We start from the raw sequence: 228,950 nt of genomic DNA on the forward strand, positions 1-228,950 counted from the left end.
TGCAGCGGTTGAAGGGCCGGCCGCTCAGGAAGGGCGCGGGTTGGTCCGGCACGCCGATGGTCATCAGCACCTTACCGTCGGTCGAGACCTTGCGGACTGTATGGTCGCCGTCGTCGGTGCAGAAGAGATTGTCGTCGCTGTCGATGTGGAGCCCGTGGGCTCGGCTGAACAGGCCTTCACCCCAGGAGCGCAGGAAGTTTCCGTCCCGGTCGAACACCAGCATCGGATGATCGCCGCGGTTGAACACGTAGACGCGGTCCTTGCTGTCGCAGGCGACGGCGGCGACGTCGCGGAACTCCCAGCCGTCGGGCAGCTTCGCCCAGTTCTCGACGACGCGATAGCGGTGCTCGCCGCTGCCCAGCACGACCGACATGGAACGGCTCCTCAGTGTCCGGCGAGGACGGTGTCCGAGATCTTCTCGGCCGTCATCAGGGTGGGGAAGTTGGTGTTGGCGCAGGGCACCACCGGGAAGATCGAGGCGTCGACCACGCGCAGCCCCTGCACGCCGCGCACCCGTCCCTGGGTGTCGACCACGGCCATTGGATCGTCGTCGCGGCCCATGCGGCAGGTACAAGAGGCATGCCACACACCGATTGCGGCCTTGCGCACGAACGCCTCGAGCGCATCGTCGTCATTCAGCACCTGGTCGAAGGTGAAACCCTCGACCACGTAGTTGTCGATCATGTAGCGGCGCAGCGCCGCCGGCCCGTCGAGCATCGTGGCAACCAGCCGGGTCAGCCACTTGTTCTTGTTATTGACCACGCCGATCTGGCGCACCCGGTCGCTATAGGAGGCCGGGAAGGGAACGTCGGTCACCGCGCGCAGCGCGTCGGTCATCTGCACCGCGGCCATCAGCTTGAAGCCGCTCATCAACCGGTCGAGGTCGCGCGTGTCGGACAGCAGGTTGAACTCGACGAGAGGCTCGCTGCGCCAGTCACGCGAGGTGAGCTTGACTTGCCCCGTTTCGGAATAGGTCTTGTTGATGAAGGTGAGCAGCGAGGCGATCTGTACACCCACCGCGTGCCAGGCCGACTTGCTGACCACGGCCACGAACATGTCGCCCTTGGGAATGCCGGGCAGACCCGACGAGTAGCGCAGGCCGACATGGATATGCCGCCGCGTGTGCTCGCGCAGGCGGGCGCCGCGCTTGATGAACGACGACAGCGCGATCGAGGGATGGTCCATCAGCCGCTGGCCGACGCCGGGCAGGGCGGACACGACCGGAATGCCGAGGTCGGCGAGTTGCCCGACGGGGCCGATGCCGGCGCGCATCAGGTGTGCCGGCGAATGAATGGCGCCGCTCGACAGGATCACCTCGCGGGCGCGGAATTCCTGCTCCTTACCGCCGACCCGGGCGGTGACGCCGACGCAGCGCGTACCCTCGAACAGCAGCGACATGACCTGCGTGTCGGTCGAGAGGGTGAGGTTGGCGCGCTTGCGGGTCTCGGCGTCGAGATAGCCCATCGCCGCCGACACGCGCCGTTCTTCGGCATTGGAATGGGTCACCGGGAAATAGCCGTCGACGAATTCGCCGTTCTGGTCAGGCAGGTACTTGAAGCCCTTCTCCTCGAAGGCCCGGCCGACGGCCTGGGCGTGGCCGGCCCATTTCTCGCGCGGAATGCGGCGTACGGGGATGCGGCCGTCCTTGCCGTGCAGCGGCCCGTCGAAATCGAGGTCGCGCTCGACCTTCTTGAAATAGGGCAGCACGTCGTTCCAGGCCCAGCCGGCAGCGCCGCGGCTTTCCCATTCAGCGTAGTCGGTCGGCGCGCCGCGATTGGCCATCTGGCCGTTGATCGAGGAGCCGCCGCCCAGAACGCGCGCCTGCTCGTACTTGCGCAACGGCGGGCGATTTTCCTGCGGATTGTTGTGGCTGACGACCTGCGTGTGGACCTTGAGGTCGGTCCAGTGGAAACGCGGATCGAAGTAGGCGGTGCCGGAATAGCTGTCGGCGATTTCCTTCGGCTCACGGCCGGGCGGCGTGTCCGGACCGGCTTCGCACAGCAGCACCTTGTTGGCGCTGCGGGCGGACAGCCGATGAGCCATGACCGAGCCTGCCGACCCGCCGCCGACGATGATGTAGTCGTACACTTGGCGTTTCCCCGTTTATTGCGGCCACGCTAGCACGGCCAGGACGGTGTGTCCGTCCGCTTGCCGGAAGCGAGCGGGCCTGCAATCGTTGGCGAAAGCATCGAAGGCGGTTTCGTATGCCGAACGTTTCAGCCGCGAATTCCGCCTTCGCCAAACTCAATCGATCCGGGGAGGGTTGGTGATGGCTTACGATCTCGTCATTCGCGGCGGCACGGTCGTCGACGGTTCCGGGGCCAGGCGTTTCACGGCGGATGTCGGCATCCGGGACGGGATGATCGCCGAGGTCGGGCACATCAAGGCCACCGCTGCGCGCACGATCGACGCCGACGGCTTGATCGTCTCGCCGGGTTTCATCGACGGCCACACGCACATGGATGCGCAGGTCGCCTGGGATCCTCTCGGCAGCTGCTCGTGCTGGCACGGCGTCACGTCGGTGGTGATGAGCAATTGCGGGTTCGCCCTGGCGCCGTGCAAGCCCGAGGATCGCGACCTCTATGCGCGCTGCCTCTCGGCGGTCGAGGACATCCCGACCGAGGCGATGGCCGCCGGCATCGACTGGACCTGGGAAACCTTCCCGGAATATCTCGCAACCGTCGAGCGCCTGCCCAAGGCGATCAACTACGGCATGTATATCGGCCACTCGGCGCTGCGCATGTATGCGATGGGCAAGCGGGCCTTCACCGAGACGGCGACCGAGGACGAGATGGTCCGGATGGCCGATCTCGTGAAGGAAGCACTGCGGGCGGGCGCCATGGGCTTCTCGAGCTCACGTGCCTCCACACACGTGACGCCGGACAATACGCCGGTCGCCAGCCGGATCGCCGAGTGGGAGGAGATCGATCGCATCGTGGCGGCGATGGCCGAACTCGATGCTGGCATCTTCCAGGTCGGCCCCGACATTGCAAGCGGCGCGGCGCACCGCGCTTTTCTCGCGCGGCTGCAGGAGGTGGCTCTGGCCTACAAGCGTCCGGTCATGTTCGGCGTGCTGGCGACCAAGCAGGGCGACGATCCCACGGGTTGGGCCTATCAGACACGCTACATCGACGAGACCGTCGCGGCCGGCGGGCGCATGTTCGGTCAGGGCACGACGCGTTCGATCAACGCGATCTTCTCGCTGAAATCCTATCTGCCGTTCGACGTGCTGCCGGCCTGGCGCAAGGTTCGCGAGCTGCCGCTCGACGAGCAGAAGCGACGGCTGGCCGATCCCGAGGTGCGCCGCGAACTGGTGGCAGCCGAAGAACGGATGAAGCCGCGCGACAATGTCTTCCAGGGAGGAGGGGCGGCGACCACCGATCCGCGCAAGCCGGACTATTCCAATCTGTACGCGCTGAGCGGCGTCGACTGGGACGACCCCACGGTCGAGCAACTCGCCAAAGCGCGCGGACAGCACCCCGTCGAAGTCATGATCGACCTGTCACTGGCCAATGAGAACCAGGTCTACGTCCAGCCGCTGGTCAACGAATCGCCGGACGACGTGCTCGGCATCCTGAAACACGACCGTACGCTCGCGACCTTCTCCGATTCCGGTGCCCATGTCGCGCAGGAGATGGGCTCGTCGCTGCAGACCCACCTCCTCAGCTATTGGGTGCGCAAGCGCGGTGCCTTCACGCTCGAAGAGGCGGTGAAGAAGATCACCCGCGACAACGCCGTGGCCTGGGACCTGACCGATCGCGGGCTCGTCCGCGAGGGATACCGGGCCGATCTCGTACTGTTCGAAGAGGATCGTATCCGGCCGGCACTGCCCACGGTCGAACGCGACCTGCCAGGCGGCGCCCGGCGCCTCGTACAGAAAGCAGAGGGAATTCGGGCGACCCTGGTGAACGGCGCCTTGGCCTTCGAGAACGGGCAGGCGACAGGCGCCTATGCCGGCACCGTCCTGAAGGGACGGCTTGCGCGTTGACGGGCTCTTGCCACGTCATCTGTCACGGTCCAAGACGTTCCCGACGGTGGGGCGGGATCGACGGTCCTGCGACCCGTCTGTATGCAAGGCCGGGAGAGCCTGACGAGCCGCGATGGAAGACGCCGTCTACGACTATGAGAAGGAAATCCCGGCGGGATTCTACGACGCGGTGTATCGGCAGAAAGTCGGCGTACGCTTTAGCTGGCATGACCTGAAGTTCCGGACGGTCGCGGCAGAACTCGGTACGCCGCGGCGGCTTCTCGATATCGGATGCGGACCCGGCACCTTTATCGGCAACTATCTGCCGGACGTCGAAGCACTCGGTCTCGACATCAGCGCCGCACAGATCGACTACGCGACCCGGACCTATGGGACTGCGACGCATCGCTTCTCCACCCGGTCGCCCGCCAGCCTTTCGGAAGCGGGCGAGCGTTTCGATGCGGTGACCGTGATCGAGCTGATCGAACACCTGTCGCCGGACACGGCGGTCCGGTTGCTCTCCGAAGCCCGCGGGCTGCTGGCGCCCGGCGGCATCCTCGTCGTAACGACACCCAACTACCGGTCGCTCTGGCCACTGATCGAACTGGGCGTCAACGCGGTGTCGCCCGTGACCTATGTCGAACAGCACATCAACAAGTACCGCCGAAGCCTGCTGGGCGGGCATCTCGCCGCCGCAGGTTATCGCGACGTCTCGATCGGGACCGCGGTCGGCTTGGCCCCGTTCGCGGCCGTATTCGGCCTCGGCGCGGCCAAGGCCCTGCATGGTCTCGAAGCGCGTCTGAAGCATCTCGGCGCCGGCAATCTTCTGTTGGCCACGGCCCGGTCGTGACACGCCTGCAGGGGCTGATCTGCCTCGCTGCGGCGGCACTGATGCTGTGCGAGGTCGCCGTCCTCGGGTCGAGGACTGGCTTCCTGCTTGCCGGCCTGTCCACGGCGGCGATGGCCCTGGCGCTCGTGCATCTGACGGCGAATCGACGCGGGGATGGGCACGGTGCGCTGCTCTACGCCGTGGGAGTGCTCGGCGCCGTTGCGGGATACTGTTATCTGGCGCTGGCGCCCTCGAGCGCGATCGGACCGCAGGATGAAGTCATCGACTGGGGCCGGATGGACAAGCGTCCGCTGGTCTTCGGCTATCTCGGCATCGCGGCCTTCATCGCTTTTCACTGGCTATGGGTAGCCGTCGTCCACGGTACGCCGGCAGGCGCGCGCCCGATGATGGTAAGATCGCCGCAATGGCCGGGACGGCTTCTGGGTGCGCTCGGCATCGCGATGCTGGCCTATTGTTGGCTCGGCCTGCCGGCACTGCGGGGCGTGGGCATCGTCAGCGAAGACGGCCTGGCGAAGTTCTATGACATCCACTCGCACGTCCACCTGAGCGCGCTACAGCAGATCAGGCTCGGCGCGATTCCTTACCTCGAGGCACAGACACAGTACGGACCGGGCAACCAGCTCCTGATGGGCGCCCTCACGGACTTCGTGCACTTCAGCAATCACGGCTTCTTCGCCGCGAACCTTCTGCTCAATGTCGTCTGCGTCATCGTCTTCTTTGTCGTCCTGCAGCAGTTCCTCGGCTTCGGCTGGGCGCTTGCCGGGCTCGCCGGCTGGGTCCTCTGGCCGAGCCCCGCCGAGCGGATCGATCTGGCGGGGTGGGCCGTCTTCACGCGGTGGATCGTGGTCCCCATCCTCGCGCTCTGGCTGGCCTGGCTGCTTCTGGGGGTGGGGGCCGCGCGACGCGGCTGGCCGGCGGCGGTGCTGGCCGGAATGCTCTGGGGGGCGGGCGGCTTCCTCAGCCAGGAGAACCTGAGCGGCGGTTTTCTCGTCTTCGTCTTCTCGCTCGCCTTGTTCGGCCCGGCATCCGGGATGACAGCGAAGAGACTCACCGCCTTCGTGGGGCTGTTCGTCCTCGCGGGCAGCGTGACCTTCGTGGCGCTGGTCTCGGCCTTCGTGGGACCATCGCACCTCTTCGAGGTCGTCGCGCTCGCCAATGCGAAGTCGAGCCTCGTGATGGCCGGTGTCTCCAATTCGATATGGTCGGACAATCTCGGCCTGCAGTTCACCGGGAACATCGTCGACGGACGGCTGGAAACGCAACTGCTGGCATCTGGCGAATTCAGGGACCTCATCCTCACTTACGTTCTGGTTGTGCCGCTCCTCCTGGCGATCGGACTGCTGGCCGCGTTCCTCGGACGGCGGTGGCGAACCGCCGACGAGCCGACACGGGTGGTCTGCCGGAAGTTCGCGGGCGTGGCGGTGGGGGCCTTCGCCCTGCATCTCTTTTCGCTGATGCGCTCCGACACCTCGCATCTCGCGGGACCGTCGTTTCTGCTGGCGTCGTTCCTGCTGATGCTGCCGGTCTTCTTCTGGCGCTGCGGCGCGCCGGGCAAGGCACGCACGGCGCTGATGGTCGTGTCGGTTGTCGTCATCGCCGAGGCCGTGGTTTCCGGGCGGACCGGGGTCGAGCGGCGTGTGGCCGGTCTCGGCGGCATCTGGCCCGATACAGTGGCGGCGCTCGATCTCTATCGGGAACTGCGCCGCCACCGGGATGAGACCGCCGATCTCGCTAGCCTCTATTCACCGCTTCCCCGGTTCCAGTCAGCCTTTCGCGATCACCCCGATTTTGCCGAGGCGGACGAGTTTTTTCGCTTGCTGCGCAACCGCCTCGAAGGGCGGCGTGTCGAGTTGGGATCGTACAAGTTCGACGACCTCGTCGCCCAGCCCGACACGGCCTATTTCCTGGGCGGGCTGCGATCGCTCTCGGGGATCACCTCGCCGAAGAACAGCCTCTGGCTGCGGTCGGAGCAGGAGGCCTGGATCGCCCGGGTCGCGCGCGTGCGGGACGGCTGCCTTTTCTTCGATGCCAGTTCGAACCGGCAGCTGGTCGATGCCTGGATGACGTCGGTCAAGCCGCCACAGACCATGGACATCGAGCCGATCACAGGCCGGCGCGAGTACGGCATACTGGCCTGCAAATCGAATTCCTAGGCCCGAAGAGGACGCGGATGGCACGTCAGCGCACACAAGTGGGGATCATCGGCGCGGGGCCGGCAGGGTTGCTGCTGGCACGGCTGCTGCACTTGAACGGGATCGAGAGTGTCATCCTTGAAGACAGGTCGCGTGCCTACGTCGAGGCGCGCGTCCGTGCCGGTGTTCTCGAACACGGCACCGTCAAGCTGCTGGAGGAGGCTGGCGCCGCCGGGCGACTGCACCGCGAGGGGCTGGTTCACGAGGGGGTGGAGCTCGGACTCGACGGCGGGCGCTTCCGCATCGACCTGGCCGGGCTCGCGGGCAAGACCATCACAGTCTATGGCCAGAGCGAGGTGGTGCAGGACCTGATCGCGGCCCGCCTGGCCGGAGATGGATCGATCGTCTGGGAGGCGGCGGACGTTGCCCTGCATGACATCGAGACCGACCGGCCGCGGCTGACCTATCGGGCCGACGGCGTCGAGCAGGAACTGGCCTGCGATTTCATTGCGGGCTGCGACGGCTTCCGGGGCGTGAGCCGTGCCTCCCTGCCGGCGTCGAGCCTGCGCGTCTATGAGCAAGACTACCCCTTCGGCTGGCTGGGTATCCTGGCCGACGTGCCGCCGTGCTCCGAGGAGCTGATCTACGCCAGCCATCCGCGTGGCTTTGCGCTGGCCTCGATGCGCTCTCATACGCGAAGCCGTTACTATATCCAGTGTGGCCGCGACGAGAAGCTGGAGGACTGGCCCGACGACCGGCTGTGGGATGAGCTGAAGCGTCGCCTCGGGCCCGACGTCGCGCCGCATGTCACGACGGGACCCGCGCTGGAAAAGAGTATCACCGGTCTGCACAGCTTCGTGTGCCTGCCGATGAGACACGGCCGGTTGTTCCTCGCCGGCGACGCAGCCCACATCGTGCCGCCGACTGGCGCGAAGGGCCTCAACCTGGCGGCCTCCGACATCCACTATCTGTCGCGTGCGCTCGTCTCGCACTACGCCCGGAACGACGGCACACTGCTCGGCGCCTACAGCGACCAGGCTTCGGCGCGCGTGTGGAAGGCCGAGCGCTTCTCGTGGTGGCTGACCTTGCTGATGCACAAGGTGCATCAGCAAGATAGCTTCGCCGAGCAGATGCAGCGGGCCGAGATCGACTACCTGCTGTCATCGCCGGCCGCCCAGAGGGTGTTCGCCGAGAACTACATCGGCCTGCCATTCTGATTGGCGAAATAGGCTAGGCGAGCTCCCGTCGCACGATCGCGGCGCCTTCGCTCAGAGCCTTCAGCTTTCCAAAGGCCGTCGCGCGCGGCAGGTACTTCATGCCGCAATCGGGCGCGGGCAGAAGCTTGTCGGGGCCGACATGCTTCAGGCCCGCGCGGATGCGCTCGGCGACCTTTTCCGGTGTCTCGATCCCGGGATCGCTGAGGTCGATCACGCCCAGCATCACCTTCTTGGGTGCCAGGTCCTTCAACACACCGAGGTCGAGCTTGGGCTGCGCCGATTCGATCGAGATCTGCTGCGCGATCGTGTCGGAGAGTTGCGGCAGGAAGGAATAGCCGGTGGGCTTCAGGCCGGTCACCACGGCGGCGTAACCGAAGCAGAGATGGATGACGGTCGGCACGGTGATGCCTTCGAGGGCCCGGTTGATCGCCTTCACCGCATAGCGCTTGGCCTCCTCGGGATTGTTGCGCAGCCACGGTTCGTCGAGCTGGATCACGTCGGCGCCGGCCTTGACGAGCGCGTGGGCCTCCTCGTTCACGGCGGCGGCATAGTCCATGCACATCGCCTCGGCGTCTTTGTAGTACTCATCCTGGACCTGCTGGCCCATGGTGAAGGGGCCGGGCAGGGTGATCTTGGCCAGCCTCTCCGTGTTGGCGCGCAGGAACTGCATGTCGCGCAACTCGACCGGCCCGGTGCGCCGGATCTTGCCAACAACCCGGGGTACGGGCGTACGGTTGCCGGTGCGGTTCACGATCTCCGCCGGGTTCTCGTCGTCGATGCCCTCCAGCGCTGTCGCGAAGCGGTTGGAGTAGCTCTCGCGGCGCATCTCGCCATCGGTGATGACGTCGATCCCGGCGCGCTCCATGTCGCGGATGGCGAGCAACGTGGCGTCGTCCTGCGCCTGCTCGAGCCAGGGTTCGGAGACGCGCCACATGTCCTTGACGCGCGTACGCGGCACGCCCTTGCTCAGCAGCTGGCGGTCGACCAGCCAGTCCGGCTGCGGGTAGGAGCCGACGACGGTGGTCTGCAGAAGCGTTTCGCCCATTGTGAATTCCATTTCTCGCGAAGCTGTGATTGCGCGGCAGTCTGCGACCCGATTAAGTCCCTGTCCATGTTCGCACGCATCCTGTTGCTGCTGGTTCTGGTCGTCGTCGGATCTTGCAGCGGGGACCTGCCCAGCAGTTCGGTAGATGACGGACAGGTCGAGCGCACCTTCGGCCTGCTGCGGTCGTCGACCTCGCTCGTGGCGCTGATGCGCGACCGTGACATCCGCCCGCCGGACCTGTCGATGCCAGACCCGCTGCAGCAGCTCCAGCACGAGCTGGCGAAGAGCGATCCGGCCGGCACCTTCGCCGGGGTCACTTACGACCTGACGCGCGGCAACACGCTCACCGTCGACTGGCTGGTGCAGACGCCCAACCGCTGGGGGCGGCGGGCCGACGATCTGACCTGGTTCGCCATGGGCTGTAAGGATTGTGAGCCCGACGTCTCGCTGCCGGCCTGCGCCACCGATGCCGACTGCAACGGCGGCACCTGCACCGCAATCTGGCCGCGCACGCCGGGACGCCGAAGCGCCGTCGCGCGCCGAGTGTGCCTCGGTCATTCGGACGCCTTGCCGGTCAGGATCCACGACCTCGTCGCGAGCGCGCGCAAGAGCGTCGACATCGTCGAATTGCAGCCCGCGCCGACCGGGCGTTTCACTGCGGCGCTCCGGGCCGCGATCGCCGAGCTGGCGCTGAGCCGCCGCAAGGTCGAAGTGCGCGTCCTGATCGGACAGTTCCCGCCCAAGGGCGTCGAAGCAATGGCGTTCCTCAACGAGCTGGTCGAATCCGCGCGCAACGTCTCGGGGTCACGGGTGACGGTCAGCGTCTCGGCGATGCGGAGCTGCACGGTGCTCGAGTCCTGCAACAGCTTCTCCTGGAACCATGGCAAGTTCATCGTCGTCGACGGGCAGGAGGCGATCGTCGGGGGGCACAATCTCTGGACCGAGGATTATCTCACCGACAATCCGGTCCACGATCTCTCGATGCAGGTGCGGGGGCCGGCGGCGGCCAGCGCCTCTCGCTTCGCCGACCGGCTGTGGCGCTACGTCTGCGCCAATCGCGACCACAAGGAGTCCATCTCGCTGGTGAGTTACGCGCCCGGCACCAGCGAGTTCGCGCAGAGTTGCCCTGCAGCGCTCGCCACGAGCCCCGCGCCCGCCGGCGCGGGAAATGTGGAGATCATGGGTATCGGGCGGCTGGGCGCGGGCATCACGGAAGACTTCGCCAATCAGAGCGAACTGGCGCGCGACCTGATGTTCGGGGCCGCCCGCAAGACCATCCGTGTCTCGCAGCAGGATCTCGGCTTCCGGCTCGGCCGCTCGGACACGCTCTTTCCCGAAAGCGCGCTCGACCGCATGATCGACCTGATGGAGCGGGGCGGCGACGTGTATGTCGTGCTCTCCAATCCCGGTTCGATCGGCAATGGCGGCAGCCCGTACTACAATGACGTGCCGCTGCAGGCTCTCGCCAAGCGCCTGAAAGACAATGTCCAGAAACGCATAGACACCGCCGACCCGCGCGCGCGCTACGCCATCCGCAAAGGGCCCGACCCGGTGAACGAGCTGCTGTGCAGCCGCTTCCACCTCGCGCCCTTCCGCTTCGGGCCGGATGATTCCTGGCCTGGCAACAAGACCATCGCCAACCATTCCAAGCTCTGGATGGTCGATGACCGGGTTTTCTACATCGGCTCCGACAACATGTACCCGGTGAACCTGCAGGAGTTCGGCTACATCGTCGGCGATCCGAAGGCCGTGGACACGCTGACCAAGTCCTACTGGAATCCGCTGTGGCAGTGGTCGAGCCGCGTTGCCGTCTCGGGTGAAGGTGTCGAGAAGTGCATCTTCCGCGACATCATCAAGTGATCGGAGGTCAGGCGGCTGTCAGGCAGGCCGTCCACCTTCCGGGTATGAAGAACCAGATGAAGATTCTGATCTCGAGCCTGCTCCTGATCCTGCCGATCGCCGCGTCGGCGGCACCGGACGACGCCGCTTACTGCAAGGCGCTGGCCGCGACGTACGAGAACCTCGTCATGAAACGGGGCGCCGCTCGCGGTGGCATCCAGGCGGGGGTAGAGACCAGTGTTGCGCTCGACCAGTGCAAGAACGGCAATCCGGCGGGCATTCCGGTCCTCGAGCAGAAGCTGCGCGACCTCAGGATCGACCTGCCGTCGCGCAACTGAATGCCAATCTAAAGTCTAGCGGTTTTGAGCGACGGCCTGACCGTCGTCGGGAGACTCGGCTGAACCGAGTTGTGGCGTCGGCCAGCGTGACTCTCGAGGGGCCGGCGTCAGGCGCTCGTCATGTGGGGCAGCCATGATCCTTGGATGAAAAATCATGTGAAGCTGCTGATCTCCAGCCTCCTTCTTTCCCTGCCGATGGCAGCGTCGGCCGCCACGGACGACGCCAGTTACTGCAAGGCTCTGGCTGCAAAGTACGACGACCTCGTCGCCAACCGGGGCGGCGCGCGCGGCGCCACCCAGAGCGGGGTCGAGACAAGCGTGGCGCTCGACCAGTGCAAGAACGGCAATCCCGCCGGCATTCCCGTCCTCGAACAGAAGTTGCGCGACCTCAAGATCGAGTTGCCGCCGCGCAGCTGAGGGCCGGTCTAGGCGCCGACCGGATCGATCGGCGTCACGATGCCTTCGGCCGCCTCGATCACCTCGCCGGCGTCGAGGCAGAGATCCTCGCGATTGCGCATTGCCATGATCTGGACGCCGGTCCGCAACCTGCCGTGGCTGCCCACCGGCACCGCGAGACCGGGCAGGCCGAGCAGCGGGGCGATCAGTGCCGAACGCATTGAGTCCAGCACGTCGCGCTGACCGTCCGGCGTGATGTCGGCCACCTGCTTGGGCGGCAGGTCGCACAGGGTTGGGAAGATAACCAGTGGCCATTGCTGGAAGAACGTCATCCAGCGGAAGGCGAGCGCCTCGCGTTCCGTCAGCGCCGAGACGTAGGTCGCGAGGTCGACCGGCTTGTGGATCGAGAGCCAGGCCTGCATGGCGGCAATGCCGTCCGGATCGCCCATCTTCTGCATCGCGGGCCATAGGCCGCCGAACACGTCGGTGACGCAGATCTGGTGCCACAGTTCGACGCCACGCTCGATGTCCGGCGGCAGAACCTCCTCCACGACGTAGCCGGCGCCGCGGAGATGCCTGCCGGCCAGTCGTACCGCCTCGACCTGGGCCGGATGGCTCTTGCCGCCTGGCACTTCGGGTACGATCGCGACCTTGATGGGGCGAGCGGGCGCGGGGCCGCGCATCGGCACGTCGTTCCAGCGCCAGTCGCGCCGATCGCCGCGCGCCATCACCTCAAGAGCGAGGCGGGCGTCGCGCACCGTGCGGGTGTGGGGCCCCTGCGTGGCCATCAGGACGGCGCCGATCGGACGACCCGCCGCGGCTCCTGTCGGATTGAAGGCGGGGATGCGCGCGAAACCCGTTCGCAGGCCGACCACGCCGTTGCAGTAGGCCGGAATGCGCACCGAACCGCCGATGTCGTTGCCATGCGCAATGGCGCCGATACCGGTCGCCGTCGCTGCCCCGGCGCCGCCGCTCGAACCGCCCGGCGTCACACTGGGATCGCGCGGGTTGAGCGTGCGGCCGTGCAGGGCGTTATCGGAGAAGATGCGCATCGAGAAGGCCGGAGCGTTGGTGCGGCCGATGATGATCGCCCCTGCATGCTTCAGGTTGGCGACGACCGGGCTGTCTTCCTGGGCAATCAGGTCCTTCAGCGGAATGACCCCGTTGTCCGTGGGAAGACCCGCCTGATCGACGTTGATCTTGGTGGTGACGGGGACGCCATGCAGCGGCGGCAGGGCATGACCGCGCGCACGGGCGGCGTCGGCTGTCTCGGCCTCGGCGCGGGCTTCGCTCTCCAGCACGCGGACGACGGCGTTGATGGCCGGGTTCACCTTGTGCAGGCGCCCGAGGACGGAATCGACCGCCTCCCGCGCCGAAGCCTGTCCCGTGCGGATCAAGCGCGCCAGGTCGGTCGCGTCATACTGCCAAAGCTCCATGATACCCTCGCTCAACTCTTACCCAGTTCGATGCCGAAGAAGATCATGTTGCCGTCGATATCCGCAATGCCGAAGTCGCGAAGCCCGTAATCCTGGTTTCTCGGCGCATTGAGTATCTTCGCGCCACGTTTCACGAGATCGGCGTGCAGCGCATCGACATCGTCGACGTAGACGCTGACGGCGCCATGGCCGGGCGGCCGCGGGGCCTGCGCCGCGGCGATCAGGTGCAGGGACACCTCACCGGAGCAAAGGCCGACATAGGAGGTCGGTGTGCCGTATTCGAAGGCGACATCGAAACCCACGCAATCGCGGTAATAAGCGAGGCTCGCGGCCACGTCCTGGACGGTGAAAATCGTGGTGCTACCGCGCATCATTTCGCTTGCCCCTTGTGATGTGTTTCTGAAAGGCGAGGAGGGCGCTGGAGGGGAGCATGTCGCGCCGGCGCACAAAGACGGTCTGGACGCGCGCCTCGTCGGCGGGCAGCCGGTGCGCGCGAACCTGTCCGCCACGCCACGTCGGGCCGATCAGGGCGCGGGGCATCAGCGTGATGCCAAGGCCGGCGGCGACGGCGCCCAGGATCGCCTCCAGCGTGCCAAACTCCAGCCGCCGCAGGCCCACGACTCCGCGCCGCGCCAGAAGCTCCTCCAGCCGCTGGCGATAGGAACAGCCGGCCCGCAGGATGACGAGGCGCAGGTCGGGCCGCCGCAGCGCCACCGCCAGCGTCGTCTCCGTCGGCGCACTGAGCAGGGCCAGTTCCTCGGTGAAGGCTGGGGTCGAGACGAGTTGCGGATGAACGACCGGTCCGCAGACGAAAGCGCCTTCGAGTCCACGATCCAGTACACGCTCGACCATTTCCGCGGTCGTGCCGGTCCGCAGCACGAAGTCGACCCCGGGATGGGCCTGCACGTAAGAGGCGAGGAGCCGTGAGAGGCGCAGCGCCGCCGTGGTCTCCAGCGAGCCGACCGTGAGTGTGCCGCGCGGTGCGCCGTCGTCACGGGCGGCGCGGCTGGCTTCCTCAAGCAGTGCGTCGACCCTCGTGGCGTAGGGCATCAGCCGTTCGCCGGCGGCGGTCAGGCGGGCCCCGGCGCGGCTGCGCTCGAACAGCGAGACGCCCAACGACTCTTCGAGCCGGCGCACGCGCTGCGTTACGTTGGACTGGACGGTGTTCAGCTCGCGCGCGGCGCGGCCCATGCCGCCCAGGCGTGCGACGGCTTCGAAGGTGGCGAGATCCCTAGCATCCATTCCATCAGAATATCAGATGACGTCGATTAGGATAAATCGCTGATTGGAATGCCAAGGCATGGCCTAGACTGGCGGCACAACAAGGAGAGAACAGCCATGCAATGGCAGGACCGACGCCTTCTCGACCTCTTCGGAATCGATCACCCCATCCTCCAGGCACCGATGGCGGGTGTGACGTCGCCGCAAATGGCGATTGCGACGTCCGAAGCCGGCGCGCTCGGGTCCATTGCCGGCGCGATGCTGAGCCTGGACGGCCTGCGCCAGGAATTCCAGTTGGTGAAGCAGGGAACGTCCCGGCCGTTCAACGTGAACTTCTTCGTGCACAAGCCGCCGACGGTGGACGATGCCCGCGATGCGGCCTGGCGGCGGAAGCTGGCGGGTTACTACAGCGAACTCAGCGTGGCGGCCGATGCGAAGGGGCCGTCGCGAGCCGCCTTCGACGGTGCAGCCTGCGAGCTGGTGCTGGAGTTCAAACCCAAGGTCGCCAGCTTCCATTTCGGCCTTCCCGACAAATCGCTGATGCAGCGCCTGAAGGCGGCCGGCATCCTGGTCATCGCCTCGGCGACGACGGCCGAGGAAGCGCGCTGGCTGGAAGGTGAGGGCGTCGATGCCGTCATCGCACAAGGCGCCGAAGCCGGTGGCCATCGCGGCATGTTTCTCACGCACGACGTCTCGCGCCAGCCTGGGACCATGGCGCTGGTGCCGCAGGTCGTGGACGCAGTGAAGGTCCCGGTGATTGCCGCCGGTGGCATCGGAGACGGTCGCGGCATCGCGGCGGCGCTGGCGCTGGGCGCGGCCGGCGCCCAGATCGGCACGGCCTTCATGCTGGCGCCGGAAGCACGCACCGGCGCGCTGCATCGCGAGGCGCTGAAGAAGGCCAACGACAACAGCACGACACTGACCAATGTCTTCACCGGCCGCCCCGCACGCGGCATCGTGAACCGGATCGTGAGCGAGATGGGACCGATGAGTGCAGAGGCGCCGGCCTTTCCACTGGCCGCGGAGGCGACCCAGCCGCTTCGCGGGCCGGCCGAGACCAGGGGCTCCACCGACTTCACGCCGCTGTGGAGCGGCCAGGCGCCAACGCTGGCACGCGAGATGCCGGCCGGCGAACTGGTGAAGACGATGGTGCGCGAGACCGGGGCCGTTCTGGACCGCATGCGCAGATGACACCGTCGAAATCAGGCGATTCCGGGCGGTCGTCTGCGTCTTCTTGATGTGGCAAGCGATTCCGCAGCCTGCGCGGCGCGTATATGCTTGCGAATCAGGTTGATGAAGGCGCGGGCTGCCGGCAGCAGCGTCCTCTCCCGCTTCCAGGCGACGCCCATTTCGACAGAGGGCAGCTTCTTCATCCACGGCAGGTGCAGCAAGGCAAAGTGGCCGGCGGCCAGGCCGTCGGCAATCTGCGTCGGATGGCCGAGGCTGATCGCGTCCGTTGCCGCCACGATGTCGCTGGCGCTGCGGAAAGACGACACGGCGATCGAGGGCAGCACGCCGCCGCCTCGCTCGTCGATCCTCATGCCGCTGTCGATCTCGGCAATGAAGGACATGCGCGACAGGGAGATGCCCGGCATCACGAACGGATATTCGCGCAGGTCGTCCGGCTTCGGTTCGGACTTGGCCAACAGCGGATGGTCGCCGCGGCAGAAGTAGACGCCCTGAAGGACACCGAGGTTCTCGACGCGGAGCGACGACATGTCCCGCAGAGCGAGAATGTCGGCCACGGCGAAGTCCGCCTGGTCGGACATCAGGGACGACAGTGCCGCCGTCCATTCGCGCTCCAGGATCTCGAGTCGGAGCGAGGGATTGGCCTTGATGAGCTCGATCGCGGCGGGCTGGACGGCGATGTCGTCGATGTAGGCACCGGCAACGACGCGCAACCGGCCGCCGCGGCCGTCCCTCAGGAGTTCGAGGCGGTTCGATAGCGCCTCGGCACGACCAACCAGTTCGTCGGCGATCTTCAGAACGTCTTCTCCCGCCGGCGTCACCACCACGTCACGGTGCGACCGCTCGAACACTTTCATGCCGAGTTGCTTCTCGAGGGCGGCGATGTTCCGGCTGAGCGTCGGCTGGCTGATATTCAGGACCGCTGCGGCCTGGCCGAAGTGGCGGTGCCTCGCGAGCGCGAGGGCGTGGTGCAGCAACTTCAGGTCGATGGTCATTCGGAAACTGTATCGTTCCCCGTCTTGTTTTGCATCGTCCGTGAGAACAGTTTCGTTCCATGTGCAAATGGGGGGAGACCATGACCAGGACCAGGAACAAACTCGGGCGGCTGCTCTCGGCCGCAGCACTGATGGTGGGGCTCTCTGGCGGGGTGGTCCCGGCATGGGCCCAGGCGCCCGCGAAGCCCAACATACTGGTCATCATGGGGGACGATATCGGCTACTGGAACATCAGCGCCTACAACCGCGGCATGATGGGCTACCGCACGCCAAGCATCGACCGCATCGCCCGCGAAGGCGCCATCTTCACCGACTATTACGGCCAGCAATCCTGCACCGCCGGGCGCGCGGCCTTCATTACCGGTCAGTCGCCGATCCGCACCGGCCTGCTGAAGGTCGGCCTGCCCGGCGCTCCCGAGGGCCTTTCCGAAAAAGACCCGACCATCGCTGACCTGCTGAAGCCTCAGGGCTACACGACCGGGCAGTTCGGCAAGAACCATCTGGGCGACCGCAACGACTTCCTGCCGACCGTGCACGGTTTCGACGAGTTCTTCGGCAATCTCTACCACCTCAACGCGGAGGAGGAGCCCGAGAACATCGACTATCCGAAGGATCCCACCTTCAAGGCAAAGTACGGCCCGCGCGGCGTGTTGAAATGCGTCGCAACGGCGACCGAAACGCCGGGCGAGGATCCGCGCTTCGGCAAGTGGGGTAAGCAGAAGTGCGAGGATACCGGCCCGCTGACGAAGAAGCGCATGGAGACGGTGGACGAGGAATTCCTTGCAGCATCACTCGACTTCATCGACCGCGCCAATCGCGACAAGAAGCCGTTCTTCGCCTGGGTCAATTCCAGCCGCATGCACATCTGGACTCATCTCAAGCCGTCGTCCGAGGGCAAGACGGGTCTCGGCGTGGTCGCCGACGGCATGGTCGAGCATGATGGTCAGGTTGGCCAGTTGCTGAAGAAGCTCGACGATCTCAAGATCGCCGACAACACCATCGTGATCTACACGACCGACAACGGCGCCGAGGTCATGAGCTGGCCCGACGGTGGCACCACGCCGTTCCGCGGCGAGAAGAACACCAACTGGGAGGGCGGCTATCGCGTGCCCGCCATGGTGCGCTGGCCCGGCCTGGTGAAGCCCGGCACCGAGATCAACGAGGTGTTCTCGGCCGAGGACTGGCTGCAGACCCTGTTGGCTTCGGTCGGAGAGGCCGATCTCGCGGCCAAGCTGAGACAGGGCGCCACCTTCGGGCCCAAGAGCTTCAAGGTCCATCTCGACGGCTACGACCAGCGCGAGCTGCTGAAGAACGGCACGGGCAGCGCCCGCAAGGAGTTCTTCTACTGGACCGACGATGGCGGGCTGGCCGGCTTGCGCTACGACAAGTGGAAGCTGGCCTTCATGGAACAGCGCAAGCATGGCTTCGACGTGTGGCAGGACCCGATGGTGACCCTGCGCGTGCCGAAGCTGTTCGACCTCAGGGCCGATCCGTTCGAGCGCGCCGACCACGAGGGCATGGGCTATGGGCGCTGGCGCATCGACCGCATCTACCTGCTCGTGCCGGCGCAGGCCTACGTCACCAACTTCATCAAGACGCTGGTCGAGTTCCCGCCGCGCCAGAAGCCGGGTTCGTTCAACCTCGAAGGCGTGCTGAACAAGCTCACGTCTCCGCCGCAGGGCGCGAACTGAGAGAGTAAATGCCGGGGAGAGGGCATCCGGCCGTCCGCGCATAGCGGGCGGCCGGCGGGGCGTGTAGGACTGGGGACCATGAATAGCGTCGCTGGAACCGTTTCGCCGCACCCTGGGATGGTCAGGATTCCCGGCGGCACGTTTCGCATGGGCTCGGATCATCATTATGCCGAGGAAAAGCCCGCTCACACCGTGACGGTCGACGGGTTCTGGATCGATGCGACGCCGGTCACCAACGCGCAGTTCAAGGCCTTCGTCCAGGCGACCCGTCACGTCACCTGGGCGGAGATCGATCCCGACCCGAAGGACTATCCTGGCGCGCGCCCCGGGATGCTCAAAGCCGGCGGACTGGTCTTCACGCCGCCCTCCAAGGCGGTCGATCTCCACGACTGGAGCCAGTGGTGGCGGTTCACCTTCGGCGCCACCTGGCGCCGGCCCTACGGCAAGGGCAGCCATATCGGCGGCCTCGACGATCATCCGGTAGTGCAGGTCGCCTTCCGCGATGCCGAGGCCTATGCGAAGTGGGCCGGCAAGGAGCTGCCGACCGAAGCGGAATGGGAGTTCGCGGCGCGCGGCGGGCTCGACGGCGCGGAGTTCGCCTGGGGCGAGGAACTCACCCCAGACGGCAAGCACATGGCCAACACCTGGCAGGGCGCCTTTCCGCACGAGAACACCCGGGCCGACGGCTTCGCGCGCACTTCGCCCGTGAGGGCCTATCCGGCCAACGGTTACGGCGTGCACGACATGATCGGGAATGTCTGGGAATGGACGGCCGACTGGTATGCCGCCCAACACGCGCCCGATGCCGCCAAGGCCTGCTGCGTGCCCGAGAACCCGCGCGGTGCGACCCTGGAGCAGAGCTACGATGCGCACGACCGGGTGCAGATCCCGCGCAAGGTGCTCAAGGGCGGCTCGCATCTCTGTGCCCCCAGCTACTGCAAGCGCTATCGCCCGGCCGCGCGCCACGCCGAGCAGATCGACACGACGACCAGCCATGTCGGCTTCAGGTGCATCGTACGGGTACCGCCGGCGGACAGCCTCGCATCCAATCCGGGCATCAGCGGCGGACGGGGATGACCGTATCAAGCAGCTGGTCGACGAAGCCGCGCGTGATCGGCGCGTGGCCCATCAGCAGGCGATAGAAGAGGGGACCGAAGACGAGATCGAGTGTGAGCTCCATGTCGTCAGGCGCATCGATTGCCCCGTCGTCAATGCAGCGCTCGAGCAGAGCGCGCGTGGCGTCGCGATTGCGCGCGATGAACTCGTTGCGGAAGGCCTTGGCGAGTTCGGTCTCGGACTGGGCCGCTGCGACCATGGCCGCGACGCTGCGTCCGGTCGGCGCGGCGAAGGCATCGGCAAGCGCATGCAGCTGCGCGCGCAGGCCGGCGAGTGCGCTTCGCGGTGACTTCGCGGCCTCGTCGGCGCCCGTTGCTTCCAGGAACGCGGCCATCGCAACCGCGGGCGCATTCGGCCAATAGCGATAGATCGTCGGACGGCTCACTCCCGCCTTCTGTGCAATCGCTTCGATGGTGACGGCCGTCAGCCCGCCGCGTCCCAACAGATCGCGCGCCGCGACCAGGATCGCGGCGCGGGTGCGCGGATCGCGGGGACGGCCGCGCACCGGTGAGGCTGAAGAGGGTTGACGGGGCATCTATTAACGTTACGATACGTAACGTAATATAACACAGGTGATGCCATGGCCGCAAAGTCCGCGACATCGGGTCAGACCGTTAAGGCCCACATGACCGTCCACGATGCGAAGGCGGCGATCGACTTCTACGTGAAGGCCTTCGGCGCCGTGGAACTGTTTCGCCTGGTCGAGCCGGCGGGCCGGGTCGGACATGCCGAGATCCGCATCGGCGACTCGGTGCTGATGGTGAACGACGAGTATCCAGACTTCGGCGCGCGGAGCCCGGGCGCCATTGGTGGATCTCCCGTAGCCTTCCACATCGCCGTGCCCGACGCCGACAAGGCTGTTGAGAGGGCCGTAGGAGCCGGGGCGACCCTGGTCAGGCCGGTGCAGGATCAGTTCTACGGAGACCGCTCCGGCATGGTCGCCTGTCCCTTCGGCTATCGCTGGTTCCTGGCCGCGTCGAAGGAAGTCGTCAGTCCGGAGGAAATGCAGAACCGCTGGACGAAGATGCTGGAGGGCGGCCAGGCCTAGGTCGCGACGCTTTCCTCGATCCAGGCGGCATAGGCCGGGGCGACATGCATCATCGGGAAGGCATGGATCGCCGGCACTTCGTAGGGATGCAGGTCGAGGATCGCGCGCTCGACAGCGGAATAGTGCTCGTCGAGCGTCTTGAACAGGACGCGATATTCCTTGCCGGTCTCGAGGGCGCCCTTCCAGGTGTAGACGCTCTCGATCCGGGATATCTGGGCGCAGGCGGCGAGCTTTGCTTCGACGAGCGCCCGGGCGAGCGAGCGGGCATCCTTGCGGCTGGCGACGGTCGTGACGACGGCAATGGCGGTCATGGCGATCTCTTCCGATCCCGGCGTTACGCTTATGGGCCGGCTGACGTAAACTGAGAGAGGCACTGGGTAGACCATTTTCCGCTCAGGCGGAAAGGGTGCAGCGGGACGCAGGCGGAGAAATCCATGGCAAGTTCGGCGGAGCTGGAACTGTTCGAGACGGCACTGGCCGAGGCGCAGCGGGGCTTCGACGAGAAGGGGATCCCCATCGGCTCGATCCTCGTCGAGGACGGCCGGATCGTCGGCCGCGGTCACAACAGGCGCGTCCAGGAGGGCGATGCCATTGCCCATGGCGAGATGGATTGCCTGCGCCAAGCCGGCCGCCGTCGCAGTTACCGCAACACGACGCTGTTTACGACGCTCAGCCCCTGCATGATGTGCTCGGGCACCATCGTGCAGTTCAAGATTCCGCGGGTGGTGATCGGTGAGAACCAGACCTTCGGCGGCAACGAGGATTTCCTGCGCTCCCATGGCGTCGAAGTCGTGGTCCTGAACGACCTGCGCTGCGTCAGCCTGATGAAGCGCTTCCAGGACGAGTATCCCGACGTCTGGGCCGAGGATATCGGCGAGGACGGCTGAGACTCAGAACAGCGAGAAATACTCGCGCTGCTCCCAGTCGCTGACCTCGAGTTCGAAGCGGGCGATCTCGGCCTGCTTGAGATGGAGATAGTAGTCCACGAAGAAGTCGCCTAGTCCGGAGCGCAGCACCGCGCTTTCGTTAAGCGCCGCCAGCGCCTCGCCGAGCGACCGCGGCAGCAGCGGCGCCTTGGCCTCGTAGGGCGTATCGGCCGAGGGACCTGGATCGAGCTTCCGCTCCAGCCCGTCGAGACCGCAGACGATCTGGCTCGCCATGTAGAGATAGGGATTGGCGGCGGGCTCGCCGACGCGGTTTTCCAGATGAGTTGCGGGATCGCCCGGTCCACCCAGCACCCGCACCATGACGCCGCGATTGTCATGGCCCCAGATGGCGCGGTCGGGCGCCAGCGAGAAGGGACGATAGCGCTTGTAGCCGTTCAGCGTCGGCGTGCTGAAGGCCGCGGCGGCGCGGGCATGCTCCAGCAGGCCGGCCATGTAATGGCGGCCGGTCGCGGAGAGGGGCTCGGCGCCATCGGTAAAAGCGTTGGCGTGCGTCTTACGGTCGGTCAGCGACTGGTGCAGGTGCCAGCCGCTCGACATCACGTTGGCGAGCTTCGGGCGGCACATGAACGTGGCGTGGAAGCCGTTGCGCTGGGCGATCTGCTTGGTGGCGCTGCGGAACAACACCATCGTGTCGGCCGGGTCGAGGCCGGTGCCGGTGCGGAAGGTGAACTCGACCTGGCTGGGGCCGAACTCGACTTCCAGCGTGCGCAGCGGCAGGCCGAGATCGACGAGGTTGGTGCGCAGGATCTCCAGGATCGGGTCCATCCCGTCGTAACGCTGCTCGGTCAGGTACTGATACCCCTGGTTCAGCAGCGACACCTCGGGCGGCTCACCGGGCTGGCCGGCATCGCCGACGCCGAGCCTGGCTTTCTCCAGCTTGAAGAGATGGAACTCGACTTCGAGGCCGGCGACGAAATCGTAGCCGCGTTCGGCCAGCGCCCCGAGCGTCCGGCGCAGGACGTGGCGCGTGCAGAGCGGTATCGGCCGGCCGTCGGCGAAGTAGATGTCGCACAGCATCCAGCCGGAATGCGGCGCCCAGGGGAGCGCCCGGAAGGTCGTGGGATCGGGCAGCATCACCACGTCGGCCGCGCCTTCCAGCTCCTTCATGCCGAAGCCGCCGCCCGGCTGCCAGACCGGGAAGACCGTGCGGTGCGACGTGTCCTTCAGCAGCATGGTCGTCGTGAAGCCGACGCCGTTCTTGAGCGCTGCATCGACTTCCGAGGCCATCAGCGTCTTGCCGCGCAGGACGCCGTGCTGGTCGGCGAAGGCCAGCCGCACGACCGACATCTCGCCGGCCTTCATGCGCCGCTCGGCTTCGCGCGTCGCGGCTTTGCGGTCCTCGGTCCAGAGGCCCGCGCGTTCGACCAGGCTCATCGGCTCACGCGACAAGCGGCGGGACGGTATCGGCCGCCCAGCTCGAGCCACGGCGGCGGCGCACGTCGACATCCTTCCAGTAGGCTTCCCAGCCCTCGGTCGGCCCCATGCCGTCGATAGCGACAGGACCGCGGATCGTGGCGGCGCGCTGCCGATCGAGCCACATAATGGGCCGTTCGCCATTGCCGACCTGCCCGATCGCCGACAGCAGCATACGCCGGTAGGCGACGATCGCCTTGTCGGTGGTGCCGAGATGCTCGCGCGTGCGGTCCTGGATGCGGCCCTGGCTCTCGACCGCCCATTGGTCGTGGACGTTGATGTCGAAGCCCATGCCGGTGAAGGTCTGGTTCTTCTGTTCGGCGACGCTGTAGCCGTAATCGTTGTGGCGGCCGATCAGCGGGCGATAGTCGGGAAGCTGGTAGAGTTTCAGCCGCTGCTCGCGCATCGCGGCATGGTCGACCGGTTTACCGAAGCTGGTGAAGATCGCGTACCAGTAGCAGCTCGTATCGTCGATCGGCACGTGCCATTGCGTGATCGTCATCTCCGAACTCATCGGGATCACGAAGGCGTAGGGGAAGACGAGGTTGGTCACCCGCACATGGGTGTGCTGCTCGTTCAGCTTGCGCAGCGCGAACAGACGCAGCCCGTAGTCGGTCGCCTCGACGTCGAGCTTCGGCCGCGGGAACTCGCGCAGCAGGCGGGTCATCGGGATGTCGGAGTCGGAGGAGGCGGAGCGGAACTGCTTGCCGTAGGCCGCGCCGGTATCCTCATCCTCGTAGAAGCGGTGCAGGTAGGAGGCGTGGGCGGGATCGATGCCGACCTCCAGCGCCTGCAGCCAGTTGCACTCGATCAGGCCCTTGAAGGCGAAGGCGTGCGTGCCGGGCGCGAGGAAGCAGTCGAAGTCGGGGAAGGCGGGGGCCTCTCCACCCTCTTCAATGGGCCCGAGATAAGCGAAGACGATGCCGTTCTTCACCACCACCGGATAGCTGCGCTGGCGCACCCTCCGGCAGAGCACGCTGCCTTCCGGCTCGGCCGGCGTCTCCAGGCACTTGCCGTCGACATCGAACAGCCAGCCATGGAACAGACAGCGCAGGCCGCCATCCTCGATGCGCCCGAAGGCGAGGTCCGCGCCGCGATGTGGGCAGTCGCGGTCCAGTAGCCCATGCCGGCCGCGCTCGTCGCGGAACAGCACGAAATCCTGGCCCAGCACCCGCACCGGCTTGGCCGGCCGCTCCGCGGGCAGCTCGTCGGCGAGGGCGACAGGATGCCAGTAATGGCGCATCAGGGCGCCGCATTTCGTGCCCGGACCGACCCGGGTCATCAGCTCGTTCTGCTCGGGGCTCATCATGGCCCGAGAGTGACGCAAAGCGCCGGGATTCGCTATAGGGAGCGCATGACCTCCTCTCTGAACGGCATGCCGGGGCCCACTTCCCGCGTCTTTTTTTCCCAGCGCCTGCGTTTGCACTATGTCGACTGGGGCAACCCCGAAGCGCCGCCGCTTCTGCTGGTCCACGGTGGCCGTGACCACTGCCGGAACTGGGACTGGGTTGCACAGGCTCTGCGCAAGGACTGGCACGTGATCTGTCCGGACCTGCGCGGGCATGGTGACAGCCAGTGGTCGCCGGACGGCAACTATTCGATGGCGGCCTACATCTACGATCTGGCCCAGCTCATCCATCAGCAGAACCTGGCGCCGGTGACGATCGTGGCGCATTCGCTCGGGGGCAACATCTGCCTGCGCTACACCGGCATCCACCCCGACAAGGTGCGCAAGCTGGTGGCGATCGAAGGGCTGGGGCCGTCACCCAAGGTCATCGCCGAGCGCGGCAACAAGCCGATGAGCGAGCGCATGACCGACTGGATCGACGAGCAGCGCAAGCTGTCGGCCCGCGCGCCGCGCAAATATCCGACGATCGAGGATGCCTTCAAGCGCATGCAGGAGGAGAACAAGCATCTCTCCGCCGCGCAGGCGCGTCACCTGACCGAGCAGGGCGTCAACCAGAACGAGGACGGCACCTACAGCTGGAAGTTCGACAACTATGTGCGCGTCAACCAGCCGTATGACATGAGCTATCCCGACATTGAGACGCTGTGGTCGCGCATCACCTGTCCGACGCTGCTGGTCTACGGCAAGGAAAGCTGGGCCTCCAATCCGGAGAAGGACGGCCGCATCAAGCACTTCAAGACCGCGAAGGTCGTCGAGTTCGAGCGCGCCGGCCACTGGGTGCAGCATGACCGGCTCGACGATTTCGTGGCGACGACGCGGGAGTTCATCAAATGAGGGCAGCGGTTCTGCGTGGCGGCGAGATGCTGGTCGGCGAAGTGCCGGAGCCCGTGCCGGCGGCCGGACAGGTGCTGGTCAGGACGCTGTGCTGCGGCATCTGTGGCTCGGACCTGCACTATGCCAAGCACGCGCCGCACATGGTCGAGATGTCGAAGCGTATTCCCGGCCGCCAGCCGCTCGATCTCTCGCGCGACGTCGTGTTCGGCCATGAATTCTGCGGCGAGGTGCTGGACTACGGCCCCGGCACGGAGCGCAAGCTGAAGCCGGGCACGCTCGTCTGCTCGATGCCGGTGATCCCGCAGGCGGACGGCCATCGCACGGTCGGCTACTCGAACGATTTCCCCGGCGGCTATGCCGAGCGGATGGTGCTGGCGGCACCGCTGCTGCTGGAAGTGCCAAACGGCTTGTCGGCCGATCACGCGGCACTCACCGAACCGCTCGCCGTCGGTATCCACGCCGTCGAGAAGGCGGCTCTGCAGGACAACGACGCGCCGCTGGTCGTGGGCTGTGGGCCGGTCGGTCTCGCCGCGATCGTCGGGCTGCGGCTGAAGGGCATCCATCCGATCATCGCCGCGGATTTCTCGCCCAAGCGGCGCGAGTTGGCGGCGAAGATGGGCGCCGACATCGTGATCGATCCCCGGCACGAATCGGCCTACGCGAAACTGCCGCCCGGCAGACGCGCCGTGATCTTCGAATGCGTCGGCGTGCCGGGCCTGTTGCAGCAGGTGTTCGAAGCCGCGCCGCGCGACGCGCGCATCGTCGTGGCCGGTGTCTGCATGGAGCCCGACCGGATCGAGCCGCTGTTCGGAATCCTGAAGGAACTCTCGCTCCAGTTCGTGCTGGGCTACACACCCGAGGAGTTCGCCCGCTGCCTTCGCCTGCTGGCCGAAGGCAAGGTGGACGCCGAGGCGCTGATCACCGGCAAGGTCGGGCTCGATGGCGTGAAAGCTGCGTTCGAGGAACTCGGCAATCCGGAGAACCACACCAAGATTCTCGTGGAGCCGTGGCGCTGACTTTGATAGCGCTGCACAACATCAAGGGAGGAAAAGCAAAGTGAAATTCTACAATTCGGTCGGTCCCAACCCGCATATGGTTCGCATGTTCATGGCCGAGAAAGGCTTCGACGTGCCGAAGGTCGAGGTCGACCTGCGCGGCGGCGAGAACCGGCGCGAACCCTTCCTCAAGCTCAATCCGGCGGGACAATGCCCTGCGCTCGAACTCGACGACGGCACCGTGCTGGCCGAGATCACCGCGATCTGCGAGTACATCGACGAGGTCAAGAAGGACACGCCGTCGCTGATCGGCGACACGCCGGAAGAGCGTGCCAACACCCGCATGTGGGTGCGCCGCATCGACCTCAACATCCTCGAGCCGGCGGCCAACGGCTTTCGCTTCTCGCAGGGGCTGAAGTTCTTCCAGGACCGCGTGCACTGCATTCCCGAGGCGGCCGACGGGCTCAAGGAAACGGCGAAGAAGAAGCTGGTCTGGCTCGATGAGCAGATGGGCTCGAAGCCCTTCGTCACGGGCGACAAGCTCACAATGGCCGACATCCTGCTGTTCACCTTCCTCGAATTCCTGGGCAAGGTTGGCCAGCCGCTCGATCCGGCGAACAAGAACCTCACTGCCTGGATGGAACGCATGAAGGCCCGGCCGAGCGCCGCGGCCTGATCGAACGGCGGGAAGTGCGCGCGTGAAGGACTGGACCCTCGCGGCGGCCCTCAACAACGCCCGCTGGTGCGATGCGGTCTGTCGCGTCCACGGTCAGGCCGGCCGCTTCCTGCCGCACATGTGGGTGAACGCCGACGTCGTGCCGCGCTTCTATCCCAATGCCGTGACGCTTGCGGTCGGTGACACCGCGCTCGATGAGCAGCTCACCACCGTCGAGATCCTGCAGAAATCGAACCTGCCCGGCCGCTGGTCTGTGAAGGACAGTTTCAACACGCTCGACCTGTCGCGCCGCGGATTTGACCTGCTGTTCGACGCAACGTGGATCCGCAGCGTCATGCCGGCCGAAGGGCCCTCGACCGACATCGTCTGGACGCGCGAGGAAAAGGGCGAGGGGTGGCCGGTCGACGATCCGGACTTCGCGATGTTCAAGGGGCGGCGCGGCTTCAAGGTCGTGGCCGGCTTCATGCTCTATCGCGCTGAGGAGATGGTCGGCGTGTCCAATGTCGTCGCCGAGGCGGCCGATGCGCCGGCGGTCTGGCGGTCGCTGACCCTGCTTGCGGCACAGACGTTTCCGCGCCTGGCCCTGGTCGGCTACGAATCGGGCGATGAGCTCGTGGCCGCCGTAAAGTCGGGTTTCGAAGCCGGCGACAAGCTCAGGGTGTGGGTGACGGCCCGGGACTGAAGCCACAGGCCACCAGCGCCTTCAGCATATGGGCGGGCGGCGGCGCCGTGACGACGACCGGCGGCTTGCTCTTCGACAGAGGCAGGACGATGCCGTGCGACTGCAGATGGAGCTGGCTGTCCGGCCTTGCATGTCCATAGAGTCGGTCGGCGATGACCGGGCAACCGGCGGCGGCGCAATGCACGCGAATCTGATGGGTACGGCCGGTCTCCGGCTTCAGCTCCAGCCAGGTCATGCCGGGCGCACGGCCCAGCACCTCGTAGCGTGTCACCGAGGGTTGGCCCTTGTCGGAAACCTTCACCGACCAGCCGCTGCGCGTGTTCACCTTGAGCAGCGGCATGTCGAACACGCCTTCGTCGGCTGGGGGTGATCCCTCGACCACCGCCCAATAGGTCTTCTCGGTGTCGCGGCCGGAGAACAGGCGCCCCAGCTTGGCGAGTGCCTTCGGGTGGCGCCCCAGAACCAGAACGCCTGCCGTGTCGGCATCGAGCCGGTGGGCCAGCGCCGGCGGCCGCGGCAGGCCGTAGCGGAGATCGTCGAAACACTCTTCCAGGTTGGGCGCGCCGCTCGGCCCGGCATGCACGGCGAGGCCGGCCGGTTTGTCGATCACCAGGATCAGCCCATCGCGATGCAGCACGCGGATCTGGATCTGCTCGGCCGTCAGCGGCGGCGGCCTTTTAGGCGGCGCCTTGGATGATCCCTGGCGCGACGCCGTATGCGGCCTCAAAGGTCGGGCCATCGATCGAGCCAGCCCTCGCTCGCCTCGTAGAGCGCGGCGGCGCGCAGCACCGAAGCCTCGTCGCGGAAGCGGCCGACAATCTGCAGGCTGGTCGGCAGGCCTTCGGAATCGTAGCCGTTGCAGATCGAGAGGGCGGGGTGGCCGGTGATGTTGAACGGCATGGTGTAGGGGAACCAGTTGCGCCGCAGCTCGCCGGCCTCGACCCCGTCGATGGTGATCGGATCGAACAGATCCTGGTCGATCGGCAGGGCGGTGCGCGACACGGTCGGTGTGACCAGGAAGTCGGCGGCCTCGAACCAGCCCTGAACCATGCGGAACAAGTCGCTGCGTTGGAACATCGCGCGCTGATAATCAGCGCCCGACCAGTCGGCCGCCTCGGCGACCTGGCGCACCAGCGACGGCGTCATCCGGTTGCCGTCGCGGCGGATCATCTCGTCGAAGCGCGCCTTCCAGGTCGTGTGGTTGATGACCTTCCATGCCGAGCTGAGGTCGGGCAGCTCCTCGGTGAGTTCGACCAGCTCGGCGCCCAGTTCGCGCAGCCGCACCAGCGATTGCTCGAAGGCGGCACGGACGTCCTTTGCCACGAGCGTGTTCCCGAGCGTCGCGCTGTAGAGGATGCGCTTGCCCTTGAGATCGCCTTCGGTGCGGGCAGCGGCCAGATAGTCCGGCGGTTCGATGCCGATCGACCACGGGTCCGACGGATGCGGGCCGGCCATCGCCTGCAGCATCAGGGCGGTGTCCATCACCGTGCGCGTCATCGGCGTTACGTAGGTGTAGTTGCCGAACGCATCGGCCACCTGGCTGTGCGGGATGACGCCGTTGCTCTGCTTCAGCCCGACCATGCCGTTGATGGCGGCGGGAATGCGGGTCGAGCCGCCGCCGTCGGTGGCGATGCCGATCGGGCCGATGCCGGCGGCGACTGCGACCGCCGCGCCGCCGCTGGAGCCGCCCGACGTATGCGCAGCGCTCCAGGCGTTGCGGGTGCGGCCGAACAGCGGTGCATCGGTCAGCGACTTGTGGCCGAACTCCGGGGTCGTGGTCTTGCCGAACAGGATGGCGCCCGCGCCCTTCACCCGCGCGGCGCAGACCGCATCTTCCTTCGGCACGTTGTTTTCGTACAGAAGCGACCCGAAGGTGGTGCGCACGCCCGCCGTGTTCACCAGATCCTTGGCGGCGAAGGGAATGCCGTGCAGCAGGCCGAGCGGTTCGCCGCGCATCACGGCGTCTTCCGCCGCCTTCGCCGCCGCCCGGGCCTGGTCGGGTATCAGGGTGACGAAGCAGTTCAGCACCGGCTGCAGCTTCTCGGCGCGCGCCAGCACGGCATCGGTCAGCTCGACGGGCGAGATTTGCTTGGCGGCGATGTGCTCGCGCAGGTCGGAAGCGGGCAGGCGGGTGAGGTCGGTCATGGTCTTCCTTGGCTCGCTACCCAAGGACCTCATCCTGAGGAGGTCGCGAAGCGACCGTCTCGAAGGATGGGATACGCAGGCGCTGTCTGTTGCCCATCCTTCGACACGGCCCTGCGGGCCTCCTCAGGATGAGGTTCTGGTTGTGGTGACGGTTATTACCGCAGCAACCCCCGTGCCGCGAGGTTTCGCATCAGGGCTCCCGCACCGAAGGTCCACGGCGCGATCTTGTCGCAATGGGCCACCTTGTTGGTGAGCGTGCCGAGCTTGGGCGAGCGGATGGACACCAGGTCGCCCACCATGTGGGTGAAGCCGGTGCCGCCGGGCTTGCGTGGTTCGGTCGGCGCGAAGAGCGTACCGGTCATCAGCGCCATGCCGTCGGGATACTGATGCGCGCTCATCGCCTGGGCGACGAGATCGGTGGGATCGCGGCTGATCTTCGAGAGGTCGCTCGACCCGCGCAGGCGGAACTGGTCCGGGCCGGTCACTTCGAGATCGACCTTGGCCTGGCGCACGTCGTCCAGCGAGAAGGTGTCGTCGAATAGGCGGATGAAAGGACCGAGCGCGCAGGAGGCATTGTTGTCCTTGGCGATGCCCAGCAGGAGTGCGCTGCGCCCCTCGATGTCGCGCAGGTTCACGTCGTTGCCCAGGGTCGCGCCGACGATCTTTCCCTTGGCGCTGACGATCAGCGTCACCTCGGGCTCGGGATTGTTCCAGTCGGAATCCGGCCGGATGCCGATCTCGGCACCGTAGCCGACCGCAGCCATGGGCGGCGCCTTGGTGAAGATCTCGGCATAGGGGCCGATGCCGACTTCGAGGTAGGGCGACCACGCACCGCGCGCCATCAGCGTCTTCTTCAGCGCCTCGGCCTCGGGCGAACCCGGCTTGATGGCGCTGACATCGGCGCCGATGATCGAGTTCAGCTCGCCGCGCACCTGCTCGGCGCGTGCGGGATCACCCTTGGCATGTTCCTCGATCAGCCGCTCCAGCAGGCTGACGGCGAAGGTGACGCCGGCGGCCTTCAGGGCCTGCAGGTCGACCGGCGCCAGGAGGTCGCCGACGAGGTCCTGCAGCGCGCCGATGCGCTCGCCCGGCGTATTGCGCGCGAGGCCCGTCGGATCGGGCGCATTGCAGAGATCGGCCATCGTGGGGACCGTCGCGGAGAGGTCAAAAACCCCGTCTTCCCGGATCGCGACGACCGAAGGCCCCGCCGGATGGCCGGCCCGCCAGAGGCGGCCGACCAGGGTGCCGGACGTGCCGTCCTCGGGCAGGATTTCGCTGAGAGATGCTGACACTGGACGTCTCCGGCGCTTCGTTGCAGAAAGGCGCGCCATTCCCGGGAGAAATAAGATCATGGCCGAAGCACGGATCAAAGGCGTTCTTTCGCCCGTCGTCACGCCCTTCAAGCGCGACCTGTCGCCAGATGTCGGCCGCTTCATTGCGCACTGCAAGTGGCTGATCAGCCAAGATTGCGGCCTCGCGGTCTTCGGCACCAATTCGGAAGCCAATTCGCTGTCGGCCAAGGAGCGGATGACCCTGCTCGAAGCCGTCGTCGCCTCCGGCGTGCCGACCGCACGCATGATGCCCGGCACCGGCGCCTGCTCGATCACCGAAGCTGCCGAAGTCAGCGCCCATGCGGTGAAGCTCGGCGTCGGCGGCGTGCTGATGCTGCCGCCATTCTATTACAAGGGTGTTCCGGAGGAGGGGCTGTTCCGCTTCTACTCGGAAGTCGTGCAGCGGGTCGGTGACGACCGCCTGCGCGTCTACCTCTATCACATCCCGCCGGTCTCGGCCGTGCCGATCACGCACAAGCTGGTCGAGCGGCTGATGAAAGCCTATCCGAAGCAGATCGCCGGTATGAAGGATTCGTCCGACGACTGGCCCCACACCAAGAGCATGATCGACGCCTTTGCCAAGGACGGCTTCGACGTCTTCTCCGGCAACGAGAAGCCGATCCTGGAGAATCTCAAGGCGGGCGGCGTCGGCTGCATCAGCGCCACCGCCAACATCAACCCGGGCAAGATCGCCGAGACGATCAAGGCCTACGGCACGCCGGAAGGCGACAAGCTGCAGGCCTGGATCAACGAGGTCCGCGGCGTCATGCAGGGCTACGTAATGATCCCGGCGCTGAAGTACGTGATCGCGCACTACGGCGCTGATCCGCACTGGACCCCGGTCCGTCCGCCGCTCGTCGAGATCGACGAGAAGACCGGCCGCGACATGATCGAGAAGCTCGACAAGCTCGGCTTCACCATGCCCGGCCTCAAGCAGGCGATGGCCGTCGCGGCGGAGTGACCGCGGCCTCGGCGCTTGCCGCGTGATTCTGCCCGGCTGGAGGAGCGTGCGAGCCGCGGCGTTCGGGGTCGCATTTGCCGTGCCGATGGCTGCTGCAGTTGGGCAGTCGCCTCCGTGGACTGACGTGGAGCGATGCGGCTCGATGATCGTGCAATCCAGGTCGGGATTCAGCGCCGACTGGCGCATGACCATCCATGACTTTCAGGTGCTTCTCGGGTGGGACGGGAAGCGCTTGTTTGGACCGCGGGTCTCCGCCGGAGGCCCACGCCCCGTATGCTTGGACGGCGTTGCCGTTGCCACGCGCACGATTGCTCCCGGCTCTGGGGACGTGTTCCTCGACATCGTCGGAGAAGATGGCGCCGTGACGAGCATCGCGGACGGCTACATCAAGGGGCGCCATTGGGAGAACGTCCCGGTCGTCATCGACTCGGCTGCCCGCTCACATGTGCAACCTCAGCATCTGAAATACTTCGTATTCGAGGACATCAGGTGAGGGCGGTCAGCGCGATCCTCGACGGAGTCGCTTCACTGGTGGAGCGACTGCTGCCGGGGCGCGCGACGAGAATCATCGTGTCGATATTGCTCGCGGTCGCAGTCGCTTCGATCATCTATGCCGTCAATTCCGTCAAACTCGCGAGATGGCTCTAACAGGCCGGTGAAAAGGGGGGAGTCATGCGAATAAACGAAACAAACGAAATAATCGAAATAAATGAAGCGAATGTCGCAGCCCCCGAAACCTGTGCCGCGGTGACCGTTGACAAAGTTGCAGTCGCGAGCCTATAAAATTGCTATGCTCAAGACCCAGTCCCACAATGCTTGGTATTTTACGCCCCTTACATAGGCGGCGCGAAGGGTCATGACTCAACGAAGCCGCCGCATCCCGGCGGCTTTTGTGTTCTAGGACTTGGCCTCCGGGCCGCGGCGGAACCCGCAACCGGAGGACGACATGTCGATCATCGAAGCAGAAATTGAACCGCACCAGTTGCCGCTCGCCATCCGTGTGAGGCTGGCGGGCCCGCGCGACATCGAGGAACTGTGCGCGCTCCTCGACGATGGCGAGACCGCGCGCGAGCAGGTGCTCACCTGGCTCGAGACGCCCGGCACGACCCTGCTGGTCGCGCAGAGCGAGATCGGTGTCCTCGCCGTCGCAGTGCTGATGACCCGGCTTGTGCCGCTGGAGGGGATGGGCGCCCACAAGGTCATCGAGGTCGACAATCTCGTGGTGCAAGCCGAACATCGCGGCCGTCGGGTCGGCCGGCGTTTGCTGGCCGCCGCCGTCGAATGGTCGCGCCAGCGTCGCGCCGTGCAGGTCGAGGCCGTGGTGGGTGAGGGGCCGGCCAAGCGCTTCTACGAGAATTTCGGTTTCGCGGCGGCAGCGGATCGCTTGGTGCTGGCGGCCTGACACCTGATTTGCAGTGCAACTGAAGCAGCCAAGGCTGCGGGTTTCGCGATGTGAACAATGAGAGGTTCACGTCGGACAATGTGATATGGTCCGAACTCTTGCACATCCAGTGCCGGACAATTGTGCAGGAGTAATCGTGGCCAAACATACGAAGCAAGCGCCGGTTGCCAAGGCGAAGGCGCCGGTCGGGGTCAAGCAGACGATGGCCAAGCCCATCTCGAGCTACACCGATCCCGAGCATCTGCGCACCTTGATGCAGAATGCCAAGCGCATGGGGCGCGACGACATCTGGCGGCAGGCCTTCGACCAGCTTTGCTCACTCGAAGGCGCCGACAAGGAAGATCCGCTGGAACGGGCCTTTTACAGCACGCTGGCGGCTTATGAGCAGCTGCTGACGCAGAAGAACGGTCGCGCCACCCGCGCGAGCCGGACGCGTCTCAAGCTCAAGGGCAAGGGCGTGGTCGCCTGCCTGGAGGACTGGGCGAAGAGCAAGGAACCGCCCGAATCCTTCGAACTGCTGGTCGCGAACGGCATGGTGGAGATGACGGGCGAGCAGCTGGTGCTGACCTATCCCGACCGGTTCTCGGCCGAAGCGGTCGCGGGCGCCACGGCGCGTCTTGCGACGTTGACCGCGGCGGCGCCCGCAAGCTGACCTCTAGGCCGGCTCGGCGTCGCGGGCGGCCCACATCTTCTTGAAGGCGGGGCGGGCCTGGCAGGCGGCAAGCCAGGCCTTGACGCGTGGCGCGGCCTCGAACAGTTCCGGGGCCGGCTGGGCATAGCGCACGATCTCGGCGGCGTTGAGGTCGGCCACGGTGAAGCGGTCGCCCACCAGCCAGCCGCTCTTGGTCAGCGCCTTGTCGAGCACGGCGAAGGGTCCCTTGAGCGCTTCGACCGCGGCGTCGGCGATCTTCGGGTCCTTCACGCCGTTCGGATTGCCCATGCGGTGATAGAGGACGTTGATCGCGTGCGGCTCGACGCCGGTCGCGGCCCACAGGCTCCACATCGCGATCTGGCCTTCCTCCGCGACGGTCGCGCCGGCGACCGGGCCTCCGTGCTTGCGCGCGAGATAGAGGTTGATCGCGAGCGATTCATGCAGCACCAGCCCGTCATCGTCGATCGAGGGAATGAGGCCGTTCGGATTGATCTTCAGGAATTCCGGCGACTGGGTGTGCAGCATTCCGGTCGGTACGGTGCGATAGTGCTGGATCACCGGCACCTGCCTGAACGGGATGCCGAGTTCCTCGGCCAGCCAGATGTTGCGTGACGCGCGGGACCGGTAGACGCCATAGATCGTGAGCATGAAAGACCCTATTTGATCGAACTGTTTTCTTGACGGGATCGCGCCCGTTCTTAAGGCTTGCGACGTTCAAGACACAGTGAAAACCGGACCGGGCACTCCAGCAAGGAGGATCGACGATGACGGCACCGAGGACACTCGAAGCGGTGAAGGATGCCAGCCACCTCTACGAGGTCGAGCGGCGTGCCTACCACCTCCAGCGGCCGGGCTTCCGGGTCGCCGAGCTGCAGCTCTCGCCCACGCAGAAGGTACCCTGGCACTTCCACAACAACATCAGCGACACGTTCTATGTGGTCGAGGGAACGATGCGGCTCTTCCTGCAGCAGCCCAAGCAGGAGGTGATCCTGACCCCCGGCGAGAGTTTCGTCGCCGCGCCCGGGAGGCCGCACCTCGTGACTAACGGCGGAACCGCGTCGCTCACGTTCCTGATCATGCAAGGTGTCGGCGAGTACGACTACGTGCCGCTGGTTTGACCTTCATGTCGTCCTGAGTGACGCGAAGGATCTCGCGCCGGCAACGGAGTCCTCTGGTCGCTCCGCAAAGTCCTTCGCGCTGCTCAGGACGACAACGAGCGAGCCGCCCTAGCTGATCGCCGGGGCGTTCTGCCCGACGAACTGGACGCGCAATTCCCGCTTCAGGACCTTGCCGGTGGCGTTGCGCGGGAGGGCATCGACGAAGGTTACGGACTGCGGGACCTTGAACTTGGCTAGCCGTCCGAGGCAGTGGCGGATCACGTCGCCCTCGGCGAGGTCCTGATCGGGCTTGCGCACGACGATCGCCATGCCGACCTCGCCCCAGCGCTGGTTGGGCACGCCGATGATGGCAGCGTCGGCGATGGCGGGGATCTGGAACAGCACATTCTCGACCTCGGCGGGATACACGTTCTCGCCGCCGGAGATGTACATGTCCTTCCAGCGGTCGACGATGTAGACGAAGCCTTCCTCGTCGAGCCGCGCGGCATCGCCGGTATGCAGCCAGCCGTCGGTGAAGCTGCGCTCGGTCGCGGCGCGATTGTTCCAGTAGCCCGGCGTGATGTTGGGACCTTTGATCAGCAGCTCGCCAATGCCGCCCGCCGCCACGTCGCGACCCTCGTCGTCGACCACGCGGATCGCGGTGTGCATCATCGCCTTGCCGGCCGATCCCAGCTTGCGGATCGCGTCGGCGGCATCGAGCATGGTGCCGGCGGGGCTGGTCTCGGTCATGCCCCAGCCCTGCACGAGCGGCACGCCGCGGGCGGTCCAGGTTTCGAGGATAGCGAGCGCGCAAGGGGCGCCGCCAACGCCGGCGATGCGCAGCCGCGAGAGATCGGCCTCCGCGAACTTCGGATGCTGCATCATGAACTGGTAGGGCGCCGGCACCGCGAAGAAGTGGGTGATGCCGAGCGCTGGATCGGAAAGGCAATCGAGCGCCTGGCCGGGATCGAAGGTGCGCATGATCACGATGGTGCCGCCGGCATGGAGCACCGGATTGGCGTAGCAGTTGAGACCGCCGGTATGGAACAGCGGCAGCACCACGAGCTGCACCGTCTCGGGCGTGATCAGCGCCGGAATGCCAAGATTCACGCAGTTCCAGAACACCATCCCGTGCGTGATGATCGCGCCCTTCGGGTGCCCGGTCGTGCCTGACGTGTACATGACCATGCCGATATCGTCGTGCGTCAGCGCCGCGGAAGGGGGCGCCGGTCCGTCCTCGGCAAGCGCCCGCTCGTAAGCGCCGTCGGGCCGCTCGTGGTCTATCTCGAGCAGGTGCTCCGACAGCGCTGCGGCTGCTTCCGCAAAGCCCTTGTCGTGGATCAGCAGCTTTGGGCTCGAGTCGCTCAGTATGTACTCCAGCTCCGGCACGGTGAGCCGCCAGTTCAGCGGCAGCATGATCGCGCCCAGTCGGCCGCAGGCGAATTGCAGCTCGAAGTATTCGGCGCAGTTGGGCGCGAGCAGGGCGATGCGGTCGCCCTTCGCGATGCCCCGTGCCGCCAGCGCTGCGGTCAGCCGGCCGATTCGGGCATCGAGAGCGGCGTAGGAGAGTTTCCGTCCCATATGGAGGTCGTGAATGGCGAGGTGGTGAGGACGCCGGCCCGCATGGTGGGCGATCCAGTCGAAGTAGGGAATCGTCGGCATCAGTTCACGGCCTCGGTGAGGTTCTTCCAGTACGGCTCGCGCAACTCGCGCTTCAGGACCTTGCCGGCGCCCGACAGCGGCAGAGGCGTGTCACGGAAGTCGACGCTGCGTGGGCATTTGAACCCAGCGATCTGGTTGCGGCAATGGTCGATCACGTCTTCGGGCGTAAGCGACGCGCCCTGCCGGAGCACGATGATGGCATGGACCCGCTCGCCCCATTGGTCGTCGGGCACCCCGATCACCGCCACCTCGGCGACACCTGGCATCGTCGAGATCGCGTTCTCGACCTCGGCCGAATAGACGTTCTCGCCGCCGGAGATGATCATGTCCTTCAGCCGGTCGACGATGAAGACGAAGCCTTCCTCATCCATGGTGGCGCCGTCGCCGGAATAGTACCAGCCGTCCTCCAGCACCGCCTCGGTTTCGGCCGGCTTGTTCCAGTAGCCCTTCATCACGTTGGCGCCGCGGACGGCCAGCTCGCCGGCTGTGCCGCGCGGCACTTCGAGACGGTCGGCATCGACGATCTTGACCTCACAGGCGAGCACCGCCTGGCCGCACGATCTCAGGCGACCGGCAAAGGGACCGTCCAGCACCGTGTAGCGCGGATCGAGCAGGGTGACGATGGGCGAGGCCTCGGTCATGCCGTAGCCGTGCATCAGGCGAACCTGCGGCATCCGCTCGATCGCCTTGCGCACGATACCTTCCGGCATCGGCGAGGCGCCGTAGAGGATGAAGGACAGGGTGCCGATGTCGAATTCGTCGAACCGCTCGTGGTTGACCAGCATGTTGATCATGGTCGGCACGAACTGCGCGTGCGTCACCTTTTCGGTCTGGATGGTGAGCAGCACCTCGACCGGCTCGAAGCGCGGCACGAAGGCATGGCGTCCGCCCGACAAAGTGACGCCGAAGGTCGAGGCGCCGTCGGCAAGATGGAACATTGCCCCGGAATGGAGATAGGCGGTGTCGGCATCGAAGCCCATGCCGGCGACGCCGTTCAGCGCGTTGACCACCAGGTTGGTGTGGGTGAGCATCACGCCCTTGGAACGCCCCGTGGTGCCGCCGGTATAGAACAGTCCGGCGAGATCGTCGTCATGGGCACCGACATCCTCCATCGCCTCATAGCTGGTGAGGTCCTCGTAATGGAGGATGCCGTCGGGCCCCGCGAGATCGTCCAGCCACACGACCTCGCGCACCGACGGCGTGCGGCCGTCGAGCGCCTTCAGATGGTGCGACATGCCGGTGTCGACGAACAGTGCGGCCGCGCCGGAATCGTTCAGGATGTATTCGATCTCGGGCGCCGCCAGCCGGGTGTTCACCGGCACCATCACCGCACCCATCCAGGGCAGGGCGTACATCAGTTCGAGATAGCGATCGGAGTTCAGGGCGAGGATGGCCACCCTGTCGCCGCGGCGCACGCCCAGTGCGGAAAGTGCGCCGGCCACCCGGCTGATCCGGTCGGCGCTCTGCTGCCAGGTGCGTCGGCGGCCGGCGAAGGATGTGGCGATGCCGTTGGGGCGGGTCTGGACGGCGCGGCGGAGTCCCTGGGTGAGTGCAAACATGGAGGGATGCTAGGGGCTCGCTCGTTCGCGCGGCAAGGGGCTTCGTGGTAGAGGGGAGGGATGGACATCATCGCCCAGCCGACCGCCCCTGCGAAGGACCTCGAGTTCAATCCGCTCGACCCGGCCTTCATCGCCGACCCCTATCCCTTCTACCGGCGGCTGCGCGAGGCGGCGCCGGTGCTGAAGACGCCGCAGGGCTTCTGGCTGATCACGCGCTACGACGACGTGGCGCTTTCGCTCCGCGACAAGCGCTTCGGCAAGGACTTCGAAGGCAACATGCGCCGCCGCTACGGCACCGACCGGATGAACGAGCCTGCGGTGGCGAGCCTCGCGAAGACGATGCTGGTGCAGGATCCGCCCGATCACACGCGCCTGCGCGGCCTGGTCACCAAGGCCTTTACCGCCCGCCGCGTCGCCGACATGCGGCCGCGCATCAAGGAACTGGTGGACGAGCAGCTCGACCGGGTCGCGGACAAGGGCGAGATGGACGTGATGCGCGACCTGGCGCACCGGCTGCCGGTCATCGTGATCTGCGACATGCTGGGCATTCCCGAAGAGCATCGCGCACCCTTCCTGGCGGGGAGCAACGTTAACGGCCGCATCCTCGAACCGGTTCCGATGACCCGCGAGGAGCTCGACCAGGCCAACCGCAACACCCAGATGGCCGGGGTCTATTTCAACCAGCTGTGCGAGCTGCGCCGCCGCGAGCCGCGCGACGATCTCACCACCGAGCTGGTGAAGGCGGAGGAGGCGGGCGACAAGCTGTCGGCCGAGGAACTGCAGGCGAATATCGGCCTGCTGTTCGGCGCCGGTCACGAGACCACCACCAACCTGATCGGCAACGGCCTGCTGGCGCTGCATCGCAACCGCGATCAGTGGGAGCGACTCAAGGCCGACCCGTCGCTGATCCCCAACGCGGTCGAGGAGCTGCTGCGCTACGACTCGTCGGTGCAGATCACTGGCCGCGTCACCCACGCCGAGGTCGAACTGGGCGGCGTGACGATCGGCGCGGAGCAGAGCATCGTCGCCCTGCTGGGCGCGGCCAACCGCGATCCGGCGCAGTATCCCGATCCCGACCGGCTCGATGTCGGCCGCGAGCATATCCGGCCAATGTCGTTCGGCGGCGGCATCCATCACTGCCTCGGCGCGCAGCTGGCGCGACTGGAAGCCGAGCTGGTGTTCGCGGCGCTTATCGAGCGCATGCCCAACCTCACCCTGCCCGAAAAGGACGCGCCCGCCTGGCGCCGCAGCTTCACCCTGCGCGGCCTCAGCAAGCTCCCGGCGGTCTGGCACTGAAGGACTTTCGAAAGACATGACGACGCGGTGGCGGGGCGAGGGCGGCCAGCATCAGGGCGCCCGTCCTTACCAGGAAGACAGTTGGCGTCTGGTGACGCTGGGCGACGGCTCGCTGCTGGCGGTGGTGGCCGACGGCATGGGCGGCCATGCTGGCGGCGCGGTCGCGAGCCAGCTCGCGGTCGATGCCTTCATCCATGCGATGGAGCAGGGCGGCGGGCTGGACGACGGGCTGAACGACGCCAACCAGGCGGTCGGCCGCGGCGCACTCGCCCGGCATGAACTCACCGGCATGGGCGCCACCCTGGTCGCGGCTCAGCTGCGCGGCGACGAGGTGCGCTGGATCAGCGTCGGGGATTCACCCTTCTATCTGGTCGAGGCGGGCAAGATCGTCCGGCTCAATGCCGATCATTCGATGGCGCCGCAGATCGACGCGCTGGTCGCCCGCGGCATGCTCTCGGCCGAGGACGCCGAACATCATCCCGGCCGGCATACCTTGCGCGAGGCGGTGATGGGCGAGCCGCTCACCCTGATCGACCGGGGCAACCGCCGGCTGGGCCCCGACGCCCGCCTGCTGGTGTGCAGCGACGGCGTGCACAGTCTCAGCAGCGAACAGTTGCTCGCGCAGGCCGCCCTTCCCGCAGAGCGCATCGTCGCCGCGGTGCTGGCGGCGGCCAAGGAACATCAGGACAATATCACCGTGGTAAAGCTGGAGCGCGCGCGATGAGCCGAGGTCCTGTCGTCATCGAAGTCACGCGCGGGCCGGTCGTCGAGAGCCGGCACGAGGGCATCGCCGCGGTGGTGAAGGCCGACGGCACCGTGGTCGAGTCGTGGGGCGACATCGAGGCCGCGATTCTGCCGCGCTCGGCCAACAAGCCCATCCAGGCAATGGCTTTCGTCGAGAGCGGCGCGGTCGAGCGCTTCGGCCTCGGCGACGAGCATGTCGCGCTGTCCTGCGCCTCGCACAACGGCGAGACCCGCCATGTCGAGACGGTGCGCGCCTGGCTGGCAAAGGTCGGGTTGAGCGAAGCCGATCTCGAATGCGGCACGCATGCGCCGCGCCTGCAGTCGAGCATCGAGGCGCTGGCCCGCACCAATACGCTGCCGACGGCGGCGTTCAACAACTGCTCGGGCAAGCATAGCGGCTTCCTGACGACGGCCGTGCACTATGGCGAGCCGACCAAGGGCTACATCCAGTACGACCATCCGGTGCAGCGCCGGCTGCGCGAGACGATGAGCGCGCTGTGCGGCCTCGATGCCGACGCCTTTCCACACGGCACCGATGGCTGCGGAATTCCTACGCTCGCCACACCGCTCAAAAGCCTGGCGCAGGCGATGGCGTCGATGGCCGATCCGTCGCGCCTGTCGAGCAAGCGCGCCGACGCCGCGAATCGCATCCGCAAGGCGATGAACGCCGAGCCCTTCATGGTCGCGGGCAGCGGCCGCTTCTGCACCCGCATCAACGAGGCCGCGCCCGGCGTCATCCAGGTGAAGACCGGCGCCGAGGGCGTGTTCTGCGGCATGCTGCCGACCCTGGGCCTCGGCGTGGCCCTGAAGGTCTGGGACGGCGCGGGTCGGGCGGGCGAGGTCGCGATGGCGGCGCTGCTGGATCATCTCGGCGCGCTGCCGGCGGCGCAACGCGAAGACGTGCTGCATCCGCAGATCAAGAACGTCGTCGGCCTGCTGGTCGGCGAGATGAGGCCGGCCAGGAGCTGGCTGGGCTGAGACCCGGCGGAAGGTTCATCGTGAGCATCACGCTCGACATCCTGGAAGTCGGCGCCCGCGGCGACGGCGTCGCCGATCTCGAAGGCAAGCGCTACTTCGTGCCGTATTGTCTGCCGGCTGAGACGGTCGAGGCCGAGCCGCTCGACAAGCGCGGCGACGGCATCGCCTGCGAACTGGTCGAGGTGCTGGCGCCGTCGCGCCACCGCGAGACGCCGCCGTGCCCGTATTTCGGCACCTGTGGCGGCTGCGCGCTGCAGCATTGGCGGCGCGACATCTATACCGGCTGGAAGAGCGAACTGATCGCCAAGGCGCTGGCGCAGCGCGGTGTGAAGGCCCCGCGCTTCGAGGCGCCAGTCGGCTGCGAGCCGGGCGAGCGCCGCCGCGCCGACATCGTGCTGCGGCGCGAGGGCAAGCGGATCCTCGCCGGCTTCCACGAACGCGCCAGCCAGACCGTCGTCGACATCGACACCTGCGTCGTGGCGAGTGCGAAGATCAACGCCGCCCTCGCGCCCCTGCGATCGGCGATGGCCGCCATCCTGCGCGACGGCACCTCGGCCGATGCCGTGGTCAACGAGACCGACACCGGCCTCGACGTGCTGATCCGTCCGCACCGCCGCTTCGACCTGACGCTGCCGATCCGCGAGACGCTGATCGCGCTGGCCGAAAGCGCCGATATGGCGCGCGTGAGTTGGGGCGACCGAGCGACGGCCGAGCCGGTGCTGGTGCGCCGCACGCCGCGGCTCATCCTGGGCGACGTCACGATCGAGCCGCCGCCGGGCGCGTTCCTGCAGGCGACCAAGCGCGCCGAGCTGGTGATGCGTGCGGGCGTCAACGCCTGGGCCGGGGAGGCCGCGCATCTCGCCGACCTTTTCGCCGGCATCGGTGCGCTATCGCTCGGCAAGCCGGGCAAGCTCAGCCTTTTCGAGTATGACCGTCCGTCGGTTGCCGCCGTCGATGCAGCGGCGCGCAAGCTGGGCGGCAACCGCGTGACCGTGCAGCTGCGCGATCTGTTCCGGCGGCCGCTGAGCACAAAGGAACTCGATGCCTTCGACGCCGTCGTGCTCGACCCGCCGCGCGCCGGTGCGGCCGCGCAATGCGCCGAACTCGTGGCCTCCAAGGTGAAGCGCATCGTCTACGCCTCCTGCGACCCTGCCAGCTTCGCCCGCGACGTCCGCACCCTGCAGGATGGCGGCTACCGGCTGGAGAAACTCATGCCCATCGACCAGTTCCTGTGGTCGGCACACGTCGAACTGATCGCGCTGCTGACGCGGTAGGGGCGTGTCGGCGCACGGCTGCCGTTCGTGTCATCCTGAACGAAGCGAAGGATCTCTCGCCTGCCAGGGAGTCCGTTGACCGTTCCATCAGATCCGTCGCGCTGCTCGCGTCACACCGACTCTTGCGACAAGACGAAGACTCTCGCTGAGATTCCGCGATGCCCATCGACCAGTTCCTTGACCGGCATCGATCAGACGGTGTGAATTTGCCGACCGAACGAAGCGGGGACGACCGGTGATGGTCGATTTCCTGCGGTTGCACCTCTTGAAACTCTTCACTCCAGCGGTGCGATGAATTTCCCTTTTACCTTGCGGCATGACCGCAATGATTTTGTAACGCTTTCGCTTTTCGAGTGCGCCCATGACGACACAGATCGACAACTCGACGTTTCTGCAGGCCACCAGCTATGGCCTGCTACCCGAAAGCACCGTGGAGTCGAGCAGCCTCGAGCAGATCAAGGCAGCGTTCCAAGCTGACCACTCCTCCGGCGACCCGAACGCGTCCCTGATCGTCGCCGTGGTGCTCAACCGCGCCGAGGATGCCTCTTCGATCCTCAATGGCAGCTGGGGCGAGCGCCAGACCGCCATCCAGCAGGCCGATTTCTGGTCGCAGTACGGGGCAGACACGGCGACCTACGATGCGGTCAAGACCGAACTGGTCAATCGTGGCGCGGTGGTTCTGGACACCGGGGGCTACATCTCCACGGCGGAATCGCGGACGATCTGGGTGAAGGTCGACAACGCCGCCTTCCAGAGTATCTTCGGTCAGGAACTGCACGTCCTGAAGGACGCCCAGGACAACAAGATCGCGACCGTGTGGGCCGGTTCGCTCACACTTCCCGATAGCATCGCCACGGATGTCGGCGGCTTCTGGGTCGACCAGAACGTGGCTGCCGTTCCAGTGCAGGTCGGCGGGAGCGGGGTGGTCCTGGAGGAGGGGCAGCAGGGCACGGCCAACTACGACTACGGCCAGGACAAGTACGGCGTCACCGGAACGCCGATGGCCATCGCCGACTACTACAACTATCCGTTGAACGCGAAGGATCTGCAGACGGTCATCGAGACTCCGAACATCGGTCTCGTCGAGCCGCAGCTCGATGACGCGACCTACGAGTCGCTGCTGACGCAGCTGAACGCCTACCGGACGGACATCCTCAAGATCGCCCCGCTGACCCGGGACGAACTGCTCCGAACCATCGCCACCGACGGCAAGGGCTACACCGAGTCGGAAATGACGCTGGACGTCTCGATCGTCTCGGGCGCGGCCCCTACCAGCGACATGATTTTCTACAGCAAGCTGAAGGGTGATGCGACCACCTTCGCGGCGACCCAGCAGGCGATCTGGGACGAGGTCAATAAGCCCGTGGCGCTGACCTCGTCGTTCTCGGACATGGTCCGCTATGCGGCCGACAGCCCCTTCGCGTGGGCCTACGAACAGCTGATGCAGGACGCGGCGCTGCGCAACGTCACCATTGCCATGTCGGCCGGCGATGGCGGCTCGGGCCAGGAATATGCCAACGGCGTCACCAACGGCCGCGACACCCATCTCAACAGCTGGTCGCTCGTGGTCAGTGCGACCTCGCTGTCGCCCATCAACACCGCCATGCTGGATTCCAGCATCGCGACGCTGGTGAGCAATGCGCTGAACCTCGATCCCACCACGTTGTTCGGGTTGGCGCAGTCCGGCCTGAAGGTCTTGCCGACCCAACTGCCGTCGCTCCCGCTGATGCAGCCGCTGGCCGGCGTAGCGGCCCTGACCGAGGCGATCTGGAACCAGTACGTCATCACCAACGGCCAGATGGGGGCGCAGGACTATTCGAGCAACTATTCCGGCTCCGGCGGCGTCGATACCACCCAGGCGATTCCGCAGTATCAGCTCGATTTCGGGCTGATGCCGGTCGACGTCTCCAACGGCAGGACCGGTCGCGGCGTTCCCGATGTGGCAGCGCTCGGCGGCGGCAGCATGTTCTACTACGTGCTGTATTATCTCCAGGGCGACCCGACCTACAGCGCCAATGCCGGCACCAGCTCGGCCACGCCCATGTGGGCTTCGCTTACGGCCCAGATGGACGCGGTCTTCCACGACATCGGCCTGCCCAATCTCGGCTTCTACAACGACATTCTCTATCAGGCCGCCGCGATCTCCCCCGGCGCCTTCAACGATGTGACGCTGGGCAACAACATTTCCAGCTACTTCATCGCCGACAAGGACACGCCCTACGCTATCTTCGACCAGGGGCTGAACGCGTACATCGTGCCCACCGGCCTCGGCTATCAGTCGGGCGAGGGATACGACCTCACGACCGGTCTCGGCACGCCCGATGGTCTGTTGCTCACCCGCGCCCTGGCGACCATCGCCAATCACGAGCTCTACGGCGTGGACGATCGGGTCTTGTCGTCCCACAACACCGTCTCGGGCACCGTGAACACCGACCAGACGCTGCTGGTCCAGTCCACGCTGGCCAACGGAGCCAACGTGGCGGTGAACGGCGTGGGCGCCCTGTTCGAGTTCGGCGGTTCGTCCAGCATCGCCTGGGACGCCCGTCTCGCCGAGAAGGTGATGCAGTTCGATTTCTCGCCGGACCTGGTCCGGCTGCTCGATGGCGCATCGCAGGCCACGCCGGGGTCGATGCAGGTCGCCGCGGGCGAGTTGATGGGCATGTCCTTCAACAATTCGCAAGCCGGGCTGTATCAGGCGAACGATACGAACGACTACGGATTCGTCACCTGGGGTTCCTCGAGCGGCGGCGTGACCGTGGCGCGGCCGGTCGTGGTTGCCGAGACGCCGCTCGGTCAGGACGACGTCAACGCCGTCGTGCGGATCCGCCAGAACGGCGTCTACGACCAGCATCTCACGCTCTATCGTGTGGACGACCTGAGCGGGCACATCGGCGGTCTGGCGCCAGGCGATGCAGGCTATGCCGCCGCCGCCGCCGGGCGCGCCTATTCGGTCGCAGGCGGCGGCACCGTCATAAACGGTCCGGGCTACGGGCAGTTCTCGCAAACCCAGATCACCAACGTCGACCGGGGCGATATCATCGCCTTCTCGCTGACATCGCACGGCCAGACCTACTGGGGCTTCTCGGGCGGCAACGAGGTGATCAGCGGCCAGCCGGTGACGCATCTGTGGAGTTACGGCGCTAACACGTTCGGCTTCGAGGACACGTATGGCGGCGGCGACCGTGATTTCAACGACCTGCTGGTCCAACTCGACCTCATGAGCCACGCCGGCAGCGGCTTGCTCGTCTGACGCCGATCGGCGTATCTCAACGGGTGCATCGTTAAGCAACCCGAGGGAAGAGAGACGCCGACATGACCAACGCAAGTATGTTCGACCTCAGCGGCAAGGTGGCCGTGGTAACCGGCGGTAGCCGTGGCATCGGCCGCTCGATCTGCGAACAGATGGCAGCCCACGGCGCGAAGGTCGTGGTGTCGAGCCGCAAACTCCCGGCCTGCGAGGAGGTGGTGAAGGCGATCAAGGACAAGGGCGGTGAGGCCACGGCGGTCGCCGCCAGCATCTCCGACAAGGCCCAGCTCGAGAACCTCGTCGCCGAGGCGCGCAAGGCCTATGGCCGCATCGACATCATGGTCTGCAACGCCGCTTCCAACCCGTATTTCGGCCCGCTCAGCGGCCTGAAGGACGAGGTGTTCCAGAAGATCATGCAGAACAACGTGATGTCGAACCTGTGGCTGATGAACATGATCGGCCCGGAGATGGCCGAGCGCCGCGACGGCGCCTTCATCATCGTCTCGTCGATCGGCGCCCTGGTCGGCTCGGCCCATATCGCGGCCTACAACATGAGCAAGGCCGCCGATCTCTCGCTGGTGAAGTCGCTGGCCATGGAGTGGGGCAAGCACAACATCAGGGTCAACGCCATCGCGCCCGGCCTGATCCAGACAGACTTCGCCAAGGCGCTGTGGGACAATCCGCAGATCCGCGCGGCACAGGAAGGCAAGGCGGCGCTGAAGCGCATCGGCCAGCCCGACGACATCGGCGGCGTCGCGGTATTCCTCGCCTCCAAGGCCGGCAACTTCATCTGCGGCCAGTGCATCATCGCCGACGGCGGCGTCATCGGCGCCGGCGCGGAGTAATGCTCATGGGAGCGCGCCAGTGGCGCGCTCCCTTGACGACTAAGCCGCCACGTCCAGTTCGCACCAAACCGGGACGTGGTCCGACGGTTCGGTCTTGCCGCGTTCGGCCTTGTCGATACCCACCGCGGTGAGGCGGTCGGCGGCTTGCGGGGACAGGAGCAGGTGGTCGATGCGCAGGCCGTTGCCCTTGGGCCAGGCGCCGGCCTGGTAGTCCCAAAACGTGTACTGCTCGCTATCGGGATGGAACGCCCGCACCGCGTCGGTCAGGCCGAGATTGAGCAGCTTGCGGAACGCCGCCCGCGACTCAGGCTGGCACAGTGCGTCGCCGGCGAAGGCCTTCGGATCGAACACGTCCATCTCGGTCGGGCAGACATTGTAGTCGCCGCACAGCACGAACATCTCCTCGCGCGCCAGCAGCTCACGCGCGTGGCCGAGCAGGCGCTCCATCCACGCGAGCTTGTAGGCGAACTTCTCAGTGCCGACCGGATTACCGTTGGGTAGATAGAGCCCGCCGACCGTCAGCGGCCCGCGCGGCGTATAGACCTTTCCCTCGACATAGCGCGCCGGCTCGTCCTCGGCGGCACCGGGCAGGGCGCGCGCCGTCACGTCGAACGCGTGATGGGACAGGAAGGCGACGCCGTTGAAGCCCTTCTGGCCCACGATCGCCGCCTTGTAGCCCGCGGCCTCGACCTCGAGCGTGGGGAACTGCGGCTCCTGCGCCTTGATCTCCTGCAGCACGACGATGTCGGGCTTGGCCTCCTGCAGCCACGCCACCAGATTGCCGGTGCGCTTGCGGACGGAGTTCACGTTCCAGGTCGCGATTTTCATGAGTTCAGGCTGCCTCTCTTCCCGCCCTCATAGCACGCCTCACTCCTGCGGCTCGATCTTCGCCTCCAGCACAACCTGCCGCCATTTCTCGCTGTCGGCGCGCACGAAGGCTGCGAAGTGGGCGGGGCTGTTGTCGGTGAAGGTCTCCAGACCCTGTTCGAGCAGTTTGGCCTGCGCCGTGGGAATAACCGCCCGCACGACGCCGTTGAGGCGATCCACGATCGGACCCGGTGTTTGTGCCGGTCCGAACAGGCCGACCCAGCCGCCGGCATCCATGCCGCGCAGCTCGGGCAGGCCCGATTCGGCCAAGGTCGGCATGTCGGGCAGGGTGGGCGAGCGTTTCAGGGTCGAGACGGCGATGCCCTTGGCCTGTCCACCCTTGATGCGGGCGAGCGCACCGGGGGCGCCGTCGAACAGGAACTGGATGCGACCGGCAGCGAGGTCGAGTTGCGCCGGGCCGCTGCCTCGATAGGGGACATGGACCATGTCGAGGCCGAGGCGCAGCCGTAGCATCTCCATGATCAGGTGGTTGAGGTTGCCCTGGCCGAACGAGCCGTAACTCGTCTTGCCGGGATTGGCCTTCACATAGGCCACGAACTCGGCGGTCGTGCTGACCGGCACGTCGGAGGCGGCGAGCAACACGAGGGCGCCGCGCGCGATACCGGCGATCGGCGTGAAGTCGCGCTCGACGACATAGGGCACGTTCTTCGTCACCCAGGGGCCGCTGGCGATCGGCGAATTGGACGTGAGCAGCAGGGTGTAGCCATTGGGCGCCGAGCGGGCGACAGCGGCGCTGCCCATGATGCCCGAGGCGCCGGCGCGATTGTCGATGACCAGACGCTGTCCGATCTCGGTCGACAGCGGTTCGAGGAGGAGGCGGCCGCTGATGTCGGCGGCATTGCCTGGCGGATAGGGAACCACGAGGGTGACCGGCCGGGAGGGCCATGCCTCCTGCGCTGTCACGGGGAAGGCAAGAAGGCTCGCGGCCGAGAAGGCGAAGGTACGGCGTCCGATGTTCATTGAAGCTCCCTGTCGGCCGGGACGCTACCAGCCTGCCCGACGGGGAAGAAGAAGCCGCAGCCGCAACGCGGACGGGATCAACCGCTTCCCATTCGAATGGGAGGGCCCCGTCTTGCGGGGCGATAGGGTCAGAGTGGTCGTTCGTTCTTCGGCGCTCCCAGACATCGCTGAGCGATGTCTGGCCGATCAGCAGCCGAGCTTCGCTCGGCTCACACGCTGAAAGAGTTGCCGCAGCCGCAGGAGGAGGTGGCGTTCGGGTTCTTCACCTGGAACGCCGAGCCGACCATTTCCTCGACATAGTCAAGCTGACTGCCCTTGAGGAACTCGAGCGAGGTGGCGTCGACCAGGACGGCGGCGCCGTCATGCTCGATGACGAGGTCGTCCTCGTTGCGCGCTTCCTCGAACGAGAAATTGTACTGGAAGCCCGAGCAGCCGCCGCCGAGGACCGCCACCCGCATCATGACGGGCTTGGGCTCCTTGGAGGCCAGGAAGGCGATCCGCTTGGCCGCGTTGGACGTCACGGAAAAGGTGGTGTCGGTCATGCCTACAAGATGTGGTGGGCGAGGCGATTCGTCAATCCCGACAAAAACCCTAGGAGATTGGGGTTTTCCGGAGGGCCCGCGCCCGAACCCGCTCGCGGTGGAGGATGTAGAGGCCGGAGCCGGTGACCAGCGGCAGGCCGTACCACACCGTCCAGGACGGCTCCTCCCTGAACCACAGGTAGCCGTAGGCCATGGCGAGCACGATGGCGGTATAGTCGAACGGCGCCAGGATGGCGGCCGGGGCGAGTCGCCAGGCCCGGGTGATCAGGACCTGCGCGCAGCCGCCCAGCAGGCCAAGGGTGAGCAACCAGACCCAGTCGAGCAGAGGCGGCCACTTCCATTCCGGGATGGCGCAGCCGATCGAGACGACGGTGCCGACGATGGCGAACCAGAACAGCGTCACGACGTCGGGATCGTGGCGGCTGAGTTTGCGGACCAGCACGGTCGAGAGCGCGTAGCAGAAGGTCGCGGCCAGGATGACCAGCGAGACCAGGTGGAACTCGATGGCGAAGGGATCGAGCATGACCAGCACGCCGGCAAAGCCCACGCCGACCGCGGTCCAGCGCCGCCAGCCGACCGGCTCGCCGAGAATCGGCACCGACAGCGCCACCATGAACAGCGGTGCCGAAAAGGAGATGGCATAGGCATCCACGAGCGGCATGCGCGGGAAGGCGTAGAAGAAGCCGAACATGCTGCAGAAACCGATGCCGACCCGTAGCGCCTGCAGGCCGGGCCGGGTGCTGCGCACCACACGCACGCCGCCAGCATGCCAGATCAGCACCGCGACCGGCACGAGGGCCACGGCGCTGCGGAAGACCATGAGCTGGAACGAGCCGTAGGTGCCGCCCAGCCCCTTGACCATCGCGTCCATCGTGCAGAACAGCACGAGCGCGCTCATCTTGAAGTAGATGCCGTGCAGGGCGGTCTGGCTGGGGGCGTGCGGCAAGGTCGCGCTATTTGGCTCGCGCTGCATACTCTGTAAAGTGAAGTTCTCGGGGGATCAGGGGAACGTGGGCGCGTGAGCTGGCTGTTGCGCTGCATCAATTCGCGACGGGCGCCGGTCGTCGTTGCCATGTTCGTGCTGCTGGGCGCGCTCGTGCTGCGCATCGCCGACCCGGGTGCGGTGACGCGCATCCGCGATTTCGCCTTCGACGGCTACCAGCGGATCGAGCCGCGCCGCTACAATCCGGAAACGCCGGTGCGCATCGTCGACATCGACGAGGCGGCGCTGCGGGAATACGGCCAGTGGCCGTGGCCGCGCTCGATCATCGCGAGGCTGGTCGACAAGCTCACCGAGAAGGGCGCGGCGGTCGTGGCCTTCGACGCCGTGTTCGCCGAGCCCGATCGCTCGTCGCCCAGCCGCATGGTGCAGGACCTGGCGGCCTTAACCGATGCCGCGACGCTGGAGAAGCTCGCGGCCGCGGCGCTGGACAACGACAAGCTGCTGGCCGAGGCGATGGCCCGGTCGCGAGTCGTCACCGGCTTCGGCTTCGACCTCAAGGGTACGGGCAATCCGCCGCGCACCTTCCACGGCGTGGCCTTCGCCGGCGACCAGCCCAGCCAGTTCCTGCCGCAACAGGGCGGCACGGTGAAATCCATCGAGATTCTCGAAGCCGCGGCCAAGGGCAATGGCAGCGTCAACACCGACCTCGACACGATCGTGATCCGCCGCGTGCCGATGCTGTTCCGCGTCGCCGGCTACGAGGGGCTGTTCCCGGCGCTGTCGATCGAGGCGCTGCGGGTGGCGCAGGAGGCCTCGTCCTATCTGATCAAGTCGTCGGGGGCGAGCGGCGAGCTGTCGTTCGGCGAGAAGACCGGGATCGTGGCCATCAAGACCGGCAATCTCGAAGTGCCGACCGACGGCCGCGGCCGGGTCATCCTCTACGATACCGGCCCCCGGGCGGAGCGCTTCATCTCGGCCCGCGCCGTGCTGAAGGACGAAGTGCCGGCGGAGAAGCTCGAAGGCCAGGTGATCTTCGTCGGCACCAGCGCCATCGGGCTGAAGGACCTGCGCAACACGCCGGTGCAGGACGGCGTGCCGGGCGTCGAGGTCCATGCCCAGCTCGCCGAGCAGATGATCGAGCAGCGGTTCCTCGCCCGGCCCGACTATGCCGACGGCGCGGAATTCCTCTATCTCGCGGCGGTCGGCCTGCTGATGGTGCTGCTGCTGCCGCGCCTGTCGGCTGGCAAGATGGCCTTCGTCGCCGCGATCCTGATCGGCGCCGGGCTGGTCGTGCCATGGCTCGCCTATTCGCAGTACCACCTGCTGTTCGATCCGATCTATCCGCCGGTGACCCTGGCGGCGATCTATGTCGGCGGCACCTCGCTCGCCTTCATGCGTACCGAGCGGGAGCGGGCAGAGATCCGTGGCGCCTTCGGCATGTACCTGTCGCCCGACCTCGTGGAGCAGCTCGCGCGCAACCCGAGCCTGCTGCAGCTCGGCGGCGAGCAGCGCCAGATCACGGTGATGTTCACCGATGTGCGCGGCTTCACCACCATCTCCGAGCAATTCGATCCGCAGGGGCTGACGCGGTTCATGAACCGCTTCCTGACTCCGATGACCGACCTGATCCTCGGGCTCAAAGGCACGATCGACAAATACATGGGCGACGCCATCATGGCGTTCTGGAACGCGCCGCTGCCGGTCGAGCGCCATGCCGCGCGCGCCTGCGACGCGGCGCTGGCCATGCAGGCAAGGCTGGTGGTGCTGAACGAGGAATGGAAGGCGGAAGCGGAGGCCGAGGGTCGCAAGCACATCCCGGTGAACATCGGTGTCGGGCTCAATACCGGCCCGGCCTCGGTCGGCAATTTCGGCTCGACCCAGCGCTTCACCTATTCCTGCCTTGGCGACGACGTGAATATGGCGTCGCGCCTGGAAGGCCAGTGCAAGACCTACGGGGTCGGCATCATCATCGGCCGCAAGACGCGGGAGGAGGTCGATGACTATGCGACGCTGGAGATCGACCTCGTCACCGTGAAGGGCAAGACCGAGCCCGAGCGCATCCATGCGCTGCTGGGCAATGCCGACCTCGCAAAGGCGTCGGCCCATGCCGCGCTGGTCGAACGGCAGGCGGCGTTCCTGAAGCTCTACCGCTCCGGCGCCTTCGCCGAGGCGCTGGGGATGATCGATACATGCCAGGCGGCCGCCGATGCGGCTGGCTGGCGGCAGACCTATTACGCGATGATGCGCGGCCGACTCGCCGAGCTGATCGACGATTCGCCGGTGGATTGGAAGGGAGTTTATGTCGCCAAGGACAAGTGAGCAGGATCGCCGCCTCGAAGCCATCGAGGCCCTCGTATGCCGCGACGTCGGTCGCAAGACCCAGGCCCTGATCGACGCCAATCGCGGCGGCCTCGCCGGGGCGGCGGCGTCGCTGGCGACGGCCACGCGGGTCGGGCTGATCACGGGCTTCTTCGTGCCGCGTGGCGACGTGGCGGCGCCCGAGACCGACGGGCCCGTGGGCACCGCGCTGCTCGCGGCAGCGCTGGCAGCCTGCGGCGTGCCGGCCCGCATCGCCGTCGACACGCCGAGCGTCGAGGCCGTGCGCTCGGCCGTGCGCGCGACAGAGGAGATGGTGACGGTCGACGAAATCGTGCTGGGGCAGGAGGGCGCCATCGAGGAGACGATCGCGCTCTGGCGGCGGGACCGTCTCTCCCACGTCGTCGCCATCGAGCGCTGCGGGCGCAGCGCCGACGGCAAGCCGCGCAACATGCGCGGGGTCGACGTCTCGCCCTGGACCCTGCCGCTCGATTCTCTGTTCGAGGGCGGGCCATGGGCGAAGCTCGCGGTCGGCGACGGCGGCAACGAGGTCGGCATGGGCAAGCTGCCGGCCGGCCTGATCGCCGAACATGTACCCAACGGTGCCGAGATCGCCTGCGTGACTTCGTGCGACCACCTCGTCGTCGCCGGCGTTTCGAACTGGGGCGCCTACGGGCTGATGGCGGCGCTCGCCGTGCTGCGTCCCGACTGGCGTCCCACGATCGCGAAATTCCTGACCGCGGAACGGGACTTCTTCGTCACCGATTCGATCGTCAAGGAAGCAGGCGCGGTGGACGGCGTGACCGCGCAGCGTGTCGCCACGGTCGACGGATTCGGTCCGGAAATCCACGGTCCGCTGGTCGACCGCCTCGGCCGGATTGCGTGGGGAGAGGGCGCGCATTAGCTTGCGCGCCATGGAAAATCCCTACGCTCCGACGCACCCCGAGATCCGCGACGCCGTTCGCCAGCTCTGCCTGAAGTTCGATGGCGCCTACTGGCGCGAGCTCGACCGCGAGCGGGGTTATCCGACGGCCTTCGTGAAGGCGCTGACCGAAGCGGGCTGGCTGTCGATCCTGATCCCCGAGGAATATGGCGGCGCCGGGCTCGGCATTTCGGCGGCCAGTGCGGTGCTGGAGGAGATCCACAAGGCCGGCTGCAATGCCGCCGCCTGCCATGCCCAGATGTACATCATGGGCACGGTGCTGCGGCACGGCAGCAAGGAGCAGAAGGAACGATACCTGCCCAAGATCGCCACCGGCGAACTGCGCCTGCAGGCGTTCGGCGTCACCGAACCGTCGAGCGGCACCGACACGCTGAGCCTCCGCACCACGGCGGTGAAGAAGGACAACAGCACCTACGTCGTGAACGGCCAGAAGGTCTGGACCAGTCGCGCCGAACATTCCGACCTGATGCTGCTGCTCGCCCGCACCACGCCGCGCGACCAGACCCAGAAGAAGACGGAAGGTCTGTCGGTGTTCCTGGTCGACATGCGGACCGCGCTGGGCAAGGGCCTGACCATCCGGCCGATCCGTACGATGATGAACCACAACAGCACCGAAGTGTTCTTCGACAACATGGAAGTGTCGGCCGAGAACCTGATCGGCGAGGAGGGGCAGGGCTTCCGCTACATTCTCTCCGGCATGAACGCCGAGCGGGTGCTGATCGCCTCGGAGTGCATCGGCGACGGCAAGTGGTTCGTCGAGCGGGCGGTGAACTACGCCAAGGAGCGCAAGCTGTTCGGTCGACCGATCGGCCAGAACCAGGGCGTGCAGTATCCGATCGCGCGCGCCTACACGCAGATCGAGGCGGCCGACCTGATGGTGCGCAAGGCGGCGGCGATGTACGAGGCCGGCATCAACGCCGGCGCCGAGGCCAACATGGCCAAGATGCTCGCGTCGGAAGCCTCGTGGGTGGCGGCCGAGATGTGCGTGCAGACCCATGGCGGCTTCGGCTTCGCCGAGGAATACGATGTCGAGCGCAAGTTCCGCGAGGCGCGGCTCTACACCGTGGCGCCGATCTCCACGAACATGATCCTGAACTTCGTCGCCGAGCACGTGCTCGGGCTGCCGCGGTCGTATTAGATCGGAATAGAACGGGTCAGCAGGCTGTTGGAACGGGTTTTTGCAGGTGCCGACGAGAAACATCGACCCACCAACGGTACCAGGATACCTGTTCCAGGGGTGCGACTCTCATTTCGTCTGATTCGTTTATTTCGTTTGTTTCGTTTATTCGCCAAGACTATTCGCCAAGACCCGGCTTTCTCGACGGCCTGTTAGAGACGACGGAAGCTAGGACTCGCCCACGGCCTCGACGATCATCTTCTGGAAGTGGATGACGAGGTGTTCGCTGTTGGTCAGGAAGCGGCCGGTGTCGGGGAGCCCGCCCAGCAGGCCGCGCTGAACCGAATCGGTCAGCGCATCGTCTTCGGCCGCGACCTGCTTGTTGAAGGCGACGAGCGACTTTGCGAACGCCTCACTCACACCAGGACCGAAGAACTGCTCGGAAACACCCCTCGTCGCGTTGGGCCCGTCCGGCGTCCACACGTCGATCGACAGGTTGGGAAAGCCCGGATTGATGTTGATGGTCACGTTCGGCCACAGGAAGTGATACTGCGACTGCGTCACCGCACCCGACACGTCGTACAGTTCGATCTTCGCCTTGCCGGCGAGCGCCGCCGGTCGCACCGGTCCGGTCTGGCTCGAGAAATAGCCGTGCGTCTTCAGCGTGTAGACATCCGGGCGCACGTCGATGGCGGCGTTGAAGCCGGGATGGGCGACGGCGCAGTGGTAGCATTCGAGATAGTTCTCGAGCATCGTCTTCCAGTTGGCGTTCGACTGCCATTCCTCGCGGCTGTAGGGCACGAGCGTGTCGAGCACGACGCCGCTCTCGGCGATCAGGTTCAGCACCGGCCCGTAGCGGGACGCGGCCGTCGGTGCCTCGGGGTCGAGGTTGACGAAGACGAACGGGCCCAGAGCCTCGGCGCGGATCGGCAGCAGGGGAAAGTCGGCGAGACTGAAGTTCGGCTCCGACTGCGAACGCGGCACGCGCTTGAGGCCGCCGTCGAGATCGTAAGTCCAGGCGTGGTAGCCGCATTGCAAGCTCTTGGCATTGCCGCGACCCTTCATGACTTCGTGCCGGCGATGGCGGCAGACGTTCACGAAGCCGGCCAGGCCCTGCTCGTTGCGCAGCACGACGACGGGCACCCGGCCGGCATAGCCGGTTACGTAGTCGCCGATCTCTTTCAACTGCGAGAGCGGGCCGATGTAGTTCCAGCTCTTGCGGAAGACGTGCGCGATCTCCCGTTCGGTGATCGAGGGATCGGTGTACCAATGTGCCGGCAGCGATTCTCCCCGGTCGAGGGCGGCAAGCAGGCTGCGGGAAGTGTCGACATGGTTCGTCATCAGTCGAACATGGCGGCCCGCAGCGTCGAAATTGCGGCTGAGATGGCGGCGTGGCCGACCATCAGGAGGAACACGGTCCAGCAGGCAGTGACCCCCGTCATCGCCCAGCCGAACATCGCCATCACGCCGTCATCCTCGATCAGGGCGAAGCAGAAGAACAGAATCGCCCAGGCCGGGAAGAAATTATCGAAGGGGATCGGCAGGGCGAGAATCAGCACGTCGATCGACAAAGCGACGAGCAGCAGCCGGCGCGGCACGCCGTTCACCCATCCCTCGTAGCGTGCATGCACGGTGTTCTCGAGCCAGCGGATGAAGCGCCGCGCGCGGTTCAGGAAATCCTGCAGCTTGCCGCGCGGCAGGCCGCGCTTGCCGATCGTGGCGGGCAGGCACGGGACGGGATGGCCGGCGAAGTATTGCGCGAGCACATAGAGCATCGGCACGCCGGTGATCGTCGACAGCCAGGGAATTCCCGACGGGATGATGTTCGCGATGTTGATCGCCAGAACCGCGAAGGCGTAGGAGCGGCCTTCGAACCCTTCGAGGAATTCGTTCAGCGAGAGGACCGAATTGCGGTCCCCCGCGAACAGCCGGTCGAGGGTCGCGAGGAGGCCGAAATTGTCCTTCATCCCCCTTTCCGAGAGACCAGGCGGCGCGCCAGGACGAGATGCGGCTTGTCCAGCATCTTGCCGTCCATCGTGAGGACGCCGGCACCGGGATTGCCCTCGAACGTCGCAATGACCCGGTTGGCCCAGTCGATCTCGGCCTCGGTCGGCGTGAAGACCTCGTGGATGATGGCGACCTGGTCGGGATGGATGGCGATTTTGCCGCCATAGCCCATGCGCCGCGCGTCGTGCGCCTCGGCGCGCAACCCCTCGACGTTGCGGATGTCGGGATAGACCGTGTCGTAGGCGGTGACGCCGGCCGCGACCGAGGCCATCAGGTTGACCGTGCGCGCCATCTTGAACGTGTCGTCGTAGACGCCGGGCGAGGGGCCCTTCGCCAGCGCGCCGAGATCGGCCATCAGGTCCTCGCCGCCCCAGGAGTGACCGATCAGGCGGGCGTGCCTGGCCGGCGCGGCGGTGAGGGCCAGGATCGCCGCCGCGCTCTCGGTGGCGATGGTCAGGATACGGGTCGCTCCGGCTTCGATGTCCTCGCGCGCTTCGAGCGCGTCGAGATAGTTCGACAGAAGGTCGAGATCGGCCTGGCCGACGCATTTCGGGAACACGATGCCGTCGGGCTTGCCCTGCATGACGGTGGCGAGGTCACCCAGCGTCAGGCCGGTGTCGAGCGCGTTGACGCGGACGTAGAGCTTCGGGCCGGCGCGGTCGGCGCCGTTCAGATAGGCCAGCGCCATGTCGCGCGCGACGGTCTTGCGGTCGGTGGCGACCGAATCCTCGAGGTCGAGGATCAAGCCGTCGGCGCCGGAGGCGGGGCCCTTGGCGAGCTTGCGCTCGGAATCGGCGGGAACGAACAGGAAGGATCGCATCGGTCTCAGTCCTTGGGTTTCTTGCGCATCAGCGCCTGGCGGGTGCATTCGGCCACGATCTCGCCGCGCTGGTTGATCGCGGCGTGGGCGAATTCGACGATGCCGGCATCGGGCCGCGACCTGCTCTCGCGCAGGCTCACGACCCTGGTCCGCACCCGCAGCGTGTCGCCGTGGAAGACCGGCTTGGGAAAGCGCACGTCGGTCATGCCCAGATTGGCGATGGTGGTGCCGAGCGTCGTGTCGTTCACGGTGATGCCGATCATCAGGCCGAGCGTGAACAGACTGTTCACGATGCGCTGGCCGAACTCGGTCTTGGAGGCGAACTCCTCGTCGAGATGCAGCGGCTGGACGTTCATGGTGAGCGAGCTGAACAGGACATTGTCCATCTCGGTGACGGTGCGGGTCCATTCGTGCTCGAACACGCGGCCGACGGTGAAGTCCTCGTAATGAAGTCCTGCCATCTTTCTCCTCGCGGAAGGGAGCCTTCCTAGCATGGATGGACGCTGGCCGGCTCGTCATCGTATCAATGCCGTCACAGGATGAAACACCGGAACGGGGAGTAAGACGATGCGCGCGATGCTGAGCGAAACGCCGGGCGGGCCGGAGAGCCTGAAGCTGGTGGAACTGCCGTCCAGGCCGCTGGGCAAGGGCCAGGTGCGCGTCGCTACGAAGGCGGCCGGCGTCAACTTCCCCGACACGCTGATCATCCAGGACAAGTACCAGTTCAAGCCGCCGCGCCCCTTCGCGCCGGGCCACGAGATCGCGGGCGACATCACCGAGGTCGGCGAAGGCGTCACCGGCTACAAGGTCGGCGACCGGGTGATCGGCATGATCGGCCATGGCGGCTATGCCAGCGAAGCCGTGGTCGACGAGATCCAGCTCCTGCCGATGCCCAATAACATGAGCTACGAGGATGGTGCGGCGTTCACCATGACCTACGGCACCTCGTACTACGCGCTGAAGCAGCGCAGCAGCTACAAGCCGGGCGAGACGCTGCTGGTCACCGGCGCCTCGGGCGGCGTCGGCCTGACCGCGGTCGAGCTGGGCGCGCTGATGGGCCTCAAGGTCATCGCGGCCGTCGGTTCCGACGAGAAGATGGAAGTCTGCAAGAAGTACGGCGCCACGATGTTCGTGAACTACGCCAAGGAGAAGATGCGCGACAAGGTCAAGGAACTGACCGGCGGCGCGGGCGCGGATATCATCTACGACGCGGTCGGCGGCGACGCCTTCGACGAATCGATCCGCTGCATCGCCTGGTACGGCCGCCTTCTGGTGGTGGGCTTCGCGGCCGGTCGCATCCCGTCTCTGCCGGCCAATCTCGCGCTGCTGAAGAGCTGTGACGTGCGCGGCGTGTTCTACGGCGCCTGGCGCGGCCGCGAGCCGGCCGAGGCGCGCAAGAACTTCGACGAGATGCTGGCCTGGTACGGCGAGGGCAAGCTGAAGCCGCACATCTCCATGCGCTTCCCGCTGGAGAAGGCGGCCGACGCCATGAATGCCCTGCTGTCGCGCAAGGCGACCGGCAAGGTCATCATCGAGGTCGCCTGACAACACGGAGGCTCGCATGGGCAGACTGACCGGCAAGATCGCCATCGTGACGGGCGCCGCCTCGGGCATCGGGGCGGCCTCTGCGAAGCTCTTTGCGGAGGAGGGCGCGCAGGTGCTGGCGGTCGACCGGCCCGACTCGGCGATCGAGACGGCGCATGCCGGCAACTCGGTGATCGAGCCTTTCGCCGCCGACATCACCGGCGACGATGCGCCGAAGAGGATCGTCGCCGCAGCCCTCGACCGGTTCGGTGCGCTCGACATCCTGTTCAACAATGCCGGCGTCAGCGGCCGCGCCTTCGTCGAGGAAATGACCGACGAGATGTGGGACAGGGTCAATGCCGTGAACGTGCGCGGCATGTTCCGCCTGTGCCGGGAGGCCATCCCGGCGCTGAAAGAGCGCGCCCGGGAGAAGGGGCGCGCGCGCATCGTCAACACCGCCTCGGTCATGGCCTTCGACACCGACTACGGCCTGGCGGCCTATTGCGCCTCCAAAGCGGGCGTTGGCGGGCTCACGCGCACGCTGGCGCTCGAACTCGGCAAGTTCAACATCACGGCCAACTATGTCTGCCCGGGCGCGATCTACAGCGGCATGACGCAGACCAACTTCGACAAGCCGGAAATCCGCGAAGTCTGGGAGAAGAAGGCGGCGCTGCGCCGCCTCGGCCAGCCGATCGACATCGCCCGCGGCGCGCTGCTGCTGGCTTCCGACGACGCCGACTTCATCACCGGCCACGAACTGGTGGTCGATGGCGGCCTCACCTTGCGCACCTGAGACGCAGGCCAGAAGAATTTGAGGCCGGCGCGCTGGACACTTCTGCCGTTCGAGTAAGCCCGGGCATCTCGTGAGCCGTCGCAATAGGCATCACGAACTCGCGGCGCCACCACGACAGGTGAGCTGAGCGGCATCGCGACCAGCAATAGTAAGCAAACACACGGCTACGAGGACGGCGAAACTTTCCCAATAGCCTGCTGCGCGGTGCCAGCCTTCCTAGGGTTATGGGCGCGCGGTTGCAGTCACATCAGGCCCATCCGCTGCAGCATCCTGCCGACCGTGCACTCATCGAGGCAGCGCCATCCGCTTACGCCATGGAGGGCCGAGTCGGGGCCCGCAATGACCGGCGCCTTCAACTCCTCCACTTCCTCCAATTGATCCGCCGAAAGAGCCAGCGGACGACCGCTGCGCCTAGCATCGCTCAACCCTCCGACGCCGTCGTGATTGTAGCGGCGCCCCAGCCATGCTGCGTCCACGCTCCATCCCGCAGGCCTCAGCCGCTTCCGCACGTCACGCAAAGCGGCGATGGCGAATCCCAGACATAAGAGCCTCGGGAATTTCAGCCGCTGATACGAAATACATAGCCGATAGCAGTATCGAGTCCGGTCGGCAGTTCGCATCGGAATTGGCGCTTGCAGGTTCAAAGTCCGGCTCATCAGTAACTCAAGGGCTCGCTTCTCGCAGGAGAGATGTCTTTGAGAACATTTGACGCCCCTGGCGATGACACTGCCGATCCCTCGGCCTCGTCGCCGCTGTTGCCGCGTGCCTTGTCGCGGCCATTGAGCACCGATCGCCCGGAAGACTGACCTCGTGGCGTAACTGCCCACCGTCGCGTCGACCGTGGCCAGCGCGCCGAAATCACCAGCACTAACGAGCGGACGATGACCGGGGCTGTCCGGGCATCGGAGCCGCTTTCCTTTTCGATGCGGAACGCGACGGCAGGAACGCCCTGCAGGCCCCGATGGGCCGCTGAACGGAGACCAACATGGCAAGCATCATGACAGAAGGGCTGCTCTCGGCAGCGCCTGCCGCGGAACCATGGCCGCGCAACGAGCTTGAGGGCGACAGCCCGCTTGGCCTTCAGGCCGACGAGATGTTCGCGCGGCAGCTCGACACCGGGTTCGCGGGCGAAGTGCGTGGCCTGGTGACCGATCCGGTGACGGGGCTCGCGGGCCGAGACCCCGAGGGCGTGCTGGCCGGGATCACCGAGACCACCCGGCTTCTGGGCGCGCTGAAGGACCGCTATCTGGCGCAGGCGATCGGGCCCCGCCAGAAGGCCATGCTCGAACCGGTGATCGACCGGCGTCTCGACCGCGCCGGCGGCGACCTGGCGCGGATCGCAGAGCAGGCGACGTCGGTGCTGGACGACCGTATCGTGGCCGAGCGCCTCGCCGACTTGGCGCGTGACGCGTCGCTGTCCTGGCAGGACCCGGCCCATCTGCGCACGCTGGGCCGCACCACGGTGGGCGAGCTGCGCTACCAGGGCGAACGAAAAGGCTGGGACGCGAGCCGGACCGATACGGCGGTACGAACCGGCCTGAGCGATCTCTATGCCGGCGCGGTCGAGGCCGCGATCGGCCAGGATCCCGAGCGCGCGGCGAAGCTCTACGACCACGCGCGCGACGTGATCCAGCCGGAGCGGCAGGTCGCGGTCGAGCGCAGGATCGAGCGGGCACGCGAGGAGCGTCGCGTGACGGAGATCGTCGGCGGCCTGGCCGACACGCCGGACGATCCGACGCGGCGCCCCGACCTCGACGACTACCAGGCGCGCGCCGCCGAACTGACGCCGCCGGACGCCTCGCCCGAGGTGCGGGCGCAGGTGACCCGGATGGCGCGGATCGAACAGGCGCGCGCCGACCGGGCCTGGCAAGCGGCGCGAGGTCGTGCAGCCACGGGCGCGCTCGAATCGCTCGGCGCCAATCCCGCGGCGCCGCTGATGGCGATGCCGGCGGACCTGCGCGACGGGTTGAGCCCGGAGCAGAGTGACGCGCTCGACCGGACGGCCATGAACGGCGGCCGCGTCGTCACCGATCGCGACCTTTACGGCAAGCTCGACGACCAGGCCGTGCACGAGCCGGAAAGCTTTGTTGGCCTCGACCTCACGCAACACCGGCTGTCGCTCGGCGACAGCGACTACAGCCGCCTGACCAAACTCCAGAAGACTCTCGCCGAAGGCAATCCCGATCCGGCCTTCGAGCGCCACCGTCTCGGCCGCCTGTTCCTGGGAGAGGGGCTGCGCGCTGCCAACCTCGATCCCGACGGCGAGGAGGCCCGGACCGCGCGGCAACGGCTCGACTGGCTTTTGGACGCCTTCGAGCCCGTCGAGGGCAAACCGCCGACGATGGCCGACATTCGCGGCTTGGTCGGCGACGTGCTGCCTCGCGCGGAAGGCGATCCGGATAGCGTCCGGACGTCGGGCGGCGAGCCCGGCGAAGCGCTGCCGCCAGAGCGTGTGCCGAAGGGCGTGTTCGATGGGGCGCCGGTTAATGCCGGATCGACACCCTCACCCAGCGACGCAGGGGTAGTCGAAGAATCGACAGGCCCCAAGGCGGTAGAAGCGGCACCTACGACGCCCCCTGCGCCTGAGATCACGCGGTTCGACGACGGCACAAAGTGGGTGAAGCGTCGCGGCGTCGATACCGAGCGCGGCAAGGTCGACGTCCAGGAAGCGTACGACGAGCAGGACCGCATCGTCTCGAACGATGCGACCTTCATCGATGGCCACCGTGTGGAAAGCCGGTGGTCCTATGCCGCCGAGGGCCACTGGTCGCAGGTCGATACCATACGCGACCCCGAGGGCAAGACGCTGGGCGCGATCACCACGACTTTCGACGGTGAGCGGGTGACGCGCACCGTCGAGCCGACAAACGGACCGCCGCAGACCGACATCTGGGATAGGGATGGTCCAGTGCCAACGATTCAGAACGTCGTTGCGCCCGCCTTGGCCATTCCCATCCTGCTGGAACTCGCAGCGGCGGCGATCGGGGCCGTGATTGTCGGAAAGGCGATAGACGACACGATCGCGCGCCAGAGCACGGCCGGCGTTCTGGGCGGTAGTGAAATGGCCCGTCCGCCCGGCAAGGACCCGGGTCCGGACGACAACGGCCCGCCGGAGCGGGTGGAGCGCGACAAGCCACCGCAGTCCGGACCTCCGGTGCCGCCATTCTTGCCAGAGCCGCGTCCTAGTTCGCGGCAGAGCGAGCTCGACTATGGAACAGGACGGCCGGACTTTGTTCCGCAAGTCTCTTTCAAGAACGGCAAGGAGGTAAGTTGGGGGACGGCTGGTTCGGTCCGTCCCGACGGCGTGTCAGCGGATAAGCGCCGTGCATCGTTCGAGGTGAAGAATTATAATATCAATACCAACAAGCACGGATTGGTGAGCGACGTCACTCGACAGGTATTGGAGCGGGCGCAACACCTGCCGCCGAGCATGCAGCAGCAGATTGCGATCGACGTTCGGGGTCAGCAGGTATCTACGGAACAATTGAATGACATAGCCAGGCGAATTGTCCAGCGGTCGAATGGCCTTCTCAGGCGCGAACATATCGAATTTATACGGAAGGATTAGCCGATGAGTGATGTTGGAATCTCCGCGGGCATGATTCGCCAGCATATGGGCACCCCGGCGGAAGTCGCTGCATTCTTTGCTCTAATCGAACGTCACAAATCGGAGTCGATCAGCGGTACACTCGATCTCGTCACTGACCGTCTTTACAGGCGCACCGTGCCCGGCGAGCAGTATGATGCACTTGTCGACCAATTGGCGGAATGTCGGCGGCTACTTCAGAAGATTCAAATAACTGAAGGCTTCTGGGACGAGTTTAAGCTGGGTGATCGGACGGAAGGCATCGATCGGTCGGCGAAGACGGCGGCTGATGCGTGTCAAAAGATTTTCAAGTCGCTCGACAAAGCGATCGACTACGCTCGTGATGACAAAGAAAACATTGGCTACTTCCGCCCTTTGCGTCTCATGGCATGGGAAGGACCCAAGTCTCACCAACATAAGTTCATGCCGCTAGAGGACTTCGAAAAGCCTGACATACGACCGATCTGGCTGGAGTGAGTTGGCTCCGTCTACTGACTTTGATGACGCTCTGATAACCGTCGGGACCTCTTCGAAGTGGTTCCTACACCGAGATGGCGTTGTGCCGGAGCGATCTACCACTACAGCAGCGTCACGTGGGCGCCGGAGGAAACCATCCTCAAGTGCTACGACACGATGACCGGGGTCGAGAAGCCGGCTCTCGCCAAGATCTGACGTAAGGAAGAGTGTAGGAAGTGGCTTCGCCGCCTTCTCGCCACCGCTGAAGTATGCTCGGTCCACCTAACTGGAAGGATCGCGGTGGGCGGATCTCTCCAGATCGCACGCTACGACTGGAGATGGCGCGGAATTGACCGGGCACACACGACCTTCAGGATGACAACCCACTAGACCTCTAGGCCGACGGGCCCCGCCAGAAGGCCCTGCTCGAACCGGTGATCGACCGGCGTCTCGACAGCGCCGGCGGCGACCTCGGCCGGATCGCGGAGCAGGCTGCGTCGGTCCTGGACGACCGCATCGTGGCCGATGCGCCTCGCCGACTTGGCGCGTGACGCGGCGCTGTCCTGGCACGACCCGGCCCGCTGGGCCGCACCGCGGTGGGCGAGCTGCGCTACCAGGGCGAACGAAAGGGTCACCGGCCTCGACCTCACGCAATACCGGCTATCTCTCGGTGACGGCGACTACAACCGCCTGACCAAACTCCAGCAGACCCTCGCCGAAGGCAAACCCGATCCGGCCTTCGAGCGACACCGTCTCGGCCGCCTGTTCCTGGAAGAGGGACTGCGCACCGCCAACGTCGACCCCGACGGCAAGGAGGCCCGGACCGCACGGCAGCAACTCGATACGCGCTTGGGCGCCTTCGAATCCGTCGAGGGCAAGCAGCAACTATGGCGGACATTCGCGGCTTGGTCGGCGACGTGCTGACGCGCGCGGAAGACGATCCAAATATCGGCCGCGTCTCGGGCGGTGACCCCGTCGAAGCGCTGCCACAAGAGGTCGAAGCGGAGAACGCGCTCGATGGAGGGGAACCCCGGATTGTCTATAACGACGGCGGCAGCAGGGAGGTAGGCGAATCCTTCGATCCGCAGCACATCATTCTCGCGCAAGCCGGAGGTGGCGGCGCTCGCGGTGGCGGAGGCGGTCGCGTTCCCCCACCGCCCCGCCCATCTGCGGCACCAGGCCAACAGCCCGCACCAGGCATCGGGCACAACCGGCCGCCGGTGATGCCTGGACTGCCACAGGCAATCGAGAATTACCGGAGTTGGTTTTGGCCTTCACCCCAGCCATCGGGCACGCAGCCCGTACCCGATACGGCTGGAGCGGCAGCCGCTGCTGAACAGAAGCCATCGGCTCAATCTCCCAGTGCCTGGCTGGATGAGAGAGCACAATTGGCCAAAAGGGACGAGTATGTCGGTCCTAACGGCATCGACACGGCAGTCGAGATCAAACTCGATCCCCGCGTCGGTGAACCGGCGGCAGGGCGCGATTACTTGCCCGACAACGAGAACCATCGGAAGGGATTGCGCGGAGAGTACGGGCTGGCCAACGACATCGCGCGGCATTTCCCGCATCACACCGTGATCGACTTCGGCAGGAAGGCAGGCCAGCGAGGGCCGGACGTGATCTCGGTCGATCGTAACGGCGAGATTCACTTCTGGGATTCCAAATGGCGCGGCTCTGATACGTCGATAGGTCCGGGCGGCCGGGCGCATCAGACACGGCGGTCTCTGGGTGGCGCCCTGCAACACGCTGAAGACACCGTTAATGCGGCGATGAAGAGTGGACGCTTGTCACCTGAAGCTGGCGCCAGAGCATTGGAGAATTTGGCCAGTAGGAACGTGCCATTGTCACGGTGGGGATTGGAAGTGCACGCAACGGTGTGGTTGAACGAATCGCAGGTGACGAACGCGCTGTCGTCTATCCGTAAGGGAGGCCGTGATGCCGAGAATTTTCGAGCCCGAAAGCGATCGCCAGTTCTACCTGGATTTTCTTCTGGCGATTGCAACTAAGTTCGAGCCGGAAAAGACCGGGCCATTTAATCGCTCGCACTACATGGCTACTAAACTGGGAAACCTGGTCCACGCCCATCTCCTGGGCTTGCGCGAGCAGGTTTTGCCGATAGCACGGGCGCTCGCAGCCTGGATGGAGTCACAACCGGCGCCGCCGGAGGGCAAGGATACCGACGAAGCCTTTGACGCCTATCAATGGTGGCAGACGCTGGGCCTGTGCAAGTGGCTGATCGATGGCGATTCAGCGGTGGCCGAGTTCGACCGCTTCGAGCCCAACGGGACTAAGTTGCTGATGCGGGAGGGGCTCGAACTCGCCCTGCCGCTCAACCTGGCGGCGCGACGCTATGACGTCGGCCTGAAGCTCTGTCAGGAGGCTGGACTCACCACCAAGCCGTCGTCGGCACCAGCCATCGTGCGGGCGGAACTGATGTATGGGCAGTGGGCTTGCCGTCACCTCGCCGCCGGTGGCAAGCCCGACGCTGCCTATGTCGCCAAGGGCGAAGAAATGCTGCGCAAGGTCATGTCGGAAAGCTTCATCATGAACGGCTATCATACGAAGATGGCAATGTGGCTGAAGGCGATCTACCACGACAGCGGTGTCACGCGGACGCCGGAGGAGACGATCCTCAAGGCCTACGACACCATGACCGGTGTCGAGAAGCCGGCTTTCGCCAAGATCTGACGTTGGGAAGAGTTTGGCTAGCAACGGCATGAATAGAAGCGATGCAGGTGAGCCGGGCAATGGCCGTCAGCATCCACAAGCCCGGCCGTGTCGATGGCACGACGGCACGAACGCGCTTCAGGCCGCGATGGGCCGTTGACCGGAGACGAACATGACAAGCAGCTGGTGTTCCGCAACGTCATGCTCAAGCCCATCGATTTCCACCCATAAACCAGGCTAATTTGTTATGTGTTCGCCATGTCTCCGTCCCAAACAACAGGGAGGAGTCCGACGGCGTCTTTTGAAATGTGTGAAGCTTTGAACGAGGTATCGTCGACCATGAACAACATTGCCTCCTTCGCCGCCGACTACAGTGAGGCGCGCGAAAAGTTCCTGGCCGCCGCCCGGCTCACCGACGCCCAGACCTTTCGCTACGACAACCCGACCAAGGGCCCGAAGGGTGAGTCCCTGTCGACGGATGTTGCCTGGGTCGGGCCGACGGATGCGTCGAAGGTGATGGTCACGATCTCGTCCACCCACGGCGTCGAGGGCTATTGCGGCTCGGGCTTCCAGGTCGACTGGCTGGCCGGTGTCGGTGCCTCGGGGCTGCCGAAGGGCACCGCGGCGCTGTTCGTGCACGCGATCAATCCCTACGGCTTCGCCTGGACGCGGCGCGTGACGGAGGAGGGTAACGACCTCAACCGCAACTATGTCGATCACTCCAAGCCCTATCCGGTGAACGAGGGCTATCTCGAGATCGCCGACGATCTGGTGCCGGCGGATTTCAGCGACGCGGGGCGGGCGGCGGCCGATGCCAGGCTGGCGGCCTTTCGCCGGAAGGTCGGCGACGTCGAGTTCTTCCGTGCCGTCTCGGGCGGCCAGTACAGCCACGCCGACGGCATGTTCTTCGGCGGTGGCGGACCGGCCTGGTCGAACCGCACGCTGCACGCCATCGTCGAGCGCTATCTCAAGGGCCGCGAGGACGTGGCCGTGGTCGACTTCCATACCGGCCTCGGGCCCTACGGCTATGGCGAGCCGATCACGCATTACGACATCGGCACCGGTGGATCGCGCCGGGTGCGCAATTTCTGGGGTGAGTCGGTCACGGAATCGAAACGGGGACAGACGGCCTCGCAGGCGCGCGACGGGCTGGGCCACTACGGGCTGAATCGCGTACTGCAGGAGCCGCAGACCAGGCTGACCATGTGCACCCTCGAATACGGCACCTTCGACCGTGAGAGCGGCCAGAAGGCCTTCCGCGCCGACCACTGGCTGCACAAATACGGCGATCCGCTGGGCAAGGAAGCCGAGCCGGTGCGCAAGGCGATGCGCCGCCAGTTCTATCCGGAGACCGACGACTGGAAGGAGGCCGTGCTGTTTCGCGGCCACCAGGTCGTGCGGCAGGCCATTGCCGGTCTGCAACGCGGGCCGCTGTAGCTTTTGGGGACAAGCCCTCGAAAAGCCATACGTCCGCTCAGCGATCCTGCTACAAGCCTCCCCATGCGTGCACTCGTGGCGCTGCTGGCTTTCGTGGTCGTGGCGGCTCTGAATTTCCTGTGGTGGTGGGTTCCGAACCGGCCGGTCGATATCGCCGGCTGGAGCGCCGCGCCTCTCCAGAGCGTTTCCTTCGCTCCCTACCGGCCGGGCCAGAGCCCGCTCACCCGAACCTTTCCCACACCGGACCAGATCGAGGCCGATCTCAAGCGCCTCCAGGGCAAGGTCGGGGCGGTGCGTACCTATTCCTCGGGCGAAAACCTCGAGACTGTGCCACAGCGGGCCGGCAAGTACGGGCTCAAGGTCTGGCATGGCGCCTGGCTGAACAGCAACGAGAAGGAAAATCTCGAGCAGATCAACCTGCTGATCGACCATGCCAACAAGTACAAGGACACGGTCGAGCGGGTGATCGTCGGCAACGAGGTGCTGCTGCGCAAGGACCTCACGGCCAACGAACTGCGCCGCTACATCCGGCAGGTGAAGCAGCGGGTGACCCAGCCGGTGACCTATGCCGACGTCTGGGAGTTCTGGCTGCGCAACCCGTCGCTGGCCGACGAGGTCGATTTCATCACGATCCACATCCTGCCTTACTGGGAGGACGAGCCGATCGGGCTGGACCGCACCGAGGCCGACGGCAAGCTGTCGATCGAGAAGCATCTCGTGGACATCTACAAGAAGGTCCAGGCGCGTTTTCCCGGCAAGAAGATCGTGATCGGCGAGACCGGCTGGCCGAGCGACGGCCGCATGCGCTCCGACGCCCGGCCCGGCCGGGTCGAGCAGGTGAAGTACTTCTCGATCTTCCGCGGCGCGGCCGAGCGCGAAGGCTTCGACTACAACGTCATCGAGGCGTTCGACCAGTACTGGAAGGCCCGCCAGGAGGGCACCGTGGGCGCTGAATGGGGCCTGCTGGACGCCCAGCGCCACGACAAGTTCGAACTCGGCAAGCCGGTGAGGGCGGAGCCGCACTGGCAGATCCTGTTCGCCATCTCGACGATCGGCGGCGCCCTGCTGCTGCTCGCCTATGCCAGCCGCCGTAAGGCCGGCAACTGGAAGGGCATCTGCCTCTTCGCTTTCTTCGCCCAACTGGTGGCGACCTGCTACGTGCAGGCGACCTGGGTCGACGTGACCCGCAATTTCTACTTCGAGAAAACCCTCGGTATCGCCTTCTGGGCGGTTCTGCTGGCCCTGTTCAGCTACGCGCTGCTGCGTGGCATCGCCGACAGCCTGACCGGCCAGATGGCCGATCCGTCACTCTACGGCGCGCGCGTCCGTGAATCCTGGCGGGCCTGGCGCGAACTGCCGCGCTACCGCATCGCGCAGCGAGCCGACCTGCTGGCGCAGATGCTCTATCTCGTGCTGACGATCCTCTGCATCTTCTACCTGATCGTGATCAGCATCGACTGGTACGACGGGGTGATCCGGATCGGCGACTGGTTCCGCCAGATCGCCATCGACGGGCGGTACCGCGACTTCCCGATGTGGAGCTTCGTCATCCCGAGCATCGTGCTGATGCTGTGGAAGACCACCACCATTCTGCGCACCGATCCGGTGGCCCGCGACCATCGCATCGCCAAGGCGCTCTCGTTCGGCCGCCTGCTGGGTTACGACGGCAGCCGCGGCGTCGTGCGCATGGACCGGCGGATGAGCCGCTTCGGCCCGGTCATGCCCGAGATCGTGCTGGCCTCGCTGCTGGTGTTCTGGGCGATCGTGATGGTCGTCACCGAAGGGGCGATCAAGCTGCACGATGGCAGCGCCGGCGGTTTCGCTTCCGCCGATGGCGGCCGCTGGGTCATCCGCACGTTGCTCTGGAACACCCAGGCCAACTGGTTCGCCTTCATGGCGCTGCTGATGGCCGTTCCCTATATCGCCACCATCTATGTCTCGGTGCGCGAGCCGCTGGCAGAATTGCCGCCGGACTCCTATACGAACAAGTGGTAGGCGCTGAGCCGGGAGTTACGATATGGAAATCAAGGGCGAATACAGGATTGCGGCGTCGCGGGAGAAGGTCTTCGCGGCGCTGAACGACCAGGCCGTGCTGCAGGCCTGCATTCCCGGCTGTGAATCGCTGGAGATGCTGTCTCCCACGGAGATGACGGCGAAGGTCCGCCTGCGCATCGGACCGGTGAGCGCCGCCTTCTCGGGCAAGGTCACGCTCTCGGACATCGATCCGCCGAACGGCTACCGGATTTCCGGCGAAGGGCAGGGCGGCGTCGCAGGCTTCGCCAAGGGCGGCGCGGTCGTCGCCCTCACCGAGGATGGCGGCGACACGATCCTGAAGTACGAGGTAGATGCCCAGGTCGGCGGCAAGATCGCCCAGGTCGGCGCGCGCCTCATCACCGGGACGGCCAAGAAGCTCGCCGATCAGTTCTTCGGCAAGTTCGCCGAGAGTGTCGGCGCGCCGCCGCCGGTCGCCACCGCTTCGTGACGATGGCGTCGCTCGATCCGGCGGGAGAGCCGCTACCACCCGTGCCGTCTGCTGCAGCGCAGCGTGGCTATCGTCACTGGACCGTCATCGGCGTCGGTGCCGCGGTGCTGATCCTCGTCTTCCTTGCGAGTCGTTAGCAGCTGGCGGTTCACGCCAGCAATTCCCTTGACCGCAATGCGGAGGGCTTGTCAGAGTCCCGGCCAACGCCCGGCGGCCGTGTGTAGTTGCGGCCGCGCAAACCAATATGTGAGGGGAGATTGAGTATGACCATATCCGTCGCCATGACCGTCAACGGCAAGTCCGTCTCGGGCAAGGTCGAGGCGCGCACGCTGCTGGTTCAGTTCCTGCGTGAACATCTCGGCATGACCGGCACCCATGTCGGTTGCGACACCAGCCAGTGCGGCGCCTGCGTCGTGCATGTCGACGGCCAGTCGGTGAAGTCCTGCACCATGCTCGCGGTCCAGGCCGAGGGCGCGCAGGTGATGACCATCGAGGGCCTCGCGCCGAGCGCCGACAAGCTGCATCCGATGCAGGAGGCGTTCCGTGACAACCATGCCTTGCAGTGCGGCTTCTGCACCCCCGGCATGGTGATGAGCGCCATCGACATGGTGAAGCGCCACAACTACGAGCTCGACGAGGCCACGGTGCGGCGTGAGCTCGAAGGCAACCTCTGCCGCTGCACCGGCTACCACAACATCGTGAAGGCGATCCTGGCCGCGGCCCCGGCCATGAAGTCTGCAGGAGTGTAGTCCCATGACCTCCGCCACCGGAATCGGTGCCCGCGTCCTGCGTACGGAAGACAAGCGCTTCCTGACCGGGACCGGTCGCTATGTCGACGATCTGCCCCTCGCCCGGGCGACCTACGCGTATTTCCTGCGTTCGCCGCATGCCCATGCGAAGATCAAGAGCATCGACATTTCGGCAGCGGAGAAGAGTCCAGGCGTCGTCAACATCTTCACCGGCAAGGATCTTGTCGACGCCAAGGTGGGCGGCTTGATCTGTGGCTGGGTGGTGAAGGACAAGCACGGCGAGCCGCACAAGGCGCCGCCGCATCCGGTGATGGCGGTCGATACCGTCCGCTATGTTGGCGACACCGTCGCCATGGTCGTGGCCAACAGTCATGACGAGGCCAAGGATGCGGCCGAGGCGATCAAGGTCGACTACGAGGTCCTGCCGGCCACCATCGATCTGGCCAAGGCCTTCGACAAGGATGCGCCGCTGGTCCATCCCGAGGCGCCGGGCAACCTGATTTACGATTGGGAGATCGGCGTAAAGGCCGATGTCGAGGCGGCGTTTGCCAAGGCGGCGCACGTCACCAAAATGGACATCGTCAACAATCGCCTGATCCCGAACGCCATGGAGCCGCGCGCCGCGGCGGCCGAGTACGACAAGGGCACGGGCAACTACACGCTCTGGTCGACCTCCCAGAACCCGCACGTGCTGCGGCTGATCCTGTCGGCCTTCGTGCTGGGCATTCCCGAGCACAAGCTGCGGGTCATCGCGCCCGACGTCGGCGGCGGCTTCGGCAGCAAGATCTTCTGCTATGCCGACGAGACGATGGTCTGCTGGGCGGCCTCGCGGGTCGGCCGGCCGATCAAGTGGACGGCCGAGCGCAGCGAATCGTTCCAGACCGACTGCCACGGCCGCGACCACGTCACCCATGCCGAACTGGCGCTCGACAAGGAGGGCAAGTTCCTGGCCCTCAAGGTCGAGACGATCGCCAACATGGGCGCCTATCTCTCGACCTTCTCGACGGCGGTCCCGACCTATCTCTACGCGACCCTGCTGGCCGGCCAGTACACGACGCCGGTCATCTACGCCAACGTGAAGGCGGCAGTGACGCACACCGCGCCGGTCGATGCCTATCGCGGCGCGGGTCGTCCCGAGGCGACCTTCGTCATCGAATCGATCGTCAGCAAGGCAGCGGCCGAGCTGAAGATGGATCCGGCGGAGCTGCGCCGGAAGAACTTCATCCCGTCGACGGCGTTCCCGTATCAGACGCCGGTGGCGCTGCAGTACGATTCGGGCAACTACCCGCCGATCATCGACGAGGCGATGAAGATCGCCGACTATCCGGGTTTCGAGGCCCGCCGGGCCGAGGCCAAGGCGCGCGGCAAGCTACGCGGCATCGGCTTCTCGTCGTACATCGAGGCCTGCGGCCTCGCGCCCTCGCAGGTGATCGGCCAGCTGGGCGGTGGCGTGGGCCAGTGGGAATCGGCGCAGATCAAGTTCAACCCGACGGGCAACGTGCAGGTCATCACCGGCTCGCACAGCCACGGGCAGGGGCATGAGACCACCTTCGCGCAGCTCGTCCACGACCGGCTGGGTGTACCGATGGACCAGATCGAGGTGGTCCATGGCGATACCTCGACGACGACCTTCGGCATGGGCACCTACGGCAGCCGGTCGCTGGCCGTCGGCGGCTCGGCGATCATGAAGGCCACCGACAAGATCATCGCCAAGGGCAAGAAGATCGCGGCCCATCTGATGGAAGCCGACGTGGCCGACGTCGTGTTCGAGGACGGCACCTTCAAGGTGGCGGGCACGGACAAGGCGGTGCCGCTGGCCCAGGCGGTGTTCGCCGCCTACGTGCCGCACAATTATCCGCTCGCCGAGATCGAGCCCGGCATGGACGAGAACGCCTTCTACGATCCGGCGAACTTCGTCTATCCCTCGGGCACACAGATCTGCGAGGTCGAGATCGATCCCGAGACCGGCATCGTCGAGGTCATCGCCCATACCGCGGTCGACGATTTCGGCAACATCATCAATCCGATGATCGTCGAGGGGCAGGTCCATGGCGGCATCGTCCAGGGTGTCGGCCAGGCGCTGTTCGAGGGCGCGGTCTACGACAAGGCGACGGGCCAGCTGCTGAGCGGCTCGTTCATGGACTACACGATGCCGCGTGCCGACAACTTTCCGTCGTTCAAGCTCGGCTACAAGGTCACCCCGTGCCCGCACAATCCGCTGGGCGTGAAGGGATGCGGCGAGGCGGGGGCCATTGCGGCGCCCGCGGCCGTGATGAATGCGGTTCACAACGCGCTGGCGCCGATCGGCGTCAAGCACGTGGAGATGCCCGCCACGCCACTCAACGTGTGGCAGTCGATCCAGGGCGCCCAGCACGCGGCGGCCGAGTAAACGGAGGAAATCCAGATGTACGATTTTGCCTATCATCGTCCGAAGTCGGTTGCCGACGCGATCGCCCTGCTCAAGGGCAATGAAGAAGCCCGTCCGATGTCGGGCGGCATGACGCTGATCCCGACGCTGAAGCAGCGCCTGGCGCGGCCGAGCGACGTCATCGATCTCGGAGGGCTCAAGGAACTCGCTGGCATCAAGATCGAGGGCGACAGCGTCGTCATCGGCGGCATGACCAAGCATGGTGACGTTGCCACGTCGGCGGACGTGAAGAAGGTCATTCCGGCGCTGGCCGATCTGGCGGGCCATATCGGCGATCCGCAGGTCCGCAACCGCGGCACGATGGGCGGCTCGGTTGCCAACAACGATCCGGCGGCCGACTATCCGGCGGCCGTGGTCGCGCTCAATGCCACGGTGACGACCAACACCGGCAAGCATGCGGCAGACGCCTTCTTCAAGGGCCTGTTCGAGACGGCGCTGGCCGAGGGCGAGATCATCACCGCCATCAGCTTCCCGAAGGCCGAGAAGGCCGCCTACATGAAATTCCCGAACCCGGCTTCGCGCTACGCGATGGTCGGCGTGTTCGTCGCCAAGACGGCGGCGGGCGTGCGGGTCGCGGTCACCGGCGCCGGCCCCAGCGTCTTCCGGGTGAAGGCGATGGAAGAGGCGCTGTCGAAGAACTTCTCGTCGGATGCCATCAAGGACATCAAGGTCCCGGCCGACGGCCTGAACAGCGACATCCACGGCAGCGCCGAATATCGCGCCCATCTGGTCGGTGTCATGGCCCGCCGTGCGGTCGACAAGGCCAACAAGTAGCCGATCGGCTCTCTTGGGGTTAACGTCAGGGCGCCCCTGGTCGGGCGCCCTTTCGTTTGAAGCGAGTACGACATGAAGGCTCTGGTCACCGGCTTCGATCCGTTCGGCGGCGACGCGGTCAATCCGTCGTCATTGGCGGTGAGCCGGCTGAGGAAGAAGATCGCGACGGTGAGCGTGGTGACCGCGGTGCTTCCGACGTCCTATGCGAAGTCCACGAGTGTGCTGCGCGAGGCGATCGACGAGGCGAAGCCCGACATCGTGCTGTGCGTCGGCCAGGCCGGCGGCCGCACCGAGCTCAGCCTCGAGCGGATCGGCATCAACGTCCAGGACGCGCGCATCCCCGACAACGATCGGAACCAGCCGATCGACGTGCCGGTGCGCGCGGAGGGCCCCGCCGCCTATTTCGCGACCCTGCCGGTCAAGGCCTGTGTCGCCGAGATGCGCAAGGCGGGTCTGCCGGCCAGCGTGTCCAACACGGCCGGCACCTTCGTCTGCAACCACATCCTCTATTCTCTGATGGACATCATCGCGAGCCATCCGGCGCAGATGCGCGGCGGCTTCCTGCACATTCCCTATGTGCCCGAGCAGGCGGCCCGGCTGGGCGGGGCGCCGTCCATGTCCGTCGACGACATCGTTCGCGGCATCGAGATCATCGTCGCGACCAGCGCCGCCCGCACGGCCGACATCCAGACCGCCGAGGGCCGGATTTCTTAAAGTACGTCCACTCCGTCGTCTCGACCGGAGCCCCGCGCAGCGAGGCGAAGCTGAGAGAGCTGCTCTCTACGATTTTCCGGCTTTTGGTGGAGAGAAGATCTCTCCACTCCGCGCTGCGCGCTCCGGTCGAGATGACGGAGCCGGTGAGTTCGGTCTGCTACTCCGCCGCGATGGCGAGCGGCGGCGGGGCGTGGCGGGTCGGCTGCTGCGCCTCGGCCGCGGCGTCCGGCTTCTTCACCCGGAACCACGCGGCATAGAGCGCCGGCAGGAACAGCAGGGTGAGGGCGGTCGCGACCAGCAGACCGCCCATCAGCGCGACCGCCATGGGACCCCAGAAGACGCTGCGCGACAACGGGATCATGGCGAAGATCGCGGTCCCGGCGGTCAGCAGGATCGGCCGCGCCCGGCGCACCGTGGCGTCGATGACCGCGTCCCACTTGCTGTGGCCGGCCGCGATGTCCTGGTCGATCTGGTCCACCAGGATCACCGAGTTGCGCATGATCATGCCAGCCAGCGCGATGACGCCCAGTAGGGAGACGAAGCCGAACGGCTGATTGAACAGCAGCAGGAACAGCGACACGCCGATCAGGCCGAGCGGGGCGGTCAGTAGCACCAGCGCCAGCTTCGAGAAGCTCTGGAGCTGAAGCATCAGGAACAGGATCATCAGGAAGGCCATCAACGGCATCATCTTGAAGATCGAGGCCTGGCTCTTGGCCGATTCCTCCTGGTCGCCGCCGACCTCGATGCGGTAGCCGGGCGGCAGGCTGGCGCGCACTGGCGCCAGCGCCTTGTCGATGCGGGCGGCGACATCGGGGCCCTGCACGCCGTCGGCCACGCCGGCGCGCACGGTCATCAGCAGGTCCTTGTTGCGCCGCCACAGGATCGGCTCCTCGAGCTCGAACTTGAGCGTCGCGAGTTGGGCCAGCGAGACGACACCGCCCGTGGAGGTGCGGAGGTTGATCGCCTCCAGCCCCTCGACGCTCAGCCGTTCCGGCGCGACGGCCCGGGCGACGACGTCGATCGACTCGGTGCGGTCGCGATATTGGGTGACGGTGATGCCGGTCAGCAGGGTCTGCAGCGTGTTCCCCAGGGCCTGCGAATCGACGCCCAGCGCGCGCGCCTTCGCCTGGTCGACCTCGAGACGCACGGTCTTGGCCAGTTCGTTCCAGTCGAAGTTGATGTCGCGCGTCGCGGGATCGGCCTTGAAGACCTGGCGGACCCGTTCGGCCACCTGCCGCACCTGCTGCGGGTCGTCGCCCAGCACGCGGAACATGACCGGGTAGCTGACGGGCGGGCCGTTCTGCAGGCGCTGCACGCGGGCGCGTACGGCCTCGAAGTCCTTCTTGAAGAGGCCGTCGAGGGCGGCGACGACCCGCTCGCGGGCGACCAGATCCTTTGTCATCACGATGATCTGGCCGAAATTGGCATTGGACAGCTCAGGGACCGTCGGCAGGTAGAAGCGCGGGCTGCCGGCGCCGACATAGGCGGTATAGGAGGCCACGTCGGGGCTGTTGCCGAGCCAGGCTTCGAGCTTGCGGATCTCGGTGTCGGTCGCGGCCCACGAGGCGCCCTGCGCCAGCTTCATGTCGACGATCAACTCCGGCCGGTTGGCCGTCGGGAAGAACTGCTTGGACACCAGGCCGAACGCCGCCAGCGAGCCCACGAAAGCCAGCGCCGTGATCACGATCGTCGTCTTGCGCCAGGTGACGCACCACACGACGACCTTGCGGAAGAGCGTGTAGAGGCGGCCGTTATAGGGATCGTGGTGCTGGACCTTGGGCGTCGGCAGCAGGTGGTAGCCCATCCACGGCGTGAACAGGACGGCCACGAACCACGAGATGATCAGCGACAGGCCCACCACCCAGAAGATCGAGTTGGTGTATTCGCCGGCACCCGAGCGCGCGAAGCCCACCGGCACGAATCCCACGGCCGTCACGAGCGTGCCGGTCAGCATGGGGAAGGCGGTGGAGGTGTAGGCGTAGGTCGCGGCCTCCAGGCGGCTGGCGCCCTGTTCGAGCCTCACCATCATCATCTCGACGGCGATGATCGCGTCGTCGACCAGCAGGCCGAGCGCGATGATGAGCGCGCCGAGCGAGATGCGCTGGAAGTCGATGCCCAGCAGCAGCATGCCGACGAAAGTGATGGCCAGCACCAGGGGGACGGAGAGCGCGACGATCACGCCGGTGCGGACGCCGAGGCTGAGGAAGGACACCACCAGCACGATCGCCAGCGCCTCAAGCAGGGCCGAGCTGAACTCCTCGAACGACTTGGTGACGACCTCGGGCTGGTTGGCAATGCGATGCACCGTGATGCCGACCGGCAGACCGGCCTCGACCTCCTTCATGGTCTTGTCGAGGGCGGCGCCAAGCTTTTCGACGTTGCCGCCCGGTGCCATGACGACGCCGAGGCCGATCACCGCCTTGCCGTTGAAGCGCATGGCGAGCTGGCGCGGATCCTGGTAGCCGCGGCTGATCTCGGCCACGTCGCCCAAGGTGAGCGTCTGGCCGTTGGCGGTGAAAGGCAGCGACATGAGCTGTTCAGCCGAAGTCGGGGCGCCGTCGACGCGCACGGCCACGCGCTCGCCCTTGGTTTCGACCGTGCCGGTGGCCACGATCGCATTCTGCCGGCGCACGACATCAAGGATCTGGTCAACGGGGACGCCCAGCATAGCCAGGCGCGTATGGCTGAACTCGATGTAGATCTTCTCGTCCTGCAGGCCGAACAGGTCGGCCTTGGTGACGTCGGGCACGCGCAGCAGGCGCTGGCGCACCGCCTTGGCGATCTCCTTGACCTCGGCCGGAGAGAAGCCGTCGGCCTCGAAGGCCCAGATCATGCTGTAGGTGTCGCCGTACTCGTCGTTGAAGAAGGGGCCGACCACGCCCTGCGGCAGCGAGCCCCGGATGTCGCCGACCTTCTTGCGCACCTGATACCAGAGGTCTGCGACCTTTCCCGGCGGCGTGTCGTCCCGCAGCGAGACGTAGATCACCGTCTCGCCGGGCTTGGTGTAGCTCTGGACGTTGTAGAAGTAGGGGAGTTCCTGCAACTTGGTCTCGATCTTCTCGGTGACCTGCTGCTCGACCTCGCGGGCGGTGGCGCCGGGCCACGCCGCCGACACGACCATCTGCTTGATGGTGAAGGGCGGGTCTTCGGCGCGGCCGAGATTGAAGAAGGCGTAGAAGCCCGCCAGGGTCAACGCGATCATGAAGAACACGGTGAGCGTGCTGTACTTCAGCGCCAGCGCCGACAGATTGGTGCGCGTCGTCATGGATCTGTCCTCCGAAGGCCGAGCCGCTAGCGCGCCGCCTGCTGCTGCGGCTGGAGCGGTTTCACCTTCTGGCCGGTCTCGAGCTTGTGCACGCCGGCGGTGGCGATCAGCTCGCCCTCCTTGACGCCCGACAGGATCGCCGCCGTGTCGTCGCGCCAGCGCGCGATGGTGACGGGGCGGAGCTCAACCATCCCGGTGTCGCGATCGACCACCCAGACGGCGGGCTGTGTGCCGCGCTGGAAGATGGCGGAGAGCGGGACTTCGGCGACCGGCGTGGAATCGGGCCGCTCGAAGCCCAGGGTCGCCGTCATGCCCAGACCGATGAACTGCGGCGGCTCGAGGACACTGAAGCGCGCAGCATAAGTGCGGGTGACCGGATCGGCGCTGGGCGACAGTTCACGAAGCCTGGCGGCATGGTGCCGGCCGGGATCCGACCAGAGCTCGAAAGTCGCGCCCTTTGCCTGGCGCACGGCCTTCAGCCGGTGCTCGGGGACACCAACCAGGATTTCCAGCTCTTCCGTGCGGGCGAGCCGGATCACGCCCTGGCCCTGCGCCATGACCTGTCCCACCTCGGCCTGGACGGAGGTGACGACACCCGCCGCGTCGGCGCGCAGCACCGTGTAGGCGAGATTGTTCTCCGCCGAGGCGAGTTGGCTCTTGGCCTGGTCCATGCGGGCGAGGGCCGTCGAGGCCAGCGACTGGCGCTGGTCGAGCGTCTGCGGGACGAATGCCATACTCCCGCGCAGGTTGAGGTAGCGTTCGTGGTCGGCCTTGGCGCGCACATAATCGGCTTCGGCCGAGGCGAGGGCGGCGCGCGCATTGTCGACGGCCAGCTGGTAATCGGCGGGATCGAGGGCGGCGATGACATCGCCCGGCTTCACGACCGCGCCGACATCGACCGAACGTTGGATGATCTTGCCCGAGACGCGGAAACCGAGGGTGCTCTCGATGCGGGGCACGACCGTGCCGGCCAGCAGCAACGTCTGGCCGTGTGTCTTGTAGGAGATTTCTGCGACCCGGGCCGGCCGGACGACCGGCTCGGCGTTGGCCACGGCGGCACCGTGAGTCCTCGTGAACGAGTAGGCTGCGAAGGCGCCGCCTGCCAGCACCACACCGGTCGCACCGATAACAACGAGCTTCACGGGAAACTTGGCGAGAAGCTGAACGTTGGGGAGACGCATGGCGGGGCTTCCTTCGGACGTCTACAATGAGCTGAAGAATAAACGTCGTTAACTTACCGTTGATAAGTTATCGTCGTTAATATAATAGTCAAGGGTAGGAGAACCCGGTGAGCGCTTTTTCGACAGCGGCGACGGGCGGCCGGAAGAAGCGCGGCGAGGGACATACCCGCCGCGAGGAGATCCTCCAGGCCGCCAAGGAACTGTTCCTGGAGCAGGGTTACGAGGCCACGACGATCCGGCGGATCGCCGATCGGGTGGGCGTGTCGGCGCCGGCGCTCTATCTCTATTTCCTCGACAAGGAACAGATGATGCTCGCGCTCTGCGATCAGACCTTCGGGTATCTGGTCGAGAGCATCAAAGAGATCGAGAGCACCGTCAGCGACCCGCGCGAGCGCATCCGCCGCTTTGGCGAGGCCTATCTGAAGTTCGGGCTGGCCCATCCCGACGAGTACAAGCTCGTGTTCCTGGGCTCCAACATCCCCGAGTCGGTGCGCAAGCTCGGACACAGGATGCCGACGGACGATCCGACGCGGCCGGGCATTGGCGGTGCGATCGTATTCCAGCGCCTCGTGGCAATTCTCGCCGACGCCGAAGCGTCGGGCCTCAAGCTCAACTACCCGGCGGACACCTGCGCGGAACTCTGCTGGATGGCCATGCACGGCGTCGCCTCGGCCCTCATCCTGAAGGCCGACTTCCCATGGTCCAACCGCGACCTGCTCGGCACGGGCATGCTCGACATCGTGATGAAGGGCATCATCCGCGCCGACTGAAGATCAGGTCGCCGGACGCGCGGCCTTCTTCGCTTCGGCCCGCGTCCGCAGCAGCCGCGTCAGGCTCCAGGTCGCCGCGGCCCCGACCGCCAGCACGCCGATCCCGATCAGCGGCCGATGCCACAGCCATCCGAACGCGATCACGATCGGCGCGATCGCCACCGTGCAGACCAGCGCCACGAGGAAGGTGCCGGCACCGATCACGTCGCCCAGCAGCGGGATCACGCTGCCCGCCACGGCCAGCGGCCGCAGCACGAAGTTGAATCCGATCAACATGAAGATCACGCCGATCAGGCGCAGGATCCACGTCATTGTGACGTTCTCCTCCTCGGCATGCTGGAACATCACCTTGGCCGGCACGGCGCCGGCTGCGATCAACTCGACCGTCGTGCCGGTATGGGTAGGGAAGGGTGCGAAGCCTGACCCGGCCTGGGCGGCGACCACGCTGGCCGTCTCCAACGGCACTTCAGAGAACGAGATGCGCATGTCGCCGATCGCCGGCTGGGACGGGTCGCGGCCGACGTAGAGCACGCCATCGTTCACGGCGACCGGCTTGTTCACGCGGATCTGCAGGGCATCGGCCTGCACGTCCGTTGCCGCGAGTCGTCGGGGCTCGCCGAAGCCGCGCAGCAGCGGCTCGGGAACGGCGAAGGCGCCGAGCCGCGTGCCCGGCGCCAGCGATTCGCGCGACTGGTAGGTCATCACCGGGTTGGTATGGCCGCGCGGCTCCTTGAAGCGGTCGGAGTCGATGGGCTTGTCCGACCAGGTGCGCACATACTTATAGGTCGTGGTCCGCTCCTCGCCGCCGCCGAACCGGGTGCGGGTCTCGCTGTGGGTCTCTTCCTTCCATTGATAGACTTCGACATGGCGCACGAGCCGCACGCCATTCACCTGCAGCGCGAAGTCGGCATCGGACGCGGGGCCGGCGGTCGAGAGCATGCCGCTGACATGCACCAGCCGGCCGTCGTTTGCGGGATCGACCCGGTCGGCCGGGACGCTGCGCACGATGCCGGCGCCTTCGGCCAGGCCCTGCGCCGTGCGGATGGCGCGGCCTTCGTTCCAGAACAGCACGCCGATCGACACGACGACGAAGATGACGCCGATCAGGACACCGACGATCGCTTGCCCGAGGCGCGCGAACCACGATGTGTTGGTGACCTCCGTCACCTGATCGATGCCACGCTCTTCCATGAACTGCCCTCGGGAGTGGGCGGGGAGCCTAGAGCCTTTCGGAGCGAAGTAGAATCACCTTCCTCGCCACTTTCAGTGAGGCGCCGAGGGATCAGTCGTCGGCGTGGCCCCGTAGCCGCAGCTTGAGTCCACCAGCGCTCTCCACGCTCACGTCGACTGCCTTGCCGTCGAATACGTGCGTGAGCCGGGCGGCATCGTCATTGCCAGGTGTCTGTATATCGACGACGAGACTTTTGCCGTCGGCAAGCCAGACGCCTCGGGCGGCGCTGACTCCGTAGGGCATACGGCCGCCGACGCGATAGTAGCCATCGAACCCAATCGGCCCGCCGTACCGGCCGGGCGGCACGACAAACCGGTTCCCATCGATCTCGTACTCGTAGGATGGCTGAGGAGTATCGAGTTTCAGTCTGAGGGACTTGACGCCGAGTGGGTTACCGTCGAGTCGGTAAATCCGGCCGGAGACCGTTTTTGCCAGCTCTGATTGGCCTCCGGCCTGCGCCGGCTTTTCGCGGGCCGCATCGCGGAGGCGTTCGGCAAGAGAGTTCATCGCCTGGGGATTTGCAGGCAGCGCGGTCTCGGATTTCGCGGCGGCCTCGACGTGATCTACCAGACTGTCAAAGCGATAGACTGGCGACGTCGGCGAGCCGCTTGAGTTGGAAAAGCGCGATGAGCCGGTGGCGACCACCACGATATCGAGCTTGGGCATGACGATGACGAGCTGCCGGTGAAAGCCGACCATGAGATAGGCGTCGCGGCGCGGCATGATCCAGAACTGGTTGCCGTATCGCAGAGTCGACGCCCAGCCGCCGGGAATGACGCCATCCGCCTTGCGTACCGCTTCTATCCATGACCGCGGTAATATCTGCTTTCCCTCCCACAGGCCGTTACGCAGGTAGAGATAGCCAAGCTTCGCCATGTCTCGCGGTTGCAGGTAGAGGCCGGCGCCGCCGCCCGAAATGCCCTGAGGGTCGTGGCGCCACAGCACGTCATCAATTCCGAGGGGAGCAAACAGCTTTTCCCGTGCATAATCGTGCGCACTCTTGCCCGTGGCCTTGCTCAGGATGGCCGATAGAAGATGGGTATTGCCGCCGCTGTAGTTGAAGGTCGTGCCGGGCGCATTCTCCATGGGATGGTCCAGGACAAACTGCTGCCAGTCGGGACTGCGCTCCATGGCGTTGAATGAGACGCCCAGGCTGTCCTGCCAGGCGAGACCCGATCTCATGTCGAGTAGCTGGCGGATCCTGATGGCCCTCTTGGCGTCGTCCAAGTTGGCAATGGCTCGACCGGGGAAAAAATCCAGGATCTTCCTGTCGACGCTATCCAATTTGCCCTCGTCGAGCGCCATGCCAATCAAGGTGCTGATGACGGACTTGGTGACAGAGTAGACCCGGTGCTTCAGCTCGACACGATAGGGTGCGTAGGCAACCTCAAGAACGATCCTGCCATGGCGAGTGATCAGGAAGCTGTCCACGTTGTTGTAAGTGCCGAAATCGATCAACTGGGCGAGTGCATCGGAACTCATGCCCTGCTCCTCCGGCGAGGAGGTGGCCCATGCTTTGGTCGGCCAAGGGAAATATTGTTCCTGAGCGGCTGCCGGTAACGCGGTCAATGCCATCGTCAGCAGGAGCGCGAGAAGCGTATTCGACAGCCGATGCATCGCCCGCACCTCCGTGAGTATGGCGAGACTAGCAGGGAACCAGTGCTTTACGCTTTTCCTAGAGTAACGAGGTCCTTCAAACACGCCACCTTCGAGGGCATCGCTCAGGGCGGCCGATTCTCTTTGGCATGAAACGCTAACGCCTCGGCCAGACTCTCGGGAAGAGGTCGCAGGTCATCGGGGCGCCGGCGGCGAGATCGGGGGTGTGGGGGAACTGGAAGGTGCCGGGGCGCGGGTCGTAGCGGGCATCGTCGCCGGTATAGCGCAGCGACAGGCCGCGGCGCCGCGCGCCCGGCGTATCGTTGCCCGGCGCACCGTGCACGATCATGGCGTGGAAAACGAGACAGTCGCCGGGCTCCATCGTCCAGGAGCGGATGTCGTACTTGCTCCGGTCCGCGTCGATGTCGGGAATCTGCTCAAGGTCGCTCGACGTGAACTTGGCCTCATGGCCCTTGCGGAACGGCGTCGGCCGGTAATTGATTCCCCAGCGATGGGAGCCGGCGATGAATTCGACCGCGCCGTTGCTGTGGTCGATATCGTCGAGGGCGATCCAGACCGAGGTGATCTGCCGGCCGGTAACGGGCCAGTAAGGCTGGTCCTGGTGCCACGGCGTCGGATGCGCCGTGCCGGGCTCCTTCACGAAAAGCTGGTCGTAGAAGAAGTCGACCTTCTCCGACTGCATGAGGGCGGCGGCGATTTCGCCGGCCGGCGAGGTGAGGGCGGCAAGGCGGAAATCGTTGTCCCGCCGCCACATGAACATGTCGCCGAAGAATTTGCCCGACGAGCTGCCTTCCGCGAAGTTGGTGGCGTGCGGCCCCGGCTTCAGGAGGTCGCGCTCGACGGCCTCGCACAGGATTCCGACCCACACGGCATCGAAGGCGCCGCGCAGGCAGACGACGCCGTCGCGTTCGTACGCGGCGACGTCCGTTTCAGCGACGGTGATCAAGCGTTCTGCAGGACGTGGACGGCGCGATCGGCGAGCAGGTCCTTGTTCTTGGCCGCATAGGCCTTCATGTGCTCGGACGCGCCGTGGGCCTTGAGGTGGTCCATGCTCTCCCACTTCTCGATCACGACGAACGTGTCGGGCCCGAACTTGGCGAAGGGGCCGCCCTCGATGTCGACGGCCGCGCCGTACTCGATGCAGCCCTTCTCGGCATGAACCGCCGGGACGTTGTCCTTGAAGTTCTTGAGGACTTCGTCGCGCTTGCCGGGCTTGGCCGTGATGATGGCGATGACGTGAATCATGACTGTCTCCCTCTGGTCTTGTTCGTGGCCTCAGGCGGCTCGGCCGTGTCTTAGCAGACGACCGGGCAGCTTGTCGTCGGCCGCGACGGTGTCCTTGTTGTTCCGGCGAATGACCTTGCCGTTGACGACGACGGCATCGATGCCGCTCGCTTCGGAGACGAGACGGTCGGCGCCGGCCGGCAGGTCGTACACGCGCTTGAGCGGGCCGGGATTGACGGTCTTCGGATCGAAGACCACGACATCGGCCGGGCGGCCCTCGGCGAGTACGCCGCGATCGGTGATGCCGAACATCTCTGCCGGGCGCTGCGTGAGATTGTGCACTGCCTCCTCGAGGGAGAAGACCTTGCGCTCGCGCACCCAGTGGCCGAGCAGGTGGGTCGAGTAGCAGGCGTCGCACAACTGGCTCGCATGAGCGCCTGCGTCGGACAGCGCGATGATCGTGTTGGGATCGGTGATCAGCTCGGCCACTTCCTGCTCGTCGAAGTTCATGACGGCCATGCGGAAGCGGGTCTGCAGATCGTCGGCCAGCGAGATGTCGAGCGCGAGGTCCACGGGGTCCTTGCCGAGCTTCGCAGCAGCCACCGCGAGCGGCTGTTCCTCGAGTTCACGATGCGACGGCGACCAGGCGATGACGACGCGGTCCCACCAGTTACGGAACAGCGGCGTGACTTCGCTGCGCAGCTTCTCGCGCCACGCCGGATCGGCGTAGGCGCGGCGGCGGGTGCCGGGCTCCTTCGCTTCGGCTTTCGCCAGCTCATTCATGAACGGCATCACATCGAAGATGAACGGCTCGGCAAAGGTGACCTCGAAGTTGAGCGGCCGGCAGCTCACCTGGGGGATCACCAGGGCGCCGGACTTGCGCTGCTCGGCGGCGAGATCGAGCTGCTTGCGATGCCCGCCCGGTCCGTAGAGGTGGGAGAGCAGCGCGGTCCAGGTGACCGGGATGCCGTACTTGCGGCTGACCTCGGCCATGTGGCGGGTCGAGAAATCGCGGCCGATCGTGATCTGCATCAGGCCGCGTTTCATCTCGCCCATGACAGAGACGAGGGCGTCCATCTCTTCGGGCGTCGCCTGGCGGCTTGGCACCGGCTTGCCGGCATAGCCGTTGTGGCTGACCGAGACGGAGGTGCCGAAGCCGATGGCGCCGGCCTCCATGGCCTCGCGCACGAGCTTCTTCATCGCCCCGACCTCGTCGGGAGTGGCCGCCCGCTCGGTCGATTCCTCGCCCATCACGTAGAGGCGCAGCGGCGTGTGGCCGAACAGGGCCGCCACATTGATCGCCGAGCCGCGCTTCTCCAGCGTGTCGAGATATTGCGGGAATGTCTCGAACGGCCAGGCTGTGCCGAGGCCCGCTTCAAGCGCTTCCAGGCTCATGCCCTCGACCTTTTCGAGGGTCTGCATGATCATCTTGCGATGGATTTCCCGGGTCGGCGCGACGCCGAAGCCGCAATTGCCGATCACCGTGGTGGTGACGCCGTGCCACGGGGAGATAGTGAGCATTCGATCCCACAGAATCTGGGCGTCGTAATGCGTGTGCACGTCGACGAAGCCTGGCGCGACGACCTTGCCTGTTGCATCGATGGTCTGGGTCGCATCGCCATCGGCCTTGCCGAGCGCGACGACCTTGCCGTCCTTGATGCCGACATCGCCAGTGAAGCCTGGCGTGCCGGTGCCGTCGACGATGGTGCCGCCGCTAATCTTGAGGTCGAAGGTCATGGCCACTCCGAGGTAAACGAGTGTTCATATTGGCGCGGGCGTTCCGCAGGGGCAATGCCGCGCTTGCATGGCAAAGGCGCGCTGCTAGGGTCCGCGCGGTTCGGGAGGATTGAAGATGGCTAAGCATAAGATTGCACTAATTCCGGGTGACGGAATCGGTAAGGAAGTCGTGCCGGAAGGCGTAAAGGTTCTGGAGGCCGCGGCGCGGCGCTTCAACTTCGAGCTCGAGTTCACTGATTTCGACTGGTCGTGCGATCGTCTGGTGAAGACCGGCAAGATGATGCCGGACGACGGCATGGAGCAGCTCAAGGCCTTCGAGAGCATCTTTCTCGGTGCGGTGGGCTGGCCGGGCGTGCCCGATCACGTCTCGTTGTGGGGCCTGCTGATCCCGATCCGCCGCGACTTCGACGAGTATGTGAATCTTCGTCCCGTGCGCCTGTTCGAAGGCGTGCCGTCGCCGCTCGCCAATCGCAAGCCCGGCGAGATCGACTTCTGGGTGGTGCGCGAGAATACCGAGGGCGAGTACAGCTCGATCGGCGGCCGCATGTTCCAGGGCACTGACGACGAGATGGCCATTCAGCAGTCGATCTTCACCCGCAAGGGCGTGGACCGCATCCTGAAGTTCGCCTTCGACTTCGCCAGCACGACGAAGAAGAAGCACGTGACCTCGGCCACCAAGTCCAACGGCATCATCCACACCATGCCGTTCTGGGACGAGCGCTTCGCCGAGATGTGCAAGAAGTACCCGAACATCAAGGCGGACCAGTATCACATCGACATCCTGACGGCCCACTTCGTGCGCAACCCGGACTGGTTCGACGTGGTGGTGGGCTCCAACCTGTTCGGCGACATTCTCTCCGACCTCGGCCCGGCGTTGACGGGCTCGATCGGCGTGGCGCCGTCGGGCAACATCAACCCCGAGCGCAAATATCCGTCGATGTTCGAGCCGGTCCACGGTTCGGCCCCCGACATTGCGGGCAAGGGCATCGCCAATCCGATCGGCCAGATCTGGTCGGGCGCCATGATGGTCCGGCACCTGGGTTATCCGGAGGCTGCGGAAGCCATCGAGCGGGCCATTGCGGCTTCGCTGGTCGAAGGCGGACCCCGCACCAAGGACCTGGGCGGCAACGGCGACACCAAGACCGTCGGTGCAGCCATTGCAGAGCTCGTGAAGACGGTGTAGCAGCCGCATCATAGTGATTCTTGGGAGGTAACCCTGTGAAGAGACGCAACCTATTGTCGACCGTTGCCGCCGCCGCCCTGGCGGCCGCACCCCTGGGCGCGATGGCGCAGACGGCCTATCCGACGAAGCCGATCACGGTCATCGTGCCGTTCGCGGCCGGCGGACCGACCGATGCGCTGGCCCGCGTGCTGACCGCCCGCATGGGTGAGGCACTCGGCCAGACGATGATCGTCGAGAATGTCGGCGGCGCCGGCGGCACGATCGGCGTCAACAAGGCGGCGAAGGCGACGCCCGACGGCTACACGATCCTGTTTGCGCACATGGGCACCCTCGCGGTGAACATCGCGCTCTACAAGGCGCTGCCCTACGACAGTCAGAAGGACTTCGAGCCGATCGGGCTCGGCGGCACGAACCCGATGGTGCTGGTCACCAAGAAGGGACTGCAGGCCAAGGACTTCAAGGAGTTCGAGGCCTACGTGAAGGCCAATCAGAAAAAGGCGCAGTACGGCATGGCCGGCATCGGCGCCGCCTCGCACCTCGGCGGCCTGATGCTGAACAGCATGATGAAGGTCGACGTGCTGGAAATTCCCTACAAGGGAACCGGCCCGGCGCTGAACGACCTGGTGAGCGGCCAGTTCGACTACATGGTCGACCAGGCGGTGAACGTGCTGCCGCAGATCAAGGCCGGCACCATCAAGGCGCTGGGCGTCAGCACGCTGAAGCGCCTGCCGCAGCTGCCCGACGTCCCGACGATCGACGAGTCGGGTCTCAAGGGCTACGAGGTCACGATCTGGAACGGCTTCTTCGTGGCCAAGGGCACGCCGAAGGATGCCATCGATAAGCTCAACAAGGCGTTGGTTACCGCCCTCGGCGACGAGAAGGTGCGCACCCGCCTGATCGAGCAGGCGGTCGATCTGCCCGAGCCGAAGGACGCGACGCCCGAGGCGTTGCGGGCCCAGCTCAAGGCCTCGATCGACAAGTGGGTGCCGGCGATCAAGGCGGCCGGCGTCCAGCCGCAGTAACGACTTCGACGATCGTCGATTGGGGGCCGCCCTTAGGGGCGGCCCTTGTCGTTTCTAGGCGATGCCCAGGGCGTCGAAGCCGACATCGACCGCACGCCGCGTGTCACCGCTTTCGTCGCGCAGTGCCAGCAGAATCTTGCGCGCCGGCCAGTCGATCTCGACCACCCCGAAGTTGGCGGCGGCGAAGAGGGGACCGAGGCGGTTGGGGCCAGGCTCCTTGGCGGCCCAATAGACCATGTTGAGACCGCTCGAGGTGACCTCGTACAGCGGATAGAGGGCTTCGGGAGTCTCGCGGTAGAGCGCGCCGATGTGACGGTCGCCGGACAGGAAGACGACTCCCTTGGCGCCGCTCTCTCGAACCGTATCGACGAGCTTCTGCCGCTCCAGCGGCATGTTCCCCCAGCGCTCCCAGCCATGGCCTTCGGCCAGGACCTGCGTGCTCGACACGATCAGGCGCAGCTCGGCCGGTTTGCGCAGTTCCGCCGCCAGCCATGCCCATTGCTCGGCGCCCAGCATCGTCTTTGCCGGATCGGGGTCGGGCAGGTAGCGCTGCTTGCCCGGCGCACCGCGCTTGTCGGTGATCTTCAGCGGCGAGCGGAACCACCGTACGTCGAGCAGGATGACCTGCACCCGCTTTCCCGCCGGACCGATGATCCGCGAATCGTAGATGCCGCCGCGCGTGCGGCGGACGTCTCCCGCCGGCACCTTCCAGAAATCGAAGAAGAGGTCCTTGGCGAGCGCCTTGTGGGCGAACGCCGCGCCACCGTCGTTGACGCCGTAATCGTGGTCGTCCCAGACGGCGAGGTGCGGCACCGTCTCGCGCAGCTTCGCGTATCCTTCGATGTGCTTCGCTTCCTCGTAGGCCCGCCTCAGATCGGCTGCATCCGGCGAATGGAAGTCGCCATAGACGTTGTCGCCGGCGAAGATGAAGAGGTCCGGCCGGTAGGCGAGGATGGGCTCCCAGATCGGCTGAGGCAGGGTCTGCTTCGCGCACGAGCCGAAGGCGACACGCGACAGGGGCTTTCCGGATTGCGCCAGGGAGGCAGCGGGGGCCAGCGAGGCGGCGCCTACAAGTCGGGCGAACGTGCGGCGGGTGAACATGGTAAACACCATAATGACATTTTGTGTGGATTGGATGGCGGCAGCATGAAGCGCCATTTGAAGCGTGCCCTGGAACTGCTCCTGATGCCGCTGGCTGCGGCGATCGTCTTCTTCGAAGACGTATTGCTGCACTATCTGGGCGTTGCCATGGCAGCCTTTGCCAAGTGGCCGCCGGTCGCCCGGCTGGAGGCCTGGTTTGCGCGCCTGCCACCCTGGGGGGCCCTGATCGCCTTCGTCGCACCCTCGGCGCTGGTACTGCCGATCAAGCTGGCTGCCTTCGGCTTCGCCCTGCACGGAAAGTTCGCCCTGGCGACGGCCAGCATCTTGGTCGGCAAGATGCTGGCGACCGCTCTGGTCGCGCGCCTCTACAAGATTCTGCGGCCGACCCTGGTCACGATGCCTTGGTTCCTCGCTTCCGAGACTTGGGTCTTCAGATGGCGCGACAGGCTCTATGCCTTCGTGCAGTCCCTGCCGCTCTGGCAGAAAGCGAAGGCCATGGTGCAGCGTCTGCGCCGCTGGTTGTCGGATCTGATGGCCGGCCTGCTGGCGCGCTAAGCCGGCGCGAGGCGGGCGCCGGCTTCCCTGGCCGAGCGGCGCAGGGACTCCAGAAATTGTTCGACCGACCGCGATGGCGGGATCAGCGCCGGCAGCAGCACGCCGACGTGAAACAGGGTTCGGGGACGCCAGGGCACCAGGACGAGTCGACCCGCGCCAAGGCTGGCCGGCGTGAGCGAATCGGCGATCGCGACGCCGGCACTCTGAGCGACGAGACGGCAGGCGAATTCGAGCGAGTCGACGACAATTTTCGGCCGGATGGGAACGCCTTCGGCTGCGAACATGGTCTCGACGTCGTCGCGCAACTGCGTCCCCGTGCCGAGCACGATCAGGGTCTCGGCGGCAAGATCGCGCGCGCCGAGCGCCTTGCGCCGGGCGAGGGGATGCCCGGCCGGCAGGACGACCACCGCGGGCAGGCTCAGCAGCGGTTGGGCCTCGATGCCGGGATTGTCGAGCGGCAGGGCGCCGATTCCGAGGTCGAAGGATTGGTTGGCGACGGCCAGTTCGAGTTCGCGTCGATGGATGATCGCGACGTCGACTTCGACCTCGGGATGATGGCGATGGAAGTCGGCAACGGCTGGCGCCAGCAGGCTGGTGGCGAAGCGCGGCATGCTCACGATGCGGAGACGGACGCGCGTGCCGCCCGCCACGCGCTGGGCGACGCGGGGCAGGTCGTCGATCGCCACCAGGACGCGCCGGACCTCGGCGAAGAAGGCGGTGCCTTCGGTCGTCGGGACGAGGCGCATGCGGTCGCGATGGAAGAGCCGCAACCCAGTGCCGTGTTCGAGCCCCGCAAGCAGGCGGCTCGCGGCGGACTGGCTCATGTTCAGGGACTGGGCGGCGGCACCGAGGCTTCCCAGTTCCATGATGCGCAGGAAGAGCCGGAGCGCCTGCAGTTTCACCTGACACCTCTTGCGGGAATCGCAACAAGCGGTCCGCTATTTGCATTTTAAACATGATCGGGCGCCTGTCACTCTTTGCGAACCCACAGAGGAGCGTGACCCGTGACCGTTCGCCCGCCCAACATCCTGCTGATCCTCGCCGACAATCTGGGATGGGGGGAACTCGGCTGCTACGGCGGCGGCGTGCTGCGTGGCGCCCCGACGCCGAGGATCGACGCGCTCGCGGAACAGGGTCTGACCTGCCTCAACTTCAACGTCGAGAGCGACTGCGTGCCGACCCGATCGGCGCTGATGACCGGCCGCCATCCGATCCGTACCGGCGCGATGCAGTCGGTGCCGGCCGGACTCCCACAGGGGCTGATCCCCTGGGAGATCACGATGGGCGAGGTGCTGCAGGGCGCCGGCTACGCGACGGCCTGCTTCGGCAAATGGCATCTGGGCGATCGGGAAGGGCGCCTGCCCAAGGATCGCGGCTTCGACGAATGGTATGGCATTCCACGCACCTCGAACGAAGCCATGTTCACGGCGGCGCCGGGCTTCGACCCGACGATCGTGCCGATGCCCTACGTGATGGAGGGCGTGAAAGGCGAACCGGCGCGCGACCTCGCGGTCTACGATCTCGAACAGCGTCGCCTGATCGACGGCGAGATCACCCGCCGGACGATCGACTTCATGGAGCGGCAGTCCACCGCTCGGCGCCCGTTCTTCGCCTACGTGCCGCTGACGCAACTCCACTTCCCGACCCTGCCGCATCCGGACTTCGCCGGTCGCACAGGCGCCGGCGACTTCGCCGATGCGATGGCCGAGATGGACCATCGCGTGGGCGAGATGCTGGACGCGATCGATCGGCTCGGCCTGGGCGAGGACACGCTGGTGCTGTTCGGCAGCGACAACGGACCGGAGTTCCGGCGGCCCTGGCGCGGCACCGCTGGTCCCTGGCGCGGCACCTATCACACGGCCATGGAGGGCGGGCTTCGCGTCCCGTTCATCCTGCGCTGGCCGGGCCGGATCGCGCCGCGTCGCACGACCGACGTGCTGCACATCACCGACCTCTATCCCACCCTGGCCAAAGTCGCCGGCGCCAGCCTGCCCGAGGACCGGCCGATCGACGGCATCGACCAGCTCGGCTTCTTCCTGGGCGAGCGGGACAAGTCGGCACGCGATGGTTTTCCCTATTACATCAAGACCGAGCTGCGGGCCGTGAAATGGCGCGACTGGAAGATGCATCTTATGTGGGAGGTCGAGCCCAACGAAGGGCCGATCAAGCTGGAGACGCCGTACCTGTTCAATCTCGTGAAGGATCCGAAGGAGGAGACCGACGCGAACATGGAGGAGGGCTGGGTGCGCGGCCCGATCCGCCGTCTGATCGAATCCTTCCAGGAGAGCCTCAAGGCCCATCCGCCGATTCCGCCGGGGGCGCCGGACGGGTTCGTGCCGGGCGGGAAGGCCGGAGCATGAGCCGCGCGCTCCTGCCGCTTCTCGCGGGCTGCCTCGCGCTGTCGGCCTTCGCGGCCGCGGCACAGGACTGGCCCAGCAAGCCCATCCGCATCGTCGTACCGTTTCCCTCGGGCGGGACCACCGACACGGCAGTCCGGCCGTTGGCGGAACGCTTGTCGCAGCAACTCGGCGTGTCGGTGGTCGTCGAGAACAAGCCCGGCGCGGCCGGCCGCATCGGCTACGATTTTGCGGCCAAGGCTGCCCCGGACGGCTATACGCTGCTGGCGGGCACCGACAGTCTCGGCCTGCAGCCCCATCTCGATCCGCCGCCCAATTACGATCCCATCCGCGACTTCGCGCCGATCGCCCAGCTCTCGTCGCAGCCTCTGGTGATCGCCGTGCATCCCTCGCTCGGCGTCACCACGCTGCAGCAGCTCGTCGAGCTCGGTCGCACGAAGCAGGAGCCGATCGGCTATGCCACGTCGGGCATCGGCTCCTCGCAGAATTTCGCCGGTGAATGGTTCGCCCGCGTCTCCGGTCTCAAGATGCTGCACGTGCCGTATCGCGGCGGCGGCCAGGCGGTGAACGATCTCCTGGCCGGTCAGGTCCAGCTCGCGGTCCTCGGCATCGCGCCCCTGATCCCCTACCAGAAGGCCGGCCGGATTCGCATCCTGGCCGTGACCACCGCCGAGAGATCGCCGGCACTGCCCGACGTGCCCACCTTGAAGGAGCTGGGCTACGACGTCGTCGTCGACCAGTGGATGGCGCTTCTGGCACCGGCGAAGGTGCCGCCTGCCATCCTCGATCGGCTCAATGCCGAAACGAACACTGCGCTGCGCGATCCGCGGCTGCGGGAAATCTATGCGGGGGTGGCGATGCGGCCCGTCGGTGGCACCGCCCAGGACCTCGGCGCGTTGCTCCGGAGCGACTATCGCCGGTTCGGTACCCTGACCAAGGAACTCGGTTTCAAGGCCGAGTAGGGCGCCTTCCGCTCTCCGGCTCTTGCCTTTGTGCGGCCGCCCGCTCTTGCGTTAGGCTCATCCGACGCAGTGAACCGACGGGAGCCGCAGGACCATGCCGGAAGTCGTTCCCAACGAAGCCGCCCTGGGCGCGCGGATCGAGGGACTGGATCGCACCACGGCGAACCAGCCCGCCGTGGCCGCGATGTTGAACCAGGCGCTCGCCGAGCACCTGCTGGTCGTGATCCCGGGCGATCCGATGACGCCGGAACAGACGCGCGAATTGTCCAAGGCCTTCGGTGCGCCGCAGAAGCAGCTGCTGCGCTACAAGCGCAGCGGCGCCGTGCCCGACGTGTCGGTCATGGTGAGCACCCTGATGGCCGACGGCACCACCGACAAGACCGCCATCCGCGCCGAGGACTGGCACACCGACGATTCCTATTTTGCGGTGCCTGCCAAGGCGACCCTGCTGCACGGCATCGAGATCCCGAGCAAAGGTGGCGCCACCTGGTTCTGCAACATGCACTCGGTCTATGAGGCGCTGCCCGAAGCCACGAAGAAGCGGATCGACGGCCGGCGCGCCATTCACGGCTACGACACGCCGCGCGCCCGCAACCGGCCGTCGCCGCGCACGCCGGAGGAAATCGCCGAGACACCGGACGTCGAGCATCCGCTGGTCCGCACCCATCCCGTCACCGGCCGCAAGGCGCTCTACCTGAACCCCAACCGGCTCGACCGCATCGTCGGGCTGGAGCGGGAAGAGAGCGACGCGCTGCTCGACGAGCTGGCCGACGAGGCGCGCAAGCCGCAGCACCATTTCGGCCATGTCTGGACGAAAGGCGACATCGTCGTCTGGGACAATCGCGCCACCATGCACCGAGTGGTGATCGACTATCCGATGGGCGAGAGCCGCATCATGCACCGCGTCCTGATCGAGGGCGACCGGCCTTACTGAGGGCGGGCGGCGCGTGGCGTCAGCGCACCGCGCCCGACGTCCGCATCGTCTCGATCTCGGCTTCGCCGTATCCGGCCTCGGCGAGAATCTCGGCGGTATGCTCGCCGAGCCTGGGCGCATGCGTTTCGGCTGCTCGCTCGCCGCCCGAGAACTTGTTGGCGCGGCGCGAACGGCGGATGCGGCCTTCGCTGGGATGGTCCTCGGGCTGGAAGAAACCCACGTCGCCGAGATGCGGGTCGGTGAGCAGGTCGTCGATCGTGTTGTAGCGCGCCGCCGGCACATCGAGCCGGTCGAAGATTTCCAGCCATTCCGCCGTCGTCTTCTGGGCGAGGCCGGTCTTGCGAACCTCGAAATAGGCGGCGGCATTGTTGGTGCGGGCGAAGGCGCTGTCGAAGCGCGGGTCGGTCTTCAGTTCGGGCCGGCCGATGGCGTCGAAGAAGGCGAAGGCCTGCTGGTTGGTGTTGGGCCCGACGGTGATGTAGCCGTCCCTGGTGGGCAGCGGTCGATAGTCGGGGCTCAGCAGCCTTCCGTCGCCGCTGGGACCGATCGGCGGATCGAAGGTCGCGGCGCCGAGATGCTCGCTCGACACGAACGAGGCCATGTTCTCGAGCATCGGAACGTCGATCGCCTCGCCGACGCCGGTCTTCTCGCGCCGGTAGAGGGCGAAGCCGATGCACTGGGCGGCGATCAGGCCCGTGGTGTGGTCGCTCATCACCATGGGCACGAAGCGCGGCTCACCGGTGGCGCGCTCCAGGGTGCCGGCGACGCCGGACAGGCTCTGCACGATGGGGTCGTAGGCAGGGCGGTTGTAGTAGCGGCCGCCGCGCCCGAAGGCCAGGATCGAGCAGTGGATCAGCTTCGGGTTCTTCTTCGCGAGGCTCGCATGATCGAGCCCGGCGCGGGTGAGGGCCTCTGGCCGGACGTTGCTCACGAACACGTCGGCCTTTTCGATCAGGCGATGGAGCGCGGCGAGCCCGTCCGGCTGCTTGATGTCGAGCACGATCGAGCGCTTGTTGCGGTTGAAGTTGATGAACTTGCCCGACATGCCGGGATTGCGGCTGCCTTGCGCCATGGTGCGCAGCAGGTCGCCGCCCGGCGCCTCGACCTTGATGACCTCGGCGCCGTAGTCGGCGAGGGTGCGCGTGCAGATCGGCCCGACGACCACCGTCGTCAGGTCGACCACCTTCACGCCGGAGAGCGGACCACCGCTCACGCCGCGAACTCCAGGTCCATCTCGCCGCACAGCACGCCGTTCTTGTCGGCGGCCCACAGCTTCAGCTTGCCGTCCTTCTGTTCCTCGCCGCGCACCTCGATCAGGTCGCCGACCCAGAGCGGATGGACGAGGCGGGCGCTGTAGCCCTTCAGCTCGCCTTTGGCATGCTTCAGCGCGGCGTCGACCATCAGATGCATCGACAGGCCGCCGTTGGACACGATGGCGGGATAGCCTTCCTCGCTGCGCGTGTAGTCGCCGTCATAGTGGATGCGGTGGGCGTTCCAGGTGATGCCGCCGTAGCGGAAATTGAGCGTGTTGGTGAGCGACGTCGTCTCGGTCCAGGCGTGGCCGGTGCGTGCCGGGGTGGCGACCGTGGCGGTGGTCTTCTGGCCCGGCGGCACGGCCGGGCGATAGATGGCGTCGAACGTGTCGGAAGCGATGGCCCGGCCGGCCTGTTCGATCGTGTGGCGCATCGTCAGCACGAAGATGTCGCCCGAGCGGCCGGTCTTGGGGACGATGTTCGCGACCTCGGCCTTCTTCAGCGCCGGCTCGCCGGCCTTGAGGCGCCCCATGATCTCGACCCGGCGCCCGGCGCCCATGCGGCGCGGCATCGGGATCGGCGGCAGGACGATGCCCTTGTTGGGATGGCCGTCGGGACCGAGCTCGCCCTGGCGGACGGTCTCGGCGAAGAAGACGGTGAACCAGTGCGGCGGCAGCTCCTGGCCGCGCTTGATGCTGTCGGGATCGACGTCGAAGGTCGCGGCGACGCGGCGGACGGCCATCATGCCGATATCGTCCTCGACCGTGCGCACCCGCCCGATCCAGGGCCGCAGGGTCTCCATCGCTTCGTCCATCCAGCCCATGTCGAACTTCCCTCGAAGGTTTTGCGGCGCGCATCCTCCAACAAAAGAAGGGCCCGCAACAGCGGGCCCTTCCATGATCCGAAAGATCGGAAAAGATCAGATCGAGTAGTACATCTTGTACTCGATCGGGGCCGGCTGGTGTTCCCAGTTGTAGACCTCTTCCCACTTGAGCTCCATGTAGGCGTCGATCTGGTCGTCGGTGAACACGCCGCCCTGGGTGAGGAACGAGCGGTCGGCGTCGAGCGAGTTGAGGGCCTCGCGCAGCGAGCCGGCGACGGTCGGAACCTTGGAGAGTTCTTCCGGCGGCAGGTCGTACAGGTTCTTGTCCATCGGGTCGCCCGGATGGATCTTGTTCTTGATGCCGTCGAGGCCGGCCATCAGCATCGCCGCAAAGGCGAGGTAGGGGTTGGCCGACGGATCGGGGAAGCGGACCTCGACGCGCTTGCCCTTGGGCGAGGACGCGTAGGGGATGCGGCACGAGGCCGAGCGGTTGCGCGACGAGTAGGCCAGCAGCACCGGCGCCTCGAAGCCCGGGATCACGCGCTTGTAGGAGTTGGTGCTGGCGTTGGTGAAGGCGTTCAGCGCCTTGGCGTGCTTGATGATGCCGCCGATGTAGTACAGCGCCGTCTCCGACAGGTCGGCATAGCCCGAACCGGCGAACAGCGGCTTGCCGTCCTTCCAGATCGACTGATGGCAGTGCATGCCCGAGCCATTGTCGCCATAGAGCGGCTTCGGCATGAAGGTCAGCGACTTGCCGTAGCTGTGGGCGACGTTGTGCAGCGAGTACTTGTACTTCTGCACGTTGTCGGCGGTTTTCACGAGCGTGTCGAACTTGAAGCCGAGTTCGTTCTGCGCCGGGGCAACCTCGTGATGGTGGATTTCCATGACCAGGCCCATGTCGGTGCAGACCGACATCATCTCGGCACGCAGGTCGTTGTGCGTGTCGACCGGCTGGACCGGGAAGTAGCCGCCCTTGACGCCCGGACGATGGGCCAGGTTGCCGCCTTCGACGGCAACGCCGGTGTTCCACGGCGATTCGTTGGAGGAGATGCTGTAGAAGCTGCCCTGCATCTGCACGTCGTAACGGACGTCGTCGAACACGAAGAATTCAAGCTCGGGGCCGAACACGGCGGTGTCGCCGATGCCGGACGACTTCATGAAGGCTTCGGCGCGCTTGGCCGTCGAGCGCGGGCAGCGGGCGTAGAGCTGGCCCGTCGAGGGCTCGACGACGTCGCAGCTCACGATCAGCGTGGTCTGTGCCGAGAAGGGATCGAGCACGGCGGTGGACGTATCCGGCATCAGGATCATGTCGGACTCGTTGATCGCCTTCCAGCCGGCGATCGAGGAACCGTCGAACATCACGCCGTCCTCGAAGGTGCCTTCGTCGGTGGCGGACGCCATGCGGGCCGTGTGCTGCCACTTGCCGCGAGGATCGGTGAAGCGGAAGTCAACGAACTTGACGTCCTTTTCCTTGATCAGCGCGAGAACCTGTTTGGCATCCATAGTCGGTCGTCCCTCTACTTGTGGTTTACTGCTTTCAGCCCCCAAAAGGCCGGGTCCTCATACGGCGGCGTCACCACGCTCACCAGTACGAATTCGAATCGCGTCGTCGATGCTCGACACGAAGATCTTGCCGTCGCCGATGCGACCGGTATGGGCGGAGGCGCGGATCGCTTCGACCGCCTTTTCCACCATCTCGTCCTCGATGATGAGTTCCAGCTTCACCTTCGGCAGGAAGTCGACGACATACTCTGCGCCACGATAAAGCTCGGTATGGCCTTTCTGGCGGCCGAAGCCCTTGGCCTCGAGAACCGTGATGCCTTTCAGACCGATCTGGTTGAGGGCATCCTTCACCTCGTCCAGCTTGAAGGGCTTGATGATCGCTTCGATCTTCTTCATTTGGCTTGAGACACTCCGCACGAAGGCACCGGGCCCCTCCGATCAGAAGAGCCCGTATGAGGATAGGGAAGCACATTTCATGCCAGAATTTTCCACAGGACTCTGCGGGAAATCTGGCTTCAGTCTGTCTGTTTTGAGGGCGGACTGATTAAAAGACAATCAAAATACAGCGCAAAAATTAGACACCAAGAGAAGCTCCCATGAAATCCGCAAACTCCACCATGGCCGGGCTCGGCACGACGGTCTTCGAAGTCATGTCGGCGCTGGCCCGCGAGCACCAGTCGGTGAATCTCGGGCAGGGCTTTCCCGACGACAAGGGGCCGGAGGAGGTGAGGGCGGCCGCGGCGGACTATCTCCTGAATGGGCACAACCAGTATCCGCCGATGATGGGCATCCCCGAACTGCGCCAAGCGGTCGCCGAGCATGCCGGGCGTTTCCAGGGTCTCGACATCGACTGGCAGGCTGAAGTGCTCGTTACATCCGGGGCGACCGAGGCGCTGGGCGACTGCCTGTTCGGCCTGATCGAGCCGGGCGACGAGGTCGTGCTGATCGAGCCACTCTACGATTCCTATCTGCCGATCGTACGGCGGGCGGGCGGAGTGCCCAAGCTGGTCCGCCTGGAGCCCCCGACCTGGCGCCTGCCGCGGGAGGAGCTGGCGGCCGCGTTCGGACCGAAAACCAAGCTGATCCTGTTCAATACGCCGATGAATCCCTGCTCAAAGGTATTCGACCGCGAGGAGCTGGAGTTCATCGCCGGTCTCTGCCTCGAGCACGACGTCTACGCGATCTGCGACGAGGTGTACGAGCACATCATCTTCGACGATCGGCGCCACATCTCGCTGATGACCCTGCCGGGCATGCGCGACCGCACGGTCCGGATCGGCTCCGCGGGCAAGAGCTTCAGCCTGACCGGCTGGAAGGTCGGCTACATCACGGCGGCGCCCGAGCTGATGAAGGCGATCGCCCGGACCCACCAGTTCATGACCTTCACGACGCCTCCCAACCTGCAATGGGGCGCGGCGACCGGTTTACGTCTGGACGATCGCTATTTCTCGACACTCGCCGCCGACATGCAACGCAAGCGAGACCATCTGGCCGGGGCCCTGGCGGAGATCGGGTTCGAGGTCCTGCCATCGCACGGCACCTATTTCGTGACGACCGACTTCCGGCCGCTGGGCTTCAACGGAACCGACGAGGATTTCTGCCGGCACATCACGGTCGAGGCCGGGGTGACCGCGGTGCCAGTCAGCGCCTTCTATCAATCTGAAGCTGCGCCAAGGCATTTCGCGCGCTTCTGCTTCTGCAAGAACGACAGCACGCTCGAGAGCGCAATATCTCGACTGGCGAAATATTTCGGGCGCTAATCATCTGGTATTTGCATTGATCCGGACATAAGGTGCAATTGTTACCCTGTTTTGGCGGGGCAGAGCCAGCGTCCGAGGTGTTAGCGTTGATATTGCTTTTAATTCGCTCTGGGTATTGCGGCAACGCAACCTGGCCCCGGCTGGCGGGCATGCTGCCGGGATGAGCTGGATCGACCCTTCCGCCCGCGACCCGTCCTCCCCGAAAAACATCCGGGTGGACGGTCGCCGGCTTCGCAGCGAGCGAACGAAGCAGCTGATCATCGAAGCCTACCTCGCGATCATCCGGGAAAATCGCCAAACGCCAGTGCCGACGGCGGCGGACATAGCGAAACGCGCAGGATATTCGGTGCGCTCCATCTTCGAGCGGTTTCCCGATCTTCACACCTTGCGGGTGGCGGCGGCGGACTACGCACTCGCACACGCGGCGGCGCTGGCGCCGGCACGCGACATCGACGGCGACCGGGCCACCCGCATCCGGTCGTATGTCGAGACCAGGGCGGGGACCTGTGAGCGCGGAATCTCGCTATGGCGGGCGTTGCTGTTCAACGTCGACGAGAACGACGACCTGAAGATTCGCATCAAGGTCGCCCGCAACCGAACGATCGAGCGCATGGAGCTCATGTATCGGCCCGAGCTCACGGCACTCGATGCGGCGGAACGCCGGAAGACCCTCATTGCCCTCGAGGCCATCACTGACATCGAGAGTTGGGCGCGGCTTCGCGATATGTACGGGCTCTCGTTTGCAGATGGCTGTGCGGCCTGGATCGCGGCAATCGACCGGATCCTCCCGCCGACGCCGGAAGGCGCGCCCCTCTCATGAGTGTGCGCCCGATTAAAGTGGATGGTCGCCGGCTGCGCAGCGAGCGGACGAAACAGCTGATCATCGAGGCCTACCTCGTGCTCGCGCAGGACCTGTCCCCACGCGTGCCGACCGCGGCCGAGATCGCGGCGAAGGCCGGATACTCCGTGCGATCGATCTTCGAGCGCTTTCCCGATATCCTGGCTCTCCAGGTAGCGGCCGTCGATTACTGTTTCGCCCAGGTTTCGGCTCTGGCGCCGCCTCGAGGGGTCGAGGGCAACCGCGAGAGCAGGATCGAATCGTATGTGCAGACGCGCGGGCAGACCTGTGAGCGATGGGTGCGCCTGTGGCGGTCGCTGGTGGTCAACCAGGGCGATTCGCCGGAGCTGAAGGTCCGTATCCGCCTGGCGCGCGAACGCGTAACACAGCGCATGGAGCTGATGTTCGCACCGGAGTTCGCGATGATGCAGCCGGAAGAGCGGCGGCAGACGCTGATCGTGCTGGAGGCGCTGACCGACGTCGAAAGCTGGGAACGCATGCGTGAATTCTTCGGCCTGTCCGTCAACGAGGCCTACGGTGTGTGGATCCGGACGATCGACCGGCTGCTGCCCAAGAGTTCGAGCGAGGCTGTGTGACCGCGGCGGGCGGAGAAATTCCCACACCGTCCGGCAAAACGGAGCCCATGGATGGCCGAAGGGCGCGCAGCGCCCGCACGCGCCAGCTCATCATCGATGCCTACCTCGCGCTCCTGCGCGAAAGGCCCCAGATTCCGACGGCCGCCGCGATCGCGCAGCGCGCCGGCTACTCGGTGCGATCGGTCTTCGAACGCTTTCCCGACCTACACGCGCTGCGGGTCGCGGCGACCGACGAGGTGCTGCTGCGGGCATCCAGCCGCGTCGCCGCGCGGGCGGCGACCGGGAGTCGCAGCGAGCGAATCAGGGTGCACGTCGAGATGCGCGGCCAGACCTGCGAGGAATGGCTGCCTTTGTGGTGTGCCCTCAATGCCAACCAGGCCGATTCGCCGGATCTCAAGGCTCGAATCCGCGTGATCCGCGAGATGGTCGTGAATCGCATCGAGGAGGTCTATGCGACCGAGCTGTTGACCCTGGAGCCTCGCCAGCGCCGCCATACGGTCCTTGCGATCGAGGCCCTGGTCGATTTTGAAAGCTGGGCACGTCTGCGCGGCCAGTTCGAACTGTCGTTCGAGGAGGCCTGCGCCGTCTGGATGCACGCGATCGATCGACTGCTGCCCAACACGTCTGCTGATTGTTGACGCTCCGGCCGCCGGAGCGTAGGAAGGCGCGCTTCGTCGGGAGCGATCCGCGATGGCGGCCGTAGCTCAGTTGGTTAGAGCGCCAGATTGTGATTCTGGATGTCGCCGGTTCAAATCCGGTCGGCCGCCCCAATCGCCCCCGTTCCATGCCGCCAAGGCCTGACGTGCACGATCTCATTCCCAACGACTCACTGGCGCTTCTCGGCTGCTCTCAGATGGGCAAGGCCGATGCCTTCGCCATCGCCGCCGGGATTTCGGGACAGACCCTCATGGAGGCCGCCGGCAGAGCGGTGGCCGTCGCTGCGATGGAGTGCCATGCATGTCGCCCCGTGATCGTGCTCTGCGGGCCGGGCAACAATGGTGGCGACGGCTTCGTCGCGGCACGACATCTGCAGGCGGCGGGCTGGCCCGTCCGCGTGGCTCTGTTCGGCGACATCGGGAGCCTGAAGGCAGATGCGGCCTGGGCCGCCGGAACCTGGAAGGGCCCGATCGAGCCGTGGTCGCCGGCGCTGCTGGAAGGCGCCCCCCTCGTGATCGACGCGATCTTCGGCGCCGGCCTCAGTCGCCCGGTCGAGGGAGAGATTGCCGCCGTGATCGATCTGGTGAATGAGCGGGAACTGCCCGTGGTCGCCATCGACGTGCCGAGCGGCCTCCATGGCGACACAGGAGAGATCCTCGGCCGCGCCTTTCGGGCAGAAGGGACGGTGTCGTTTTTTTGCGCCAAGCCGGGCCACTACTCGCTAGAGGGCCTGCGTCGCTGCGGTGCTCTCCGGATCGTCGATATTGGTATTCCGGCGGCCGCGTTGAATTCGATCGGCCCGCGGACCTGGCTGAACGCGCCGGCCCTGTGGGCGCACCTGCTGCGCCGCGGCGATATCGGCGACCACAAGTATGCGCGGGGCCATCTCACGATCCTCGGCGGGCCTCATGCCACGGGGGCGGCACGGCTGGCGGCGTTGTCCGCGCGCCGGGTCGGGGCAGGGCTGGTGACGATCGCGGGCTTCCGGTCGACGATGACGACCTATCAGGCGGCCGAGCCCGGCAATCTCGTGGTCGAGGTCGACGATGGCCCGATGTTCGCCCATCTGCTGCAAGACGAGCGGCGGAACGCGGTTCTGATCGGCCCGGGATCGGGTGTGATCGACCGGACGAAGGATGCCGTCCTCGCGGCCCTCGGCGCCCGGCGCCGGGTCGTGCTGGATGCCGACGCGATCACCGTCTTCTCCGGCGATCCCCATGTCCTGTTCGGCCGCATAGCCGGGCCGACGGTGCTGACGCCGCATGAGGGAGAATTCCGGCGGCTGTTCCCCGACCTTGCCGGTGAGCCCGGCAAGCTGGACCGGGTGAGGCGGGCGGCGGCGCGGAGCGGGGCGACTGTCCTGCTCAAGGGCCCCGACACGGTGATCGCCGAGCCCGATGGCCGCGCGGTGATCAACGTCCATGCCTCTCCGGCGCTGGCGACGGCCGGATCTGGCGACGTCCTGGCCGGGCTGATTGGCGGGCTTCTGGCGCAGGGCTTCACGCCGTTTGCCGCGGCGTCGGCGGCGGCATGGCTGCACGGGGAGTGTGCGCTGCAGTTCGGTCTTCACGGCCTGATCGCCGAGGATTTGCCCGCTCAATTGCCGCGCGTCCTTCACTCCCTGTCGTCCTTCAATTGACCGCTCATCGGGGTCGGGCTAAGAGGCGCGCGATTCGGCCTTCGCGGCACGCCCCGATGGCTCAGGATGTCGTTTGGGCAAGCTTCGGGCGGGCGTGGTGGAATTGGTAGACACGCGAGATTTAGGTTCTCGTGCCGCAAGGCGTGGGGGTTCGAGCCCCTCCGCCCGCACCAGGAAATGGAAGTGAGACAATGCAAGTTACGGAACTCTCGGCCGAAGGCCTGAAGCACCAGTTCAAGATCGTCGTCCCCGCGAGCGACCTGTCGACGAAGATCGACGAGCGCCTGGCCGAAATGGCGAAGACTGCGGCCCTGCCGGGCTTCCGTCCCGGCAAGGTGCCGGTCAGTCTCCTCAAGAAGCAGTATGGGCAGGCGCTGTTCGGTGAAGCCGTCGAGGCGGCCGTCAATAGCAGCACGGCGAAGGCGATCGAGGATCGCGGCCTTAAGCCCGCGCTGCAGCCGCGCGTCGACCTGAAGCAGCTCGAAGAGGGCAAGGACGTCGAGTTCGAGGTCGTCGTCGAAGTGCTGCCGGAAATCGGCAAGCTCGACTTCTCGGGCATCGAGCTCGAGCGACTGAAGGCGGAAGTGCCGGACAAGGACATCGACGAGGCGCTCGAGCGCATCGCCAAGGCCAACCGTGAGCAGAAGCCGGTGGATCCGCCGCGCCCGGCGCAGACGGGCGACGCGATCAAGCTCGACTTCGTGGGCTCGGTCGACGGTGTCGAGTTCCCCGGCGGCGCCGCCAGCGATTACACGCTGGAGCTCGGCTCGGGCTCGTTCATCCCCGGCTTCGAGGATCAGCTGATGGGCGCCGAGGTCGGCAAGACGGTCGACGTCAAGGTGACCTTCCCGGCCGAGTACGGCGCACCCGAACTCGCCGGCAAGGACGCCGTGTTCAAGTGCACGATCAAGGAAATCCACGAGTTCGTCGACAAGCCGGCAGACGACGAGCTGGCGAAGCGGAACAACTTCGAGAACCTGGAGGCCATGCGCAAGGCGATCGGCGAGCGCATTGGCCAGGACTACAACCAGATCTCGCGCACGATGATCAAGCGCCAGCTCCTCGACAAGCTTGCGGAAATCCACAAGTTCGAAGTGCCGGAAGGCCTCGTCGAGAGCGAGTTCAACGCCATCTGGCAGCGCATCGAGGAAGCCAAGGCGAAGGGCGAGAAGCTCGAGGACGACGAGGAGAAGATGCGCAAGGAGTACCGCGAGATCGCGGATCGCCGCGTGCGTCTCGGCCTGCTTCTGGCCGACATCGGCCGCTCCAACAGCATCGACGTGACGCCTGAGGAGCTCAACCAGGCGGTGATGCGCGAGGCCATGCGCTACCAGGGCCAGGAGCGCCAGGTCCTGGAGTTCTTCAGCAAGAATGCCGAGGCGAAGGAGCAGCTGCGGGCGCCGATCTTCGAGGAGAAGACGGTCGACTTCATCCTGGAGCTCGCCAAGGTTTCGGAGAAGCCGGTTACCCCCGAGGAACTGCTGAAGGCCGCCCGCGAGGCGGAAAACGACGAGCCTGCGGAAGCGGCGGCGAACTGATCCAGAGCCGGTGGCCTTGAATGGGGCCACCGGCGCTGCCACTTTCCGTAGCACTGTCACTCAAGGGGGCCCGCGATGATTCGCGACCGCGATGCGCTCGAAGTCTACAACAACTACTACGTGCCGATGGTGGTCGAGCAATCGGCGCGCGGCGAACGCGGCTACGACATCTGGTCGAGGCTGCTCAAGGAACGGATCATCTTCCTGAACGGCCCGGTCGAGGATCATGTGGCAGGCGTGCTATGCGCCCAGCTGCTCTACCTCGAAGCCGAGAATCCGACCAAGGACATCTCGTTCTACATCAACTCGCCCGGTGGCGTGGTGACGTCGGGCATGGCGATCTACGACACCATGCGCTACATCCGCCCGCACATCTCGACCCTGGTCTATGGCCAGGCCGCTTCGATGGGCTCGCTGCTGCTGACCGCAGGCGAGAAGGGCAAGCGTTTCGCGCTGCCGAACGCCCGCATCATGATCCACCAGCCCTCGGGCGGCGCTCAGGGCCAGGCCACCGACATCGAAATCCATGCCCGCGAGATCCTTGCGACCCGGGCGCGGCTTAACCAGATGTACGTGGAACATACCGGCAAGCCGATCGAGGTGATCGAGCAGGCCATGGAGCGCGACAAGTTCTTCGCGCCCCTGGAAGCCAAGGAGTTCGGCCTTATCGACGACGTCCTCGAGAAGCGGCCGACCCCCACGACCATCCAGGCGGCTGCCTCCTAAAGGGGCAGCAGCGACCAATTGTTTCCCGTTCGCACGGCGACACACCATATTTTGATGTTGTCGCCGTCCGGGCGGCACGTTTAACATAGGCTTGTGTGCGGGCCCGCAGGTCGTAGGGCCCCCCAAGCGGAGGTGCGTTACCGACATGCCAGCCGCCAAGTCCGGGGGTGATTCCCGCAACACCCTGTATTGCAGCTTCTGCGGCAAGAGCCAGCACGAAGTCCGCAAGCTCATTGCCGGTCCGACCGTGTTCATCTGCGATGAATGCGTCGAACTCTGCATGGACATCATCAGGGAAGAGAGCAAGACGACTCTCGTCAAGTCGAAGGATGGCGTGCCGTCTCCCAAGGAGATCCGGCAGATCCTCGACGATTACGTCATCGGGCAGGACCGCGCCAAGCGCATCCTTTCCGTCGCCGTGCACAATCATTACAAACGATTGAGCCACGGCGGCAAGGCGAACGAAGTCGAGATCGCCAAGTCCAACATCATGCTGATCGGGCCGACCGGCTGCGGCAAGACGCTGCTCGCCCAGACCCTGGCGCGCATGCTGGACGTGCCGTTCACGATGGCGGACGCCACGACGCTCACCGAAGCCGGCTACGTCGGCGAGGACGTCGAGAACATCATCCTGAAGCTGCTGCAGGCGGCCGACTACAATGTCGAGCGGGCGCAGCGGGGCATCGTCTATATCGACGAGGTCGACAAGATCAGCCGCAAGTCCGACAACCCGTCGATCACCCGCGACGTGTCGGGCGAGGGCGTGCAGCAGGCGCTGTTGAAGATCATGGAGGGCACCGTCGCCTCCGTGCCGCCGCAGGGCGGGCGCAAACATCCGCAGCAGGAGTTCCTGCAGGTCGACACGACGAACATACTGTTCATCTGCGGCGGCGCCTTCGCCGGCCTCGACAAGCTCATCTCTATGCGCCGCCAGGGCACTTCGATCGGCTTCGGCGCGGAAGTGCGCGGGCCCGAGGATCGCCGTACCGGCGAGATCCTGAAGGATCTCGAACCGGAGGACCTGCTGCGCTACGGCCTGATCCCCGAGTTCGTCGGCCGCTTGCCGGTCGTGGCGACGCTCGAGGACCTCGACGAGGTCGCGTTGATCGAGATCCTGACCCGGCCGAAGAACGCACTGATCAAGCAGTATCAGCGCCTGTTCGACATGGAGAACGTGAAGCTCAAATTCTCCGACGATGCCCTGCGCGCGGTGGCCCAGAAGGCGATCCTGCGCAAGACCGGCGCCCGCGGGCTCCGGTCCATCATGGAGACTGTCCTGCTGGACACCATGTACGATCTGCCGTCGCTGGACGGGGTCGAGGAAGTGGTGATCAACCGGGAAGTGATCGAAGGTCGCGCCCAGCCACTTTATGTGCACGGCGAGCGCAAAGAAGGCGTTGCGGCTGCCCCGGCCTGAGTTTTGCTGCGTCGGCGGCAACCGTCGCCGGCGGTCTCCCCGACGGGGCTTGAACAACCCTCTGTTCAGGCCAATCTCTGATAACGAGTGCGCGCGTTCGCGTGCCGTGGATTGCCCAGAAGGGGATCCCCGGCCGAGGCACGGGTAGCTCTAACAGCGTACGTTGCGAGGCATCATGAACGCCCCCATTCAAGGAACCGTCTATCCCGTCCTGCCGCTGCGCGACATTGTCGTGTTTCCCGGCATGATCGTCCCGCTCTTCGTCGGTCGCGAGAAGAGCGTCAAGGCCCTCGAAGAGGTCATGAAGGACGACAAGCAGATCCTGCTGATCGCCCAGAAGAACGCGAGCCAGGACGATCCCGGCCCCGAGGACATCTACACGATCGGCACACTCGGCACCGTGCTGCAGCTCCTGAAGCTGCCCGACGACACCGTCAAGGTGCTGGTCGAGGGCGGCCGCCGTGTGAAGATCACCGGTTACAATGATCGCGTCGACTTCTTCGAGGCGCGCGCCGTCGACATGGAGGAATCCGCCGGCGAGAGCGCGGAGTTGCAGGCGGCCGCCCGCACCGTGGTCTCGGAGTTCGAGAACTACGTGAAGCTGAACAAGAAGGTGCCGCCGGAGGTCGTTGTCTCGATCAACAAGATCGAGGAGCCGGCCAAGCTCGCCGACACCATCTCGGCGCATCTCGCGCTCAAGGTCGCCGAGAAGCAGCAGCTGCTGGAACTCGATTCGGTTTCCAAGCGCCTGGAGCGGATCCTCGGCCTGATGGAGGGCGAGATCGGCGTCCTGCAGGTCGAGAAGAAGATTCGCAACCGCGTGAAGCGTCAGATGGAGAAGACGCAGCGCGAGTACTATCTCAACGAACAGATGAAGGCGATCCAGAAGGAGCTTGGCGAGACCGAGGACGGTCGCGACGAGGTCTCCGAACTCGAGAAGCGCATCAAGAAGACGCGCCTCAGCAAGGAAGCGCGCGACAAGGCCAACGCCGAGCTGAAGAAGCTCCGGACGATGAGCCCGATGTCGGCCGAGGCGACGGTGGTGCGCAACTACCTCGACTGGCTGTTGTCGATCCCGTGGCGCAAGCCGACGAAGATCATCAAGGACCTGAAGTACGCCGAGGAGATTCTCAACGCCGATCATCACGGCCTCGAGAAGGTGAAGGAACGCATCCTCGAGTATCTCGCGGTCCAGCAGCGCGTGAACAAGATGAAGGGCCCCATCTTGTGCCTCGTCGGCCCGCCCGGCGTCGGCAAGACCTCGCTCGGCAAGTCGATCGCCAAGGCAACGGGGCGCAACTTCGTTCGCATGTCGCTGGGCGGCGTGCGCGACGAAGCGGAGATTCGCGGCCATCGGCGGACCTATATCGGCTCGCTGCCGGGCAAGGTCATCCAGAGCATGAAGAAGGCGAAGTCTTCGAACCCACTCTTCCTGCTCGACGAGATCGACAAGCTCGGTGCCGATTTCCGTGGTGACCCATCGTCTGCGCTGCTCGAGGTCCTCGACCCCGAACAGAACACGTCGTTCAACGATCACTATCTCGAAATCGACTACGACCTGTCGGACGTGATGTTCATCACAACGGCCAACTCGCTGCGCATGGCGCAGCCGCTGCTGGACCGCATGGAGATCATCCGCCTCGCCGGGTACACCGAGGACGAGAAGGTCGCGATCACGCGCAAACACCTGATCTCGAAGCAGATCGAGGCGAACGGTCTCAAGGAGAACGAGATCGAGATTCACGACGACGCGGTGCGCGACCTCGTGCGCTACTACACGCGCGAGGCGGGCGTCCGTAACCTGGAGCGTGAAATCGCCAACCTGGCCCGCAAGGCGACCAAGGAAATCCTCATGAAGGGGGCGACCAAGGTCAAGATCGGCCCCAAGAACCTCGAGAAGTATGCCGGCGTGCGGCGCTTCCGCTTCGGTGAGGCGGAGCTCGAGGATCTGGTTGGCATCACGACTGGTCTGGCCTGGACCGAGGTCGGCGGCGAGCTGCTGCAGATCGAGGCCGTGCTGGTTCCGGGACGGGGCCGCATGAGCGTCACCGGCAAGCTGGGCGACGTGATGCAGGAATCGGTGCAGGCGGCCAACGCGTACGTGCGCTCGCGCGCCCACATGTTCGGCATCAAGTCGAGCATCTTCGAGAAGCGCGACATCCACATCCACGTGCCGGAAGGCGCGACGCCGAAGGACGGTCCGTCCGCCGGCGTCGGCATGGTCACCTCGATCGTGTCCGCCCTCACGGGCATCGCGGTGCGCAAGGAAGTGGCCATGACCGGCGAGATCAGCCTGCGCGGGCGGGTCATGCCGATCGGCGGCCTCAAGGAGAAGCTCCTGGCGGCATTGCGCGGCGGTCTCAAGACCGTGCTCATTCCCAAGGAGAATGAGCGCGATCTGCCGGAGATCCCCGACAACGTGAAGAAGGGGCTGGAGATTGTCCCCGTGTCGACGGTGGACGAGGTCCTGGCCCGGGCGCTGGTGAAGCCGCTGGTTGCCATCGAGTGGGTGAACGATCTCGATGCGGTGGCCGCCAAGCCGGTCGAGCCGGCAGAGGCCGCCCGCGCACACTGACACGCTTCATCGAACCGAATGCGAAGCCCTGGCCTGTCCGGGGCTTCGTCGTTTCAGCCCAAATGCTGCGATCCGCTTCGGCAGGGCTACAAAATATGGTATAAGCCGCTCAGGACTTGAGTTGCCGGACCATGGAGAGGCTCGCCCGTGAACAAGCACGATCTGATCGCCGCCGTCGCCGCTTCGACGAACCTTTCCAAGACGGATGCCGCCAACGCCATCGACTCGATTCTCACGGTCATCACCAAATCGCTGAAGAAGAAGGAAAAGGTCCTTCTGGTTGGGTTCGGGACATTCCAGGTGACGAAGCGCCAGGCGGGCGAGGGGCGTAATCCCCAGACCGGCGAGAAGATCAAGATTCCCGCGGCCATCGTGCCGCGCTTCAAGGCCAGCAAGGCCCTGAAAGACGCGATCAACTAGGCTTTTCCCTGGTTGCTGTGCTAGGACCGGCGGCGGGCGATTAGCTCAGCGGTAGAGCATTCCCTTTACACGGGACTGGTCGGCGGTTCGATCCCGTCATCGCCCACCAACTGCCATGGCAGACCAACCGCGTGACGCGGAGCGAAGGCGTCGCTGTCCTTCCCAGAGCCCGCTGGCGCACTGCGTTCGCTCTTCAGAGCGAGGTCAAAGCCGGGATAGTCGGCTCCGTCCAATCTCGCGCAAAAAAAGACTCTGCCGGACGCCTGCTTGCAGTCTGAAAACCGCGAAGGGCAAGAGATCGCGACGCGTGCGGCTCCCTGGGAGGCAGGGGAGGGGGCCGCAATCCAAGCGGGCCAACGTTTTGCGCTTCCCTCGCATACGCCAGAGGATGGTCGCGTCATGGATTGCACGCGTGCGAGTGACTCTCAATTGGCCACTGCCTTTCGCGCCTCGCGATGTCGCCACGTGGCATGCGGAAATTCTCTGAAAAATCCGGCACTTACACACGCATTCGCGGCTGCGGTATGCTTGACACCTACTAGGGGCTCCTATATTTCTCCGCGCGCCGTTTGGGGCTGAAAGCGGGCGTAGTTCAGTTGGTTAGAATGCCGGCCTGTCACGCCGGAGGTCGCGGGTTCGAGTCCCGTCGCTCGCGCCAGCCCAAACACTGGCGGCCCATAATAACCGGGCGCAAGGGGTGGCGATGGAAGCTCTTCTGCGGGAATACCTGCCAATCCTGATCTTCCTCGGACTAGCCTTCGGGCTGGTCTGCGCCATGCTCGGCGGGTCATATCTGATCGCCCGCCAGAATCCGAACTCGGAGAAGCTGTCTCCGTTCGAATGTGGCTTCGCACCGTTCGACGATGCGCGCGGGCAGTTCGATGTCCGCTTCTATCTGGTCGCGATTCTTTTCATCATCTTCGATCTCGAGGTCGCGTTCCTGTTTCCGTGGGCGGTGGCGCTGGGTGATATCGGCCTCTTCGGCTTCTGGTCGATGATGCTGTTCCTCGGCGTGCTGACGGTGGGCTTCATCTACGAGTGGCGTAAGGGAGCCCTGGAATGGGAGTGATCACTCCGGCCAAACCCAACACGGCGGCCGAAGCGGCGCTGTCACGGGCGCTGAACGACGAGCTGGCCGACAAGGGATTCGTCGTCGCCCAGCTCGACAAGCTGGTCACCTGGGCGCGTACCGGTTCCATGTGGGGCCTGACCTTCGGTCTGGCCTGCTGCGGCGTCGAGATGATCCACTGCTGGATGAGCCGTTACGATCTCGATCGCTTCGGGTTCGCACCGATGCCGAGTCCGCGCGCTGCGGACGTGATGATCGTGGCGGGAACGTTGACCAACAAGATGGCCCCGGCGTTGCGCAAGGTCTACGACCAGATGGCCGAGCCGCGTTACGTGATCTCGATGGGCTCGTGCGCCAATGGCGGCGGCTACTATCACTACAGCTATTCCGTCGTGCGCGGCTGCGACCGCATCGTTCCGGTCGATGTCTACGTGCCCGGCTGTCCGCCGACCGCCGAGGCATTGCTCTACGGTGTGCTCCAGCTCCAGAAGAAGGTCCGTCGCACGGGCACGCTGGTGCGCTGATGAGCGAGGCTCTCAAGGAACTCGGCGGCCATATCGTTCAGGCTCAGGCGGGGGTGGTTTCGACGGCTGAAGTTCGCCTCGGCGAGCTGATACTCGAAACGACGCCGGACAAGGTGATCGCGCTTCTCGCGTACCTGCGGGACGATCCGAAGTGCCTGTTCAAGCAGCTCGTCGACATTTGCGGCGTCGACTGGCCGGAGCGCGAGAAGCGCTTTGACGTCGTCTACAATCTGCTCAGCGTAAAGAACAACCAGCGTGTCCGCGTGAAGCTGATGACGGACGAGACGACGCCCGTGCCGTCCGCCGCCTCGGTCTACAGCTCCGCCGGCTGGTTCGAGCGCGAGACTTATGATCTTTACGGTGTATGGTTCTCGGATCATCCGGATTTGCGGCGCATTCTCACCGACTACGGTTTCGAGGGCCATCCGCTGCGCAAGGACTTCCCGCTGACCGGCTTCGTCGAACTGCGCTGGGACGATGTCCAGAAGCGCGTGGTGTACGAGCCGGTGAAGCTCGCCCAGGAATTCCGCCGCTTCGACTTCCTGAGCCCCTGGGAGGGCGCGCCCAAGGTTCTTCCCGGCGACGAGAAGGCCCAGGAGACCGCACCGGCACCGGCGAAGGCCAACTGACATGTCCGACGTCGAAATCAAGACACTGACCATGAACTTCGGGCCGCAGCATCCGGCGGCCCACGGCGTGCTTCGCCTCGTCGTCGAAATGGACGGCGAGATCGTCGAGCGATGCGATCCCCATATCGGTCTGCTGCACCGCGGCACCGAGAAGCTGATCGAGTACAAGAGCTACCTGCAGGCGGTGCCGTACTTCGACCGGCTCGACTACGTCTCGCCGATGAACCAGGAACACGCCTACGCGCTGGCGGTGGAGAAGCTGCTGGGCATCGAGGCGCCGGAGCGCGGTCAGTACATCCGCGTCCTGTTCTCCGAGATCACGCGCATCCTCAACCATCTGCTGAACGTCACGACCTTCGCGATGGACGTCGGTGCGCTCACGCCGCCGCTCTGGGGGTTCGAGCAGCGCGAGCTGCTGATGGAGTATTACGAGCAGGTGAGCGGCTCGCGCATGCACGCGGCCTACTTCCGGCCGGGCGGCGTCCACCAGGACCTGCCGGCGGGCATGCTCGATTCGATGGAAGGGTGGATCAAGCAGTTCTATCCGTTCATGAAGGACGTCGAGAACCTGCTGAACGAGAATCGCATCTTCCGCCAGCGCACGGTCGATATCGGTGTCGTCTCGGCGGAGCAGGCGCTCGACTGGGGCTTCTCGGGCCCGCTGATCCGCGCCTCCGGCCTGCCGTGGGATCTGCGCAAGTCGCAGCCCTACGACGTCTACGACCGCATGGATTTCGACATTCCCGTCGGCAAGACCGGCGATTGCTACGCGCGTTACCTCGTGCGCATCGAGGAAATGTACCAGGCCGTCCGCATCATGGAGCAGTGCATCGCCGCGCTGCGCAAGGTCGGCGGGCCGGTGCGGGTCGACGATCGCAAGATCTCGCCGCCGCGACGCGGCGAGATGAAGGGCTCGATGGAAGCGCTGATCCATCATTTCAAGCTCTACACCGAGGGCTACAAGGTGCCGGCCGGCGAGACCTACACGGCGGTCGAGGCGCCCAAGGGCGAGTTCGGCGTCTACCTGGTGTCCGACGGCACCAACAAGCCTTACCGCTGCAAGATCCGCGCTCCCGGGTTTCCGCACCTGCAGGCGCTCGACATGATGACCAAGGGACACCAGCTCGCCGACATGTCGGCGAACATCGGCTCGCTCGACATCGTGTTCGGCGAGATCGACCGCTAGGAGACGATGCGATGGCGATGATCACCGCCGACCCCAAGGACGTCCCGCAGGTCGCGAGCTTTTCCTTTACGCCCGAGTACATGGCGAAGGTCGAGGAGCAGATTGCCCATTACCCGCCGGGCCGGCAGGCGAGCGCCGTGATCGCGGTGCTGGATCTGGCGCAGCGCCAGCAGGGCTGGCTGCCACGCGCGGCGATGAACGAGGTGGCGCGTCTCCTCGGCATGGCGCCGATCCGTGTCTACGAGATCGCGACCTTCTATACGATGTTCCAGCTGCGCCCGAAGGGTAAGTACTTGCTGCAGGTCTGCACCACGACACCGTGCTGGCTGCGCGGCTCCGACGCGGTGATGAAGGCCTGCCAGCATGCCGCCGACGGCGAGACGTTCAGCGTGCAGGAGGTCGAGTGCCTCGGCGGCTGCGTCAATGCGCCGGTCGTGCAGATCAACGACGATTTCTACGAGGATCTCGACGAGGCCTCGATGAACAAGGTGCTCGACGCGTTTCGGCGCGGCGAGACGCCGAAGCCCGGACCGCAGGTGGATCGCCAGACGTCGGCGCCCGAGGGCGGCCTGACAACGCTGAAGGGCGAATAGAACGATGCTCGGCGACAAGGACCGCATCTTCACCAATCTCTACGGCGTCCAGGACTGGCGCCTGGCTGGCGCCCGCGCCCGCGGCGCCTGGGACAACACCAAGGCGATCCTCGACAAGGGTGTCGACTGGATCATCGACGAGATGAAGAAGTCGGGCCTGCGCGGCCGCGGTGGCGCAGGCTTCCCGACCGGCATGAAGTGGTCCTTCATGCCCAAGGAAGTAAAGGACCGTCCGCACTATCTGGTCGTCAACGCCGACGAGTCGGAGCCGGGCACCTGCAAGGATCGCGACATCATGCGTCACGATCCGCACCTGCTGATCGAGGGCTGCCTGGTCGCAGGCTTCGCGATGCGCGCCCATGCCGGCTACATCTACGTGCGCGGCGAGTTCTACAACGAGGCGCAGCACCTGATCGCGGCGATCAAGGAGGCCTATGACGCCGGCCTGCTCGGCAAGAACGCCTGCGGCTCGGGTTGGGATTTCGACCTCTACGTCCATCGCGGCGCCGGCGCCTATATCTGCGGCGAGGAAACGGCGCTGCTCGAGAGCCTCGAGGGCAAGAAGGGTATGCCGCGCCTGAAGCCGCCGTTCCCGGCCGGCGCCGGCCTCTATGGCTGCCCGACCACCGTGAACAACGTCGAATCGATCGCCGTCGCGCCGACCATCCTGCGCCGCGGCGCGTCCTGGTTCGCGGGCATCGGCCGTCCCAACAACACCGGCACCAAACTCTTCTGCATCTCCGGCCACGTGAACCGGCCGTGCAACGTCGAAGAGGAGATGGGCATCCCTCTGCGCGAGCTGATCGAGCGTCACTGCGGCGGCGTGCGCGGCGGTTGGGACAATCTCCTGGCAGTGATCCCGGGCGGTGCCTCGGTGCCGCTGCTGCCCAAGTCGATCTGCGACACGCAGTTGATGGACTTCGACTCGCTGCGCGACCAGCGTTCGGGGCTCGGGACCGCGGCTGTCATCGTCATGGACAAGTCGACCGACGTCGTGAAGGCGATCGCGCGGCTCAGCTATTTCTACAAGCACGAGAGCTGCGGCCAGTGCACGCCGTGCCGCGAGGGCACCGGCTGGATGTGGCGCGTGATGGAACGCATGGTCACGGGCAACGCGCGGATCGAGGAGATCGACGCGCTCGAGGACGTCACCAAGCAGGTGGAAGGTCACACGATCTGCGCGCTGGGCGACGCGGCGGCGTGGCCGATCCAGGGCCTGATCCGGCATTTCCGGCCCGAGATGGAGCGCCGCATCCGCGCGCGCACCGAAAAACTGGCAGCCGAGTAGGCGGGGGCGGGGAGCAGGCAATGCCCAAGGTCAAGATCGACGGCGTCGAGATCGAGGTGCCCGCCGGCATCACCGTGCTGCAGGCGTGTGAGCTGGCAGGCGTCGAGATTCCGCGCTTCTGCTACCACGACCGTCTGTCGATCGCCGGCAACTGCCGCATGTGCCTCGTCGAGGTGAAGCCCGGCCCGCCCAAGCCGCAGGCGAGCTGCGCGCTGCCCGTCGCCGACAAGCAGGAGATCTTCACCCAGACCCCGACCGTGCAGAAGGCGCGCAAGGGCGTGATGGAATTCCTGCTGATCAACCATCCGCTGGATTGCCCGATCTGCGACCAGGGCGGCGAGTGCGATCTGCAGGATCAGGCGATGGCCTACGGTTTCGACCGCAGCCGCTATCACGAGAACAAGCGCGCGGTGCCGGACAAGGAGCTCGGCCCGCTCGTGAAGACGTCGATGAACCGCTGCATCCATTGCACGCGCTGCATCCGCTTCGCGACCGAGGTCGCCGGCGTCGAGCAGCTCGGCGCCACGGGCCGCGGCGAGAGCATGGAAGTCACGACCTATGTCGAGCAGGCGCTGTCGACCGAACTCGCCGGCAATCTGGTCGATCTCTGCCCGGTCGGCGCGCTGACCTCGAAGCCCTACGCTTTCGAGGCGCGCCCCTGGGAGTTGACCAAGACCGAGTCGGTCGACGTTCTGGACGCGCTGGGCTCCAACATCCGCATCGACACGCGCGGCGCGCAGGTCATGCGCGTCCTGCCGCGTCTCAACGACGACGTGAACGAGGAGTGGATCTCCGACAAGACGCGCCACGCGATCGACGGGCTGCGTCACCAGCGGCTCGACCGGCCGTACGTCCGCATCAAGGGCAAGCTCGTCGCATCGACCTGGGACGAGGCTTTCGCCGCCATCGCCGCCAAGTTGAACGGTCTGGACGGCGGCAAGATCGCGGCGATCGTCGGTGATCAGTGCGACGCCGAGTCGATGGTGGCCCTCAAGGATCTCATGGCGGCGCTGGGTTCGCCGAACCTCGACTGCCGTCAGGACGGCGCCAAGATCGACGGGCCGCGCGGCAGCTACATCTTCAACGCCGGCGTCCGCGGCATCGACCAGGCGGATGCCATCCTCTTGATCGGCACCAATCCGCGCACCGAGGCGCCGGTGCTCAATGCCCGCATCCGCAAGCGCTATCTCCACGGCAAGTGCCCGGTCGCCAGCATCGGTACCGCCGAGGACCTGACCTATCCGGTCGAGCGGCTGGGTGCCGGCCCGGCGACCTTGCGGGAACTTGTCGACGGCAAGCTCGGCTTCTTCGAGAAGCTCAAGGACGCGAAGAACCCGCTGATCGTCGTCGGCATGGGCGCACTCGCCCGCGAGGACGGCGCTGCAGTGCTGGCGATGGCCTATGAGCTGGCCGGCAAGCTGAACGCGGTGCGAGACGACTGGAACGGCTTTGCCGTCCTTCATACGGCGGCGGCGCGCGTCGGCGGCCTCGACCTCGGCCTGGTGCCGGGCGAGGGCGGCCGCGATGTCGCCGGCATCCTGGAAAGCTGCCAGAAGAAGGAGATCGAGGCGGTCTTCCTGCTCGCGGCCGACGAGATCGACACGACGAAGCTCGGCAAGGCCTTCGTGATCTACCAGGGCCATCACGGCGACGCCGGTGCCCATCGCGCCGACGTGATCCTGCCGGGCGCCGCCTATACCGAGAAGCCCGGTATCTACGTGAACACCGAAGGTCGCGTTCAGGTCGGCCGGCGCGCCGGCTATCCGCCGGGCGATGCCCGCGAGGACTGGGCGATCCTGCGCGCGCTCTCGGAGCGGCTGGGCAAGACTCTGCCCTACGACACGCTTCACCAGGTCCGGTCGCGGCTCGTGGCCGTGAACAAGGTCTTCGCCGCGATCGACCAGCAGGCGCCCGGCGCCTGGGGACCGGTCGGCAAGCCGGGCGCGACCACGGATGCACCGCTCAAGTCGGCTGTCCCGAACTTCTACATGACCTGTCCGATCAGCCGCGCGTCGAAGACCATGGCCGATTGCATGGCCTCGCGGGTGCATCTCATGGCGGCGGAGTAGGGCATGTTCGCCGAAATCCACACCTTCTTCACGACCAACTGGCTCGGCATTGCGATCCTGATCCTGCTCCAGTGTCTCGCAGTCACGGTGCCATTGCTGCTGGCAGTCGCCTACATGACCTATGCCGACCGCAAGATCTGGGCGTCGATCCAGCTGCGCCGCGGTCCCAACGTGGTCGGTCCCTTCGGCCTCCTGCAGCCGATGGCCGATGGGCTGAAGCTGGTGCTCAAGGAGACCATCGTCCCGTCGAGCGCCAACGGCGTGCTGTTCATCATCGCGCCGATGATCGCCTTCATGACCGCGCTGGTCGCGTGGGCGGTCGTGCCGTTCGACAACGGCTGGGTCATCGCCGACATCAACGTCGGCATCCTCTATCTCTTCGCCATCTCGTCGCTGGGTGTCTACGGCGTCATCATCGCGGGATGGGCCTCGAACTCGAAGTACGCGTTCCTCGGCGCCCTGCGCTCGGCGGCGCAGATGGTGTCCTACGAAGTCTCGATCGGCTTCGTGCTGATCACCGTCCTGCTCTGCGTCGGTTCGCTCAACCTGTCGCAGGTCGTGCTGGCCCAGTCCGGCTGGTTCTGGAACTGGTTCTGGCTGCCGCTGTTGCCGATGTTCGTTATCTTCTTCATCTCCGCGCTGGCCGAGACGAACCGCACGCCGTTTGACCTGCCGATGTCGGAGGCCGAGCTGGTGGCAGGCTTCCAGACCGAATACTCGGCCATGACCTTCGGCCTGTTCTTCCTCGGCGAATACGCCAACATGATCCTGCTCTCGGCCCTGGGCGCGATCCTGTTCCTGGGCGGTTGGCACTCACCGATTCCCTACGCACCGTTCACGCTCGTGCCGGGCGTGATCTGGTTCGCCCTCAAGATTGCGTTCCTGCTGTTCATCTTCAGCTGGACCAAGGGCACGCTGCCTCGCTACCGCTACGACCAGCTGATGAGGCTGGGCTGGAAGGTGTTCCTGCCCGTGTCGCTGGGCTGGGTCGTCCTCACCGCTGCCGTGCTGACGTTCGGCGGCTGGCTGCCGAAGCCCTAGGAGCAAACGCCAAATGGCTTCCCTCGACCGTACCGCGCGCGCCTTCCTGCTCTCCGAGCTGGTGGCGGGCTTCGCCCTCACCCTGAAGTACATGTTCAAGCCCAAGGTGACGGTGAACTATCCCTACGAAAAGGGTCCGCTCAGCCCGCGCTTCCGCGGCGAGCATGCGCTGCGCCGTTATCCCAACGGCGAGGAGCGCTGCATCGCGTGCAAGCTGTGCGAGGCGATCTGCCCGGCGCAGGCCATCACCATCGAGGCCGAGCCGCGCGACGACGGCAGCCGCCGTACCACGCGCTACGACATCGACATGACGAAGTGCATCTATTGCGGCTTCTGCCAGGAAGCCTGCCCGGTCGATGCGATCGTGGAGGGCCCGAACTTCGAGTTCTCGACCGAGACGCGCGAGGAACTCATGTACGACAAGGACAAGCTGCTCGCGAACGGCGACCGCTGGGAGACCCTGATCGCGGCAAACCTCCACTCCGAAGCGGCGTATCGCTGAGCCGGGCGGGGGAGAGAAACAGATCATGATACTCCAGGCCCTGGCCTTCTACGTCTTTGCCGCGATCACGGTGGCTGCCGCCGCCATGGTCGTGGTCTCGCGCAATCCCGTCTATTCGGTGCTCTTCCTGATCCTGGCGTTCTTCAACGCGGCCGGATTGTTCCTGCTGATCGGCGCCGAGTTCATCGCGATGATCCTGGTCATCGTCTATGTCGGCGCGGTCGCGGTGCTCTTCCTCTTCGTGGTCATGATGCTCGACATCAACCTCACGGAGTTGAAGGAGGGCTTCCTTGCATACTTCCCGGTGGGCGCACTGATCGGCGCGGTGCTGTTCGCCGAGCTGCTTCTGGGCGTCGGCATCATCGGCGCCGGGTCGACGACGATCGCAGGTTTGAATGCGCATGGCGCGCAGGTAATGGCGATCGACAATACGCGCGCCATCGGACGGGTCCTCTACACGCAGTACTTTTATCTCTTCCAGGTGGCCGGGCTGGTACTGCTGGTCGCCATGATCGGCGCCATCGTGCTCACCCTGCGCAGCCGCCCGGGCGTCCGCCGCCAGAAAGCGGTCGAGCAGATCAACCGCACCAAGGAACAGTCGATCACGGTGGTCAAAGTGCCGACCCGGGGAGGGGTGTGATGACGATCGGGCTGGGCCACTACCTCGCCGTAGCCGCCGTGCTGTTCACGATGGGCATCCTCGGCATCTTCCTGAACCGCAAGAATGTCATCGTGATCCTGATGTGCGTCGAGCTGATGCTGCTCGCCGTGAACATCAACCTGGTGGCCTTCTCGGTCTTCCAGGGCAATGTCGTAGGGCAGGTCTTCGCCCTCCTGGTGCTGACCGTGGCTGCCGCCGAGGCGGCGATCGGGCTGGCGATCCTGGTGGTCTATTTCCGCAACCGCGGAACGATCGCCGTCGAAGACATCAATGCGATGAAGGGCTAGGGGCGCGCTCATCATGGATCTCGCCATCAAGCTCATCGTCTTCCTGCCGCTGGTCGCGGCGGCGATTGCCGGGCTCTTCTGCCGCGTGATCGGCGCGCGGCCCGCGCAGATCGTGACCTGCGCGGCGCTGCTGATCGCGGCAGCCCTCTCGGTCTTCGTCTTCGTCAAGATCGGGTTCGGCACCGAGAAGCTGATCGTCGTCAAGCTGTTCTCCTGGATGGAGTCGGGCACGCTCGACATCTCCTGGGCGCTGCGCGTCGACACGCTGACCGCCGTCATGCTGATCGTGGTCACCGTCGTGTCGTCGATGGTGCACGTCTATTCGATCGGCTACATGGCGGACGATCCCAGCATCCCGCGCTTCATGTCCTATCTCAGCCTGTTCACCTTCTTCATGCTGATGCTGGTGACGTCGGACAATCTCGTACAGCTCTTCTTCGGCTGGGAGGGAGTTGGCCTCGCGTCCTACCTGCTGATCGGCTTCTGGTACGACAAGCCCTCGGCCAACAACGCGGCGATGAAGGCGTTCATCGTGAACAGGGTGGGCGACTTCGGCTTTGCGCTGGGTATCGCGGCCGTCTGGATGCTGTCCGGCTCGGTCGGGTTCGAGGAGATCTTCGCCAAGGCGCCGCAGATGGCGCAAATGCGCATCCAGTTCCTCGGCATGGACCTGCCGGCGCTGGAGACCGCCTGCCTGCTGCTGTTCATCGGCGCCATGGGCAAGTCGGCCCAGCTCGGCCTGCACACCTGGCTGCCGGACGCGATGGAAGGCCCGACGCCGGTGTCGGCGCTGATCCATGCCGCCACGATGGTGACGGCCGGCGTGTTCATGGTCTGCCGCCTGTCGCCGCTGTTCGAGCTGGCGCCCACCGTGTCGATGATCGTCACCATCGTCGGTGCCGCGACCGCGTTCTTTGCTGCGACCGTCGGCATGACCCAGTTCGACATCAAGCGGGTCGTCGCCTATTCGACCTGCAGCCAGCTCGGCTACATGTTCTTTGCGTGCGGCGTCGGCGGTTATTCGGCCGCCATGTTCCATCTCACCACGCACGCCTTCTTCAAGGCGCTGCTGTTCCTGGGGTCGGGGTCGGTGATCAACTGTCTCCACCACGAGCAGGACATGCGTAAGATGGGCGGCGTGAAGGAGAAGGCGCCGCAGACCTTCCTCCTGATGTGGGTCGGAACCCTGGCGCTGTCGGGCATCGGTATTCCGTTCATCTTCGGCACCGGGCTGGGCTTCGCGGGCTTCTATTCCAAGGACATCATGCTGGAATCGGCCTTCGGCGTGCACACGACAGTTGGCGTCATCGCCTACTGGCTGGGTGTGATCGCGGCCTTGATGACGGCCTTCTATTCGACCCGTCTGATGTTCATGACCTTCTACGGCGAGTACCGCGGCGACCATCACACCTGGGATCACGCTCACGAATCGCCTGTGGTGATGCTGATCCCACTGTACGTGCTGGGTATCGGCGCCGCGTTCTCGGGCCTGGTCGGCTACGACTGGTTCGTCGGCCACGACTGGCACGCCTTCTGGGGCAACTCCGTGGCCGTCAAGGCAACGGAAGAGGTGCTTCATCACGCGCACGAAGTGCCGGTGTGGGTGAAGCTCGCGCCGCTGGTGTTCGCGCTGGTGGGCATCGCCATCGCCTACTATTTCTACGTCGTGCGGACCGACATGCCGGCCCGCACCGTGAAGCGGTTCCCGGGCCTGCACGCCCTGTTCTACAACAAGTGGTACTTCGACGAGCTCTACGATGCGGTGTTCGTGAAGCCCTCGCTGGCCATCGGCCGCTTCCTCTGGAAGAAGGGCGACGGCGCCACGATCGACGGGCTCGGCCCCGACAATGTCGCCGCTCGAGCGCAGGACATGGCGGGCATACTGATGCGCTTCCAGAGCGGCTATCTCTATCACTACGCGTTCGTGATGCTGGTCGGCGTCGCCGGCCTGGTCACCTATTTCATGCTGTCGGCGAGGTAAGGCCCCCGATGTCGAGCTGGCCTATCCTTTCCCTGATCACGTTCCTGCCTCTGGTGGGAGCGCTGTTCTGCCTGATCGTCAACGGCCCGAAAGAGGCCGTCGAGCGCAACTGCCGCAGCGTGGCCCTGGTCACGACGCTGGCGACCTTCCTGATCTCGCTGCTTCTGTGGATCCGCTTCGATCCGACGAAGGCGGGGTTCCAGTTCGAAGAAAAGGTCGCCTGGGTGCCGGCCCTCAATATCGGTTACCACGCCGGTATCGACGGCATCTCGTTGTTCTTCGTGCTGCTCTCGACCCTGCTGACGCCGATCTGCATTCTGGCGAGCTGGGAGTCGATCAAGGTCCGCGTCAAGGAATACATGATCGCGTTCCTCGTGCTCGAGACCTTCATGGTCGGCATGTTCTGCGCGCTCGACCTGGCGCTGTTCTACATCTTCTTCGAAGGCGTCCTCATTCCGATGTTCCTGATCATCGGCGTGTGGGGCGGCAAGCGGCGCGTCTACGCAGCCTTCAAGTTCTTCCTCTACACGCTGCTCGGCTCGGTGCTGATGCTGCTGGCGATCATCGCCGTCTACGGCCAGGTCGGCACGACGGACCTGCCGACGGTCATGGAGAAGCTCGACCTGCCGTTCACCTGGCAGTGCTGGCTGTGGCTGGCCTTCTTCGCCTCGTTCGCGGTGAAGGTGCCGATGTGGCCGGTCCATACCTGGTTGCCGGACGCCCACGTCGAGGCGCCGACCGCGGGCTCGGTCATCCTGGCCGGCGTGCTGCTGAAGATGGGCGGGTACGGCTTCCTGCGCTTCTCGATCCCGCTGTTCCCCGAGGCGACGCAGTATTTCGCGCCAATGGTCTTCGGCCTCTCTCTCGTGGCCGTGATCTACACCTCGCTGGTCGCGCTGGTGCAGGAGGACATGAAGAAGCTGATCGCCTATTCGTCGGTCGCCCACATGGGCTTCGTGACGATCGGCGCCTTCGTCATGAACATGCAGGGCGTCCAGGGCTCGATCTTCCAGATGCTGAGCCATGGCATCGTGTCGGCCGCGCTCTTCCTCTGCGTCGGCGTGGTCTACGACCGCATGCATACGCGTGAGATCGCGGCCTATGGCGGCCTCGTGCATCGCATGCCGCGCTATGCCTTCACATTCCTGTTCTTCACCCTGGCGAGCGTCGGACTTCCCGGCCTGTCGGGCTTCGTCGGCGAGTTCCTGGTTCTGCTGGGCGCCTTCAAGGCCAACACGTGGGTGGCGTTCCTGGCCGCGACCAGCCTGATCCTGGGCGCCGCCTATGCGCTGTGGCTCTATCGCAAGATCGTGTTCGGCGAGCTCACCAAGGACTCGCTGAAGGGCATCCTCGACATGAACAAGCGGGAGATCGCGATCTTCCTGCCGCTCGTGCTGCTGACGATCTGGATGGGCGTCTATCCCAATTCCTTCCTCGACCCGATGGCGCCGGCGGTGGACAAGCTGATCGGCGACTATCAGGCGGCTTTGAAGCTCGCCCGCACCGCGGCGCTGGTCCCGTGAGCGGCCGGGAGTAATGAACATGATCGTCGGTCTCGAATCCTGGACCCTGGCCCGGCCGGAAATCTTCCTCGCGGCGGCCACTGCGCTGCTGCTCATCTACGGCGTCGTCCGAGGTGAAATCGCCACGCCGTTCGTCTCTGTGGCGACCTCGGTCGCCTTGCTCGTGACAGCGGCGCTGCTGTTCCTCCCATATCGCGAAGGGACGGCCTTTTCCTCGCTGTTCATCGTCGACCGGCTGACGGCGACGATGAAGGCGATGGTGCTGGCAGGCTCCGCCATCGCCATCCTGATGTCGCGCGCCTATTTCGAGCAGGCCAAGGCGTGGCGCTTCGAGTATCCGCTGGTGGTCGCCCTGGCCACGCTCGGCATGATGCTGATGATCTCGGCGAACGACCTGATGGCGCTCTATGTGGGTCTTGAACTGCAGTCGCTGGCCCTCTACGTCATCGCCGCGTTCCAGCGCGACAGCGTCCGGTCGACCGAGGCCGGTGTGAAATACTTCGTCCTGGGCTCGGTCGCCTCGGGGATGCTGCTGTTCGGCTCGTCGCTGATCTACGGCTTCTGCGGCGGCACGGCCTTCGTGCAGATCTCCGGCGCGCTGGCTGACGGCCGCGCGACCGAGATCGGCGTGATCATCGGTCTGGTGTTCGTCGTCGCCGGTCTCGCTTTCAAAGTCTCGGCCGTGCCGTTCCACATGTGGACGCCGGACGTCTACGAGGGCGCACCGACGCCGGTCACGGCCTTGTTTGCCGTCGCTCCGAAGATCGCCGCCCTGTCGCTGCTGGTGTCGGTTCTGATGGGCCCGTTCAAGCCGCTGTTCGCGCAGTGGCAGCAGATCATCATCGTCGCCTCGGTGCTGTCGATGGCGCTGGGCGCCTTCGCGGCGCTCCGCCAGCAGAACATCAAGCGTCTGATGGCCTATTCGTCGATCGGCAATGTCGGCTACATCCTGCTGGGCGTCGCCAGCGGCACGGAGATCGGCATCCAGGCGGTGGTCTTCTATCTCGCCATCTACCTGGTCATGACGCTGGGCGTCTTCGCTACCATCCTGATGATGAAGCGCCGCAACATCATGGTCGAAGAGGTAGCCGATCTCGCCGGCCTCGCGCGCAGCCAGCCGATGATGGCGCTGGGCATGCTGATCTTCATGTTTTCGATGGCCGGCATCCCGCCGCTCGCGGGATTCTGGGGCAAGCTCTACATCTTCATGGCAGCGGTCGAGGCCAAGCTGTTCGTACCGGCGGTGCTGGGCGTGCTCGCCTCCGTGGTCGCGTCGTACTACTACCTGCGCATCGTCAAGGTGATGTACTTCGACGAGCCGGCCGAGGCGATCGACCGCCCGGCCTTCGGCGTCAATCGCGTGGTGGCGCTGGTGGCGGCGTTCCTGATCGCGATCTTCTCGCTGGTTCCCCAGCCCCTCAGCCTGATCGCCGAAGCGGCAGCCAAGGGCCTGTTCCAGTGACGTCGCTGCCCGTCCTTCCGGACGGGTGGACGCTGGTGGCGCTGGAAAGCGTCGGCAGCACCAACGACGAGGCCACCCGCCTGGCCGACACCGGCGCCCTGGAGGGTACCGTCGTGTGGGCGCGCGAGCAGTCGGGCGGCCGCGGGCGCCGCGGCCGCAACTGGGCTTCGCCGGTCGGCAACCTCTACAGTTCCACGATCCTGCGGCCCGGCTGCATGGCACCTCAAGCCGCCGAACTGGGCTTCGTTGCGGCGCTCGCGGTGGGGGATCTCGTGCCGGCGGATCGTAGCGTGCGCCTGAAATGGCCCAACGATGTGCTGGTCGACGGTGGCAAGGTCGCCGGCATCCTGCTGGAAAGCGCAATCGGCCAGGACGGGCATGTCGAGCATGTCGTGGTAGGCATCGGCGTGAACGTCGCCTTCGCACCGCAGCTTCCCGAGATGCGCTATCCCGGCGCAGCGCTGGGCGGCACGGTCGAAGCGGCGCTTGAGGGGCTGACGCGTGCGCTCGCGGCCCGACTGGCGCAGTGGCGCCGCGAGGGGTTCGAGACGGTACGTCGCGAATGGCTGGCCAAAGCGGGACCGCTGGGTGCAGAGGTCGACGTGCGGCTGGGCGAGGGCCTCGTCCGCGGCCGCTTCGCCGGGCTCGACCAGGAGGGCGCCCTCCTGCTCGATACGGCGGAGGGCCCGCGCAAGATCGTGTCGGGTGAATTGCTGGGCCGGGCGGCCTGAGGAGGGTGGGAATGCTGCTGGCCATCGACGTTGGCAACACCAACTCGAAGTTCGTCGTGTTCGACGGGGACAGGATCGTCGCCGCGTGGCGCCTGCGCACCGAGTCCAAGCGCACGTCCGACGAATATGCCGCCTGGGTGACCCAGCTCATGCACCTGCAGGGCTTCGATCCACGATCGATCAAGGGCGCGATCCTGGCCAGCGTCGTGCCGGCGGTAAACACCCACCTGCGGCGCCTTTGTGAGAATTACTTCCACGCCAAGCTGCTGATCGTCGGCGAGCCCGATTGCAATCTGGGGATCAAGGTCCTGATCGACCGGCCGGCCGAGGCGGGCGCGGACCGCCTCGTCGGCGTGATCGCCGGGCATACCAAGTACGGTGGGCCGCTGATCACGATCGACTTCGGCAGCGCCACGACCTTCGACCTCGCCGACAAGGACGGCAATTTCATCGGCGGCGTGTTCGCGCCGGGCGTCGAGCTGACGATCGAGGCCTTCTACCTGATGACGGCCCGCCTGCCGCGCATCCGGGTCGAGAAACCGGCCCACGTGATCGGCAAGAATACCGTAGCCAATATGCAGTCCGGCATTTTCTGGGGGTATGTCGGGCTGATCGAGAGCCTGATCCGGCGCATCCGCGAGGAGTATGGCGAGCCCATGAAGGTGATCGCCACCGGCGGCCTCGCCAGCGTGTTCAAAGACGAGATCGGCCTGTTCGACTTCATCGAGCCCGACCTGATGTCGCTCGGCCTGCTGGAGATCTGGCGGCGCAACAGCCGATGACGGTTCCTTCGAACGACGAGCTGCTGTTCCTGGCCCTCGGTGGGGCCGGCGAGATCGGCATGAACCTCAACCTCTACGGCACGGCCGGCAAGTGGCTGATGGTCGATCTCGGCATCGGCTTCGCCGACAGTTCGATCGCCGGCGTCGAGGTGGTGATGCCCGATCCGGAATTCATCGTGGAGCGCCGCGACGCTCTCGTGGGCATCGTCCTCACCCACGCCCACGAGGATCATCTCGGCGCCGTCGCCGATCTGTGGCCGCGGCTGAAAGCGCCGGTCTATGCGACGCCGTTCGCCGCATCGGTCCTGAAGCGCAAGTTGATCGATGCCGGCCTGCGCGACCAGGTGCCGGTCACCGAGATCCCGCTGGGTGGCAAGTTCAGCCTCGCGCCGTTCGAACTCGAGATGATCACCATGACGCACTCGATCCTCGAGCCGAATGCCATGGCGATCCGCACGAAGTTCGGCACGATCTTCCACACCGGCGACTGGAAGATCGATCCGGAGCCATTGCTGGGCGAGCTCACCGACGAAGCGATGCTGAAGCGCATCGGCGACGAGGGCGCGCTCGCCATGGTCTGCGACAGTACCAACGTGTTCGTCGAAGGCGAGGCGGGCTCCGAAGCCAAGGTTCGCAGGAATCTCGAGACGCTCGTGCGCGGGCATGCGGGCAGGGTGGCCGTCACCTGCTTCGCCTCCAACCTCGCGCGGGTCGAGAGCATTGCGCTGGCCGCGGTGGCGGCTGGCCGTCACCCGGTCCTGTCGGGTCGCGCGCTCACGCGCATGCTCGAATCGGCGCAGGAATGTGGCTATCTGCTGGATTTCCCCGAATGCGTGCCCGAGAAGCAGGCGGGCTACCTGCCGCGCGACAAGGTGCTGTTCATCTGCACGGGCAGCCAGGGCGAGCCGCGCGCCGCCATGTCGAAGCTGGCGGGTGGCGAGCATCGGGACCTCGTCCTCGAGGCGGGTGATACCGCCATCTTTTCGTCGAGGGTCATTCCCGGCAACGAGCATTCCGTCGGGCGCCTGCAGAATGCGCTGATCGCCCGCGGGGTGAAGGTCACCACCGACCGCGAGGCCGAGATCCACGTGTCGGGCCATCCGGCGCGCGACGAGCTGGTGCGGGTCTATCAATGGATTCGGCCGAAGATCGCCCTGCCGGTCCATGGCGAGGTCCGGCACATGATGGAGCATGCCGAGCTGGCAAAGACCTGCCAGGTCCCGGAAACAATCGTGGCGCCCAACGGCACGCTGGTGCGGCTGGCGCCGGGACCGGCCGAGATCATCGACCACGTCTTCTCCGGGCGCCTGGCCCGCGACGGTGACACGCTGATCCCGCTCGACGGGGAATCGCTGCGCGAACGGCGCAAGCTCCTGTGGAACGGCGCTGCCGCGGCGACCCTGGTGGTCGACCGGCGCGGTAAGCCGCTGGCGCCGCCCAAGGTGTCGCTGCGGGGCATCGACGACGCCGACGGCGAGCTTCAGGAGGCGATCGAGGATGCGCTGTCGGAGATGCTGGCCGACCTCAAGAGCGTCGAACGGGCCGACGACCGGCGCATGGAGGAGGCGGCCCGCCAGGCCGTCCGGCGCGTCGTGCGGGCGCACCTCGGCAAGAAGCCGTTGACGGACGTGCACATCGTCCGCATCTAAAGGCCGCGCAGCCGCCGGAGAAGACCATGATCGGACGCCTCAACCATATCGCGATTGCCGTGCCCGACCTGGACAAGGCGAGTGAGCTCTACCGCACCGTGATGGGCGCCAAGGTGAGCGCGCCCAAGGAACAGCCGGCGCATGGCGTGACGGTGGTCTTCGTCGAGCTGCCGAATACCAAGATCGAACTCCTGCATCCGCTCGGCGAGAAGTCGCCGATCGCCAATTTTCTCGCCCGCAATGCCGACGGTGGAATCCACCACGTCTGCTACGAGGTCGAGGACATCTACGCAGCTCGCGACAAGCTGAAGTCGCAGGGTGCGCGCGTCCTGGGCGACGGCGAACCCAAGATCGGCGCCCACGACAAGCCCGTGCTGTTCCTGCATCCCAAGGACTTCACCGGCACGCTGATCGAACTCGAACAGGTCTGAGGAGCGCGCGCCATGGGCTGGGCTACTGGCATCATGGTCTACCTGGTGATCTGGTGGATCGCGCTGTTCATGGTGTTGCCGCTGGGCGTGAAGCGCGTCGAGAATCCGGGGCGGGGCCAGGAGACCGGGGCGCCGGAACGGCCCGAACTGCTGCGCAAAGCCATCATCACGAGCATCGTCGCCGCGGTCCTATGGCTTGCCTTCTATGGCTTCTACCAGCTCGATCTGCTGAGTTTCAGGCGTCTCGAAGGATCCTGAGCCTCGGTATCGCGCCTCGATAGCGCCAAAAGGAAACGGCGGACCAATGGTCCGCCGTCCTCTACCCCCGAAACTCGTCATAGGCGGCTTCCGCCGCTCTCCTCCCTAAACTCGGGCTACGCCCAACGCGTAGGCTGTTTAGCGTGTCGCATGGGTGTTGCCAAGACCTTTTCTTTCGATCCATGCGCGCCGGACAGAAGAATCTTCAAGAGCAAGGTCGTTCGACGACAAACTAATGTCCGCACCATTTCACTGTTCATCCAATGACCACATATTTGATCACGAATAGTACAGCCAGGATTGCGACGGCCGGATGGATGTCACGAAGCCGGCCGGCGGCAAGTTTGATTCCGGCGTACGAGATGAAACCGAAGGCGATGCCGTCGGCAATCGAAAAAGTGAAGGGCATGGCGATCGCGGTGATCACCGCCGGCGCCGCCTCGGTGATGTCGTTCCATTCGATCTCGGTGAGCCCGCGCGCCATCAGGCACGCGACATAGAGAAGGGCGGGCGCGGTCGCATAGGCCGGGATCGATCCGGCGAGCGGCGAGAGAAAGAGAGCCAGCAGGAACAGCACGCCGACCGCGGCGGCAGTGAGGCCTGTTCGCCCGCCGGCATTGATGCCGGAGGCGCTCTCGATATAGCTCGTCGTCGTCGAGGTCCCCAGCGCTGCGCCGATCATCGCGGAGGCGCTGTCCGAAATGAGCGCGCCGCGCAGGCGGGGCACGGTACCGTCGGGCCGCATGAAGCCGCCGCGGTGGGCCAGCGCGATCAGTGTGCCGGTATTGTCGAACAGGTCGACGAACAGGAAGGCGAAGACCACCGTCACGAGCCCGACCTTCAGCGCGCCGGCAAGGTCCATCTGGAGGAACACAGGCGCGATCGAGGGTGGCGTGTCGAAGATGCCGGTGAATTTCTGATGCCCGGCCAGGATCGAGATCACCGTCACGACCAGGATGCCGATGATGACGCCGCCCATGATGCGGCGGTGTTCGAGGGCGACGATGATGGCAAAACCCAGGACCGCCATCACCACCGGCCAGCTCGTCATCTTGCCATGGGCCACCAGCGTTGCCGGATTGCCGACCACGATGCCGGCATTCTTCAGGGCGATCAGTGCCAGGAAGAGGCCGATGCCCGCCGCAATCGCCATCTTGAGTGATTTGGGGATCGCATTGACGATCCATTCGCGGATCGGCAGCACGCTGACGATCAGGAAGATTATGCCGGAGATGAAGACGCAGCCCAGCGCGACCTGCCAGGTGTGGCCCATGCCGCCGACCACGCCGAAGGCGAAGTAGGCATTGAGACCCATCCCGGGCGCCAGGGCGATCGGGTAGTTGGCGAGAAACGCCATCAGGAAGCAGCCGACCGCCGCCGCCACGCAGGTGGCGGCGAACACCGCACCGAACGGCATCTTGGCTTCGGCAAGAATGGATGGGTTGACGAAGATGATGTAGGCCATCGTCAGGAACGTCGTGAGTCCGGCCACGAGCTCGGTCCGGACGTTGGTCTTGTTCTCGCTCAGCTTGAAAAGTCGCTCCAGCATTCCGCTCCCCCGAAAGTCGCGCCCAGTGTGCGTGCAATTGTGCGGGCACATGGCTGTGAAAAGCCAGTCGTACCGTCCCGGTTTGCCTTTGGCCGACCCGTTCCCTACAGTCCGCCGCCATCCCGATACCCCGACCGAGGACCGATTTCGCATGCGCATGAGCCAGTACTTTCTGCCGACGATGAAGGAGACTCCGTCGGAAGCGCAGATCGTTTCGCATCGGCTGATGCTGCGCGCCGGCCTCGTCCGCCAGACCAGCGCCGGCATCTACGCCTGGCTGCCGCTCGGCCTGCGGGTCTTGCGCAACATCGAGCGGATCGTGCGCGAGGAGCAGGATGGGGCGGGGGCGCAGGAAGTGCTGATGCCGACCATCCAGTCGGCCGACCTGTGGCGCGAGAGCGGCCGCTACGACGCCTACGGGCCCGAGATGCTGCGCATCAAGGACCGCCACGACCGCGAGATGCTCTACGGCCCGACCAACGAGGAGATGATCACAGTGCTCTTCCGCGACGGCGTGAAGAGCTACCGCGACCTGCCGAAGAACCTCTATCACATCCAGTGGAAGTTCCGGGACGAGGTCCGTCCGCGCTTCGGCGTGATGCGCGGCCGCGAGTTCCTGATGAAGGACAATTACTCATTCGACATCGACAAGGCCGGCGCCATCCATTCCTACAACAGGATGTTCGTGGCCTATCTGCGCACCTTCGCCCGCATGGGCCTGAAGGCGATCCCGATGCGCGCCGACACCGGTCCGATCGGCGGCGATCTCAGCCATGAGTTCATCATCCTGGCCGAGACCGGCGAGAGCGCCGTGTTCTGCCACAAGGGGCTGGTCGACAAGGACATCCTCAGCCGCAAGATCGACTATTCGTCGGACCTGCAGGGCATCGTGAACGAATGGACGTCGCTCTATGCGGCGACCGACGAGATGCACGACGCCAAAGCGTTCGAGGCGCTGCCGGAGGCAGACCGCCTGGCCGCGCGTGGCATCGAGGTCGGCCACATCTTCTATTTCGGCACCAAGTACTCCAAGCCGATGAATGCCGTTGTCGCCGGTCCTGGCGGCGAGCAGATCACCGTCGAGATGGGCTCCTACGGCATCGGCGTCTCGCGTCTGGTCGGCGGCATCATCGAGGCGAGCCACGACGATGCCGGCATCGTCTGGCCGGACGAGGTGGCGCCGTTCAAGGTGGCGATCGTCAACCTGAAGCCGGACGACGGCGCCGTCGGCGGCGCCTGCCAGAAGCTCTATGACGCGCTCTCGGCCAAGGGCGTCGCGGTGCTCCACGACGATCGCGACATCCGGCCGGGCGGCAAGTTCGCCGACATGGACCTGATCGGCATCCCCTGGCAGGTCATCGTCGGCCCCAAGGGGCTGGCCGCGGGCAAGCTGGAGGTCAAGAACCGCAAGACCGGTGTCCGCGAGGAACTGGCGCCCGAGCAGGTTCTCGCGCGGTTCGGCTGAGCCGCGGACAGGGCTCTGCCATGTCCTTCGCCGCCGAACGCCTGATCGCCTTCCGCTTCCTGCGGGCCCGCCGCGAGGAGGGCTTCATTTCGGTGATCGCCGGCTTCTCGCTGATCGGCATCACGCTGGGAGTCGGTACCCTCATCGTCGTGATGTCGGTGATGAACGGCTTTCGGGTCGAGATGCTGGCGCAGATGTCGAGCATCAGCGGCCAGCTGGGCGTCCAGTCCAACGGCGGCGCCCTCGAACCCACGCCCGACTTTCTGAAGCGCCTGGCGGCGGTGCCGGGCGTCCAGTCCGCCACGCCGACGGCCGAGGGCCAGCTGATGGCCGTCGCCGGCGACCACGTGCGCGGGATCGTGCTGCGCGGCATGCGGCCCGACGACATCCGAAATCGCCCGCCGCTCGCCTCGGCTATCGAGGGATCGCCGGAGGACCGCGAGCGATATCGCACTCTCTGCAAGGCCGACGACGATAAGCCGATCGACTGGGGCACCCTGAAGGGCTTCGGCGACGATTTTACCGTGGTGATCGGCCGTCGCCTGGCCGATCTCATGAACCTGAAGGTCGGGGACAGGCTGCAGCTCGTGTCGCCGGTCTCCGTCGCAACGCCGCTCGGCGTGATGCCGCGATCGGCCGCGGTGAAGGTCGCCGCGATCTTCTGCACGGGCATGTACGACTACGATTCCAACTTCGTGTATGCGCCGCTGCAGGACGCCCAGCACATGCTCAACCTCGGTCCCAACGTCACGGGCATCGAGGTGTTCGTGTCGGACAAGGCCTCGACCGCGGAGACGCGGCGGCTGCTGATGCAGGCAGTGGGGACGCAGGGCTGGGTCTTCGACTGGTTCCAGGCCAATGCCGGTTTCTTCTCGGCCGTCGTCGCCCAGACCAACATGATCTTCCTGGTCCTGACGATGATCGTGCTCGTCGCGGCCTTCAACATCGTGTCCAGCCTGGTGATGCTGGTGCGGACCAAGACGGCCGACATCGCGATCCTGCGCACCATGGGGGCCAGCCGGGCCACCGTCATGCGGATCTTCCTGCTCGACGGGCTCTCGATCGGCGGCGCCGGGACGATCCTCGGCGTCGTACTGGGGCTGGCCTTCGCCCGCAACATCGAGGCGATCCGGCAGTGGCTGCAGCGGACGTTCGACATCGTGCTGTTCGACCAGACCCTCTACCTGCTGGCCGAACTGCCGTCGCGGATCGAATGGAGCGAGGTCGCGGGCATTGCGATCATGGCGCTGGTCTTCGCCTTGCTCGCCTCGATCTACCCGGCGGCGCGCGCGGCGCGCCTCGACCCGGTGGAGGGGCTGCGCCGTGAGTGAGCGCGCGCCCGTCGTCGAGCGCTGGCTGGCCTGGCGCTATCTCGCCACTCGCCAACGCGAGGGCTTCGTCTCCTTCATCGCCATGTTCTCGCTGATCGGCGTGGCGCTGGGGGTCGGGACGCTGATCGCGGTTCTCTCCGTCATGGGCGGCTTTCGCGAACAGCTGCTGGGCCGGATCATCGGCATGAACGGCCATGTCATCGTCGCCGCGCGCGGCGGACTGCTGCAGGCCACGCCCGAACTGCTGGCGAAGCTCAAGGACGTTCCGGGCGTGGAGGCGGTGCGTCTCACCCTGGAGCGGCAGGTCCTGGTGACCGGTCACGGGCAGACCCGTGGCGCCCAGCTTCGCGGCGTGCGGCGGGAGGATCTGCTGAACCGGGACATCGTGTCGAAGAACATCATCTTCGGCGATCTGGCGGAGTTCGGCCTGAAGCCCGGGCTGGTGATCGGTGAACGGCTGCGCCAGCAGATGCAGGTACGGGTCGGGGAGCCGCTGACCGTGGTCACCCACCAGCTGAACGAGGGCGGCACGATCGCGCCGCGCTACAGCGACTACGACATCCTCGCCACCTTCATGAGCCGCCGCTACGAATTCGACAGCACCCTGGTCTTCATCCCGCTGGCGGTGCTGCTGGGGGACCTCGAATACGGCAAGGAAACCGTGAGTTCGATCGATTTGTTCCTGCGCGACCCGCGGGCCGCACCGCGGGTGGCGGAGGAGCTGCGCCGGTCGCTCGGCCGCGAGGATCTGCGCGTGTCGCACTGGCTCGGCCTCAATGCGCGCTTCGTCGGCGCGCTGCAGGTCGAGCGGGTGATGATGTTCATCATCCTCACCTTGATCGTGGTCGTGGCCGCCATGAACGTGGTTGCGAGCTTCACCATGCTGGTGCGCGTGAAGCGCGGCAGCATCGCCATCCTGCGGACCATGGGCGCTGGGCCGGGCACGATCATACGCGCCTTCTTCATGGCGGCGGCCGCCGTCGGCGTCGTCGGCACGGCGATCGGCGCGGCGCTGGGCCTGCTGCTCTGCGCCAACATGCCGGCGATCGGCCGCGCGCTCGCGACCGTCACCGGCGGCGCCGGCACCGCCGGGGCCGAGGTCGACTTCATCACCTCCATGCCCGTGCGCGTGGACCCGGTCGAGGTGGCGTTCATCATCGCCGTCGCGATCGGGCTTTCGCTCGTCGCCGCGGCCTATCCGGCCTGGCGCGCTACCCGGATCGAACCGGTCGAAGGATTGCGACATGAGTGACACCGCCAAGCCGCTATCGCTGCAGGGCATCCGCCGCACCTTCGTCCAGGGCGACCGTCGGCTCGACGTGCTGCGCGGCGTCTCGGTCGACCTGCACGCCGGCGAGATCGTGGCCATGGTCGGTCAGTCGGGCAGCGGCAAGTCGACCCTGCTGCACATCGCGGGGCTTCTCGAACGGCCCGACGAGGGCGAGGTCGTGGTCGACGGCAAGGCGACGGTGCGGATGGCCGACAGGGAACGCACGGGCCTGCGCCGCAACTTCCTGGGCTTCGTCTACCAGTATCACCACCTGCTGCCGGAATTCTCGGCTGTCGAGAACGTCATGCTGCCGCAGATGCTGAACGGCGTCGCGCGCGGAGCGGCCCGCAAGCGGGCGGCCGATCTTCTCGGCATGGTCGGGCTCGGCGACCGGCTGGACCACCGTCCGGGGCGCCTGTCGGGCGGCGAACAGCAGCGCGTGGCGATCGCCCGCGCCGTCGCCAACGCGCCGCGGGTCCTGCTGGCCGACGAACCGACAGGCAATCTCGACTCCACGACCTCGGAGACTGTGTTCCAGCAGCTGCTCGCCCTGGTGCGGGAAACGGGCATGGCGGCGCTGGTCGCCACCCACAATCCCGAGCTGGCGGCGCGCATGGACCGCACGGTGCGGCTGAAAGATGGCCTGCTCGATGCCTGACAGTCCACAGGCTGCGGCGCGATGATGCTCCGTGGCAATCGCTGACTTCATCCATCTAAAAGTTCGTTCCGCCTATTCGCTCACCGAAGGCGCGAACAAGGTCGACAAGATCGTCTCCCTGGCGAAGGAGGCGGAGATGCCGGCGGTCGCGGTCACCGACCGCAACAACCTGTTCGGCGCGCTCGAATTCTCCCAGTACGCATCGAAGGCCGGCATCCAGCCGATCGTGGCATGCGACATCGGCATCCGGCGCGAGGAGGAGGGCGGCATCGCCACGGCGAGTAAGCTGCCGACCGTCGACTGGCTGACGCTTCTCGTGCAGAGCGAGGCGGGCTATCTCAACCTGATGCGCCTGGTGAGTCGCGCCCATCTCGAATTCAAGGCGGGATCGGTGGCTGCGATGCCTTTGGCAGAGCTCGAAGGCTCGACCGAGGGTCTCATCGCCATCACGGGCAGCAACGGCAGCGGCGTCGGCCGGCTGCTGGCGGCCGGCCAGACCCCGGCCGCGGAGCATCTGCTCGACCGGCTGCAGCACCTGTTCGCGGACCGCCTCTACCTCGAACTGCAGCGCCACGGCGAGGAGCTGGAACGCCGCATCGAGGTGCCGCTGATCGAGCTTGCCTATGCCCGCAACCTGCCGCTGGTCGCGACCAACGACGTCCACTTCCCGAAGAAATCGATGTACGAGGCGCACGACGTGCTTCTCTGCATCGAGCAGGGCGCGCATATCGAGGATCCGAACCGTCGTCGCCTGACACCGGAGCACTACTTCAAGTCCGCGGCCGAGATGCGCAGCCTGTTCTCGGACATTCCCGAGGCCTGCGACAACACGTTGGTGATCGCCCAGCGCTGTGCCTATATGCCGGCGCCGCGCAAGCCCATCCTGCCACGCTACACCAAGCTGGAAGGCCGCACCGAGGGCGAGGCCCTGCGCGACCTGGCGAAGACCGGACTCGACGAGCTCCGGACGCTGGGCCGGCTCGCGGACGGGATCGACTTCGCGCGCTACACGGAGCGGTTGACCTACGAACTCGACATGATCGAGCGCATGGGGTTCGCCGGCTACTTCCTGATCGTGGCCGACTTCATCCAGTGGGCCAAGGACCATGGCGTACCCGTGGGTCCGGGACGCGGCTCAGGCGCCGGCTCGCTGGTCGCCTGGTCCCTCAAGATCACCGATCTCGATCCGCTGCGCTGGGGGCTGCTGTTCGAGCGCTTCCTCAATCCCGAGCGCGTGTCGATGCCCGACTTCGACATCGACTTCTGCCAGGACAAGCGCGACCGCGTGATCCGCTACGTGCGCGACGAGTACGGGCACGACCGAGTCGCGGCGATCATCACCTTCGGCAAGCTGCAGGCGCGGGCGGTGCTGCGCGACGTCGGCCGCGTGCTGGGCATGCCCTACGGCCAGGTCGACCGGATCTGCAAGCTGGTGCCCAACAACCCGGCCAATCCGGTGACCTTGGCCAAGGCGCTGGAGACGGAGGACCTGCTCAAGGAGCAGTACAATGGCGACGAGGAGATCAAGCGGCTGATCGACCTCGCGCTGCAGCTCGAGGGCCTGTTCCGCAACGCCTCGACACACGCCGCCGGCGTGGTCATCGGCGACCGGCCGCTCGATCAGCTCGTGCCGCTGTTCCGCGATACCGACGGCGTCGATTCGCTGCCGGCCACCCAGTTCAACATGAAGTGGGTGGAGACGGCCGGGCTGGTGAAGTTCGACTTCCTCGGCCTCAAGACGCTGACCGTCATCGAGAAGGCCTGGGACTTCATCGGACGCGACAAGATCGACATTCCGCGGCTGCCGCTCGACGACCGAAAGACGTTCGAGTTGCTCTGCCGTGGCGACGGATCGGGCGTGTTCCAGCTCGAAGGCAACGGCATGCGCGACGTGCTGCGCAAGATGAAGCCCGACCGCTTCGAGGACATCATCGCCGTGGTGGCGCTCTACCGGCCGGGCCCGATGGAGAACATCCCGAGCTACATCAAGCGCAAGCATGGCGAGGAGGAGCCGGACTACCTGCATCCGCTGCTGGAAGGGATCCTGAAGGAGACCTACGGCATCATGATCTACCAGGAGCAGGTCATGCAGATCGCCCAGGTGTTGAGCGGCTATTCGCTGGGCGGCGCCGACCTGCTGCGCCGCGCGATGGGCAAGAAGATCAAGGCGGAGATGGATGCCCAGCGGGCGAGCTTCGTAGAGGGCGCCGAGAAGAACAACGTGAAGGCGGACAAGGCCTCGTCGATCTTCGACCAGGTCGACAAGTTCGCGGGCTACGGCTTCAACAAGAGTCACGCGGCCGCTTACGCGCTGGTCTGCTACCAGACGGCCTATCTCAAGGCCAACCATCCGGTCGAGTTCTTCGCCGCCACGATGACCCTCGACATGGGCAACGTGGAAAAGCTCAACGGCTATCGCCGCGACCTCGACAAGATCAACGTCCAGCTCCTGCCGCCGGATGTGAACAAGTCCTCGGCCGAGTTCACCGTCGAGCAGACCCCGGACGGCAAGAAGGCGATCCGCTACGCGCTGGCGGCCATCAAGGGCGTCGGCAAGGAAGCCATGAGCCGGCTCACCGAGGAGCGCGAGACGAACGGTCCCTTCAAGGACCTGTTCGACTTCGCCGAGCGGCTCGACCAGCGTGTCCTGAACAAGCGGCTGCTGGAAAGCCTCGTGAAGGCGGGCGCGTTCGACATGCTGAACAAGAACCGGGCCCAGACTTTCGCCACCGTCGAAGCGCTCACACGGCATTCCCAGGCGACGCACGAATCGCGTGGCAGCAGCCAGAACAACCTGTTCGGCGACGATACCGCCCAGCGCCGTCCGCAACTGCCCAAGGTGCCGGACTGGGCGCCGATGGAGCGACTGCAGAACGAGTTCGCAGCGATCGGCTTCTACCTGTCGTCGCATCCGCTCGCCGCCTACGAACGCAGCCTGCAGCGGCTCGGCGTCTGTCGCGCCGCCGACCTGTCGGCGCTGCTGGCGCGCGGTACGCCCGGGCGCATCAAGCTGGCCGGTACGGTCATCGACCGCATGGAGCGCACCTCGGCCAAGGGCAACCGGTTTGCCTTCCTCCAATGCTCCGACCAGTCCGGCGCCTTCGAATGCGTCGTCTTCAGCGAGCTTCTGAACTCCAAGCGCAATCTGCTCGAGGCGGGGCAGGCGGTTCTCATCTCGGTCGACGGCCGGCTCGACGGCGAGCAGGTCAAGCTGACGGCGCAGACCGTCGAGAAGCTCGACGATGCGGTCGCCAATTCGGCGGCGGGCCTGCGCATCGTGATCTCCGATCCCGTCGCGCTGGAGGCCCTGCGCAAGGCGCTGGAGGGCAAGCGCGGCCGGGGACGGGTCACGCTCGTCGTCCCAATGACGGAGGACTCCGAAGCCGAAGTCACCTTGCCCGGCGCCTATTCGATCGCAGGCGGGCTGCGCGACACGATCGGCAGCCTGCCGGGTGTCGCGCAGGTCGAGGAAATTTGAGCCGACAGCCCGGCCTCTTCGAAACCGGTGCGGCCCCGCCGCCCAGGCGGCGCGCGGCCGGCGCGGGCGATGTCCGGCCGGCGCGGGATTCGCCGCTGCTGGAAGCGCCGGTGCTGCCGCCCGACATCCGGCTCGGCACCTCTTCCTGGTTCTTTCCCGGTTGGCGCGGCCTCGTCTACGAGGGCGTCCATCCACAGGTGACGCTCAGCCGGAAGGGGCTGCAGGCCTATGCCCAGATCCCGCTGCTGCGCACCGTCAGTCTCGACCGGACCTTCTACGCGCCGCTCTCCGCAGTCGCCTATGCGCAGTATGCCAGCCAGGTGCCGGAGCATTTCAGCTTCGTCGTGAAGGCGCCGGCGCTCGTGTGCGACGCCGTGATGCGCGACGAGGAGGGCAGGGGCAAGGTCGCCAACCCACACTTCCTCGACCCGGGCCTGGCCACCCGCGAGTTCGTGCTGCCCTGCCTCGAAGGGCTGAAGGCCAAGGCTGGACCGTTGGTTTTCCAGATCTCGCCGCTGCCGCGTGGCCTCGCCGAGGAAACGCACCTCCTGATCGAACGGCTCGAGGCATTCTTTGGCGCGCTGCCGCGCGAACTGGGCAGCCAGACGCCCCTTTATGCGCTGGAGCTGCGAAATCCCGAACTTCTGACCCCGCGACTCATGCGCATGCTGGCGCGGGTGGACGTCCGCTACTGCGTCGGCCTCCATGACCGGATGCCCGAGGTCGAGCGGCAGGAAACCGCGCTCAGGGTCCTGGACGAGGACGAGCCGGGCCCGCTCGTGGTGCGCTGGAACCTGCACCGCGGCTTCCTCTATCAGGCAGCCAAGCAGCGCTACGAGCCGTTCGACCGGCTGGTCGACGAGGACGTCGAGACCCGCCAGGTGCTGGCCCGGATGGTCGCGACAGCTCACAAGGCAGGCCGCAAGGTGTGGATCACGGCGAACAACAAGGCCGAGGGCAGCGCGCCGCTGTCGGTCCTCGAACTGTCACGCGAGATCGCCAAAACGATCGCCTAAGGCCTTGATTTCACTGGCGCTTGCATTTTAGCCGCCAACCTCCTAGAAACGCGCCACTTCGCACGCGGGTTTGCGGTCGACGGGGAGACATCCCGCCGCTCGCTCCGGTGTTCCCATGTCGGGGACGACGCCCGCGGAGGCTCAACCGGAAAAGGAGAACGGCATGACCATGCCGACGTTTACGATGCGCCAGCTGCTGGAAGCCGGCGTCCATTTCGGCCATCACACGCGCCGCTGGAACCCGAAGATGAAGCCGTACCTGTTCGGGGTGCGCAACGGGATCCATATCATCGATCTCACCAAGACCGTGCCGCTGCTCGAGCAGGCGCTGCGCCAGGTTCGCGACGTCGTCGCGAGCGGTGGCCGCGTGCTCTTCGTCGGCACCAAGCCGGCCGCGGCCGAGCGGGTCGCCGAGGCGGCCAAGCGCTGCGGCCAGTACTACGTGAATCACCGCTGGCTGGGCGGCATGATCACGAACTGGAACACGATTTCCGCGTCGATCAAGCGCCTGCGTGAGCTGGACGAGCGCCTCAAGGGCGACGTCGTCGGTCTCACCAAGAAGGAACAGCTCGACCTGACGCGCGAGCGCGACAAGCTCGAGCGGTCGCTGGGCGGCATCAAGGAAATGGGCGGCACGCCCGACCTGCTGTTCATCATCGACACCAACAAGGAATCGATCGCGGTGCTGGAAGCCCGCAAGCGCGGCATTCCGATCGTGGCGGTGGTCGACAGCAATTCGGATCCCGACGGCATCGACTTCCCGATCCCGGGCAATGACGATGCGATCCGCGCCGTGTCGCTCTACTGCGACCTGCTCTCGAGCTCGGTGCTCGACGGCATCCGCGCCGAAATCGCCGCCACCGGCGGAGACGTGGGCGCGATGAGCGAAATGCCGGCCGAGGAATTTCCCGTCGCCGAGGCCCCCGCGGCCGAGGCAACGCCGGCCGAGGCAACGCCGGCCGAGTAGACCGGCCCCTCATCAACGCAAGACAAACGGGGCCGGTCGCAAGACCGGCCCTTATTGTACCAAACGGAGCAAGACATGGCTGAGATCACTGCATCGCTCGTCAAGGAACTGCGCGAGAAGACCGGCGCGGGCATGATGGATTGCAAGAAGGCGCTGGGCGAGACGGCGGGCGACGTCGAAAAGGCGGTCGACTGGCTGCGCACCAAGGGCCTGTCGGCGGCCTCCAAGAAGGCCGGCCGCGTCGCCGCCGAGGGCCTGGTCGGCGTGGCGGCCGACGGCACCCGCGGCGCTGTCGTCGAGGTTAATGCCGAGACCGATTTCGTCGGCCGCAACGATCAGTTCCAGAAGTTCGTGGCCGCCTCGACCAGGCTCGCGCTCGAGCATGGCGGCGATCTCGCCAAGGTCGCGGCGTCGCCGTTCCCGGGCACGGGTCGTGACGTCCAGGGTGAACTCACCAACCTGATCGCCACGATCGGCGAGAATATGAGCCTGCGCCGCGCCGCCTCGCTGTCGGTATCCGACGGCGTGGTCGTGGCCTACACCCACAACGCCGTCGCGCCGGACCTCGGCAAGATCGGGGTGCTGATCGCGCTCGAGTCGACGGGCGACAAGGCCAAGCTCGGGGCGCTCGCCAAGCAGCTCGCCATGCACGTGGCGGCGACCAATCCGCAGTCGCTCACCGTTGCCGACCTCGACCAGGCGGCGATCGAGCGCGAGCGCGCGGTCCTCGCCGAGAAGGCCGGCCAGCAGGGCAAGACCGCCGAGATCGTCACCAAGATGGTCGAGGGCGGCCTGCGCAAGTTCCACCAGGAGGTGGTGCTGCTCGAACAGGCTTTCGTGATCGACGGCAAGACCAAGGTCTCGAAGGTCGTCGAGGAGGCCGCCAAGCTGGTCGGCGCTCCGGTCCAGCTGACCGGCTTCCTGCGCTTTGCCCTGGGCGAGGGCATCGAGAAGAAGAACGAGGACTTCGCGGCCGAGGTGGCTGCCCAGCTCAAGAAGTAGTATTGAACTCCATCGGCGCGCGGACTGGGTCCGCGCGCCCAAAACCAACCAATCAGAGGCATCTGATGCCGTCGGGCCCCCAATATCGCCGCGTCCTTCTCAAGCTCTCTGGCGAAGGGCTCATGGGGAATCGAGAATACGGTCTCGACCCCGATATGGTCGGAATGGTCGCACAGGAAGTGAAGGCCGTGCACGACATGGGCGTGCAGGTCTGCCTGGTGATCGGCGGCGGCAATATCTTTCGCGGCGTGTCCGGAGCGGCCTCAGGCATGGACCGGGCCAGCGGAGACTACATGGGCATGCTGGCGACGGTGATCAATTCGCTCGCCATGCAGAGCGCCCTCGAGCGTCAGGGCCTGCAGACGCGGGTCCAGTCGGCGATCCCGATGACGACGGTGTGCGAGCCCTATATCCGGCGCCGCGCCGTGCGCCACATGGAGAAGGGTCGCGTCGTGATCTTCGCGGCCGGCACCGGCAATCCCTTCTTTACCACCGATACGGCCGCGGCTCTGCGCGCCGCCGAGATGGGGGCGGATGCCCTGCTGAAGGGAACGCAGGTGGACGGGGTCTATTCCGCGGATCCGCTCAAGGACAAGAACGCCCAGCGCTACGACACGCTCACCTATCTGGAAGTGCTGGCCCGCGACCTGCAGGTCATGGATGCTTCTGCCATCTCGCTTGCCCGCGAGAACCGCATTCCCATCATCGTCTTCGACATCCACAAGCCCGGCGCGTTCGCTTCGACGATGCGCGGCGAGGGAACCTTCACGATCATCAAGAACGAGGCCTGAACATGTCTGCCGACCTCAACGAGCTCGAGAAGCGCATGCATGGCGCGATGGATGCGCTGAAGAAGGAATTTGGCGGCCTGCGGACAGGACGGGCTTCGGTGAACCTGCTCGATCCGGTGATGGTGGAAGCCTACGGCCAGCGCATGCCGCTGAACCAGGTCGGCACCGTCAGCGCGCCGGAGCCGCGGCTTCTCACTGTTAGCGTCTGGGACAAGGGCCTTGTCACGCCGACCGCCAAGGCGATCCGCGAATCCGGGCTCGGCCTCAACCCGTCTCCGGATGGCCAGATGATCCGAATCCCGATCCCCGAGCTGACCACGGAGCGGCGCAACGAGCTCGCCAAGCTGGCACACAAATATGCCGAGCAGGGCAAGGTGGCTGTGCGCAATGTTCGTCGCGATGGCATGGATGCACTGAAGAAAGCCGAGAAGGACCACAAGATCTCGGAGGACGAGCATCGCCAGAAGGCCGACGAGGTCCAGAAGCTGACCGACCGGTTCGTCAAGCTGGTCGACGACGCATTGGTCCATAAGGAAAAAGAGATCAAGACGGTCTGATGCCCACGGCGCCGTTGCCCGCCAATCCCGACGCCGGGGCGGGACCCCAGCACGTCGCCATCATCATGGATGGCAATGGGCGATGGGCAAAGGCGCGTGGTCTGCCCCGGATTGCGGGGCATCGCCGGGGAGCCGACGCGGTGCGCCGGGTCGTGCGCGGCGCCGGCGAGTTGGGAATACCCGTCCTGACGCTGTTCGCCTTCTCGACCGAGAACTGGGCGCGGCCGGCGGACGAGGTTGCCGATCTGATGGGCCTGCTGCGCCATTATCTGCGCAGCGAACTGGACGAGCTGCGGAAGAACGGCGCCAGGCTGCGGGTCATCGGCAACCGGGACGGGTTGGCGGGCGACATCGTCCGCGACATCGCCGAAGCCGAGAGCACGACGGCAACCAACACGCGGATCGACGTCAACATCTGCATCAACTATGGCGCGCGAGACGAGATCCTGCGGGCGACGCGGCGTCTGGCGAAGCGCGTGGCGGCGGGAGAGATCGCGGCTGACAGCATCGACCAGGCGAGCTTCGAGGGTGAGCTGCTGACCGCGGGCCTGCCCGATCCCGACCTGCTCATCCGGACGAGCGGTGAGCAGCGGATCAGCAATTTCCTGCTTTGGCAGTGTGCCTATTCGGAGCTGGTTTTCGTCGACACGCTATGGCCGGACTTCGGCAAGGATCACCTGGAACACGCCATCGTGGAGTTCCGCAGGCGCGAGCGGCGTTATGGCGGCATCGGGAAATAGCCTCCCGGCGCCGGGCGGGCGCTTCGGCGGCCTGCTGCTGCGGGCGCTGTCAGCCGTTGTGCTGGGGCCGCTGCTGCTCGCGGCGGTCTGGTTCGGCTTTCCCTGGATCGACCTGGTGGCCGCCGTCGCGGCGCCCGTCATGATCCTCGAATGGACGCGGCTGACCCGTGGCGCGCCTGTCCTGCGCATCCTCGCCTGCCTCTATGGGCTCGCCGCCCTGGTCGCGCTTCTCTGGCTGCGCCACCAGCCGGCTTCGGGACGTGAGACCATCCTCTGGGTGCTCGCCTGCATCTGGGCCACCGACATCGGCGCCTACTTCGTGGGACGCACGGCCGGCGGTGCGAAGCTCGCGCCGAGCATCAGCCCGGGCAAGACGTGGTCCGGTTTGATTGGCGGCATGGCCTGGGCGGCCGTCGCCAGCGCCGGGGTCGGCTATGCGTTTGGCCTGGGGGAAACCGTTCATCTGGCACTCGCCGGCGCGGCGCTCGCGATCGTGGGACAGGCGGGCGATCTGCTCGAGTCGGCGGCCAAGCGGCGGGCCGGCGTCAAGGACAGCGGGCGCCTCATTCCGGGCCACGGCGGGCTGCTCGACCGGATCGACGGTCTGATGGCCGTCCTTGTCGCGGTGGCGATCGCCCGCCTGGTCGCCGGCGGCGCATGGCCCTGGACATGAAGAAATGGGTCGCGCCGTCCCACGATAACCCGCGTCATGTGACGATCCTGGGCTCGACCGGCTCGGTCGGGCAGAGCACCGTCGATCTCATCGAACGTGATCCGGCGCGCTACCGCGTCGAAGCGCTCGTTGCCCGCCGTTCGGTGGAACTGCTGGCGGAGCAGGCGAGGCGGCTGCGGGCGCGACTCGCGGTGGTCGCGGACCCTGATCAGTACCGTTCCCTCAAGGAGGCGCTGGCCGGCACCTCGATCGAAGTCGCGGCCGGCCCCGAAGCGGTCGTGGAAGCCGCATCGCGCCCGGCCGAATGGGTGATGGCTGCCGTCGTCGGATTCGCAGGCCTGGCGCCGACGCTCGTGGCGGCCCGCCGCGGTGCCATGGTGGCGCTTGCCAACAAGGAGGCGCTGGTCTGTGCCGGGCGTCTGCTGATGGACGCGATCGAGCAATCGGGCGGAGTCCTGCTGCCGGTGGATTCCGAGCACAACGCAATCTTCCAGGTGTTCGAGCCGGCCCAGCATCGCGCGGTCGACCGGCTCATCCTGACCGCGTCGGGAGGACCGTTCCGCAACTGGTCGCTGGCCGACATGGCCGAAGTGACGCCGGAGCAGGCCCTGGCCCATCCCAACTGGGACATGGGCGACAAGATCTCGATCGATTCAGCCACCATGATGAACAAGGGGCTCGAACTCATCGAGGCGCAGCTCCTGTTTGGACTGCCGGAAAGCCAGGTCGACATCGTCGTGCACCCGCAATCGGTGATCCATTCGATGGTCGCCTACTGCGACGGCTCGGTCCTCGCGCAACTCGGGACCGCCGACATGCGCATCCCGATCAGCCATGCGCTGGGCTGGCCGTCGCGCATCGACGGGCCGGCAGCGAAGCTCGATTTCATGGGCATTCCGGCCTTGACCTTCGAGCGGCCCGATTCCGGCCGCTTTCCCGCTCTAAGGCTGGCAAGAGAAGCGTTGATGACGGGCGGCTATGCTCCGATCGTTCTGAACGCGGCGAACGAAGCGGCGGTGGCGGCCTTCCTTGCGCGCCAGATCCGCTTCCTCGACATCGCCCGGACCGTCGAGGATGTTATGTCCGGTTGGAACGGCCTCTCGGAGCCGGTCGAAGGCCTGCAGCAGGTCGAGGCGGCCGACCTGGAGGCGCGCAGGCTGGCGGAGGACATCTGCCGGACGAGACTGCAGAGTGGTTGAAGTACTGTGAGATTTGAGGTCGAGTAGGGCATGCAGAGTATGGTCAGCCTGTTTACGACGTATCTGCCGTACTTCGTCCTCGTATTGACGTTGCTCGTCTTCGTTCACGAATACGGTCACTACTGGGTTGGACGTCGCTTCGGCATCCATGCGGAGGTCTTCTCGATCGGCTTCGGTCCCGAGATCTTCGGCTGGACCGACCGCAACGGCACCCGCTGGAAGATTTCGGCGATCCCGCTTGGCGGCTACGTCAAGTTCCTGGGCGACAGCGATGCAACGAGCGCTACGCCGACCGACGAGGCCCTGTCGCCCACCGACCGTCGGCGGGCCTTTTTCAGCCAGCCGCTCTATGCCCGCGCCGCGGTCGTGCTGGGCGGGCCCGTGGCCAATCTCCTGTTCGCGTTCGTCCTGCTGACGGGCGTCTATTTCTTCGCCGGCGAGCCCTTCACGCCGGCAACCGTCGCTGTGCAGGCCGATGGCCCGGCGGCCAAAGCGGGCCTGCGTTCGGGCGACGAGATCGTGCGTCTGGCCGACAAGCGCGTCGACCGTTACGAGGACATCCAGGAATCCCAGTTCCTCTACTGGGCCAAGCCGATGTCGGTCGAGTACCGCCGCGGCAACCAGCTCCTGCGCGGCGAGATTCAGCCGCATTACTGTGAGCGCACGGATCGCTACAACAATACGCTGCGCTACGGCGATCTCGGCATCGATCAGTATATTCGCCCGGTCGTCGGCGGCTTCACGGCCAACAGCCCGGCCGAGGCGGCCGGCCTGAAGGTCGGCGATCTCCTGGTGGCGATCGACGGCAAGCCGGTCGACTATTTCTCGCGCATCCCGGAGCTGATCGGCAGCCGTGGCGGCGAGCCGGTGACCGTCAAGTACGATCGGGACGGGCGCTTCGGCGAGACGACGGTGGTGCCGATCGTCGACAAGGTGGTCGATTGCGCTGGCAAGGAGCAGATCGTCGGCCGCCTGCGTATTCGTCCTGCCGCTGTGACCGAGCTCCGTGACCATGGCGTGATCGGCGCCATGGGGGCAGGGGTGCGCGCCGTCTGGGGGATGACGTCGATGTTCTACACGTCGATGGGACAGATCCTGACCGCGGCCCGACCTGTGGATGAATTGGGCGGGCCGATCCGCATCGCCAAGGCGGCGGGCGAGGCATCCTATGCGGGCTGGGCCGGAATCCTCAATCTCGTCATCGCCTTGTCTGTAGTACTGGGCATCTTCAACCTTCTGCCGGTCCCCATGCTCGATGGCGGCCATCTCGCGATGTATGCTTACGAAGCGGTGCGCGGTAAGCCTCTCAGCCTGCGGGCCCAGGAGATCGGATTGAAGCTCGGATTTGCACTGGTGATCGGCATGGCGCTGATCGCAACTTTCAATGACATCAGGCTTTTGCTGCGCTGAGTTGATGCGTTGTCGCGACTTCGGAACGGGGGACAAAAGGGGTGGCTTAGTCCCCTTTGCCGGTCTAGAAAGCTGCGTTCACGTCTTTGACCATCGGCAGGTCTGACTGGCGCCGGGGGTGAGTTTGATCGTTCGTTGGGCCGTACTGGCCGTCTTCGCAATCCTGGCCTTCACCGCCCCGGCACACGCGCAGCGTGGCGCTGCCGTAAGCGGTGCGATTTCCGGGATCCAGATCCAGGGTAATGTCCGCTCGGAGCCGGAGACGATTCGGTCGTACCTTCAGCTCAAGGTCGGCGAGCCGTTCGACGCGGCCGCGGCGGACCGTTCGCTGAAGGCGCTGTTCGCGACGGGATTGTTTGCCGACGTCGTGCTCGAGATGCAGGGCACGACCCTCGTCGTGAAGGTCACGGAAAATCCGATCATCAATCGCGTCGCCTTCGAGGGAAACAAGAAGATCGACGACGACAAGCTGCGCGACGAAGTGCAGTCCAAGCCGCGACAGGTCTTCACCCGCGCGCGCGCGCAGTCGGACGTCGACCGGATCCTGACCATCTATCGCCGCAGCGGCCGCTATAACGCCTCGGTCGAGCCGAAGATCATCAGGCTCGAACAGGGACGGGTCGACGTCGTGTTCGAGATCAACGAAGGCGATGTCACGGGCGTGAAGCGCATCAGCTTCGTCGGCAACGAGGCGTTCGGCGACGGCACCCTGAGAGGCAAGATCCGGACCTCCGAGAGCGCCTGGTGGCGTTTCCTGAGTTCGGATGACCGCTTCGATCCCGACCGTCTGAACCTCGATCGCGAGCTTCTGCGCAAATTCTACCTCTCCGAAGGCTATGCGGATTTCCGCGTGGTTTCGTCGGTCGCCGAACTTGCTCCGAACCGCGAAGGATTCTTCATCACCTTCACGATCCATGAGGGCGATCGCTACAAGTTCGGGAAAGTCGACGTCACCAGCCGCTTCCAGGGTCTCAACGTCGACGTCCTCAAGTCCTTCCTGACCATCGCCGAGGGCGACTGGTACGATGCCAACGCGGTCGAGAAGTCGGTCTCGAACATTTCCGAGGCGGTCGGATCGCTGGGTTACGCGTTCGTGGACGTGCGGCCGAACATCCGGCGCAACCGGGACAACAATACCGTCGACGTGACCTTCGATGTCCAGGAAGGGCCGCGCGTCTATGTCGAGCGCATCAACATTTCGGGCAATACGCGCACCCTCGACAAGGTGATCCGCCGTGAATTCCGCCTGGCTGAGGGTGACGCCTTCAGCACGGCCAAGGTGAGGCGCAGCGAGCAGCGTCTGCGCAACCTCGGCTTCTTCGAGAAGGTCGATATCGCTGCGGCACCGGGCTCGGCGCCCGACAAGACCAACCTTGAGGTCCAGGTCGTCGAGCAGAGCACGGGTGAAATCTCCCTCGGCGCCGGCTATTCGACCACGGCCGGAATCGTGGGCGACATCTCGGTCAAGGAACGCAACCTGCTCGGCAAGGGCCAGGAAGCGCGAGTCGGCCTGTCCATCGGTACGCTGAGTACCTCGATCGACCTTGGATTCACCGAACCCTACTTCATGGATCGGCAGCTTTCGGCTGGCATCGACGTCTTCAGGACATCGAACGATCGCCAGAACATCGCGAGCTATAGCGATCGGAGCGTGGGATTCGCCCTGCGTGCCGGCTGGGCCTACTCGGAGGAAATCCGTCAGTTGGTTCGCTATACGCTGCGGCAGACCGACATCTACAACGTCCAGCCCTGGGCTTCCTACATCATCCAGCAGAACCAGGGCACACAGGTCGTGTCCGAACTGTCGGAGACGCTGATCTGGGATACCCGCGACCAGCGCCTGAACGCCACCAAGGGCTGGCTGGTGCGCAATTCGATCGCCGCGGCGGGCCTCATCGGCACCGAGCAGTACATCCGCACCACCGCCGACGCGGTCTATTACAGGTCGCTTTTCGAGGATGTCGTGCTGTCGGTCGGCGGCTCCGCGGGTCTGATCTTCCCGTTCAACAACTCCTACATCCGCCTGAACAACCTGTTCTTCATCGGCGGCGACACCATGCGCGGCTTCACCGTGGGCGGCATCGGGCCGCGCGACGCCAACACGACGGATTCGCTGGGTGGCCAGTTCTACTACACGGGTACGACCGAGCTTTCTTATCCGCTGCCGATGGTTCCCAAGGAAGTGGGACTGCTGGGTAAGGCGTTCGTGGACGTGGGATCGCTCTGGGGCGTCCAGGCGCAAAGCTACGGTCTGGCGTCCGTCCTGACCAGCCAGCTCATGCGCGTCTCGACCGGCGTAGGCGTCCAGTGGATCTCGCCTTTCGGTCCCATCCGGATCGACTATGCGATACCCCTGCAATATGAATCGTGGGACAAGCAGCAGGCCGTGCGTTTCAGCTTCGGCACGCGCTTCTGAGCGGAGAGGCCACGGTCATGAACGTCCAGATTGAGAACAGCAGCCCCGCCACAGCCACCTCCGTCGACATCAAGCGGATCCTGGAGATGATCCCGCACCGCTACCCGATGCTGATGGTCGATCGTGTGATCGACATGCAGCTCGACCGGAGCGCGGTGGGGATCAAGAACGTCACCATCAACGAGCCGTTCTTCCAGGGCCATTTTCCTTCCGAGCCGGTCATGCCGGGGGTTCTCGTCGTGGAAGCGATGGCACAGACGGCGTGTGTGCTCGTCGTCTCGACATTCGGCGCCGAGTCGGAAGGCAAGCTCGTCTATTTCATGTCGATTGACGGCGTGAGGTTCCGTCGCCCGGTGGTGCCGGGCGACCGTCTCGAGCTGCACGTGACCAAGGTGCAGAGCCGCGCCAATGTCTGGAAGTTTTCAGGCAAGGCGATCGTCGACGGCAAGCTGGCGGCGGAAGCGACGTTCGCCGCCATGATCCGCGACCGCTGAACCGCGAACGAGCAGGGAGGGGATGATGCCCGATACCCAGTCCAATTTCCGCATGTTGCACACGATGATCCGCGTCGTGGATCTCGACAAGTCGCTGGCCTTCTACACCGGTCCGCTGGGCATGAAGCTCCTGCGCAAGCGCGACGTGCCGGACGGTAAGTACAGCCTGGCCTTCGTTGGCTACGGCGACGAGCCCGAGCATTGCGTCGTCGAGCTGACCCACAACTGGGATCAGGCGAAGCCCTACGAACTCGGTACCGGATTCGGCCATCTCGCGATCGGCGTCCCCGATGTCTACAAGCTGTGCGAGGACGTCACGAAGGCAGGCGGCAAGGTCACTCGGCCGGCCGGTCCGGTGAAATTCGGGACGACCGTCATCGCTTTCGTCGAAGATCCTGACGGCTACAAGATCGAACTGATCGAGCGCAAGGGCTGAGAGGGCCGAGCGAAGCTTAGCCGGCGGGAGCGACAAGACATTGTCTGCGGCAATGTCCAAGAGCGCCGAATGAAGAACGGCACACGAAGCTCGTAACCTTCCACACCCGCGCACAGAAAAAAGGCCCGCATCGCGGGCCTTTTTCATTGGAACGGCTCGATCCTAGAAAAATCGCCAGTTCGCGGCCACCAAGGCCACGGCTGCGCCGAGAAGCCCGGCCACGAACATCCAGGTCCGCACGCCCGGGCGGCGGAAATTGTCGTTGGCGGGACGGCCCACCCGCACGATGCGCGGCTGGGCCTTGGGTGTGTGGGTGGCCGCCCAGGATGTTTCCCCCTGGCGCGGCCCGAACGATGATCTTGCCATGTATTTCTCGCTTCCCTCCCGGACAGCGATTTTAGCCCCGCATATGAAGCGGCTTGTAGGGACGCTCGGTGTGGCCGTTGTAGAGCTGACGGGGACGGCCGATCTTCTGGTCCGGATCCTCGATCATCTCGTTCCACTGCGAAATCCATCCGACGGTACGAGCCACCGCGAAGAGAACGGTGAACATGGACGTCGGGATGCCGATCGCGCGGAAAATAATGCCCGAGTAGAAGTCAACGTTCGGATAGAGCTTCTTCGAGACGAAATAGTCGTCCTTGAGGGCGATCTGCTCCATTTCCATGGCCAGCTCGAGCAGCGGGTCATGGGTGACCCCCAGCGAGGTCAGGACCTCGTGACAGGTCTGGCGCATGACTTTGGCGCGCGGGTCGTAGTTCTTGTAGACGCGGTGGCCGAAGCCCATGAGGCGGGTGTGATCGGCCTTGTCCTTCACGCGCGACAGGAAGCCCGGGATGTTCTGCTTGCCGCCGATCTCGTTCAGCATGTTGATGACGGCTTCGTTGGCGCCGCCATGGCTCGGGCCCCACAGCGAGGCGATGCCCGCGGCGATGCACGCGAACGGGTTGGCGCCCGAGGAGCCGGCGAGGCGGACCGTCGACGTCGAGGCGTTCTGCTCATGGTCGGCATGGAGCATGAGGATGCGGTCCATCGCCTTTTCGACGATCGGGTTGACCTCGTATTCCTCGGCCGGAACCGAGAACATCATGCGCAGGAAGTTGGCGGCGTAGGACAGGTCGTTGCGCGGATAGACGAACGGCTGACCCACCGAATACTTGTAGGCCATCGCCGCGATCGTCGGCATCTTGGCGACCAGGCGATAGGAGGCGACCATGCGCTGATGCGGATCATGGATGTCGAGCGAGTCGTGATAGAAGGCCGACAGGGCGCCGACCACGCCACAGCAGATCGCCATCGGATGAGCGTCGCGCCGGAAGCCACGATAGAACTGGCTGAGCTGCTCATGGACCATCGTGTGGTTCGTGATGTCCTTCACGAACTTGTCCTTCTGCGCCTTGTTCGGCAGATCGCCCTTCATCAGCAGATAGGCGACTTCCATGAAGTCGCTCTGCTCGGCGAGTTCGGCGATGTTGTAGCCGCGATGGAGCAGCAGGCCTTCGTCGCCGTCGATGTAGGTGATCTTCGAGCCGCACGAGCCGGTCGAGGTGAAGCCCGGATCGTAGGTGAACATCCCCGACTCGCCGTAGAACTTACGGACGTCGACCAGGCGCGGGCCGAGGGTGCCGTGGATGATCGGCATCTCGTAGGTCTTGCCGGTTTCGTTGTCGGTCAGCGTCGCGGTCGATTTGGCCATTGGTGAACTCTTTTCCAGGCTCGATTCAAGCAAGGCGCGCGCATCCCGTTGGATGCCGTTCGCCGGTTCGGCGGCACCCTAACAAGCCCCTAAAGAAGGCGCAATTGAACAGCCGGGGCGCTATTTCGCGGGGCGTAGAAAACGCACGATCCGGCCGTCGATCGCGGCCAGCGAAAGGCCGATCAGGGCCATGCCGGCGAAGTGCCGGGGCGCCAGCCGCTCACCGAGGATGAGGGCGCCGAGCAGGATCGCGGTGACCGGTATCAGAAAGGTAACCAGCAGGAGGTTCGTTGCCCCGGCAGCCGCAAGAATGCGGAAATACAGGACGTAAGCGAGCGCGGTCGAAAGCAGGGCAAGTCCCGCGAGTGCAGCCCATGTCGCGGGGCCGGGAGGGACGGGCTGTATCCAGGGTTGGTCGACGACCAGCATGATCGGCAGAATCAACATGGCGCTCAGGGTGACCTGACCGGTGGCGGCCTCGAGCGGCGCCACGCCCATCCTCGCGAAGCGCCGTCCGTAGACACCGGCGAAGGCATAGGAGAGGGCGGCTCCGAGACAGGCGATCTGGCCTGCCGTGCCCCGGCTGGTGCCGATCGCGTCGGCTCCCATCAACACCGCGACGCCTCCGATGCCGATGAAGAGCGCGCCGAGTTTGAGGCCGCCGATCCGTTCGTCATGAGTGACGAAGTGCGCAACCAGCAGGGTGAAGAGCGGCGTGGTGGCGTTGAGGATCGAGGCCAGCCCGGATTCGATCTGCGTCTGGCTCCAGAAGATCAGGCCGAATGGGACGAGGTTGTTCAGCAGGCCCATCGCGGCGTAAGTGCGAAGAGGTGCCCCGGCGCGGAACAGGTTCCGGCCGGATGAGAGCAACACCAGATTGAGCGCGAGCGCGGCCAGCGCCACACGACAGAACACCACCGTGAGCGGCGCGAGCTCGACCAGAGCCACCTTGGCGAAGAAGAAGGAGCCGCCCCACAGGACGGACAGCGACACCAGCCAGATCCAGATACGCAGGCTCATGGGGGTAACCTGCCGGCATCGCGCGGACCGATCTATCCGGCTGCGGACAGCAATCGCGCTTCGTCTCGCGGCAGCGCTACTCCTAACTCTGGACCTGCACCTTTGCCCAGCTGTCGCGTAACTCGATCGTGCGGTTGAACACCAGAGCCGTCGACCGACTCGCGAGGTCCGGGCAGAAATAGCCCAGCCGCTCGAACTGCACGGCTTGCCCTTCAGGTATCTCCGCCAAGGAGGGCTCCAGCAGCGCGCCCGACACGACTTCGAGCGAGCCCGGATTCAGGTCGGCGTCGAGATCGCCACCGGCGCCCGGATCAGGACGGTTGAAGAGCATGCTGTACAATCGGACCTCGGCGGGAAGTGCATCCCGGGCGGACACCCAGTGCAGGGTGGCCTTTACCTTTCGACCGTCCGGCGCGTTGCCGCCGCGGCTTGCTGGATCGTAGGTGCAGCGCAGTTCGACCACGTTGCCGTCTGCGTCCTTGATCACCTCGCGGCAGGTGACGAGATAAGCGTAGCGCAACCTGACCTCTCGGCCGACCGCCAGCCGGAAGAATTTGTTCGACGGGTTCTCCATGAAGTCGTCGCGCTCGACGAAGATTTCCCGGCCGAAGCGAAGGGTACGCGTGCCGGCGGCCGGATCCCCCGGATGGTTGACGGCCTCCAGTTCTTCGACGTGGTCTTCGGGAAAGTTCTCGATCACGAGCTTCAGCGGCCGGAGGACCGCCATGCGCCGATGCGCCACCTGATTGAGCTGGTCTCGGATCGCGTGATCGAACATGGCGAGATCGACGACGCTGTTGGCCTTGGACATGCCGATGCGCCGAACGAAGTCGCGGATCGCCTTCGGCGGCACGCCGCGGCGGCGCAGGCCTGCGAGGGTCGGCATGCGCGGATCGTCCCAGCCGCTCACGATGTGGCGCCGCACCAGATCCGTCAGGTGGCGCTTGGAAAGGACGGTGTAGCCGATATTGAGGCGGGCGAATTCGGTCTGGCGCGGCCGCGCCGGCACCGGCAAGTGGTCGAGGAACCAGTCGTATAGGGGACGATGGTCCGCGAACTCCAGGGTGCAAAGTGAGTGCGTGACATGTTCCAGGGCGTCGGACTGGCCATGTGCGAAATCATAGGTCGGGTAGATGCACCACTCAGTGCCGGTGCGCGGGTGAGACGCGTGCAGGATGCGATACAAGACGGGGTCGCGCAGGTTCATGTTGCCGGACGCAAGGTCGATCTTTGCGCGCAACACGCAGGCGCCGTTGGGAAACTTGCCGGCGCGCATATCGCGAAACAAGCCGAGATTCGTTTCCACCGAGCGGTCGCGATCTGGCGAGGCGCGTCCCGGTTCGGTCAGCGTGCCACGCATTGCTCGCATCTCGTCGGGCGGCGTGTCGTCGACATAGGCGAGGCCGGCGCGAATGAGGTGCTCGGCCCAGTCGTACAGCGTCTGGAAATAGTCTGACGCATGGTACAGATGTTCGCCCCAGTCGAAGCCGAGCCAATTTACGTCCCGCTTGATGGCGTCGATAAATTCCTGCTCCTCCTTCACGGGGTTGGTATCGTCGAAGCGAAGGTGGCAGCGGCCGCCATACTCGGTCGCAATTCCGAAATTCAGGCAGATCGACTTTGCGTGGCCGAGATGCAGGTAGCCGTTCGGCTCCGGCGGAAAGCGAGTAACGATGCTTTGCACTTTTCCGCTGGCGAGATCCGACTGAACCAGGTCGCGAATGAAATCGCGCGCCTCTTCGTTCGCAGCGGCCCCCGGCATCGACTTCTTGTCATCCATTACCTGTCTCCCGTTCAAGCGGCGGCCGCCAGCAAACGAACCTTGCTCTCGGCAGGCCCCAGCACGGCCAGCACTTCGAAGATGCCGGGCGAAGCGGTCGAGCCGGTCAGCGCGACGCGGAGCGGCTGAGCGACCTGGCCGAGCTTCAGCCCGTTCGCCTCGGCGAACTCACGCACGGCGTCTTCGAGCGCCTTTTCGCTCCAGTCGCTCGCCTGCATCTCCAACGCCGGCGCGAGATTCGCCATCACGGCACGGGCGTCGGGTGTCAGCAGCGCGCGGGCCTTGTCGTCGGCGATCGGCGGCGCGCCAGCGCGGGCGTAGAAGGCAAGACTGTCCGCGAGTTCGATCAGGGTGCGCGCGCGCTGCTTCACGCCGGAGAGGCCGCGCACGATGCGCTCGCGGCCAGCAGCATCGACGGTGCCGAGCTTCTCCTCGATGCGCGGTAGCACGAGCGGCACGAGCTCGGCATCCGGCGTCTCGCGCAAGTAATGGGCGTTGAGGTTGGTGAGCTTGGCCAGATCGAAGCGCGAGGCCGAGCGGCCGACACCTGCGAGGTCGAACCATTCGATCGCCTGCGCCGTCGAGATGATCTCGTCGTCGCCATGGCCCCAGCCCAGCCGCAGCAGGTAGTTGCGCAGCGCCGCCGGCAGGAAGCCCATGTCGCGATAGGCGTCGACGCCCAACGCCCCGTGACGCTTGCTGAGCTTGGCGCCGTCGGGCCCGTGGATCAGGGGGATGTGTGCATAGACCGGCTCCGCCCAGCCCATCGCGCGGATAATCTGGAGCTGGCGAAAGGCGTTGTTCAGATGGTCGTCGCCGCGGATCACATGGGTCACGCCCATGTCGTGATCGTCGACGACGACGGCCAGCATGTAGGTCGGCGTCCCGTCGGCACGGAGCAGGATCATGTCGTCGAGCTGCGCGTTATCGACCGTGACCTCGCCCTGGACCGCGTCCTTGATGACCGTCTGGCCGGACTGCGGCGCCTTGAGACGCACGACCGGCATGACGCCCGCAGGCGCTTCCTTCGGGCCGCGGTCGCGCCAGCGGCCGTCGTAGCGCATTGGCTTGCCTGCGGCCTTCTGCGCCGCGCGCATCTCGTCGAGCTCCTGCGGCGAGGCATAGCAATGATAGGCATGGCCCTTGGCCAGCATCTCCAGCGCAACCTCGGCGTGTCGGGCGGCGCGCGAAAACTGGTAGGTGACCTCGCCATCCCAGGGCAGGCCGAGCCACGACAGACCGTCGAGGATCGCGGCGATCGCCGGCTCCGTCGAGCGCGCGCGGTCAGTGTCCTCGATGCGCAGCAGGTACTTGCCGCCGTGATGCTTGGCGAACAGCCAGTTGAACAGGGCCGTGCGGGCGCCGCCGATATGCAGGTAGCCGGTGGGTGAGGGGGCGAAGCGGGTAACGACGGTCATTGGCCTGGGATCATGCTCGGTAAGCGCGGGTTTTGCCGCAATTTGGGCGGAAAAGCGCGCCGTAGGTAGGGGAGCGTCCAGTTAGTGTCAAACCTGCGCACCTGGATCCTCGAACAGCTGGACGCCGAGCGCGGCCGATGGATGCTGTGGCTCCCGGTGGCGCTGGGTCTGGGCATCGCGATCTACTACGAGCTGCTCGCCGAGCCGGCCTTGTGGGTGGGGCCGGCGCTCGCCGCAGGGTCCTTGCTCATCGCCGGCTTCGCGCCGTCCGGCAGCTTCGCCCGTGCGCTGGCCATCGGCGCGGTCGCCGCCTCGGCAGGCTTCGGCCTCGTCGCCTGGCGTACCGCGAGCGTCGCCGCGCCGACGCTCACCCGGCCACTGTTCAGCCTTAACGTCGAGGGCCGGGTCGCCGACATCCAGCGTCTGCCCGAGGGCGTGCGGGTCGTGCTCGAAGCCGTCCGGCTCCGCGGCAATGGCGTGCCGCCGCCCGAGATGATGCCGGCCAGGGTGCGCGTAACCCTGAATCGCGGCGCGCCGCCGCTGGTGATCGGGGACCGTCTGCTCGTGCTCGCGAACCTGTCGCCACCGGCCGGTCCGGCGGCGCCCGGTGCTTTCGATTTCCAGAGGGTCGCCTGGTATCAGCAGCTCGGTGCGGTCGGCTACGCGCTGGCGCCCGCGACCGTGATCGAGCGCGGCCGGCCCGACGGTTTCGTGCGCACGATCGACTCGCTGCGCGCCGACCTTGCCGCCCGCATCCTCCATGTGTTGCCCGGTCCTGCAGGCGGCGTGGTCGCCTCGGTACTGGTCGGCGAGCAGACCGCCGTCGACAAGGACGTGGCGCAGGCCATGCGCGACTCCGGGCTGGCGCACATCCTGTCGATCTCCGGCCTGCACATCGTCTTCGCAGTCGGCCTTGTGATGGGGCTTGTGCGCTACGGCATCGCCCTCGTTCCGCCGCTTGCCCTTCGGATCGACGCCAAGAAGGTGGCGGCCGTGCTCGCCCTGATGGCGGCGGTCTTCTACACCGCGCTGGCCGGCGCCCCTGTGCCGGCGCAGCGCGCCTGCGCCATGGCTGCTTTTGCGCTACTCGCCATCCTGCTCGATCGCACGGCGCTGTCGCTGCGGCTGGTCGCCTGGTCGGCCGTCATCGTGCTCGTCATTGCGCCGGAATCGTTGACCGGCGCGTCCTTCCAGATGTCGTTCGCCGCCGTCGTGGCGCTGATCGCGGGCTGGGAAGCGGCGGCCCCCTGGCGTCGACGCCTGCATGAGCGGGCCGAAAATTCCCGCCACCGCTGGCTGTGGCGGCTCGGCGCGGGGCTGGGCGCCAGCCTGGTCACGACCCTGATCGCCTCGATCGCGACCGGCGCCTTCGCGGCCTACCACTTCAACCGCCTGTCGCTGCTGGGAGTCGTTGCCAACCTTCTGGGCGTGCCGCTCACCGGCTTCTGGATCATGCCGTGGGGCCTGCTCGCCATGCTCCTGATGCCGTTCGGGCTCGAGGCGGTGGCTCTGGTGCCCATGGGCTGGGGCGTTGATTGGCTGAACGCCATCGCCTTCCGCGTCGCGGCGTGGCCCGAGGCCGCTATGCTGGTGCCGTCGCTACCCGGCGCCAGCCTGTGGCTGCTGACCGCCGGAGGGCTCTGGCTCTGCCTGTGGCGGCGGCGCTGGCGCTATGCGGGAATCCCGGTCGTCGTGATCGGCCTAATGCTGGGGCCGCCGCCGGCGCCCGACCTGCTGATGAGCGAGGACGGTCGCGTGCTCGGCCTGCGCGACGAACGCGGCGTGGTGCATGTCGCCTCGGCCCGCATGGATCGCTATGTGACGGATGCCTGGGCGCGTCGTCAGGGGCAGGAGGGCGCAAGGCGCTGGACGGTCAGCGCCGAGCAGCAGGCCGCCGGTCTCGGCTGCAGCACGGGCCTCTGTCGCTGGCGAAAGGGTCCGTGGCGCATCGCGCTGGTGAGCGATGAAAAACGCCTCGCTGAAGCCTGCGGCGCGGCCGACATCGTCCTGTCGACCGTCGATGCTCAAGCCCGATGTCGCGGCCCGCGTCTCATCATCGACCGGCGCGATGCCTGGAAGGACGGCGCCCACGCGCTGTGGCTCGACGATCTCAATGTCAGGCGTGAGACCGCCAACGCCCGCCGCGGCGACAGGCCCTGGGTCCCCAATAGCTCGATGCGCCAGACCGCGCCGGTCAAGGCGCCCGGTGCCTGAGGTCAGTGATAGCGGCGGTATAGGCCAGCGAGACGGCCCTGTATCTTGACCCGGTCGGGTCCGAAGATGCGGGTCTCGTAGGCGGCGTTGGCAGGCTCCAGCGCGACCGACGCGCCTTTCTTGCGCAGCCGCTTCAGAGTCGCCTCGGTATCGTCGATCAGCGCTACGACGATCTCGCCGGACTCGGCGGTGTCGGAGCTCTTGATGATGACGATGTCGCCGTTCTGGATGCCGGCCTCGACCATCGAATCGCCCTGGACCTCCAGGCAATAGTGGGCGCCGGAGCCCAGCAGCGAGACGGGGACATCCACGGTCGTCGAGTTGTCGCGCAGCGCTTCGATCGGCGTACCGGCGGCGATCCGGCCATACAGCGGGAGGCTGAGCGCCTGCGCCTCGTTGGCAGCCATGATGGCGCCGGCCAACGGGACGCGGTCGGCCCGCACGATCTGCGGCACGAAGCCCTCGCGTGCTTCGGAAAAACCGGCGCGGCGGGAATCGGCCAGAAGCGGTGTGACGTTGGGCGCCGGCAAGGCGGCGCTCTCGGGCAGCTTCACGACCTGGAGCGCGCGCGCACGATGCGGCAGGCGACGCAGGAAGCCGCGCTCCTCGAGCCCGGTTATCAGCCGATGAATGCCGGACTTCGACTTTAGCCGCAGCGCTTCCTTCATCTCGTCGAAGGAGGGCGACACGCCGTCGTCGTTGAGCCGCTTGTTGATGAACAGGAGCAGTTCGTTTTGCTTGCGGGTCAGCACCGTCTTCTCCCCGGAACGCCTACCGGATTTAGGAACAAATCCTGAAACCCGGCACATGTTCTAGTTTGGTTCTTTCCTGCGGTCAAGTTATCCCGAGGAACGAAGGGGAGAATCGTGGGATCAGTACCCGCCCGGCAGGCCCTGGAGATCGACGACCTGCACCGTCTCGCCCGTCTTGCGCGCGGGATCGTGGGGCGGGCGGATCATCAGCCCGTCGCAGGCGGCCAGAACCGACAGCATCGAACTGTCCTGCACCGGGTGGGGATCGACGGTGAGGGCGCCGTCGGCGCTGCGGCTGAGGCGGGAGCGGACATAGTCCTCGCGCTGGTCGTTCTGTTTCACGTCGACGGCGAGGCGGGCGGGCTGGGTGCGTACCAGGTCGCCCGGCTGGCCGAGCATCCGCTCGAGGGCGGGCTTCAGGAACAGCAGCGCGCAGACCATGGTCGAGACCGGATTGCCCGGCAGGCCGAGCACGCGGGCGCGGTCGCGCGCGGCGAACATCAGCGGCTTGCCGGGGCGCATGGCGATCTTCCAGAAATCCATGTCGAAGCCCTGCGCCTTCAGCGCCGCCCGGACGAGATCGTGGTCGCCGACCGAGGCGCCGCCCAGCGTGATCAGCAGGTCGTGCTGCGCGCCGGCTTCGATGCAGCTCTCGATCAGCTTGGCATCGTCGCGCGCGATGTCGAACAGCGTGGGCTCGCCGCCCCAGCCTCGCACCAGCGCCGCCACGGCGATGCCTGAGGAGGAGACGATCTGGTTGCGTCCCACCGGCTCGCCCGGCATCACGAGCTCGTCGCCGGTCGAGAGGATGGCGACCCGGGGCTTGCGACGGACCGAGAGCCACGGATGGTTCATCGCCGCCGCCAGGGCGAGATCGCGCGTCGTCAGGGTGCGGCCTGCCTGCAGCGGTGTATCGCCGACCGAGAAGTCCAACCCAGCCCTGCGCACGTGGCGGCCGAGGCGCGGCGCCTCGAGGATGGTGATTTTCGCGCCGTCGGCTTGGGTGTCTTCCTGGATCACGATCGAGTCGGCGCCCATCGGTAGCGGGCCGCCGGTGAAGATGCGCACGGCTTCTCCCGGCTGCAGCGCCTGGTCGTAGGAGCCGCCGGCTGGTGCCTGGCCGACGAGCGTGAGCGTCGTCGGTGCGGCGGGCACGTCGGCCGCGCGCACGGCATAGCCGTCCATCGCCGAGAGATCCGCCGGCGGCTGTGTCAGCCGCGCCTTCGGCGACACCGCGAGCACGCGGCCCGCCGCGTCGGCGACGGAAACGGTTTCCGACGGCAGTGGAGAGAAGGCCGCGATCACGCGGGCATGGGCATCACGAACGGAAAGCATGCCAGGCTTCATCGAGCGTCCCACGTCCCCGACTTGCCGCCGGACTTGTGAATGAGCTTCACCTCGGAGATCACCATGCCGCGATCGACCGCCTTGCACATGTCGTAGACGGTGAGCGCGGCGACGGAGGCGGCGGTCAGCGCTTCCATCTCGACGCCGGTGCGGCCCTTGAGCTTGCAGGTCGCCTCGATGTCGACCGCCTTGCGTTTCGGGTCGAGCGACAGCTTCACGTCGACCGACGACAGCGCCAGCGGATGGCAGAGCGGGATCAGGTCCGGCGTCTTCTTCGCCGCCATGATGCCGGCGAGCTGCGCCACCGCGAGCACGTCGCCCTTCTTGGCCTTCTTGTCGCGGATCAGCTTCAGGGTCGCGGCCTGCATCGTAACGCAGGCCCGGGCCACGGCGACGCGCTCGGTGATCTCCTTGTCGCCGACATCGACCATGCGGGCATTGCCGCCTTCATCGAAATGGGTGAGCGCCGCCTTCCGCTTCATGCCGCCTCGCGCACCAGCATCTCGCGCACCGCCGCCTCGACGTCGGGCTTGCGCATGAAGCTCTCGCCGATCAGGAACGCCGAGGCGCCGACCTTCGCCATACGCGCGAGATCGGCGGGAGAACCCAGGCCGCTCTCGGCCACCAGCACGCGGTCCTTCGGCACCAGCGGCGCCAGCTTCTCGGTCGTGGCGAGATCGACGGCGAGCGTCTTGAGGTTGCGGTTGTTGACGCCGATCAGGTCGGCATCGACGTGGAGCGCGCGTTCGAGCTCGGGGGCGTCATGCACCTCGACCAGAACGTCCATGCCCCATTTATGCGCGAGCTTCGCCAGCTCGGCAGCCATCGCGTCGTCGAGGCAGGCCATGATCAGCAGGATGCAGTCGGCGCCCAGCGCACGCGCTTCCGGCACCTGATAGGGATCGATCATGAAATCCTTGCGCAGGACCGGCAGCTTCACCGCGGTACGCGCCTGGGTCAGGAATTCGTCCTTGCCCTGGAAGTAGGGCTGGTCGGTCAGGATCGACAGGCAGGTGGCGCCGCCACGCTCATACGACCGGGCGAGGGAAGGCGGGTCGAAATCCTCGCGGATCAGGCCCTTGCTGGGCGAGGCCTTCTTGATCTCGGCGATCAGCCCGTAGCGACCGTCGGCGATCGTGGCCTTGAGTGCCTTGGCGAAGCCGCGCGGCGAATCGGTGTCGCGGGCCAGGTTCTCGACGACCCTGAGCGAGCGTTGCGACATGCGCCCGGCCACATGGCGCTTCTTGTCGGCAACGATCCTGTCGAGCGTGTCGCTCATGCGCAAATCCTCTTCAATGTCGCCAGCGCGTCCTTGGCCTTGCCGCTGTCGATCGACTGGGCGGCCATTGCGGCGCCTTCCTTCAGGTCCCTGGCCTTGCCCGCGACCATGAGCGCGGCGGCGCTGTTCAGCAGGACGATGTCGCGGAAGGCATTCTTTTCGCCGCCCAGCAGGGTATGGATCGCCTCGGCATTGTGCGCCGCATCGCCGCCCTTGAGCTCGTCGAGCGTGGCGCGCTTCACGCCGATCTCCTCCGGCGCAATCTCGATCTCGGTCACCTTGCCGTTCTCGAGCGAGGCGGCCCAGCTCGCCGTGGTCGTGGTGAGTTCGTCCATGCCGTCCTGGCCGTGCACGACGAGCGCCCGCTCCAGGCCGAGCTGGCCCAGCGCCTGCGCCACCGGCTTCAGCCAGCGGCGGTCGAACACGCCCACGAGCTGGCGTTTCACCAGGGCGGGATTCGACATCGGACCGAGCAGGTTGAAAATGGTGCGCGTGGGCGCCAGCTCGACCCGGGGGCCCGCCACGTTGCGCATGGCGCTATGGTGGCGCGGCGCCATCAGGAAGCAGACCTTCGCCTCGACCAGTGCCTGCTCGAGTTTGTCGATCGGCACTTCGAGGCCGATGCCCAGCGCCGACAGGACGTCGGCCGCGCCGGACTTGGAGGTGAAGGCCCGGTTGCCGTGCTTGGCCACGGGAACGCCGGCGCCCGCCACGACGAAGGCCGAGCAGGAGGAGACGTTGTAGGTGCCGTGATGGTCGCCGCCGGTGCCCACGATGTCGATCGTGCCCGCGGGCGCCTTCACGCGGAGGACCTTGGCCCGGAGCGCCCGTGAGCCGCCGGCCAGTTCGTCGGCCGTCTCGCCGCGGACCTTCAGGCCCATCAGGAAGGCGCCCATCTGGGCCGGCGTCGCGTCGCCCGACGTCATGATGTCGAAGGCGCGCTCCGCCTCGTCGATGCCCAGGGTCTCGCCGTTGCCCACCTTGGCCAGAAGGCCACGAAAATCGTCGATGTCGCCGCTCACCCAGAACCCCGCGCTTTTGCCTCTTGCCGGCTCGACCGGCCGGCGCGAAGCTATATCACATGGCTCAAGAACTCATCCTCAAGGTCACCGGCATGGATTGCGACGGCTGCGTCAAGGCCGTCACCCGTGCCGCCACTGGCGCAGGAACCGCGCCTCTCTCCGTCGATCTCAAGAGCGGGGAGATGCGTCTTCCCGAGGGCGCCGACGTCGCCGCGATCGCCAAGGCGGTCCAGCGTGCAGGATTCGGCGTCGCGCCGTAGGCAGCCGATCACATGAGGAATCGGCCATAAATGGCTGATCCTTAATATCATTTTTCAATTACGAGTCTAATGGTTCAATGGCCTTGTCAAATTAGTAAGTAAGCTTATCTTAAGGAAACTTAAGAGATAGGCTCATGGAACTTCCCGAACGAAATCTTGGTTTCCTGCTGCACGACGTGGCGCGCCTGATGCGGAAACGTTTCGAGCAGAATGCGCGGGGTCTCGGCCTCACGCGCTCGCAATGTCAGGTCCTGGCGCATCTCGCCCGCAACGAGGGCATCCAGCAGAGCGCTCTGGCGGACATCCTCGAAGTCGAGCCGATCACGCTGACCCGGCTGCTCGACCGGCTGGAGGAGGCGGGCCTCGTGGAGCGGCGGCCGCATCCGACCGACCGGCGCATCCGCCAGCTCTATCTGACAGAGAAGGCCCACCCGCTGCTGGCCGACATTTTCACGATCGGAGCTGCGACCCGGGGCGAGGCGTTGGAGGGGGTGGCGGAGGAGGAGCGCGAGCGGCTGTTCACCGTGCTGAGCCGCATGAAGACGAATTTGCTGGCCAAGGCGACCGTGCCGGCCGGCGTGAGGAGCGCGAGCAATGGCTAACAGGATTTCATTTCGTCGAAACGGTCTCGCCGACGAGGTCGCGGCACCCGCGCCGGTCGCCAACGATGCCGACGAGGTCGCGGCGGAGAAACTTTTGCAGCGTTTCGACGCTGCAGCAAAGCCAACGGAACAGTCCAGGGCGGCACGAAAGCCAGGCAGGCTGCGCCGCATCCTCCTCGTGCTGGGCCCGGCCGTCGTCCTGGCTGGGAGCCTGTTCGCCTACATGGCGGGTGGCCGCTACGTCTCGACCGACAATGCCTATGTTCACGCAGACAAGCTCACCGTGGCGACCGACGTGTCCGGCATCGTCGCCAACGTCGCCGTGCATGAGAGCCAGAAAGTCGAGAAGGGCCAGGTCCTTTTCACGCTCGATCAGGAGCCGTTCAAAATCGCGCTGGCCGGCGCCGAGGCCAATCGCGGCACCGTGCGCAACCAGATCGTGACCCAGCAGGCGACCTATCGCCAGAAACTCGCCCAGATCGAGCAGGCCAAGACCGATATCGGCTTCTTCGAGACCGCCGCGCAGCGCCAGCAGGACCTGCTGAAGCGCGGCGTCTCGGCCCAGGCGACCTACGACCAGGCCAAGCGCGATCTCGACACGGCGCGCGAGCGCCTGCTGGTGGCGCAGAGCGACGCCGATGCGACCCTGGCCCAGCTTGGCGGACGTGCCGATGCGCCGATCGAGCAGAACGCCAACTATCTCGCGGCCCAGGCGCAGGTCGACAAAGCGCGCCGCGACCTCAAGCACACAACCGTCGTGGCGCCGATGCCCGGCATCGTCACCAATGTCGACGCCCTTTTGCCCGGCGAATACCTGCCGGCGGCACAGCCGGCCTTCAGCCTCGTCTCGACGGCCGATGTCTGGGTCGAGGCCAATCCGAAGGAGTCCGACCTCGCGAACCTGAAGCCGGGCGACAAGGCGACGGTCTCGATCGACGCCTATCCGGGCCGCGAGTGGCAGGCGACCGTCACCAGCTTGGCGCCGGCGACGGGCGCGGAATTCTCCGTGCTGCCGGCCCAGAACGCGACCGGTAACTGGGTGAAGGTCGTGCAGCGCGTGCCGATCCGCCTCAATGTCAAGACGCCGGAGGGCGCGCCGCCGCTACGCACCGGCATGAGCGCCTATGTCGAGATCGATACCGGCCATCATCGCCAGCTCAGCGACCTGTTCAGCGGATTCTGATCCGCTGGGGCGCGCCACTCCAGTGGCGCGATCTTGTCTTGAACCAGGAGAATGACGCGCCACTGGAGTGGCACGCCCTCAGCCATGACTAACGCCACCTCCAAGCCCCTCCCTCAGCACATCGTGCCGCTGACGCTCTGCGTCATGCTGGCGACGATCATGCAGGCGCTGGACACGACCATCGCCAACGTGGCGCTGCCTTACATGCAGGGGTCGCTGTCGGCGACGACCGACCAGATCAACTGGGTGCTGACCTCCTACATCGTGGCGGCGGCCATCGCGACGCCGGTGACCGGCTTCCTCGAAGCGCGGCTCGGCCGCAAGCGGCTGTTCCAGATCGCCGTCGCAGGCTTCACCGGCGCCTCGGTGCTCTGCGGCATCGCCACGTCGCTGCCGGAGATGGTCCTGTTCCGCCTGCTGCAGGGCCTGTTCGGCGCTTCCCTGGTGCCGCTGTCGCAGGCAGTGCTGCTCGACTCCTACCCGAAGGAAAAGCACGGCTCGGCGATGGCGCTGTGGGGCATGGGCGTCATGGTGGGCCCGATCCTCGGGCCGACCCTGGGCGGCTGGCTGACCGAAGCCTACAACTGGCGCTGGGTGTTCTACATCAACGTACCGATCGGCATCGTCACCTTCCTCGGCCTCTCGGCGTATCTGGAGGAGACGAAGACCCGCCGCGATTCGTTCGACTGGTTCGGCTTCCTGATGCTCAGCATCGCCATCGGCTCGTTCCAGATGATGCTCGACCGCGGTGAACAGATCGACTGGTTCTCCTCGACCGAGATCGTGGTCGAAGCCGTGCTGGCCGCGCTCGCCTTCTATCTGTTCCTCGTCCAGACGTTCACGGTGAAGCAGCCCTTCATCGATCCCAGCATCTTCAAGGACCGCAACTTCTCGGTCGGGCTCTGCTTCATCTTCGTGGTCGGCATCATTCTGCTGGCCTCGCTGGCATTGATCACGCCCTACCTGCAGAACCTGATGGGCTATCCCGTGGTCACGGCCGGCCTGATCCTGGCGCCGCGCGGCGTCGGCACCATGCTGGCCATGATGATCGTGGGCCGCATCATCAACCGGGTCGATCCGCGCCTGCTGTTGGCCGCCGGCCTGCTGATCACGGCGACGGTGTTGTGGGAAATGACGGGTTTCACGCCCAATGTCTCGGAGTGGACGCTGGTCCGCACCGGCGTACTGCAGGGCATGGGGCTCGGATTCATGTTCGTGCCGCTCTCGACCATCACCTTCGCCACCCTGCCGGGACATCTGCGCACCCAGGGCACGGCGCTCTACAGCCTGATGCGCAACATCGGCTCGAGCATCGGCATCTCGATGGTGATCTTCCTGCTGACGCGCAACACGCAGCTCGTCCATGCCGAGCTGGCGGGGCAGGTGACGCCGTTCAACGACGCGCTCGCCCTGAGCGGCCCGGCACAGTTCTGGAACATGGCGACCACCGTCGGCCGCGCGGCGCTCAACGCCGAGGTCACCAAACAGGCTGCCGTCATAGCCTATGCCAACGACTTCAAGCTCATGATGCTGGTGGCCCTGCTGGCGCTGCCGCTGGTCCTGCTGCTGCGCAAGGCGAAGGGGCAGGGCGGCGCGGGCCACGCAGTCCTGGAGTAGCGCTGAGCGTTACTCGATCTTCACGCCCGCATCCTGGATGATCTTGCGCCACTTGGTGTTCTCGATGGCGATATAGGCCTCGAACTCCTGTCGCGATTCCTTGGCCGGGACGAAGGACAGGCTCTTCATCTTCTCCAGCACGGCGGGATCCTTGAGAATGCGCATGACCTCGGCGCTGATCTTGTCGAGGATCGGCTCGGGTGTCTTCGCGGGCGCGGAGAGGCCAATCCAGCCGACGGCGACGACGCCGTAGAGCCCCTGTTCCGCGACGGTCGGCACATCGGGCAGGAACGGCGAGCGGCGCTCGTCGGCGATGCCGATTGCCTTCACCTTGCCGGACCGCACCGGGCCGACGGCGCCGGGAACGGCGTCTGACAGGAGCTGGATATCGCCGCTCTGCAGCGCGAGCTGGGCGTCGGCATTGCCCTTGAACGGCACATGCGTGAGCTTGATGCCGGCCGCGTTCTTCAGCATCTCGACCGCTAGGTGGCTGGCCGAGCCGTTGCCTGAGGAGCCGTAGTTGAGATCGGCGCCGGCCTTGGCCTTGGCGATGAGATCGGAGACCGAGTCGATGCCGCTCTTCAGGCTGGTCATCAGCACCTGCGGCGTCAGGCCGATATTGGCGATCGGCGCGAAATCCTTCTGCGGATCGTAGGGCAGCTTCGGATAGAGTGCCGGGCCGATCCCGTGCGTGGAGATCGTCACCATCAGCAGGGTGTAACCGTCGGGCGCCGCCTTGGCGGCGACATCGGCCCCGATCTGCCCGCCAGCGCCGGGCCGGTTCTCGGCGATCACCTGCTGGCCGAGCGCCTTGGTCAGCTGCTCCGCCATCATGCGCGCCAGAATGTCGGTCGCCTGTCCGGCGGGGAACGGCACGATGATGCGGATCGGCTTGGCCGGCCACGCCTGCGCGAAAGTCGTGGATGTTGCGAGGGGAGACGCGGCGGTCGCCGCCAGCGAGAGGACAAGCGTGCGGCGATCGATCATGGCGTTTCCTTTTGGGCGGCTCAGGCCGCCTTTTTCTTGTTCTGCTGGCTGGGATGATCCCCGGCGATTTTGAGGAAGTTCTCGAGGATCTTGTGGCCGTGTTCTGAGGCGATACTCTCGGGGTGGAACTGCACGCCGTGGATCGGCAGGGTCCTGTGGCGCAGGCCCATGATGATGTCGCCGGTCTCGGCGGTGACCTCGAGGTCCTTCGGAAAATCCTTCCGGTCGACGATCAGCGAGTGATAGCGCGTCGCCTGGAAGGGCGAGGGCACGTCCTCGAAGACGCTCTGGTTCTTGTGGACGACGCCCGAGAGCTTGCCGTGCATCGGCTCGGGTGCGCGCACGACGTGGCCGCCGAACACCTGGCCGATCGCCTGGTGGCCAAGGCAGACGCCGAACAGCGGCACCTGTTCCTTGGCCGCGGCGCGGATCAGGTCCATGCAGATGCCGGCCTCGTTGGGCGTGCAGGGCCCGGGCGAGAGCACGATGCCGGCCGGCTTCAGCGCCAGCGCCTCGTCGACCGTGATCTGGTCGTTGCGATGCACGACGCAACGCGCGCCGAGATCGCCCAGGAAGTGGACGAGGTTGTAGGTGAAGCTGTCGTAATTATCGATCAGAAGGAGCATGGGCTGCAGTTTATCCGGTCCGCGCCGTCTCTCATAGGATTTCTCCTCATGGCCCCCTCAGCCCGCGAAGCGGGGGAGAGGGACGGGACCCGCGTAGCGGGGAGGGTGAGGTGGTTCTTCGAAGCGACTGCAATACCGTGCCTGTTGAGACACCACCTCACACCCCATCGCATCCGCGATGGGTCCCCTTCCTCTCCCCCGCTGGCGCGGCGGAGAGGACATTCTCGGGTGATTCCCTCATTGGACGCGCTTGCAGGAGGCCAATCTGCCGCGCAGATGCTGGAAGATGGAAAGCGCTGTGGCGTGATCGGCCTTGCCGTCGGCAGCGCCGAACCGCCGACGACCTTTCACTGCGCGTTGGTCGGCGATCCCTCGTCAAATCTCTGGGTGCCCTTGTTCCAGACCAGCGGAACCTGACACGTCTTCGTCGCCGCGGGCGGGACGGCGGCGGAGCCGCGGCATTGGTCGCCACGGCTTCCCAGCCATACCGTGCTGCCACGGATCTCCACCCCGAGGGCGTAGCGCGCAAAAACCTTGCGGGCGTGGCCGTTCGGCAGCCCGACGAAGATCTCGACCATGGAGCCTCCACCGCCGCCACCGGTCAATCCCGCGCAGGTGATGCCGCCGGTATTGATCAGCCAGTCGTCGATGCCGCTCCCCGTCAGCCCGATGCGGGTGACGTAGTCGCCGACGGGCGGCGGCGTCTTGTTCATCACCTGGCAATTGCTCTGCAGGTTGGAGACTTCCTGCGCGACCTCGGGCGGCATACCGCCCGGTGTGGGCGTTGCCACGGGAGCCGCAGACACAGCCGGCGGCTGCGCCGCGGCTTGGGACGACGGGGCCGGCGAGGCGGGCGGCGGCGCAGCGCTCGCGGCATAGCCCTGCTGGCACGAGGCGGCCGCATTGATCGCCGCCGCGCTGCCGTCGAGAGCGAAGGTCGTATACACGGCGCCGAGTTGAAGGGTGAGCATGTCTCCCTGGCGCAGGGCGTCGACCAGCGAGGTGTCCGGGAGCGGCGTCGACAACGTCGTGGGGCTCGCCGTGCGGAGCACGAGCGGATAGGGCACGCGATCGATGAACAGCGTGACCGTGACGTCCTGCCCGACGGCGAATTGCCAGCTGGCATTGGTAAAGCCGATTTGCCAGCCGCCCGACGCGGACTGGCCGATATGCACCAGGGCGCCGCCTCCGTCGCGGGTCGCGTCGCAATAGGCGAACTTGCCGCTGGCGTCGTTGTCGGCCTGCACGATCCAGCTCCCCAATAACTGAACCGATCCGGGAATGGGCGCGGCGTCCGCCGCCCATCCGATCAGTGCCAATAACGCGGCACCCAGCCCGATCCGTCGCAACATCCTGGTCCCTCTCGCCGTAGCCTCGCCCCCCCAATCCTACTTCGCCAGCTCCGGGAAATCCTCTTCCCGGAATTCGCCGGGGCCGCGCTGGTTTTCGGCTGCGCGCTTCTCCTCGTCGCGACGCAGCTCGACCCGGCGGATCTTGCCGGAGATGGTCTTGGGCAGCTCGGCGAACTCCAGGCGCCGCACCCGCTTGAACGGGGCGAGGCGGCCGCGCAGGTGCTGGAAGATGGAGAGCGCGGTGGCGCGGTCGGGTTTGCCGCTGGCCGTCAGCGTTATGTAGGCCTTCGGGACGGCAAGGCGCATCGCGTCGGGCGCCGGCACCACGGCAGCCTCGGCGACGGCCGGGTGTTCGATCAGCACGCTTTCGAGCTCGAACGGGCTGATCCGGTAGTCCGATGCCTTGAACACGTCGTCGGCGCGGCCGACGTAGGTGAGATAGCCGTCGGCATCGCGCGAGGCGACGTCGCCGGTGCGATAGACCGCGCCCGTGAGGGGGGCGATCGAGCCGTCATCCTGCTGGTAACCCTGCATCAGGGCGGCCGGCCGGGCCGAGAGGTCGATGCAGATTTCGCCTTCCTCTGCATCCTTGTCGTCGGCATCGAGCAGGCGGATCTTGTAGCCGGGCAGGGGACGCCCCATCGAGCCGGGCTTGATCGGCTCGCCGGGCGGGTTACCGACCTGCGTCGTGGTTTCGGTCTGGCCGTAGAAGTCGCGGATGGTGAGACCCCAGGCCTTTTCGACCTGCTCGATCACCTCCGGGTTCAGCGGCTCGCCGGCCGCCAGCACCTCGCGCAGCGACGTCTTGCACGACTTCAGGTCTTCCTGGATCAGCATGCGCCACACGGTCGGCGGGGCGCAGAGCGTGGTCACCTTGTTGGCGACGATCGCGTCCAGCAGATAGCGCGCGTTGAAGCGCGGCTGGTTGGCGATGAAGATCGTGGCGCCGGCGATCCACGGTGCGAAGAAGCAGCTCCAGGCATGCTTGGCCCAGCCCGGCGAGGAGATGTTGAGATGAACGTCGCCCGGCCGCAGCCCCAGCACGAAGATGGTGGTGAGATGGCCCACCGGATAGCTGCGATGGGAATGCAGGACCAGCTTGGGTTTCGCCGTCGTGCCCGAGGTGAAATAGAGCAGCATCGGATCGTCGGCTCGGGTCGGTCCGTCCGGCGTGAACTCGGCCGGATGGTCGAGCAGACCCGCATAGGCGTGCCAGCCGGTCGGGGCGTCGCCGACCGCGATGCGCGTGAGCGAGGAATCGAAGCCATCGAACTTCGCGGTCTCGCCGGCGGCAGCCACGACATGGCGCGCCCGGCCGCGCTCGAAGCGGTCGGCGAGATCGACCGGCGTGAGCAGGGTCGTCGCCGGGATGACCACGGCGCCGAGCTTCATCGCCGCCAGCATCACTTCCCAAAGGGGCGCGACATTGCCCAGCATCAGCAGCATACGGTCGCCGCGCTTCACGCCGAGCGCGCGCAATCCGTTGGCGACGCGGTTGGAGCGTTCCGACAGTTCGGCGAAGGTCAGGCTCGCCGCACCGTCACCGACGATCTTCAGCGCGGGCTGATTGGCCGCCGACCCGCGTGCCAGCTCGGCATCGAACCAGTCGAGCGCCCAGTTGAATTGTTCCATCTTGGGCCAGTGGAAATCGCGATAGGCCGTCGCGTAGTCGCCGCGATGGGCCAGCAGGAATTCACGCGCCGCCTTGTACGCCTCGATCGTCATCGCATGCCTCGTCTTCGTTTCCGCCCTTTCTCGATCTTGGGCACGGGCGTAGGTTGAGGGCAACAAGAAGAAAGTAGCCCCCTTGGTCGTCGAGCCCCTGATCGTCGCGCTGCTGCTGGCAGCAGCGCTGATGCACGCCACCTGGAACGCCATCCTGAAGGCGGACCAGTCCGATCGGCTCGCGACCTTCGGCCTGATCATGACGACGGGCACGGTCATGGGGCTCTGCATCGTGCCGTTCGTGCCGATGATCGAACCGGGCGCCTGGAAGTTCCTCATTCTCTCGGTCGCGATCCACGTCGCCTACTATTTCTTCCTGCTGAAGGCCTATTCCTACGGCGATCTCAGCCACACCTATCCGATCGCGCGCGGCCTCGGGCCACTGCTGGTGGCGCTGGTGTCGGGCCGGGTGATCGGCGAGCATCTCCGGACACAGGACATCATCGGCGTGTTCCTGCTGAGCTTCGGCCTCGTGGCGCTCGCTCTCCCGCTGAAGAACATCGTGCCGAAACCGGGCAGCCGTCATGGGCTGGCGACGCTGTTCGCGGTCCTCACCGGGATCACCATTGCGGGCTACATCATCTCCGACGGCATGGGCGTGCGCGCCGCGGGCGAGACGCTCGAGCACCGTATTTCCTACATCGGCTGGCTCGCCGTACTCGAGGGCCCGTGGCTGCTCGTGCTCGCCTTCTGGAAGCGACCGGCGACCGTCTGGTCACACATGAAGAAGACCTGGTATCGCGGGGTCGGTGGGGGCGTCATTGCCAATGTCGGCTACGGCATTGCGATCTACGCGCTGGCGCTGGGCCCGATGGCCCATATCGCCGCGTTGCGCGAGACGTCGGTGCTGTTCGGAGCGCTGATCGGCACGCTCATCCTGGGTGAGCCGTTCGGGGGTCGCCGGGTGGCTGCGGCGTTCGTGATCGTTTCAGGGCTTGTGCTGATGAACGGTCCGGCGCTCTTCTAGGGGGTATGTCGACCCGCAATCTCGATAGACTCATGTCCCCGCGCTCGGTCGTCATGATCGGCGCCACCGAACGCCCCGGCTCCGTGGGCGCGGCGGTCACGCGCAATGTCCTGGCCGGCGGCTTCCAAGGCCAGATCCACCTCGTCAACCGCAAGGGCGGCACGATCGCCGGCCGCACCGCCTTCCGCAAGGTATCGGACCTGCCGGAGCCGGCGGATCTTGCCGTGATCATGACTCCGGCCGCGACCATCCCCGGCCTGATCGTGGCGCTGGGCGAGGCGGGGACGCGCGCCGCCGTGGTGATCAGCGCCGGCCCCGGCAACGGTCCGGATGCGGCGTCGGTCAATGCGCAGTGGCGGCAGCGGCTGCTGCGCGCGGCTCAGCCCTACCTGCTGCGCATCATCGGACCGAACTGCATCGGCTACGCCGCACCGCGCCTCGGCCTCAACGCCAGCTTCGGTCCGACACGGTTCAAGGCCGGCCGCATCGCCGCGGTCGCCCAGTCGGGCGCCGTGCTGGCGGGCCTGGCCGACTGGGGCGTGGCCCAGGGAATCGGATTCTCGCACCTGATCTCGATGGGCGACATGGCCGACGTCGATTTCGGCGACGTGCTCGACATGCTGGCGCGCGATTCCGATACGCGCGCGGTGCTGATGTATGTCGAAGGCATCACCCAGGCGCGCAAGTTCATGTCGGCGGCGCGCGGCGTGGCGCGCATCAAGCCGGTGATCGTCCTCAAGGGCGGCCGTCATGCCGCGGCCGCCCAGGCGACCGCCTCGCATACGGGCTCGATGGCGGGATCGGCGGCGGTCTACGACGCCGCTTTCGCGCGCGCGGGCCTCGTGCGCGTCCTGGGCCTCGGCGAGTTGTTCGATGCGGCCGAGACGCTCGGCCACAGCATCGCCCCACGCACCGAGCGGCTGGCCATCCTGACCAATGGCGGCGGCGTCGGGATCATCGCCACCGACCTGCTGATCGACGAAGGCGGCGAGCTCGCGACGCTGCCGCCGGCCACGATCGCGCGGCTCGACAAGCAGATGTCGCTGAGATGGTCGCGCGCCAACCCGGTCGACATCGTGGGCGATGCCGACGGGCCACGCTATGCCGCCGCCCTGGACGGGCTGGCCGACGATCGCGGCGTCGGCGCGGTGCTCGCCATGAACGTGCCGACGTCGCTCACCTCTTCGGTCGAGGCAGCCCGCGCCATCACGGGCGCCGCCGGGCGCAAGGTCGTGCCGGTGATCGGCTGCTGGATCGGCGGGCGCGAGGCGCAGGCCGGTCGCGACGTCCTGCACGACGCGGGCATTCCCGCCTACGACACGCCGCTGCGTGCCGTCCGCGGCTTCATGCACATCGTCGAGTATCGCCGCGGCCAGCGCGCGCTTCAGCGCACGCCACCCTCGGTGCCGGAGCTGCGGTCCGACACCGCGCTCGTGCGCTTGATCGTGCAGGGGGCGCTCGCCGAGAAGCGCAAGGTGCTCACCGAGCCGGAGGCCAAGAGGGTGCTGGCGGCCTATGGCATTCCCGTCGTGCCCACCGAGATCGCGCGCGACGCCGCCGAGGCCGCTGCCATCGCGGTGCGCATCGGGTTTCCCGTCGCGGTGAAGCTGCTGTCGCGCGACATCACCCACAAGAGCGACGTCGGCGGGGTTTCGCTCGACCTGGTCTCCGAACAGGCGGTGCTCGATGCCGTCCGCGAAATGACGGGCAAGGTCCTGGTGCTGGCCAACAAGGCCAGGATCGACGGCTTCGTCGTGCAGCCCATGATCCGGCGCCCGCATGCCGTCGAGCTTATCCTCGGCGCCGCCGAAGATCCGGTGTTCGGGCCGATCCTGCTGGTCGGCCATGGCGGCGTGGCCGCCGAGGTGATCGACGACAAGGCGCTGGCCTTGCCACCGCTCGATCCCGTGCTGGCTGAGGATGCGCTGAGCCGGACCCGCGTCGATCGCCTGCTGCGCGGCTTTCGCGACCGCGCCCCGGCCGACCGCGAGGCGGTGAGCGCGGCGATGGTGCGCCTGTCTCAGCTCATTGCCGATGTCGGCGAGATCGCCGAGCTCGACATCAATCCGCTGCTGGCCGACGCCGACGGCGTTATCGCGCTCGATGCACGCATCGTGGTGAACCATCCGAAGAAAGGGCAGGAGCGGGCGGCCCGCTTTGCCATCCGCCCCTATCCGGTGGAACTCGAGGCCGAGATCGAGCACGGCGAAGAGAAGCTGCGCATCCGTCCGATCCGGCCCGACGACGAACCCACGCTGCAGGCCTTCACACGCCGGCTGACGCCCGAGGATGTGCGCATGCGTTTCTTCGGCCCCATGCGCGAACTTAGCCATGAACTCGCGGCGAGGCTGACCCAGATCGACTACGACCGCGAGATGGCGTTCGTGTTGCTCGATGGCGACGAGATGGTCGGCGTCGGAAGACTGGTCGCCGATCCGGATTTCCAGCAGGCCGAGTTCGCGCTCACGGTCGCGTCCGATCGCCAGGGCCGCGGCTATGGCGAGCTGCTGCTTCGGCACGTGCTGCACTACGGCAAGTCGCGCGGTGTGAAGCGCGTGGTCGGTCATGTGCTGCGCGAGAATCGCAAGATGCTGGACCTCGCCAAGCAGGTCGGCTTCCGCCGCGAGAGCGGCCGTTCGGGGGAGCCGGACATCCGGGTGATGAAGTCCCTGGGCAGCCTGGATTGAGGCCAAATAGTGGCCGGCGCCAAGAGGTTAGGGCATAACGCTCAGATGGCGTCGAGGAAGAACAGAAGCGGGAAGACGAACAGAAGGAGTCCGAAGCGGCCGCCCGGCCTCGCGGATCGCCTTCGTGCCCGTTTCAGCTGGGTTTCTGCATGGATCTCAGCCCATCGCTGGCACTCGATCGTCATCGCCATCGTCCTGATGTTCGTCGGCAGTGTGTTCGGCGGTTACTGGATCGCGGAACGCCTCGACCTGCGTGGCGGCGATCGCGGGGCGCGCGACACGCTCGACGACATGAAGCGCAGCGCCGCGGCGACCGGGCCAGCGGTGGCGCCGAGATATTCGCGCATCGAGGAACTGCCGGACTTCCCGAAATACACCGAGGCCGAACCTGGCAAGCCGACTCCAAACGTGGAAGAAAAGCCGCCGGTGAAGAAGGTCGCTGCCGCCTTCCAGGCGGAACAGACCTGGCGTCGAAACGCGGTGCCGTTCCGTGACCTGAGGAGCAAGCCGCTGGTCGCCATCGTCATCGACGATGTCGGCCTCGACCGCGCGCGTTCCCGGCGCGCGTGGGAACTGCCGGGGCCGATGACCATGTCGTTCCTGCCTTACGCGAAGGACCTGCCCGAGCAGGCGCGCGCCGCGCGGGCGCGAGGACATGAGCTGATGCTGCACATGCCGATGGAGCCCAACGGGCGCAACGATCCCGGGCCGGGGGCGCTGATGGTGTCGATGCCCGACGTCGAGGTGCGCCAGAAGCTGCTGATCGCGCTCGAGAGTTTTGGCGGCTATGTCGGCATCAACAATCACATGGGCAGCCGCTTCACGGCCAACCGTTCCGACATGGAGGTGGTGATGCGCCAGCTCAAGCCGCGCGGGTTGATGTTCCTCGATTCGCGGACCAGCCCGCAGTCGGTGGGCGACCAGACGGCGCAGGAGATGGGCGTGCCGTCGATCGTGCGCCACGTCTTTCTCGACGACGAGGACACGGTCGAGGCGGTGCGGCGCAAGCTCGCCGAGACGGAGGCGGTGGCGCGTCGCCAGGGCTTCGTCGTGGCGATCGGTCATCCGCACGAGTCGACCCTGCAGGCGCTCGCCGAGTGGTTGCCGACGGTGCAGGGCAAGGGACTCGCGCTGGCGCCTTCGACGGCGATATTGCGCAAGCGCAACGGTTGGGATTGAGTCGCGCCAACGAGAAGTTGGAGGAAGCGACGTGCGATATAATAAACAGGCGATGATCGTGGCCCCGCAGCCCGAGCCCACGGAGGCCGGTGCCGACGTGCTGCGCGAGGGCGGCAATGCGGTCGATGCCGGCATCGCCTGTGCGCTGGTCCAGGGCGTGGTCGATCCGCAGATGTGCGGCATCGCCGGCTTCGGCTCCTGCGGTATCTACATGCCGGGCAAGAAGTTCCACGGCTATATCGACGCCCATGCGCCGGCGCCGCTGGCCGCGCGGCCCGACATGTGGGCCAACCTGATCGAGAGCGAGGCGCGCGACGGCTACGGCTTCATCCTGAAGGGCCGGGTGAACGACATCGGCTACAAGTCGATCTGCGCGCCGGCCAATCTCAAGATGTATTACGACGCCCACCGGGAGCATGGCCGCCTGCCCTGGTCGCGCATCGTCGAGCCGGCGATCCACTGGGCCGAGAGCGGCTGGACCGTGCGGCCGCACGTTCATTTCTGGTGGGCCGACGGCGGCGCCTTCGGCCGCGCGCCGAACTTCGAGCGCACCGGCTTCACGCCGGCCGCGCGCGAACTCTACTGCCGCCCTGATGGTGTGCCGAAGCGGGTGGGCGACCGGGTGGTGAACCGCGACTACGGCCAGACGCTGCGCGCCATCGCCAAGGGCGGCGCCGATGTCTTCTATTCGGGCGAGATCGCCCACGCGATCGCCGACGACATGAAGAAGAACGACGCGCTTCTGTCGATCGAGGATCTCAAGGCCTGGAAGACCGTCCGCAACGAGCCGCTATGGGGTGACTATCGGGGCTACAAGGTCTCGACCAACCAGCCGCCGGGCGGCGGCGTGATGCTGATCGAAATGCTGAACATCCTGGAGAACTTCGACATCGGCGCGCTGGAGCACGGTGGGGCAGAGCATCTGCGCATCGTCGCCGAGGCGATGAAGCGGGCGACGATCGACAAGGATGCCAAGGTCGGCGATCCGAGGTTCGTCACCGTGCCGGTCGGCGAGCTGACCTCCAAGGCCTATGCCAAGACGATGGCGGCCGAGATCGCGCACGGCGAGAAGGCGAGCGTGACGCGCTTCAATTCGGGCGCGGTGTCGAAGGACACGACGCATATTTCGGTGCTCGACAGGGACGGCAACTGTTTCACCATGACCCATTCGCTGGGCATGCCTTCGGGCGTGATCACGCCGGGGCTGGGCTTCATGTACAATGGCTGCATGGGCGTGTTCGATCCGCGGCCCGGCCGCGCCGGCTCGATCGCGCCGGGCAAGGCGCGCTTCAGCTCGGTCGTGCCGTCGATCATCTTCAAGGACGGCAAGCCGCACCTGATCATCGGTGCGCCGGGCGCCACCCAGATCGCCATGGGCGTGCTGCACGTCATCCTGAACGCGCTCGACTTCGACATGACCATGGTCGAGGCGGTCAGCGCGCCGCGCTTCTCGGCGACTTCGGATGCGATCGACATCTCGAACCGCATCCAGGGCCGGGTCGAGCGCGAGCTGCAGGCGCTGGGCTATCCGGTCGTCCGCAGCCCCTACGGCTTCGGCTTCGCCGCCGTCCACGGTATCCGCATCCACGAGGACGGCCTCGATGGCGGCGCCGACCCGGGCCACGACGGCGTGGTGATCGCGGTTTAGCTACAGCGCGGGCAGGTCCGGGGGCGGGCGGCGGGCTTTGGTCGCCTGCTCGAACGCGTAGGCGAAGCGCAGGAGCGTGGCTTCGCTCCAGGCGCGGCCGGTGAAGGTGAGGCCGAGCGGATAGTCGGGCGTTTCGGTTGCGCCGACACCCGAGACGAAGCCGGCCGGCACCTGCACGCTGGGATAGCCCGGCTTGGCGGCGACCGCAGCGCCGCTCGTGCCGGGAAACACCACCGCATCGAGCCGGTGCCGGCTCATATAGGCGTCGATGCCGCGCTCGGCGGCCGCCAGGTCCATGGCGCGCGCGGACTTGTATTCCGGCTCCGAGAGATCGCCCCTGGTCGCCTCGGCGGCCAGGAACAGGTCCTGCCCGTAGCGCAGCGCCTTGTCGGCATTGGCCGTGTTGAAGGCGACGATGTCGGCCATCGTCTTCATGTCGGTGCGGGTCGCCCAGTCGCGCAGGTAGAGATTGAGGTCGCGCTTCAGTTCGTAGAGGAAGACGAGGGACGCGCTGCCGGCCGTGCCCTTCAGCGGGCTGAACGGATTGCGGTTGAGCACCGCCATGGTGGTGCCCGGTCCGCCGATCCAGGCGATCGGCGGAAGGGCGGCGCGCACGACCGTGGCACCGAGGTCTTCCAGCACCGAGATTGCCTGCGCCATCACCTGCTTCGCGCGGCGCGTGAGCGGCCCGAAGAAGGGATCGTTGAGCGGATCCTCGGGATCGCTCGGCACGCCGATGCGCGCGCCCCTGAGGCCGTCCGTGTCGAGCCCCCCGGTGTAGTCGTCCGGCCGCTGTAGCAGGTGCGTCGCCGGATCGTCGGGATCGCGCGCGGCCAGGACGTTCAGCAGGATCGCGGAATCGCGCACCGTGCGGGTGAGGGGGCCGGCCGTATCCTGGCTGTGCGAGATCGGGATGATGCCGCTGCGGCTGATCAGCCCGACCGTCGGCTTCACCGTGACGAGGCCGTTCTGGGTGGCGGGGCTGAGCAGCGAGCCCGAGGTCTCGGTGCCGATCGCCGCAGCACACAAGCCGGCGGCGACGGCGACGGCCGAACCGGCGCTCGATCCGCCGGGCAGCACGACCGGCGCATGGTCGTCCATCAACGAGGGCGAATAGGGGTTCCGGACATAGCCCGCGATCGAGCTGTAGCCCGACGGCATGCCGATCGCGAGGACGTTGGCGAACTCGGTGAGGTTGACCTTGCCGAGGATCACCGCGCCCGCGTCGCGCAGCTTCCGTGCAACGAACGCATCGTCCCTTGCATGGGCGCCCGCCAGCGCCAGCGAGCCCGCGGTCGTGGGCTGGCGGTCACCCGTCGCGATATTGTCCTTCAGCAGGATCGGCAGGCCCGCGAGCGGGCGGCTGGCCGAGGGCTTCTCTGCCTCGAGGGCCTTGGCGATGGCCAGCGCATCGGGATTGGTCACGCGAACCGAGTTCAGCCGCGGCCCCTGGCGATCGTACGCCTCGATGCGAGCAAGGTAGGACCGCGTCAGGTCGCTCGATGTGACGTGACCCTGCGCAAGGGCTTCCTGCAACCCCGACAACGAGGCATCGTCGACTGCCGTTTTATGTTGTTCCGACACGGACCACCCTTGCTTCCGCCGCCAAGATGGACGGCGCGCGCATCTTTACATGAAGAGAGCATGGGCGTGCGCGGGTTGCGTGGTTCGCCACGCGACCGGCCTCCATTGCATGCCGCCTGTAGCGTCCTAAACTCCTCGTCAAAAGCGGAGGAAACAATGAAGGGCATCGGACGGCGCCACGTCGTGGCGGCGGGCATGGCACTCGCGGCCTCGACGGCCGGAGCGAGGGCGCAAGGGACCTATCCGGACCGGCCGATCCGGCTCGTCATCGGTTTCACGCCAGGCGGCCCGACCGACATCGCCGGCCGGCTGCTGGCGCAGCGCCTGGGCGAAATCCTCGGCCAGCAGGTGATGGTCGACAACAAGCCCGGCGTGGCGGGCAACCTCGCCTCGCAGATCGTGGCGGATGCCAAGCCCGACGGCTACACGCTGCTGGTGGGCACATCGATCATGGGCATCGTGCCGGCGCTCTACGACAAGCTGCCCTATGACCCGATCAAGGGCCTGGAGGCGGTGGCTCACTTCACGACGGTCCCGATGATCGTCGTGGCGCCGGCCGGCGGCATCGGCTCGATCGAGGAGCTTGTCGCGGCGCTGCGCAAGGAGCCGGGCAAGCTTTCCTATCCGTCGCCGGGAAATGGCAGCCTGATCCATATGGGCAGCCTTCTGCTCGCCCAGCGCGCCGGCGGGGATGCGCTGCACGTGCCCTACAAGGGCTCAGCGCCGGCCATGCAGGACACCTTGGCCGGAAGGCATGCGTTCCAGATCGATACCCTGGGCAGCAGCAAGGGCTTCGTCGACGCCGGCCGCCTCAGGATCCTGGCGGTCTGCGACACCAAGCGGGCGGCTTCCATGCCCGACGTGCCGACGGTCCAGGAGAAGACCGGCATCGCGATTGAGGTCGTCACCTGGAACCTGATCTTCGCGCCGGCCGGCACACCGAGGCCGATCGTCGACCGCCTGAATGCCGCGATCAACCAGGCGGTGCGAACGCCCGAGGTGATGGAGCGGGCCAAGGCCATCGGCATCGATCTCGTCGAATCGACGCCGGCCTCATCCAGGAAATTCTATGAGGAGCAGATGGCCATGTGGGCGCCGATCGTGAAGGCGTCGGGCGCCAAGGTGGAATAGGGGGAAGCCATGAAGTTCACACGACGGAGCGCGCTCGCCGCACTCGCAGCGGCGGTTCTTGCCACGCCGGCTGCCGCGCAGACCTATCCCGACAAGCCGATCCGCATGATCATCGCTTTCGCCGCCGGCGGACCGACCGACGTGGTCGGTCGACTGCTGGCACCGCGGGTCTCGGCCATCCTGGGCCAGCAGGTGGTGGTCGAGAACAAGCCCGGCGCCACCGGCAATATCGGCACCGCGATGGTCGCCGATGCCAAACCCGACGGCTACACGATCCTGTTCAGTGCCTCGACCATGGCCATGGCGCCGGCGCTCTACGGCAAGCAGCTGGGCTACGATCCGGTGAACGGATTGGCCGCCATCGCCTATGTGGCCAGCGTGCCGCTGATTCTCCTGGCGCCCATGGATGGCGCCAAGACGATGCCCGAACTCGTGAGCATGCTGCGCAAGGATCCGGGCAAGTATTCGTATGCGTCCTCGGGCAATGGCGGGATGATCCATCTCGCGAGTTATCTGTTCGCGACCCGTGCCGGCGGCGATGCGCTGCATGTGCCTTATCGCGGCTCCGCGCCGGGCATGGTCGACATGATCGCCGGCCGGCACGGTTTCCAGATCGACACGCTGCAGTCGAGCAAGGGCTTCATCGACGGCGGCAAGGTGCGCGTGCTGGGCGTCGCCTCCGAGAAGCGCCTGAAGCAGCTTCCCGACGCGCCGACGATCAAGGAGTCCGCGGGCTTCGACTACGCCATCAACACCTGGTACGCGGTCTATGCGCCCGCCAAAACGCCGCGCCCGATCATCGACAGGCTGAACGCCGCCTTCAACCAGGCGCTGAAGCAGCCCGACATGGTCAAGAAGGCGGACGAACTCGCCATCGAACTGGTCGATTCGACACCTGAGCAGGCCAAGAAGTTCTATGATGACCAGATGGCTTTCTGGGATCCCATCATCAAGCAGTCCGGCGCCAAGCCGGAATAGCGATCCATACTAAAGCGTAACGAGTAACGGAGAATGCGATGATCAAGTTCTATTACAACATGGCGCCCAACCCGATGAAGGTAGCGCTCTGCCTCGAAGAGATGGGCCTGCCCTACGAACTGGTGCCTGTCGACACCCGCAAGGGCGAGCAGCATGCGCCGGAATACCTCGCGATCAATCCCAACGCCAAGGTTCCGGCCATCGTCGACGACGGCGAGACGGTGTTCGACAGCAACGCGATCCTGCTCTATCTCGCCGAAAAGACAGGCAAGTTCACGCTGGCCCCGGGCTCGAAGGGGCGGGGTGAAATGCTGTCCTGGCTGATGTTCGTGGCCTCGGGCATCGGTCCTTACTCCGGGCAGGCGGTGCATTTCCGCAACTTCGCGCCCGAGCCCAAGGAATACGCCGTCAACCGCTATACGTTCGAGGCGCAGCGCCACTGGGGCATCCTGGAAGAGCGGCTCGGCAAGCAGCCGTACATGTGCGGCGACGGTTTCAGCATCGTCGACATGGCGGTGTGGGGCTGGTCGCGCCTGATTCCGTTCGTGCTGGGGGCCGAGGCGCCCAAGCAGTTCCCCAACATTCAGCGTCACCTCGCAGAGATCAACGCGCGGCCGGCTGCGGTCCGCGCGCTGGCGCTCAAGGACAAGCACAGCTTCAAGGCCGATATGGACGAGGCAGCGAAGCTCGCGATGTTCCCGCATCTGGGCAAGAAGATCGCCTGAAGTCTTTTATCTCGACATCGGCAGAGCCGGGGCGCACATCGGTCGCATGACCGAATCAAGCGTTCCGGCCCTGCCGGCCGGGTTTCGTGCGCAGCAGATTGCCACGAAGGGTGCTGATATCCACGTCTGGGTGGGCGGTCAGGGACCGGCGGTCCTGCTGCTCCACGGGTACGGCGAGACCAGCGAGATGTGGGGGCCGATGGCGGCCGCGCTCGTGTCGACGCGCACGGTGATCGCGCCCGACCTGCGCGGGCTTGGCCTCTCGTCCAAGCCCGACTCCGGCTACGATAAGGCAACGCAGGCGCAGGACATCCGAACGGTCCTGCAGACGCTGAGGGCGGGGCGTACCGAGATCGTCGCGCACGATATCGGGAACATGGTCGCCTACGCCTATGCTGCTCAGTATCGCAACGACGTCGGCAGGCTCGTGGTCATCGACGCGCCTTTGCCTGGCATCGGTCCGTGGGAGCAGATCCTGCGCAGCCCGATGCTCTGGCACTTCAATTTCCGTGGCCCCGATGCCGAGCGCTTGGTCGAGGGACGTGAGCGCATCTACCTCGACCGGTTCTGGAACGAATTCTCCGCCGATCCGGCGAAGTTTGGCGAGGCGGCGCGCGCGTTCTATGCCGCGCGCTACGCCCAGCCCGGCGGCATGCGGGCGGGCTTCGCGCAGTTCGCGGCCTTTGCGCAGGACGAGATCGACAACAAGCGCTTCGCCGAGACCAAGCTGGCCATGCCGGTGCTCGCGCTCGGCGGCGAGAAGTCGTTCGGACCGACGATGGCTGCCGTGATGCGCTTCGTCGCCAGCGACGTTACCGAAGGCATCGTGCCGAACGCCGCCCACTGGATCATGGAAGAAAATCCCGACGCGACCGTCGCCCTCGTGACGAAGTTCCTCGGCGCATGAGGCGCGGTGCCGCGTCGGCCGGCTCAGCCCAGATATAGGCCGACAGGGACGACGTACTATCGCTTCCTGTCGTCCTGAACGCAGCGAAGACCTTGCTTAGCGGCCAGCGGACTCCGTAGCGGGCGCGAGATCCTTCGCTTCGCTCCAGGGCGGGGTTACCCCGCCCGCAATGACAAGGTTGGGCTACATCATCCCGGGCGCGCCCAGATCCGTGCCGTCGATCATGCGGCTGTAGCGGAACGGCGTCGGATCGACGATCGGCGGGTCGCCGGCGATGAGGTCGGCCGCGAGGCGGCCGGCGCCGGGGCCGATGCCGAACCCGTGGCCGGTATAGCCGGTCGAGAGGAAGAGGCCGGGCAGGGGATCGACGGCGGAGATGACCGGGATGCCGTCGGGCGTCGAGTCGATCAGGCCGCCCCAGGCGTGCGCTACCTTCAGTCCCTTGAGCGCCGGATAATGATCGCCGAGGCGTGTCAGGCCGCGCTCGACCAGTACCGGATCGGCAGCGGGGTCGAGCGTGCGCTGCCGTTCGAAGGGCGATTCCAGATCGAACGACCAGTTGGCGAAGGACTCGGGCCCTTCGAGAAAGGAACGGCCGATGCCGAAGGTGAGCCCGGTGCGGCGCTTCCTGAAGGTCGGCCAGAACTGGCGGGCGTAGAGCAGGCCCTGCGGCGACAGCTCGACGAGGCCACGTCCACCCAGTCCGACGGTGTAGCCGCCATCGAGCCGGCGGCGGATCGTGACGTCGGGCATCGACAGGCCGCCATCGGTGACCTCCGGTGCCGCCACCGTGGCGAAGGAGGTCGAGCGTACACTGGCCTGGGCGAGCCGCAGGTCGTGGCGGCGGCAGAAGAGGGAGCTCCAGGCACCGCCCGCCAGCAGGACGGTGCGGGTGCGGATGATCCCGTGTTCCGTGATGACCCCCGCGACCTTGCCACCTTCGATGTCGAGGCCGCGCGCGGCGCAGTGCTGGTGGAGCGTGGCGCCATGCTTGCGCGCGCCCTCGGCGAGGGCAGGACCGGCCAGGGAAGGCTCGGCGCGGCCGTCGCTCGGCGAATGCACGCCGCCGATCCACGGTCCGGTGCTGCCGGGCGTGAGTTCCTTTGCCTCGGCTGCGCTCAGTACCCGGCTGTGCATCTGGTACTCGCGGGCCTTGAGGGTCCACGCCTCCCACTGGGCGAAGTCATCCGGGCGATCCGTGACATAGGTGAGGCCGGTGCGGCGAAAGCCGGTCTCGGCGCCCAGCTCGCGCGACAGGTCGCCCCAGATCTCCAGGCTCTTCATGGCGAGCGGGAGCTCGCGCAGGTCGCGATGTTGCTGGCGGCACCATCCCCAATTCCGGCTGGTCTGCTCGCCGCCGATCACGCCCTTGTCGAGCAGCGCGACCCGGTGGCCGCGTTTCGCCAGCCAATAGGTGGCGGTACTGCCCGCGATGCCGGCGCCGATCACCACGATCTCGGCTGAGGAGGGGAGTTTCTCGTCGCTGACGACGGGCTGGACGGGAGGGGACATTGGCTTCCTGCGGACTGTACGCGCTGCGGAACAGTGTATCGCACGCTTTACGCGCCGGAACCCGGCGCGGTACCTTCCGAACCCTAAAAGGAGCCCCCAATGGACCTGACGTTCGGCAAGGAAGAACTCGCCTTCCAACAGGAAGTGCGCGACTGGCTGAAGGAGAACCTGACGCCCGAGATCGTGGGTGAAATGAAGGTGGGCCGGAACGCCTATATGCCGAAGGAGCGTCTGGTCGACTGGCAGAAGCGCCTGGCCAAGAAGGGCTGGCTCTGCACCGGCTGGCCGAAGGAATTCGGCGGCCCGGGCTTCACGACGACGCAGAAGTACATCTTCGAGATGGAGATGGCGAAGGCGGGCGCTCCCGGCACCTCGCCGTTCGGCCCCAAGATGTGCGCACCGGTGATCATGAAGTACGGCTCGGCCGAGCAGAAGGCGCGCCACCTGCCGCCGATGCTGAACTCCGACCTGATCTGGTGCCAGGGCTATTCCGAGCCGGGCTCGGGTTCCGACCTCGCGTCGCTGCGCACCAAGGCCGTGCGGGAAGGCGACTTCTACATCGTCAACGGCCAGAAGACCTGGACGACGCTCGCGCAGACCGCCGACTGGATCTTCTGCCTGGTGCGCACCTCGAACGAAGGCAAGCGCCAGGAAGGCATTTCCTTCCTGCTGATCGACATGAAGACGCCCGGCATCTCGGTCGAGCCGATCATCACCGCCGACGGCAACCGCGCCGGCACGCAGGAAGTGAACTCGGTGTTCTTCACCGACGTGAAGGTGCCGGTCGAGAACCGGGTCGGCGAAGAGAACATGGGCTGGACCTACGCCAAGTATCTGCTCGAGTTCGAGCGCGGCGGTAATCCCTACAGCCCGCGGCTGCGCTCGGGATTCGAGCGGCTGAAGCGTCTGGCGCAGTCGATGCCGGAGGGCGAGGATTCGATCATGGCCGATGCGGCATGGCGCGAAAAGCTCGCGCGCATGGACATCGAGATTTCCGGTCTCGAGATGTTCGAGCAGGAGTTCTATTCCAAGCTGGCGGCCGGGCAGAATCCGGGCCCGCTCTCGTCGATGATCAAGCTGCGCGGCACCGAGGTGATGCAGCAGGTCCAGGAATACGCCGTCGAGGCGGCGGGTTACTACAGCCAGCCCTTCCCCGAGCAACGCGCCTGGAACGCCAATGTCGAGCCGATCGGCCCGGAGGGCGCCGACGTGCTGGCGCCGCGTTACTTCAACGGCCGCAAGATGACGATCTACGGCGGCTCGTCGGAAGTGCAGCGCGGGATCATGTCGAAGGTGATGCTCGGCCTTTAGGCCGATCATCCCGAGCGTAGCGAAGCGAAGCCGAGGGGTCGTCTCCCTCGGCGCTGTCCTTCGAAATGAAAAGAGGTCTCTCCGCTGCGCGCCTTCGGCGCTTCGGTCGAGACGACGGGAGTATGTGATGCGCCTGGCCTTCAGCGAACAGGAACTGGCCTTCCAGCAGGAAGTGCGTGAGTGGATTGCGGCCAACATGCCGCCGGAAGTGGCGGAGGAAAGCCGCCGCAGCCGCAGCAGCCACGTCTCCAAGGAGCGGCTGCTGCAGTGGCAGAAGAAGCTGGCCGGCAGGGGCTGGCTCTGCCCCAACTGGCCGAAGGAATATGGCGGGCCGGGCTGGACCTCGACGCAGAAGTTCATCTTCGAGATGGAGATGGCGCGCGCCGATTCGCCCTATCTCTCCTCGTTCAGCATCAAGATGGTGGCGCCGGTCCTGATGAAGTTCGGCAGCGACGCGCAGAAGAAGCGCTTCCTGCCGAAGATTGCCGCGGCCGAGGAACTGTGGTGCCAGGGCTATTCCGAGCCGGGCTCGGGCTCCGACCTCGCTTCATTGCGCACCAAGGCCGAGCGCCAGGGTGACCATTACGTCGTGAACGGTCAGAAGATCTGGACGACCAATGCGCATTTCGCCGACTGGATCTTCTGCCTCGTGCGCACCTCCAACGAGGGCAAGCGCCAGGAAGGCATTTCCTTTCTGCTGATCGACATGAAGACGCCGGGCATCACGCTCGATCCGATCTATCTGGTTGACGGCACGCGCACGCCGATGCGCCACGAGGTCAACCAGGTCTTCTTCACCGACGTGAAGGTGCCGGTCGAGAACCTGGTCGGCGAGGAGAACAAGGGCTGGACCTACGCCAAGTTCCTGCTCGAGTTCGAGCGGGGCGGCCAGGCCTTCGGGCCGCGTCTGCGCAAGGCGTTCCGCCATCTCCAGACGCTCTCGAGGACGCAGATGAAGGAGGGCGAGTCGCTCTCGGCCGATCCGCAGTGGCGCGAGAAGATGGCCGCCGTCGAGATGGAGATCGACGCCATCGAGATGAACGAGCTGATGTTCTATTCGAGCCTCAAGACCGGCGACGCGCCGGGCAACATGGGCTCGGTCGTGAAGATGCGTGGCACAGAGGTCGGCCAGAAGGTGACCGAGCTCGCGGTCGAGGCGGTCGGCTGGTACGGCACGCCCTTCACCGAACTGCGCAACTACGACAGCAACGTCGTGCCGGTCGGCGGCGAGTATGTCGACGACGTTTCGCCGCGCTACTTCAACACCCGCAAGACCACGATCTACGGCGGCTCGTCGGAAGTGCAGCGCAACGTGCTGGCCAAGGCGATGCTCGGCCTCTAGGGGCTGGTATCGCGTGAGCAGGCCGAAGAAGGCGATCTTCTACGCGATCCTGGCGGCCATCGTCGTGGTCGCGCTGGAGATCGGCGCCTCGGCCTTCCTCTACGCCGTCAACAAGGACAGGATCGCCGCCCTGCCGGGGCCACCGTCGGAGCCCGCGATCCTGCTGGCTCTGCGGACAGGGTTGAGCTGGCTACTGCCCGGGGCGTTTCCTGACCCGGCGACCTACCGGCGCATGACACGGCTGCCGGCGGGGTTCTTCGCCGAGGATGCCGAGCAGGGATATCGCGCCAATCCGGGGCGATACATCTTTCGCTACAGCGGCATGCGGCAGGGAAAGGTCGAGCATCTCGACGCCGTTGTGACGATCAATCCGGACGGGACGAGGCTCACCGGCAAGGCGCCCGCCGGTGCCGCACGCAGGATCTTCGTGCTGGGCGATTCCTATGTTTTCGGCGACGGCGTCAACGATCAGCAGACCTTCGCCTTCCTGCTGCAGACGGAATTTCCCGGCACCGTCATCCACTTGCATGCGCTGGCCGGCTACTCCTGGGCCAACGCGCTGGTCACGATGCAGCGGATCAAGGACCAGATCCGCCCCGGCGACGTCGTCGTTCTGGGTTATGCCCAGTACTACAAGGAACGCCATGTCGCCGCGCCCGCGCGGCTGCGCAGCATTCGCGACTGGATGGCCGCGACTTTCCCCGAGGTCGAACTCGAGCCGAAGGACAGGGTGATCCGCGCCCGGCTCGACACGAGCAATCGCCTGGCACTCGATACGATCCCGATGCATTGCAAGTTCGATCCGGCCTATTGCGCGAGCCCGGAGCCTGCGCCGGACTATGTGGACCGCGTATCGAGCGAACTTCTGCGGGCCATTGCGGCGACCACTCCAGAGAAGATTCTGCTCCTGCACATGTTCGGCGCGAAGAACGATCCGGTGCTGCAGAACCTGCCCGGCAATGTCGAGATCGTTGCCGCGACCCCGCAGAACTTCACCTATGTCATGCAGGACAACATCATGGGCCTCGACGATCACGGCGGCCCTTACTGGCATTACGCCATGTATTCGAGGCTGAAGCCGGTCATCGCCGCACGGCGATGACGCCTTCGCTACGCGCCCGCACTTCCGGCGTGGCGAGGCAGGAAGCCAGCGCCTCGTAACCCGGCGCGCCAGGATAGGGCGCGACGCGGAACGGCGGCGCGTGATTGGCCGGACAGAAGAGCACCGTCTCATCAGGGCCGAGCGCATCGAGATCGAGGATCGACGAGGAGCGCGTCATCACGAACAGCGGCGGCGCGTCGGGACCGCGGCGGCGCAGATAGGCGATCACTGCTTCCTGCGTCGGCTTGTCGAGGCCTTGTTCGACGAGGTCGACGATGACGGGCGTGGGCGCTTCGAGGCCCGTGAGAAGAGCCCTGAGAGCCGGCGAATCCGTCGCGCCGTCCTGCACGAGCACGCCGACCGTCGGTTCGATCGTCAGCTGCAGCGAGGGATCAGCGGTTCGGTCGAGACCGAGGAAGGTGCCGTCTAGTTCATCGGCAATCCGCATCGCCAGCCGCGTCTTGCCGCTGCCCAAAGGGCCGGTGATGTAGGTGAGGGGGCGGATGTCGCGCAGATCGAAGGGCTCGCCGCCCCACGGCCACGGAAGGTCGAACGTGATTTGGAGCCCGGGCGTCGGGACCAGTGTGCGAGCGAGGTCGGACGCGCTCGGCGCCCCGCCGCGTGCGAGGTCGCCGCGCAGCGACCGCACGCCATCGATGGCCGCGAGCAACTCCCGCAGGCGCGCCTCGAGAGACGCCTGATGGGTGGCCAGCGCTGGCTCCAGGCCGCTTGCATCACCCTTCAGGATCCGCGCCACCTGCGCCAGGCTGAAGCCCAGAGACCGCAAGGCCACGATCTCAGAGGCGCGCTCCAGGTCCTGCGGCCCGTAGGCCCGCCAGCCCGCATCGGAGCGCAGGGGGGCGAGCAGGCCACGCTGCTCGTAGAGGCGTAGCGCCTTGGTGGAAATGCCGAGACGCCGGGCGGCGTCGGATGCGTTCAGGAACTGGCTCACGATCGACCTCGTTGCATGTTGATCGCAAGCCCTATGAGGGCGGTCCCTGGGGCCGGGTCAATACGCTTTTTCAGGCACGGCCATTCCTTCGTCACCGCGGGGCGGCGTAGTCTGGGTGTCGGATGACGGAGGAAGCCCATGGACTACCGCAATCTCGGCCGTACCGGTTTGAAAGTCTCGGAGATCTGCCTGGGCACGATGACCTTCGGCAACGGCGCTGACCAGGAGGGCGCCACCGCGATGGTGAACGCTGCGCTGGATGCGGGCGTCACCTTTTTCGACACGGCCAATTCCTATGTCGCCGGCACGTCGGAGACGATGCTGGGCGTGGCGCTGAAGGATCGGCGCGCGGACGCCATCATCGCCTCCAAGTTCTTCAATCCGATGGGCGGCCGACCCAACGATTCGGGCATGTCGCGGCTGCACATCAAGCAGCAGATCGAGGGCTCGCTGAAGCGCCTGCAGACCGACTACATCGACGTCTACTACATCCATCACGTCGACCATCAGACGCCGCTCGAGGAGATGCTGCGCGCCCTCGACGATCTCGTGCGCGACGGCAAGATCCTCTACACGGCCTGCTCCAACTTCGAGGCCTGGCGCCTGATGGAAGCGCTGTGGATCAGCGACACCAGGGGCTGGGAGCGCTTCGCGGCCTACCAGCCGCAATACAGCCTCGTGGTGCGCGACATCGACGAGGAAATCGTGCCGGCGCTGCAGCTCAAGGGACTGGGCTGCGTGGCCTGGTCACCGCTCGGCAGCGGCTACCTGGCCGGCAAGTACACGCCGGGCAATCTCAAGGTGCAGGGCAGCCGGTCGGCCGAAGGCTGGGGCTTCCAGAGCAAGTTCTTTGCGCCCAACCACGGCGAGATCCTCCAGACCCTGCAGGAGACGGCGAAGGAACTCGGCAGGCCGCCGGCCGAGGTGGCGCTGCGCTGGGTCATGGATCAGCCCTTCATGACCAGCGCCATCGTCGGCGCCCGCAACGTGGAGCAACTGGGCGAGACACTGAAGGCGGGCGGCTGGCGTCTTCCGGCCGAGGCGTTGGCGAAGTTGAACGGGATTTCGGCGCAGCCGCACAAATACCCGCGCGCCTTCGAAGACCCGATGCCCGCACGGCGTGTCGGCGCACTGAAGATGCCGGGCGGCGCAAAACCGTGACGCTCTATTCCATCGCGACCAGCCGGCCGTCTTCAATTCGGCAGAGGCCGCGGTCCGACGTCGAGGGCCGGCCGGCGAGAGTCAGCACGTCCGGCACATAGATCGGCCGGTTGCTGGCGAAGCCGGCGGTCGCGACAAGGCGGGCCTGCTTGCCCGCCTCGGCCTGCGAATAGACGACCGTGACACCATTGATCAGAGCGAATTCGTCCGGCCAGGCGAGGCGTAGCACGGTGACAGGGCGGCCGCGCTCGTCGCGGGCGGTCCAACGCTCGACCCTGGGCGGCGGGCTCGGCTTGCCGATGCCGCGATGGACGGCGCCGTCCAGCGTGATGCCGGTCTGCGTCATCTGGCTGAGCGGCAGCATCGTATTGATCTCCTCGCCGTTCTGGCCGACCCAGATTTCCAGATGCGGCTGGTGGATCCATGACCCGCCCGACGGCGCGGTGGCGGGGACGGGATCGAAGACCTGTACGATCAGCGTGTTGCTGCCGACACCGACCGTCCTGATCTCGGCTGCCTGATCGGCCGGCGCGGGCTTGCCCCAGACGAGGAACCCATTGTCGCCGGCCGTCGTCATGCCCGGCACGCAGTTGCCGAGCGCGGTGCCGGCCGCGATCGCGGCCTTGCCGGGCAGACCGGGCGCCACCACCGGATAGGCGCCGACCGTCTCCGCATCGATGCGCGCGGCGAAGGCTTGCGGCGGCTTGGGCCAGGACGGACAACCGACACCGAGATCGCGTTGGGTGCTATCCTTGGCCAGCGCCCGCACGAGCCGCGTCCGGTAGTCGATGTCGGTCAACGTGCCGCTCTGCTCCGAGACATTGTGATAGCTGCAATCGCGCTCGGTCAGGGCGCCGAAGGGCGCCAGCGAATAGGTGACCTCCATCGACCAGCGCCACGACGAGCCGCCATACTGGTGATGGACGAGGCGATTGGGCCCGACCTCGACATCGTCCTCGCCGACCCCGGCCATTCCATAACCATCGTTGCAGAGCTGCAGGACCTGTCGGGGCGCCGCCGTGCCGTCCAGCAGCCAGTATTCGACACCGCCGTCGCGCGCGTTGCCGTTGATACAGCCTTCGTCCTGGTCTTTGGGCTTGTCGGCGAGGCCGAGATGAATCTCCACGACCGAGAGCGACGCGCCGGTGGACGACCTGCCGGCATCATATGTCTTGGCGACCTTGCAGCTGGTGCGTGGGCCGCAGACCGCCACCGTCTGCGCGGCATCCGGAGCCGCGAGCGCAGCGATGGGAAGCAGCAGCAAACCGGCCGCGAGGAGCAGGGGCTTCATTGCGGTCAGCCCGCCAGCACGGACTCGCCCACGATCTGGGTCCGGTGCATCAGCCGGCGCAGGCTCTCGTCGAAGGCGTCTCGACGGTGCATGACGCAGCGATTGTCCCACATCACCAGGTCGCCCGCGCGCCACTTCTGATACCAGGCGAACTTCTCCTGCGTGGCATGCGCCCAGATGGCGTCGAGCAAGGCTTCGCTCTCCTCGACCTCGAGCCCATGGATGTAGGCGCCTGGCCGGCGGCCGAGGAACAGGGCCTTGCGGCCGGTGACGGGATGCAGGCGGACGAGGGGGTGCACGGCCCCCGGCGTCTGGCGCACGTCGACGGTGCGCTGGAATCCCTTGCGCAATTCACCGGCCGAATTGCGGCTGGAATCGTGGATGCAGACCTTGCCTTCGATCGCGCGCTTCAGCTCGGGCGTCAGGGTTTCATAGGCGGCATACATGTTCAGGAAGCCGGTATTTCCGCCGTCGGCGGGCACTTCCAGCGAATAGAGCAGCGACGCCCGCGGTGGCAGCTCGTTGTAGGACATGTCGGTGTGCCAGACGAGTTCGTAGTTGCCGAGGCTGCCGACTGCCTTGCCGTCCTTCTTGACGCTGGCGATCACCGCCACCCATTCGCGGGCCTCGTCGATCACGTCTGAATCGGCGCGGTCGAGACTGGCGGCAGAGATCGGCACGCGGTCGAGCTCACCGAACCGGGCGCTGAACTGCATCAGCATGCGATCGTCGAGCTTCTGGCCCGAGAAGCGTAGCACCAGATGCTCTCCCCAGGCCTCCGCGATTCGCGCAAACACCTCGTCGCTGACGGGCTGGGAGAGGTCGACGCCGTGGACGTCGGCGGCAAGCGCCGCACCGGTCGGCTGAATCCACAATCCACTCATCGGCCAAGCTCCTTCATCCGTGCATCGTGAGACCACCGGAGACGCTGATCGTCTGACCGGTGATGAAGCCCGCATCGTCGCTCGCCAGGAAGCAGACGATGCCTGGAATGTCTTCGGGCTGACCGACCCTCTTCATCGGGATGGCGCTGACGAGGGCGGCACGGACCTTCTGGCCGCGCTCGTCGTCGCCGGCGACCGCCGCCAGCAGCGGCGTGTCGGTCGGCCCGGGGCAGACCGCGTTCAGGGTAATGCCCTTGCGCGCGACCTCGCGCGCCACCGTCTTGGTGAAGGCAATGATGCCGCCCTTGCAGGCCGAATAGACCGCTTCCTGGGAGGACCCGACGCGGCCGGCGTCCGAGGCGATGTTGACGATGCGGCCGCTGCCGCGCGTGACCATGCCCTTCAGCACGACGTGGCTCATGTTGAGCGGTCCGCGCAGGTTGATGGCGATCAGCTGGTCCCACAGGTCGGGCGTCGTATCGACGAAGTTCGCGAAGCGGTCCCAGCCGGCATTGTTCACGAGGATGTCTGTTGGGCCGGCGGCACGCTCGAACTGGGCAATCGCCGAACCGACCGCCTCGTAGTCGGCGATGTCGACTCCCGAGGCATATCCCTTGATCTCTTCGGCGACCTTCGTTGCGCCATCGAGGTTCTTGTCGAACACCCCGACCCGCGCGCCGTAGCCCGCGAAGCGCCGGCAGATGGCGCTGCCGATCGCTCCCGCGCCGCCCGTCACGATGACGTTCTTACCTTCGAGTCCGCGCATTTCATTCCTCCGTCAGATCGGCGAATACGGATCGAACTTCGGCTTGCGCTTCTCCAGATGCGAGGCGAGGCCTTCCTTCACGTCCGGGCCGAGGAAGCCCAGCATCTCGAGGCCGAGCGAGGTGTCGAAGGTCGGGCCCATCATGCGCAGCCAGTTGTTCAGCGCGTACTTGGTGAAGCGGATCGAGGTCTGGGCGCCCTCGGCCAGCTTGGTTGCCACTTCCAGGCCCTTGGCTTCGAGCTGCTCGTCCTCGACGCAGAGCGAGACCAGGCCGATACGCTCGGCTTCCTCACCGTCGATGGCCTCGCAGAGCAGCAGATAGTACTTCGCCTTGGCCATGCCGCAGAGCAGGGGCCAGACGATACAGGCATGGTCGCCGGCGGCGACGCCGAGGCGGGTGTGGCCGTCGATGATCTTGGCCTTCTTCGAAGCGATCGAGACGTCGGCCAGGATGCCGGCGACGAGGCCCGCGCCGACAGCCGGTCCGCGCATCGTGCTGACGATGGGTTTGGAACAGTTGATGACGTTGTAGACGATGTCGCGCGCTTCCTTCCACGTCCGCAGCAGCGCGTTGTGGTCCCGGATGTTGTTTTCGATGATGTCGAAGTCGCCGCCGGCCGAGAACACCTTGCCGCCGGCACCCTGGATGATCACGCAGTTGACCGTGTCGTCACCGTCGATGTCGCGCCACACGTCGACCAGCTCGCGATGCATGATCGCGTCCGTCGCATTGTACTTCTCGGGTCGGTTCATCGTGACCCGCAACACCTTGGGATGGGGACGATCGAACAGCAGACGCTGATAGCGATTTTGCCAGTCGGACATGGGCTTTCCTCCGTTGCGCGAGAGGTTAGCACCGCTCGCGCGGATCGGGGAATGGCATGCTGATTGCGTTCGATATGAAAGGTGAAGTGGGAACGAACGGGGGATCGGACATGCGAGCCATGAAGTGGGCATTCGGGGCGGCAGCGACGGCATTGTTGTCGCTTTCAGTGCAGGCGCCTGCGCACGCGCAGACAATCCGCGCCGTCATGCATGCCGACATCAAGATCATCGATCCGATCTGGACCTCGGCCTACAACGTTCGCAACTACGGCTACATGGTCTACGACACGCTGCTGGCCATGGACGAGAACCTCGTCGTCAGGCCGCAGATGCTCGAAGGCTGGAAGATCAGCGACGACAAGCTCACCTACACTTTCACCCTGCGCGACGGGCTGAAGTTCCATGATGGCGCGCCGGTGACCTCGGCCGACTGCATCGCTTCGCTGCAGCGCTGGGCGCCCAAGGATGCGATGGGGCAGAAGCTCTTCTCGACGCTGAAGGAGCTAAAGCCGGTCGACGACAAGACCTTTACCATGGTGCTCAAGGAGCCCTATGGGCTGGTGCTGGAATCGCTGGGCAAGCCGAGTTCCACGGTGCCCTTCATCATGCCCAAGCGGGTTGCCGACACGCCTAACAATGTGCAGATCAGCGATCCCACGGGATCGGGTCCCTTCGTGTTTCGCAAGGACCTGTGGCGGCCGGGCGAGAAGACGGTCTACGACAAGTTCAAGGACTACAAGCCGCGCAGCGAGCCGGCCTCCGGTCTGGCCGGCGGCAAGGTGGTCAATGTCGACCGGGTCGAGTGGCTCAACATCACCGATGCCCAGACCGCGGTGAACGCGCTGCTGGCCGGCGAGATCGACTATATCGACCAGCCCGAGATCGAGCTGCTGCCGTTGCTCGCCAAGGACAAGAACATCGTCCTCGGCACTTACAACAAGCTCGGAGGCCAGATGAACCTCCGCTTCAACACGCTGCACAAGCCGTTCGACAATGCGAAGATCCGCCAGGCGGCCCTCTACGCGCTGAACCAGAAGGATTTCCTGATCGCGGGCTTCGGCGACGAGAAGTACTACAAGGAGTGCAAGGCGCTGTTCATCTGCGGCACGCCGTTCGCCACCGACAAGGGCTTCGAGGACAAGCTGAACTCCGACTTCGCCAAGTCGAAGGAAATCCTCAAGCAGGAAGGCTATGACGGCACGCCCGTCGTGCTGCTGTTCGCCACCGACACACAGACCGGCCGGCTGACCCCGATCGTGAAGTCGCTGCTGGAGCGGGGCGGCTTCACCGTCGACATGCAGGCGATGGACTGGCAGACCGTGCTGTCGCGGCGCACGCGTAAAGAGGCGCCGGACAAGGGCGGCTGGCACGCTTTCATCACCACCTGGGTGTCGGCCGACCTGCTCGATCCGATCATGATGTCGTACATCGCCGCCACCTGCGAGAAGGCCAATGTCGGCTGGCCGTGCGACCCGCAGATGGAGAAGCTGCGCGACGCGTTCTCCCGCGCCACCACAGACGCCGAGCGCAAGGAGCTGGCAATCGCCATCCAGGTGCGCGCCTCGGAATATCCGATGTATGCCAATCTCGGCCAGTACATCATGCCCGTCGCCATGCGCACCACGATCACCGACCAGCTCAGCGGACCGGTGCCGATGTTCTGGAACATGAAGAAGAAGCAGTAGGGCGGTCGCCGCCGACAAGAACCAAAGGGGGAAACGTTGACCATCGTGATTCACAACGCTGCCATCGTCACCGTCGACGATGCGGACAGCGTCCACTACAACTCAGCGATCGCCATCGAAGGCGACCGCATCGCCGCGATCGGTCCCAGCGCCGAGCTGCTGGCGCAATACCCGACGGCCGAGAAGATCGACGGCACCGGCAAACTCGTGATGCCGGGCTTCGCCAACATCCACACGCACTTCACCATGACCCTGGCGCGCGGCGTGTTCGAGGACCTGTCGCCGCCGCACAAGCCGCCTTTCTCCGGCGGCCTGTCGCCGATCCCTCTGCCCGACATGACGCCGGACGAGCGCCGGGCGTTCGCGCTGCTCGGCGCCCTCGAGGCGGTGCGCAGCGGCACGACGCACGTGCTCGAGGATTCCAACGACATCGATCATTATGCCGAGGCATTGGCCGATACCGGCATGCGCTTCCTGCTGGCCGAGCGAGCCTATGACCGCATCGGCACCTCGATCGGCGATCCCGCGCCCTACCAGCTCGACCGTGCGCTGGGGCAAAAGCACATCAGGAACATCGAACGCAATCATCGCGGCTGGAATGGCAAGGCCGACGGGCGGATGCGCATCGCCATCTCCGCCTGGGCACCCGACATGTGCTCGCCGGAGCTGCTGCAGGATCTCAGCGCGCTACAGAAGCAGCTCGACACCCGCATCACCATCCACCTCAACCAGATCTGGGGCGAGGTGGCGGCCGTGCGTGCCCACCGCAACCGCCTGCCGACCGAGTATCTCGCCGATCTCGGTTTCCTCAACGACGGCATCATCTGCGCCCATTGCCGCTGCATGGAGCCGTCGGAAGAGAAGCTGCTGGGCGAGGCGAAGGTCAACGTCTCGTTCAATTCCGCCATCGCCGCGCGCCGCGGTCTCAGCCCGCGCATCGCCGATCTCGAAAGCTACGGCTGCAACATCGGCATGGGCTCCGACAACATGGCCGAGGACATGGTCGAGGTGCTCCGCACCGGCCTGTTCATGGAGCGCGTGCGCCGCGAGGACGGCCGCGAGCCGACACCCGAGCGGGCGCTGCGCTGGGCAACGCGCAACGGCTACCGGGCGTTGGGCGTCCCCGAGGGCGGCTGGCTGGCGCCGGGCAACAAGGCCGACCTGATCATGGTCGACCTGCAGCGGGCCCATCTGATCCCGGTCCTGCGCGTCGTCTCCGACTTCGTCCATAACGGCCAGGCGCGCGACGTCCAGTCGGTGATGGTCGACGGCAAGTGGGTGATGAAGGACGGCGCCGTCCTGACGATGGACGAGGAGAAGATCCTGCACGACGCCCAGCGCATCGCCAACGAGGCCTGGTCCCGAACCTTCAAGACCCGCTTCACGCCGCCCGCGGGTTTCTCACCGGACGCGCTGCCTTAGCAGCTGAACGATAACCTCGTCGTCTCGACCGAAGCGCCGAAGGGCGCGCGATGCGAGGCTCCGGTCGAGACGACGGGCTTATATATGTCGCTACCGCCGCTTGTTGCCCGCGCTCCACTGGCCGGCGCTGGCGAAGCGGACGGCCTCTTCGGCGGCGTCGACCAGGGCGCGTGCCTTGAGGACGCTCTCCTGGTACTCGGCTTCGAGGTCGGAGTCCGCCACGACTCCGACGCCCGCCTGCACGTACATCGTGTCGTCCTTCACCAGCGCCGTGCGCAGCAGGATGCAGGTATCCATCGAGCCGTTGGCCGCGAAATAGCCGGCGCAGCCGGCATAGATTCCGCGTCGCACCGGCTCGACCTCGTCGATGATCTCCATCGCGCGCACCTTGGGGGCGCCGGACAGCGTGCCGGCCGGGAAACCCGCCTTCAGCACGTCGATGGCGTCGAGGCCATCCTCGATCGTGCCCTCGACATGGGAACTGATGTGCTGGAGGCGGCTGTACTTCTCGATGGTGAATTGTTCGACGACCCGCACCGAGCCGATCTTCGAGACGCGGCCGACATCGTTGCGCGCCAGATCGACCAGCATCAGATGCTCGGCGTGCTCCTTGGGATCGGCCAGGAGCTTCGCGGCGAGTTGCTTGTCCTCCTCCGGCGTGGCGCCGCGCCGGATCGTGCCGGCGAGCGGTCGGATGGTGACGGTATCGTCGCGCAGCCGGACCAGGATCTCGGGGGATGAGCCCACGATCTGGAAGTCGCCGTAATCGAAGAAGATCAGGAATGGCGAGGGGTTGATGCGGCGCAGCGCGCGATAGAGCGCCAGCGGCGGCAGTTTGAAGGGCAGCGAGAAACGCTGCGACGGCACGATCTGGAAGGCGTCGCCCGCGCGGATGTACTCCTTGCAGGTCTCGACCATCGCCTTGAAGTCTTCCTTCGACATGTTGGCCTGCGGCTTGGGCAGGGCCTCGAGGTCGTCGGCGCTGTCGCGGCGGAAGGGAAGGGTCCGCTCGAAGTCCGAGACGGCGTCGCCCAGCCGCTCCTGTGCCGCCTCGTAGGCGGCGCGGGCGCTGATGTCCTTCTGCGGCCAGACCGGCGTGACCAGGGTGACGTTGTCTTCCAGCCGGTCGAAGATGCAGATCAGGGTCGGCCGCACCATGATCGCGTCGGGCAGGCCGATCGGATCGGGGTTGGTGTCCGGCAGCCGCTCCATGTCACGGACCATGTCGTAGCCCAGGAAGCCGAACAGGCCCGACGCCATCGGCGGCAAGCCGGGCGGCAGTTCCATCTGGCATTCCTTGATCAGGACGCGCAGCGTCTCGAGCGGTCGGCCATCGAGAGTCTCGAAGGCCTGCGAGTCCGTCTGGGCGCGCCGGTTGATCTCGGCCTGGCCCCTGCGGCAGCGCCACACGACGTCGGGCTTGAAGCCGATGATCGAATAGCGGCCGCGCACCGAACCGCCTTCGACCGACTCCAGCAGGAAGGAGTTGGCGCGGCCGTCGGCCAGCTTGAGATAGGCCGAGACGGGCGTCTCGAGATCGGCGACCAGCTTGGTCGAGACGACCTGCGGCGTGCCGGAGTCATAGCGCGCCGCGAAGGCGTCGAAGTCGGGCGAGATCGACATGGTCGTTCTTCTATTGTTGGGTCGCGAAGGTCGCCTGGAAGGCGGCTTCGTCGACGGTCACGCCGTACTTGGCGCGGAGCGCCGCGATGAGCTGCAGGATCAGGTCGTTGGCGACCATCGTGTCGAGCTGCTTGCCGAAGCGGTCGAGCTGATCCTTGTCCTTCGTGAGGTCCGGCGGCTCGACGGACTTCACGCGCACCAGCACGCTGCCCGACCCCGTTCGCACGGACTGCGTCTTGTCGGGCGTCAGCTTGAACAGTTCCTGAACCACCGGCTGGCTGAGATAATTGCCGGCATCGGCCTCGAAGCGGGTGACAGGCTTGGCGATCCTGGCCTCCAGCCCGAGTTCCTTGGCGAGCGTGACGAAGTCGGTGCCGGCATTGGCCTTCTCGACCGCTTCCTTGACCTTCCCGTCAGCCAGCTTGCGGCGTTCCTCGGCCTGCCAGGCCTCGACCACCTTGGCCTCGACCTCGGAAAGGGCCGGCGTGCGGGCTGGCGTGATACGGTCGGTGTGCACGATGAAGTACTCGCCGCGCTGCGTCTCCAGCAGCTCGCTCTCCGCGCTCTCGCGGGTGGAAAAGGCGGCCTGCACCAGTTCGGAGGCCGCGGGGCCGATCACGACCTGCTTGCCGGACGAGTCCTGGCCGCGCGCATCGACGTTCTCGTAGGTCCGGACCTTGAGGCCGAGATCCTCGGCAGCTGCCTTCATCGACTGGGTCTTGCCCAGCACGCGCTCGAAGTCGGTCACCAGCTTGATGAGAAGGTCCGGCGCCTGCTGCGCCTTCAGGTCCTTCTCGAGCTTCTCCTTGACCTCCTCGAAGGGCACCGACTTGCCCGCCTCGATCTTGTTGATCCTCACAATGTGCCAGCCAAGCGGCGACTGGATCGGTGCCGGCGCAATCCCTTCGGGCAGACCGAAGATGCCGTCAGCCAGCGGGCCGGGCGGCAGGTCCTTCTTGGTCACGGGACCGAGCTTGATCACGCCGTCGGCGTTGCCTGTCACTTCCTTGGCCGCGTCCTCCAGAGACTTGCCGCCCTGGACAGCAGCGATGATTGCCTTGGCCTTGTCCTCGCTGTCGGTCATCGCCTGGTCGACGTCACGCTTCTCGGGCGTGCCGAATTCGGCGGAACGCGCCTCGTATTCCTGGCGGAGCGCGTCCGAGGTGACCGCGACCTGGCTCTCGACGTCATCGACCGTGATCATGACGTAGGAGAAGGCACGGAACTCGGGAATCTGGAACTTGGCCTTGTTGGCCTCGAAATAGGTGTTGAGCTGTTCGGGCGTCGGCTTCGGGACATCCACGACGATCGAGTCGGGCATGTAGATCGTCTCGGCGGTGCGCTTCTCGCTCTCCAGCTTGAAGATGTCGTTGCGCAACGACACCGGCGCCAGGCCATCGGCGCGCACCACGCCGAACAACTGGCTGGCGGCGATCTCGCGACGCATGTCGGTCACGAACTGAGCCTCGCTGATGCGGGCCTGCTGCAGGCGGTTGCGATAGAGCAGGGGGTCGAAGGACCCGCCGGTGCCCTGGAAGGCCGGATTGCGCGCGATCGCCGCCCGGACTTCCTCGTCGCTCACGGTCAGCCCGAACTCGCGGATCGCATAGTCCAGGACCGCACGCTGGATCGTCTCCTCGAGGGCCCGCACGTGCAGCCCGTAGCGCAGCGCCTGTTCCTGTTCGGGTCGCTGGCCGGTCTGGCGCTGGATCGCCTCTAGCTGACGGTTGAACTGCTCGCGCACCTCGGTCGCATAGACCGGCGCACCCCCGACCCAGCCGTAGAGGGGCAGCTTGGTCCCGCCGACATGCGCCACTTCGGTGCTGCGACCGACCGCCTTCAGCATGTCGCCGACGCCCCACAGGCCGAAGCTGATGATCAGCATGCCGAAGAGGATGGAAAGAACGATGAAGCGAGCGTACTTGCGGAACTGATTCACGGGCCGGATGGGGTTCTTGACGGGGCGCCATGCCTACCACCCGTCCCATGGACAGGCAACCAAGCGGCCTTTGACCGCAAACGCCACCACCTTTAGATACGCCGGCTACGGAATGGGCCGGACGGGAAGGGAATTTTCGATGGCGCGTACGAGGCGTCCGCTGATCGCGGGCAACTGGAAGATGAACGGCCTCAAGGCCGATGCCTTTGCCCTCGCCAAGGATCTTGCCGCAGGCGTGAAGCAGGCGGGCTGGAGCGATCGCGAGCTGCTCGTGTGCCCGCCGGCGACCCTGGTTGCCGCGATTGCCGAGGCAGCCGGCGGAAGCGGCCTCCTGGTCGGCGGCCAGAACTGCCACGCCAAGGCGAGCGGTGCCCATACCGGCGACGTGTCTGCCGAGATGCTGAAGGACGCAGGCGCGACCCACGTCATCGTCGGTCACTCCGAGCGGCGCGCCGATTGCGGCGAGACCGACTCGATCGTGCGGGCCAAGGCCGAGGCGGCTTGGCGCGCCGGGCTGGTGCCGATCGTCTGCATCGGCGAAACCCTGTCCGAGCGCGAGGCGGGGGATACGCTGTCCGTCCTGGAAACCCAGCTCAAGGGCAGCGTGCCGCCGGGCGCGACGGCCGCCAATCTGGTCGTGGCCTATGAGCCGGTCTGGGCGATCGGCACCGGAAAGACTCCGACCGTGGACGAGGTGTCCGCAGCTCACGCGCACATTCGCAAGGTGCTGGGCGGGCTGACGGGGGACGCGGCGGGGGTGCGGCTGCTCTATGGCGGCTCGGTGAAAGGCAGCAATGCCGCCGAACTCCTGGCCGCCGGCGACGTCGACGGTGCCCTCGTGGGCGGGGCGAGCCTCCATGCCGCGGAATTTTTGGCTATCGCCAAGGCGGCCTAAAGGGGCTAGAAGCGCCCGCTTGCGAAGATGCCCTTCTAGCGCTGGACAAAAATGGACGCCGTAAGACACTTCCTCAACGAATGGCGCCTCGTGCTGCTCGTCATCCATGTCGGTGTGACCAGCGCGATGATCGTCGTCATCCTTCTGCAACGCAGCGAGGGCGGTGGTCTCGGCATGGGCGGCCGTTCGGATGCGCTGTTCTCGGTGCGCGGCCAGGCCAACATCCTGTCGCGCATGACCGCGATCTTCGCGACCATCTTCTTCGTGCTGAGCCTCGTGATGGCCTGGAGCATGACAGACCCGATGCGCGCCTCGCGGTCCATCATGGATCGGGTGCCCGTGAGCTCGGGCGCTCCTGCCGCGCCAGCGGCTCCGGGCGGCATGACGCCCGCGGCGCCGGCCGCTCCGGCGCAACCCGCCGCTCCCACCCGCTAAGGGGCCAACATGAAATCAGCTTCCTCCCCCCGCCGAATTGTCTCCGGCGGGGCGAAATCCCCATGGCTGCGCTCCACAAGCGCTTGTATGCTGTAGGCCCATGACGCGCTTTATTTTCATAACGGGCGGCGTGGTTTCCTCGCTGGGCAAAGGTCTCTCTTCGGCGGCACTCGGTGCCCTGCTGCAGGCCCGCGGCTACAAGGTCCGCCTGCGCAAGCTCGATCCCTACCTCAACGTCGATCCGGGGACGATGAGCCCCTATCAGCACGGCGAGGTCTTCGTGACCGACGACGGGGCCGAGACCGATCTCGACCTCGGCCACTACGAGCGCTTCACCGGCGTCGACGCCCGCCAGAGCGATAACATCACCACAGGACGCATCTACTCGACCGTGATCGCCAAGGAGCGGCGGGGTGAGTATCTCGGCGCAACCGTCCAAGTCATTCCGCACGTCACCGACGCCATCAAGGACTTCGTCCTGGCCGACACCGACAAGGAGGATTTCGTCCTCGTCGAGGTGGGCGGCACGGTGGGCGACATCGAGAGCCTGCCGTTCCTCGAGGCGATCCGCCAGGTCGGCAACGAACTCGGGCGCGAGCGCACGATGTACGTGCATCTCACCCTGCTGCCGTGGGTTCCGACCGCGGGCGAGCTCAAGACCAAGCCGACCCAGCATTCGGTCAAGGAACTGCTGAGCGTCGGGATCCAGCCCGACCTGCTGGTCTGCCGCAGCGGCGACAAGGAGATTCCGGCGAACGAGCAGCGCAAGATCGCGCTGTTCTGCAACGTGAAGCCCGAGCGGGTGATCGAGGCGCGCGACGTCGACACGATTTACCAGGTGCCGATCGCCTATCACGAACGCGGCTTCGATCGCGAGGTCTGCCGCTATTTCGGCCTGCCGGCGGAGGAGGAGCCCAACCTCGATCGCTGGCGCGGCATCGTGCGCTCGGTGCGCGAGCCCGAGGGCAAGGTGACGATCGCCGTCGTCGGCAAGTACACGGTGCTGCTCGACGCCTACAAGTCGCTGTCCGAGGCGCTGACGCATGGCGGCTTCGGCAGCAACGTGAAGGTCTCGCTGGAGTGGATGGATTCCGAGATCTTCGAGCGCGACGATGCGGTGAGCCGCCTCGAGCACGTGCACGGCATCCTGGTCCCGGGCGGCTTCGGCGAGCGCGGCACCGAGGGCAAGATCCACGCGGTCAGGTTCGCCCGAGAGCGCAAGGTCCCGTTCTTCGGCATCTGCTTCGGGATGCAGATGGCGGTGATCGAGGCGGCGCGAAACCTGCTGGGCATCGAGACGGCCTCATCGAGCGAGTTCGGCCCGACCGACCATGCCGTGGTCGGCCTGATGACGGAGTGGATGAAGGGCAACCAGCTCGAGAAGCGCGCAGCGGATGGCGACCTGGGCGGCACGATGCGGCTCGGTGCCTATCCAGCGCATCTGCGCCCCGGCACCAAGGTCCACGAGATTTACGGGCAGGATGTGATCAGCGAGCGCCATCGCCACCGTTACGAGGTCAACGTCCATTACAAGGACCGGCTGGAGCAGGTGGGCCTGCGCTTTTCGGGCATGTCACCGGACGGCATCCTGCCGGAAATCGTCGAGATCCCGGACCATCCGTGGTTCATCGGCGTTCAGTTCCATCCCGAACTCAAGTCGCGCCCCTTCGCGCCGCATCCGCTGTTCACCTCGTTCGTCGGCGCCGCCAAGACACAGAGTCGCCTCGTCTAGGGAAGGGCGAGGCCGCGGCCGGGTCGCATTTCGGTCACCTTTTTCAGGTGAATTCGCTGCCATGTACCGAATTGCCGCCTCTCTTCTGCTCGCCATCGTCTCGCTGGCCCCGGTCATGGGATCGACCGCCTGGGCGCAGTCCTACGGTAAGGCCGAGCGCCGCGATCCCATCTTCCTGCGCTTCGCCGAGATGGCGAACCGCTACTGGGTGAACAGCGAGACGAATTCGGCCAGCCACAAGGTCGTGGCGATCCCGATGCCGAAGCAGTGCGCCTTCCTCTATGCCGACGCCTATACGCGCGGCCAGCAGAGCGAGCGCGAGGTGCAGGACATCGCCGTGTCGAACTGCAATCGGCGGCTGGCCGAGCTTGGTCCCCTGGGCGAGAATTACGGCGTCGACTGCCGCTGTCAGGTCGTGATCAGCGACGAGCAATACGCGGTACCCAAGTCTTCGATGCCGGACGATGCCTATGGCCCGACCTCGATCTTCTATCGCGACGATCGCGGCAACGTCGCGCGGCTGAACGGTCTCGTGCGCTATGGCGCCCTGATCGGCCGGGACCGTTCCGTCACCTTCACCGTCGACAATCCGCGCGGCGAGCAGGTGTGCACCGGCACCATGACCAACGAGAATCCCGGCAGCGGCCAGTTCTCGCTTTCGTGCTTCGGCGGGAAATTCGCCGGCCGGGGCACCTACGAAAACAGGACCGGCGCGCCGAACGACCACATCATCGCGCGCGGACAGACCGGCCGCGGCCAGCCGGTGACGATGGTGATCGGCCTGCCGGCGCAACTCGCCGCCAACACCTATGGCAGCCTCTGACATGAGGCTCGCCGCCGCCCTGGTCTCGCTGGCGCTGCTCGCGCCCGCGCTTGGATGGGCGCAGAGCGCGGGCGAGGTCGAGCGCTGCTTCCAGAACCCCGGCGCCTGCGTGAACGGCGGGGCCGGCGGTGCGGCGGGACGGGGAACCCCGGCGCCGGCGCCACCACCCGCGCCTGTCGCAGCACGTCCGGCGCCGGCACCCGACTATGCGTCCGTCCTCAACAGCCCGGATCCGGATCGCCGGAAGATCCAGGAATCTCTGCGCACGCTCGACAAATATAGCGGCCCGATAGACGGCAACCTGCAGTCCGAAGCCACGATGAAGGCGATCTCCGACTGGCAGAAGGGGCGAAATACCCCGGCGGTCGGCAAGCTGACGCCACAGGAGGCGGCCCAGCTCAATGCCGAAGCGGCCCGCGCGCCGATCCGCCGGCTCGAATCACCGCCGCCGCAGACCGCCGCGCCGGTGCCTCTGCAACCGCCCCCGCCCAGCAACGCCGACATGCTGAAGGCCCTGCAAGCGAAGCTCGCCGAGCGCCGCAAGGCCGCGGAGCCCAAGGCGAATGCGGCGGCCCAGGCCTTGGTGCGCGACCTCAAGACCTATGTCGCGGCCGACGGCAAAGGCGTCGCCGGAGACCAGTTCGGGGCCTTCGCCAAGTGGTACGCCGACAACAAGATGGCCGGTCGCACCGTCGGCGAGATCACGCCGGTGATCGACGACTACGGCGATGCCAAGGCTGGCGCCGCGACGACGACTGAAGTGAAGTTCGAGACGAAGCAGGGCGACAAGACCTACTGGCAGTGCCTGGTTTTCGCCTGGATCGAAGCGACCCCGCGCAAGAACCCGCAGGCCTTCACCTGCGACGACGTCGCCGCGGTCGAGAAGTGGAAGACCGACCAGGCGCTCAAGAGCGCCTGGCGCTGATCGACATGGCGGCCCTCGTGTCATCCTGAGCGAAGCGAAGGATCTGCCGTTCGCCCATCAGTGCTCCGGTCGCTCCGCAAGGTCCTTCGCGGTGCTCAGGACGACTCATCTGATCGAAACACGACGACTACTTCGCGCGCTCCAGGTAGCTCTCGAAGACGCCGACATGGACGAAGGCCGGGTCGGCCGAGTCCGACCACAATTCGCGCGAATCGAAGCGGACGTCGTAAGTCGGTTCGTCTTCGGCCTCGATACCGTGGCCATGAGCGTCGGGAAACGGATAGGCGGGGGAGACGCCGACCACCACGCCGCTCTTGCCGCGGATGTAGCCCGGCATGCGGACATGGCCTGGCACATAGTCGGTCTTCACCGTGACCTTGTCGCCGACCTTCAGCGTCTTGCGCGTGGCGACGTTGCCGCGGCCGGGGGCGCTGGGCGAGGAGAGGGGGAAGGCGCCCTGGGCGCGTTGCTCCAGCTCCTCTTGCGTCAGGATGCCCTTCTCGACGCAGAGCGTCGCCAGGCTGGTCAGCGAACGCTCGTAGTAGCTGGCCGACAGATAGTGGCGCGGCTCCATGCGCTCGATGGCATGGCGGTATTCGTCCATGTTGAAGATGCCGAGCTTCACCGCCAGCGAATAGAGCGCGTTGACCCGCTTCTCCCACGGCTCGTGGAAGGTCTGGGCGCGGAGCGAATAGCGGACCCGGCCGAAGCCCTGCTTGCCGCCGAGATCGTGCATGCCGTCCATGATGTCTCTCCGGTCCTAGAGGCGCGAGACGCCGATCATGGCGTCCTTGGTGACCAGCCCGGCGAGCTTCTCTTCGGACCAGCCCTCCGTGCCTTCCGGACGCACCGGCAGCACCATATAGCGCGTGTCGGCCGTCGTATCCCAGACGCGGATCTCCATGTCGGCCGGCAGGTCGAGGCCCATCTCCTTCAGCACGGTGCGCGACTGGCGCACGACGCGGGCGCGATACTCCAGGTCCTTATACCAGTCCGGCGGCAGGCCGATGATCGAGAAGGCCGTGCATGAGCAGAGCGTGCAGCAGATCACGTTGTGGACCTTGGGCGTGTTCTCGAGCACGACCAGGTGCCGGTGATGCGGCGGCATCGAGAGGCCGAGCTCGGTCACGGCCTCGCGGCCGTTGGCGAACAGCCGCTCGCGGAAGGCGGGATCGCTCCAGGCCTTGGCGACCACCCGTGCACCGTTCTCCGGCACCCATTCCTCCTCGGCGAGATGCTTGAACTCGCGGATGAAGTTGGCAGGCTCCATGCCGCGTTCCTGGAACGCGGCCTCGATGGCGTCGGTCCGCGCTTCGACGGACGCGGTGGCCTGATGGTGATGGGTCTGGTCGGGCATGTCGTTTTCTCCCAGGCGGCTGCAATTCTCGTCGGGAAGTATAGGAAGCGCGCGCCATCGCGTCACTTGCTCCCCGCGGTCCGCGCGGGCTAGACAGGCCGCGCCCAACAGGAGTTTTTCTCATGAGCGCCATCGCCGAAGTCCGCGGCCGCGAAATCCTCGATAGCCGTGGCAATCCCACCGTCGAAGTGGAAGTCGAACTCGACAGCGGTGCGATCGGCCGCGCTGCCGTCCCGTCCGGCGCCTCGACCGGCGCGCACGAGGCGGTCGAGCTGCGCGACGGCGACAAGAAGCGCTACGGTGGCAAGGGCGTGCTGAAGGCGGTCGCCGCCGTGAACGGCGAGATCATGGACCTGCTGTCCGGCCTCGACGCGCTGGAGCAGATCAAGATCGACCGCGCCCTGATCGAGCTCGACGGCACCCCCAACAAGGGCCGCCTCGGCGCCAACGCGATCCTGGGCGCCTCGCTCGCCGTCGCCAAGGCCGCGGCGATGGACAGCGGCCTGCCGCTCTACCGCTACGTCGGCGGCAGCCAGGCCTCGGTGCTGCCGGTGCCGCTGATGAACATCATCAACGGCGGGGCCCATGCCGACAATCCGATCGACATCCAGGAATTCATGATCATGCCGGTGAAGGCCGACCGCTTCGCCGATGCGCTGCGCATGGGCGCGGAGGTCTTCCACGCGCTGCGCGGCCAGCTTCACGACGCCGGACACAATACCAACGTGGGCGACGAGGGCGGCTTCGCGCCGAACCTCGCGACGGCCGACGAGGCGCTGTCCTTCGTCATGAAGGCGATCGAGAAGGCCGGCTACAAGCCCGGCGAGGATGTCATGCTGGCGCTCGACCCGGCCTCGACCGAGTTCTTCAAGAAGGGCAAGTACGAGATGGAGGGCGAGGGCAAGTCGTTCGATGCCGCCGGCATGGTCGACTACTATGCCGATCTCGTGAAGCGCTACCCGATCGTGTCGATCGAGGACGGCATGGCCGAGGACGACATGAAGGGCTGGAAGGCCATCACCGACAAGCTCGGCAAGCAGATCCAGCTGGTCGGCGACGACCTGTTCGTCACCAACCCGAAGCGGCTGGAGCAGGGCATCAAGGACGGGCTCGCCAACGCAATCCTGGTCAAGGTCAACCAGATCGGCACCCTCACCGAGACGATGGAAGCCGTGTCCATGGCGCGCAATGCGAGCTACGGCGTCGTCATGTCCCACCGCTCGGGCGAGACCGAGGACGCGACCATCGCCGACCTCGCCGTCGCCACCAACTGCGGCCAGATCAAGACCGGCTCGCTGTCGCGCTCCGATCGCCTGGCCAAGTACAACCAGCTCCTGCGCATCGAGGAGCAGCTCGGCACCCAGGCCCGTTACGCCGGGACGTCGATCCTGCGCGGCTGAGCCGGCGCCGGAACGAGACGATCAAGGGTCGCCGCGGCGGCCCTTTTTCATGCCCGCGTTTCTGCCCCCTCCGTCGTCGTAAGACGACGACACCTCCCCATTTGAATGGTGAGGCAACGAGGCTGCGCTTTCCTCCCCATTCAAATGGGGAGGTGCCCCGCCGGGGCGGAGGGGTCACATCTCGCCAATTGCCAATCGTTGACGAAGTCAATTAATTGATTGACGATAGCAACCATATCGGAGGTTGCCATGGCAGCATCGTCGCTCGCGTCCCGCATCGAGGCGGTCCGTCGTTTCTCTCGTTTCTATACCCGCCGCATCGGCGTGCTCGAGGAAACGCTGCTGCACAGCCCCTTGACGCTGCCCGAGGGGCGGCTGGTCTATGAAATCGCCAATCGCGACCGGCCGACGGCGCAGGAACTGTGTCGCGATCTCGGCCTCGACCCGGGCTATGTCAGCCGCCTGCTGAAGGGGCTGGAGAAGAGGGGCTGTCTCGCCCGCACGCGCAGCCAGCAGGACAGGCGCGAGACGCAGCTCGCGCTCACCGCCAAGGGCCAGCAACTCTGGGCCGCCATGAACGAGCAGTCGCGGCAGGACATCGCCAAACTGCTGGCCGAACTGCCGGTCGCGCGGCAGGACAAGCTGGTCAAGGCGCTGGAGACGGTCGAGAGGCTGCTCGACGAGCCGCCGGAGAAGCGCACGCCCTTCACCCTGCGGCCCCATCAACCCGGCGACATGGGCTGGATCATCCGCCGCCAGACCCAGCTCTATGCCGACGAGCACGGCTGGGACGGCAGCTTCGAGGCGATGCTCGCGGAGATTTCGGCAAAGTTTATCCGCAAGTTCGACCCCAAGTCGGACAATTGCTGGATCGCCGAACGCAACGGCGAGATCGTGGGGTCGGTCTTCCTGGTGCGGGCGGGCAAGGCCACGGGCCAGCTCCGAATGCTCTATGTCGAGCCGACGGCGCGCGGGCTGGGCATCGGGCAGAGCCTGGTCGCGGCCTGCATCGAGGATGCCCGGGCCAAGGGCTACAGGAAGCTGATGCTGTGGACCAACGACATCCTGGTCTCGGCGCGCAAGATCTACATCGCCGCCGGATTCCGGCTCATCAGGGAAGAGAAGCACGAGAGTTTCGGGAAGAAGCTGGTCGGGCAGTTCTGGAACCTCGACCTGTGAAGCGGCCCGGCCCGCTCTGGGCCGCGGCCGGGACCGGCATCCAGGTCGGCGCCGCCATGGTGGCGACGCGCTACGTCGTCGATGCGGCGGGGCCGGGCTCGCTTGGATTCCTGCGCTATCTGGTCGGTCTGATCTGTCTCGCGCCGGCCCTGTGGCTGCGGCCGTGGCGGGGCATCGCCGCCCGCGACCTCCTGCCGATCGGCCTGCTGGGCATCGGACAGTTCGCGGCGCTGATGGTGCTGCTGAACTATTCGCTGCTGCATATCCCGGCCGCGCGGGCCTCGCTGCTGTTCTCGACCTTTCCGCTCATGACCATGATCCTGTCCGCGCTGCTCGGTCGCGAGCGTTTTACGGCGGCAAAGGTCGGCGGCTCGCTGCTCACCTTCGGCGGCGTCGCGATCGCGCTGGGGGGCGCCGCGATGACGGCGCAGCCCGAACACGGATCGGTCTGGCTGGGGACGCTGTCGGCGCTCGGCGCGGCCCTCTGCGGCGCCGTCTGCTCGATCTTCTATGGACCCTACGTCGCGCGCAGCTCGGCGCTGCACGTGACCGCCTTCGCGATGTTCGTGGCCGTCCTCGCGCTTGCCGGCATCGCCGCCGCCGAGGGCTTCTTCGCCACCTGGCCGTCGTTCACGGCGGGCGAAATGGCCGCTATCGCTTTCATCGGCGTGTCGAGCGGCCTCGGCTTCTTCCTCTGGGTCTATGCGCTGGGCAACGCGCCACCGAGCCTGGTGACACTGTTCCTCGGCCTCGGTCCGATAACGGCAGCGCTGGGCGGGACGGTGCTGCTGGGTGAGCCCTTGCCCATGGCCGCGCTGCTCGGGCTCGCCTGTGTCCTGGCCGGCCTGTGGTGGGCGCTGAAGCCCGACCGCCGGGCGGCGTAAACGAAACAACCGAAACAACCGAAACATTCGAAACGGATGTCGCACCCCGAGCGATCCATGGGGTCGGAATGGCCTGGATATCGCCGCGCCAATCGAAAATTCTTGACGGAAGGCCACAATATGTTGCCATATCCCTGCAGGAACGCAGCATATGTTGTTGAGACCGCGTCAGATTCTGGCTCCCGTCATCTTCGCCACGGTATTCGGCTATTTCGGATACCACTTGGTGAACGGTGATCGCGGCCTGCTGGCCATGGCGCATCTGCAGCGCGAAGTGCTGATCGCCGAACAGAATCTCGCTGAAGCCGAAACGACGCGCAAGATCTGGGAGCGACGTGTCGCGGCGCTGCGCAACCAGAGCCTCGAACCGGACATGCTCGACGAACGCGCGCGCATTCTGCTGAACTTCGCGCGCAAGGACGACATCATCGTCTTCATGCCGACCCGCTGAGGCGCGATTCGCGCGTGCACTTCGCGCGACGATGACGCCTCGTTCAGCGTTCGCCTTGCGGTCATCTGAAAGAAACTGTCCGGTGCGATCCACCATAGGCAAACAATCGCTCAAATGCTGCGGCGCACTCGCGTCGGGTCTGTTTTTTCCTGCTAGATCAAATACATCGCCCTGAGCGATGCTATAAGCCGAAGCGCGTTCAAGAGGGGACTGCCATGGCGAAGCCGGCCACGAAGCCGAAAGACGATCCTTCTCCCGCCAAGACGAAATCGCCCCCGAATTTGGGCGACAACAGCGTGAGCCCCGACGAACTCAAGGCGCATTACCGCGACATGCTTCTGATCCGCCGCTTCGAGGAGCGCGCGGGCCAGCTCTACGGCATGGGGCTGATCGGCGGTTTCTGCCATCTCTACATCGGCCAGGAAGCGGTCGTGGTCGGGATGCAGGCGAATGTCCGCGACAAGGACGCCGTCATCACCTCCTACCGCGACCATGGCCATATGCTGGCCTGCGGCATGGACCCCAAGGGCGTGATGGCCGAGCTGACCGGACGCAGCGGCGGCTACTCCAAGGGCAAGGGCGGCTCGATGCACATGTTCAGCCGCGAGAAGAGCTTCTATGGCGGCCACGGCATCGTCGGCGCCCAGGTGCCGATCGGCACGGGCCTCGCTTTCGCGCACAAGTACAACGGCGACAAGAACGTCTCGCTGACCTACTTCGGCGACGGCAGCGCCAACCAGGGCCAGGTCTACGAGGCCATGAACATGGCCGCCCTGTGGAAGCTCCCGGTGGTCTACATCATCGAGAACAACCGCTACGGCATGGGCACTTCGGTCGAGCGCGCCTCGGCCACGACCGAACTCTATCGACATGGCGAAGCCTTCGGTATCCCGGGCGAGCGGGTCGACGGCATGGACGTGCTGGCGGTACGGGCGGCCGGTGAGAAGGCCATCGAGCATGCGCGCAGCGGCCAGGGTCCGTACATCCTCGAGATGCAGACCTATCGCTATCGCGGCCACTCGATGAGCGATCCGGCCAAGTACCGGACCAAGGAAGAGGTCGACAAGTTCCGCAACGAACGAGACCCGATCGAGCACATCCGCAAGCGCCTGCTCGACGCCAAGATCGTCGACGAGGCCGCGCTCAAGGCGGTCGACACGGAAATCCGCAAGATCGTGAACGACGCCGCCGAATTCTCGCAACACAGTCCCGAGCCCGATCCGTCGGAGTTGTGGACGGACATCCTGGTCGAGGCCTGATCCCATGAGCACTCAGGTTCTGATGCCGGCCCTCTCTCCCACCATGACCGAGGGCAAGCTCGCCAAGTGGCACGTCAAGGTCGGCGATGAAGTGAAGTCCGGCCAGGTGATCTGCGAGATCGAGACCGACAAGGCGACCATGGAAGTCGAGGCGGTCGACGAAGGTACGGTTGCGAAGATTCTCGTCGAGGAAGGCACTGAGGGCGTGGCCGTGAACACGCCGATCTGCGTCCTGGCCGGCGAGGGCGAAAGCGCCGCCGACGTCGAGACGCCGGCTCCGGCCGCCAAGGCTGAAGCGCCGAAGGAAGAGGCGCCCAAGGCTGAAGCCAGGTCCGAAGAGAAGCCGAAGGCCGAGACCGCGCCCGCGTCACCTGCCGTCGTTGCACCGGCCCCCGAACCGGAATGGAAGGGTGGAACGCAGCACATCACGGTGCGCGAGGCGCTGCGCGAGGCGATGGCCGCCGAGATGCGCGCCGACAAGTCCGTCTTCCTGATGGGCGAGGAAGTCGCGCAGTACCAGGGCGCCTACAAGATCAGCCAGGGCTTGCTGGAGGAGTTCGGCGACAAGCGCGTCATCGACACGCCGATCACCGAGCACGGCTTCGCCGGCCTGGGCGTCGGCGCGGCGTTCGGCGGGCTGAAGCCGATCGTCGAGTTCATGACCTTCAACTTCGCCATGCAGGCGATCGACCAGATCATCAATTCGGCGGCCAAGACGCATTACATGTCGGGCGGCCAGATGACCTGCCCGATCGTGTTCCGCGGTCCCAACGGGGCGGCCTCGCGCGTCGCCGCCCAGCATTCGCAATGCTATGCGAGCTGGTACGCCCACGTGCCGGGCCTGCGCGTGCTCGCGCCGTGGAGTGCCGCCGACGCCAAGGGCCTCCTTCGCGCGGCGATCCGCGATCCCAACCCGGTGATCTTCCTGGAGAACGAGATCCTCTACGGCCAGTCGTTCGACGTGCCGGAGGATCCCGACTTCGTGCTGCCGATCGGCAAGGCGAAGATCGAGCGGGCCGGCAAGGACGTCACGATCGTCGCCTTCTCGATCATGGTCGGCAAGGCGCTGCAGGCGGCCGAGGAGCTGGCCAAGATCGGGATCGACGCCGAGGTGATCAACCTGCGCTCGCTGCGCCCGTTCGACACCGAGACTATCGTCGAGTCGGTGAAGAAGACCAACCGGCTGGTTTCCTGCGAGGAGGGCTGGCCCTTCGCCGGCATCGGCTCCGAACTGTCGGCGCTGATGATGGAGCACGCGTTCGACTGGCTCGATGCGCCGGTGAAGCGCGTGGCCGGGCTCGACGTGCCACTGCCCTACGCCGCGAACCTCGAGAAGATGGCGCTGCCGCAATCCTCTCACATCGTCGAGGCCGCGCGCGCGGTCTGCAATCGCTGAGTCGGGAGAGCCGGCATGTCCATCAACATCCTGATGCCCGCGCTCTCGCCCACCATGACGGAGGGCAAGCTCGCCAAGTGGCACGTCAAGGTCGGTGACACGGTCAAGTCCGGTCAGGTCGTCTGCGAGATCGAGACCGACAAGGCCACGATGGAAGTCGAGGCCGTCGACGAGGGCAAGATCGGCCAGATCCTGGTCGAGGAGGGCACCGAAGGCGTTGCCGTGAACGCCGTCATCGCCGTGCTGCTCGAAGAAGGCGAGACGGAAGTCGCCAAGTCGGCGGCGCCCGCCGCTGAAAAGCCGGCACCCAAGGCCGAGGAGAAGCCTGCAGAGAAGCCCGCGAGCCCGGCTCCGGCAACAGCGCCTGCACCGGCACCTAAGCCAGCTGCGCCCGCCGCTTCCTCCGGCAGCAGCCGTATCTTCGCCTCGCCGCTGGCCAAACGCATCGCGGCGGAGAAGGGGATCGACCTCGCCGGCCTCAAGGGCTCAGGCCCGAACGGCCGCATCGTCAAGGTCGATGTCGAGAATGCCAAGCCCGGTGCCGCCCCCGCGACGTCTCAGGCCCCGAAGGCCGCGGCCAAGGCTCCGGCGCCGCCCGCCGGCGGCCAGCCTGTGTTCGTCGCGCCCGGCGACAGCCGCGTGCCGCACACCAGCATCCGCAAGGTCATCGCCCGGCGCATGCTCGAGTCCAAGCAGACCGTCCCGCACTTCTACCTGACGGTCGACTTCGAGATCGATGCGCTGCTGACCGCGCGCACCGCGATCAACGTCGTGGTCGAGAAGAAGGGCACCAAGGTCTCGGTCAACGACATGGTGATCAAGGCCTGCGCCAAGGCGCTGCGCGACCATCCGGAGTGCAACGCCTCGTGGACCGAGGACGAGATGATCCAGTACGGCGCGGTCGACATCTCGGTCGCCGTCGCCACCGATCGCGGCCTCATCACGCCGATCGTGCGCAATGCCGACATGAAGGGTCTGGCGCAGATCTCGATCGAGATGAAGGACCTCGCCAGCCGCGCCAAGAGCGGCAAGCTGAAGCTCGAGGAGTTCCAGGGCGGTGGCTTCACCATCTCGAATCTCGGCATGTTCGGCATCCGTGACTTCGGCGCCATCATCAATACGCCGCAGGCCATGATCCTCGCCGTCGGCGCGGGTGAGGAGCGAGTGGTCGTGCGCAAGGGCGAGATGGTCGTCCGCAACATCATGAGCTGCACGCTTGCCGTCGATCACCGCGTGGTGGACGGCGCGATGGGCGCGCAGTTCCTGCAGACGCTCAAGGCGTATATCGAGCAACCCGCCGCGATGCTGGCCTAGGAGCACGTCATGGCCGAAACCAGTTTCGATCTCATCGTTGTGGGCGGCGGGCCGGGCGGCTATGTCGCCGCGATTCGCGCCGCGCAACTCGGGCTCAAGACCGCGGTGGTCGAACGCGAGCATATGGGTGGCATCTGCCTCAACTGGGGCTGCATCCCGACCAAGGCGCTGCTGCGCACCTCGGAAGTCTACGGCCTCATCAAGCATGCCGAGGCCTATGGGCTTTCGGTCAAGGACGTCTCGTTCGATCCGAAGAAGATCGTGGAGCGCTCGCGCAAGGTGGCGAGCCAGCTCAGCAACGGCGTCTCGATGCTGATGAAGAAGAACAAGATCACGGTGTTCGACGGCACGGCGCAGCTCGCCGGCACCGACGGGGCGAAGCGCAAGGTCGCGGTCGCGCTGAAGGACAAGAGCAACGTCACCCTGACGGCGAAGGACGTGATCCTGGCCACCGGCGCCCGCGCGCGCCAGCTTCCCGGCCTCGAGGCCGACGGCAAGCTGGTGTGGAGCTACAAGGAAGCGATGGTGCCGCCGGAGTTCCCGAAGTCGCTGCTGGTCATCGGCTCGGGCGCGATCGGCATCGAGTTCGCGAGCTTCTACCGCACCATGGGCGCCGAGGTGACGGTGGCCGAGGTCATGGACCGCGTGCTGCCGGTCGAGGATGCCGAGGTCTCCGCCTTCGCCAAGAAGGCGTTCGAAAAGCAGGGCATGAAGATCCTGACCAGCGCCACCGTGTCGAACCTGAAGAAGGGGGCCAACAATGTGACGGCCACCATCACGGTCGGCGGCAAGGCGCAGGAGATCACGGTCGATCGCGTCATCAGCGCCGTCGGCATCGTGGGCAACGTCGAGAATATCGGCCTCGAAGGCACCAAGGTGAAGGTCGAGAAGACCCACATCGTGATCGACCAGTGGGGCTTCACCGGCGAGCCCAACGTCTATGCGATCGGCGACGTTGCCGGCCCGCCCTGGCTCGCCCACAAGGCGATGCACGAGGGCGTGCTGGTGGTCGAGAAGATCGCCGGCGTGAAGGGCGTGCACCCGATGAAGACCGAGAACATCCCGGGCTGCACCTACTGCCAGCCGCAGGTCGCCAGCATCGGCCTCACCGAGGCGGCGGCCAAGGCCAAGGGGCTGGAACTCAAGGTCGGCAAATTCCCCTTCATCGGTAACGGCAAGGCGATTGCCCTTGGCGAGCCCGAGGGCTTCATCAAGACGATCTTTGACGCCAAGACCGGCGAGCTTCTGGGCGCCCACATGATCGGGACCGAGGTCACCGAGCTGATCCAGGGCTACAGCATCGCCAAGACTCTGGAGACCACCGAAGCCGAGCTGATGGCCACGGTGTTTCCGCATCCCACCCTGTCGGAGATGATGCACGAGTCGGTACTGGCGGCCTACGGCCGGACGCTCCATATCTAGGTCATCATGGACGGAACCCTCGACAAGCTTTCCCTGAGCCGGCCGGAGCGCCACCCGGAAAAGGCCCATCGCCCCGACAACCCTATCCAGCGCAAGCCGGATTGGATCAGGGTGCGTGCGCCCAATTCGCCGGAATATGCCGAGACCAAGCGCCTGATGCGGGAGCTCAAGCTCACGACGGTGTGCGAGGAGGCCGCCTGCCCGAATATCGGCGAGTGCTGGAAGCAGAAGCACGCGACCTTCATGATCATGGGCGAGACCTGCACGCGGGCCTGCGCCTTCTGCAACGTGGCGACCGGCAAGCCGGGCGCGCTGAACCCGCACGAGCCGGCCAACATTGCCGAAGCCGTCGGCAAGCTCGGCCTCGGCCATGTCGTGGTGACGTCCGTCGACCGCGACGACCTCGCCGATGGCGGGGCAGGGCACTTCGCCGAGGTCATCACCGCGCTCCATAAATCGGCGCCGGCGACCACGGTCGAGATCCTGACGCCCGACTTCATGCGCAAGCCCGGCGCCATCGAGACGGTGGTCGCGTCGCGCCCCGACGTCTTCAACCATAATCTCGAGACCGTGCCGCGCCTCTATCCGACCATCCGTCCGGGCGCGCGTTACTTCACGTCGTTGCGGCTGCTGTCGCGCGTGAAGGAGATCGATCCGGCGATGTTCACCAAGTCCGGCCTGATGGTCGGGCTGGGCGAGACGCGCGAGGAGATTCTGCAGGTGATGGACGATCTGCGGGCCGCCGACGTCGATTTCCTGACGATCGGCCAGTACCTGCAGCCGACGCCCAAGCACGCCGCACTCGACCGTTTCTGGACGCCGGCCGAATTTTCCGAGCTCGCCCAGATGGCACGGGCCAAGGGGTTCCTGATGGTCTCGTCCTCGCCGCTGACGCGGTCGAGCTATCACGCCGGGGACGACTTCGCGCGCCTGAAGGCCGCGCGTCAGGCGCAGCTCAAAGGCTGACGGCTCCTTGGCTACCCGTCATCAGGAACGGCGAGTCGTTCCGTTCCAACCGCGACAGTTGTTCGACCTCGTCGCCGACGTGCCGCGCTACCCCGAGTTCCTGCCCTGGTGCTTCGCCGGCCGCATTCGCCGGCGCGAAGGGCCGAACATCGAGATCGCCGAACTGGCGATCGGCTTCGGGCCGTTCCACGAGAAGTTCGTCTCGCGCGTGGAGCTGTCACCCGACGATCCCGAGAGCATGCGTATCGTGACGACCGGCATCGAGGGCCCGTTCCGGCTGCTCAGGAGCCGCTGGCTCTTCAAGCCTCATCCCGACGGCACGCAGATCGACTTCGAACTCGAATTCGATTTCCGCTCGATCCTGCTGCAGAAGACGGTGCAGCTGCTCTTCGCGGAGGCAGTGCGCCGCATGGTCTCGGCCTTCGAGGCACGGGCGGCGCAGCTGTACGGTGCGCCCACAAAACCGGCCGGCGCCACACTGCCGTCCTGAGCACAGCGAAGGACCTCACGGAACGATCAACGTACGACTTGGCGGGCGCGAGATCCTTCGCTGCGCTCAGGATGACAAGCGTGCGACTACCGCTCCGCCAGCTTAACCAGCATCGCGAGCGCGGTGATGACCGTAAGGCGGCGGATGCCGTCTCGATCTCCTGGAAAAATGTGGTGTTCGGTCACCGGCTCGAAGCCCGAGCGCGCGGCACCGAAATGGACGAGGCCCACCGGCTTGTCGGCCGAGCCGCCGCCGGGTCCGGCGACGCCGGTAACCGACACCGAGAGCTGCGCCCCCGAACGTTCGAGCGCGCCGGCGGCCATCGCGCGCGCGACGGGCTCGCTGACCGCGCCGTGGCTCACGATCGCGTCCCACGGCACGCCCAGCATCTCGCGCTTGGCCTCGTTGGAATAGGTGACGAAACCGCGATCCACGACGTCGGACGATCCGGCGATGGCGGTGAGGGCCGCGGCGATCAGGCCGCCGGTGCAGGACTCGGCCGTGACCACCTTGAAGCCGCGCTTGCGGCAGGTGAACAGGGCATGCTCCGCGGCTTCGCGCATCTCATGGTCGAACATCGGCCGTTCAGCTCCCTGGCAGTTCTACGGTCGCAATGGCCTGGGCGGCGATGCCTTCGCGCCGGCCGGTGAATCCCAGTCCCTCGGTCGTCGTGGCCTTCACACTGACACGGTGGCCCGCGACGCCCGCGATGGAGGCGATGCTCTTCACCATGGCATCGCGATGAGGCCCCACCTTGGGGGCTTCGCAGACGATGGTGACATCGAGGTGAAGGATGCGGCCGCCGCGCGCTGCCACCAGATCGACGGCGTGGCGCAGGAACCGGTCGGACGAAGCGCCGCGCCATTGCGGATCGGAGGGCGGGAAGTGCTTGCCGATGTCGCCGGCGCCGATCGTGCCCAGCACCGCGTCGGTCAGCGCGTGCAGCGCCACGTCGGCATCGGAATGCCCCGCCAGCGTCTGGCCATGGGGAATGGGAATACCGCACAACATCACCGCATTGCCCGGGGCAAAGCCGTGAACGTCGAAGCCGAGAGCGGTGCGTGTTTCCATGGCAGAGGAGGAGAGGTCGGCCGTCGTGGTGATCTTGCGGTTATCTTCGCTGCCCGCGACCATGACAAGCGTCAGTCCCGCGCGCTCGGCGACGGCGGCATCGTCGGTCAGCGCGGTCGCCTCGTCGGCGCCGAGCGACGCCGCCGCACGATGCGCCGCCAGCAGCGGCGCGAAGCGAAAGACCTGGGGTGTCTGTGCCCGCCACAGGTCGCGCCGCGGCACAGTCTCCGCGATCACCTGGTCCACGCCGACACGCTTCAGCGTATCGGCGAGGGGAATGCCCAGGATGGCGCCGTCGATTCCGTCGGCCGAGGCGGCGGCAAGGCAGGCGTCGATCTCGGCGGGCCGCACGAAGGGGCGCGCGGCATCATGGATGGCGACGAATTCCGGCGCCGTGCCGGCCATTGCCTCGAGGCCGTTGAGCACGGACTGCTGACGGCTGCTGCCGCCCGCTACCGGCGGCGGCAGGCCGAGGTCCAGCGTCGCCGCCTCGTAACGTTCGTCATCTCCCGGACCGATCACCACCAGGATCCGATCGATAGAGGACGTGCCCCGAAAGGCGGCGATGGTCCTGCGCAGGACGGGCTCGCCGTCCAGAAGGGCATATTGCTTGGGCAGTGGGCCACCGAAGCGGGCGCCGCGGCCGGCGGCGACAATGAGGGCTGTACAACGGGTCACACCCCTCAATAACACTGGCTTCAGGGATTGCGCACTTCCGACCCTTGCGCAGTTTGGCGGCACAGGCTATTGCTCGCTCAATTATTGTGCACTGCACAAGATGCCTATAAACTGAACAAAGAATGCAAAACGCACACCGTCTCAAACCCGTCGACATCGGACCCGTCCGCATCGAGGATCCCGTCATCCTGGCCCCACTGTCGGGGGTCAGCGACATGCCCTTTCGCCAGATGGTGAAGCGGCGCGGGGCAGGGCTCGTGGTCTCCGAGATGATCGCTTCCGCAGCGATGGTCCGCGAGAACCGCAAGACTCTGATGATGGCAAAGACGACGCCGGAAGAGTTTCCGATGTCGGTCCAGCTGGCTGGTTGCGAGCCCCAGGTCATGGCCGAAGCCGCCAAGCTCAACGAAGATCGCGGCGCGGCGATCATCGACATCAATTTCGGCTGCCCGGTGAAGAAGGTCGTGAACGGCCATGCGGGTTCTTCGCTGATGCGCGACGAAGTCCATGCCGCGAAGATCCTCGAAGCGACCGTGAAGGCCGTGAAGCTGCCGGTCACGCTCAAGATGCGGACCGGCTGGGACTCGACCAATCGCAATGCCCCGAACCTCGCGCGCATCGCCGAGTCGTGCGGCATCAGGATGCTGACCGTCCACGGCCGCACCCGCTGCGACTTCTACGACGGCCACGCCGACTGGGGCTTCATCCGCACCGTCAAGGAGGCCACCAGCCTGCCGGTGATCGTGAACGGCGACATCAACACGCTCGACGACGTCGACCAGGCACTGGAGCAATCGGGTGCCGACGGCATCATGATCGGTCGCGGCGCCTATGGTCGCCCCTGGTTCCTCAACCAGGCAATCCACTATCTGCGGACCGGCGAGCGGCTGCGCGATCCCTCGATCGCCGAGCAGTACGCGGCGGTGCGCACGCACTTCGAGGCGATGCTCGAACATTACGGGCTCGAAACCGGCGTGCGTATGGCCCGCAAGCATCTCGGCTGGTACTCCAAGGGGCTTCCTGCTTCGGCCGATTTCCGGGCGGCGCTCAACCGTGAAACCGACGCCGACAAGGTGCGGAGCATGCTCGCTTCGTTCTTCCTGCCGGCCGTGGAGCGACAGGCAGCCTGATGTCCCTGCGCCCTCTAAAACGGAACGGCATGAGCGATCAGTTTCCGACGGCTCTCCTCGATTCGCTCTCGGAAGCGATCATCGTCGTCGATGCGAACGGCCTGATGCACTACGCCAACCTTTCGGCCGAGCAGTTCTTCGGCGTCGGCCGTGCCCGCCTGGTCGGCCATCCGCTGAGCGAGTTCGTGCCCGAGGACACCCCGCTCTTTTCGCTGCTGGAGCAGGTCGTGGTGACCGGCGGCGCGGTCGCGGAGAACGGCGTGACGCTCGCCTCGCCGCGTATCGGCACACGCTTTTGCGCGCTCCGCCTTTCGCCCGTCGTCGACAGCGAAGGGCTGGTGGCGATCTCACTCGTCGAGCAGACGATCGCCCGCAGCATCGACCGCCAGCTGTCGCACCGCAGCGCCGCCCGCTCAGTGAGCGCGCTGGCTGCCATGCTCGCGCACGAAGTCAAGAACCCGCTGTCAGGCATCCGAGGCGCCGCCCAGCTCCTCGAACAGTCCGTACCGGATTCCGATCGCGAGCTGACCGAGCTGATCTGCGAGGAGACCGACCGCATCGTGGCGCTGGTCGACCGCATGGAGGCCTTCGCCGACGGCCGGCCCATCGAGCGCGGCCCCATCAACATCCATCAGGTCCTGAACCATGTGCGCCGCCTGTCGCAGAACGGCTTCGGCAAGGGCGTGCGCTTCGTCGAGACCTACGACCCGTCGCTGCCGGACGTGCATGGCGACCGCGACCAGCTGATTCAGGTGTTCCTGAACCTGGTGAAGAATGCCTGCGAGGTGCCGGGCGACGTCGATCGCGAGATCGAACTGTCGACTGCCTACCGTCATGGGCTCCGGCTGGCCGTGCCGGGACAGCAGACGAGGGTGAACCTGCCGCTGGTCGTTTCCGTGCGCGATAACGGCCGCGGCGTGTCGGAGGAGATCCGCAGTCACCTGTTCGACGCATTCGTGACCAACAAGCCCACCGGAACCGGCCTGGGTCTTGCTTTGGTCGCCAAGATCATCAACGACCATGGCGGCGCGATCGAATTCGATAGCGAGCCCGGTCGCACATCATTCAGGGTCATGTTGCCGCTCCAGTTCCCGCAGGCCACGCCATGAGCGAAGGCACCACCATCCTCGTCGCCGACGACGATCGCGCCATTCGGACCGTTCTGCATCAGGCCCTCGGGCGGCAGGGCCATACCGTCCGCAGCACCGGGACCGCCTCGACGCTCTGGCAATGGATCCAGGAAGGCGAGGGGCAGCTCGTCATCACCGACGTGGTGATGCCCGACGAGAACGGTCTCGACCTGGTGCCGCGTATCCGCAAGCTGCGGCCGGACCTGCGCATCATCGTCATGAGCGCGCAGTCGACCCTGCTCACGGCGGTGCGGGCGACGGAGCGCGGCGCGTTCGAGTACCTGCCCAAGCCATTCGACCTCAACGAACTGATTTCGGTGGTGAATCGCGCGCTGTCGGCGCCGGCCGCTTCCATGCCGCGCGCGGTGCAGCCGCCGGAGGAGGGCGAGCGCCTGCCACTGATCGGCCGTTCGCCAGCGATGCAGGAGATCTATCGCGCGCTGGCCCGCCTGATGGCGACCGACCTGACGGTGATGGTCACCGGCGAATCGGGCGCGGGCAAGGAATTGGTGGCGCGCGCGCTGCACGATTACGGCAAGCGCCGGAAAGGGCCTTTCATCGCCCTCAACATGGCGGCGATCCCCCGCGAACTGATCGAGAGCGAATTGTTCGGCCACGAGCGCGGCGCCTTCACCGGCGCGGTGCAGCGGTCGGCCGGCAAGTTCGAGCAGGCGTCCGGTGGCACGCTGTTCCTCGACGAAATCGGCGATATGCCGCCCGAGGCCCAGACCCGCCTGCTGCGCGTGCTGCAGGAGGGCGAGTACATGACGGTCGGCGGGCGCACGCCGATCAAGGCGAACGTCCGTATCGTGGCGGCGACCCATCGCGACCTGCGCCGGCTGATCCAGCAGGGCCTGTTCCGCGAAGACCTGTTCTACCGCCTGAACGTGGTGCCGATCCGCTTGCCGCCGCTGCGCGAGCGCCTCGACGACATTCCCGAACTCGCCAACCACTATCTGCAGGCAGCCACGGCCGACGGGCTGCCGACCAAGGTCCTGTCGCCCGAGGCGATGGCGCGCCTGAAGCAGCATCGCTGGCCGGGCAACGTGCGCGAGCTCGTCAATCTCGTGCGCCGCCTGTCCGCGCTCTATTCCGAGGAAGTAATCGGCGTCGAGACGATCGAGGCCGAGCTGGCCGATGCGGTGTCGGCGATGGAGCCGTCGTCGGACTCGTCGGAGGCGGCCGAGGACGTGTCGCTGGCCGACGCGATCGACCGTCATCTCCAGGCAATGTTCAACGCCCATGGCGACCGGCTGCCGCCGGACGGAATGTACGATCGGATCATTTCGGAGGTGGAGCGGCCCTTGCTCGCGCTGGCTCTGGGCGCTACGCGAGGGAATCAGTTGCGCGCGGCCCGTCTCCTGGGGCTCAATCGCAACACGTTGCGCAAGAAGATAAAGGACCTCGACGTCCCCGTGGTACGCACGCCGCAGGTTCGCCGAGGCGGGTGATTTCGTGACAGCTGCGCTGGGCGTTTCACGCTTGGGCGACAAGATGAGCGCGATGCTCCGCAGCCTCAGCGGGCGTGTCGCCGCCGTCTCGTTGGCCATTCTCGCCATGGCCGCCGGCGCCGCGACCTATGCGTGGCTGGCCGGCTTCGTGCCGGAATCGTTCAGCACGCGCGGTTGGATGACGGGCCTGCTGGTGGCCGACCTCGTCATCGCCATCGCCCTCGTGTCCGTGGTGGCCGTCCGGCTGACCCAGCTCTGGCTCGACCGAAGGCGTGGGGCGGCGGGCTCCCGCCTGCACATGCGGCTGGTGCTGGTCTGCAGCATCTTCACCATCACGCCGACGGTCATCGTCACCATCATCCTGTCGATGCTGGTGATCAGCTTCACCGACTTCGTCGTGAAACCGTCGCAGGCCTCCTACGAGGCCGCGCGCGCCATCGGCGAGCCGGTGCGGCGCGCGCGCGAGCAGGAAATCCTGAACGATATCGAGGCGATCTCCGCGCCGCTGCAGGCCGAGGGGGTCGACGGCGTGCGCGATCCGGCGGCGACCAAGGCGATGCTGGAGCGCCTGATCGAGGGACGGCCGATCATCGAGGCCACCGTGCTCGATGCCGACAAGGGCGTGATCGCCCAGGCCAAGGCGCCGGACGCGAAAGGTATGGCCAATCCCGTGCCGCCCGCTCAGTTCCTCTGGCAGGCGGTGAACCAGGCGCGGCCGGTCCAGATCGAATCGCCGAACGGCGCCTACTTCGTGATGCAGCTGTTCGTCGGCGAGCCGCTGTTCCTCGCGACCGGTCACGCCGTCGATCTCCGGGTGGTCGACTACATCAAGAGCATCGAGTTCGCAGGTTCGTTCTACTCGCAGATCGAGTCGGCGCTGCGCCGCAGCCAGCTCATCATCTTCGTCGTGTGCGGCGCCATCGCCTTCCTGATGCTGTTGGCCGCCGTCTGGCTCGCCATCCTGTTCGCGACCCGCCTGACCGAGCCGATCGGCGGATTGATGCAGGCGGCCGAGCGGGTGCGCGGCGGCGACCTCAGCGCCCGTGTCGAGGAAGGGCCGCCCAACGACGAGCTGGGCCAGCTCGCGCGCTCGTTCAACCGCATGGCCAGCCAGATCGAGCAGCAGCGCGGCGAACTGGTCCACGCAAACACCGAACTCGACACCAGGCGCCGGCTCACCGACGCGGTCCTCGCGGGCGTGTCCGCCGGCGTGCTGAGCGTCGACGGCGAGGGTATCGTCATGCGTTCCAACCGCTCGGCGCTCGACCTGCTGGCCCTGCCCGAAGACGGCGTGCTGGGGCGGCCGCTGATCGCGGTGATGCCCGAACTGGCCCCGCTGGTCGACCAGGCGGCCGAGCGGCCGGACCGGATGACCCAGGGCCAGGTCGAGATCCTGCAGCGCGGCGCCCGGCAGATCCTGCTTGTCCGCATCAGCGCGGCCACGGGCGCGGGCTATGTCGTGACCTTCGACGACGTCACCGACCTCATGTCGGCGCAGCGCATGGCGGCCTGGGGCGACGTCGCCCGCCGCATCGCGCATGAGATCAAGAACCCGTTGACCCCGATCCAGCTCTCGGCCGAGCGACTGAAGCGCCGCTACCTGAAGCAGATCAAGGAGGATCCCGACACCTTCTCGATGTGCACCGACACGATCATCCGCCAGGTCGGCGACATCGGGCGCATGGTGGACGAGTTCTCCTCCTTCGCCCGCATGCCGCGGCCGACCGTGAAGGAGGAGGATGCGAAGGAGTTGTGCCAGCAGGCCCTGTTCCTGCAACGCAACGGCAATCCCGGCATCCGCTACACGGTGAACCTTCCCGGCCATCCGGTGCCCCTGAACTGCGATCGCCGCCAGGTCTCGCAGGTGCTGACCAACATCCTGAAGAACTCGGCCGAGGCCATCGAGGGCAGGGACGAGAAGTCGGACACGCCTTTGCCACAGGGCGAGATCAGCCTGTCGCTGATCGAGGACGAGACCGGCCTGCGCATCGTCGTCGAGGACAATGGCCGCGGATTGCCGAAGGAAGGCCGCGAGCGGCTGACCGAGCCCTACATGACCACCCGAGCCAAAGGCACCGGCCTCGGTCTCGCGATCGTGAAGAAGATCATGGAGGACCATGGCGGGTTCCTGTCGCTGCAGGATCGCGAGGGTGGCGGTGCCCGCATCAGTCTGGTATTCCGGCGAGACGCGAAGGAAATCGCGTCGGCTCGACCGCATGTGACAGCCGCACAATGACCCGCCGGTTCCATGCGGGCTGCTTGAAGTGACATGGCCCACGATATTCTGATCGTCGATGACGAACGCGATATCTGCACACTGATCGCCGGCATCCTCGAGGACGAGGGTCACACCGCGCGCCGTGCCCACAACAGCACCGAAGCGATCGAGGCGGTCCGGCAGCGCCGGCCTGCGCTCGTCATCCTCGATGTCTGGCTGCAGGGCAGCGAACTCGACGGGCTGCAGATCCTTGAAGTCATCCGCCGCGAGGATCCGCCGATCCCCGTCGTGATGATCAGCGGTCACGGCACGATCGATACCGCGGTATCGGCGATCAAGAGCGGCGCCTACGATTTCGTCGAGAAGCCGTTCAAGGCCGATCGCCTGCTGCTCGTCGTCGACCGCGCCATCGAGGCTGACAAGCTGAAGCGCGAGAACGTGGCGCTGCGCCGACGCGCGGGCGGCGAGGTGACCTTCGTGGGATCCTCCAGCGACGCCGCCGGCGTGCGTGCGCAGATCGAGAAGGTGGCGCCGACCGGCAGCCGTGTCCTCATCACCGGCGCCTCCGGCTCGGGCAAGGAGACGGTGGCGCGCCTGATTCACCAGGGATCGAAGCGCGCTGACGGACCCTTCGTCGTCGTGAACTGCTCGACCCTGCCGGCCGAGCGGCTCGAGATCGAACTGTTCGGCACCGACGGCGACACCGAGGCCGAGGCGCTGCGCGTGTCGGGTGCCTTCGAAATGGCGCATGGCGGCACGCTGGTGCTCAAGGAAGTGGCCGACCTGCCGCTGGCGCTGCAGGGCAGGCTGGCGAGGGTGCTGCACGAGCAGTCCTATGCCCGCGACGGCGGCAGGACAAAGGTCGAGATCGACGTGCGTGTGCTGGCGACGACGGCGCGTGACCTGCAGGAGGAGATTGCGGGCGGCCGCTTCCGCGAGGACCTGTTCCATCGCCTGAACGTGGTGGGCCTGCGGGTGCCGCCGCTCAGCGAGCGCCGCGAGGACATTCCCGAGCTGGCGCTCGACCTGCTGAAGCGGGTGGCCGACGCCACCGGTCTCCCGTCGCGCTCGATCGGCGAGGACACGCAGGCGGCGCTGCAGGGCCACGACTGGCCGGGCAACGTGCGCCAGCTGCGCAACGTCATCGAACGCCTGCTGATCCTGGCGCCGCCGGGCGGCGCGCCGATCCGCGCCGACGTGCTGCCCAACGACGTGAGCGAGGACGCGCCGTCGGTCCTGCGCTGGGAGAAGGGCGGGGAGATCATGCAGCTGCCGCTGCGCGACGCGCGCGAGGTCTTCGAGCGCGAATACCTGCTGGCCCAGGTGACGCGCTTTGGCGGCAACATTTCACGGACGGCCACCTTCGTCGGCATGGAGCGCTCGGCCTTGCATCGCAAGCTGAAGTCGCTCGGCCTGCACGGTGGTCTGCCCGAGGGCAACGGCACCGGTGCCGAGCCGTCGGTCTGAAGAGGAGAGGGCGTCATGGCGCGTTATGCCTATGTAAACGGTCGGTACGTCGACCATCGTGAAGCGAGCGTCCATATCGAGGACCGAGGCTACCAGCTGGCCGACGGTGTCTACGAGGTGGTGGGCGTACGCGATGGCAAGCTGATCGACGAGAAGCCGCACATCGACCGGCTCGACCGTTCGCTGAAGGAATTGCGGATCGGCTGGCCGGTGTCGCGCAACACGATGGGCTTCATCCTGCGCGAACTGATGCGGCGCAACCGCCTGCGTGACGGGTTGGTCTACATGCAGGTGACGCGCGGCGTCTCCCGGCGCGACCACGGCTTTCCGACCACGCCGGTGAAGCCCGCACTCGTGATGACCACCAAGGCCACCAAGCACATCGACGCCGATGCCGGTCCGGGCGTCGCCGTGAAGAGCATGCCCGACATTCGCTGGGAGCGTTGCGACATCAAGACGGTGGCGCTGTTGCCGAACGTGCTGGCCAAGCAGGCCGCGCGCGAAGCAGGCGCCTACGAGGCCTGGCTGCTCGATGACAAGGGCTGCGTCACGGAAGGCGCGTCGACCAACGCCTGGATCGTGACCGACGACGGCGAGCTGGTGACCCGCCAAACCGACAACGGCATCCTGTCGGGCATCACGCGCCAGACGCTGAAGTCGATCTGCAATTCGCTGCAGCTCAAGTTCGTCGAGCGGCCCTTCACCTTGGATGAGGCGAAGAAAGCGAAGGAAGCCTTCATCACCAGCGCCACCTCCTTCGTGACGCCGGTCGTGAAGATCGACGGCGACAAGGTCGGCGACGGCAAGGTCGGCGCCACGGCACGGCGCCTGCGCGAGGAATATGTCCGCTTCTCGGAGGCGGGAGAGGCCGTGACGTGAGCCTGCCGGAGGGCCTCAGGCCGCCGCGCGCCGTCCTGTTCGACTGGGACAACACGTTGGTCAACACCTGGCCGACCATCGTCGAATGCTACCGCGACACCTTCACGGCGCTCGGCCAGACGCCGTGGACCGCCGCAGAGGTGCAGGATCGCGCCCATGGCTCCCTGCGCGAAGTCTTCCCGACTCTGTTCGGCGACCGGGCGGGGGAGGCGGAGCGGGTCTTCTACGAGACCTTTCTGCGCATCCACCTCGAACGGCTGGAGCCTCTGGACGGAGCCGACACCCTGCTCGCGCACTGCCACGCCAAGGGGCTCTACGTGGCGATCGTCAGCAACAAGGTCGGCGACAATCTGCGGGCCGAGGTCGCGCATCTCGGCTGGGGCAAGTGGATCGCGCGGTCGGTGGGTGCGCGGGACGCCGCCCGCGACAAACCAGCGCCGGATCCGATCTACCTGGCGCTCGACGGCACGGGAATTGCCCCAGACGAGAGCGTGTGGATGGTGGGAGACACCCAGGCCGACCTCAAGAGTGCACACGCGGCCGGGTGTCTGCCCGTTCTCGTGGGGGGCGCAGACGAGTTGTCGGGTTCCCTGCTGGAGCATCCGCCGAGACTGCGAGCGCGCAATTGTCATCAGCTGGTGGCATTGCTTTGAGACCAACCTCCCCTATATACGAGGCGACTCGGTAGCGGGGAGAGACCCCGTACCCCCAATCCGGCCACCCTCTGGCAGCCGGCCGCCCACCAAGAGGCCAAGAATATGAGCGAAAAGGCACAGAACGTTCAGGACGTCTTCCTGAACCACCTTCGGAAGAACAAGACTGCGGTCACGATCTTCCTCGTGAACGGCGTGAAGCTGCAGGGCATCGTCACGTGGTTCGACAATTTCTCGGTGCTGCTGCGCCGCGACGGGCATTCGCAGCTTGTCTACAAGCATGCGATCTCGACCATCATGCCGGTCACGCCGGTGCAGCTGTTCGACGGGGACAAGGCCGACGCGGGCTGATTTGATCGACGAATTCGAGCAGGACGAACCCGAAAAGCGTGCACGGCAGCCGTTGGAGACCGTGCGTCCGGCGACGGTCGCTGCGGTCGTGTGTCCGTACATGGCGGGACCGCGCGGTCGCGGTAGCGACCGCGACAGCGAGGCCAAGCTGGAGGAGGCCGTGGGCCTTGCCCGGGCGATCGACCTCGACGTCCAACTGGAGCAGATCGCGCCGTTGCGCCAGGTCACGCCGGCGACTCTGCTCGGCAAGGGCGTGGTCGCTCGGATCGCGCAGGCCGTCGAAGAACTCGGCATTGGCCTGGTCGTCGTCGATGACAGACTGACGCCGGTCCAGCAGCGCAATCTCGAAAAGGCCTGGCAGGCCAAGGTCATCGACCGTACCGGCCTCATCCTGGAGATTTTCGGCGCGCGTGCCCGCACGCATGAAGGACGTCTGCAGGTCGAGCTGGCCGCGCTCGACTACCAACGTGGCCGTCTCGTTCGGTCGTGGACCCATCTCGAGCGCCAGCGAGGCGGCTTCGGCTTCCTGGGCGGCCCCGGCGAATCGCAGATCGAGATCGACCGCCGCCTGATCGGCGAGCGTATCGTGCGCATCAAGCGCGACCTCGAAAGCGTGCGCAAGACGCGCGCCGTCAACCGCGCCGGCCGCAAGAAGGCGCGCCTGCCCACCGTGGCGCTGGTCGGCTACACCAATGCTGGCAAGTCGACACTGTTC

At 66.1% G+C, this 228,950-nt stretch carries 209 protein-coding genes and 4 tRNA genes (2 of these 213 cut by a window edge); 144 read left to right on the forward strand and 69 right to left on the reverse strand.

Translation table 11 applies throughout. The features are described from left to right. Both ACT6UX_RS03910 and ACT6UX_RS03915 read right to left on the reverse strand, forming a co-directional pair. Nucleotides 1-373 carry the beginning of a peptidyl-alpha-hydroxyglycine alpha-amidating lyase family protein gene (locus tag ACT6UX_RS03910; protein WP_444773832.1) on the reverse strand. Its footprint begins 593 nt before the window's first position, so the window shows 373 of its 966 coding nt (coding positions 1-373); the start codon lies at nt 371-373; its stop codon lies off the left edge, out of view. Between the two features lie 11 nt (nt 374-384). Next, the gene (locus tag ACT6UX_RS03915) at nt 385-2,088 is read right to left on the reverse strand and encodes a GMC family oxidoreductase (protein ID WP_444773833.1); all 1,704 of its coding nucleotides are present in this window, start codon (nt 2,086-2,088) and stop codon (nt 385-387) included. A gap of 181 nt (nt 2,089-2,269) precedes the next feature. On the opposite strand from ACT6UX_RS03915, the gene ACT6UX_RS03920 reads away from it, so the two are divergent. The 4 genes from ACT6UX_RS03920 to pobA all read left to right on the forward strand — a co-directional run bounded on the left by ACT6UX_RS03920 (nt 2,270) and on the right by pobA (nt 8,166). Next, entirely contained in the window at nt 2,270-3,988 is a 1,719-nt protein-coding gene (locus ACT6UX_RS03920; RefSeq protein ID WP_444773834.1) for an N-acyl-D-amino-acid deacylase family protein, read from the forward strand. 112 nt (nt 3,989-4,100) lie between these two features. Beyond that, nucleotides 4,101-4,817 (forward strand): class I SAM-dependent methyltransferase, encoded by a 717-nt coding sequence (locus ACT6UX_RS03925; protein ID WP_444773835.1) that lies wholly within the window; start codon nt 4,101-4,103, stop codon nt 4,815-4,817. Continuing rightward, nucleotides 4,814-6,970 carry a hypothetical protein gene (locus ACT6UX_RS03930; protein WP_444773836.1) on the forward strand — a complete coding sequence of 719 codons (2,157 nt, stop codon included), beginning with the start codon at nt 4,814-4,816 and terminating at the stop codon, nt 6,968-6,970. The genes ACT6UX_RS03925 and ACT6UX_RS03930 overlap by 4 nt, the downstream gene beginning before the upstream one ends. A gap of 17 nt (nt 6,971-6,987) precedes the next feature. Continuing rightward, nucleotides 6,988-8,166: a 4-hydroxybenzoate 3-monooxygenase gene (gene pobA, locus ACT6UX_RS03935; RefSeq protein ID WP_444773837.1), complete on the forward strand. Its 1,179-nt coding sequence runs from the start codon at nt 6,988-6,990 to the stop codon at nt 8,164-8,166. Nucleotides 8,167-8,179: 13 nt separating this feature from the next. Here pobA and ACT6UX_RS03940 read toward each other — a convergent pair whose 3' ends face one another. Next, nucleotides 8,180-9,211, reverse strand: a complete 1,032-nt coding sequence (locus ACT6UX_RS03940) for a uroporphyrinogen decarboxylase family protein (RefSeq protein ID WP_444773838.1) — start codon at nt 9,209-9,211, stop codon at nt 8,180-8,182. Nucleotides 9,212-9,277: 66 nt separating this feature from the next. Here ACT6UX_RS03940 and ACT6UX_RS03945 point away from each other — a divergent pair, with 66 nt between their 5' ends. From ACT6UX_RS03945 to ACT6UX_RS03955, 3 genes are all read left to right on the forward strand, one after another. Next, the gene (locus ACT6UX_RS03945; RefSeq protein WP_444773839.1) at nt 9,278-11,071 is read left to right on the forward strand and encodes a hypothetical protein; all 1,794 of its coding nucleotides are present in this window, start codon (nt 9,278-9,280) and stop codon (nt 11,069-11,071) included. 56 nt (nt 11,072-11,127) lie between these two features. After that, nucleotides 11,128-11,388: a hypothetical protein gene (locus ACT6UX_RS03950; RefSeq protein ID WP_444773840.1), complete on the forward strand. Its 261-nt coding sequence runs from the start codon at nt 11,128-11,130 to the stop codon at nt 11,386-11,388. 144 nt (nt 11,389-11,532) lie between these two features. Continuing rightward, nucleotides 11,533-11,805, forward strand: coding sequence for a hypothetical protein (locus ACT6UX_RS03955; RefSeq protein WP_444773841.1), 273 nt, complete (start codon nt 11,533-11,535; stop codon nt 11,803-11,805). Between the two features lie 8 nt (nt 11,806-11,813). On the opposite strand, the gene ACT6UX_RS03960 is transcribed toward ACT6UX_RS03955, so the two are convergent. From ACT6UX_RS03960 to ACT6UX_RS03970, 3 genes are read right to left on the reverse strand one after another with little or no spacing between them, the layout of a single operon-like run. Further along, nucleotides 11,814-13,220, reverse strand: a complete 1,407-nt coding sequence (locus ACT6UX_RS03960; protein WP_444773842.1) for an amidase — start codon at nt 13,218-13,220, stop codon at nt 11,814-11,816. A gap of 11 nt (nt 13,221-13,231) precedes the next feature. Beyond that, the gene (locus ACT6UX_RS03965; protein WP_444773843.1) at nt 13,232-13,594 is read right to left on the reverse strand and encodes a VOC family protein; all 363 of its coding nucleotides are present in this window, start codon (nt 13,592-13,594) and stop codon (nt 13,232-13,234) included. Beyond that, a complete protein-coding gene (locus tag ACT6UX_RS03970; RefSeq protein WP_444773844.1) occupies nt 13,581-14,462 on the reverse strand; it encodes a LysR family transcriptional regulator in 882 nt (293 codons plus the stop codon). Before ACT6UX_RS03970 ends, ACT6UX_RS03965 begins: the two co-directional genes overlap by 14 nt. A gap of 96 nt (nt 14,463-14,558) precedes the next feature. On the opposite strand from ACT6UX_RS03970, the gene ACT6UX_RS03975 reads away from it, so the two are divergent. Then, nucleotides 14,559-15,632, forward strand: coding sequence for an NAD(P)H-dependent flavin oxidoreductase (locus ACT6UX_RS03975; RefSeq protein WP_444773845.1), 1,074 nt, complete (start codon nt 14,559-14,561; stop codon nt 15,630-15,632). Between the two features lie 11 nt (nt 15,633-15,643). Here the strand turns inward: ACT6UX_RS03975 and ACT6UX_RS03980 are convergent, their stop codons facing one another. Continuing rightward, entirely contained in the window at nt 15,644-16,624 is a 981-nt protein-coding gene (locus ACT6UX_RS03980; protein ID WP_444773846.1) for a LysR family transcriptional regulator, read from the reverse strand. A gap of 80 nt (nt 16,625-16,704) precedes the next feature. On the opposite strand from ACT6UX_RS03980, the gene ACT6UX_RS03985 reads away from it, so the two are divergent. Together ACT6UX_RS03985 and ACT6UX_RS03990 are read left to right on the forward strand one after the other, a co-directional pair. Continuing rightward, a complete protein-coding gene (locus tag ACT6UX_RS03985) occupies nt 16,705-18,315 on the forward strand; it encodes an arylsulfatase (protein ID WP_444773847.1) in 1,611 nt (536 codons plus the stop codon). Nucleotides 18,316-18,393: 78 nt separating this feature from the next. Then, complete coding sequence (locus ACT6UX_RS03990) at nt 18,394-19,392, forward strand: formylglycine-generating enzyme family protein (protein WP_444773848.1); 999 nt, start codon at nt 18,394-18,396, stop codon at nt 19,390-19,392. Here ACT6UX_RS03990 and ACT6UX_RS03995 read toward each other — a convergent pair. After that, a complete protein-coding gene (locus ACT6UX_RS03995; protein WP_444773849.1) occupies nt 19,373-19,966 on the reverse strand; it encodes a TetR/AcrR family transcriptional regulator in 594 nt (197 codons plus the stop codon). The two genes, ACT6UX_RS03990 and ACT6UX_RS03995, sit on opposite strands and share 20 nt — an antisense overlap. Nucleotides 19,967-20,011: 45 nt before the next feature. Here ACT6UX_RS03995 and ACT6UX_RS04000 point away from each other — a divergent pair, with 45 nt between their 5' ends. Then, the gene (locus ACT6UX_RS04000) at nt 20,012-20,479 is read left to right on the forward strand and encodes a VOC family protein (protein WP_444773850.1); all 468 of its coding nucleotides are present in this window, start codon (nt 20,012-20,014) and stop codon (nt 20,477-20,479) included. Here the strand turns inward: ACT6UX_RS04000 and cutA are convergent. Then, the gene (gene cutA, locus ACT6UX_RS04005; protein ID WP_444773851.1) at nt 20,476-20,790 is read right to left on the reverse strand and encodes a divalent-cation tolerance protein CutA; all 315 of its coding nucleotides are present in this window, start codon (nt 20,788-20,790) and stop codon (nt 20,476-20,478) included. The two genes, ACT6UX_RS04000 and cutA, sit on opposite strands and share 4 nt — an antisense overlap. Before the next feature lie 123 nt (nt 20,791-20,913). On the opposite strand from cutA, the gene ACT6UX_RS04010 reads away from it, so the two are divergent. After that, complete coding sequence (locus tag ACT6UX_RS04010; protein WP_444773852.1) at nt 20,914-21,366, forward strand: nucleoside deaminase; 453 nt, start codon at nt 20,914-20,916, stop codon at nt 21,364-21,366. Between the two features lie 3 nt (nt 21,367-21,369). On the opposite strand, the gene ACT6UX_RS04015 is transcribed toward ACT6UX_RS04010, so the two are convergent. Together ACT6UX_RS04015 and ACT6UX_RS04020 are read right to left on the reverse strand one after the other, a co-directional pair. After that, nucleotides 21,370-22,800 carry a glutamine synthetase family protein gene (locus tag ACT6UX_RS04015; protein ID WP_444773853.1) on the reverse strand — a complete coding sequence of 477 codons (1,431 nt, stop codon included), beginning with the start codon at nt 22,798-22,800 and terminating at the stop codon, nt 21,370-21,372. Between the two features lie 4 nt (nt 22,801-22,804). Beyond that, nucleotides 22,805-24,148, reverse strand: coding sequence for an aromatic ring-hydroxylating dioxygenase subunit alpha (locus tag ACT6UX_RS04020; RefSeq protein WP_444773854.1), 1,344 nt, complete (start codon nt 24,146-24,148; stop codon nt 22,805-22,807). Between the two features lie 45 nt (nt 24,149-24,193). Here ACT6UX_RS04020 and ACT6UX_RS04025 point away from each other — a divergent pair, with 45 nt between their 5' ends. The 4 genes from ACT6UX_RS04025 to ACT6UX_RS04040 are packed head-to-tail and all read left to right on the forward strand — an operon-like array spanning nt 24,194 to nt 27,434. Then, a complete protein-coding gene (locus ACT6UX_RS04025; protein ID WP_444773855.1) occupies nt 24,194-25,081 on the forward strand; it encodes an alpha/beta fold hydrolase in 888 nt (295 codons plus the stop codon). Continuing rightward, entirely contained in the window at nt 25,078-26,097 is a 1,020-nt protein-coding gene (locus ACT6UX_RS04030; RefSeq protein ID WP_444773856.1) for a zinc-binding dehydrogenase, read from the forward strand. The genes ACT6UX_RS04025 and ACT6UX_RS04030 overlap by 4 nt, the downstream gene beginning before the upstream one ends. A gap of 40 nt (nt 26,098-26,137) precedes the next feature. Next, on the forward strand, nt 26,138-26,752 hold the full coding sequence (locus tag ACT6UX_RS04035) for a glutathione S-transferase family protein (RefSeq protein WP_444773857.1): 615 nt from the start codon (nt 26,138-26,140) through the stop codon (nt 26,750-26,752). A 22-nt stretch (nt 26,753-26,774) separates the two neighbouring features. Then, nucleotides 26,775-27,434, forward strand: coding sequence for a hypothetical protein (locus ACT6UX_RS04040; RefSeq protein WP_444773858.1), 660 nt, complete (start codon nt 26,775-26,777; stop codon nt 27,432-27,434). Here ACT6UX_RS04040 and ACT6UX_RS04045 read toward each other — a convergent pair. The 3 genes from ACT6UX_RS04045 to ACT6UX_RS04055 form a co-directional block, all read right to left on the reverse strand. Then, nucleotides 27,406-28,173, reverse strand: coding sequence for an RluA family pseudouridine synthase (locus ACT6UX_RS04045; protein WP_444773859.1), 768 nt, complete (start codon nt 28,171-28,173; stop codon nt 27,406-27,408). The genes ACT6UX_RS04040 and ACT6UX_RS04045 overlap by 29 nt on opposite strands. Continuing rightward, complete coding sequence (locus tag ACT6UX_RS04050; protein ID WP_444773860.1) at nt 28,158-29,579, reverse strand: amidase; 1,422 nt, start codon at nt 29,577-29,579, stop codon at nt 28,158-28,160. The genes ACT6UX_RS04045 and ACT6UX_RS04050 overlap by 16 nt, the downstream gene beginning before the upstream one ends. Before the next feature lie 155 nt (nt 29,580-29,734). After that, nucleotides 29,735-30,910 (reverse strand): fumarylacetoacetate hydrolase family protein, encoded by a 1,176-nt coding sequence (locus tag ACT6UX_RS04055; protein ID WP_444774129.1) that lies wholly within the window; start codon nt 30,908-30,910, stop codon nt 29,735-29,737. A gap of 19 nt (nt 30,911-30,929) precedes the next feature. Here ACT6UX_RS04055 and ACT6UX_RS04060 point away from each other — a divergent pair, with 19 nt between their 5' ends. Next, on the forward strand, nt 30,930-31,871 hold the full coding sequence (locus tag ACT6UX_RS04060; protein WP_444773861.1) for a dihydrodipicolinate synthase family protein: 942 nt from the start codon (nt 30,930-30,932) through the stop codon (nt 31,869-31,871). Between the two features lie 142 nt (nt 31,872-32,013). Next, nucleotides 32,014-32,364, forward strand: coding sequence for a hypothetical protein (locus tag ACT6UX_RS04065; protein WP_444773862.1), 351 nt, complete (start codon nt 32,014-32,016; stop codon nt 32,362-32,364). On the opposite strand, the gene ACT6UX_RS04070 is transcribed toward ACT6UX_RS04065, so the two are convergent. Next, nucleotides 32,357-32,479, reverse strand: coding sequence for a hypothetical protein (locus ACT6UX_RS04070; RefSeq protein WP_444773863.1), 123 nt, complete (start codon nt 32,477-32,479; stop codon nt 32,357-32,359). The two genes, ACT6UX_RS04065 and ACT6UX_RS04070, sit on opposite strands and share 8 nt — an antisense overlap. A gap of 338 nt (nt 32,480-32,817) precedes the next feature. Here ACT6UX_RS04070 and ACT6UX_RS04075 point away from each other — a divergent pair, with 338 nt between their 5' ends. Next, nucleotides 32,818-33,273, forward strand: a complete 456-nt coding sequence (locus tag ACT6UX_RS04075; RefSeq protein WP_444773864.1) for a GNAT family N-acetyltransferase — start codon at nt 32,818-32,820, stop codon at nt 33,271-33,273. Between the two features lie 136 nt (nt 33,274-33,409). Continuing rightward, nucleotides 33,410-33,925 (forward strand): hypothetical protein, encoded by a 516-nt coding sequence (locus ACT6UX_RS04080; RefSeq protein WP_444773865.1) that lies wholly within the window; start codon nt 33,410-33,412, stop codon nt 33,923-33,925. Nucleotides 33,926-33,928: 3 nt separating this feature from the next. Here ACT6UX_RS04080 and ACT6UX_RS04085 read toward each other — a convergent pair whose 3' ends face one another. Then, nucleotides 33,929-34,573, reverse strand: a complete 645-nt coding sequence (locus tag ACT6UX_RS04085; protein ID WP_444773866.1) for a glutathione S-transferase family protein — start codon at nt 34,571-34,573, stop codon at nt 33,929-33,931. Between the two features lie 116 nt (nt 34,574-34,689). Here ACT6UX_RS04085 and ACT6UX_RS04090 point away from each other — a divergent pair, with 116 nt between their 5' ends. Beyond that, a complete protein-coding gene (locus ACT6UX_RS04090; protein WP_444773867.1) occupies nt 34,690-35,043 on the forward strand; it encodes a cupin domain-containing protein in 354 nt (117 codons plus the stop codon). Nucleotides 35,044-35,151: 108 nt separating this feature from the next. Here ACT6UX_RS04090 and ACT6UX_RS04095 read toward each other — a convergent pair whose 3' ends face one another. Together ACT6UX_RS04095 and ACT6UX_RS04100 are read right to left on the reverse strand one after the other, a co-directional pair. Next, a complete protein-coding gene (locus ACT6UX_RS04095) occupies nt 35,152-36,684 on the reverse strand; it encodes an acyl-CoA synthetase (RefSeq protein WP_444773868.1) in 1,533 nt (510 codons plus the stop codon). After that, nucleotides 36,684-38,243 carry an acyl-CoA synthetase gene (locus ACT6UX_RS04100; protein WP_444773869.1) on the reverse strand — a complete coding sequence of 520 codons (1,560 nt, stop codon included), beginning with the start codon at nt 38,241-38,243 and terminating at the stop codon, nt 36,684-36,686. Before ACT6UX_RS04100 ends, ACT6UX_RS04095 begins: the two co-directional genes overlap by 1 nt. Before the next feature lie 60 nt (nt 38,244-38,303). Between ACT6UX_RS04100 and ACT6UX_RS04105 the strand changes: the two genes are divergently transcribed. The 6 genes from ACT6UX_RS04105 (at nt 38,304) to ACT6UX_RS04130 (ending at nt 46,627) form a co-directional block, all read left to right on the forward strand. Next, entirely contained in the window at nt 38,304-39,539 is a 1,236-nt protein-coding gene (locus ACT6UX_RS04105) for a cytochrome P450 (protein WP_444773870.1), read from the forward strand. Nucleotides 39,540-39,555: 16 nt separating this feature from the next. Further along, a complete protein-coding gene (locus ACT6UX_RS04110) occupies nt 39,556-40,263 on the forward strand; it encodes a PP2C family protein-serine/threonine phosphatase (protein WP_444773871.1) in 708 nt (235 codons plus the stop codon). Beyond that, a complete protein-coding gene (locus ACT6UX_RS04115; RefSeq protein WP_444773872.1) occupies nt 40,260-41,261 on the forward strand; it encodes an asparaginase in 1,002 nt (333 codons plus the stop codon). The genes ACT6UX_RS04110 and ACT6UX_RS04115 overlap by 4 nt, the downstream gene beginning before the upstream one ends. A gap of 20 nt (nt 41,262-41,281) precedes the next feature. Further along, entirely contained in the window at nt 41,282-42,535 is a 1,254-nt protein-coding gene (locus ACT6UX_RS04120) for a class I SAM-dependent RNA methyltransferase (protein WP_444773873.1), read from the forward strand. A 361-nt stretch (nt 42,536-42,896) separates the two neighbouring features. Beyond that, on the forward strand, nt 42,897-45,785 hold the full coding sequence (locus tag ACT6UX_RS04125) for a DUF4114 domain-containing protein (RefSeq protein WP_444773874.1): 2,889 nt from the start codon (nt 42,897-42,899) through the stop codon (nt 45,783-45,785). A gap of 62 nt (nt 45,786-45,847) precedes the next feature. Beyond that, nucleotides 45,848-46,627 carry an SDR family NAD(P)-dependent oxidoreductase gene (locus ACT6UX_RS04130; RefSeq protein ID WP_444773875.1) on the forward strand — a complete coding sequence of 260 codons (780 nt, stop codon included), beginning with the start codon at nt 45,848-45,850 and terminating at the stop codon, nt 46,625-46,627. Between the two features lie 39 nt (nt 46,628-46,666). Here the strand turns inward: ACT6UX_RS04130 and ACT6UX_RS04135 are convergent, their stop codons facing one another. The 4 genes from ACT6UX_RS04135 to ACT6UX_RS04150 form a co-directional block, all read right to left on the reverse strand. Continuing rightward, on the reverse strand, nt 46,667-47,455 hold the full coding sequence (locus tag ACT6UX_RS04135; RefSeq protein WP_444773876.1) for an exodeoxyribonuclease III: 789 nt from the start codon (nt 47,453-47,455) through the stop codon (nt 46,667-46,669). Nucleotides 47,456-47,494: 39 nt separating this feature from the next. After that, nucleotides 47,495-48,475, reverse strand: a complete 981-nt coding sequence (locus ACT6UX_RS04140) for a Bug family tripartite tricarboxylate transporter substrate binding protein (RefSeq protein ID WP_444773877.1) — start codon at nt 48,473-48,475, stop codon at nt 47,495-47,497. Between the two features lie 209 nt (nt 48,476-48,684). Continuing rightward, nucleotides 48,685-49,017, reverse strand: coding sequence for an iron-sulfur cluster insertion protein ErpA (gene erpA / locus ACT6UX_RS04145; RefSeq protein WP_444773878.1), 333 nt, complete (start codon nt 49,015-49,017; stop codon nt 48,685-48,687). 49 nt (nt 49,018-49,066) lie between these two features. After that, on the reverse strand, nt 49,067-49,963 hold the full coding sequence (locus tag ACT6UX_RS04150; RefSeq protein WP_444773879.1) for a DMT family transporter: 897 nt from the start codon (nt 49,961-49,963) through the stop codon (nt 49,067-49,069). Between the two features lie 72 nt (nt 49,964-50,035). Here ACT6UX_RS04150 and ACT6UX_RS04155 point away from each other — a divergent pair, with 72 nt between their 5' ends. From ACT6UX_RS04155 to ACT6UX_RS04165, 3 genes are read left to right on the forward strand one after another with little or no spacing between them, the layout of a single operon-like run. Continuing rightward, nucleotides 50,036-52,279: a CHASE2 domain-containing protein gene (locus ACT6UX_RS04155; protein ID WP_444773880.1), complete on the forward strand. Its 2,244-nt coding sequence runs from the start codon at nt 50,036-50,038 to the stop codon at nt 52,277-52,279. Beyond that, complete coding sequence (locus ACT6UX_RS04160; RefSeq protein ID WP_444773881.1) at nt 52,260-53,180, forward strand: glutamate cyclase domain-containing protein; 921 nt, start codon at nt 52,260-52,262, stop codon at nt 53,178-53,180. Before ACT6UX_RS04155 ends, ACT6UX_RS04160 begins: the two co-directional genes overlap by 20 nt. Before the next feature lie 10 nt (nt 53,181-53,190). Next, entirely contained in the window at nt 53,191-54,357 is a 1,167-nt protein-coding gene (locus ACT6UX_RS04165) for an acyl-CoA dehydrogenase family protein (protein ID WP_444773882.1), read from the forward strand. Nucleotides 54,358-54,564: 207 nt separating this feature from the next. Here the strand turns inward: ACT6UX_RS04165 and ACT6UX_RS04170 are convergent, their stop codons facing one another. The 4 genes from ACT6UX_RS04170 to ACT6UX_RS04185 are packed head-to-tail and all read right to left on the reverse strand — an operon-like array spanning nt 54,565 to nt 57,624. Continuing rightward, on the reverse strand, nt 54,565-55,677 hold the full coding sequence (locus ACT6UX_RS04170) for an aromatic ring-hydroxylating oxygenase subunit alpha (RefSeq protein WP_444773883.1): 1,113 nt from the start codon (nt 55,675-55,677) through the stop codon (nt 54,565-54,567). Continuing rightward, entirely contained in the window at nt 55,677-56,303 is a 627-nt protein-coding gene (locus ACT6UX_RS04175; RefSeq protein WP_444773884.1) for an exopolysaccharide biosynthesis protein, read from the reverse strand. The genes ACT6UX_RS04170 and ACT6UX_RS04175 overlap by 1 nt, the downstream gene beginning before the upstream one ends. Next, the gene (locus ACT6UX_RS04180) at nt 56,300-57,163 is read right to left on the reverse strand and encodes an HpcH/HpaI aldolase/citrate lyase family protein (RefSeq protein ID WP_444773885.1); all 864 of its coding nucleotides are present in this window, start codon (nt 57,161-57,163) and stop codon (nt 56,300-56,302) included. The genes ACT6UX_RS04175 and ACT6UX_RS04180 overlap by 4 nt, the downstream gene beginning before the upstream one ends. A gap of 5 nt (nt 57,164-57,168) precedes the next feature. Then, the gene (locus tag ACT6UX_RS04185) at nt 57,169-57,624 is read right to left on the reverse strand and encodes a MaoC family dehydratase (RefSeq protein ID WP_444773886.1); all 456 of its coding nucleotides are present in this window, start codon (nt 57,622-57,624) and stop codon (nt 57,169-57,171) included. Nucleotides 57,625-57,730: 106 nt separating this feature from the next. Here ACT6UX_RS04185 and ACT6UX_RS04190 point away from each other — a divergent pair, with 106 nt between their 5' ends. The 5 genes from ACT6UX_RS04190 (at nt 57,731) to ACT6UX_RS04210 (ending at nt 63,738) form a co-directional block, all read left to right on the forward strand. After that, a complete protein-coding gene (locus ACT6UX_RS04190; RefSeq protein WP_444773887.1) occupies nt 57,731-58,708 on the forward strand; it encodes an NADPH:quinone oxidoreductase family protein in 978 nt (325 codons plus the stop codon). Between the two features lie 16 nt (nt 58,709-58,724). Continuing rightward, complete coding sequence (locus tag ACT6UX_RS04195) at nt 58,725-59,480, forward strand: SDR family NAD(P)-dependent oxidoreductase (protein ID WP_444773888.1); 756 nt, start codon at nt 58,725-58,727, stop codon at nt 59,478-59,480. 985 nt (nt 59,481-60,465) lie between these two features. Beyond that, nucleotides 60,466-63,048, forward strand: a complete 2,583-nt coding sequence (locus tag ACT6UX_RS04200; protein WP_444773889.1) for a hypothetical protein — start codon at nt 60,466-60,468, stop codon at nt 63,046-63,048. A gap of 3 nt (nt 63,049-63,051) precedes the next feature. After that, nucleotides 63,052-63,543, forward strand: coding sequence for a hypothetical protein (locus tag ACT6UX_RS04205; protein WP_444773890.1), 492 nt, complete (start codon nt 63,052-63,054; stop codon nt 63,541-63,543). A 57-nt stretch (nt 63,544-63,600) separates the two neighbouring features. Next, on the forward strand, nt 63,601-63,738 hold the full coding sequence (locus ACT6UX_RS04210; protein WP_444773891.1) for a hypothetical protein: 138 nt from the start codon (nt 63,601-63,603) through the stop codon (nt 63,736-63,738). Between the two features lie 170 nt (nt 63,739-63,908). Here ACT6UX_RS04210 and ACT6UX_RS04215 read toward each other — a convergent pair whose 3' ends face one another. Together ACT6UX_RS04215 and ACT6UX_RS04220 are read right to left on the reverse strand one after the other, a co-directional pair. Next, nucleotides 63,909-64,157: a hypothetical protein gene (locus ACT6UX_RS04215; protein ID WP_444773892.1), complete on the reverse strand. Its 249-nt coding sequence runs from the start codon at nt 64,155-64,157 to the stop codon at nt 63,909-63,911. A gap of 25 nt (nt 64,158-64,182) precedes the next feature. Further along, on the reverse strand, nt 64,183-64,407 hold the full coding sequence (locus ACT6UX_RS04220; protein ID WP_444773893.1) for a hypothetical protein: 225 nt from the start codon (nt 64,405-64,407) through the stop codon (nt 64,183-64,185). Nucleotides 64,408-64,409: 2 nt separating this feature from the next. Here ACT6UX_RS04220 and ACT6UX_RS04225 point away from each other — a divergent pair, with 2 nt between their 5' ends. The 9 genes from ACT6UX_RS04225 to pcp all read left to right on the forward strand — a co-directional run bounded on the left by ACT6UX_RS04225 (nt 64,410) and on the right by pcp (nt 74,776). Further along, nucleotides 64,410-65,531: a hypothetical protein gene (locus tag ACT6UX_RS04225; RefSeq protein WP_444773894.1), complete on the forward strand. Its 1,122-nt coding sequence runs from the start codon at nt 64,410-64,412 to the stop codon at nt 65,529-65,531. A 133-nt stretch (nt 65,532-65,664) separates the two neighbouring features. Continuing rightward, on the forward strand, nt 65,665-66,213 hold the full coding sequence (locus tag ACT6UX_RS04230; protein WP_444773895.1) for a hypothetical protein: 549 nt from the start codon (nt 65,665-65,667) through the stop codon (nt 66,211-66,213). Nucleotides 66,214-66,531: 318 nt separating this feature from the next. Then, nucleotides 66,532-67,629: a M14 family metallopeptidase gene (locus tag ACT6UX_RS04235; protein WP_444773896.1), complete on the forward strand. Its 1,098-nt coding sequence runs from the start codon at nt 66,532-66,534 to the stop codon at nt 67,627-67,629. Nucleotides 67,630-67,692: 63 nt separating this feature from the next. After that, complete coding sequence (locus ACT6UX_RS04240; protein WP_444773897.1) at nt 67,693-69,624, forward strand: glycoside hydrolase family 17 protein; 1,932 nt, start codon at nt 67,693-67,695, stop codon at nt 69,622-69,624. Between the two features lie 22 nt (nt 69,625-69,646). Then, nucleotides 69,647-70,111, forward strand: a complete 465-nt coding sequence (locus tag ACT6UX_RS04245) for an SRPBCC family protein (RefSeq protein WP_444773898.1) — start codon at nt 69,647-69,649, stop codon at nt 70,109-70,111. Between the two features lie 263 nt (nt 70,112-70,374). Beyond that, nucleotides 70,375-70,860 carry a (2Fe-2S)-binding protein gene (locus ACT6UX_RS04250; RefSeq protein ID WP_444773899.1) on the forward strand — a complete coding sequence of 162 codons (486 nt, stop codon included), beginning with the start codon at nt 70,375-70,377 and terminating at the stop codon, nt 70,858-70,860. Between the two features lie 4 nt (nt 70,861-70,864). Further along, the gene (locus tag ACT6UX_RS04255; RefSeq protein WP_444773900.1) at nt 70,865-73,249 is read left to right on the forward strand and encodes a xanthine dehydrogenase family protein molybdopterin-binding subunit; all 2,385 of its coding nucleotides are present in this window, start codon (nt 70,865-70,867) and stop codon (nt 73,247-73,249) included. Between the two features lie 15 nt (nt 73,250-73,264). Beyond that, nucleotides 73,265-74,062, forward strand: a complete 798-nt coding sequence (locus tag ACT6UX_RS04260; protein WP_444773901.1) for an FAD binding domain-containing protein — start codon at nt 73,265-73,267, stop codon at nt 74,060-74,062. A gap of 72 nt (nt 74,063-74,134) precedes the next feature. Beyond that, nucleotides 74,135-74,776 (forward strand): pyroglutamyl-peptidase I, encoded by a 642-nt coding sequence (gene pcp, locus ACT6UX_RS04265; protein WP_444773902.1) that lies wholly within the window; start codon nt 74,135-74,137, stop codon nt 74,774-74,776. Between the two features lie 157 nt (nt 74,777-74,933). On the opposite strand, the gene ACT6UX_RS04270 is transcribed toward pcp, so the two are convergent. Together ACT6UX_RS04270 and ACT6UX_RS04275 are read right to left on the reverse strand one after the other, a co-directional pair. Further along, nucleotides 74,934-78,041, reverse strand: a complete 3,108-nt coding sequence (locus ACT6UX_RS04270; RefSeq protein ID WP_444773903.1) for an efflux RND transporter permease subunit — start codon at nt 78,039-78,041, stop codon at nt 74,934-74,936. A 26-nt stretch (nt 78,042-78,067) separates the two neighbouring features. Next, entirely contained in the window at nt 78,068-79,222 is a 1,155-nt protein-coding gene (locus ACT6UX_RS04275) for an efflux RND transporter periplasmic adaptor subunit (protein WP_444773904.1), read from the reverse strand. A 107-nt stretch (nt 79,223-79,329) separates the two neighbouring features. Here ACT6UX_RS04275 and ACT6UX_RS04280 point away from each other — a divergent pair, with 107 nt between their 5' ends. Beyond that, complete coding sequence (locus ACT6UX_RS04280) at nt 79,330-79,992, forward strand: TetR/AcrR family transcriptional regulator (RefSeq protein WP_444773905.1); 663 nt, start codon at nt 79,330-79,332, stop codon at nt 79,990-79,992. A 3-nt stretch (nt 79,993-79,995) separates the two neighbouring features. On the opposite strand, the gene ACT6UX_RS04285 is transcribed toward ACT6UX_RS04280, so the two are convergent. The 5 genes from ACT6UX_RS04285 to ACT6UX_RS04305 all read right to left on the reverse strand — a co-directional run bounded on the left by ACT6UX_RS04285 (nt 79,996) and on the right by ACT6UX_RS04305 (nt 85,801). Further along, nucleotides 79,996-81,183: a TMEM43 family protein gene (locus ACT6UX_RS04285; RefSeq protein ID WP_444773906.1), complete on the reverse strand. Its 1,188-nt coding sequence runs from the start codon at nt 81,181-81,183 to the stop codon at nt 79,996-79,998. A 91-nt stretch (nt 81,184-81,274) separates the two neighbouring features. After that, complete coding sequence (locus tag ACT6UX_RS04290) at nt 81,275-82,840, reverse strand: serine hydrolase domain-containing protein (RefSeq protein ID WP_444773907.1); 1,566 nt, start codon at nt 82,838-82,840, stop codon at nt 81,275-81,277. Nucleotides 82,841-82,976: 136 nt separating this feature from the next. Next, complete coding sequence (locus ACT6UX_RS04295) at nt 82,977-83,786, reverse strand: phytanoyl-CoA dioxygenase family protein (protein ID WP_444773908.1); 810 nt, start codon at nt 83,784-83,786, stop codon at nt 82,977-82,979. Then, entirely contained in the window at nt 83,783-84,085 is a 303-nt protein-coding gene (locus ACT6UX_RS04300; protein WP_444773909.1) for a putative quinol monooxygenase, read from the reverse strand. Before ACT6UX_RS04300 ends, ACT6UX_RS04295 begins: the two co-directional genes overlap by 4 nt. 30 nt (nt 84,086-84,115) lie before the next feature. Beyond that, nucleotides 84,116-85,801 carry an N-acyl-D-amino-acid deacylase family protein gene (locus ACT6UX_RS04305; RefSeq protein ID WP_444773910.1) on the reverse strand — a complete coding sequence of 562 codons (1,686 nt, stop codon included), beginning with the start codon at nt 85,799-85,801 and terminating at the stop codon, nt 84,116-84,118. 109 nt (nt 85,802-85,910) lie between these two features. Between ACT6UX_RS04305 and ACT6UX_RS04310 the strand changes: the two genes are divergently transcribed. Both ACT6UX_RS04310 and ACT6UX_RS04315 read left to right on the forward strand, forming a co-directional pair. After that, the gene (locus tag ACT6UX_RS04310; RefSeq protein ID WP_444773911.1) at nt 85,911-86,984 is read left to right on the forward strand and encodes a tartrate dehydrogenase; all 1,074 of its coding nucleotides are present in this window, start codon (nt 85,911-85,913) and stop codon (nt 86,982-86,984) included. Nucleotides 86,985-87,019: 35 nt separating this feature from the next. Beyond that, the gene (locus tag ACT6UX_RS04315) at nt 87,020-88,006 is read left to right on the forward strand and encodes a tripartite tricarboxylate transporter substrate-binding protein (protein WP_444773912.1); all 987 of its coding nucleotides are present in this window, start codon (nt 87,020-87,022) and stop codon (nt 88,004-88,006) included. 54 nt (nt 88,007-88,060) lie between these two features. Here ACT6UX_RS04315 and ACT6UX_RS04320 read toward each other — a convergent pair whose 3' ends face one another. Then, a complete protein-coding gene (locus ACT6UX_RS04320; protein WP_444773913.1) occupies nt 88,061-89,107 on the reverse strand; it encodes an alkaline phosphatase D family protein in 1,047 nt (348 codons plus the stop codon). A 45-nt stretch (nt 89,108-89,152) separates the two neighbouring features. On the opposite strand from ACT6UX_RS04320, the gene ACT6UX_RS04325 reads away from it, so the two are divergent. Then, entirely contained in the window at nt 89,153-89,662 is a 510-nt protein-coding gene (locus tag ACT6UX_RS04325; protein ID WP_444773914.1) for a hypothetical protein, read from the forward strand. Here ACT6UX_RS04325 and ACT6UX_RS04330 read toward each other — a convergent pair. Then, nucleotides 89,659-90,564, reverse strand: a complete 906-nt coding sequence (locus tag ACT6UX_RS04330; RefSeq protein WP_444773915.1) for a LysR family transcriptional regulator — start codon at nt 90,562-90,564, stop codon at nt 89,659-89,661. The genes ACT6UX_RS04325 and ACT6UX_RS04330 overlap by 4 nt on opposite strands. Nucleotides 90,565-90,666: 102 nt before the next feature. Here ACT6UX_RS04330 and ACT6UX_RS04335 point away from each other — a divergent pair, with 102 nt between their 5' ends. From ACT6UX_RS04335 to ACT6UX_RS04345, 3 genes are all read left to right on the forward strand, one after another. Then, nucleotides 90,667-92,022 (forward strand): arylsulfatase, encoded by a 1,356-nt coding sequence (locus ACT6UX_RS04335; RefSeq protein WP_444773916.1) that lies wholly within the window; start codon nt 90,667-90,669, stop codon nt 92,020-92,022. Then, entirely contained in the window at nt 92,019-92,981 is a 963-nt protein-coding gene (locus tag ACT6UX_RS04340) for a Bug family tripartite tricarboxylate transporter substrate binding protein (protein ID WP_444773917.1), read from the forward strand. The genes ACT6UX_RS04335 and ACT6UX_RS04340 overlap by 4 nt, the downstream gene beginning before the upstream one ends. A gap of 94 nt (nt 92,982-93,075) precedes the next feature. After that, nucleotides 93,076-93,915, forward strand: coding sequence for a TauD/TfdA dioxygenase family protein (locus ACT6UX_RS04345; RefSeq protein WP_444773918.1), 840 nt, complete (start codon nt 93,076-93,078; stop codon nt 93,913-93,915). A 19-nt stretch (nt 93,916-93,934) separates the two neighbouring features. Here the strand turns inward: ACT6UX_RS04345 and ACT6UX_RS04350 are convergent, their stop codons facing one another. From ACT6UX_RS04350 to ACT6UX_RS04365, 4 genes are all read right to left on the reverse strand, one after another. Continuing rightward, on the reverse strand, nt 93,935-95,128 hold the full coding sequence (locus ACT6UX_RS04350) for a CaiB/BaiF CoA transferase family protein (RefSeq protein ID WP_444773919.1): 1,194 nt from the start codon (nt 95,126-95,128) through the stop codon (nt 93,935-93,937). Beyond that, a complete protein-coding gene (locus tag ACT6UX_RS04355; RefSeq protein WP_444773920.1) occupies nt 95,125-95,991 on the reverse strand; it encodes a hypothetical protein in 867 nt (288 codons plus the stop codon). Before ACT6UX_RS04355 ends, ACT6UX_RS04350 begins: the two co-directional genes overlap by 4 nt. Nucleotides 95,992-96,087: 96 nt before the next feature. Beyond that, on the reverse strand, nt 96,088-97,494 hold the full coding sequence (glnA, locus tag ACT6UX_RS04360) for a type I glutamate--ammonia ligase (RefSeq protein WP_444773921.1): 1,407 nt from the start codon (nt 97,492-97,494) through the stop codon (nt 96,088-96,090). Between the two features lie 57 nt (nt 97,495-97,551). Then, a complete protein-coding gene (locus tag ACT6UX_RS04365; protein WP_324504790.1) occupies nt 97,552-97,890 on the reverse strand; it encodes a P-II family nitrogen regulator in 339 nt (112 codons plus the stop codon). A gap of 200 nt (nt 97,891-98,090) precedes the next feature. Here ACT6UX_RS04365 and ACT6UX_RS04370 point away from each other — a divergent pair, with 200 nt between their 5' ends. The 33 genes from ACT6UX_RS04370 to ACT6UX_RS04530 all read left to right on the forward strand — a co-directional run bounded on the left by ACT6UX_RS04370 (nt 98,091) and on the right by ACT6UX_RS04530 (nt 128,326). Next, nucleotides 98,091-99,254, forward strand: coding sequence for an aminotransferase (locus ACT6UX_RS04370; protein ID WP_444773922.1), 1,164 nt, complete (start codon nt 98,091-98,093; stop codon nt 99,252-99,254). Nucleotides 99,255-99,414: 160 nt separating this feature from the next. Continuing rightward, nucleotides 99,415-100,074 (forward strand): TetR/AcrR family transcriptional regulator, encoded by a 660-nt coding sequence (locus tag ACT6UX_RS04375; protein ID WP_444773923.1) that lies wholly within the window; start codon nt 99,415-99,417, stop codon nt 100,072-100,074. Further along, complete coding sequence (locus ACT6UX_RS04380) at nt 100,071-100,688, forward strand: TetR/AcrR family transcriptional regulator (protein ID WP_444773924.1); 618 nt, start codon at nt 100,071-100,073, stop codon at nt 100,686-100,688. The genes ACT6UX_RS04375 and ACT6UX_RS04380 overlap by 4 nt, the downstream gene beginning before the upstream one ends. A gap of 47 nt (nt 100,689-100,735) precedes the next feature. After that, the gene (locus ACT6UX_RS04385) at nt 100,736-101,326 is read left to right on the forward strand and encodes a TetR/AcrR family transcriptional regulator (protein WP_444773925.1); all 591 of its coding nucleotides are present in this window, start codon (nt 100,736-100,738) and stop codon (nt 101,324-101,326) included. 55 nt (nt 101,327-101,381) lie between these two features. Beyond that, nucleotides 101,382-101,458, forward strand: a tRNA-His gene (locus ACT6UX_RS04390). 32 nt (nt 101,459-101,490) lie between these two features. Continuing rightward, complete coding sequence (locus ACT6UX_RS04395; RefSeq protein ID WP_444773926.1) at nt 101,491-102,984, forward strand: NAD(P)H-hydrate dehydratase; 1,494 nt, start codon at nt 101,491-101,493, stop codon at nt 102,982-102,984. Nucleotides 102,985-103,072: 88 nt separating this feature from the next. Then, nucleotides 103,073-103,157: transfer RNA gene (locus ACT6UX_RS04400), tRNA-Leu, on the forward strand. An 18-nt stretch (nt 103,158-103,175) separates the two neighbouring features. Continuing rightward, nucleotides 103,176-104,522, forward strand: coding sequence for a trigger factor (gene tig / locus ACT6UX_RS04405; protein WP_444773927.1), 1,347 nt, complete (start codon nt 103,176-103,178; stop codon nt 104,520-104,522). A 75-nt stretch (nt 104,523-104,597) separates the two neighbouring features. Next, on the forward strand, nt 104,598-105,248 hold the full coding sequence (locus ACT6UX_RS04410) for an ATP-dependent Clp protease proteolytic subunit (RefSeq protein ID WP_444773928.1): 651 nt from the start codon (nt 104,598-104,600) through the stop codon (nt 105,246-105,248). A gap of 145 nt (nt 105,249-105,393) precedes the next feature. Beyond that, nucleotides 105,394-106,665, forward strand: coding sequence for an ATP-dependent Clp protease ATP-binding subunit ClpX (gene clpX, locus ACT6UX_RS04415; protein WP_422013734.1), 1,272 nt, complete (start codon nt 105,394-105,396; stop codon nt 106,663-106,665). A gap of 175 nt (nt 106,666-106,840) precedes the next feature. Further along, complete coding sequence (gene lon, locus ACT6UX_RS04420; protein ID WP_444773929.1) at nt 106,841-109,240, forward strand: endopeptidase La; 2,400 nt, start codon at nt 106,841-106,843, stop codon at nt 109,238-109,240. Between the two features lie 147 nt (nt 109,241-109,387). Further along, a complete protein-coding gene (locus ACT6UX_RS04425; RefSeq protein WP_422036073.1) occupies nt 109,388-109,660 on the forward strand; it encodes an HU family DNA-binding protein in 273 nt (90 codons plus the stop codon). A gap of 34 nt (nt 109,661-109,694) precedes the next feature. Further along, nucleotides 109,695-109,769: transfer RNA gene (locus ACT6UX_RS04430), tRNA-Val, on the forward strand. 472 nt (nt 109,770-110,241) lie between these two features. Next, a tRNA-Asp gene (locus tag ACT6UX_RS04435) sits at nt 110,242-110,318 on the forward strand. 45 nt (nt 110,319-110,363) lie between these two features. Continuing rightward, nucleotides 110,364-110,729 (forward strand): NADH-quinone oxidoreductase subunit A, encoded by a 366-nt coding sequence (locus ACT6UX_RS04440; RefSeq protein WP_068198877.1) that lies wholly within the window; start codon nt 110,364-110,366, stop codon nt 110,727-110,729. Next, a complete protein-coding gene (locus tag ACT6UX_RS04445; RefSeq protein ID WP_422036071.1) occupies nt 110,720-111,253 on the forward strand; it encodes a NuoB/complex I 20 kDa subunit family protein in 534 nt (177 codons plus the stop codon). Before ACT6UX_RS04440 ends, ACT6UX_RS04445 begins: the two co-directional genes overlap by 10 nt. After that, entirely contained in the window at nt 111,253-111,882 is a 630-nt protein-coding gene (locus ACT6UX_RS04450; protein WP_444773930.1) for an NADH-quinone oxidoreductase subunit C, read from the forward strand. Before ACT6UX_RS04445 ends, ACT6UX_RS04450 begins: the two co-directional genes overlap by 1 nt. Nucleotide 111,883: 1 nt before the next feature. Further along, nucleotides 111,884-113,068, forward strand: a complete 1,185-nt coding sequence (locus ACT6UX_RS04455) for an NADH-quinone oxidoreductase subunit D (RefSeq protein WP_444773931.1) — start codon at nt 111,884-111,886, stop codon at nt 113,066-113,068. Between the two features lie 11 nt (nt 113,069-113,079). After that, entirely contained in the window at nt 113,080-113,661 is a 582-nt protein-coding gene (nuoE, locus tag ACT6UX_RS04460) for an NADH-quinone oxidoreductase subunit NuoE (protein WP_444773932.1), read from the forward strand. Nucleotides 113,662-113,665: 4 nt separating this feature from the next. Then, on the forward strand, nt 113,666-114,949 hold the full coding sequence (gene nuoF / locus ACT6UX_RS04465; RefSeq protein WP_444773933.1) for an NADH-quinone oxidoreductase subunit NuoF: 1,284 nt from the start codon (nt 113,666-113,668) through the stop codon (nt 114,947-114,949). 20 nt (nt 114,950-114,969) lie between these two features. Then, nucleotides 114,970-117,018: an NADH-quinone oxidoreductase subunit NuoG gene (gene nuoG, locus ACT6UX_RS04470; RefSeq protein ID WP_444773934.1), complete on the forward strand. Its 2,049-nt coding sequence runs from the start codon at nt 114,970-114,972 to the stop codon at nt 117,016-117,018. Nucleotides 117,019-117,033: 15 nt separating this feature from the next. Beyond that, nucleotides 117,034-118,059, forward strand: a complete 1,026-nt coding sequence (gene nuoH, locus ACT6UX_RS04475) for an NADH-quinone oxidoreductase subunit NuoH (RefSeq protein WP_444774130.1) — start codon at nt 117,034-117,036, stop codon at nt 118,057-118,059. 13 nt (nt 118,060-118,072) lie between these two features. Continuing rightward, nucleotides 118,073-118,561, forward strand: coding sequence for an NADH-quinone oxidoreductase subunit NuoI (gene nuoI, locus ACT6UX_RS04480; protein WP_444773935.1), 489 nt, complete (start codon nt 118,073-118,075; stop codon nt 118,559-118,561). A 25-nt stretch (nt 118,562-118,586) separates the two neighbouring features. Beyond that, nucleotides 118,587-119,201 (forward strand): NADH-quinone oxidoreductase subunit J, encoded by a 615-nt coding sequence (locus ACT6UX_RS04485; RefSeq protein WP_444773936.1) that lies wholly within the window; start codon nt 118,587-118,589, stop codon nt 119,199-119,201. Then, a complete protein-coding gene (nuoK, locus tag ACT6UX_RS04490; RefSeq protein ID WP_298308947.1) occupies nt 119,201-119,509 on the forward strand; it encodes an NADH-quinone oxidoreductase subunit NuoK in 309 nt (102 codons plus the stop codon). The genes ACT6UX_RS04485 and nuoK overlap by 1 nt, the downstream gene beginning before the upstream one ends. Before the next feature lie 13 nt (nt 119,510-119,522). After that, nucleotides 119,523-121,490, forward strand: a complete 1,968-nt coding sequence (gene nuoL, locus ACT6UX_RS04495; RefSeq protein WP_444773937.1) for an NADH-quinone oxidoreductase subunit L — start codon at nt 119,523-119,525, stop codon at nt 121,488-121,490. Nucleotides 121,491-121,498: 8 nt separating this feature from the next. Continuing rightward, entirely contained in the window at nt 121,499-123,013 is a 1,515-nt protein-coding gene (locus ACT6UX_RS04500) for an NADH-quinone oxidoreductase subunit M (protein WP_444773938.1), read from the forward strand. 19 nt (nt 123,014-123,032) lie between these two features. Continuing rightward, nucleotides 123,033-124,475, forward strand: a complete 1,443-nt coding sequence (nuoN, locus tag ACT6UX_RS04505) for an NADH-quinone oxidoreductase subunit NuoN (protein WP_444773939.1) — start codon at nt 123,033-123,035, stop codon at nt 124,473-124,475. Next, nucleotides 124,472-125,206 (forward strand): biotin--[acetyl-CoA-carboxylase] ligase, encoded by a 735-nt coding sequence (locus ACT6UX_RS04510; RefSeq protein WP_444773940.1) that lies wholly within the window; start codon nt 124,472-124,474, stop codon nt 125,204-125,206. The genes nuoN and ACT6UX_RS04510 overlap by 4 nt, the downstream gene beginning before the upstream one ends. Nucleotides 125,207-125,217: 11 nt before the next feature. Beyond that, nucleotides 125,218-125,988, forward strand: coding sequence for a type III pantothenate kinase (locus tag ACT6UX_RS04515; RefSeq protein WP_444773941.1), 771 nt, complete (start codon nt 125,218-125,220; stop codon nt 125,986-125,988). Beyond that, the gene (locus ACT6UX_RS04520) at nt 125,985-127,637 is read left to right on the forward strand and encodes a ribonuclease J (protein ID WP_444773942.1); all 1,653 of its coding nucleotides are present in this window, start codon (nt 125,985-125,987) and stop codon (nt 127,635-127,637) included. Before ACT6UX_RS04515 ends, ACT6UX_RS04520 begins: the two co-directional genes overlap by 4 nt. Before the next feature lie 26 nt (nt 127,638-127,663). After that, entirely contained in the window at nt 127,664-128,068 is a 405-nt protein-coding gene (mce, locus tag ACT6UX_RS04525) for a methylmalonyl-CoA epimerase (RefSeq protein ID WP_444773943.1), read from the forward strand. 12 nt (nt 128,069-128,080) lie between these two features. Further along, nucleotides 128,081-128,326, forward strand: a complete 246-nt coding sequence (locus tag ACT6UX_RS04530) for a DUF1467 family protein (RefSeq protein WP_444773944.1) — start codon at nt 128,081-128,083, stop codon at nt 128,324-128,326. Nucleotides 128,327-128,582: 256 nt separating this feature from the next. On the opposite strand, the gene ACT6UX_RS04535 is transcribed toward ACT6UX_RS04530, so the two are convergent. After that, a complete protein-coding gene (locus ACT6UX_RS04535; RefSeq protein ID WP_444773945.1) occupies nt 128,583-129,875 on the reverse strand; it encodes an NCS2 family permease in 1,293 nt (430 codons plus the stop codon). Between the two features lie 151 nt (nt 129,876-130,026). On the opposite strand from ACT6UX_RS04535, the gene proS reads away from it, so the two are divergent. The 17 genes from proS to gloA all read left to right on the forward strand — a co-directional run bounded on the left by proS (nt 130,027) and on the right by gloA (nt 149,778). Beyond that, nucleotides 130,027-131,340 (forward strand): proline--tRNA ligase, encoded by a 1,314-nt coding sequence (proS, locus tag ACT6UX_RS04540; protein ID WP_444773946.1) that lies wholly within the window; start codon nt 130,027-130,029, stop codon nt 131,338-131,340. A gap of 20 nt (nt 131,341-131,360) precedes the next feature. Beyond that, nucleotides 131,361-132,671 (forward strand): lipoprotein-releasing ABC transporter permease subunit, encoded by a 1,311-nt coding sequence (locus ACT6UX_RS04545; protein WP_444773947.1) that lies wholly within the window; start codon nt 131,361-131,363, stop codon nt 132,669-132,671. Then, nucleotides 132,664-133,923: an FtsX-like permease family protein gene (locus ACT6UX_RS04550; protein WP_444773948.1), complete on the forward strand. Its 1,260-nt coding sequence runs from the start codon at nt 132,664-132,666 to the stop codon at nt 133,921-133,923. Before ACT6UX_RS04545 ends, ACT6UX_RS04550 begins: the two co-directional genes overlap by 8 nt. Then, on the forward strand, nt 133,916-134,599 hold the full coding sequence (locus tag ACT6UX_RS04555; RefSeq protein WP_444773949.1) for an ABC transporter ATP-binding protein: 684 nt from the start codon (nt 133,916-133,918) through the stop codon (nt 134,597-134,599). The genes ACT6UX_RS04550 and ACT6UX_RS04555 overlap by 8 nt, the downstream gene beginning before the upstream one ends. Nucleotides 134,600-134,630: 31 nt before the next feature. Then, on the forward strand, nt 134,631-138,077 hold the full coding sequence (gene dnaE, locus ACT6UX_RS04560) for a DNA polymerase III subunit alpha (protein ID WP_444773950.1): 3,447 nt from the start codon (nt 134,631-134,633) through the stop codon (nt 138,075-138,077). Continuing rightward, nucleotides 138,074-139,093 (forward strand): DUF72 domain-containing protein, encoded by a 1,020-nt coding sequence (locus tag ACT6UX_RS04565; protein WP_444773951.1) that lies wholly within the window; start codon nt 138,074-138,076, stop codon nt 139,091-139,093. The genes dnaE and ACT6UX_RS04565 overlap by 4 nt, the downstream gene beginning before the upstream one ends. Before the next feature lie 163 nt (nt 139,094-139,256). Further along, nucleotides 139,257-140,060: a 30S ribosomal protein S2 gene (rpsB, locus tag ACT6UX_RS04570; RefSeq protein WP_444773952.1), complete on the forward strand. Its 804-nt coding sequence runs from the start codon at nt 139,257-139,259 to the stop codon at nt 140,058-140,060. Nucleotides 140,061-140,135: 75 nt separating this feature from the next. Further along, on the forward strand, nt 140,136-141,062 hold the full coding sequence (gene tsf, locus ACT6UX_RS04575) for a translation elongation factor Ts (protein WP_444773953.1): 927 nt from the start codon (nt 140,136-140,138) through the stop codon (nt 141,060-141,062). A gap of 65 nt (nt 141,063-141,127) precedes the next feature. Beyond that, nucleotides 141,128-141,853 (forward strand): UMP kinase, encoded by a 726-nt coding sequence (gene pyrH, locus ACT6UX_RS04580; protein WP_444773954.1) that lies wholly within the window; start codon nt 141,128-141,130, stop codon nt 141,851-141,853. A gap of 2 nt (nt 141,854-141,855) precedes the next feature. Beyond that, nucleotides 141,856-142,410 carry a ribosome recycling factor gene (gene frr, locus ACT6UX_RS04585; protein WP_444773955.1) on the forward strand — a complete coding sequence of 185 codons (555 nt, stop codon included), beginning with the start codon at nt 141,856-141,858 and terminating at the stop codon, nt 142,408-142,410. Then, a complete protein-coding gene (locus ACT6UX_RS04590) occupies nt 142,410-143,150 on the forward strand; it encodes an isoprenyl transferase (RefSeq protein ID WP_444773956.1) in 741 nt (246 codons plus the stop codon). Before frr ends, ACT6UX_RS04590 begins: the two co-directional genes overlap by 1 nt. Then, complete coding sequence (locus ACT6UX_RS04595) at nt 143,131-143,823, forward strand: phosphatidate cytidylyltransferase (RefSeq protein WP_444773957.1); 693 nt, start codon at nt 143,131-143,133, stop codon at nt 143,821-143,823. The genes ACT6UX_RS04590 and ACT6UX_RS04595 overlap by 20 nt, the downstream gene beginning before the upstream one ends. Next, the gene (locus ACT6UX_RS04600) at nt 143,808-145,022 is read left to right on the forward strand and encodes a 1-deoxy-D-xylulose-5-phosphate reductoisomerase (RefSeq protein ID WP_444773958.1); all 1,215 of its coding nucleotides are present in this window, start codon (nt 143,808-143,810) and stop codon (nt 145,020-145,022) included. Before ACT6UX_RS04595 ends, ACT6UX_RS04600 begins: the two co-directional genes overlap by 16 nt. Before the next feature lie 30 nt (nt 145,023-145,052). Further along, nucleotides 145,053-146,432, forward strand: a complete 1,380-nt coding sequence (rseP, locus tag ACT6UX_RS04605; RefSeq protein ID WP_444773959.1) for an RIP metalloprotease RseP — start codon at nt 145,053-145,055, stop codon at nt 146,430-146,432. A 118-nt stretch (nt 146,433-146,550) separates the two neighbouring features. After that, the gene (gene bamA / locus ACT6UX_RS04610) at nt 146,551-148,848 is read left to right on the forward strand and encodes an outer membrane protein assembly factor BamA (RefSeq protein WP_444773960.1); all 2,298 of its coding nucleotides are present in this window, start codon (nt 146,551-146,553) and stop codon (nt 148,846-148,848) included. 17 nt (nt 148,849-148,865) lie between these two features. Next, nucleotides 148,866-149,342, forward strand: coding sequence for a 3-hydroxyacyl-ACP dehydratase FabZ (gene fabZ / locus ACT6UX_RS04615; protein WP_444773961.1), 477 nt, complete (start codon nt 148,866-148,868; stop codon nt 149,340-149,342). A gap of 25 nt (nt 149,343-149,367) precedes the next feature. Next, the gene (gene gloA / locus ACT6UX_RS04620; protein ID WP_444773962.1) at nt 149,368-149,778 is read left to right on the forward strand and encodes a lactoylglutathione lyase; all 411 of its coding nucleotides are present in this window, start codon (nt 149,368-149,370) and stop codon (nt 149,776-149,778) included. Nucleotides 149,779-149,940: 162 nt separating this feature from the next. Here gloA and ACT6UX_RS04625 read toward each other — a convergent pair whose 3' ends face one another. The 5 genes from ACT6UX_RS04625 to gltX form a co-directional block, all read right to left on the reverse strand. Next, complete coding sequence (locus ACT6UX_RS04625; RefSeq protein ID WP_444773963.1) at nt 149,941-150,144, reverse strand: hypothetical protein; 204 nt, start codon at nt 150,142-150,144, stop codon at nt 149,941-149,943. Nucleotides 150,145-150,175: 31 nt separating this feature from the next. Then, a complete protein-coding gene (locus ACT6UX_RS04630; RefSeq protein WP_444773964.1) occupies nt 150,176-151,474 on the reverse strand; it encodes a citrate synthase in 1,299 nt (432 codons plus the stop codon). Nucleotides 151,475-151,594: 120 nt separating this feature from the next. Further along, nucleotides 151,595-152,494 (reverse strand): DMT family transporter, encoded by a 900-nt coding sequence (locus tag ACT6UX_RS04635; protein ID WP_444773965.1) that lies wholly within the window; start codon nt 152,492-152,494, stop codon nt 151,595-151,597. An 82-nt stretch (nt 152,495-152,576) separates the two neighbouring features. Next, nucleotides 152,577-154,256, reverse strand: coding sequence for a glutamine--tRNA ligase/YqeY domain fusion protein (locus ACT6UX_RS04640; protein ID WP_444774131.1), 1,680 nt, complete (start codon nt 154,254-154,256; stop codon nt 152,577-152,579). Between the two features lie 32 nt (nt 154,257-154,288). Then, nucleotides 154,289-155,692 (reverse strand): glutamate--tRNA ligase, encoded by a 1,404-nt coding sequence (gene gltX / locus ACT6UX_RS04645; RefSeq protein WP_444773966.1) that lies wholly within the window; start codon nt 155,690-155,692, stop codon nt 154,289-154,291. Nucleotides 155,693-155,776: 84 nt separating this feature from the next. On the opposite strand from gltX, the gene ACT6UX_RS04650 reads away from it, so the two are divergent. Beyond that, a complete protein-coding gene (locus ACT6UX_RS04650; RefSeq protein ID WP_444773967.1) occupies nt 155,777-157,906 on the forward strand; it encodes a ComEC/Rec2 family competence protein in 2,130 nt (709 codons plus the stop codon). Between the two features lie 2 nt (nt 157,907-157,908). On the opposite strand, the gene lexA is transcribed toward ACT6UX_RS04650, so the two are convergent. The 5 genes from lexA to trpD all read right to left on the reverse strand — a co-directional run bounded on the left by lexA (nt 157,909) and on the right by trpD (nt 162,294). Continuing rightward, a complete protein-coding gene (gene lexA / locus ACT6UX_RS04655) occupies nt 157,909-158,658 on the reverse strand; it encodes a transcriptional repressor LexA (protein ID WP_444773968.1) in 750 nt (249 codons plus the stop codon). 120 nt (nt 158,659-158,778) lie between these two features. After that, nucleotides 158,779-159,993: a molybdopterin molybdotransferase MoeA gene (locus ACT6UX_RS04660; RefSeq protein ID WP_444773969.1), complete on the reverse strand. Its 1,215-nt coding sequence runs from the start codon at nt 159,991-159,993 to the stop codon at nt 158,779-158,781. An 8-nt stretch (nt 159,994-160,001) separates the two neighbouring features. Next, complete coding sequence (moaC, locus tag ACT6UX_RS04665; RefSeq protein WP_444773970.1) at nt 160,002-160,487, reverse strand: cyclic pyranopterin monophosphate synthase MoaC; 486 nt, start codon at nt 160,485-160,487, stop codon at nt 160,002-160,004. Next, nucleotides 160,484-161,284: an indole-3-glycerol phosphate synthase TrpC gene (gene trpC / locus ACT6UX_RS04670; protein WP_444773971.1), complete on the reverse strand. Its 801-nt coding sequence runs from the start codon at nt 161,282-161,284 to the stop codon at nt 160,484-160,486. The genes moaC and trpC overlap by 4 nt, the downstream gene beginning before the upstream one ends. Continuing rightward, nucleotides 161,281-162,294, reverse strand: coding sequence for an anthranilate phosphoribosyltransferase (trpD, locus tag ACT6UX_RS04675; protein WP_444774132.1), 1,014 nt, complete (start codon nt 162,292-162,294; stop codon nt 161,281-161,283). Before trpD ends, trpC begins: the two co-directional genes overlap by 4 nt. Nucleotides 162,295-162,365: 71 nt before the next feature. On the opposite strand from trpD, the gene ACT6UX_RS04680 reads away from it, so the two are divergent. The 4 genes from ACT6UX_RS04680 (at nt 162,366) to ACT6UX_RS04695 (ending at nt 165,968) form a co-directional block, all read left to right on the forward strand. After that, on the forward strand, nt 162,366-162,566 hold the full coding sequence (locus tag ACT6UX_RS04680; RefSeq protein ID WP_444773972.1) for a heavy-metal-associated domain-containing protein: 201 nt from the start codon (nt 162,366-162,368) through the stop codon (nt 162,564-162,566). A gap of 134 nt (nt 162,567-162,700) precedes the next feature. After that, nucleotides 162,701-163,168: a MarR family winged helix-turn-helix transcriptional regulator gene (locus tag ACT6UX_RS04685; protein ID WP_444773973.1), complete on the forward strand. Its 468-nt coding sequence runs from the start codon at nt 162,701-162,703 to the stop codon at nt 163,166-163,168. Beyond that, entirely contained in the window at nt 163,161-164,351 is a 1,191-nt protein-coding gene (locus ACT6UX_RS04690; RefSeq protein WP_444773974.1) for an HlyD family secretion protein, read from the forward strand. The genes ACT6UX_RS04685 and ACT6UX_RS04690 overlap by 8 nt, the downstream gene beginning before the upstream one ends. A gap of 84 nt (nt 164,352-164,435) precedes the next feature. After that, nucleotides 164,436-165,968, forward strand: a complete 1,533-nt coding sequence (locus ACT6UX_RS04695) for a DHA2 family efflux MFS transporter permease subunit (protein ID WP_444773975.1) — start codon at nt 164,436-164,438, stop codon at nt 165,966-165,968. Between the two features lie 9 nt (nt 165,969-165,977). On the opposite strand, the gene ACT6UX_RS04700 is transcribed toward ACT6UX_RS04695, so the two are convergent. From ACT6UX_RS04700 to ACT6UX_RS04715, 4 genes are all read right to left on the reverse strand, one after another. Beyond that, a complete protein-coding gene (locus ACT6UX_RS04700; protein WP_444773976.1) occupies nt 165,978-166,955 on the reverse strand; it encodes a Bug family tripartite tricarboxylate transporter substrate binding protein in 978 nt (325 codons plus the stop codon). 20 nt (nt 166,956-166,975) lie between these two features. Next, complete coding sequence (locus ACT6UX_RS04705) at nt 166,976-167,581, reverse strand: anthranilate synthase component II (RefSeq protein ID WP_444773977.1); 606 nt, start codon at nt 167,579-167,581, stop codon at nt 166,976-166,978. A 347-nt stretch (nt 167,582-167,928) separates the two neighbouring features. Beyond that, nucleotides 167,929-168,933, reverse strand: coding sequence for a hypothetical protein (locus ACT6UX_RS04710; protein ID WP_444773978.1), 1,005 nt, complete (start codon nt 168,931-168,933; stop codon nt 167,929-167,931). 36 nt (nt 168,934-168,969) lie between these two features. Beyond that, entirely contained in the window at nt 168,970-170,652 is a 1,683-nt protein-coding gene (locus ACT6UX_RS04715; protein ID WP_444774133.1) for an AMP-binding protein, read from the reverse strand. An 88-nt stretch (nt 170,653-170,740) separates the two neighbouring features. Between ACT6UX_RS04715 and ACT6UX_RS04720 the strand changes: the two genes are divergently transcribed. The 4 genes from ACT6UX_RS04720 to ACT6UX_RS04735 all read left to right on the forward strand — a co-directional run bounded on the left by ACT6UX_RS04720 (nt 170,741) and on the right by ACT6UX_RS04735 (nt 177,139). Continuing rightward, nucleotides 170,741-171,625: an EamA family transporter gene (locus ACT6UX_RS04720; protein ID WP_444773979.1), complete on the forward strand. Its 885-nt coding sequence runs from the start codon at nt 170,741-170,743 to the stop codon at nt 171,623-171,625. Nucleotides 171,626-171,657: 32 nt separating this feature from the next. After that, nucleotides 171,658-174,312 carry a bifunctional acetate--CoA ligase family protein/GNAT family N-acetyltransferase gene (locus ACT6UX_RS04725; RefSeq protein ID WP_444773980.1) on the forward strand — a complete coding sequence of 885 codons (2,655 nt, stop codon included), beginning with the start codon at nt 171,658-171,660 and terminating at the stop codon, nt 174,310-174,312. A 198-nt stretch (nt 174,313-174,510) separates the two neighbouring features. Continuing rightward, the gene (locus ACT6UX_RS04730) at nt 174,511-175,491 is read left to right on the forward strand and encodes a divergent polysaccharide deacetylase family protein (protein ID WP_444773981.1); all 981 of its coding nucleotides are present in this window, start codon (nt 174,511-174,513) and stop codon (nt 175,489-175,491) included. A 52-nt stretch (nt 175,492-175,543) separates the two neighbouring features. Next, complete coding sequence (locus ACT6UX_RS04735; RefSeq protein WP_444774134.1) at nt 175,544-177,139, forward strand: gamma-glutamyltransferase family protein; 1,596 nt, start codon at nt 175,544-175,546, stop codon at nt 177,137-177,139. Here ACT6UX_RS04735 and ACT6UX_RS04740 read toward each other — a convergent pair whose 3' ends face one another. After that, the gene (locus ACT6UX_RS04740; protein WP_444773982.1) at nt 177,140-178,723 is read right to left on the reverse strand and encodes an amidase family protein; all 1,584 of its coding nucleotides are present in this window, start codon (nt 178,721-178,723) and stop codon (nt 177,140-177,142) included. It abuts the gene before it with no gap. A gap of 156 nt (nt 178,724-178,879) precedes the next feature. Between ACT6UX_RS04740 and ACT6UX_RS04745 the strand changes: the two genes are divergently transcribed. From ACT6UX_RS04745 to ACT6UX_RS04760, 4 genes are read left to right on the forward strand one after another with little or no spacing between them, the layout of a single operon-like run. Continuing rightward, nucleotides 178,880-179,854, forward strand: coding sequence for a Bug family tripartite tricarboxylate transporter substrate binding protein (locus ACT6UX_RS04745; RefSeq protein WP_444773983.1), 975 nt, complete (start codon nt 178,880-178,882; stop codon nt 179,852-179,854). 9 nt (nt 179,855-179,863) lie between these two features. Further along, nucleotides 179,864-180,832, forward strand: coding sequence for a Bug family tripartite tricarboxylate transporter substrate binding protein (locus ACT6UX_RS04750; RefSeq protein WP_444773984.1), 969 nt, complete (start codon nt 179,864-179,866; stop codon nt 180,830-180,832). Nucleotides 180,833-180,870: 38 nt separating this feature from the next. Next, a complete protein-coding gene (locus ACT6UX_RS04755; RefSeq protein ID WP_444773985.1) occupies nt 180,871-181,557 on the forward strand; it encodes a glutathione S-transferase family protein in 687 nt (228 codons plus the stop codon). Between the two features lie 46 nt (nt 181,558-181,603). Then, nucleotides 181,604-182,464 carry an alpha/beta fold hydrolase gene (locus ACT6UX_RS04760; protein WP_444773986.1) on the forward strand — a complete coding sequence of 287 codons (861 nt, stop codon included), beginning with the start codon at nt 181,604-181,606 and terminating at the stop codon, nt 182,462-182,464. 183 nt (nt 182,465-182,647) lie between these two features. Here ACT6UX_RS04760 and ACT6UX_RS04765 read toward each other — a convergent pair whose 3' ends face one another. Further along, on the reverse strand, nt 182,648-183,976 hold the full coding sequence (locus ACT6UX_RS04765) for an NAD(P)/FAD-dependent oxidoreductase (RefSeq protein ID WP_444773987.1): 1,329 nt from the start codon (nt 183,974-183,976) through the stop codon (nt 182,648-182,650). Nucleotides 183,977-184,075: 99 nt separating this feature from the next. Here ACT6UX_RS04765 and ACT6UX_RS04770 point away from each other — a divergent pair, with 99 nt between their 5' ends. From ACT6UX_RS04770 to ACT6UX_RS04780, 3 genes are all read left to right on the forward strand, one after another. After that, entirely contained in the window at nt 184,076-185,287 is a 1,212-nt protein-coding gene (locus tag ACT6UX_RS04770; RefSeq protein WP_444773988.1) for an acyl-CoA dehydrogenase family protein, read from the forward strand. A gap of 127 nt (nt 185,288-185,414) precedes the next feature. After that, nucleotides 185,415-186,629 (forward strand): acyl-CoA dehydrogenase family protein, encoded by a 1,215-nt coding sequence (locus ACT6UX_RS04775; protein WP_444773989.1) that lies wholly within the window; start codon nt 185,415-185,417, stop codon nt 186,627-186,629. A gap of 13 nt (nt 186,630-186,642) precedes the next feature. Further along, on the forward strand, nt 186,643-187,731 hold the full coding sequence (locus ACT6UX_RS04780) for a hypothetical protein (RefSeq protein ID WP_444773990.1): 1,089 nt from the start codon (nt 186,643-186,645) through the stop codon (nt 187,729-187,731). Here the strand turns inward: ACT6UX_RS04780 and ACT6UX_RS04785 are convergent. Continuing rightward, nucleotides 187,712-188,683, reverse strand: coding sequence for a MerR family transcriptional regulator (locus ACT6UX_RS04785; RefSeq protein WP_444773991.1), 972 nt, complete (start codon nt 188,681-188,683; stop codon nt 187,712-187,714). The genes ACT6UX_RS04780 and ACT6UX_RS04785 overlap by 20 nt on opposite strands. A 138-nt stretch (nt 188,684-188,821) precedes the next feature. On the opposite strand from ACT6UX_RS04785, the gene ACT6UX_RS04790 reads away from it, so the two are divergent. Next, nucleotides 188,822-189,844: an aldo/keto reductase gene (locus ACT6UX_RS04790; RefSeq protein WP_444773992.1), complete on the forward strand. Its 1,023-nt coding sequence runs from the start codon at nt 188,822-188,824 to the stop codon at nt 189,842-189,844. A gap of 4 nt (nt 189,845-189,848) precedes the next feature. Here the strand turns inward: ACT6UX_RS04790 and ACT6UX_RS04795 are convergent, their stop codons facing one another. Genes ACT6UX_RS04795 through ACT6UX_RS04810 form a run of 4 tightly spaced genes read right to left on the reverse strand, consistent with a single transcriptional unit; the run spans nt 189,849 to nt 193,610 of the window. Next, on the reverse strand, nt 189,849-191,135 hold the full coding sequence (locus ACT6UX_RS04795) for a hypothetical protein (protein ID WP_444773993.1): 1,287 nt from the start codon (nt 191,133-191,135) through the stop codon (nt 189,849-189,851). Nucleotides 191,136-191,140: 5 nt separating this feature from the next. After that, nucleotides 191,141-192,019: a TauD/TfdA dioxygenase family protein gene (locus ACT6UX_RS04800; protein WP_444773994.1), complete on the reverse strand. Its 879-nt coding sequence runs from the start codon at nt 192,017-192,019 to the stop codon at nt 191,141-191,143. Between the two features lie 13 nt (nt 192,020-192,032). Then, a complete protein-coding gene (locus ACT6UX_RS04805) occupies nt 192,033-192,785 on the reverse strand; it encodes an SDR family oxidoreductase (protein WP_444773995.1) in 753 nt (250 codons plus the stop codon). A 12-nt stretch (nt 192,786-192,797) separates the two neighbouring features. Then, nucleotides 192,798-193,610, reverse strand: coding sequence for an enoyl-CoA hydratase/isomerase family protein (locus ACT6UX_RS04810; RefSeq protein WP_444773996.1), 813 nt, complete (start codon nt 193,608-193,610; stop codon nt 192,798-192,800). Nucleotides 193,611-193,729: 119 nt separating this feature from the next. Between ACT6UX_RS04810 and ACT6UX_RS04815 the strand changes: the two genes are divergently transcribed. Beyond that, the gene (locus ACT6UX_RS04815; protein ID WP_444773997.1) at nt 193,730-195,295 is read left to right on the forward strand and encodes an ABC transporter substrate-binding protein; all 1,566 of its coding nucleotides are present in this window, start codon (nt 193,730-193,732) and stop codon (nt 195,293-195,295) included. Between the two features lie 45 nt (nt 195,296-195,340). Continuing rightward, nucleotides 195,341-196,717 carry an amidohydrolase family protein gene (locus tag ACT6UX_RS04820; protein WP_444774135.1) on the forward strand — a complete coding sequence of 459 codons (1,377 nt, stop codon included), beginning with the start codon at nt 195,341-195,343 and terminating at the stop codon, nt 196,715-196,717. Between the two features lie 90 nt (nt 196,718-196,807). Here ACT6UX_RS04820 and trpE read toward each other — a convergent pair whose 3' ends face one another. Both trpE and ACT6UX_RS04830 read right to left on the reverse strand, forming a co-directional pair. Then, nucleotides 196,808-198,340 carry an anthranilate synthase component I gene (gene trpE, locus ACT6UX_RS04825; RefSeq protein WP_444773998.1) on the reverse strand — a complete coding sequence of 511 codons (1,533 nt, stop codon included), beginning with the start codon at nt 198,338-198,340 and terminating at the stop codon, nt 196,808-196,810. A 10-nt stretch (nt 198,341-198,350) separates the two neighbouring features. Further along, nucleotides 198,351-200,279: a peptidyl-prolyl cis-trans isomerase gene (locus ACT6UX_RS04830; RefSeq protein WP_444773999.1), complete on the reverse strand. Its 1,929-nt coding sequence runs from the start codon at nt 200,277-200,279 to the stop codon at nt 198,351-198,353. 139 nt (nt 200,280-200,418) lie between these two features. Between ACT6UX_RS04830 and tpiA the strand changes: the two genes are divergently transcribed. The 5 genes from tpiA (at nt 200,419) to ACT6UX_RS04855 (ending at nt 205,089) form a co-directional block, all read left to right on the forward strand. Beyond that, entirely contained in the window at nt 200,419-201,174 is a 756-nt protein-coding gene (gene tpiA / locus ACT6UX_RS04835) for a triose-phosphate isomerase (RefSeq protein ID WP_444774000.1), read from the forward strand. Between the two features lie 51 nt (nt 201,175-201,225). Then, entirely contained in the window at nt 201,226-201,609 is a 384-nt protein-coding gene (gene secG / locus ACT6UX_RS04840) for a preprotein translocase subunit SecG (RefSeq protein ID WP_444774001.1), read from the forward strand. A 100-nt stretch (nt 201,610-201,709) separates the two neighbouring features. Continuing rightward, nucleotides 201,710-203,341 carry a CTP synthase gene (locus tag ACT6UX_RS04845; RefSeq protein ID WP_444774002.1) on the forward strand — a complete coding sequence of 544 codons (1,632 nt, stop codon included), beginning with the start codon at nt 201,710-201,712 and terminating at the stop codon, nt 203,339-203,341. Nucleotides 203,342-203,402: 61 nt separating this feature from the next. Then, nucleotides 203,403-204,164, forward strand: coding sequence for a hypothetical protein (locus ACT6UX_RS04850; protein WP_444774003.1), 762 nt, complete (start codon nt 203,403-203,405; stop codon nt 204,162-204,164). 1 nt (nt 204,165) lies between these two features. Beyond that, entirely contained in the window at nt 204,166-205,089 is a 924-nt protein-coding gene (locus tag ACT6UX_RS04855) for a peptidoglycan-binding domain-containing protein (protein WP_444774004.1), read from the forward strand. A gap of 127 nt (nt 205,090-205,216) precedes the next feature. Here the strand turns inward: ACT6UX_RS04855 and nthB are convergent, their stop codons facing one another. After that, nucleotides 205,217-205,834 carry a nitrile hydratase subunit beta gene (nthB, locus tag ACT6UX_RS04860; protein ID WP_444774005.1) on the reverse strand — a complete coding sequence of 206 codons (618 nt, stop codon included), beginning with the start codon at nt 205,832-205,834 and terminating at the stop codon, nt 205,217-205,219. A gap of 15 nt (nt 205,835-205,849) precedes the next feature. Beyond that, nucleotides 205,850-206,446: a nitrile hydratase subunit alpha gene (nthA, locus tag ACT6UX_RS04865; RefSeq protein ID WP_444774006.1), complete on the reverse strand. Its 597-nt coding sequence runs from the start codon at nt 206,444-206,446 to the stop codon at nt 205,850-205,852. Between the two features lie 122 nt (nt 206,447-206,568). Here nthA and eno point away from each other — a divergent pair, with 122 nt between their 5' ends. The 10 genes from eno (at nt 206,569) to ACT6UX_RS04915 (ending at nt 217,207) form a co-directional block, all read left to right on the forward strand. Then, complete coding sequence (eno, locus tag ACT6UX_RS04870) at nt 206,569-207,846, forward strand: phosphopyruvate hydratase (RefSeq protein WP_444774007.1); 1,278 nt, start codon at nt 206,569-206,571, stop codon at nt 207,844-207,846. 249 nt (nt 207,847-208,095) lie between these two features. Then, complete coding sequence (locus ACT6UX_RS04875) at nt 208,096-209,025, forward strand: bifunctional helix-turn-helix transcriptional regulator/GNAT family N-acetyltransferase (RefSeq protein ID WP_444774008.1); 930 nt, start codon at nt 208,096-208,098, stop codon at nt 209,023-209,025. Beyond that, a complete protein-coding gene (locus tag ACT6UX_RS04880; protein WP_444774009.1) occupies nt 209,022-209,909 on the forward strand; it encodes a DMT family transporter in 888 nt (295 codons plus the stop codon). The genes ACT6UX_RS04875 and ACT6UX_RS04880 overlap by 4 nt, the downstream gene beginning before the upstream one ends. Before the next feature lie 151 nt (nt 209,910-210,060). Beyond that, nucleotides 210,061-210,360, forward strand: coding sequence for an FtsB family cell division protein (locus ACT6UX_RS04885; RefSeq protein WP_444774010.1), 300 nt, complete (start codon nt 210,061-210,063; stop codon nt 210,358-210,360). Between the two features lie 215 nt (nt 210,361-210,575). Further along, nucleotides 210,576-211,619 carry a pyruvate dehydrogenase (acetyl-transferring) E1 component subunit alpha gene (gene pdhA / locus ACT6UX_RS04890; RefSeq protein ID WP_444774011.1) on the forward strand — a complete coding sequence of 348 codons (1,044 nt, stop codon included), beginning with the start codon at nt 210,576-210,578 and terminating at the stop codon, nt 211,617-211,619. A 4-nt stretch (nt 211,620-211,623) separates the two neighbouring features. After that, complete coding sequence (locus ACT6UX_RS04895) at nt 211,624-213,015, forward strand: pyruvate dehydrogenase complex E1 component subunit beta (protein ID WP_444774012.1); 1,392 nt, start codon at nt 211,624-211,626, stop codon at nt 213,013-213,015. Between the two features lie 15 nt (nt 213,016-213,030). After that, entirely contained in the window at nt 213,031-214,329 is a 1,299-nt protein-coding gene (locus ACT6UX_RS04900) for a pyruvate dehydrogenase complex dihydrolipoamide acetyltransferase (RefSeq protein WP_444774013.1), read from the forward strand. Between the two features lie 9 nt (nt 214,330-214,338). Next, nucleotides 214,339-215,751, forward strand: a complete 1,413-nt coding sequence (gene lpdA, locus ACT6UX_RS04905) for a dihydrolipoyl dehydrogenase (protein WP_444774014.1) — start codon at nt 214,339-214,341, stop codon at nt 215,749-215,751. 6 nt (nt 215,752-215,757) lie between these two features. After that, the gene (gene lipA / locus ACT6UX_RS04910; protein ID WP_444774015.1) at nt 215,758-216,717 is read left to right on the forward strand and encodes a lipoyl synthase; all 960 of its coding nucleotides are present in this window, start codon (nt 215,758-215,760) and stop codon (nt 216,715-216,717) included. A 7-nt stretch (nt 216,718-216,724) separates the two neighbouring features. After that, nucleotides 216,725-217,207, forward strand: a complete 483-nt coding sequence (locus ACT6UX_RS04915) for a type II toxin-antitoxin system RatA family toxin (protein ID WP_444774016.1) — start codon at nt 216,725-216,727, stop codon at nt 217,205-217,207. 86 nt (nt 217,208-217,293) lie between these two features. On the opposite strand, the gene ACT6UX_RS04920 is transcribed toward ACT6UX_RS04915, so the two are convergent. After that, nucleotides 217,294-217,785: a CinA family protein gene (locus tag ACT6UX_RS04920; protein ID WP_444774017.1), complete on the reverse strand. Its 492-nt coding sequence runs from the start codon at nt 217,783-217,785 to the stop codon at nt 217,294-217,296. A gap of 7 nt (nt 217,786-217,792) precedes the next feature. Beyond that, on the reverse strand, nt 217,793-218,956 hold the full coding sequence (locus ACT6UX_RS04925; RefSeq protein ID WP_444774018.1) for a bifunctional 2-C-methyl-D-erythritol 4-phosphate cytidylyltransferase/2-C-methyl-D-erythritol 2,4-cyclodiphosphate synthase: 1,164 nt from the start codon (nt 218,954-218,956) through the stop codon (nt 217,793-217,795). A gap of 122 nt (nt 218,957-219,078) precedes the next feature. On the opposite strand from ACT6UX_RS04925, the gene dusB reads away from it, so the two are divergent. The 9 genes from dusB to hflX form a co-directional block, all read left to right on the forward strand. Then, nucleotides 219,079-220,086, forward strand: coding sequence for a tRNA dihydrouridine synthase DusB (gene dusB, locus ACT6UX_RS04930; RefSeq protein ID WP_444774019.1), 1,008 nt, complete (start codon nt 219,079-219,081; stop codon nt 220,084-220,086). A gap of 29 nt (nt 220,087-220,115) precedes the next feature. After that, nucleotides 220,116-221,195 (forward strand): two-component system sensor histidine kinase NtrB, encoded by a 1,080-nt coding sequence (locus ACT6UX_RS04935; protein WP_444774020.1) that lies wholly within the window; start codon nt 220,116-220,118, stop codon nt 221,193-221,195. Beyond that, on the forward strand, nt 221,192-222,667 hold the full coding sequence (gene ntrC, locus ACT6UX_RS04940) for a nitrogen regulation protein NR(I) (protein WP_444774021.1): 1,476 nt from the start codon (nt 221,192-221,194) through the stop codon (nt 222,665-222,667). Before ACT6UX_RS04935 ends, ntrC begins: the two co-directional genes overlap by 4 nt. A gap of 43 nt (nt 222,668-222,710) precedes the next feature. Beyond that, nucleotides 222,711-224,903 (forward strand): ATP-binding protein, encoded by a 2,193-nt coding sequence (locus ACT6UX_RS04945; protein WP_444774022.1) that lies wholly within the window; start codon nt 222,711-222,713, stop codon nt 224,901-224,903. Between the two features lie 33 nt (nt 224,904-224,936). Next, nucleotides 224,937-226,352 carry a nitrogen assimilation response regulator NtrX gene (gene ntrX / locus ACT6UX_RS04950; protein ID WP_444774023.1) on the forward strand — a complete coding sequence of 472 codons (1,416 nt, stop codon included), beginning with the start codon at nt 224,937-224,939 and terminating at the stop codon, nt 226,350-226,352. Nucleotides 226,353-226,367: 15 nt separating this feature from the next. Beyond that, the gene (gene dat, locus ACT6UX_RS04955) at nt 226,368-227,231 is read left to right on the forward strand and encodes a D-amino-acid transaminase (RefSeq protein ID WP_444774024.1); all 864 of its coding nucleotides are present in this window, start codon (nt 226,368-226,370) and stop codon (nt 227,229-227,231) included. Beyond that, nucleotides 227,228-227,884 (forward strand): HAD family hydrolase, encoded by a 657-nt coding sequence (locus ACT6UX_RS04960; RefSeq protein WP_444774025.1) that lies wholly within the window; start codon nt 227,228-227,230, stop codon nt 227,882-227,884. The genes dat and ACT6UX_RS04960 overlap by 4 nt, the downstream gene beginning before the upstream one ends. Nucleotides 227,885-227,989: 105 nt before the next feature. Further along, on the forward strand, nt 227,990-228,235 hold the full coding sequence (hfq, locus tag ACT6UX_RS04965; protein ID WP_298318941.1) for an RNA chaperone Hfq: 246 nt from the start codon (nt 227,990-227,992) through the stop codon (nt 228,233-228,235). A 52-nt stretch (nt 228,236-228,287) separates the two neighbouring features. Then, nucleotides 228,288-228,950: the 5' portion of a GTPase HflX gene (hflX, locus tag ACT6UX_RS04970; RefSeq protein ID WP_444774136.1), read on the forward strand. It continues 645 nt past the right edge of the window; 663 of the gene's 1,308 nt are visible here — the first part of the coding sequence; the start codon lies at nt 228,288-228,290; the stop codon falls past the right edge of the window.

It is taken from the genome of Reyranella sp., assembly GCF_052439685.1.
Taxonomy (GTDB): Bacteria; Pseudomonadota; Alphaproteobacteria; order Reyranellales; family Reyranellaceae; genus Reyranella.

Coding starts and splice junctions, on each gene's coding strand:
- ACT6UX_RS03920 (WP_444773834.1), top strand. CDS start 2,270: ATGGCTTACGATCTCGTCATTCGCGGCGGCACGGTCGTCGACGGTTCC.
- ACT6UX_RS03925 (WP_444773835.1), top strand. CDS start 4,101: ATGGAAGACGCCGTCTACGACTATGAGAAGGAAATCCCGGCGGGATTC.
- pobA (WP_444773837.1), top strand. CDS start 6,988: ATGGCACGTCAGCGCACACAAGTGGGGATCATCGGCGCGGGGCCGGCA.
- ACT6UX_RS03940 (WP_444773838.1), bottom strand. CDS start 9,211: ATGGGCGAAACGCTTCTGCAGACCACCGTCGTCGGCTCCTACCCGCAG.
- ACT6UX_RS03945 (WP_444773839.1), top strand. CDS start 9,278: ATGTTCGCACGCATCCTGTTGCTGCTGGTTCTGGTCGTCGTCGGATCT.
- ACT6UX_RS03950 (WP_444773840.1), top strand. CDS start 11,128: ATGAAGATTCTGATCTCGAGCCTGCTCCTGATCCTGCCGATCGCCGCG.
- ACT6UX_RS03955 (WP_444773841.1), top strand. CDS start 11,533: ATGAAAAATCATGTGAAGCTGCTGATCTCCAGCCTCCTTCTTTCCCTG.
- ACT6UX_RS03960 (WP_444773842.1), bottom strand. CDS start 13,220: ATGGAGCTTTGGCAGTATGACGCGACCGACCTGGCGCGCTTGATCCGC.
- ACT6UX_RS03965 (WP_444773843.1), bottom strand. CDS start 13,594: ATGATGCGCGGTAGCACCACGATTTTCACCGTCCAGGACGTGGCCGCG.
- ACT6UX_RS03970 (WP_444773844.1), bottom strand. CDS start 14,462: ATGGATGCTAGGGATCTCGCCACCTTCGAAGCCGTCGCACGCCTGGGC.
- ACT6UX_RS03975 (WP_444773845.1), top strand. CDS start 14,559: ATGCAATGGCAGGACCGACGCCTTCTCGACCTCTTCGGAATCGATCAC.
- ACT6UX_RS03980 (WP_444773846.1), bottom strand. CDS start 16,624: ATGACCATCGACCTGAAGTTGCTGCACCACGCCCTCGCGCTCGCGAGG.
- ACT6UX_RS03985 (WP_444773847.1), top strand. CDS start 16,705: ATGACCAGGACCAGGAACAAACTCGGGCGGCTGCTCTCGGCCGCAGCA.
- ACT6UX_RS03990 (WP_444773848.1), top strand. CDS start 18,394: ATGAATAGCGTCGCTGGAACCGTTTCGCCGCACCCTGGGATGGTCAGG.
- ACT6UX_RS03995 (WP_444773849.1), bottom strand. CDS start 19,966: ATGCCCCGTCAACCCTCTTCAGCCTCACCGGTGCGCGGCCGTCCCCGC.
- ACT6UX_RS04000 (WP_444773850.1), top strand. CDS start 20,012: ATGGCCGCAAAGTCCGCGACATCGGGTCAGACCGTTAAGGCCCACATG.
- cutA (WP_444773851.1), bottom strand. CDS start 20,790: ATGACCGCCATTGCCGTCGTCACGACCGTCGCCAGCCGCAAGGATGCC.
- ACT6UX_RS04010 (WP_444773852.1), top strand. CDS start 20,914: ATGGCAAGTTCGGCGGAGCTGGAACTGTTCGAGACGGCACTGGCCGAG.
- ACT6UX_RS04015 (WP_444773853.1), bottom strand. CDS start 22,800: ATGAGCCTGGTCGAACGCGCGGGCCTCTGGACCGAGGACCGCAAAGCC.
- ACT6UX_RS04020 (WP_444773854.1), bottom strand. CDS start 24,148: ATGATGAGCCCCGAGCAGAACGAGCTGATGACCCGGGTCGGTCCGGGC.
- ACT6UX_RS04025 (WP_444773855.1), top strand. CDS start 24,194: ATGACCTCCTCTCTGAACGGCATGCCGGGGCCCACTTCCCGCGTCTTT.
- ACT6UX_RS04030 (WP_444773856.1), top strand. CDS start 25,078: ATGAGGGCAGCGGTTCTGCGTGGCGGCGAGATGCTGGTCGGCGAAGTG.
- ACT6UX_RS04045 (WP_444773859.1), bottom strand. CDS start 28,173: ATGGCCCGACCTTTGAGGCCGCATACGGCGTCGCGCCAGGGATCATCC.
- ACT6UX_RS04050 (WP_444773860.1), bottom strand. CDS start 29,579: ATGACCGACCTCACCCGCCTGCCCGCTTCCGACCTGCGCGAGCACATC.
- ACT6UX_RS04055 (WP_444774129.1), bottom strand. CDS start 30,910: ATGGCGCGCCTTTCTGCAACGAAGCGCCGGAGACGTCCAGTGTCAGCA.
- ACT6UX_RS04060 (WP_444773861.1), top strand. CDS start 30,930: ATGGCCGAAGCACGGATCAAAGGCGTTCTTTCGCCCGTCGTCACGCCC.
- ACT6UX_RS04065 (WP_444773862.1), top strand. CDS start 32,014: ATGATCGTGCAATCCAGGTCGGGATTCAGCGCCGACTGGCGCATGACC.
- ACT6UX_RS04070 (WP_444773863.1), bottom strand. CDS start 32,479: ATGATCGAAGCGACTGCGACCGCGAGCAATATCGACACGATGATTCTC.
- ACT6UX_RS04075 (WP_444773864.1), top strand. CDS start 32,818: ATGTCGATCATCGAAGCAGAAATTGAACCGCACCAGTTGCCGCTCGCC.
- ACT6UX_RS04085 (WP_444773866.1), bottom strand. CDS start 34,573: ATGCTCACGATCTATGGCGTCTACCGGTCCCGCGCGTCACGCAACATC.
- ACT6UX_RS04090 (WP_444773867.1), top strand. CDS start 34,690: ATGACGGCACCGAGGACACTCGAAGCGGTGAAGGATGCCAGCCACCTC.
- ACT6UX_RS04095 (WP_444773868.1), bottom strand. CDS start 36,684: ATGCCGACGATTCCCTACTTCGACTGGATCGCCCACCATGCGGGCCGG.
- ACT6UX_RS04100 (WP_444773869.1), bottom strand. CDS start 38,243: ATGTTTGCACTCACCCAGGGACTCCGCCGCGCCGTCCAGACCCGCCCC.
- ACT6UX_RS04105 (WP_444773870.1), top strand. CDS start 38,304: ATGGACATCATCGCCCAGCCGACCGCCCCTGCGAAGGACCTCGAGTTC.
- ACT6UX_RS04110 (WP_444773871.1), top strand. CDS start 39,556: ATGACGACGCGGTGGCGGGGCGAGGGCGGCCAGCATCAGGGCGCCCGT.
- ACT6UX_RS04115 (WP_444773872.1), top strand. CDS start 40,260: ATGAGCCGAGGTCCTGTCGTCATCGAAGTCACGCGCGGGCCGGTCGTC.
- ACT6UX_RS04125 (WP_444773874.1), top strand. CDS start 42,897: ATGACGACACAGATCGACAACTCGACGTTTCTGCAGGCCACCAGCTAT.
- ACT6UX_RS04130 (WP_444773875.1), top strand. CDS start 45,848: ATGACCAACGCAAGTATGTTCGACCTCAGCGGCAAGGTGGCCGTGGTA.
- ACT6UX_RS04135 (WP_444773876.1), bottom strand. CDS start 47,455: ATGAAAATCGCGACCTGGAACGTGAACTCCGTCCGCAAGCGCACCGGC.
- ACT6UX_RS04140 (WP_444773877.1), bottom strand. CDS start 48,475: ATGAACATCGGACGCCGTACCTTCGCCTTCTCGGCCGCGAGCCTTCTT.
- erpA (WP_444773878.1), bottom strand. CDS start 49,017: ATGACCGACACCACCTTTTCCGTGACGTCCAACGCGGCCAAGCGGATC.
- ACT6UX_RS04160 (WP_444773881.1), top strand. CDS start 52,260: ATGTCGCCAAGGACAAGTGAGCAGGATCGCCGCCTCGAAGCCATCGAG.
- ACT6UX_RS04165 (WP_444773882.1), top strand. CDS start 53,191: ATGGAAAATCCCTACGCTCCGACGCACCCCGAGATCCGCGACGCCGTT.
- ACT6UX_RS04170 (WP_444773883.1), bottom strand. CDS start 55,677: ATGACGAACCATGTCGACACTTCCCGCAGCCTGCTTGCCGCCCTCGAC.
- ACT6UX_RS04175 (WP_444773884.1), bottom strand. CDS start 56,303: ATGAAGGACAATTTCGGCCTCCTCGCGACCCTCGACCGGCTGTTCGCG.
- ACT6UX_RS04180 (WP_444773885.1), bottom strand. CDS start 57,163: ATGCGATCCTTCCTGTTCGTTCCCGCCGATTCCGAGCGCAAGCTCGCC.
- ACT6UX_RS04185 (WP_444773886.1), bottom strand. CDS start 57,624: ATGGCAGGACTTCATTACGAGGACTTCACCGTCGGCCGCGTGTTCGAG.
- ACT6UX_RS04190 (WP_444773887.1), top strand. CDS start 57,731: ATGCGCGCGATGCTGAGCGAAACGCCGGGCGGGCCGGAGAGCCTGAAG.
- ACT6UX_RS04195 (WP_444773888.1), top strand. CDS start 58,725: ATGGGCAGACTGACCGGCAAGATCGCCATCGTGACGGGCGCCGCCTCG.
- ACT6UX_RS04200 (WP_444773889.1), top strand. CDS start 60,466: ATGGCAAGCATCATGACAGAAGGGCTGCTCTCGGCAGCGCCTGCCGCG.
- ACT6UX_RS04205 (WP_444773890.1), top strand. CDS start 63,052: ATGAGTGATGTTGGAATCTCCGCGGGCATGATTCGCCAGCATATGGGC.
- ACT6UX_RS04225 (WP_444773894.1), top strand. CDS start 64,410: ATGGCGGACATTCGCGGCTTGGTCGGCGACGTGCTGACGCGCGCGGAA.
- ACT6UX_RS04230 (WP_444773895.1), top strand. CDS start 65,665: ATGGAGTCACAACCGGCGCCGCCGGAGGGCAAGGATACCGACGAAGCC.
- ACT6UX_RS04235 (WP_444773896.1), top strand. CDS start 66,532: ATGAACAACATTGCCTCCTTCGCCGCCGACTACAGTGAGGCGCGCGAA.
- ACT6UX_RS04240 (WP_444773897.1), top strand. CDS start 67,693: ATGCGTGCACTCGTGGCGCTGCTGGCTTTCGTGGTCGTGGCGGCTCTG.
- ACT6UX_RS04245 (WP_444773898.1), top strand. CDS start 69,647: ATGGAAATCAAGGGCGAATACAGGATTGCGGCGTCGCGGGAGAAGGTC.
- ACT6UX_RS04250 (WP_444773899.1), top strand. CDS start 70,375: ATGACCATATCCGTCGCCATGACCGTCAACGGCAAGTCCGTCTCGGGC.
- ACT6UX_RS04255 (WP_444773900.1), top strand. CDS start 70,865: ATGACCTCCGCCACCGGAATCGGTGCCCGCGTCCTGCGTACGGAAGAC.
- ACT6UX_RS04260 (WP_444773901.1), top strand. CDS start 73,265: ATGTACGATTTTGCCTATCATCGTCCGAAGTCGGTTGCCGACGCGATC.
- pcp (WP_444773902.1), top strand. CDS start 74,135: ATGAAGGCTCTGGTCACCGGCTTCGATCCGTTCGGCGGCGACGCGGTC.
- ACT6UX_RS04270 (WP_444773903.1), bottom strand. CDS start 78,041: ATGACGACGCGCACCAATCTGTCGGCGCTGGCGCTGAAGTACAGCACG.
- ACT6UX_RS04275 (WP_444773904.1), bottom strand. CDS start 79,222: ATGCGTCTCCCCAACGTTCAGCTTCTCGCCAAGTTTCCCGTGAAGCTC.
- ACT6UX_RS04285 (WP_444773906.1), bottom strand. CDS start 81,183: ATGGAAGAGCGTGGCATCGATCAGGTGACGGAGGTCACCAACACATCG.
- ACT6UX_RS04290 (WP_444773907.1), bottom strand. CDS start 82,840: ATGCATCGGCTGTCGAATACGCTTCTCGCGCTCCTGCTGACGATGGCA.
- ACT6UX_RS04300 (WP_444773909.1), bottom strand. CDS start 84,085: ATGATTCACGTCATCGCCATCATCACGGCCAAGCCCGGCAAGCGCGAC.
- ACT6UX_RS04305 (WP_444773910.1), bottom strand. CDS start 85,801: ATGACCTTCGACCTCAAGATTAGCGGCGGCACCATCGTCGACGGCACC.
- ACT6UX_RS04320 (WP_444773913.1), bottom strand. CDS start 89,107: ATGTTCACCCGCCGCACGTTCGCCCGACTTGTAGGCGCCGCCTCGCTG.
- ACT6UX_RS04325 (WP_444773914.1), top strand. CDS start 89,153: ATGAAGCGCCATTTGAAGCGTGCCCTGGAACTGCTCCTGATGCCGCTG.
- ACT6UX_RS04340 (WP_444773917.1), top strand. CDS start 92,019: ATGAGCCGCGCGCTCCTGCCGCTTCTCGCGGGCTGCCTCGCGCTGTCG.
- ACT6UX_RS04345 (WP_444773918.1), top strand. CDS start 93,076: ATGCCGGAAGTCGTTCCCAACGAAGCCGCCCTGGGCGCGCGGATCGAG.
- ACT6UX_RS04355 (WP_444773920.1), bottom strand. CDS start 95,991: ATGGGCTGGATGGACGAAGCGATGGAGACCCTGCGGCCCTGGATCGGG.
- glnA (WP_444773921.1), bottom strand. CDS start 97,494: ATGGATGCCAAACAGGTTCTCGCGCTGATCAAGGAAAAGGACGTCAAG.
- ACT6UX_RS04365 (WP_324504790.1), bottom strand. CDS start 97,890: ATGAAGAAGATCGAAGCGATCATCAAGCCCTTCAAGCTGGACGAGGTG.
- ACT6UX_RS04370 (WP_444773922.1), top strand. CDS start 98,091: ATGAAATCCGCAAACTCCACCATGGCCGGGCTCGGCACGACGGTCTTC.
- ACT6UX_RS04375 (WP_444773923.1), top strand. CDS start 99,415: ATGAGCTGGATCGACCCTTCCGCCCGCGACCCGTCCTCCCCGAAAAAC.
- ACT6UX_RS04380 (WP_444773924.1), top strand. CDS start 100,071: ATGAGTGTGCGCCCGATTAAAGTGGATGGTCGCCGGCTGCGCAGCGAG.
- ACT6UX_RS04385 (WP_444773925.1), top strand. CDS start 100,736: ATGGATGGCCGAAGGGCGCGCAGCGCCCGCACGCGCCAGCTCATCATC.
- tig (WP_444773927.1), top strand. CDS start 103,176: ATGCAAGTTACGGAACTCTCGGCCGAAGGCCTGAAGCACCAGTTCAAG.
- ACT6UX_RS04410 (WP_444773928.1), top strand. CDS start 104,598: ATGATTCGCGACCGCGATGCGCTCGAAGTCTACAACAACTACTACGTG.
- clpX (WP_422013734.1), top strand. CDS start 105,394: ATGCCAGCCGCCAAGTCCGGGGGTGATTCCCGCAACACCCTGTATTGC.
- lon (WP_444773929.1), top strand. CDS start 106,841: ATGAACGCCCCCATTCAAGGAACCGTCTATCCCGTCCTGCCGCTGCGC.
- ACT6UX_RS04440 (WP_068198877.1), top strand. CDS start 110,364: ATGGAAGCTCTTCTGCGGGAATACCTGCCAATCCTGATCTTCCTCGGA.
- ACT6UX_RS04445 (WP_422036071.1), top strand. CDS start 110,720: ATGGGAGTGATCACTCCGGCCAAACCCAACACGGCGGCCGAAGCGGCG.
- ACT6UX_RS04450 (WP_444773930.1), top strand. CDS start 111,253: ATGAGCGAGGCTCTCAAGGAACTCGGCGGCCATATCGTTCAGGCTCAG.
- ACT6UX_RS04455 (WP_444773931.1), top strand. CDS start 111,884: ATGTCCGACGTCGAAATCAAGACACTGACCATGAACTTCGGGCCGCAG.
- nuoE (WP_444773932.1), top strand. CDS start 113,080: ATGGCGATGATCACCGCCGACCCCAAGGACGTCCCGCAGGTCGCGAGC.
- nuoF (WP_444773933.1), top strand. CDS start 113,666: ATGCTCGGCGACAAGGACCGCATCTTCACCAATCTCTACGGCGTCCAG.
- nuoG (WP_444773934.1), top strand. CDS start 114,970: ATGCCCAAGGTCAAGATCGACGGCGTCGAGATCGAGGTGCCCGCCGGC.
- nuoI (WP_444773935.1), top strand. CDS start 118,073: ATGGCTTCCCTCGACCGTACCGCGCGCGCCTTCCTGCTCTCCGAGCTG.
- ACT6UX_RS04485 (WP_444773936.1), top strand. CDS start 118,587: ATGATACTCCAGGCCCTGGCCTTCTACGTCTTTGCCGCGATCACGGTG.
- nuoK (WP_298308947.1), top strand. CDS start 119,201: ATGACGATCGGGCTGGGCCACTACCTCGCCGTAGCCGCCGTGCTGTTC.
- nuoL (WP_444773937.1), top strand. CDS start 119,523: ATGGATCTCGCCATCAAGCTCATCGTCTTCCTGCCGCTGGTCGCGGCG.
- ACT6UX_RS04500 (WP_444773938.1), top strand. CDS start 121,499: ATGTCGAGCTGGCCTATCCTTTCCCTGATCACGTTCCTGCCTCTGGTG.
- nuoN (WP_444773939.1), top strand. CDS start 123,033: ATGATCGTCGGTCTCGAATCCTGGACCCTGGCCCGGCCGGAAATCTTC.
- ACT6UX_RS04515 (WP_444773941.1), top strand. CDS start 125,218: ATGCTGCTGGCCATCGACGTTGGCAACACCAACTCGAAGTTCGTCGTG.
- ACT6UX_RS04520 (WP_444773942.1), top strand. CDS start 125,985: ATGACGGTTCCTTCGAACGACGAGCTGCTGTTCCTGGCCCTCGGTGGG.
- mce (WP_444773943.1), top strand. CDS start 127,664: ATGATCGGACGCCTCAACCATATCGCGATTGCCGTGCCCGACCTGGAC.
- ACT6UX_RS04530 (WP_444773944.1), top strand. CDS start 128,081: ATGGGCTGGGCTACTGGCATCATGGTCTACCTGGTGATCTGGTGGATC.
- ACT6UX_RS04535 (WP_444773945.1), bottom strand. CDS start 129,875: ATGCTGGAGCGACTTTTCAAGCTGAGCGAGAACAAGACCAACGTCCGG.
- proS (WP_444773946.1), top strand. CDS start 130,027: ATGCGCATGAGCCAGTACTTTCTGCCGACGATGAAGGAGACTCCGTCG.
- ACT6UX_RS04545 (WP_444773947.1), top strand. CDS start 131,361: ATGTCCTTCGCCGCCGAACGCCTGATCGCCTTCCGCTTCCTGCGGGCC.
- ACT6UX_RS04555 (WP_444773949.1), top strand. CDS start 133,916: ATGAGTGACACCGCCAAGCCGCTATCGCTGCAGGGCATCCGCCGCACC.
- rpsB (WP_444773952.1), top strand. CDS start 139,257: ATGACCATGCCGACGTTTACGATGCGCCAGCTGCTGGAAGCCGGCGTC.
- tsf (WP_444773953.1), top strand. CDS start 140,136: ATGGCTGAGATCACTGCATCGCTCGTCAAGGAACTGCGCGAGAAGACC.
- pyrH (WP_444773954.1), top strand. CDS start 141,128: ATGCCGTCGGGCCCCCAATATCGCCGCGTCCTTCTCAAGCTCTCTGGC.
- frr (WP_444773955.1), top strand. CDS start 141,856: ATGTCTGCCGACCTCAACGAGCTCGAGAAGCGCATGCATGGCGCGATG.
- ACT6UX_RS04590 (WP_444773956.1), top strand. CDS start 142,410: ATGCCCACGGCGCCGTTGCCCGCCAATCCCGACGCCGGGGCGGGACCC.
- ACT6UX_RS04595 (WP_444773957.1), top strand. CDS start 143,131: ATGGCGGCATCGGGAAATAGCCTCCCGGCGCCGGGCGGGCGCTTCGGC.
- ACT6UX_RS04600 (WP_444773958.1), top strand. CDS start 143,808: ATGGCCCTGGACATGAAGAAATGGGTCGCGCCGTCCCACGATAACCCG.
- rseP (WP_444773959.1), top strand. CDS start 145,053: ATGCAGAGTATGGTCAGCCTGTTTACGACGTATCTGCCGTACTTCGTC.
- fabZ (WP_444773961.1), top strand. CDS start 148,866: ATGAACGTCCAGATTGAGAACAGCAGCCCCGCCACAGCCACCTCCGTC.
- gloA (WP_444773962.1), top strand. CDS start 149,368: ATGCCCGATACCCAGTCCAATTTCCGCATGTTGCACACGATGATCCGC.
- ACT6UX_RS04625 (WP_444773963.1), bottom strand. CDS start 150,144: ATGGCAAGATCATCGTTCGGGCCGCGCCAGGGGGAAACATCCTGGGCG.
- ACT6UX_RS04630 (WP_444773964.1), bottom strand. CDS start 151,474: ATGGCCAAATCGACCGCGACGCTGACCGACAACGAAACCGGCAAGACC.
- ACT6UX_RS04635 (WP_444773965.1), bottom strand. CDS start 152,494: ATGAGCCTGCGTATCTGGATCTGGCTGGTGTCGCTGTCCGTCCTGTGG.
- ACT6UX_RS04640 (WP_444774131.1), bottom strand. CDS start 154,256: ATGCCGGGGGCCGCTGCGAACGAAGAGGCGCGCGATTTCATTCGCGAC.
- gltX (WP_444773966.1), bottom strand. CDS start 155,692: ATGACCGTCGTTACCCGCTTCGCCCCCTCACCCACCGGCTACCTGCAT.
- ACT6UX_RS04660 (WP_444773969.1), bottom strand. CDS start 159,993: ATGCTTTCCGTTCGTGATGCCCATGCCCGCGTGATCGCGGCCTTCTCT.
- moaC (WP_444773970.1), bottom strand. CDS start 160,487: ATGAAGCGGAAGGCGGCGCTCACCCATTTCGATGAAGGCGGCAATGCC.
- trpC (WP_444773971.1), bottom strand. CDS start 161,284: ATGAGCGACACGCTCGACAGGATCGTTGCCGACAAGAAGCGCCATGTG.
- ACT6UX_RS04680 (WP_444773972.1), top strand. CDS start 162,366: ATGGCTCAAGAACTCATCCTCAAGGTCACCGGCATGGATTGCGACGGC.
- ACT6UX_RS04685 (WP_444773973.1), top strand. CDS start 162,701: ATGGAACTTCCCGAACGAAATCTTGGTTTCCTGCTGCACGACGTGGCG.
- ACT6UX_RS04690 (WP_444773974.1), top strand. CDS start 163,161: ATGGCTAACAGGATTTCATTTCGTCGAAACGGTCTCGCCGACGAGGTC.
- ACT6UX_RS04695 (WP_444773975.1), top strand. CDS start 164,436: ATGACTAACGCCACCTCCAAGCCCCTCCCTCAGCACATCGTGCCGCTG.
- ACT6UX_RS04700 (WP_444773976.1), bottom strand. CDS start 166,955: ATGATCGATCGCCGCACGCTTGTCCTCTCGCTGGCGGCGACCGCCGCG.
- ACT6UX_RS04705 (WP_444773977.1), bottom strand. CDS start 167,581: ATGCTCCTTCTGATCGATAATTACGACAGCTTCACCTACAACCTCGTC.
- ACT6UX_RS04710 (WP_444773978.1), bottom strand. CDS start 168,933: ATGTTGCGACGGATCGGGCTGGGTGCCGCGTTATTGGCACTGATCGGA.
- ACT6UX_RS04725 (WP_444773980.1), top strand. CDS start 171,658: ATGTCCCCGCGCTCGGTCGTCATGATCGGCGCCACCGAACGCCCCGGC.
- ACT6UX_RS04730 (WP_444773981.1), top strand. CDS start 174,511: ATGTTCGTCGGCAGTGTGTTCGGCGGTTACTGGATCGCGGAACGCCTC.
- ACT6UX_RS04735 (WP_444774134.1), top strand. CDS start 175,544: ATGATCGTGGCCCCGCAGCCCGAGCCCACGGAGGCCGGTGCCGACGTG.
- ACT6UX_RS04745 (WP_444773983.1), top strand. CDS start 178,880: ATGAAGGGCATCGGACGGCGCCACGTCGTGGCGGCGGGCATGGCACTC.
- ACT6UX_RS04750 (WP_444773984.1), top strand. CDS start 179,864: ATGAAGTTCACACGACGGAGCGCGCTCGCCGCACTCGCAGCGGCGGTT.
- ACT6UX_RS04755 (WP_444773985.1), top strand. CDS start 180,871: ATGATCAAGTTCTATTACAACATGGCGCCCAACCCGATGAAGGTAGCG.
- ACT6UX_RS04760 (WP_444773986.1), top strand. CDS start 181,604: ATGACCGAATCAAGCGTTCCGGCCCTGCCGGCCGGGTTTCGTGCGCAG.
- ACT6UX_RS04765 (WP_444773987.1), bottom strand. CDS start 183,976: ATGTCCCCTCCCGTCCAGCCCGTCGTCAGCGACGAGAAACTCCCCTCC.
- ACT6UX_RS04770 (WP_444773988.1), top strand. CDS start 184,076: ATGGACCTGACGTTCGGCAAGGAAGAACTCGCCTTCCAACAGGAAGTG.
- ACT6UX_RS04775 (WP_444773989.1), top strand. CDS start 185,415: ATGCGCCTGGCCTTCAGCGAACAGGAACTGGCCTTCCAGCAGGAAGTG.
- ACT6UX_RS04790 (WP_444773992.1), top strand. CDS start 188,822: ATGGACTACCGCAATCTCGGCCGTACCGGTTTGAAAGTCTCGGAGATC.
- ACT6UX_RS04795 (WP_444773993.1), bottom strand. CDS start 191,135: ATGAAGCCCCTGCTCCTCGCGGCCGGTTTGCTGCTGCTTCCCATCGCT.
- ACT6UX_RS04800 (WP_444773994.1), bottom strand. CDS start 192,019: ATGAGTGGATTGTGGATTCAGCCGACCGGTGCGGCGCTTGCCGCCGAC.
- ACT6UX_RS04805 (WP_444773995.1), bottom strand. CDS start 192,785: ATGCGCGGACTCGAAGGTAAGAACGTCATCGTGACGGGCGGCGCGGGA.
- ACT6UX_RS04810 (WP_444773996.1), bottom strand. CDS start 193,610: ATGTCCGACTGGCAAAATCGCTATCAGCGTCTGCTGTTCGATCGTCCC.
- ACT6UX_RS04815 (WP_444773997.1), top strand. CDS start 193,730: ATGAAGTGGGCATTCGGGGCGGCAGCGACGGCATTGTTGTCGCTTTCA.
- trpE (WP_444773998.1), bottom strand. CDS start 198,340: ATGTCGATCTCGCCCGACTTCGACGCCTTCGCGGCGCGCTATGACTCC.
- tpiA (WP_444774000.1), top strand. CDS start 200,419: ATGGCGCGTACGAGGCGTCCGCTGATCGCGGGCAACTGGAAGATGAAC.
- secG (WP_444774001.1), top strand. CDS start 201,226: ATGGACGCCGTAAGACACTTCCTCAACGAATGGCGCCTCGTGCTGCTC.
- ACT6UX_RS04845 (WP_444774002.1), top strand. CDS start 201,710: ATGACGCGCTTTATTTTCATAACGGGCGGCGTGGTTTCCTCGCTGGGC.
- ACT6UX_RS04850 (WP_444774003.1), top strand. CDS start 203,403: ATGTACCGAATTGCCGCCTCTCTTCTGCTCGCCATCGTCTCGCTGGCC.
- ACT6UX_RS04855 (WP_444774004.1), top strand. CDS start 204,166: ATGAGGCTCGCCGCCGCCCTGGTCTCGCTGGCGCTGCTCGCGCCCGCG.
- nthB (WP_444774005.1), bottom strand. CDS start 205,834: ATGGACGGCATGCACGATCTCGGCGGCAAGCAGGGCTTCGGCCGGGTC.
- nthA (WP_444774006.1), bottom strand. CDS start 206,446: ATGCCCGACCAGACCCATCACCATCAGGCCACCGCGTCCGTCGAAGCG.
- eno (WP_444774007.1), top strand. CDS start 206,569: ATGAGCGCCATCGCCGAAGTCCGCGGCCGCGAAATCCTCGATAGCCGT.
- ACT6UX_RS04875 (WP_444774008.1), top strand. CDS start 208,096: ATGGCAGCATCGTCGCTCGCGTCCCGCATCGAGGCGGTCCGTCGTTTC.
- ACT6UX_RS04885 (WP_444774010.1), top strand. CDS start 210,061: ATGTTGTTGAGACCGCGTCAGATTCTGGCTCCCGTCATCTTCGCCACG.
- pdhA (WP_444774011.1), top strand. CDS start 210,576: ATGGCGAAGCCGGCCACGAAGCCGAAAGACGATCCTTCTCCCGCCAAG.
- ACT6UX_RS04895 (WP_444774012.1), top strand. CDS start 211,624: ATGAGCACTCAGGTTCTGATGCCGGCCCTCTCTCCCACCATGACCGAG.
- ACT6UX_RS04900 (WP_444774013.1), top strand. CDS start 213,031: ATGTCCATCAACATCCTGATGCCCGCGCTCTCGCCCACCATGACGGAG.
- lpdA (WP_444774014.1), top strand. CDS start 214,339: ATGGCCGAAACCAGTTTCGATCTCATCGTTGTGGGCGGCGGGCCGGGC.
- lipA (WP_444774015.1), top strand. CDS start 215,758: ATGGACGGAACCCTCGACAAGCTTTCCCTGAGCCGGCCGGAGCGCCAC.
- ACT6UX_RS04920 (WP_444774017.1), bottom strand. CDS start 217,785: ATGTTCGACCATGAGATGCGCGAAGCCGCGGAGCATGCCCTGTTCACC.
- dusB (WP_444774019.1), top strand. CDS start 219,079: ATGCAAAACGCACACCGTCTCAAACCCGTCGACATCGGACCCGTCCGC.
- ACT6UX_RS04935 (WP_444774020.1), top strand. CDS start 220,116: ATGAGCGATCAGTTTCCGACGGCTCTCCTCGATTCGCTCTCGGAAGCG.
- ntrC (WP_444774021.1), top strand. CDS start 221,192: ATGAGCGAAGGCACCACCATCCTCGTCGCCGACGACGATCGCGCCATT.
- ACT6UX_RS04945 (WP_444774022.1), top strand. CDS start 222,711: ATGAGCGCGATGCTCCGCAGCCTCAGCGGGCGTGTCGCCGCCGTCTCG.
- ntrX (WP_444774023.1), top strand. CDS start 224,937: ATGGCCCACGATATTCTGATCGTCGATGACGAACGCGATATCTGCACA.
- dat (WP_444774024.1), top strand. CDS start 226,368: ATGGCGCGTTATGCCTATGTAAACGGTCGGTACGTCGACCATCGTGAA.
- hfq (WP_298318941.1), top strand. CDS start 227,990: ATGAGCGAAAAGGCACAGAACGTTCAGGACGTCTTCCTGAACCACCTT.